202 protein-coding genes, 1 tRNA gene and 1 pseudogene (2 of these 204 only partly in view) are annotated in these 230686 nt (G+C 47.5%); 103 read left to right on the top strand and 101 right to left on the bottom strand.

Annotated features, from left to right (window positions below; all coding sequences use genetic code 11):
• The 3 genes from ACYVF1_RS27255 to ACYVF1_RS27265 all read left to right on the top strand — a co-directional run.
• Positions 1-368, top strand: the end of a protein-coding gene (locus tag ACYVF1_RS27255) for a T9SS type B sorting domain-containing protein (RefSeq protein ID WP_461084942.1). Its footprint begins 1498 nt before the window's first position; 368 of the gene's 1866 nt are visible here — the last part of the coding sequence; its start codon lies off the left edge, out of view; the stop codon is at positions 366-368.
• Between the two features lie 101 nt (positions 369-469).
• Entirely contained in the window at positions 470-1030 is a 561-nt protein-coding gene (pth, locus tag ACYVF1_RS27260) for an aminoacyl-tRNA hydrolase (protein ID WP_461084944.1), read from the top strand.
• 240 nt (positions 1031-1270) lie between these two features.
• Positions 1271-1711, top strand: a complete 441-nt coding sequence (locus tag ACYVF1_RS27265) for a hypothetical protein (RefSeq protein ID WP_461084946.1) — start codon at positions 1271-1273, stop codon at positions 1709-1711.
• 156 nt (positions 1712-1867) lie between these two features.
• Here the strand turns inward: ACYVF1_RS27265 and ACYVF1_RS27270 are convergent.
• From ACYVF1_RS27270 to ald, 5 genes and pseudogenes are all read right to left on the bottom strand, one after another.
• Positions 1868-3891, bottom strand: a pseudogene (locus tag ACYVF1_RS27270) (glycoside hydrolase family 3 protein).
• A gap of 207 nt (positions 3892-4098) precedes the next feature.
• Positions 4099-4668: a 50S ribosomal protein L25/general stress protein Ctc gene (locus ACYVF1_RS27275; protein ID WP_461084948.1), complete on the bottom strand. Its 570-nt coding sequence runs from the start codon at positions 4666-4668 to the stop codon at positions 4099-4101.
• 91 nt (positions 4669-4759) lie between these two features.
• Positions 4760-5701: a ribose-phosphate pyrophosphokinase gene (locus ACYVF1_RS27280; protein ID WP_461084950.1), complete on the bottom strand. Its 942-nt coding sequence runs from the start codon at positions 5699-5701 to the stop codon at positions 4760-4762.
• A gap of 71 nt (positions 5702-5772) precedes the next feature.
• Complete coding sequence (locus ACYVF1_RS27285) at positions 5773-6351, bottom strand: phosphatase PAP2 family protein (protein ID WP_461084952.1); 579 nt, start codon at positions 6349-6351, stop codon at positions 5773-5775.
• A 133-nt stretch (positions 6352-6484) separates the two neighbouring features.
• The gene (gene ald / locus ACYVF1_RS27290; RefSeq protein ID WP_461084954.1) at positions 6485-7618 is read right to left on the bottom strand and encodes an alanine dehydrogenase; all 1134 of its coding nucleotides are present in this window, start codon (positions 7616-7618) and stop codon (positions 6485-6487) included.
• A 175-nt stretch (positions 7619-7793) separates the two neighbouring features.
• Between ald and ACYVF1_RS27295 the strand changes: the two genes are divergently transcribed.
• The 6 genes from ACYVF1_RS27295 (at position 7794) to ACYVF1_RS27320 (ending at position 12620) form a co-directional block, all read left to right on the top strand.
• Positions 7794-8258, top strand: a complete 465-nt coding sequence (locus ACYVF1_RS27295; RefSeq protein ID WP_461084956.1) for an Lrp/AsnC family transcriptional regulator — start codon at positions 7794-7796, stop codon at positions 8256-8258.
• Positions 8259-8397: 139 nt separating this feature from the next.
• Positions 8398-8760: a hypothetical protein gene (locus tag ACYVF1_RS27300; RefSeq protein ID WP_461084958.1), complete on the top strand. Its 363-nt coding sequence runs from the start codon at positions 8398-8400 to the stop codon at positions 8758-8760.
• A gap of 201 nt (positions 8761-8961) precedes the next feature.
• Positions 8962-9684: a DsbA family oxidoreductase gene (locus tag ACYVF1_RS27305; RefSeq protein WP_461084960.1), complete on the top strand. Its 723-nt coding sequence runs from the start codon at positions 8962-8964 to the stop codon at positions 9682-9684.
• A 174-nt stretch (positions 9685-9858) separates the two neighbouring features.
• Positions 9859-10821 (top strand): Kelch repeat-containing protein, encoded by a 963-nt coding sequence (locus ACYVF1_RS27310; protein ID WP_461084962.1) that lies wholly within the window; start codon positions 9859-9861, stop codon positions 10819-10821.
• Positions 10822-10898: 77 nt separating this feature from the next.
• A complete protein-coding gene (gene deoC / locus ACYVF1_RS27315) occupies positions 10899-11666 on the top strand; it encodes a deoxyribose-phosphate aldolase (RefSeq protein WP_461084964.1) in 768 nt (255 codons plus the stop codon).
• A gap of 39 nt (positions 11667-11705) precedes the next feature.
• A complete protein-coding gene (locus tag ACYVF1_RS27320) occupies positions 11706-12620 on the top strand; it encodes a sugar phosphate isomerase/epimerase family protein (RefSeq protein WP_461084966.1) in 915 nt (304 codons plus the stop codon).
• A 218-nt stretch (positions 12621-12838) separates the two neighbouring features.
• Here the strand turns inward: ACYVF1_RS27320 and ACYVF1_RS27325 are convergent, their stop codons facing one another.
• Entirely contained in the window at positions 12839-13180 is a 342-nt protein-coding gene (locus ACYVF1_RS27325; RefSeq protein WP_461084968.1) for a hypothetical protein, read from the bottom strand.
• A 7-nt stretch (positions 13181-13187) separates the two neighbouring features.
• Positions 13188-14516, bottom strand: a complete 1329-nt coding sequence (locus ACYVF1_RS27330) for a hypothetical protein (RefSeq protein WP_461084970.1) — start codon at positions 14514-14516, stop codon at positions 13188-13190.
• Between the two features lie 175 nt (positions 14517-14691).
• Between ACYVF1_RS27330 and ACYVF1_RS27335 the strand changes: the two genes are divergently transcribed.
• From ACYVF1_RS27335 to ACYVF1_RS27345, 3 genes are all read left to right on the top strand, one after another.
• Complete coding sequence (locus ACYVF1_RS27335; protein WP_461084972.1) at positions 14692-17751, top strand: SusC/RagA family TonB-linked outer membrane protein; 3060 nt, start codon at positions 14692-14694, stop codon at positions 17749-17751.
• Between the two features lie 38 nt (positions 17752-17789).
• On the top strand, positions 17790-19469 hold the full coding sequence (locus tag ACYVF1_RS27340; protein WP_461084974.1) for a RagB/SusD family nutrient uptake outer membrane protein: 1680 nt from the start codon (positions 17790-17792) through the stop codon (positions 19467-19469).
• 97 nt (positions 19470-19566) lie between these two features.
• Positions 19567-22038, top strand: a complete 2472-nt coding sequence (locus ACYVF1_RS27345) for a hypothetical protein (RefSeq protein ID WP_461084976.1) — start codon at positions 19567-19569, stop codon at positions 22036-22038.
• Positions 22039-22134: 96 nt separating this feature from the next.
• Here the strand turns inward: ACYVF1_RS27345 and ACYVF1_RS27350 are convergent, their stop codons facing one another.
• Complete coding sequence (locus ACYVF1_RS27350) at positions 22135-22599, bottom strand: Lrp/AsnC family transcriptional regulator (RefSeq protein WP_461084978.1); 465 nt, start codon at positions 22597-22599, stop codon at positions 22135-22137.
• A gap of 211 nt (positions 22600-22810) precedes the next feature.
• Here ACYVF1_RS27350 and ACYVF1_RS27355 point away from each other — a divergent pair, with 211 nt between their 5' ends.
• Complete coding sequence (locus ACYVF1_RS27355; protein WP_461084980.1) at positions 22811-23773, top strand: NAD-dependent epimerase/dehydratase family protein; 963 nt, start codon at positions 22811-22813, stop codon at positions 23771-23773.
• 4 nt (positions 23774-23777) lie between these two features.
• Positions 23778-24986, top strand: coding sequence for a glycine C-acetyltransferase (gene kbl, locus ACYVF1_RS27360; RefSeq protein WP_461084982.1), 1209 nt, complete (start codon positions 23778-23780; stop codon positions 24984-24986).
• Positions 24987-25075: 89 nt separating this feature from the next.
• Here kbl and ACYVF1_RS27365 read toward each other — a convergent pair whose 3' ends face one another.
• A complete protein-coding gene (locus tag ACYVF1_RS27365; protein ID WP_461084984.1) occupies positions 25076-26095 on the bottom strand; it encodes a LacI family DNA-binding transcriptional regulator in 1020 nt (339 codons plus the stop codon).
• Positions 26096-26321: 226 nt separating this feature from the next.
• Here ACYVF1_RS27365 and ACYVF1_RS27370 point away from each other — a divergent pair, with 226 nt between their 5' ends.
• The 4 genes from ACYVF1_RS27370 to ACYVF1_RS27385 all read left to right on the top strand — a co-directional run bounded on the left by ACYVF1_RS27370 (position 26322) and on the right by ACYVF1_RS27385 (position 32211).
• Positions 26322-27710: a Gfo/Idh/MocA family protein gene (locus ACYVF1_RS27370; protein ID WP_461084986.1), complete on the top strand. Its 1389-nt coding sequence runs from the start codon at positions 26322-26324 to the stop codon at positions 27708-27710.
• Positions 27711-27847: 137 nt separating this feature from the next.
• A complete protein-coding gene (locus tag ACYVF1_RS27375; RefSeq protein ID WP_461084988.1) occupies positions 27848-29386 on the top strand; it encodes an arylsulfatase in 1539 nt (512 codons plus the stop codon).
• Between the two features lie 120 nt (positions 29387-29506).
• Complete coding sequence (locus tag ACYVF1_RS27380) at positions 29507-30634, top strand: GHMP family kinase ATP-binding protein (protein ID WP_461084990.1); 1128 nt, start codon at positions 29507-29509, stop codon at positions 30632-30634.
• Positions 30635-30702: 68 nt separating this feature from the next.
• Entirely contained in the window at positions 30703-32211 is a 1509-nt protein-coding gene (locus tag ACYVF1_RS27385) for a sulfatase family protein (RefSeq protein WP_461084992.1), read from the top strand.
• Positions 32212-32225: 14 nt separating this feature from the next.
• On the opposite strand, the gene ACYVF1_RS27390 is transcribed toward ACYVF1_RS27385, so the two are convergent.
• Both ACYVF1_RS27390 and ACYVF1_RS27395 read right to left on the bottom strand, forming a co-directional pair.
• Complete coding sequence (locus ACYVF1_RS27390) at positions 32226-33098, bottom strand: N-acetylmuramoyl-L-alanine amidase-like domain-containing protein (RefSeq protein ID WP_461084994.1); 873 nt, start codon at positions 33096-33098, stop codon at positions 32226-32228.
• A gap of 134 nt (positions 33099-33232) precedes the next feature.
• A complete protein-coding gene (locus tag ACYVF1_RS27395; protein WP_461084996.1) occupies positions 33233-34948 on the bottom strand; it encodes an alpha-amylase family protein in 1716 nt (571 codons plus the stop codon).
• A gap of 214 nt (positions 34949-35162) precedes the next feature.
• On the opposite strand from ACYVF1_RS27395, the gene ACYVF1_RS27400 reads away from it, so the two are divergent.
• From ACYVF1_RS27400 to ACYVF1_RS27410, 3 genes are all read left to right on the top strand, one after another.
• On the top strand, positions 35163-37034 hold the full coding sequence (locus ACYVF1_RS27400) for a glycoside hydrolase family 13 protein (RefSeq protein WP_461084998.1): 1872 nt from the start codon (positions 35163-35165) through the stop codon (positions 37032-37034).
• A gap of 213 nt (positions 37035-37247) precedes the next feature.
• A complete protein-coding gene (locus ACYVF1_RS27405) occupies positions 37248-38588 on the top strand; it encodes a hypothetical protein (protein WP_461085000.1) in 1341 nt (446 codons plus the stop codon).
• Between the two features lie 140 nt (positions 38589-38728).
• Positions 38729-39136, top strand: a complete 408-nt coding sequence (locus tag ACYVF1_RS27410; protein WP_461085002.1) for a hypothetical protein — start codon at positions 38729-38731, stop codon at positions 39134-39136.
• Positions 39137-39230: 94 nt separating this feature from the next.
• On the opposite strand, the gene creD is transcribed toward ACYVF1_RS27410, so the two are convergent.
• A complete protein-coding gene (creD, locus tag ACYVF1_RS27415) occupies positions 39231-40595 on the bottom strand; it encodes a cell envelope integrity protein CreD (RefSeq protein ID WP_461085004.1) in 1365 nt (454 codons plus the stop codon).
• Positions 40596-40713: 118 nt separating this feature from the next.
• Between creD and ACYVF1_RS27420 the strand changes: the two genes are divergently transcribed.
• The 5 genes from ACYVF1_RS27420 to ACYVF1_RS27440 all read left to right on the top strand — a co-directional run bounded on the left by ACYVF1_RS27420 (position 40714) and on the right by ACYVF1_RS27440 (position 44493).
• A complete protein-coding gene (locus tag ACYVF1_RS27420; protein ID WP_461085006.1) occupies positions 40714-40860 on the top strand; it encodes a hypothetical protein in 147 nt (48 codons plus the stop codon).
• Between the two features lie 107 nt (positions 40861-40967).
• Positions 40968-41636, top strand: coding sequence for a beta-phosphoglucomutase (pgmB, locus tag ACYVF1_RS27425; RefSeq protein ID WP_461085008.1), 669 nt, complete (start codon positions 40968-40970; stop codon positions 41634-41636).
• Positions 41637-41679: 43 nt separating this feature from the next.
• A complete protein-coding gene (locus tag ACYVF1_RS27430; protein WP_461085010.1) occupies positions 41680-42156 on the top strand; it encodes a methyltransferase family protein in 477 nt (158 codons plus the stop codon).
• Positions 42157-42356: 200 nt separating this feature from the next.
• Positions 42357-42494, top strand: coding sequence for a hypothetical protein (locus tag ACYVF1_RS27435; protein ID WP_461085012.1), 138 nt, complete (start codon positions 42357-42359; stop codon positions 42492-42494).
• A gap of 229 nt (positions 42495-42723) precedes the next feature.
• Positions 42724-44493: an amidohydrolase family protein gene (locus ACYVF1_RS27440; protein ID WP_461085014.1), complete on the top strand. Its 1770-nt coding sequence runs from the start codon at positions 42724-42726 to the stop codon at positions 44491-44493.
• Between the two features lie 26 nt (positions 44494-44519).
• On the opposite strand, the gene ACYVF1_RS27445 is transcribed toward ACYVF1_RS27440, so the two are convergent.
• From ACYVF1_RS27445 to ACYVF1_RS27480, 8 genes are all read right to left on the bottom strand, one after another.
• Positions 44520-47072, bottom strand: a complete 2553-nt coding sequence (locus tag ACYVF1_RS27445) for a DUF5686 family protein (RefSeq protein ID WP_461085016.1) — start codon at positions 47070-47072, stop codon at positions 44520-44522.
• A gap of 488 nt (positions 47073-47560) precedes the next feature.
• Positions 47561-47848 carry a hypothetical protein gene (locus ACYVF1_RS27450; protein ID WP_461085018.1) on the bottom strand — a complete coding sequence of 96 codons (288 nt, stop codon included), beginning with the start codon at positions 47846-47848 and terminating at the stop codon, positions 47561-47563.
• 122 nt (positions 47849-47970) lie between these two features.
• Positions 47971-48438 (bottom strand): hypothetical protein, encoded by a 468-nt coding sequence (locus ACYVF1_RS27455; RefSeq protein ID WP_461085020.1) that lies wholly within the window; start codon positions 48436-48438, stop codon positions 47971-47973.
• A gap of 94 nt (positions 48439-48532) precedes the next feature.
• A complete protein-coding gene (locus ACYVF1_RS27460) occupies positions 48533-51412 on the bottom strand; it encodes a TonB-dependent receptor (protein ID WP_461085022.1) in 2880 nt (959 codons plus the stop codon).
• 343 nt (positions 51413-51755) lie between these two features.
• Positions 51756-52673 (bottom strand): RluA family pseudouridine synthase, encoded by a 918-nt coding sequence (locus ACYVF1_RS27465; protein ID WP_461085024.1) that lies wholly within the window; start codon positions 52671-52673, stop codon positions 51756-51758.
• Between the two features lie 101 nt (positions 52674-52774).
• Positions 52775-53551 (bottom strand): LytR/AlgR family response regulator transcription factor, encoded by a 777-nt coding sequence (locus ACYVF1_RS27470; RefSeq protein WP_461085026.1) that lies wholly within the window; start codon positions 53549-53551, stop codon positions 52775-52777.
• Between the two features lie 120 nt (positions 53552-53671).
• On the bottom strand, positions 53672-54844 hold the full coding sequence (locus ACYVF1_RS27475; protein WP_461085028.1) for a sensor histidine kinase: 1173 nt from the start codon (positions 54842-54844) through the stop codon (positions 53672-53674).
• Between the two features lie 85 nt (positions 54845-54929).
• Positions 54930-55268, bottom strand: coding sequence for a hypothetical protein (locus tag ACYVF1_RS27480; protein ID WP_461085030.1), 339 nt, complete (start codon positions 55266-55268; stop codon positions 54930-54932).
• Positions 55269-55509: 241 nt separating this feature from the next.
• Here ACYVF1_RS27480 and ACYVF1_RS27485 point away from each other — a divergent pair, with 241 nt between their 5' ends.
• Positions 55510-56346 (top strand): SdiA-regulated domain-containing protein, encoded by an 837-nt coding sequence (locus ACYVF1_RS27485; RefSeq protein ID WP_461085032.1) that lies wholly within the window; start codon positions 55510-55512, stop codon positions 56344-56346.
• A 17-nt stretch (positions 56347-56363) separates the two neighbouring features.
• Here the strand turns inward: ACYVF1_RS27485 and ACYVF1_RS27490 are convergent, their stop codons facing one another.
• Positions 56364-56912 (bottom strand): RNA polymerase sigma factor, encoded by a 549-nt coding sequence (locus ACYVF1_RS27490; RefSeq protein ID WP_461085034.1) that lies wholly within the window; start codon positions 56910-56912, stop codon positions 56364-56366.
• Positions 56913-57541: 629 nt separating this feature from the next.
• Here ACYVF1_RS27490 and ACYVF1_RS27495 point away from each other — a divergent pair.
• A complete protein-coding gene (locus ACYVF1_RS27495; protein ID WP_461085036.1) occupies positions 57542-60208 on the top strand; it encodes an MGH1-like glycoside hydrolase domain-containing protein in 2667 nt (888 codons plus the stop codon).
• A 38-nt stretch (positions 60209-60246) separates the two neighbouring features.
• On the opposite strand, the gene ACYVF1_RS27500 is transcribed toward ACYVF1_RS27495, so the two are convergent.
• Genes ACYVF1_RS27500 through ACYVF1_RS27510 form a run of 3 tightly spaced genes read right to left on the bottom strand, consistent with a single transcriptional unit; the run spans position 60247 to position 63460 of the window.
• Positions 60247-60783: an arsinothricin resistance N-acetyltransferase ArsN1 family B gene (locus tag ACYVF1_RS27500; protein ID WP_461085038.1), complete on the bottom strand. Its 537-nt coding sequence runs from the start codon at positions 60781-60783 to the stop codon at positions 60247-60249.
• A gap of 33 nt (positions 60784-60816) precedes the next feature.
• The gene (gene bla, locus ACYVF1_RS27505) at positions 60817-61557 is read right to left on the bottom strand and encodes a subclass B1 metallo-beta-lactamase (RefSeq protein WP_461085040.1); all 741 of its coding nucleotides are present in this window, start codon (positions 61555-61557) and stop codon (positions 60817-60819) included.
• Between the two features lie 16 nt (positions 61558-61573).
• Positions 61574-63460: a CocE/NonD family hydrolase gene (locus tag ACYVF1_RS27510; protein ID WP_461085041.1), complete on the bottom strand. Its 1887-nt coding sequence runs from the start codon at positions 63458-63460 to the stop codon at positions 61574-61576.
• A 141-nt stretch (positions 63461-63601) separates the two neighbouring features.
• Here ACYVF1_RS27510 and ACYVF1_RS27515 point away from each other — a divergent pair, with 141 nt between their 5' ends.
• The 3 genes from ACYVF1_RS27515 (at position 63602) to ACYVF1_RS27525 (ending at position 65111) form a co-directional block, all read left to right on the top strand.
• The gene (locus tag ACYVF1_RS27515; RefSeq protein ID WP_461085043.1) at positions 63602-64027 is read left to right on the top strand and encodes a response regulator transcription factor; all 426 of its coding nucleotides are present in this window, start codon (positions 63602-63604) and stop codon (positions 64025-64027) included.
• Positions 64028-64121: 94 nt separating this feature from the next.
• On the top strand, positions 64122-64655 hold the full coding sequence (locus tag ACYVF1_RS27520; RefSeq protein ID WP_461085045.1) for a DUF4199 domain-containing protein: 534 nt from the start codon (positions 64122-64124) through the stop codon (positions 64653-64655).
• 78 nt (positions 64656-64733) lie between these two features.
• Complete coding sequence (locus ACYVF1_RS27525; RefSeq protein WP_461085047.1) at positions 64734-65111, top strand: VOC family protein; 378 nt, start codon at positions 64734-64736, stop codon at positions 65109-65111.
• Between the two features lie 33 nt (positions 65112-65144).
• Here the strand turns inward: ACYVF1_RS27525 and ACYVF1_RS27530 are convergent, their stop codons facing one another.
• The 9 genes from ACYVF1_RS27530 to ACYVF1_RS27570 all read right to left on the bottom strand — a co-directional run bounded on the left by ACYVF1_RS27530 (position 65145) and on the right by ACYVF1_RS27570 (position 74173).
• Positions 65145-67064 carry a M14 family metallopeptidase gene (locus ACYVF1_RS27530; protein ID WP_461085049.1) on the bottom strand — a complete coding sequence of 640 codons (1920 nt, stop codon included), beginning with the start codon at positions 67062-67064 and terminating at the stop codon, positions 65145-65147.
• Positions 67065-67186: 122 nt separating this feature from the next.
• A complete protein-coding gene (locus ACYVF1_RS27535; RefSeq protein ID WP_461085051.1) occupies positions 67187-68842 on the bottom strand; it encodes a D-alanine--D-alanine ligase family protein in 1656 nt (551 codons plus the stop codon).
• Positions 68843-69115: 273 nt separating this feature from the next.
• A complete protein-coding gene (locus ACYVF1_RS27540; protein WP_461085053.1) occupies positions 69116-69382 on the bottom strand; it encodes a NifU family protein in 267 nt (88 codons plus the stop codon).
• 41 nt (positions 69383-69423) lie between these two features.
• Complete coding sequence (locus ACYVF1_RS27545; protein ID WP_461085055.1) at positions 69424-70527, bottom strand: Mrp/NBP35 family ATP-binding protein; 1104 nt, start codon at positions 70525-70527, stop codon at positions 69424-69426.
• Positions 70528-70596: 69 nt separating this feature from the next.
• A complete protein-coding gene (locus tag ACYVF1_RS27550) occupies positions 70597-71595 on the bottom strand; it encodes a GSCFA domain-containing protein (RefSeq protein ID WP_461085057.1) in 999 nt (332 codons plus the stop codon).
• Between the two features lie 298 nt (positions 71596-71893).
• Positions 71894-72337 carry a 50S ribosomal protein L9 gene (rplI, locus tag ACYVF1_RS27555; RefSeq protein ID WP_461085059.1) on the bottom strand — a complete coding sequence of 148 codons (444 nt, stop codon included), beginning with the start codon at positions 72335-72337 and terminating at the stop codon, positions 71894-71896.
• A 112-nt stretch (positions 72338-72449) separates the two neighbouring features.
• Positions 72450-72701 (bottom strand): 30S ribosomal protein S18, encoded by a 252-nt coding sequence (gene rpsR, locus ACYVF1_RS27560; RefSeq protein WP_190887150.1) that lies wholly within the window; start codon positions 72699-72701, stop codon positions 72450-72452.
• A gap of 15 nt (positions 72702-72716) precedes the next feature.
• Positions 72717-73079 (bottom strand): 30S ribosomal protein S6, encoded by a 363-nt coding sequence (gene rpsF, locus ACYVF1_RS27565; protein WP_461085061.1) that lies wholly within the window; start codon positions 73077-73079, stop codon positions 72717-72719.
• A 152-nt stretch (positions 73080-73231) separates the two neighbouring features.
• Complete coding sequence (locus tag ACYVF1_RS27570) at positions 73232-74173, bottom strand: hypothetical protein (protein ID WP_461085063.1); 942 nt, start codon at positions 74171-74173, stop codon at positions 73232-73234.
• A 186-nt stretch (positions 74174-74359) separates the two neighbouring features.
• On the opposite strand from ACYVF1_RS27570, the gene ACYVF1_RS27575 reads away from it, so the two are divergent.
• The 11 genes from ACYVF1_RS27575 (at position 74360) to ACYVF1_RS27625 (ending at position 86012) form a co-directional block, all read left to right on the top strand.
• Positions 74360-75016 (top strand): YggS family pyridoxal phosphate-dependent enzyme, encoded by a 657-nt coding sequence (locus ACYVF1_RS27575; RefSeq protein WP_461085423.1) that lies wholly within the window; start codon positions 74360-74362, stop codon positions 75014-75016.
• Positions 75017-75138: 122 nt separating this feature from the next.
• The gene (locus tag ACYVF1_RS27580; protein WP_461085065.1) at positions 75139-75516 is read left to right on the top strand and encodes a DUF423 domain-containing protein; all 378 of its coding nucleotides are present in this window, start codon (positions 75139-75141) and stop codon (positions 75514-75516) included.
• Between the two features lie 104 nt (positions 75517-75620).
• Positions 75621-77216 carry a peptide chain release factor 3 gene (locus tag ACYVF1_RS27585; RefSeq protein ID WP_461085067.1) on the top strand — a complete coding sequence of 532 codons (1596 nt, stop codon included), beginning with the start codon at positions 75621-75623 and terminating at the stop codon, positions 77214-77216.
• 96 nt (positions 77217-77312) lie between these two features.
• The gene (locus ACYVF1_RS27590; protein WP_461085069.1) at positions 77313-77720 is read left to right on the top strand and encodes a hypothetical protein; all 408 of its coding nucleotides are present in this window, start codon (positions 77313-77315) and stop codon (positions 77718-77720) included.
• A gap of 141 nt (positions 77721-77861) precedes the next feature.
• Positions 77862-78098, top strand: a complete 237-nt coding sequence (locus ACYVF1_RS27595) for a hypothetical protein (RefSeq protein ID WP_461085071.1) — start codon at positions 77862-77864, stop codon at positions 78096-78098.
• A gap of 145 nt (positions 78099-78243) precedes the next feature.
• Complete coding sequence (locus ACYVF1_RS27600; protein WP_461085073.1) at positions 78244-79101, top strand: ABC transporter ATP-binding protein; 858 nt, start codon at positions 78244-78246, stop codon at positions 79099-79101.
• Complete coding sequence (locus tag ACYVF1_RS27605; protein ID WP_461085075.1) at positions 79098-79931, top strand: hypothetical protein; 834 nt, start codon at positions 79098-79100, stop codon at positions 79929-79931. The genes ACYVF1_RS27600 and ACYVF1_RS27605 overlap by 4 nt, the downstream gene beginning before the upstream one ends.
• A gap of 2 nt (positions 79932-79933) precedes the next feature.
• Positions 79934-80305: a GntR family transcriptional regulator gene (locus ACYVF1_RS27610; protein WP_461085077.1), complete on the top strand. Its 372-nt coding sequence runs from the start codon at positions 79934-79936 to the stop codon at positions 80303-80305.
• Positions 80306-80323: 18 nt separating this feature from the next.
• Entirely contained in the window at positions 80324-81013 is a 690-nt protein-coding gene (locus ACYVF1_RS27615) for a hypothetical protein (protein ID WP_461085079.1), read from the top strand.
• 118 nt (positions 81014-81131) lie between these two features.
• Complete coding sequence (locus ACYVF1_RS27620; RefSeq protein WP_461085081.1) at positions 81132-82073, top strand: LysR substrate-binding domain-containing protein; 942 nt, start codon at positions 81132-81134, stop codon at positions 82071-82073.
• A gap of 252 nt (positions 82074-82325) precedes the next feature.
• On the top strand, positions 82326-86012 hold the full coding sequence (locus ACYVF1_RS27625; protein ID WP_461085083.1) for an Ig-like domain-containing protein: 3687 nt from the start codon (positions 82326-82328) through the stop codon (positions 86010-86012).
• 29 nt (positions 86013-86041) lie between these two features.
• Here ACYVF1_RS27625 and ACYVF1_RS27630 read toward each other — a convergent pair whose 3' ends face one another.
• Complete coding sequence (locus ACYVF1_RS27630; RefSeq protein WP_461085085.1) at positions 86042-87352, bottom strand: NAD(P)/FAD-dependent oxidoreductase; 1311 nt, start codon at positions 87350-87352, stop codon at positions 86042-86044.
• Positions 87353-87566: 214 nt separating this feature from the next.
• Here ACYVF1_RS27630 and ACYVF1_RS27635 point away from each other — a divergent pair, with 214 nt between their 5' ends.
• The 6 genes from ACYVF1_RS27635 to porG all read left to right on the top strand — a co-directional run bounded on the left by ACYVF1_RS27635 (position 87567) and on the right by porG (position 92641).
• Positions 87567-88214 carry an anthranilate synthase component II gene (locus ACYVF1_RS27635; protein ID WP_461085087.1) on the top strand — a complete coding sequence of 216 codons (648 nt, stop codon included), beginning with the start codon at positions 87567-87569 and terminating at the stop codon, positions 88212-88214.
• Complete coding sequence (locus tag ACYVF1_RS27640; RefSeq protein ID WP_461085089.1) at positions 88211-88999, top strand: alpha/beta fold hydrolase; 789 nt, start codon at positions 88211-88213, stop codon at positions 88997-88999. The genes ACYVF1_RS27635 and ACYVF1_RS27640 overlap by 4 nt, the downstream gene beginning before the upstream one ends.
• A gap of 169 nt (positions 89000-89168) precedes the next feature.
• Positions 89169-89837: a CBS domain-containing protein gene (locus tag ACYVF1_RS27645; RefSeq protein WP_461085091.1), complete on the top strand. Its 669-nt coding sequence runs from the start codon at positions 89169-89171 to the stop codon at positions 89835-89837.
• A gap of 78 nt (positions 89838-89915) precedes the next feature.
• A complete protein-coding gene (locus ACYVF1_RS27650; RefSeq protein WP_461085093.1) occupies positions 89916-90791 on the top strand; it encodes an NAD kinase in 876 nt (291 codons plus the stop codon).
• Positions 90792-90927: 136 nt separating this feature from the next.
• The gene (locus ACYVF1_RS27655) at positions 90928-91908 is read left to right on the top strand and encodes a DUF6089 family protein (RefSeq protein ID WP_461085095.1); all 981 of its coding nucleotides are present in this window, start codon (positions 90928-90930) and stop codon (positions 91906-91908) included.
• Positions 91909-91969: 61 nt separating this feature from the next.
• Positions 91970-92641: a type IX secretion system protein PorG gene (gene porG, locus ACYVF1_RS27660; RefSeq protein ID WP_461085097.1), complete on the top strand. Its 672-nt coding sequence runs from the start codon at positions 91970-91972 to the stop codon at positions 92639-92641.
• Between the two features lie 59 nt (positions 92642-92700).
• Here the strand turns inward: porG and ACYVF1_RS27665 are convergent, their stop codons facing one another.
• From ACYVF1_RS27665 to ACYVF1_RS27680, 4 genes are all read right to left on the bottom strand, one after another.
• On the bottom strand, positions 92701-95436 hold the full coding sequence (locus ACYVF1_RS27665; RefSeq protein ID WP_461085099.1) for a VWA domain-containing protein: 2736 nt from the start codon (positions 95434-95436) through the stop codon (positions 92701-92703).
• Positions 95437-95519: 83 nt separating this feature from the next.
• Positions 95520-96206 carry a hypothetical protein gene (locus ACYVF1_RS27670; protein WP_461085101.1) on the bottom strand — a complete coding sequence of 229 codons (687 nt, stop codon included), beginning with the start codon at positions 96204-96206 and terminating at the stop codon, positions 95520-95522.
• 57 nt (positions 96207-96263) lie between these two features.
• Positions 96264-96950, bottom strand: a complete 687-nt coding sequence (locus tag ACYVF1_RS27675; protein WP_461085103.1) for a hypothetical protein — start codon at positions 96948-96950, stop codon at positions 96264-96266.
• Positions 96951-96980: 30 nt separating this feature from the next.
• Positions 96981-97958 carry an ankyrin repeat domain-containing protein gene (locus tag ACYVF1_RS27680; protein WP_461085105.1) on the bottom strand — a complete coding sequence of 326 codons (978 nt, stop codon included), beginning with the start codon at positions 97956-97958 and terminating at the stop codon, positions 96981-96983.
• Positions 97959-98079: 121 nt separating this feature from the next.
• Here ACYVF1_RS27680 and ACYVF1_RS27685 point away from each other — a divergent pair, with 121 nt between their 5' ends.
• Together ACYVF1_RS27685 and ACYVF1_RS27690 are read left to right on the top strand one after the other, a co-directional pair.
• The gene (locus ACYVF1_RS27685) at positions 98080-98796 is read left to right on the top strand and encodes a membrane or secreted protein (RefSeq protein WP_461085107.1); all 717 of its coding nucleotides are present in this window, start codon (positions 98080-98082) and stop codon (positions 98794-98796) included.
• Between the two features lie 203 nt (positions 98797-98999).
• Positions 99000-101492 carry a S9 family peptidase gene (locus ACYVF1_RS27690; protein WP_461085109.1) on the top strand — a complete coding sequence of 831 codons (2493 nt, stop codon included), beginning with the start codon at positions 99000-99002 and terminating at the stop codon, positions 101490-101492.
• 74 nt (positions 101493-101566) lie between these two features.
• Here ACYVF1_RS27690 and ACYVF1_RS27695 read toward each other — a convergent pair whose 3' ends face one another.
• Together ACYVF1_RS27695 and ACYVF1_RS27700 are read right to left on the bottom strand one after the other, a co-directional pair.
• Entirely contained in the window at positions 101567-102307 is a 741-nt protein-coding gene (locus tag ACYVF1_RS27695; RefSeq protein WP_461085111.1) for a LytR/AlgR family response regulator transcription factor, read from the bottom strand.
• Positions 102304-103545: a histidine kinase gene (locus ACYVF1_RS27700; protein WP_461085113.1), complete on the bottom strand. Its 1242-nt coding sequence runs from the start codon at positions 103543-103545 to the stop codon at positions 102304-102306. Before ACYVF1_RS27700 ends, ACYVF1_RS27695 begins: the two co-directional genes overlap by 4 nt.
• Before the next feature lie 547 nt (positions 103546-104092).
• Here ACYVF1_RS27700 and ACYVF1_RS27705 point away from each other — a divergent pair.
• Positions 104093-107278 carry a ligand-binding sensor domain-containing protein gene (locus tag ACYVF1_RS27705; RefSeq protein WP_461085115.1) on the top strand — a complete coding sequence of 1062 codons (3186 nt, stop codon included), beginning with the start codon at positions 104093-104095 and terminating at the stop codon, positions 107276-107278.
• On the opposite strand, the gene ACYVF1_RS27710 is transcribed toward ACYVF1_RS27705, so the two are convergent.
• Positions 107275-108102 (bottom strand): alpha/beta hydrolase, encoded by an 828-nt coding sequence (locus ACYVF1_RS27710; protein ID WP_461085117.1) that lies wholly within the window; start codon positions 108100-108102, stop codon positions 107275-107277. The two genes, ACYVF1_RS27705 and ACYVF1_RS27710, sit on opposite strands and share 4 nt — an antisense overlap.
• A 55-nt stretch (positions 108103-108157) precedes the next feature.
• Positions 108158-108721: a Crp/Fnr family transcriptional regulator gene (locus ACYVF1_RS27715; RefSeq protein ID WP_461085119.1), complete on the bottom strand. Its 564-nt coding sequence runs from the start codon at positions 108719-108721 to the stop codon at positions 108158-108160.
• 283 nt (positions 108722-109004) lie between these two features.
• Between ACYVF1_RS27715 and ACYVF1_RS27720 the strand changes: the two genes are divergently transcribed.
• Together ACYVF1_RS27720 and ACYVF1_RS27725 are read left to right on the top strand one after the other, a co-directional pair.
• Positions 109005-111848: a PAS domain S-box protein gene (locus tag ACYVF1_RS27720; RefSeq protein WP_461085121.1), complete on the top strand. Its 2844-nt coding sequence runs from the start codon at positions 109005-109007 to the stop codon at positions 111846-111848.
• Between the two features lie 316 nt (positions 111849-112164).
• Positions 112165-113532, top strand: a complete 1368-nt coding sequence (locus tag ACYVF1_RS27725) for a WG repeat-containing protein (protein ID WP_461085123.1) — start codon at positions 112165-112167, stop codon at positions 113530-113532.
• Between the two features lie 85 nt (positions 113533-113617).
• Here the strand turns inward: ACYVF1_RS27725 and bshB1 are convergent, their stop codons facing one another.
• Positions 113618-114337, bottom strand: a complete 720-nt coding sequence (gene bshB1, locus ACYVF1_RS27730; RefSeq protein ID WP_461085125.1) for a bacillithiol biosynthesis deacetylase BshB1 — start codon at positions 114335-114337, stop codon at positions 113618-113620.
• Between the two features lie 185 nt (positions 114338-114522).
• On the opposite strand from bshB1, the gene ACYVF1_RS27735 reads away from it, so the two are divergent.
• The 4 genes from ACYVF1_RS27735 (at position 114523) to ACYVF1_RS27750 (ending at position 118030) form a co-directional block, all read left to right on the top strand.
• Positions 114523-115530 carry a nitrilase-related carbon-nitrogen hydrolase gene (locus ACYVF1_RS27735; RefSeq protein ID WP_461085127.1) on the top strand — a complete coding sequence of 336 codons (1008 nt, stop codon included), beginning with the start codon at positions 114523-114525 and terminating at the stop codon, positions 115528-115530.
• Between the two features lie 123 nt (positions 115531-115653).
• Positions 115654-116214 carry an L-threonylcarbamoyladenylate synthase gene (locus ACYVF1_RS27740; RefSeq protein WP_461085129.1) on the top strand — a complete coding sequence of 187 codons (561 nt, stop codon included), beginning with the start codon at positions 115654-115656 and terminating at the stop codon, positions 116212-116214.
• A 69-nt stretch (positions 116215-116283) separates the two neighbouring features.
• Complete coding sequence (locus ACYVF1_RS27745; protein WP_461085131.1) at positions 116284-117771, top strand: CCA tRNA nucleotidyltransferase; 1488 nt, start codon at positions 116284-116286, stop codon at positions 117769-117771.
• Positions 117772-117820: 49 nt separating this feature from the next.
• Positions 117821-118030, top strand: coding sequence for a hypothetical protein (locus ACYVF1_RS27750; protein WP_461085133.1), 210 nt, complete (start codon positions 117821-117823; stop codon positions 118028-118030).
• 81 nt (positions 118031-118111) lie between these two features.
• Here the strand turns inward: ACYVF1_RS27750 and ACYVF1_RS27755 are convergent, their stop codons facing one another.
• Entirely contained in the window at positions 118112-118903 is a 792-nt protein-coding gene (locus ACYVF1_RS27755) for a M23 family metallopeptidase (RefSeq protein WP_461085135.1), read from the bottom strand.
• A gap of 165 nt (positions 118904-119068) precedes the next feature.
• A complete protein-coding gene (locus ACYVF1_RS27760) occupies positions 119069-119968 on the bottom strand; it encodes a cupin-like domain-containing protein (RefSeq protein WP_461085137.1) in 900 nt (299 codons plus the stop codon).
• Positions 119969-120294: 326 nt separating this feature from the next.
• On the opposite strand from ACYVF1_RS27760, the gene ACYVF1_RS27765 reads away from it, so the two are divergent.
• From ACYVF1_RS27765 to ACYVF1_RS27775, 3 genes are all read left to right on the top strand, one after another.
• Positions 120295-120486 carry a cold-shock protein gene (locus tag ACYVF1_RS27765; protein ID WP_190888703.1) on the top strand — a complete coding sequence of 64 codons (192 nt, stop codon included), beginning with the start codon at positions 120295-120297 and terminating at the stop codon, positions 120484-120486.
• Between the two features lie 113 nt (positions 120487-120599).
• Entirely contained in the window at positions 120600-122741 is a 2142-nt protein-coding gene (locus ACYVF1_RS27770) for a Tex family protein (protein ID WP_461085139.1), read from the top strand.
• A 100-nt stretch (positions 122742-122841) separates the two neighbouring features.
• Positions 122842-123450 (top strand): C40 family peptidase, encoded by a 609-nt coding sequence (locus ACYVF1_RS27775; RefSeq protein ID WP_461085141.1) that lies wholly within the window; start codon positions 122842-122844, stop codon positions 123448-123450.
• A gap of 180 nt (positions 123451-123630) precedes the next feature.
• On the opposite strand, the gene ACYVF1_RS27780 is transcribed toward ACYVF1_RS27775, so the two are convergent.
• Positions 123631-123885 (bottom strand): GIY-YIG nuclease family protein, encoded by a 255-nt coding sequence (locus ACYVF1_RS27780; RefSeq protein ID WP_461085143.1) that lies wholly within the window; start codon positions 123883-123885, stop codon positions 123631-123633.
• 149 nt (positions 123886-124034) lie between these two features.
• Between ACYVF1_RS27780 and ACYVF1_RS27785 the strand changes: the two genes are divergently transcribed.
• A tRNA-Ala gene (locus ACYVF1_RS27785) sits at positions 124035-124108 on the top strand.
• A gap of 81 nt (positions 124109-124189) precedes the next feature.
• On the opposite strand, the gene ACYVF1_RS27790 is transcribed toward ACYVF1_RS27785, so the two are convergent.
• From ACYVF1_RS27790 to ACYVF1_RS27810, 5 genes are all read right to left on the bottom strand, one after another.
• On the bottom strand, positions 124190-126460 hold the full coding sequence (locus ACYVF1_RS27790; protein WP_461085145.1) for a TonB-dependent receptor: 2271 nt from the start codon (positions 126458-126460) through the stop codon (positions 124190-124192).
• Between the two features lie 112 nt (positions 126461-126572).
• On the bottom strand, positions 126573-127889 hold the full coding sequence (locus ACYVF1_RS27795; RefSeq protein WP_461085147.1) for a tetratricopeptide repeat protein: 1317 nt from the start codon (positions 127887-127889) through the stop codon (positions 126573-126575).
• Between the two features lie 112 nt (positions 127890-128001).
• Positions 128002-130272 (bottom strand): DUF4331 family protein, encoded by a 2271-nt coding sequence (locus ACYVF1_RS27800; protein WP_461085425.1) that lies wholly within the window; start codon positions 130270-130272, stop codon positions 128002-128004.
• A 49-nt stretch (positions 130273-130321) separates the two neighbouring features.
• Positions 130322-132076, bottom strand: coding sequence for a DUF4331 domain-containing protein (locus tag ACYVF1_RS27805; protein ID WP_461085149.1), 1755 nt, complete (start codon positions 132074-132076; stop codon positions 130322-130324).
• 494 nt (positions 132077-132570) lie between these two features.
• The gene (locus tag ACYVF1_RS27810; protein ID WP_461085151.1) at positions 132571-133068 is read right to left on the bottom strand and encodes a DUF3299 domain-containing protein; all 498 of its coding nucleotides are present in this window, start codon (positions 133066-133068) and stop codon (positions 132571-132573) included.
• A 92-nt stretch (positions 133069-133160) separates the two neighbouring features.
• Here ACYVF1_RS27810 and ACYVF1_RS27815 point away from each other — a divergent pair, with 92 nt between their 5' ends.
• The 5 genes from ACYVF1_RS27815 to ACYVF1_RS27835 all read left to right on the top strand — a co-directional run bounded on the left by ACYVF1_RS27815 (position 133161) and on the right by ACYVF1_RS27835 (position 137463).
• Positions 133161-134738: a sensor histidine kinase gene (locus ACYVF1_RS27815; RefSeq protein WP_461085153.1), complete on the top strand. Its 1578-nt coding sequence runs from the start codon at positions 133161-133163 to the stop codon at positions 134736-134738.
• Between the two features lie 4 nt (positions 134739-134742).
• Positions 134743-135399, top strand: coding sequence for a response regulator transcription factor (locus ACYVF1_RS27820; protein ID WP_461085427.1), 657 nt, complete (start codon positions 134743-134745; stop codon positions 135397-135399).
• Between the two features lie 146 nt (positions 135400-135545).
• Entirely contained in the window at positions 135546-136181 is a 636-nt protein-coding gene (locus tag ACYVF1_RS27825) for a peroxiredoxin (RefSeq protein WP_461085155.1), read from the top strand.
• A gap of 131 nt (positions 136182-136312) precedes the next feature.
• Positions 136313-136558 (top strand): hypothetical protein, encoded by a 246-nt coding sequence (locus ACYVF1_RS27830; RefSeq protein ID WP_461085157.1) that lies wholly within the window; start codon positions 136313-136315, stop codon positions 136556-136558.
• Positions 136559-136689: 131 nt separating this feature from the next.
• Complete coding sequence (locus ACYVF1_RS27835; RefSeq protein WP_461085159.1) at positions 136690-137463, top strand: glycoside hydrolase family 25 protein; 774 nt, start codon at positions 136690-136692, stop codon at positions 137461-137463.
• A gap of 8 nt (positions 137464-137471) precedes the next feature.
• Here the strand turns inward: ACYVF1_RS27835 and ACYVF1_RS27840 are convergent, their stop codons facing one another.
• From ACYVF1_RS27840 to ACYVF1_RS27850, 3 genes are all read right to left on the bottom strand, one after another.
• Positions 137472-138215 carry a shikimate dehydrogenase family protein gene (locus ACYVF1_RS27840; RefSeq protein WP_461085161.1) on the bottom strand — a complete coding sequence of 248 codons (744 nt, stop codon included), beginning with the start codon at positions 138213-138215 and terminating at the stop codon, positions 137472-137474.
• 19 nt (positions 138216-138234) lie between these two features.
• On the bottom strand, positions 138235-138873 hold the full coding sequence (locus ACYVF1_RS27845) for a DedA family protein (RefSeq protein WP_461085163.1): 639 nt from the start codon (positions 138871-138873) through the stop codon (positions 138235-138237).
• A 94-nt stretch (positions 138874-138967) separates the two neighbouring features.
• Complete coding sequence (locus tag ACYVF1_RS27850; protein WP_461085165.1) at positions 138968-139732, bottom strand: phosphosulfolactate synthase; 765 nt, start codon at positions 139730-139732, stop codon at positions 138968-138970.
• Between the two features lie 127 nt (positions 139733-139859).
• Between ACYVF1_RS27850 and ACYVF1_RS27855 the strand changes: the two genes are divergently transcribed.
• From ACYVF1_RS27855 to ACYVF1_RS27865, 3 genes are all read left to right on the top strand, one after another.
• Entirely contained in the window at positions 139860-140309 is a 450-nt protein-coding gene (locus ACYVF1_RS27855) for a PaaI family thioesterase (RefSeq protein WP_461085167.1), read from the top strand.
• Positions 140310-141041: 732 nt separating this feature from the next.
• Positions 141042-143042, top strand: a complete 2001-nt coding sequence (locus ACYVF1_RS27860) for a hypothetical protein (protein ID WP_461085429.1) — start codon at positions 141042-141044, stop codon at positions 143040-143042.
• A 366-nt stretch (positions 143043-143408) separates the two neighbouring features.
• Positions 143409-143957, top strand: coding sequence for an RNA polymerase sigma factor (locus ACYVF1_RS27865; RefSeq protein WP_461085169.1), 549 nt, complete (start codon positions 143409-143411; stop codon positions 143955-143957).
• Between the two features lie 71 nt (positions 143958-144028).
• Here the strand turns inward: ACYVF1_RS27865 and ACYVF1_RS27870 are convergent, their stop codons facing one another.
• The 3 genes from ACYVF1_RS27870 to ACYVF1_RS27880 all read right to left on the bottom strand — a co-directional run bounded on the left by ACYVF1_RS27870 (position 144029) and on the right by ACYVF1_RS27880 (position 146516).
• Positions 144029-144625, bottom strand: coding sequence for a bifunctional nuclease family protein (locus ACYVF1_RS27870; protein ID WP_461085171.1), 597 nt, complete (start codon positions 144623-144625; stop codon positions 144029-144031).
• 110 nt (positions 144626-144735) lie between these two features.
• Complete coding sequence (locus ACYVF1_RS27875; protein ID WP_461085173.1) at positions 144736-145698, bottom strand: electron transfer flavoprotein subunit alpha/FixB family protein; 963 nt, start codon at positions 145696-145698, stop codon at positions 144736-144738.
• Positions 145699-145778: 80 nt separating this feature from the next.
• Positions 145779-146516: an electron transfer flavoprotein subunit beta/FixA family protein gene (locus ACYVF1_RS27880; protein WP_461085175.1), complete on the bottom strand. Its 738-nt coding sequence runs from the start codon at positions 146514-146516 to the stop codon at positions 145779-145781.
• Between the two features lie 141 nt (positions 146517-146657).
• Between ACYVF1_RS27880 and ACYVF1_RS27885 the strand changes: the two genes are divergently transcribed.
• Positions 146658-146987 (top strand): tetratricopeptide repeat protein, encoded by a 330-nt coding sequence (locus ACYVF1_RS27885; RefSeq protein WP_461085177.1) that lies wholly within the window; start codon positions 146658-146660, stop codon positions 146985-146987.
• Positions 146988-147059: 72 nt separating this feature from the next.
• On the opposite strand, the gene ACYVF1_RS27890 is transcribed toward ACYVF1_RS27885, so the two are convergent.
• Positions 147060-147863 carry a hypothetical protein gene (locus ACYVF1_RS27890; RefSeq protein WP_461085179.1) on the bottom strand — a complete coding sequence of 268 codons (804 nt, stop codon included), beginning with the start codon at positions 147861-147863 and terminating at the stop codon, positions 147060-147062.
• 293 nt (positions 147864-148156) lie between these two features.
• Here ACYVF1_RS27890 and ACYVF1_RS27895 point away from each other — a divergent pair, with 293 nt between their 5' ends.
• From ACYVF1_RS27895 to ACYVF1_RS27910, 4 genes are all read left to right on the top strand, one after another.
• A complete protein-coding gene (locus tag ACYVF1_RS27895) occupies positions 148157-148972 on the top strand; it encodes a DUF6597 domain-containing transcriptional factor (protein ID WP_461085181.1) in 816 nt (271 codons plus the stop codon).
• Positions 148973-149007: 35 nt separating this feature from the next.
• Positions 149008-149823 (top strand): hypothetical protein, encoded by an 816-nt coding sequence (locus tag ACYVF1_RS27900; RefSeq protein WP_461085183.1) that lies wholly within the window; start codon positions 149008-149010, stop codon positions 149821-149823.
• Between the two features lie 149 nt (positions 149824-149972).
• Positions 149973-150605 (top strand): DinB family protein, encoded by a 633-nt coding sequence (locus tag ACYVF1_RS27905; RefSeq protein WP_461085185.1) that lies wholly within the window; start codon positions 149973-149975, stop codon positions 150603-150605.
• 35 nt (positions 150606-150640) lie between these two features.
• On the top strand, positions 150641-151084 hold the full coding sequence (locus tag ACYVF1_RS27910) for a nuclear transport factor 2 family protein (RefSeq protein WP_461085187.1): 444 nt from the start codon (positions 150641-150643) through the stop codon (positions 151082-151084).
• A 69-nt stretch (positions 151085-151153) separates the two neighbouring features.
• Here ACYVF1_RS27910 and ACYVF1_RS27915 read toward each other — a convergent pair whose 3' ends face one another.
• From ACYVF1_RS27915 to ACYVF1_RS27930, 4 genes are all read right to left on the bottom strand, one after another.
• Positions 151154-152353, bottom strand: a complete 1200-nt coding sequence (locus ACYVF1_RS27915; RefSeq protein WP_461085189.1) for an Nramp family divalent metal transporter — start codon at positions 152351-152353, stop codon at positions 151154-151156.
• 113 nt (positions 152354-152466) lie between these two features.
• Positions 152467-152940 carry a Dps family protein gene (locus ACYVF1_RS27920; protein WP_461085191.1) on the bottom strand — a complete coding sequence of 158 codons (474 nt, stop codon included), beginning with the start codon at positions 152938-152940 and terminating at the stop codon, positions 152467-152469.
• Between the two features lie 111 nt (positions 152941-153051).
• A complete protein-coding gene (locus ACYVF1_RS27925) occupies positions 153052-153987 on the bottom strand; it encodes a sugar phosphate isomerase/epimerase family protein (protein WP_461085193.1) in 936 nt (311 codons plus the stop codon).
• Between the two features lie 132 nt (positions 153988-154119).
• Entirely contained in the window at positions 154120-154851 is a 732-nt protein-coding gene (locus ACYVF1_RS27930; protein ID WP_461085195.1) for an endonuclease III domain-containing protein, read from the bottom strand.
• A gap of 289 nt (positions 154852-155140) precedes the next feature.
• On the opposite strand from ACYVF1_RS27930, the gene ACYVF1_RS27935 reads away from it, so the two are divergent.
• Together ACYVF1_RS27935 and ACYVF1_RS27940 are read left to right on the top strand one after the other, a co-directional pair.
• On the top strand, positions 155141-155593 hold the full coding sequence (locus tag ACYVF1_RS27935) for a (4Fe-4S)-binding protein (RefSeq protein WP_461085197.1): 453 nt from the start codon (positions 155141-155143) through the stop codon (positions 155591-155593).
• 10 nt (positions 155594-155603) lie between these two features.
• Positions 155604-156563, top strand: a complete 960-nt coding sequence (locus ACYVF1_RS27940; protein WP_461085199.1) for a hypothetical protein — start codon at positions 155604-155606, stop codon at positions 156561-156563.
• 98 nt (positions 156564-156661) lie between these two features.
• On the opposite strand, the gene ACYVF1_RS27945 is transcribed toward ACYVF1_RS27940, so the two are convergent.
• The 5 genes from ACYVF1_RS27945 to ACYVF1_RS27965 form a co-directional block, all read right to left on the bottom strand.
• Positions 156662-157165 carry a pyridoxamine 5'-phosphate oxidase family protein gene (locus ACYVF1_RS27945; protein WP_461085201.1) on the bottom strand — a complete coding sequence of 168 codons (504 nt, stop codon included), beginning with the start codon at positions 157163-157165 and terminating at the stop codon, positions 156662-156664.
• 88 nt (positions 157166-157253) lie between these two features.
• The gene (locus ACYVF1_RS27950; RefSeq protein ID WP_461085203.1) at positions 157254-157670 is read right to left on the bottom strand and encodes a four-helix bundle copper-binding protein; all 417 of its coding nucleotides are present in this window, start codon (positions 157668-157670) and stop codon (positions 157254-157256) included.
• Positions 157671-157704: 34 nt separating this feature from the next.
• Entirely contained in the window at positions 157705-157917 is a 213-nt protein-coding gene (locus ACYVF1_RS27955) for a DUF2188 domain-containing protein (protein WP_461085205.1), read from the bottom strand.
• 279 nt (positions 157918-158196) lie between these two features.
• Entirely contained in the window at positions 158197-159684 is a 1488-nt protein-coding gene (locus ACYVF1_RS27960) for a two-component system sensor histidine kinase NtrB (RefSeq protein WP_461085207.1), read from the bottom strand.
• A 66-nt stretch (positions 159685-159750) separates the two neighbouring features.
• Positions 159751-160170, bottom strand: coding sequence for a response regulator (locus tag ACYVF1_RS27965; protein WP_461085209.1), 420 nt, complete (start codon positions 160168-160170; stop codon positions 159751-159753).
• A 447-nt stretch (positions 160171-160617) separates the two neighbouring features.
• On the opposite strand from ACYVF1_RS27965, the gene ACYVF1_RS27970 reads away from it, so the two are divergent.
• Positions 160618-161256 carry a porin family protein gene (locus ACYVF1_RS27970; protein ID WP_461085211.1) on the top strand — a complete coding sequence of 213 codons (639 nt, stop codon included), beginning with the start codon at positions 160618-160620 and terminating at the stop codon, positions 161254-161256.
• 77 nt (positions 161257-161333) lie between these two features.
• Here the strand turns inward: ACYVF1_RS27970 and ACYVF1_RS27975 are convergent, their stop codons facing one another.
• Positions 161334-162803: a sigma-54-dependent transcriptional regulator gene (locus ACYVF1_RS27975; RefSeq protein WP_461085213.1), complete on the bottom strand. Its 1470-nt coding sequence runs from the start codon at positions 162801-162803 to the stop codon at positions 161334-161336.
• An 81-nt stretch (positions 162804-162884) separates the two neighbouring features.
• Complete coding sequence (locus ACYVF1_RS27980) at positions 162885-163268, bottom strand: response regulator transcription factor (protein WP_461085215.1); 384 nt, start codon at positions 163266-163268, stop codon at positions 162885-162887.
• 466 nt (positions 163269-163734) lie between these two features.
• Between ACYVF1_RS27980 and ACYVF1_RS27985 the strand changes: the two genes are divergently transcribed.
• The 3 genes from ACYVF1_RS27985 to ACYVF1_RS27995 all read left to right on the top strand — a co-directional run bounded on the left by ACYVF1_RS27985 (position 163735) and on the right by ACYVF1_RS27995 (position 164981).
• Entirely contained in the window at positions 163735-163902 is a 168-nt protein-coding gene (locus tag ACYVF1_RS27985) for a lmo0937 family membrane protein (RefSeq protein ID WP_461085217.1), read from the top strand.
• A 437-nt stretch (positions 163903-164339) separates the two neighbouring features.
• The gene (locus ACYVF1_RS27990; RefSeq protein ID WP_461085219.1) at positions 164340-164588 is read left to right on the top strand and encodes a YtxH domain-containing protein; all 249 of its coding nucleotides are present in this window, start codon (positions 164340-164342) and stop codon (positions 164586-164588) included.
• A gap of 30 nt (positions 164589-164618) precedes the next feature.
• Positions 164619-164981: a YtxH domain-containing protein gene (locus tag ACYVF1_RS27995; RefSeq protein WP_461085221.1), complete on the top strand. Its 363-nt coding sequence runs from the start codon at positions 164619-164621 to the stop codon at positions 164979-164981.
• A 172-nt stretch (positions 164982-165153) separates the two neighbouring features.
• Here ACYVF1_RS27995 and ACYVF1_RS28000 read toward each other — a convergent pair whose 3' ends face one another.
• From ACYVF1_RS28000 to ACYVF1_RS28010, 3 genes are all read right to left on the bottom strand, one after another.
• Positions 165154-165702 (bottom strand): DUF4833 domain-containing protein, encoded by a 549-nt coding sequence (locus tag ACYVF1_RS28000; protein ID WP_461085223.1) that lies wholly within the window; start codon positions 165700-165702, stop codon positions 165154-165156.
• 15 nt (positions 165703-165717) lie between these two features.
• Positions 165718-168303 carry a DUF5686 and carboxypeptidase-like regulatory domain-containing protein gene (locus tag ACYVF1_RS28005; RefSeq protein ID WP_461085224.1) on the bottom strand — a complete coding sequence of 862 codons (2586 nt, stop codon included), beginning with the start codon at positions 168301-168303 and terminating at the stop codon, positions 165718-165720.
• Between the two features lie 306 nt (positions 168304-168609).
• Positions 168610-171291, bottom strand: a complete 2682-nt coding sequence (locus ACYVF1_RS28010; RefSeq protein ID WP_461085226.1) for a sodium-translocating pyrophosphatase — start codon at positions 171289-171291, stop codon at positions 168610-168612.
• A 221-nt stretch (positions 171292-171512) separates the two neighbouring features.
• Here ACYVF1_RS28010 and ACYVF1_RS28015 point away from each other — a divergent pair, with 221 nt between their 5' ends.
• The 3 genes from ACYVF1_RS28015 (at position 171513) to ACYVF1_RS28025 (ending at position 175034) form a co-directional block, all read left to right on the top strand.
• Entirely contained in the window at positions 171513-171830 is a 318-nt protein-coding gene (locus ACYVF1_RS28015) for a hypothetical protein (RefSeq protein WP_461085228.1), read from the top strand.
• Positions 171831-171872: 42 nt separating this feature from the next.
• A complete protein-coding gene (locus ACYVF1_RS28020; RefSeq protein ID WP_461085230.1) occupies positions 171873-172397 on the top strand; it encodes a class I SAM-dependent methyltransferase in 525 nt (174 codons plus the stop codon).
• Between the two features lie 99 nt (positions 172398-172496).
• Positions 172497-175034: a PIG-L family deacetylase gene (locus ACYVF1_RS28025; protein WP_461085232.1), complete on the top strand. Its 2538-nt coding sequence runs from the start codon at positions 172497-172499 to the stop codon at positions 175032-175034.
• A gap of 20 nt (positions 175035-175054) precedes the next feature.
• Here the strand turns inward: ACYVF1_RS28025 and ACYVF1_RS28030 are convergent, their stop codons facing one another.
• The 3 genes from ACYVF1_RS28030 to nudK form a co-directional block, all read right to left on the bottom strand.
• Positions 175055-176905, bottom strand: a complete 1851-nt coding sequence (locus ACYVF1_RS28030; protein WP_461085234.1) for a patatin-like phospholipase family protein — start codon at positions 176903-176905, stop codon at positions 175055-175057.
• A 98-nt stretch (positions 176906-177003) separates the two neighbouring features.
• The gene (locus ACYVF1_RS28035) at positions 177004-177366 is read right to left on the bottom strand and encodes a DUF4406 domain-containing protein (RefSeq protein WP_461085236.1); all 363 of its coding nucleotides are present in this window, start codon (positions 177364-177366) and stop codon (positions 177004-177006) included.
• A 43-nt stretch (positions 177367-177409) separates the two neighbouring features.
• Positions 177410-178003: a GDP-mannose pyrophosphatase NudK gene (nudK, locus tag ACYVF1_RS28040; RefSeq protein WP_461085238.1), complete on the bottom strand. Its 594-nt coding sequence runs from the start codon at positions 178001-178003 to the stop codon at positions 177410-177412.
• A gap of 36 nt (positions 178004-178039) precedes the next feature.
• Here nudK and ACYVF1_RS28045 point away from each other — a divergent pair, with 36 nt between their 5' ends.
• The 3 genes from ACYVF1_RS28045 (at position 178040) to ACYVF1_RS28055 (ending at position 183761) form a co-directional block, all read left to right on the top strand.
• Positions 178040-178792 (top strand): DeoR/GlpR family DNA-binding transcription regulator, encoded by a 753-nt coding sequence (locus tag ACYVF1_RS28045; protein WP_461085240.1) that lies wholly within the window; start codon positions 178040-178042, stop codon positions 178790-178792.
• 120 nt (positions 178793-178912) lie between these two features.
• Positions 178913-182785, top strand: a complete 3873-nt coding sequence (locus tag ACYVF1_RS28050) for a hydantoinase B/oxoprolinase family protein (protein WP_461085242.1) — start codon at positions 178913-178915, stop codon at positions 182783-182785.
• A 25-nt stretch (positions 182786-182810) separates the two neighbouring features.
• Complete coding sequence (locus ACYVF1_RS28055; RefSeq protein WP_461085244.1) at positions 182811-183761, top strand: ADP-ribosylglycohydrolase family protein; 951 nt, start codon at positions 182811-182813, stop codon at positions 183759-183761.
• A 151-nt stretch (positions 183762-183912) separates the two neighbouring features.
• On the opposite strand, the gene ACYVF1_RS28060 is transcribed toward ACYVF1_RS28055, so the two are convergent.
• The 6 genes from ACYVF1_RS28060 to ACYVF1_RS28085 form a co-directional block, all read right to left on the bottom strand.
• Positions 183913-185055, bottom strand: coding sequence for a hypothetical protein (locus tag ACYVF1_RS28060; protein WP_461085246.1), 1143 nt, complete (start codon positions 185053-185055; stop codon positions 183913-183915).
• 3 nt (positions 185056-185058) lie between these two features.
• A complete protein-coding gene (locus ACYVF1_RS28065; protein ID WP_461085248.1) occupies positions 185059-186432 on the bottom strand; it encodes an FAD-dependent oxidoreductase in 1374 nt (457 codons plus the stop codon).
• Between the two features lie 15 nt (positions 186433-186447).
• Complete coding sequence (locus ACYVF1_RS28070) at positions 186448-187881, bottom strand: RagB/SusD family nutrient uptake outer membrane protein (RefSeq protein ID WP_461085250.1); 1434 nt, start codon at positions 187879-187881, stop codon at positions 186448-186450.
• Between the two features lie 71 nt (positions 187882-187952).
• The gene (locus ACYVF1_RS28075; protein WP_461085252.1) at positions 187953-191282 is read right to left on the bottom strand and encodes a TonB-dependent receptor; all 3330 of its coding nucleotides are present in this window, start codon (positions 191280-191282) and stop codon (positions 187953-187955) included.
• A gap of 132 nt (positions 191283-191414) precedes the next feature.
• Positions 191415-192539 (bottom strand): FecR family protein, encoded by a 1125-nt coding sequence (locus ACYVF1_RS28080; protein WP_461085254.1) that lies wholly within the window; start codon positions 192537-192539, stop codon positions 191415-191417.
• 72 nt (positions 192540-192611) lie between these two features.
• Positions 192612-193250 (bottom strand): RNA polymerase sigma factor, encoded by a 639-nt coding sequence (locus tag ACYVF1_RS28085; RefSeq protein ID WP_461085256.1) that lies wholly within the window; start codon positions 193248-193250, stop codon positions 192612-192614.
• A gap of 263 nt (positions 193251-193513) precedes the next feature.
• Here ACYVF1_RS28085 and glgP point away from each other — a divergent pair, with 263 nt between their 5' ends.
• Complete coding sequence (gene glgP / locus ACYVF1_RS28090) at positions 193514-195169, top strand: alpha-glucan family phosphorylase (RefSeq protein WP_461085258.1); 1656 nt, start codon at positions 193514-193516, stop codon at positions 195167-195169.
• A 55-nt stretch (positions 195170-195224) separates the two neighbouring features.
• Here the strand turns inward: glgP and pyrE are convergent, their stop codons facing one another.
• From pyrE to ACYVF1_RS28135, 9 genes are all read right to left on the bottom strand, one after another.
• On the bottom strand, positions 195225-195869 hold the full coding sequence (gene pyrE, locus ACYVF1_RS28095; protein ID WP_461085260.1) for an orotate phosphoribosyltransferase: 645 nt from the start codon (positions 195867-195869) through the stop codon (positions 195225-195227).
• Positions 195870-195913: 44 nt separating this feature from the next.
• The gene (locus tag ACYVF1_RS28100; RefSeq protein ID WP_461085262.1) at positions 195914-197062 is read right to left on the bottom strand and encodes an aldose epimerase family protein; all 1149 of its coding nucleotides are present in this window, start codon (positions 197060-197062) and stop codon (positions 195914-195916) included.
• Between the two features lie 13 nt (positions 197063-197075).
• Positions 197076-198356, bottom strand: a complete 1281-nt coding sequence (locus ACYVF1_RS28105) for a hemolysin family protein (RefSeq protein WP_461085264.1) — start codon at positions 198354-198356, stop codon at positions 197076-197078.
• Between the two features lie 109 nt (positions 198357-198465).
• Complete coding sequence (locus tag ACYVF1_RS28110) at positions 198466-198699, bottom strand: hypothetical protein (protein WP_461085266.1); 234 nt, start codon at positions 198697-198699, stop codon at positions 198466-198468.
• A gap of 75 nt (positions 198700-198774) precedes the next feature.
• Entirely contained in the window at positions 198775-201432 is a 2658-nt protein-coding gene (gene ccsA / locus ACYVF1_RS28115) for a cytochrome c biogenesis protein CcsA (RefSeq protein ID WP_461085268.1), read from the bottom strand.
• Positions 201433-201513: 81 nt separating this feature from the next.
• Positions 201514-201954 (bottom strand): cytochrome c maturation protein CcmE domain-containing protein, encoded by a 441-nt coding sequence (locus ACYVF1_RS28120; RefSeq protein ID WP_461085271.1) that lies wholly within the window; start codon positions 201952-201954, stop codon positions 201514-201516.
• 43 nt (positions 201955-201997) lie between these two features.
• Positions 201998-202252 carry a CcmD family protein gene (locus tag ACYVF1_RS28125; RefSeq protein WP_461085273.1) on the bottom strand — a complete coding sequence of 85 codons (255 nt, stop codon included), beginning with the start codon at positions 202250-202252 and terminating at the stop codon, positions 201998-202000.
• A gap of 67 nt (positions 202253-202319) precedes the next feature.
• A complete protein-coding gene (gene ccsA, locus ACYVF1_RS28130; protein ID WP_461085275.1) occupies positions 202320-202979 on the bottom strand; it encodes a cytochrome c biogenesis protein CcsA in 660 nt (219 codons plus the stop codon).
• Between the two features lie 72 nt (positions 202980-203051).
• Entirely contained in the window at positions 203052-203726 is a 675-nt protein-coding gene (locus ACYVF1_RS28135; RefSeq protein ID WP_461085277.1) for a heme exporter protein CcmB, read from the bottom strand.
• 65 nt (positions 203727-203791) lie between these two features.
• On the opposite strand from ACYVF1_RS28135, the gene ACYVF1_RS28140 reads away from it, so the two are divergent.
• From ACYVF1_RS28140 to feoB, 3 genes are all read left to right on the top strand, one after another.
• Complete coding sequence (locus ACYVF1_RS28140) at positions 203792-204556, top strand: sulfite exporter TauE/SafE family protein (RefSeq protein WP_461085279.1); 765 nt, start codon at positions 203792-203794, stop codon at positions 204554-204556.
• A gap of 435 nt (positions 204557-204991) precedes the next feature.
• Positions 204992-205222, top strand: coding sequence for a FeoA family protein (locus ACYVF1_RS28145; protein ID WP_461085281.1), 231 nt, complete (start codon positions 204992-204994; stop codon positions 205220-205222).
• A gap of 86 nt (positions 205223-205308) precedes the next feature.
• Positions 205309-207426, top strand: coding sequence for a ferrous iron transport protein B (gene feoB, locus ACYVF1_RS28150; protein WP_461085283.1), 2118 nt, complete (start codon positions 205309-205311; stop codon positions 207424-207426).
• Positions 207427-207519: 93 nt separating this feature from the next.
• Here feoB and ACYVF1_RS28155 read toward each other — a convergent pair whose 3' ends face one another.
• Complete coding sequence (locus tag ACYVF1_RS28155; protein WP_461085285.1) at positions 207520-207681, bottom strand: hypothetical protein; 162 nt, start codon at positions 207679-207681, stop codon at positions 207520-207522.
• A gap of 205 nt (positions 207682-207886) precedes the next feature.
• Complete coding sequence (locus tag ACYVF1_RS28160; protein ID WP_461085287.1) at positions 207887-209392, bottom strand: NAD(P)H-hydrate dehydratase; 1506 nt, start codon at positions 209390-209392, stop codon at positions 207887-207889.
• Between the two features lie 261 nt (positions 209393-209653).
• On the opposite strand from ACYVF1_RS28160, the gene ACYVF1_RS28165 reads away from it, so the two are divergent.
• The 5 genes from ACYVF1_RS28165 (at position 209654) to ACYVF1_RS28185 (ending at position 213136) form a co-directional block, all read left to right on the top strand.
• Positions 209654-209842, top strand: a complete 189-nt coding sequence (locus ACYVF1_RS28165; protein WP_461085290.1) for a hypothetical protein — start codon at positions 209654-209656, stop codon at positions 209840-209842.
• 5 nt (positions 209843-209847) lie between these two features.
• Entirely contained in the window at positions 209848-210672 is an 825-nt protein-coding gene (locus ACYVF1_RS28170; protein ID WP_461085292.1) for an SPFH domain-containing protein, read from the top strand.
• Positions 210673-210827: 155 nt separating this feature from the next.
• A complete protein-coding gene (rplS, locus tag ACYVF1_RS28175; protein ID WP_461085294.1) occupies positions 210828-211202 on the top strand; it encodes a 50S ribosomal protein L19 in 375 nt (124 codons plus the stop codon).
• 171 nt (positions 211203-211373) lie between these two features.
• A complete protein-coding gene (gene dapF / locus ACYVF1_RS28180; protein ID WP_461085431.1) occupies positions 211374-212147 on the top strand; it encodes a diaminopimelate epimerase in 774 nt (257 codons plus the stop codon).
• A gap of 59 nt (positions 212148-212206) precedes the next feature.
• Positions 212207-213136, top strand: coding sequence for a bestrophin family protein (locus ACYVF1_RS28185; RefSeq protein WP_461085296.1), 930 nt, complete (start codon positions 212207-212209; stop codon positions 213134-213136).
• A gap of 61 nt (positions 213137-213197) precedes the next feature.
• Here ACYVF1_RS28185 and ACYVF1_RS28190 read toward each other — a convergent pair whose 3' ends face one another.
• Both ACYVF1_RS28190 and ACYVF1_RS28195 read right to left on the bottom strand, forming a co-directional pair.
• Positions 213198-213503: a rhodanese-like domain-containing protein gene (locus tag ACYVF1_RS28190; protein WP_461085298.1), complete on the bottom strand. Its 306-nt coding sequence runs from the start codon at positions 213501-213503 to the stop codon at positions 213198-213200.
• Between the two features lie 44 nt (positions 213504-213547).
• Positions 213548-213913, bottom strand: a complete 366-nt coding sequence (locus ACYVF1_RS28195) for a hypothetical protein (RefSeq protein WP_461085300.1) — start codon at positions 213911-213913, stop codon at positions 213548-213550.
• Between the two features lie 231 nt (positions 213914-214144).
• Here ACYVF1_RS28195 and htpG point away from each other — a divergent pair, with 231 nt between their 5' ends.
• Positions 214145-215974 (top strand): molecular chaperone HtpG, encoded by a 1830-nt coding sequence (gene htpG, locus ACYVF1_RS28200; protein WP_461085302.1) that lies wholly within the window; start codon positions 214145-214147, stop codon positions 215972-215974.
• 61 nt (positions 215975-216035) lie between these two features.
• Here the strand turns inward: htpG and ACYVF1_RS28205 are convergent, their stop codons facing one another.
• The 4 genes from ACYVF1_RS28205 to ACYVF1_RS28220 all read right to left on the bottom strand — a co-directional run bounded on the left by ACYVF1_RS28205 (position 216036) and on the right by ACYVF1_RS28220 (position 220231).
• Positions 216036-216668 (bottom strand): DUF4126 domain-containing protein, encoded by a 633-nt coding sequence (locus ACYVF1_RS28205; protein ID WP_461085304.1) that lies wholly within the window; start codon positions 216666-216668, stop codon positions 216036-216038.
• Positions 216669-216677: 9 nt separating this feature from the next.
• Positions 216678-217538, bottom strand: coding sequence for a hypothetical protein (locus ACYVF1_RS28210; RefSeq protein ID WP_461085306.1), 861 nt, complete (start codon positions 217536-217538; stop codon positions 216678-216680).
• A gap of 43 nt (positions 217539-217581) precedes the next feature.
• Complete coding sequence (locus tag ACYVF1_RS28215; RefSeq protein ID WP_461085308.1) at positions 217582-218580, bottom strand: hypothetical protein; 999 nt, start codon at positions 218578-218580, stop codon at positions 217582-217584.
• Between the two features lie 157 nt (positions 218581-218737).
• On the bottom strand, positions 218738-220231 hold the full coding sequence (locus tag ACYVF1_RS28220) for an ATP-dependent DNA helicase (protein WP_461085310.1): 1494 nt from the start codon (positions 220229-220231) through the stop codon (positions 218738-218740).
• Positions 220232-220384: 153 nt separating this feature from the next.
• On the opposite strand from ACYVF1_RS28220, the gene ACYVF1_RS28225 reads away from it, so the two are divergent.
• The 4 genes from ACYVF1_RS28225 to coaD all read left to right on the top strand — a co-directional run bounded on the left by ACYVF1_RS28225 (position 220385) and on the right by coaD (position 223031).
• Positions 220385-220822, top strand: coding sequence for a CBS domain-containing protein (locus tag ACYVF1_RS28225; RefSeq protein ID WP_461085311.1), 438 nt, complete (start codon positions 220385-220387; stop codon positions 220820-220822).
• Between the two features lie 129 nt (positions 220823-220951).
• The gene (locus ACYVF1_RS28230; protein WP_461085433.1) at positions 220952-221488 is read left to right on the top strand and encodes an NUDIX domain-containing protein; all 537 of its coding nucleotides are present in this window, start codon (positions 220952-220954) and stop codon (positions 221486-221488) included.
• An 86-nt stretch (positions 221489-221574) separates the two neighbouring features.
• Positions 221575-222477 (top strand): DUF3822 family protein, encoded by a 903-nt coding sequence (locus ACYVF1_RS28235; protein ID WP_461085313.1) that lies wholly within the window; start codon positions 221575-221577, stop codon positions 222475-222477.
• An 83-nt stretch (positions 222478-222560) separates the two neighbouring features.
• A complete protein-coding gene (gene coaD / locus ACYVF1_RS28240) occupies positions 222561-223031 on the top strand; it encodes a pantetheine-phosphate adenylyltransferase (protein ID WP_461085315.1) in 471 nt (156 codons plus the stop codon).
• 47 nt (positions 223032-223078) lie between these two features.
• Here coaD and ACYVF1_RS28245 read toward each other — a convergent pair whose 3' ends face one another.
• Positions 223079-224914, bottom strand: a complete 1836-nt coding sequence (locus ACYVF1_RS28245; RefSeq protein WP_461085317.1) for a sugar-binding domain-containing protein — start codon at positions 224912-224914, stop codon at positions 223079-223081.
• Between the two features lie 283 nt (positions 224915-225197).
• On the bottom strand, positions 225198-225902 hold the full coding sequence (locus tag ACYVF1_RS28250) for an NUDIX hydrolase (RefSeq protein ID WP_461085319.1): 705 nt from the start codon (positions 225900-225902) through the stop codon (positions 225198-225200).
• 119 nt (positions 225903-226021) lie between these two features.
• Between ACYVF1_RS28250 and ACYVF1_RS28255 the strand changes: the two genes are divergently transcribed.
• Positions 226022-227311: a hemolysin family protein gene (locus ACYVF1_RS28255; protein ID WP_461085321.1), complete on the top strand. Its 1290-nt coding sequence runs from the start codon at positions 226022-226024 to the stop codon at positions 227309-227311.
• 112 nt (positions 227312-227423) lie between these two features.
• Positions 227424-227759 carry a hypothetical protein gene (locus ACYVF1_RS28260; protein WP_461085323.1) on the top strand — a complete coding sequence of 112 codons (336 nt, stop codon included), beginning with the start codon at positions 227424-227426 and terminating at the stop codon, positions 227757-227759.
• Between the two features lie 204 nt (positions 227760-227963).
• On the opposite strand, the gene ACYVF1_RS28265 is transcribed toward ACYVF1_RS28260, so the two are convergent.
• On the bottom strand, positions 227964-229724 hold the full coding sequence (locus ACYVF1_RS28265; RefSeq protein ID WP_461085325.1) for an ABC transporter ATP-binding protein: 1761 nt from the start codon (positions 229722-229724) through the stop codon (positions 227964-227966).
• Between the two features lie 135 nt (positions 229725-229859).
• Between ACYVF1_RS28265 and ACYVF1_RS28270 the strand changes: the two genes are divergently transcribed.
• Positions 229860-230686, top strand: the 5' portion of a protein-coding gene (locus tag ACYVF1_RS28270) for a DUF2264 domain-containing protein (RefSeq protein WP_461085327.1). The gene runs 412 nt beyond the window's last position; only the first 827 of its 1239 coding nucleotides appear in the window; it begins with the start codon at positions 229860-229862; the stop codon falls past the right edge of the window.

The following is a 230686-nucleotide window of genomic DNA, read 5'->3' on the forward strand; positions in this document are numbered from 1 at the left end:
ATACACTAACCATACGCGACCCGGACAAATGCGTGCTTACTCAAACCGTGATTATTCCGGTAGATTGCGCCAATTTGATTCATTTACCGACCGCCTTTTCGCCCAACGCCGATCAACAGAATGATGGACTTACGGTACGATTCGGTTTCCCGTCGCTGAACGTAGCGGCCTTTACAGTATATGACCGATGGGGGAGCATACTGTACAATCGGGCTAATTTTTCGCTCTCCAGTGGCGAATCGCTCTGGGACGGGCAGCTTAACGGCGAAGCCGCTCCTGAAGGTCTCTACGTTTACCGGATTGATTGCCGGTTTCCCGATGGTAGCCAGTCAACGTACCGGCAGGCTGTTACGTTGCTACGTAAGTAATAGTTGTAAAGTAGCAGGGCGCTGGAATTGTAAAGTTTGCTGGATGAGGAACCAACTTTACAACTCCATAACTTTACAACTCTATAACTCCGAACGTATTAATGAAATTTTTGATTGTCGGGCTGGGCAATATCGGCCCTGAATATGCATTAACCCGCCACAACGCTGGCTTTATGGTGCTGGATCGGCTGGCGGCTCAGCATGGATTTGATTTCTCGATGACCCGGCTGGCGTATACCGCGAAATGGCAATACAAGGGTAAGCAACTGTTTTTCGTAAAACCCACTACCTACATGAATCTGAGTGGTCGGGCGTTGCACTATTACCTGAAGCAGGAAAATATTCCTGTTGAAAATGTGCTAGTGGTGACGGACGATAAAGATTTGCCGTTTGGTAAACTTCGCTTAAAACCAAAAGGGTCACCGGGGGGGCATAACGGATTACGGAATATTGATGAGGTTTTGGGAACACAAGAATACGCCCGGTTGCGAGTCGGTATTGGGAGTAATTTCTCAAAAGGTCGGCAGGTTGATTTCGTGCTGGGACAGTTTCCAGAGGATGAGTTGATCCAATTGCCCGACTATTTGGATCGGGCAGGAAGCGCCGTGCTCACTTTTTGTACTTTGGGAATACAGGCGGCCATGAACAATTACAACCAATGATATAACTTTTTAAAGAACTTTTGAATTATTTTAAGCCATATTTTTTGTATACTAACAGGCATATGAGTAAAATAATATTTTGTTTTGCGTAGAAAGCTTTTGTTTTGAGCTGATTTTGAGCCTTAAAGCAGCACTATATTCGGAATAATATTCTGAAACGGAGGCTATAGACATTTTGCAGTTTATGAATTTCTATAGACATTTGTGCGTTCAATAATAAGAACAAAATAGAACAAAACAATGAAAACGCGTGTTATCTTTGCATCGTTGATACTCGGATTAGGATTGACGATTTCTCAGGCAGACGCGGCTACCACCACCAACACTGATGATAGCCCGGCAGCCAACAAGCCGGCAAGTGCCCTGCTTGTTAATGGTTCACAAAAGCAGTTGACTGCCTATGTTGAACAAAACATTGCCAAGTTTGCGCTCACTACCAACTGGCAAAACTTTATGAGCGTAGTCTCGTTGTATAACCAACATCCGGCTAGCCTGCTGAACTTCAGCGCTGCCGACCGGACCAAGTTCAACGAAGCTGTAACTCAGGTAACGAATAAACTGGCAAACCAGAAAGATGCTGCTGCCAGTCGCTGGATGAATCAGGTGAATCACACCGCCCGGATGATTAATTACATCTGGAATGTGGATAGTTCGATGAACGAAACGCTTGATATTCAGTAATTTAAAATAAATACCGTTTTACTCCGGTATTTGGAACAGAAACGAGTAAAAGTTAGTTTTTCATGTAGAAAAGGTTAAGGGTTTAGGAATAGTCAGTATAAGGTTCCCCGCATCGGGGAACCTTATCTTTTTTTAGGACAGATAGCTGTAGAGTTCTTACCGACCCGTAGTTTCAAAACGCAAACCGTGGTTGAAATTAAAAAGAGCGTATCCTTTCCCTTCCTGAAAACCTGGCACATCCGATTTATTGTCAACTACTGCCTGTTGAGAAACCGGAATGGTAAATGGTAACTTTCCCGTCGGATTATAAGCGCCACTTACTACGTCCAGCAAGGCTTCGGGAGTTGTTCCGAACGTAGCAAGCATTGTTTTGGCCGCAGCCTGATCCAGTTCATCCAAAACCCACGGATTTGAAAAATTGATTGCCAGAATAGTGGGTTTACTTTTGATTAATTCGTTGACGTGTACTACGTCAATTTTATTTTTAGACAGGTTCAGCTCAACAGGTTTTGCCGCCGATCCAAATAAACCGCCTGTACTGGGAATTAGCCATAGCAAAATAACATCCGCTTCCTCTTTGGTTGACACAAAATTAAACGGACCAGCCGATTGCGCCGGTTTGTGAAGCGTAATCGGACTAGCGCCCCGACCATTATCGTAATAGGTTTCAAAATATACTTTGGTTTTAGGACGTAGCGGAAGTTGTTTAGCTGCATTACGTAGAAGTACAATCGACTTTCGATGAGCTAAGTCCGCTTTCTGCTGAAACTGAGCATTTCCAACCAATTGTTGTGCCTTTTGAACATCTACATATGGATTTTCGAATAAACCTAAGGCAAATTTCTCTTCAATAGACGCTCTATTGACTCATTGATACGAGCTTCGTTTACCAACCCCTGTTTTACCGTTTCGAGCAAAATGGTAGGATCAGCGGTCCCGGAAAAAAGGTCTACTCCTGCCGATAGCGCTTTCTGGTAACGTTGGTGCAGCGTGAGGTTTTCAACGCCCCACGGCATCATTTCAATCGGCCCCGTATCGGAGTTAATGATGCCTTTGAAGCCAAGTTTTTTTCGTAGCAAATCCTGGATAATAGCTTTATTGTATGAAAAGCCGACTTCTTCAAACTCTTTTCCTTTCGGGCTGGAATAGTAAGGCATAATGGCAGACGTACCGGCTTCGATAGCAGCTTTGAACGGCTTCAAATGGTACTCAAACATTCCGCCAGGGTAATGAGCCCATTTACCCCAATCGAAATGAGAGTCCAGGCCGTTCTCCTGCGGTCCGCCACCCGGAAAATGCTTGGTGGTCATGGCTACCGACGTACCGCTCAACTGTTTACCCTGGAACCCCAGAATAATTTCACGTACCATGCTGGATGCTACGTCGGCATCTTCGCCAAATGTACCTTCAATACGTTGCCAGCGCGGTTCGGTTGCCAGGTCGGCCATGTACATATATGCCTTTCGCAGGCCTACTGCGTTCCACTCCTGACGGGCAATGTCGGCAAACTCATGTACGAGCTTATAGTCGCGCATGGCCGCCAGACCTAACTCGCCAGGCCATTTAGAAAAGGTTGTTGTGCCTACACTTAGCCCAACCGCAGCATCAAGAGTTACATGGTTTCGTGGGTTTGAGGCTACAATGGCTGGTATGCCCAGGCGCGATTTTTCGCAAAGTTCCTGAAGATTGTTAGCCCATTCGGCAATGACGCGTGCCGGTGGATTGGCCCGCAAAATGAAGTGACGTAAGTGATACTGATTTACGCCTTTTGTGGTGCCAGCCGCCGACATGATCGGAACCATGAGCGGTTTTCGGGTGAAAATATTGTTAGCCTGAACCAAGTCTTCTTCGTTAAATCCGCTCGTAATTTCGATTCTTGGCGCATTGGGCTGGAAGGCCTGGTCGCCCTCCATTCGGGTGGTGCTGATGAGCATGAATCCCACTTTTTCGTCAAGCGTCATTTGCGAAAGCAAATCCTGTACACGCGTCTCGGTGGGCAAACGCCAATCCTCGTAACGATCTAATTTGCCATTTTTGTTGAGATCTTTAAACGTTAATCCATTTTGGGTTAATGTTTTTACCGAGCGGACGCCCAAATCGGGCTGTTTCTGAGCCAGCGCTGAACTCGTTGCTACGATCCAACACAAGAAAAAAACATGTATTTTGATTGACACACGCATTGACGTATTCCGTTTTTTTAGGTAAGTACGATTTATCAGATCAGGTATATTGAGCCTAACGCTCTGGTCGATTTAGAAGAAAGTAACCTTCACGTTTATCATACTGGATAAAAAACCGTGTCCGCACGTAGCACCGGGCTAAGCCTAAAATAAAAAATCCGACCATCAACATGGTCGGATTTTTTACATCTATTAGTGTACTCAATATTACTTGGCCGAAACCTGACCACGTAGTGCCCGTGGAATTTCGATGCTGGCAACTGGGTTAGATGCCTGCTCCAGCATTTCGATGTTTTGAACCGGAATCTGACCAACCCGAACTGACTTGCCTAAGTCAAGGGATGATACGTCGACATCAATAAAGTCAGGAATATTGTCGATAGAACCTTTCACGCGCAATTTACGAACGCGCGTTACCAGTTTACCACCCTTTTGTACGCCCGGAGCCGAGCCTACCAGCCGAACCGGAACTGCTATTTTAACCTGCTTTTTGTCGTTAACCAACAGGAAATCGGCGTGGAGCAGCACGTCGCTAACTGGGTGAAACTGAGCTTCCTGAAGAATAGCCCGGTACTCAGCGCCTTCAATGTTCAAGGCTACTTCGTATATATTTGGCGAATAAATTAATTCGCGGAAAAGAATGGCAGGAGCATAGAAGTGAACTTGCTCATCACCACCATACAACACACACGGAACATTACCCTCGGCCCGAATCGCCTGTGATTCCGCGCGGCCGAGATTCGCTCTTTCATACCCTACAATCTCGATTTTTTTCATTTGTGTAAAAATTTAAACGTGAAAGAATGAATGAGCGAAGGAGTGATAAACGTAATAAAAACGCTATTTCACTCATTCACCTCTTCGCTCTTTAATTTCTTATAAACAATGAACTAATAGATTCATGATCGCGGATGCGGCCAATGGCTTTGGCAAATAATTCAGCCACAGACAACACCCTAATTTTACTGTTCGCTTGCCTCATCGGTAACGTATCGGCAACAACCAATTCTTCGAGTACCGAATTCGCAATGTTTTCGTGCGCTTTCCCCGACATGACCGGGTGCGTACACACGGCCCGTACCGATTGAGCGCCCTTTTCCAGGATAATCTGAGCCGCTTTGGCCATCGTGCCGCCGGTGTCAATTAAGTCATCAACCAGTACTACGTTGGCTCCTTCTACGTCGCCAATAACCTGCATCGACGCAATTTCGTTGGCCCGCTTCCGATGTTTGTCGCACAGAACGATGTCGGCGTTGAAATGCTTGGCAAACGTACGAGCGCGGTTAGCACCTCCCACGTCGGGCGAAGCAATCACCAGATTTTCCAGATTCAGGCTTTTAATGTAGGGCACAAATACCGACGTTCCTTCCAGATGGTCGACCGGGAAATCGAAAAAGCCCTGAATCTGACCAGCGTGTAAATCAATCGTCATGAGTCGATCGGCGCCCGATGCTTCAAGCATATTGGCGATCAGCTTGGCCGCAATTGATACCCTGGGTTTATCTTTCCGATCCTGACGAGCGTAGCCGAAATACGGAATCACCACTGTTACGTAGTGAGCCGAAGCACGCCGGGCCGCATCAACCATTAGCAGCAATTCCAGTAAATTATCGGCAGGCGGGGGCGTCGACTGAATCAGAAACACGTCACAGCCGCGTACCGATTCTTCAAAGCTAGGCGACATTTCGCCATCGCTGAAACGACGACAGGTATAACCGCCTAAGTCTTTGCCGTAATAGTGCGCAATTTTTTCGGCCAGATAAATGGACTGACTACCCGAAAAAATCTTAACCGGATTAAACGAAGCCATGAGGTGCCGGACAAATTTCCCGCAAAGGTACGGAAAAAATAGGCCAAACGCAGTAAGTGTTTCAAGTTTCTTTAGGCAACGTAGCGAGAAGCGCCCGAACGTTCGTTAAACCACCGGTAAATGGTAGTGCAAAGGAGTGCCGAAAGCACGCCGATGCCCGTACCCGCCAGTACGTCGAGCGGATAGTGGGCTGCTACGTAGATACGGCTGTAGGACACAATTGCTGCCCATAAAAAGACCAGCCGGAGCCAGGGATGATGTTTTCGAAACAAAAACCATAAACTAGCCGCCAAGGCAAACGTAGTGGCTGCGTGCGCTGATGCAAATCCATATTGTCCGCCACACTCGGCAACCGGGTGGATTAGTTTTTGCAGCGAAAATTCGTGGCAGGGGCGAAGCCGGTGAGTGAGGGGTTTCAGTATCGATGAACAAAGTTGATCGCCCAGGGCTACGGATGCGACGATGGTCAATAAAAAACCGATGGCCCGTTTGCGATACCGGAAAATGAGCCAGCCAACCAGCAGGACGTAGAACGGAATCCAACTGTTACGTTCCGTAACCCAGAGCATGATCGGATCGAGCCAGGGTGTGTAAAGGCCGTTGAGCCACAAAAATAGATTGGTATCGAGTTGATTAAGACTTTGAATCACGGTTTATACCTGAATACGTCGGAGCAAAGTTAAACTACCCAACAGCCCGGTGGTTTAAAATCATAGGTAAAGTCCATAAAAAAAGCCGCACTCTTTCAAGCGCGGCCCGTCTGTCGATGAATAAGTAATATTTTTATTCGGTTACTTCTTCCCGCGTAAGCACTTCACTTACATCAGTTAAGGGCAACCCGAAAGCGTCGGCAACTCCTTTGTAGACTACTTTTCCTTCCACTACGTTCAGGCCCAGTTTCAGGTCGACGTTGTCGCGGCAGGCCTGCTGCCAGCCTTTGTTGGCCAGCTGTAACGCGTACGGCAACGTAGCATTAGTCAGAGCCACCGTACTCGTGTAAGGCACAGCACCTGGCATATTCGCTACGCAGTAGTGCACTACGTCGTCGATGATATAAGTCGGATTTTCGTGGGTTGTCGGATGGCAGGTTTCAATGCAACCGCCCTGATCTACTGCTACGTCTACCAGCACCGTACCAGCCCGCATCATTTTCAGCATTTCACGCGTGATGAGGTGTGGCGCTTTGGTACCCGGAATCAGTACGGCCCCGATAATCAGGTCACAGACTTTAATCATCTCCCGAATGTTATATTCGTTCGACATCATCGTCTGCACGTTCGGTGGCATAATATCAGACAGGTATCGTAGCCGGGCGAGGCTCACGTCCATAATCGTTACGTGTGCGCCCAGGCCAGCTGCCATTTTCGCGGCTTGCGTACCCACAATTCCTCCGCCTAAAATCAGTACGTTGGCGGGTTTTACACCTGGCACACCCCCTAGCAGAATCCCCCGACCTTTCAGTGGTTTTTCGAGGTATTTAGCTCCTTCCTGAACCGCCATCCGGCCTGCTACTTCCGACATCGGAACCAGCAGCGGTAAACTGCGGTCAGGACGTTCAACGGTTTCATAGGCCAGGCAAACAGCACCTTTCTCCACCATGGCGTGTGTCAGTTCTTCCGACGACGCAAAGTGGAAATAGGTAAACAGCAATTGGTTTTCTTTAATCAGATCATATTCAGGAGTGATTGGCTCCTTGACCTTCATAATCATCTCGGCAATGCCATATACCTCCTCGATGGTAGGCAGCATAACCGCACCGGCATTGATGTATTCCTCATCTTCAAAGCCACTACCTTCGCCAGCATTCACCTGCACGTATACCGTGTGGCCATGCTTACGAAGTTCCGTAACACCAGCGGGTGTCAGGGCAACGCGGTTTTCATTGTTTTTAATCTCTTTGGGAACACCAATAACCATATCCTATAGATGCGTTGGATGATTACGCCATCAATACTACAAAGCTATGGGTAAGGAAATTGTTTTCTAACAGACTCTCTTTTTTTAGGAAATTTGGATAAAATTGGCCTATTTGAACGGAAAATATCCTGTTTTGAATTCCTTTTGAAAACATAAGGCTGTAAAAAATTCTGTTATGGAATTTGTTGATAGTACCGACCGTAAAATTTTGAATGCACTCCAGGAGAATGCGCAACTGACCATTCACGAGATTGGCAAACAAATTAATTTATCGAAAACTCCCGTACACGAACGTATCAAACGGCTCGAACGCGAGGGCATAGTGGAGCGCTACGTTACTATTGTGAACCGAAAAAAGATTGGCCTTAAACTCATGGTTTACTGTCAGGTAACACTGGATCGGCAAACCCGTGATACGTTCACTACGTTCGATGAAGCGGTACGTTACCTGCCTGAAGTACTCGAATGCAATCGGGTGTCTGGTACGTTCGATTATCTGCTGAAAGTGGTCAGCCCCGACATGGAAACGTACAATCGGTTTTATCAGGATCAACTATCGGTGTTGCCCGGCGCTATGCACATCAATAGTTTCTTTGTGATGGCCGAAGTGAAAAATTCGACGGTAATTCCTGTGCTGTAAATCATAATATAGATATTATATAAAACGACTGGTTATACGGATTAGTGGTAGTCATTTAGCCCTTTATCCTCAAAATTCTTTTAAACAATTATCACTAAGTGAGGTTTTATGATATAAGTAAAATATAAAGCTCCATGTTATGAAAATTGCAGTAGAGAAAGGACAGGATAAAACGCTATTACCCGACGGGCCGCAACACGTAACAATTACGCACATCGACGAAGGAACAAGTGAGAATAAGGGTATTCCATTTTTCGCCGTTCGGTTTGAGAACGATGAGGGGTACATTTCCCAACGCTTTTATCAGTCTCAAGCCGGAATGTCGGCTATTGTCAACTTGTTCGAAATGGCCGATATTCCGGTAGCAGAAGGAAAGGATCTGGATACGAAACAACTCATCGGCAAAAACCTGATGATAAATGTGGGCGAACGATCTTATACTGACCCCGAAACGCATAACGAACGCACACTGAAGCAGGCACTAAATTTTTTGGTCAGCTAACATTTTAAGGCTCCGGCTGTCGGAATTGCGTCAGCAAATACAACCGACAGCCGGAGCCTGTCGGGGCCTTATGTGGCAAACGCTTCGGCAGGATTGGCCTTAAGCCACTTTGCCGAAGCGTTTTTGTTACTGTGCGTGCCACAATGAAAATGAATTTATCCTAATTGGTGTTCACAACATGAACTACGATTGGATAGTATTATGGAAGTCGAAATATGGAGTGACGTCATGTGCCCGTTTTGCTATATTGGGAAACGGAAATTTGAAGCTGGATTAGCGCAATTTGCACACAATGAGGACGTAACAGTCACCTGGAAAAGTTTTCAGCTGAATCCGGGTATGAAAACTGATCCAACGAGAAACGTCAATCAGTATCTGGCCGATATTAAAGGCTGGAGTCTGGAACAAGCCGAGCAAATGAATGACCGCGTAACCGATATGGCGCGCGAAGTGGGGCTCGATTACCATTTCGATCAGGCTATTGTGGCCAATTCATGGGATGCGCACCGGTTTATTCAACTGGCGAAAAAGCACGGTTTGGGCGATGCCGCCGAAGAACGTCTGTTTCGGGCCTATTTCACCGAAGGCAAAAACACCGCCGACCACGCTACGTTGGTTGAATTAGGGAGTGAGATTGGCCTTGCTACGTCGGAAATTGAAGCGATGCTGGTTTCGGACGATTATACGGACGCAGTACGTCATGATCTTTATGAAGCACAGCAACTTGGGGTTCGGGGCGTTCCGTTTTTTGTCATAAACCGGCGCTACGCCGTTTCGGGCGCTCAGGCTCCGGAAACGTTTCAGGGGGCTCTCGAAACAGCCTGGGCAGAGTGGGAGCAACAGAATCCACCCCTCGTTCAAAACGATACAGACGAAGGCGTTTGCACACCAGAAGAGGGGTGCGTAATACCTGATAAAAAGTAAAAGAATCCTATACCAAAAAGGGTCAGTCGATACGTTGGCTGGCCCTTTTTTGTTACGTTAATTTGCGATTCTAACCAGATGAGCGAGAAATGAATATGAAAATTGGCAAAGAAATAGAGTAATATCGCTGAAGATTCAGGTTTACAGTACGTTCAAATTCGGTCTTATACATCCATGAAATTCACTTCCTTTTTTTGTCTGAGTATCGCTGTTAGCCTGGGTGTACAGGCGCAAACCTGGCAGGCTGTTACGCCCCAAAATACCTGCTCAACACGTCACGAAAATGCTGCTACGTTGATAGGCGACAGTCTGTACGCTGTTGGCGGACGCGGTATGAAACCGCTGGAAGCCCTCAACCTGAAAACGCTTGTCTGGCAGGTTTTACCGACTCCGCCTGTCGAAATGAATCACTTTCAGGCAATAACCTACAATGGCGAGTTGTACGTAATGTGTGCATTTGAGGGAAAATATCCGCACGAAACGCCCATCCCGAATATTTACATCTATAATCCAAAGCAAGGTCAGTGGCGTAAGGGGCCAGAAATTCCAAAAGAGCGGCTCCGCGGGTCGGCAGGTGTCGTAGTATATAAGGATAAAATTTACGTGGCCTGCGGCATCACCGACGGACACTATGATGGACACGTAGCGTGGCTCGATGAATATGACCCAAAAACCAATACGTGGAAACGCCTGCCCGACGCCCCCCGCACCCGCGATCACATCACCGCAGCCATCGTTGACGATAAATTGTATCTGGCGGGTGGACGTAATTCGACGGCACGTATCAACAAAGTGCTGGAAACGACCATCGCCGAAGTTGACGTGTATGATTTTAAAACGGGCAAATGGACTACGTTACCCGCTACGTCCAACATTCCGACGCAACGAGCAGGGGCAACTGCCGTTACGCAGGGCGGAAAAGTATGGATTATTGGCGGAGAAACCGTTCAACTAAAAGCTCATAACGAAGCCGAAGCGCTCGACCCCAAAACCAACCGCTGGACGTCGGGACCGAGAATGCTGGAAGGCCGCCATGGTACGCAGGCGGTCGTCTACGACAATAAAATCTACATCGTAGCTGGTTCCGCTAACCACGGTGGAGGGCCTGAACTGAATACAGTTGAAGTGATGAAGTGACGTTGTAAGGTTATAAAATTGCAGAGTTGTTGGACTATCGAGCCTAACTTTACAACCCTAAAACGTTACAACTCCCTATGGCCGCTACGTTGATCCGCGAGATTGCCAAACTGATTGACCATGCCCTTTTGCATCCAACCCTAACTGACGCTGAATTGCGTGAAGGTTGCGAACTGGCGCTGAAATACGACGTAGCATCGGTTTGCATCAAACCATACGCGGTTCCAATGGCGACCGAATTGCTGGCGGGGTCGGACGTATTAGTAGGTACAGTAATTGGCTTTCCACATGGTAGTAACGCAACCGCTATCAAAGTGGCCGAAACGGTGCAGGCCTGCCAGGATGGAGCTGTTGAAATCGATATGGTTGTGAATATTGGTAAGGTTTTGGCTGAAGACTGGACGTTTGTGCGGGCTGAAATTCAGGCGGTTCATGACGCTTGTAGGCCGAATGGCGCCATCCTGAAAGTGATTTTCGAGAATGATTTTCTGCCCGACGATATCTACAAAATCAAGCTTTGTGAAATTTGCACCGAAGTGGGAGCGGAGTTTGTTAAAACCTCGACTGGGTTCGGATTTGTGAAAAATAGCGATGGTAAATACAGCTATGAGGGAGCTACCGAACACGATTTGCGGCTCATGCTCGATCACGTTGGTCCGGATGTGCGCGTGAAAGCGTCTGGTGGTGTTCGTACGCTCGATGAGTTGCAGAAAGTAAAAGCGATGGGCGTATTACGGGTAGGAACTTCCGCTACGAAAGCCATTATGGAAGAAGCGTATCGTCGATTTGGTGGTGTTGCTGCTGATACCCCTATTGAACCCATTTCCGAAACCAACGGATACTAGTTGTCAGTATATCTTTGCACTGTTGAACTCTCCTGAACTATGCTAAACCTTGGCTTTGTGTCGGCAATTCTGGCCGATTATGACTTGAATGGTGTTCTGACGTTTGCGTCGGAAAATAAATTCAAATGCGTTGAAATCATGTGCTGGCCTAATGGCAAAGCCGACGCTCGACGCTACGCTGGTGTTACGCACATCGACGTCGATAATCTTCCGATCGACCAGATTCATACCTTAACTCGCCTGCATCATGTCAGTATTTCGGGTTTAGGTTATTATCCCAATCCGCTCGATCCTAACCCTGAACAGGCGGAGTTTTACCGCGAACACATTAAGAAGGTAATTCGGGCGGCTGCCAAACTCGGTATTCCGGTCGTTAATACGTTCATTGGACGGAATCCTGCGTTAAATATCACTGATAATCTGAAGCTTTACGCCGAACACTGGCCAGCTATCGTGAAAGTTGCGGAAGAGTGTAACGTGAAAATCGGCATCGAAAACTGCCCAATGTGGTTCACCGACGATGAATGGCCGGGTGGTAAAAACCTGGCGACAACGCCTGCCATCTGGGATAAAATGTTCGAAATTATCCCGTCGCGCGCACTGGGTCTTAACTACGATCCCAGTCACCTGATCTGGCAAATGATGGATGAAATTCAGCCTATTTACCAGTACCGTGACCGACTGCATCATATTCATTTAAAGGACGTTAAGCTGTACCGCGAAAAGCTCAACCGCGTCGGTACTATGGCAAACCCGCTTGAGTATCACTCGCCCAAACTGCCCGGATTAGGCGACGTTCGCTGGCGTGATTTCTTCGCTGCCCTGACCGATGTTCGTTACCGTGGTCCCGTCTGCATCGAAGTAGAAGACAAAGCCTTCGAAGGAAGCCCAGAAGACGTTCAAACGGCTATTCTAACCGCCCGAAATTACCTGAGCCAATTCCTTGTGTTGTAAAGTTATAGGGTTGTAAGGTTGTAGAGTTGATTAGCTTTCGAACCCTGTAACCTTACAACTTTATAACCATGATATGAACGCGGATTCGGGTTTTTTCGGAACGTATCACGGCTGATTCGGGCTATGACGAACTACCCGGTTTTTGGATCGAGCCCATGCCTTTTGTGCCTCGTCAAAGCGAGCGGGTACGTATCGAAGACTTATGATTTCTACTCCGTTCAATCGACCCATACTTTGCCTTGTCCATACGTCCCCGACGAATTCCAATAGGAGCCGCCGTAGATGTACCAGTCTAGCTGTCCCAGATAAGTCACTACGTCCTCTGGACGAATTTTCAAGTCCTTGGGTTCTAGAACTCCTCTAAACCATTTTCCCGACCGTTCGAACGCTTCCGACTCGATTTGATACGTTATCCAGGCCGTGCCGCAATGCCGACAGATTTCTACTGCTACGTCGGCGAATCGTCCGTTGGTTTCGTCGACGCCTACGAACGTAGTGGTGTAATCGCTGTAGAGAATTGGCGGCTTGTGGCATTGACAGGATGATTCAGGTAGTGCCATACGGGTCTCAAAAATTTCCAGGAAACACTTCTTGCGTCTTCAAATCGCGTAGTGAAAACGAATCCACAGTTCCAATGCCCGCAAACTGAATCCGGACGCCGTAGACACGCCGTAACGATTTATTGTAGTTCGTTTCGTACACTTTCCGATTGTTGATAAAAATCCGGGCTTTTTTATTTGCCGCTTCCAGACGTAGCGTTCCGCCATCCCGTAAATCAGCTCCCAGGAAACTCAAATCATCGTGGCGTCCTCGCTTGGATACGTCGGAAGTTTGCAGATCGATCCAATGGACGCAGCCCGGTTTCATAACATCAAACATGTGCTGCGACGACTCACCCCAGACCGTAATACCTACCTGCGAGCAGCGAACCCCGGCGCGGTCAGGAGAGGTTTTGACATGAGTTATCAACTCGAAATTATCACCGTCGATACCTGTCGGCTGGCTGTTGATGAACTCCATGAAAAACGTCCGGTTGGTATCGACTCCAGCGTGAGCCGCTTCCTTCGCACTAACGCTACGTTGCTTATTGATAAACAGATTTTTAACCTCAATAGGATACACTCGACTCGTGTCATGCATCATGTTGGCGGTCACCGTCCAGCCTTTTGTCTGTAAATAAATGGTTGCTGTATCCATAAGCTTCCCGTTACGTTCCAGGACGGCGAAATAACGGCCGGGACGCTCGTAATAATGCGTATAGACACTATCTGCTACGTCTAACTTCCGACGCTTTCCGTCGCCAAAACGAACCCAGTACGTTGCTGATTCATCTGTAGCTGGTCGTCGCAATTCAAAAACTGCCGAATGAGGATTTTCACCTAATGGATTTCGGCAAATGAGTTGCGCCGATACGTCCGCTTCTCTTTGCTGCATGGTCAACACAATTCCCAGTATCGCGAGCAATATGACGGCAATCAAAACAGGCCCCAACCATTTTCGGCTCCGGGCAGGTGGGCTGGGAGAGATTGCCGGAAGTACCGGAACCGAAATTTCAACTGGAGTTTTGGGAATTCGCGCTACCGATTTTCCGGCTAATTCCTGCACCTGAACGTAATGATCCCATCCTGAATAGCCGACGTAGCTGGCCAGTGCATCGCGGGTCGCTTTCTGAGGGTAATAACGCGAGTCGGTCTTGATTTTGCCAAAAATACGCTTCAACGTATTGGGGCTAACCTGCACTTTGGTTGCTCGGAATAGGATATTACTCAGCCGGACGTAGTCGCTGTTGGTCCATTCAGCCCGATTGGGCTTACCATACGTCTCGCTGATTAACTGGCAACAGCGGTCGAGGTACTCGTAAAAGTCCGCTTTGCCTTGTCCATTCTCTGCAATCATTATGTTGTAAGTGTCTGTTCTTCAGCGTTTTTGCTTGTCCAAAATTTTGGCTAGACAAATGGTCAGGATTACCCGTCTCAACAGGGTATAATCCAATTTTAAATTTGTCATCTCCAAATTTTCAATAATCATACTTCCGTTAAGGGAGCCATAAAACACTAAATATCGATAAAATATGCGACACAAACTTGTACTAATCTGTGCGCTTTTCTGGGTCGGCCTGATCCCCCTGCTGGCGCAGACGCGACAGATTACGGGTAAAGTTACCGACGAGACGGCTAAAGAACTACCCGGCGTCAGCATTGTGGTGAAAGGTAGCCAGCGCGGTACGGTTACCGATGCTAACGGGCAGTATAAACTTAGTATCCCAGACCAAGGGCCGATTAACGTAACGTTTTCGTTCGTGGGTTATCAGAGCCAGGAGGTGAACGTAACGGATCAGGCAATTCTCAACGTGAGCCTGAAGCCCAACGATAATTCGCTGGACGAAGTCGTGGTGGTAGGCTATGGTTCGCAGAAGAAAAAAGACCTGACCGGAGCTATCTCTACCATTGGCTCTCAGGAGGTTGCTGGCCGCCAGACGATTCAGGTTTCCGAAGCCTTGCAGGGAAGTATAGCCGGGGTGTCGGTGACACGTAGCAGTGGCGCGCCGGGTTCGGGTTCCAGCATTCTGATTCGGGGAATTACGACCATCGGAACCAACAGCCCGCTGGTGATTGTGGATGGCGTACCTGTGAACAGTATTGACAACGTAAACCCGAACGACGTAGAGAATATCACGGTGTTGAAAGACGCATCATCGGCTGCTATCTACGGCTCAAGGGGCGCTGCGGGGGTTATCCTGGTAACCACAAAACGGGCGAAAAGCGGTCAGAGCAGTCTGGAATACAACTACGAATATGGGGTACAACGTCCTACCGCTCTGCCCAGCTATGTTGGTGTGCAGGATTACATGCGCTACTTCAACGAACAATCGACTAACGACGGCGCCAGTACCGGACCGTATGCACAGGCACTTATTACGTCGTACCTCGACAGCAACCGGGTCAGTCCCGACCGCTTTCCGAATACCGACTGGCAAAAATCAATCCTGACACGTAGCACAGCTCCTCGCATTCGGCACGATCTGGTGTTCACGATGGGAACGGGTAAAATCAAGACAAAAGCATCGCTGGGCTATTCCAAAGCGGGTGCTTTCTACGATAATCGCTCTTACGAACGTTACCTGTTTCGCGTCAACAACGATTTGCAGGTTAATGACAAGGTGAATGTTAACCTTGATGTTTTCTACAAACGTACCAACAACGATGGCAACGCGAATGAACTGCCCAACAATACGTTCAATCCCATCTACGAAGCGCGGGTGATGCCGCCGATTTACGACGATGTGTATTCGGATGGGCGGCTGGCGTTGGGTAAGGATGGGCGTAATCCGTTGGCGCAAATTCGGGATGGCGGCTTTACGCAAACGCGCTCCAATCAGATCGGCGGCCGGATGATGTTTACGTACAAACCCATTGTCGGACTGACACTTACGGCCCTGGTAGCCCCCATTTTCGACTTCGACAAGAATAAATATTTTAGTAAGCAGATTCGATACACCAACCCGAACGGTACGTTAAGTACGGTGGTCAATCAGGCGCGTACTACGTTGACGGAAGGGCGATCAGAAGGGCTAACCATGAACGGTCAATTGCTGGCCAATTACGCCAAAGAAATCAAGGGCGGGCATACGGTTGACGTACTGGTTGGTTTTGAAGAAAACTATCGTTCGCAGGAGTCGCTTTCGGCCTCTCGGGGTGGTTTTGCGCTAACTGGTTTCCCCTATCTGGATGCCGGTTCGACCGAATTACGGGACAATTCAGGGAACGCCAATGCGTCTGGTCTACACTCGTTCTTTGGTCGGTTGCAGTACAATTACAAAGACAAATATTTTCTTCAGGGTAATCTGCGTGCCGACCGTTCCTCACGCTTTGCGTCGCAGTATCGGCAGGCCGTATTTCCTTCAGTGTCGGTCGGCTGGACGTTATCGGAAGAAAGTTTCCTGAAGAATAACAACTGGCTTTCGTTCCTGAAAATCAGGGGTTCTTGGGGCGAAGCGGGTAACGAACGGTTGCTGGATCGGAATAACAATCCCGCCTACTATCCGTATCAGGCGACCGTCGATTTCTCGCAGGCGCTGTTTTACCAGAACGGCAGCGTAGTACCCCTGACCGGAGCTGGTCAGCAGGTGTACGCGGTGGAAAATATCTCGTGGGAAACGAGTCAGACAACGGACGTGGGACTGGATGCGGCTTTTCTGAACAATCGCCTGACGGTTGCCGCCGACTATTACCAGAAACAAACGCGCGATATCCTGTTGCCGCTCGATATTCCGCTTTACATCGGCTACGATAAACCCAACCAGAACGCGGGTGTCATGAACGTACGGGGCTGGGAGCTGGAGCTAGGCTGGCGCGACCGGATTGGCAAGCTGAACTATACGGTATCGGCCAACCTGTCGGATTCGCGGTCAACTGTCGGCAATTTGAAAGGGACTGAGTTTCTGGGGGATATGGTCACGCGAAACGGTAGTGAATACAACGAATGGTTTGGCTACCGATCAACGGGGCTTTTCCAGACGCAGGACGAACTTTCCGGCGCTCCGGTGCTGACCGCTTCGACTAAACCCGGCGATGTGCGCTACGTCGACACGAATAAAGATGGCAAGATTACGACCGACGATAAAGTCTTGCTCGGTGGTTCGCTGCCCCGCTACCTCTATGGCGGAAACATCCGGCTCGATTATCAGGGTTTCGATTTTTCGGTAGCATTTCAGGGTGTCGGAAAACGCCTGTCGCGGTTGCCGAGCGAAGTCAATCAGCCGTTTGCGGAAGCTTTTGGAAATATGCCTGCCGACATGGTTGGCAAGTTCTGGAGCTTGAATAACAACGCCGAACAAAACCGGCTTGCTACGTATCCGCGGCTCTCGCGCACGTCCAATGCGTCGAACTACGCACTATCGGACTTCTGGTTGTTTAATGGATCTTATTTCCGGACTAAAAACATTACGTTCGGCTATACGCTGAAGAACGATCTGATGAAACGGGCCGGTGTGCAAACGCTACGTTTCTACGTATCGGCCAACGATCTGTTTTCGGTGAGCAAATTCCCGAACTACCTTGATCCTGAGTCGGGTAACTATGCTTATCCGATTGTGACGACCCTGCTGGCCGGGGCTACCATAAAATTCTAATGAACCGCTACGTATCACTTACTGCGAACTTATCACTTATGAAAAAACTGGTTTATATACTGGCGGTGTCGATGGGGGTATCGGCCTGCCAATCTCTTGACCTGAACCCGCCTTCCGAAGCGTCGACCGGTACGTTCTATTCTAATCAGACGGAATTGGAACTGGCTGTAAATGACTTATATCGACTGGCTTTCTGGGGCAACGACAACGAATTATTCAGCGATAACGAATGGCACCGGGGGCAACTTACCAACGCTGTGATTGGCGGAACGATGAACGCCGACGATAGCAATGTGCAGACGTTCTGGCTCAATTCGTATAAAGCTATTGCCCGCGCGAATTCGTTTCTGGCGAACAAAGACAAGGCCGCTGCCAATACGTCCGCTAATGTTCTGCTACGTCTGGAGGCTGAAATGCGGCTGATTCGAGCGTATCAATATTCGCGATTAATTACTCATTTTGGCGACGTACCGTTTTTGACGGAACCGATTCTGCTGGAAGACTCGTATGGAATCGCTCGTACGAGCAAAGACCAGATTCTGGATTTCGTGTTCAAAGAGCTGGATTTTGCCGCCACGAATCTACCCGTATCGTATGCGGCCGCCGACGTAAAACGTTTGACAAAAGGCGCTGCATTAGCCATCAAAGCACGTACTGCCTTATACATGGGCAAGTGGTCCGTTGCCAAAGAGGCCGCCAACGCCATCATGCAGTTGGGAGCATCGGGCTATAGTCTGAACAGCAGCTTTGCGCCATTATTTCTGAAAGCAGGCGAAATTAGTCGCGAGCTGATAATCAGCATTCCCCGCGATGAAAAGCTACAGGTATTCGGTGCCGCGGCTTATGTTCAGGATAACATTACCCGAAATGCGGGCGGCTTTGGGGCACAATTGCCAACCCGCGATATTGTCGATGCGTTTGAGTGCATAGATGGCAAACCCATCGATGAATCGCCTTTGTATGACCCGAAAAATCCCTTCAAAAACCGAGATCCCCGGCTCACGGCTACGGTGGTGGAGTTCAACACCCAATGGCTTGGCTATAATTACACGCCCCATCCCGACTCGCTGACAATTTTCAGTTCGAAAGAAAACCGGCGTGTATCGAATAAAGACAGCCGTGCGGTGGCTGCGTTTGCCAGCTATACGGGATTTATCTGGAAAAAAGGCATAGACCAAACATGGGCGGACCGGTTAGTGGAGGATAACGACGCTATCATTATTCGATATGCAGAAATATTGTTGACCTACGCTGAAGCTAAAATTGAACTGGGTGAAATTGATGCCAGTGTCTTAAATGCTATTAATCAGGTTCGGGCGCGGGCTTATGGGGTGGCGGTTGGACAAACTACAGCGTATCCAGCCGTTACGTCGACCAATTTGACTGAGCTTCGTCTGATTATCCGGCGCGAACGGCGGGTTGAGTTTGTGCGGGAGGGACTACGGTACATGGATCTGATACGTTGGAAACTGGCCGAGAAAATTCTGGTGAAACCGGTAATTGGTTTACCAGACCCCGCTGCACAGAATCGGGCCAAATGGCCTTTCCCCGGCGTAACGCCCATTGACGACGATGGCATTGCAGATTATTCGGGTTTTGGTACTGACGTTAAAAGCCTGATTGATCGTAAATTCGATAAAAGTCGCCAGTATCTGTGGCCAATTCCCGCCGTCGAACGACGCGTCAATTCGAACATTACGCAAAACCCGGGCTACTAAAATATGTATGATGTATGGTGTATGATATATTGTTGAGAACTATATCATACACCATACATCATACCTACTACATCATACATACATTCCTGATTATCAAATGAAAAAATATATTCTCTCGGCCGCACTGCTTGGCTGGTTGCTGGGTTGTGTTCAGGCCCAATCGAAAAAGACGCCATCGTTTAGCGGTATTTACCCGCAGTTGGCCATGTATAATAACGAAGGCGAATGTGGCACGGGCGCGGTCGTTCCGTGGGCCGGCAAGCTTTGGGTTGTTACGTATGGCCCGCATTTGCCGTTTGGTTCATCGGATAAACTATACGAAATCTCGCCCGATTTAAAGCAGATTGTACGTAGCGAAAGCATCGGTGGAACGCCCGCCAACCGAATGATTCACTCCGAAAGTAATCAGCTGTTTATTGGCCCATACGCCATCTCGGCTGATGCGTCTGTCCGGACTATTCCGTATAAAATGATGCCGGGTCGACATACGGGAAACGCCCGCCACCTGACCGATCCCAAAGGGAAAATCTATTACGGTACGATGGAAGAAGGTTTTTACGAAGTCGACGTAAATAGTCTGACCCCGACGATGTTATACGAGGATGGAAATGTTCAGCATAAAAAAGAGGATGACGTATCGAACAATCACCAAAACTCATTACTACCCGGCGCACATGGCAAAGGCGTGTATTCGAGTCAGGGGGTGATGGTGTATTCGAACAATGGCGAACCGGGGCAAAAAGCGCTGGTACAGTTTGATATTGACGCTGGTTCGTTGTCGGAGTGGAATGGGAAAGACTGGAAAGTGGTACGTCGAAATCAGTTTGTGGAGGTGACTGGTCCCGGCGGTATTTACGGGAATAAAAACCCCGAAACTGACCCCATCTGGGCAACCGGCTGGGACCATAAATCGGTACTATTGGGCGTTCGCGACAAAGCAACCGGCTGGAAATTTTTCCGGCTTCCCAAAGCGAGTCATAGTTACGATGGCGCCCACGGATGGAATACCGAATGGCCAAGAATTCGGGACGTTGGTACTACGCAACAGCCTGATTATCTGATGACGATGCACGGCATGTTCTGGACGTTTCCCGGTACGTTCACGGCTTCCAATACGGCAGGGATTCGTCCCCGAACATCGTATCTAAAAGTGATCGGTGATTTCACACGCTGGAACAACCAACTTGTTTTTGGCTGCGACGATTCAGCGCAGAAGGAATTTCTAAACAAACGGAAAACAAAAGGCAACATTGAAGGGCCGGGTCAATCGAATTCTAATTTATGGTTCACACCCTTAAATACGCCTGATCAGCTGGGGCCAAATACGGCAGAAGGTGCCGTCTGGCTGAAAGAATCCGTGAAAGCAAACGAGCCATCGGAGCCCTTTCTATTTGCTGGCTGGACCAACAGGTCGGCATGGGTGCAGAACAATAGTAACAACGACGTAGCGGTTACGTTCGAAATTGACAAAACCGGCAAAGGCGACTGGACTGCATTACAGAAGACAACTATTGGCGCTAACAACTCGGCCTACGTAGCCTTTCCGTCCAATACTTCTGGCGAATGGATTCGCGTAAAATCGGACAAGGCGGCTAATTTATCTGCGCAGTTCACTTATTCGGCTAATGACACACGTAGCACGTCGACCAATTCTATATTTAGCGGCCTGAGTAACGTAGCATCGGCCAGCACAACGGGTGGACTAATGTATGGGCTTGGCAAAAATCGGCGGGCGCTGGCATTGGCTGCACAAACGTATCAGGGCGGAAAATCGACTGATGTCGGGTATTACGAATTGAGTGGCGATATGCAACTGATTCGCAAAGAAAGCCCGGAAGATCAGTCGTTTATCAAAAGCAAATTTGCCATTCCGCAAAACGTAGTAACGATTGATAAATCGAGCGTATTGATTGTCGATGACAAGGGGCGTCGCTGGCGATTGCCGTTAGGAAACAACTCATTTACAGACCTCACCAATCAGGCGGCACTACGTATCTGTCGGGAAGTGGCTACAGAACGGGATTTACTGAACTGTCACGGTACGTTCTATGAATTGCCCGCCGAAAACGCGGATGGTTACGCCAAAATCCGGCCGGTTGCGTCGCACAACCTACGTATCAATGACTACGCTTCGTATCGTGGCCTGCTGGTTATGACGGGTGTCGATCTGAGCGTAGCGGCTAAAAATGAGCACATTATCGTGTCGGACGATAAAAAAGCAGCCATCTGGGCCGGTGCCATTGATGACCTCTGGAAGCTCGGTAAACCAACAGGTCACGGTGGTCCGTGGAACGCTACGTCGGTAAATGCCAATGAAGCATCGGACCCGTATTTAATTGGTTTCTATGATCAGCGTAGCCTGAAACTCACGCACAAAGCCAACGCGCCCGTTACGTTCACCATCGAGGCCGATCCGGTTGGAACGGGCGTCTGGATGAGTTATAAAACGATTTCGGTTCCGGCTGGACAAGCGGTTGATTTTGTCTTCCCCAAAGATTTTCAGGCTCGGTGGGTTCGGTTTAAAACGGATAAAACCTGCGAAGCTACTACGTTGCTGGAGTATAAATAAGTTGTAGGGTTATAGGGTTATACGGTTGTAAAGTCGGCTGACGCTTTCATAGTGTTTAATTATTAGCCTATTTTACAACCGTATAACCCTATAACTCTACGGTATATGATACCCCAAATTATGCTTGATTTCCTTCAGCACGAACGTGCTGTTTAACACCCCAATGTTCTCAATCTGAGAGAGTTTGTTTTTCACGAAGTCATGGTATTCGGTCAGGCTTCCCACATGAATTTTGAGTAGAAAATCGACTTGGCCAGCCATGTGGTAGCATTCCTGTACTTCCTCCAGCTTCTGCACTTCCTGTTCAAAATTATTGATAAAGCCCTGGTCGTGATAGCGCATCGACACCTGACAGAACGTAGTGATAGGCTGCCCCAGCAACCCTTTGTCCAGAACAGCTACGTATTGTTTAATGAAACCCAGTCCTTCCAGCCGTTTAATACGTTCGTAAACAGGCGATAACGTTAGTCCGAGATGGGCGGCCAGTTCTTTTGTGGTCAGCTTTGCATCCTTCTGCAATAGCCTGAGAAGTTTCTTATCAATATCATCTAGCTGTTCCATGCCGAAAAATTTTCTATAAATAAATAAGGTAACAAACCTATGCAGTGATTTTCTTGGTAAATGTTAGAATAAGCAATAATATTTTCTAATTTTTTTGATTTTAATCCGTGAATTATCGGTAAATATAACTTTGTGCCGTAATAAGATTACACTTCATCAATAAAAATTGTTTAGCTTTTAATAACGTTTCCAAAGTTTCAATTCATTGGCTATGAAACGAGAAAGCATATTAGTTATCGGGGCAAACGGGCAGATTGGTACGGCACTGATTCCGCTGCTTCAAACCCAATTTGGCGAGAATCACGTCATTGCGGCCGACCTTCGCAAACCACAAACCGAGCAGGGAATTTTCGAACTGCTCGACGCTACCAAACCCGATGCCCTAACCGAGGTTGTACGTCGGTACCGTGTTACGCAGATTTACCATCTGGCGGCTGTGTTGTCAGCAAAGGGCGAAAGCGATCCGCTTTGGGCATGGAATCTGAATATGCAGACCGTGCTCAACGTACTGGAAGTTTCCCGGCTGAACAAGGTTAAAAAAGTCTTCATTCCGAGTTCGATTGCGGCTTTTGGTGAACATGCGCCTAAATACGACACCCCGCAAATGGCTTTTCTGGACCCGGCCACCGTTTATGGAATCAGCAAAGTAGCTACCGAAAACTGGTCGATGTATTACCACAAACGCTACGGCCTCGACGTTCGCTCGCTACGTTATCCGGGTGTGATCAGCTACCAGTCGATGCCCGGTGGCGGCACTACGGATTACGCTGTAGCTATTTTCCACGAAGCCGTTCAGGGCCACAATTTTGAGTGTTTTTTGTCGGAAGATACGTTGCTGCCCATGATCTACATGGACGATGCGTTACGTGCTACGTTGGAATTGATGGATGCGCCCGAAGCCAACATTTCGATACGTACCTCGTATAATCTGGCTGGTGTGAGTTTTACGCCTGCTCAGTTAACGGCTGAGATTCAGAAATTTTTCCCGGATTTCGTTACGTATTACAAACCCGATTTCCGTCAGGCCATTGCCGATTCGTGGCCCAAAACCATCGACGATTCGGTGGCCGAGCAGGACTGGGGCTGGAAACCCGCCTTCGATCTGCCCCGCATGACGGAGGAAATGATTACTCATCTGACACCGGTGTATCAGCCGCTTGTCGCAACACATTAATCTTATGTACGGAACGATCAAAGAACAACTTCAGCAGGAGCTGGACGGCATCAAAGAAGCCGGTCTGTATAAGTCCGAACGTATCATTGTATCGCCCCAATCGTCGGTAATTGCCATTCACGGCGGGCGTGAAGTTTTGAATTTTTGTGCCAACAATTACCTCGGTTTATCGTCGCATCCCGACGTGGTACAGGCTGCTCACGATACGTTGGATACGCACGGTTTTGGCATGTCGTCGGTGCGTTTCATCTGCGGTACGCAGGATATTCATAAAGAGCTGGAAAAGAGAACGGCTGAGTTCGTCGGCGCCGAAGATTGCATTCTCTACGCAGCTGCTTTCGATGCCAACGGCGGTGTTTTTGAACCGTTACTGGGAGAACAGGACGCCATTATTTCGGACGAACTAAACCACGCGTCGATCATCGACGGCATACGGTTGTGCAAAGCCAAACGATTCCGGTACAAGCACAACGACATGGCCGATCTGGAAGCGCAGTTAAAAGCTGCTTCGGGTTCGCGTCGTATTCTGGTGGTGACGGATGGTGTATTCTCGATGGACGGTACGATTGCCCAATTGGACAAAATATGTGATCTGGCCGATCAATACGGAGCCATGACGATGGTCGATGAATGCCACGCGAGCGGATTTATGGGCAAAACCGGTCGCGGTACACCCGAATTCCGGAACGTACTGGGACGTATCGACATCATCACCGGTACGTATGGTAAAGCACTTGGCGGTGCGTCGGGTGGTTTTACGGCGGCCCGTAAGGAAATTGTCGAATTGCTACGTCAGCGGTCGCGCCCGTATCTGTTTTCCAATACATTAGCCCCGACGATTGTGGGTGCATCGCTGAAAGTGCTCGACATGTTGCAAGGCTCGACCGCGCTACGTGATAAGTTGGAGTCGAATACGAAATACTTCCGCGAAGCCATGACTTCGGCCGGTTTCGACATTCTTCCCGGCGAACACCCGATTGTGCCCATCATGCTGTACGATGCTCCGCTGGCGCAGAAATTTGCCGCCCGATTGCTGGAAGAAGGCATTTACGTAATCGGTTTCTTCTACCCGGTTGTACCGAACGGCAAAGCCCGAATCCGGGTGCAGATTTCGGCAGGACATGAGCCTGAACATCTGGAAAAAGCCGTTGCTGCTTTCACGAAAGTAGGGCAGGAGCTAGGCGTGATTTCAGCGACTGAGTTGGTGAAATAGAATAGGCTCCGACTGCCTCTGGCTGTCGGAGTCGCGCTAGCGACTAATAGGGTAGCTACAACCCATCCGGCAATTCCGACAGCCAGAGGCTATCGGGGCCTATTCTCTTCCCGAATCACCAATTCCGGCTCCAGAACAATCTTTTGAAACTCGGCTCCGTTCAACGTACCATCGTTGATTTTCAGAAGAATCTCAGCCGCTGTGTAGCCAATTTTGTAAGGATGCTGCTCCACCGAAGCCAGTGGCGGATGTTCCAGGTACGTAGTGAGGGGCAGATTAGAAAAACTCACGAACGAAATATCCTGATTGATACGTTTCCCACGACTCCGGCACACCTGCATGGCATCGAGTGCTACGTAGTCGTTGAAGGCCAGAACGGCGTCTGGGTGAGCTGTTTCTAACAGTTGCGTCATTTTTTCGCTTATGTCGCCAGTGGTTAAATCGACGCGTTTGATGAGTGCGCTTTCTACGGGTAATTTCGCTTCGAGTAACGCCTTGATGTAGCCCCGATACCGTTCTTCACTGGCAACAAGGGGCTGCGGTCCATTCAGCAGAGCAATACGTTGACAACCCCGCTGGGCCAGCCATTTGGTTGCTTCGAACGCGCCTTTTTCCATGTTGCATTCGACCTGATGCGTATCGATTTTTGGGGGAATCCGATCCAGCAGCACCACCGGAATGCGCCGGTCGAGCAGTCGCTGGATATGACCGAACTGCTGCGATTCCTTCGCAACCGACAACAATACACCATCGACCTGATTGGACGCCAGCGTTTCCAGAATCTGCTTTTCGCGGTCGTATCGGTCGTGCGATTGATAGAGCGCAACCGTCGAGTGAGCGGCAAAAACCACTTCTTCGATGCCATTTACCACCTCGGAAAAGAAATTCTCCCGAATTTCGGGCAGCACAACAGCCACAATGCCAGTTCTGCCTTGCCGTAGATTTCGGGCCGTTATACTAGGAAAATATTGGAGCTGCTCGGCTAGCGCCCGTACCGCTGTTTTGGTCTGAGCGCTGATACGCGGGCTATCCTGTAAGGCCCGCGATACCGTCGATGGCGAGATACGTAATTGACGGGCAATTTCTTTAATCGTTACAGCTTCTTTCATCAACGGTCAGTTTGGCTAGCTCAAGCTGGCTTCACGCGGCTAAAATTGAAAATAAATGCCGCTTTAGACAAACGTTTGCACAGACTAAAACAAACGTTTGCATAGCCACAAAGAGAACTACAAGGCACCGAATACCCATTTGTCTATTGACGTAACGATAGAAAACGGCTAATTTACAATCACTTTTCACGGTGAGTACTACGTTCCCCGTAACCCTTAAGCGCTCTTGACCATGACAACTCGTCGATCATTTCTTCGGACAGCCGCTTTGAGCACTGCTGCCGCGCCATTTATTCCTACCTTATATAATACGACGCTGGCGGCTTCACATATAGCTCCGTTGGCTAAAGTGCGGTTGGGTTTTATCGGCGTTGGTCTGCGGGGACGTAGCCATGTGAGTCAGGCGCTCTACCGCGACGATGTTGAAATTACCGCGATCTGTGATATATCGGCCGATGCGATCGCCAAAACCAATGCCATGATCGAGAAAGCAGGTCGAAAAGCGCCGGTAGCCTATTCAAAAGGTGACGAAGCGTTTAAAGAAATGCTCAAACGCGACGACATCGACGGCGTGGTCATTGCTACGCCCTGGGAATGGCACGTACCAATGGCCGTGGCGACCATGAAATCAGGTAAATACGCGGGCGTCGAGGTTTCGGCAACCGTTACGTTGAAAGAATCCTGGGATCTGGTTGATACATTCGAAAAAACCGGTTCACACTGCATGATTCTGGAAAACGTTTGTTACCGACGCGATGTCATGGCGATTCTGAATATGGTACGTCAGGGCATGTTCGGCGAAATGACGTATGCCCATTGCGGTTACGAACACGATCTGCGAAACATCAAATTCAACGATGGAAAGGGCCACGGCGTAGGCGCCGAGTTTGGTAAAAACGCCTACTCAGAAGCAAGCTGGCGTACTCAACACTCCGTCGACCGCAACGGCGACCTGTATCCAACCCACGGACTCGGACCCGTGGCGCACTGGCTCAATATCAACCGAGGGAACCAGTTTGTCCGCCTGACGAGCATGGCAACCAAAAGCCGGGGGCTGCACAAGTACGTAGTGGATCATGGCGGAGCCAATCACCCCAATGCGAAAGTCAATTTCAAGCTGGGTGACGTAGTGACGACCATGGTGGAATGCGCGAACGGCGAAAATATCATGATTATCCACGATACGAATTCTCCCCGGCCGTACTCACTCGGTTTCCGGGCGCAGGGTACGCAGGGCATCTGGATGGACGATAACAAGTCGATTTATCTGGAAAACGCCAACGGTAAGCCCCTCAGTGCCAAGCCGCATACTTGGGAGCCTTTCGAAACATATCAGGAAAAATACGACCACCCACTCTGGAAACAGCACGCTCAAACGGCTCAGAATGCGGGTCACGGCGGCATCGATTTCTTCGTGCTACGTGGTTTTATCGAGGCTATCAAGGCGCAGGTTGCTCCCCCCATCGACGTATACGATGCAGCGGCCTGGAGTGCCATCAGCCCATTGTCGGAAGAAAGTATCGCCAAAGGCAGCAAACCCATTGACATTCCGGATTTCACGCGTGGTAAGTGGAAAACCAACAAACCCATTTTTGGGCTTAACGACATTTATTAGATATATACCGGCATCCTCCGGGGCTGGCTCCAGTTTTTAGTAAGTAAATAGGTTGGTTACGTGCATGACGCGGTCAAATCAATATGGCCGCGTCATCATTTTACTTTCGCAGGTAGTTTGCCTATCTAGTTAAACGTATGAAAAAGCTTCGATACCAGAAACCCTTTGTTTCTGTTCTAACCCTTGTTACTGTTCTGGCATCAGGCTGGCTATTTACAAACTACACACCCCATGCCGTAACGCCGAACGTGGCCCGACCGAACATCATCTACATCTATGCCGATGACATGGGCTACGCAGAATTGGGCTGTTACGGTCAACAAAAAATCAAAACGCCAAATCTGGACCAGATTGCCCGCGAAGGGATGCGCTTCACGCAGCATTATACCAGTATGCCCGTTTGTGCGCCCGCCCGATGCATGTTGATGACCGGTAAACACGGCGGCCATTCCTACATCCGGGGCAATTACGAAATGGGTGGCTTTCCCGACTCGCTCGAAGCAGGTCAGATGCCGCTGTATCCGGGCGCGTTTACAATTGGGAAAATGTTACAGCAATCGGGTTACAAAACGGCTTGTATCGGTAAGTGGGGGCTCGGTATGGCAAACACCACCGGTAACCCGAACGAACAGGGCTTCGATTACTTCTACGGCTATCTCGATCAGAAACAGGCTCATAACTACTACCCAACGCACCTCTGGGAAAATGGCAAATGGGACAAACTGAACAATCCGGTTATCAACGTCCATAAAAAATTAACGCCCGAAACCGCTACGCCCGAGGCATTTGCCTACTTCCGGGGTAAAGACTACGCTATTGACAAAATGGCGCAGAAAGCGCAGGCGTTTGTGAGAACAAATAAAAACCACCCTTTTTTTCTGTATCTGCCGTTTACCGTTCCCCACGTATCACTTCAGGCGCCCGAAGCCGCTGTAAACGAGTATATTGGTAAGTTCGAAGATAAACCCTATCTGGGCGAGAAGAGCTATGCCTCGACGCCGTATCCGCGTGCTACGTATGCGGCCATGATTACGTATATGGACAAGCAGATTGGTGGGCTGATGCAATTGCTGAAAGAACTGAAGCTCGATGACAATACCCTCGTGATGTTCTCGAGCGACAATGGCGCTACGTTCAACGGAGGTACAGAAGCGGCTTATTTTAATAGCGTCGGGAAATTGCGCGGTTTGAAAATGGATGTTTATGAAGGGGGTATCCGTGAACCGATGTTGGCCCGCTGGCCCGGAAAAATTAAAGCTGGTCAGGTGACAGATCACGTATCAGTTCAATACGATTTACTGGCCACGTTGGCTGATGTAGTTGGGTATAAGCAACCGTTTAAAACAGATGGCCTTTCCTTCTTGCCTACGCTACTTGGTCAACCATCGAAGCAGAAAAAGCATGATTTTATTTATTGGGAATACCCCGAAAAAGGCGGACAGCTTGCTATTCGAATGGGAAACTGGAAAGGAGTAAAAACCGACCTGCGCAAAAATCGGAAAAGCCCCTGGGAACTCTATGACCTAAGCCGGGATGAAAGCGAAACGACCAACGTAGCGGCCCAGCATCCTGATCTGATAAAGCAATTTGATACTGTTGTTCAGCGCGAGCATGTACCGGCTCACCTTAACGAATGGGAAATAATAAATCCCAAAGTAACGCCCGGCGGGATGTAATACTGACTATAGCCTGTCGGCAAAAATTGACCTGAAATAGATAATAGAATAACAACGTATCATCAGCTTTGACCTTTCAACGCCAAAGGAATGTGTTCGTGATACTTATTTTTGATCTTTATGCGCAATAGCCACGCTGTCACTGTCTCAACGCCCGGCCGTATTTGCCTGTTTGGCGAACACCTTGATTATCTGGGCTTGCCCGTCATCGCTGCGGCCATTTCCTGCCGTATTCAGATTACGGCTGAACGTATCGGCGGGCAGAACGTACACCTGAATTTACCGGATATTGGCACAACAGAACAATTCAGTCTGGCCCAGTTACCCCTGACGTATCAGCACGACCGCGACTATTTTCGAAGTGCCATCAACGTATTACATCGCACTGGTTTTCAGTTTAGTGCCGGTATCGAAGGTGAGGTACAGGGGCGAATCCCCATCAATGCCGGTACGTCCAGTTCGTCGGCACTGCTGATTAGCTGGTTGAATGTATTAACACAATTGTCGGATACACCGAAAGTTCTGGAACCCAAAGAATTAGCAGAACTGGCGTATATGGCTGAAGTATTGGAATTTGGTGAACCGGGAGGCATGATGGACCATTATTCGACGGCTGTCGGTGGCGTTATTTACCTGGAATCGCAACCCGCTATCCATCTGGAAACGTATCACCCAAAGCTCGGTACGTTTGTATTGGGTAATTCGCAGGAACCAAAAGATACCATTGGCATTCTGGGACGGGTGAAATTTGGTATGCTACGTATCGTCAGACAGTTAAAGGAATTAAATTCCGACTTTTCACTGCATTCAACCGACATTACAGCCGTCACGGAGTACAAAGACGTTTTGTCCAAAGATGACTATGTATTGCTGAAAGGAACACTGTCGAACCGGGACATCCTGCGGGAAGCGTTGACGCTCCTGCAAACCTCCGGCAGTACGTCGCTGGATGATAGTAAATTCGGCCGATTGCTGACGGAACACCAAGCTAATCTGCGGGAAGCTCAGCAGATTTCGACGCCCAAAATTAACCGAATGCTCGACGCTGCGTTAGCGGCCGGGGCTCTTGGTGGGAAAATAAATGGTTCGGGTGGGGGTGGATGCATGTTTGTATACGCGCCCAACAACGCCGAACAAGTGGCCGAAGCTATTGAACGCGAAGGTGGTCAGGCATACATTGTTTCGGTTGATGAAGGAACACATTCTCAACTAGTGTCAGTGCCAAGCCGCTATGGCGAACCGTTCTAGTCTGGCCCCTGAAAATTAATAGGCATTCTACTCGGATTTGGCTCCGGTCTGGCTCAAACATACCTGTTATGATAAATAAATTTCTGATTGTCAGTTTACTTCTGTTAAGTGGAATGGCTTCTGCGCAGTCTGCCAAACGTCCTAACGTAGTACTCATCTACGCAGACGATGTTGGCTATGGCGACCTAAGCTGCTACGGTGCCACAAAAGTCAAAACCCCCAATATCGATCGACTAGCCAGTCAGGGATTGCGGTTTAAAAACGCCTATGCCACCGCAGCTACCTGTACACCATCGCGGTATTCGCTCATGACGGGTGAATACGCCTGGCGCCAAAAAGGAACAGGTATAGCCCCCGGTAATGCATCCCTTATCATCAAACCCGGACGTAGTACGTTGCCCGGTGTATTCAAAGCGGCTGGATATCAGACTGGTGCAGTCGGCAAATGGCATTTGGGACTGGGTGGTCCGGAAGGACCTAATTGGAATGGTGACGTAAAACCCGGACCGTTGGAATTAGGATTTACCAATTCATTTATCATGGCCGCTACCGGCGACCGCGTTCCCTGTGTATACGTAGAGAATCACCGCGTTGTCAATCTCGACCCTAAAGACCCGATTCAGGTCGATTATAAACAAAAAATTGGCGACTGGCCAACGGGGAGCGAAAACCCGGAGAAGCTGAAAATGAAGCACTCGCACGGCCACGACATGACCATCGTGAATGGCGTTGGACGTATCGGCTGGATGACGGGTGGTAAAGCGGCACTTTGGAAAGATGAAGATATGGCTGATACGTTTACAAAGCAGGCCGTTACGTTTATCGAAAGGAATCAGAAGCAGCCGTTTTTTCTCTACTTCGCCACGCACGACGTCCACGTACCACGCGTACCACATCCTCGCTTTGTGGGTAAAAGTGGCCTGGGGGCTCGCGGAGATGCACTACTAGAATTCGACTGGGAAGTGGGTGAGGTACTGAAAACGCTTGACCGACTGGGATTAGCCAATAATACGATTGTCATGTTATCGAGCGATAATGGCCCGGTTGTTGACGATGGGTATCAGGATCAGGCCGTAGAAAAACTGAATGGTCATAAGCCTGCCGGTCCGTTACGGGGTGGAAAATATAGCGCGTTTGAAGCCGGAACGCGGGTTCCGTTGTTGGTACGTTGGCCAGGGCAGGTAAAAGTCGGTGTATCGGAAGCGCCCGTCAGTCAGGTGGATTTTCTGGCTGACTTTGCGGCTTTGCTGGGGCAATCCTTCAATCATACGGACTCACCCGATAGCGAAAACCAACTCAATGCTTTACTCGGTCGCGACCCGGCTGGCCGATCGGTGATTGTTGAGCATGCCGGTACGTTGTCGATTGTGCAGAAGAGTTGGAAGTACATTGAACCCAGTAATGCAGCGCCTTATTCCAAAAATACCGATACCGAACTCGGCAATAACCCCAAACCCCAGCTCTATAACCTGACCGATGACATTGGCGAGAAAAAGAATGTAGCCGACCAGCATCCCGACCGCGTTCAGCAATTGAAACAGGAATTGGATAAGATTCGGGGTAAAGAAGCGCAATAAGTAGTCTGGTCAGGCTACTTACCGAGGGTAACTGAAGCCGAAAGGGTTGTTTCTGAACGTAACCGGGCTACCCGAATACCTGACAATCGTTTGTGCCACAGTACGTAGTCGCTGATTGGGTAGGAGGTGAGCACCACTTCGCCCTGATCGGAGGAGGCATGAAGCAGATGAAAACGGCCATTTGGCTGCCGCACAGCCAGGCCAACGTGTTTCATGTCGAGACCGGGACGGGCGGCTGTCAGCATCACAATATCACCTTCGCGAAGCTGGCTCTCAGCCTGACGAACGTTTTTAGACGGAATAAAGGCAAACGCCTGCTGGCTCAGCGCGGCTTCGGCCATCGCCATCTGTTTGAAAATAGCGGGATCTTGCAGCGGTACGTATTTGTACGTTGCCGATGTCATATACGATATCGGTTTGGCAACAGAAAGACAGCCAGGCAGTTCGGCCGTTACGTCGGCCACCAATCCTTTACGTTCATTGTCGCGCAGCCAGTCCGAAAAATAGTGCAGTCGGCTGGCATAACCATTAATCTGGCCGTCGCGATAACGGAGTTTGGTCAGGTATTTCCGGAACGCTTGCTCCAGTTGCGCCTGATTCTGTTTGTCGGTTACGTCATGCCAGGCTAGTGTAAGGGCCAGAACGGTTTCGATGTACGTAGTGCAGTCAAAAGCTTGTACATTAATAATCAACTGTTCTGGATAGATACCATCGAGCGTGTGTGCTACGTAGGGAGAACCCATTAATTTTTTACCAAAACTAACGGCTGTTTCGGCTGGCGTTTTGCCGCCAATCAAAGTCAGCGATTGCAGCGGAGAAATGCTTCCCTGCGCCCATAAAATAGACGGTACCAACAGCAGAAAAAATGCTGTGTAAAGTTTTCGCATAGTTAGGTGGGTAAATGTTAAAGAGCGAAAGACTGAAAGAGCGAATGAGCGAAATACTATACAGCACAAAGCGTCCGGCAGGCACTTTCGCTCGTTCACTCATTCACACTTTCGCTCTTTAAAGATGCGCTAATCTACAATTTTATTTCCATCACCCATACACTACGTGGCTGGATCAGCAGTGGAACTCCCACACTACCAACGCTTTCCACAGTAGTATTCATTAAAAAAATATCGGTGAACTGATACGTTCGGCCAGAATCGAGTCGCATGGCATCGAACGCGCCCGCTGGAATACGTACCGTGGTTTCATACGTATTCTGATTCGAGAAGTTGCAGACAATGAGTAACTTCTGACGGTCGGTGAAGCGCAGATAACTAAATAGCTGATGGGCATCGTACCCGGCACTCTGACCATTATCGTTGGCGTACTGCAAATCATAAAAATAGCCGTTCTGAATCGCATCCGATCCGTTGACCAGATGATTCAGTTGCTGATAAAAAGCACGTAGCGCCCGTTGCTCGTCTGTCAGTTCGCCACCGTCGTAGCGGCCCGCGTTTATCCAGCCCTGCCACTCGGGTACTCCCCAATAATCGAAAATGGTTGTGCGGCCATCATCGCCACTAAATCCTTCGCTACCTTCTGCCCTAACCCCTATTTCCTGGCCGAAATATAGCAGCAGGGGCCCCGTATGCATGGTGGCGGTCAGGGTCATGCCTGGAATGGCTGCCCAGGGGTCATTGGCAAAAAATCGCGATGCAATTCGCTGTTCGTCGTGGTTTTCGAGGAAACGGAGCATGTGCTGGGAAAAATCGCCGGATTCCTGCTGCCATACCCGTGTGAGTTCATAACAGGAACCGTGGCCTTCCATTAAAGCACGAACGGCGTCATACAATCCAACTTTATCGTATAGATAATCGAAACCAGCTTCGAAAATAAACGAGCGATACAGGCTGGGTTCGTAAATCTCTGCAATGAAAAGCAGGTTGGGATATCGTTTTTTTATCTGGAGGATAGCCCAGTGCCAGAACGTTATCGGTACATAATGCGCCATGTCACAACGGAAGCCGTCGATACCTTTGGCTGACCAAAACAGCAGAATGTCAAGCATTTGATGCCACGTAGCCGGAATTGGGTCGAAGTGAGTGGTTCCATCGAAAATGTTAAGACCGTAATTAAGTTTTACGGTTTCGTACCAGTCGTTCTGGTCGGGTTTCGACGTAATGGAACCGCTGCCTGTCACCTTGGCCGGATACTCATGCAACGTACCGGATGCTACGTTCCCATCTGGCGGTATGAAAGTTTCGCCCGGTAGGTAGTAAAAATTGTTTTTCGCCGAAAAACCCACCAACGTATCATCCTGCTCACCTAAATCTACTACGTTGGCTGGCTTTACGTCGGAATGGTACTGGCGCGCTACGTGGTTGGGTATAAAATCAATGATGACCTTTAGCCCATGCGCGTGAGTGCGTTGCACAAGTGCCTCGAACTCAGCCATTCGGTTGGGTACATTAACCGCAAGATCGGGATCGACATCGTAGTAATCTTTCACCGCATAAGGTGAACCCGCACGACCTTTCACCACAGACGGATCGTCGGAACGAATGCCATATGCTGAATAATCCGTTTGCGTAGCATGTTCCAGGATGCCGGTAAACCAGACGTGCGTAGCCCCAAAATGCTGGATGCTCCGAAGGGCAGCATCGTTTATAGCATTGAACGTACCGACCCCGTTTTCATCGCGGGTTCCGTTCCAGTGATTCGTCGTACGTTGATTACCAAACAGACGGGTAAAAATCTGATAAATAACCAGTTTGTCGCTTACTGGATTAGTTGATGACGTATACATAATTAAAGAGCGAAAGGATGAAAGAGTGAAAGAGAGATAGCGAATTGCAGCGAATTTGCCGGTAGGCCATTCGCTCATTCACGCATTCATTCCGCATCGGCGGTCCGATTTCGCTCTTTAATTTTTCGACGCAAAACTATGGCCTTTTTCGACGAAAATATTGGGCTAATTTTACGTTCTTGTTGCATTATTTTATGATTGACCTATGATACGTATGAAACATTTTACCTGTACCTGTTTTTTAGTCTTTCTGTCGCTTCAACTGATACGTGCCCAACAGATTACCATACAGCGCGTTAACCCGACGAACTGGTGGGTTGGTATGAAAAATCCGAACGTACAATTGCTGGTTTACGGACCTAATGCGGGTACGTTGGCCTATGCACTCAACTATCCCGGGGTTAAACTGGTGAAAACGCACACCGTCGAGAATCCCAACTATGTCTTTCTGGATTTGACGATTGCGTCTACAGCCAAACCCGGTACGTTGAAAATCAGGGGCAAACGGGGTAGCCAGACGCTGACGCAGTCGTTTGAATTGAAAGCCCGTGACAAATCGCCGAAAGGCCAGGGCGTTACGTCAGCCGATTTTATCTATCTGGCCATGCCCGACCGCTTTGCTAACGGCGACGAAAGTAACGATAAATTTGCCGACATGGCCGATCCCAACGCCGACCGGTCGAATCCATTCTACCGACACGGGGGCGATCTGGCAGGGGCCTCTCAGCGACTCGATTACCTGAAAGACCTGGGCGTTACGGCTATCTGGTTTACGCCCGTTCTGGAAAATAATCAACCACTTACCAACGAGGGTGGGGCTATGCGTTCGGCGTACCACGGCTATGGTTTCACCGATCACTACAACGTTGACCGGCGCATGGGAGGGAACGACGCGTACAAGGCGTTCGTAAAAAAAGCGCACGGCATGGGCATGAAAGTGGTGCAGGATGCGGTCTATAATCACTGCGGTATCAATCACTGGTTCATCAAGGATATGCCCAGCAAAGACTGGCTGCACCAGTGGCCGACCTACACCAATACGTCGTACAAATACCAGCCCATCACCGACCCACACGGTGCTACGTTAGACCGGCGCGTAACGCTCGATGGCTGGTTCGTGCCCTTCCTGCCCGACCTGAATCAAAGCAATCCCTACGTAGCGAATTTCCTGATTCAGCACGCCATCTGGACGGTCGAAAATTTTGGCGTTGATGCCTGGCGCGTCGATACGTATATGTATAATGATCAGCCGTTTATGAACCGCTGCAATCAGGCGCTCATGGACGAATATCCGAAGATTCACATCTTTGGCGAGTCGTGGGTAAACAACGTAGTAGATCAGGCGTATTACACACGGAACAAGATTGATTTTCCATTTAAATCCAATCAGCCCGGCGGACTCGATTTTGTGCTTTATGCGTCGATGAACGATGCGCTGAAACAGAAATTCAGTTGGGATGATGGCGTCAATCGGTTTTATCAGGCACTGGCGCAGGATGCCGTTTATGCAGATCCCAACAAGCTCGTTACGTTCCTGGATAATCACGATACCGACCGCTATCTATCGGTGATTGGCGAGGATTTCGACAAGTATAAAATTGGCCTCACCTGGCTGCTGACCACACGCGGCATTCCGTCGATGTATTATGGGACGGAAATCCTGATGAAGAATTTCAAAGACCCATCAGATGCCGAAGTGCGTCGCGATTTTCCGGGAGGCTTTCCGGGCGACAAGGAAAATAAATTCGAAACGGCCGGACGTAACGACCGCGAAAACGAAGCATTTCAATACGTTCGGAAACTCGCTACGTATCGGCGCGATAATCCGGTGCTGCATTCCGGAAAGCTGATGCAATTTCTGCCGCAGGATGGTACGTATGTATATTTCCGTTACGACGCCAGCAAGACCATAATGGTGGCTACCAACACGAACGACAAAGAAATCTCGCTTGATACGTCCCGATTTGCCGAACGAATAAACGGCGTTACGTCGGCCCGCAACATAATGACCGATGCCATGATTACTGATTTTAAACTGTTGAAAATTCCTGCTAAAACGGCTCTGATACTCGAGTTGCAGAAATAATGACGAGAATACTAATGGGTTGTAGTATGTTGTAATCAAATATATTACAACCTATTAAAGTACATAGTTGAAATTTACTCTTGCTATAACCATAATATTATCACTATTTTTCGCCAAATGAAGAGCTGAAATTACCGTATATCATTATCTATGATAGTTTAATAAATCTATATTAGTAAAGTTGTATTTTAGTGACGGAGAAAATAAATACCGATGAGCGCTTTACATGGTTTACTTGATTTTCGTCAAATAGGCGTATTTAATTCCAGAGAGGTTGCAATTGGGATTTGCTGTTTAATATTTTTCTTTTACTGCCTTTCAATAGAATCTCTTCGATTATCAATCTTTAAACTCATAAAATTTGCTTTCGTTAAGCAACTCATAATTATATATATACTTGCCGCGTTATATTCTTTAATTCCAATTCTAATCTTTTATGTTCTAGGGTTCTGGGAAAACTCCTTAATAAAAGATGCTATATTTTGGTTTCTATTCTCGGCTTCAATAAACTTATACAATATCACACATAAGAATAAAGAGTATTTCAAAGAAGCATTTAAAGATAATATTAAATTTTCTGTAATAACTGATTTTATCACTAGCCAACGCACATTTAACATATTTATTGAATTATCTATCGTGGTTATGAGTGTTTTGCTAGGAGGATTAATAGCATCTTCCGAAAAAGATGAAAAGCATAAAGCCGCAAATCAGGTATTTAAGATATTAGCTTTTGTAATAGGAAGCGCTATGTTTCTAGCGTCTTTTTATTTCTTCGCTGAAAATTTAATAAAATTAATTACTCTAGATAAAATGGAGGAATTTTCATTACCTATAATACTTGGTATATGGTTCATTCCCTTTTTATATTTATTATATCACTATATAGTTTATGAATCTGCATTTTCTTCAATTGACTTTAATGTAACGAATGAAGACATCCGTAAGTTTGCTAAAAGTCAGACAGTACTTCATTTTAAGTTCAACACTGACTTGCTTAAGCGTTGGTACGATAGCATATCAGTTCATCCAATTAAAACAAAAGAGGATGTGTTGATATCCTTTTTAGATATAAAGAAATTAGAACTCATCGAGCGAAATCCTCCCCATGTTGATGTTTCAGAAGGTTGGTCACCATACAAATCAAAGGACTTTCTTACTGGAAATGGAATTGAGACAAACTACTACAAAAACTGTTATGATAATATATGGCAGGCAAGTTCTCCTTATATTCTGCTTAATAATGAAATTATAAATAACAATATTGCTTATTACGTGTCTGGAGATAATAAAGTAGCTAAGCAGCTAAAATTGGTTTTGAACGTCAACTCTCAAATTGAAGAAGATTCGGCAATATATAAATTCCATGAATGCGTTATTTCATTATATAAAGCAGCATTTAATAAGTCAATTCCGTTAGCCATAAGCCAAGCTGTAATTAATGGGCGAAATAAAAATTTGAGCATTTTAAAAAAGACCGTTTCTATATACAAGACAGAACACATTAATAAAATCGGAGGCTATACTTTAGTTTTTGTAATTAAGCAAGAATGAGTAGCCTGCTTGGTTAAAATTATCATGATCTGCCAAAACGGCGATGGTGCTGAAACTGCGGAAGTAATCTTGGTAGTTTAAACAAGTCTCTTCCAACGGTAAGGTGTTTTTCGGAATCTTCCGGTAAATCACCTTGCCTTATGAAAATCGCTACGTTCCTTTTCATACTATTGGCCCTAGCTGGATGCCACAAAGAGATCGTTTCACAGACCGACGACGGTACGTTGCCCGGTCAGTTTCGAGTGCAGATCGACCCGATACGTTGTGCCATGCCTACTACGCAACGATTAACGGTTCACGCTACAAGCGACGATACGTATCAACTTATTTACGACCGGTTTGGGGTGGGGGAATACACGTTAACGGATGTTAAAGCGACGAAACTGAGCCCGACCAGTTACAATTTATCCGTGAATGGTCAATCCATCGGTCAATATGGGCTGGAAGTAATACGTGACCTGAATGTTACAAAAACAAGCTGGGTCCTCGAAGTGCATCACGCCGTCGGTACATCTGAAGGGCTGGCGTTTATGGGGGTGAAGGAGTAGATTTAAAGAGCGAAAGGGTGAATGAGCGAAAGAGCGAAAAAGCCGGATGGTCTTTCGCTCTTTCGCTCATTCACCCTTTCGCTCTTTGATCCCCCTACGTCAGCGCTTCTTCCGAAGCGTAACCCCGATACCAGTTCACATGGCGGGTCAGGTACATAATGACGCCCAGAATGAGCAGTAAGCCGAAGCTACCGAGCAGTAACGAGTAATCTTCCAACTGAAGCAACGAGTAAAAGAACCCGTAGAGCAGGGCGAGAATCACACTGAATAAAACGGTCAGGCGGGTGTTTTGGAATACGTAGCGGACGTAGAACGTAATGAGCGCCAGAATAATAACGCTGCCGATCAGGTAGGCGCCATCGAATGAGACATGCTCCGAAATGGATAGCAGCAGCAGGTAAAACAGGCAAATTGCAAAGCCGACCAGCAGATACTGAATCGGGTGAATACGTCGACGGTCGAGGATTTCGACGAAGAAGAACGATACGAACGTAAGGATTACAAATAGAATCCCGTATTTGGCTGAACGCATCGTTTTCTGATATTCATCGACTGGCAAAAGTAGCTTCACGCCGAACATAGGCGCAGTTTCATTATCACGAACCAGGAAATTCCCGATGCCCTGCTGCGGATAATTTCGGTTGAATTGAAGCACTTTCCACGATGCCTGGAATCCCTGCGACGTAATGTTACGTTGGTCGGGTAGAAACGATCCCACAAAGCTGGGTGTGTTCCACGGTGAACGAAGAGTTACCCGCGTTTCTTTCCCAAACGGCAAAAAACTCAATTGTGTACTGCCATTCAGATTGACTACCGACTCAAAACGGTACGAATCGGTATCAAGTTTTATCGGGGCACTCACGCCCGATGGCAGAATATCTCCGCTCGGGATGCCCGGCTCGGCTTCCAGCGTCTGGTTGTTGACCTTAAACGTAATGGCATTTTTGATGCCTTTCATGTCTGTGACGCCCAGCGAAAGAAATGCCTTATCCCACTTCATAGCCGCGTCCGACAGACCCAGCGATGTAACGGACGGCTTTCGAAAGGTGCCTTTGATTGTGAGTTTGGTATTATAGAGCATCACCACGAAAATACCGCGATTACGTCGTTCGGGCGTTACGTTGCCATCGACCTGCAAATCGTCGGGCAGGAAATGTGCAAAGAGCGTTTCGGTTTGTACCTGTCCTTTATCGTCTTTCGTAACTACATCATAGGGAACCGATAAAACGGGGCCGCCAATTACCTGTTGACCACCCCATTTGGCACTTACCTCGGCGGTTGCTTCATCGCGTGTGGCTTCTCGCTCCTGAATCAGCATTTGCAGCATATTGGTAGGAATCAGCAGCACAAGTATTAGGACACCGATCACAGCTAGTTTTAGCATCGTAGACGTACGAATCCAGTTGTTAATACGGTCGATAATAGAAGCGGGATGGCCAGAAGTCGGCAAGTGTTCCATGATTGATTATTTATTTAAAAGTACTTTGTTTTGCAAAGTAAACCAAGCGAAACTGGATTTTGCAATTTTTGAGATAAATTATTTTCTTCAGTGATTTCTGGCCGTGTTTCAGCTTATTATGAGTCGTCCATCGGGACCGGTGGCTAGGCATAATCCTTCAGTCATTTATCTAATGGCGCAGAGCAATTTGCTGGCGACGATAATGCCGGATTTACCGGTCCGGGAAGTGGCTGACTTTCTGGGAAGTACGTTCTGGATGGTGTAGCTGCTGATCGTAGGTGTACTTTTTTTACGACGTAAAGGGATCGATAACGTACTGACGAGCGTTTAAAACAACCTAACTTTGCTTTTTATTCAACTTATTTAGTGCCGATGCGTTCCATCAAAGCTTTTCTGTTCGACCTCGACGGAGTGATTGTCGACACCGCTATTTACCATTATCAGGCCTGGAAACGACTGGCTAACGAGCTCGGTTTCGATATTTCCGAAGAGTTCAACGAACGGCTCAAGGGTGTCAGTCGTATCGAATCGCTGGACATTATTCTAGCTCATGGCGGACTGATTCTGTCCGACGAAAAAAAGGCGGAATTGGCTGCTCAGAAAAACGGCTGGTACTTAGAGCTGGTCAGCCGCATGACTTCCGACGATATTTTGCCCGGCGTAGCCAATTTTTTTTCGCAGGTACGTAAAGCCGGGTTGCAGACGGCACTCGGTTCGGTCAGTAAAAATGCTCCCTTGATTCTGGAACGTATTGGTATGACCGACGCTTTTGACGCGATTATCGACGGTAGCAAAATCAGCAGAGGCAAACCCGACCCGGAAGTATTTATCAAAGGAGCCGACGAGCTGGAGGTAAGTCATGACGAATGCGTGGTGTTCGAGGATGCAGTGGCGGGTGTAGAAGCCGGTAAACGCGCAGGCATGTTCGTGGTTGGGCTCGGCTCTCCCGACGTACTGACGAGGGCTGATTTGGTAGCGCCTTCACTCGAAAACCTGACTGTTGAGGACGTATTGAGCGCAACGTCGAAAGCAGAAGCGTAAGTTTTTGCTATTTTTATAGTCGACACAATCTAACTGTTCGCGTATGGATGAGCAGAGCTTGGATCGACTGCGTAGGGAACTGGTCGGTGATGAGAAACTGGTTCCCAGCGACTTCTGGGATCGCCTTCGCAGCGCCGGACCGTGGGCTGTCTATCTGGTTTCGTGCGCGTATCAGGAAACATTTCTTTACATCAGCCCTTCTTTTAAAGACGTAACAAGCTACGAACCAGCCCGGTTTCAGGCAGAAAGCCTGCCTTATCCCGTAATTACCAGTAAACCGGCGCGTTCGCTGCAAACCGGCGGTATTTATTCTCTAAGCCGAAATCCGATGTATCTAGGTTTATTGCTGCTGTACGCAGGACTTAGTCTGCTGATTGGCAACGTATGGACGATGCTTCTGTTGCCATTTTTGGTGTTGATTGTTACCCGGTACGTTATCAAGCGGGAAGAGCGGTACCTGGAACGAGCCTTTGGGCACGCGTATCAATCGTATAAAGAGAAAGTACGTCGCTGGCTGTGAATTTAATGGCTCTAAGTACCGAGTTGTAAAAAGCATTTGCTTACGTATTGTCCTTCATGGAAATAAGTAACTATCTATTTTTGGTTATAGAACCCTACTTTTTATAATTGTTAGGGTTATGGTTTCACGATAGATTGCAAGAAATCATTAACAATCTTACCGATCAAAAATAGCAGCATTCTGTTAAAAAACGGTAATCAATGACTCGTTCTCAACTCAATCCCATGCCCGTTTACTTCGATCGCTACATCAACCTGTGCGACGACGTAACGCTACCCGAGGCCGCCATTGGGTTTTGTACGCCTGGGCATCAGCGCTGGCACATGAACGTACTGTAGGAACGATATTAGCCGCTGCTGAAATGATTTAAATATTGGTCAGATTATCCGGAAAGCTGTGCTGACGATGGAAAACTGTTCATACGTATTCATTAAAAGATACGTATGAACAGAACGAATGTATCGACGAGTAGTAGCTACGTAATCGATAATCACAGACTTTGTTGTAGCTTTCAGGAGGACGCCGACGTGTGCAGACTTCAGCGGCTTCACTTCCTCAATAACTGCTATGGCAAAATTACTGCTTCTCCTGATTACACTACTGGGAACCACCGCCCTGGCCCAAATCAGCCAGAATACCGGATCGCAAGCACCACTTGATCAGCCTACACCTCCCGCCGGGCCCGTTTTGTTAACCAACGGTAACCTCGTAGATGTAGAAACCGGTAAGGTGCGCGAAGGAATGAGCCTCCTCATCGAAAACGGCCTCATTCGCAAAATTGGCAAGCGCATTACCCCGCCGACCGGTGCAACTGTGGTGGATGCTACGGGCAAATGGTTGATGCCTGGACTGATTGACAGCCATATACACCTGTTTCAGTCGGGCGGTTTGTATACGCGGCCCGATGGTATCAATCTGACGAAGTACCGGCCTTACGAAACGGAACGGCAGTGGTTGCGCGACAACATGGGCGATCTGCTACGTCGGTATCTGGCCTGCGGAATCACCACGGTCATCGACGTGGGCGGACCCCTCTATCAGTACGCTTTTCGTGATCGTTTCAACCAGCAAGTTACCAGTCCGCAGATTCTGCTGACGGGACCGCTCATTTCCACCTACCAACCCGAGGCTTTTAAAATTGAGGATACCCCCATTCTAAAAGCCAATACGCCCGAAGAAGCCCGCGAACAGGTGCGAAAGCAATTGCCCTATAAACCCGATTTTATCAAAATCTGGTACATCGTACGGGGTGTCGGTACGGGAGAAGAAACGCAGGCGATGGTGAAAGCGGCCATCGATGAAAGCCACAAAAATGGACTGAAAGTCGCCATCCATACGCAGGAACTGCTAGCGGCTAAATTAGGTGTGAAATTCGGAGCCGATTATCTGGTGCATAGTCCCGAAGATGGCCTGGTTGACGATGAACTGATCGCGCTAATGAAGCAGCGCAATGTCAGCTATAACCCGACTATGGTAGTTGTGGGCGGCATCAAAGGATTTTTTACCGACAGCCGTAAACTCAGTACGTACGAGTTTACTCGGGCCAATCCCTACGTATTAGGCAGCCTTTATGACATAAAGCACCTACCCGAGCTAGCGCTGAAAAAACGGATGGACGACTATCTAAATGGGCCAGCATTTGCAGCTCGGCAAGCGAGTCGGGATTCTATTGTACGGGCTAATTTGATTCGGGTTTGGAAGGCGGGTGTGAACGTAGTGACTGGTACTGATGCAGGCAATCCTGGTACGTTTCATGGCACCTCGTACATAGATGAGTTACGAGCCATGCAAAGCGCCGGCCTATCGAATGCTGATCTGCTGAAAGCGTCAACGATCAATGCCGCCCGGATTCTGGGTAAGGAGGGACAAATTGGCTCGCTGACTGAGGGTAAATGGGCGAACGTACTGGTGCTTTCCCAGAACCCACTAACCGATATTGCTACGTTGGCCCGTATTGAGACGGTCGTGAATCGGGGCTACGTCATGACTTCGGCGCAACTGCTGCCCGACAAACCCGAAGACCTGGCCCAGCGGCAACTGAACGCCTACAACGCCCGCGACCTGGAAGCGTTTCTGGAGCCTTATGCAGAAGATGTTGAAATTTATACCTTACCCAACAAATTAGAGAGTAAGGGTAAAGAAGCAATGCGGAAAAACTATGCCTTTTTAACCAAGACTCCTATGCTCCACTGCGAGTTGGTCAATCGTATGGTGGTGAACAACACTGTTATTGACCATGAACGCGTTACGTTCGCAGCTGATAAAGCGCCGGTGCAGGCAGTGGCTATTTATAAAATTGAAAACGGGAAAATTAAACAGGTGTATTTTACGAAGTGATCAGGAAGGCCCAACGCTACGTAGCGTCAGAACGACAACCAGCCTGATAGTTTGATCGCAAAAGGTGTAACCGGAATACCGGTACGTCCAACGTTATCGCGATACGTTACCCGGTGGATGGCATCGACACGTAGCACTTTGAAAATGTTGTTGATGCCGTAACCGAGTTCAATGTAGGGTGTGTGGTTGAGCGAACTGAAGCCTTCAATGGCTTCTCCCGACGTACCGGTTTTGGGAATCATAGCCAGATTACTGTTTGAAACGCTACCCATTAGCACTTTCGCCGTAACGAGTTCGCGCCATTTAAGACGACGTAGTAAAGGCAATCGATTGAATAACAATCCGTTGAAATTATGTTCGAGTTGGAGCGTTGCCCAGCGGTCGCAGATAAACTCGAAATAATTCATCAGGTTGTAAGCATTACCAACATAAAACGACGATTCGTTGCCCAGCGGCATATATAAGAGTGGGTAGGGAACGGTTGAGGGCATAATGCCCAAGCCAACGTTGTAATACGTCCGACCCAGCACGCCCATCCGAAACGAATGCCGAATGCCAAAATTTATTCGATGGTAGGCGAAATCACCGTCTAGCAGGTTTCGGAAACCAAGGGCATAACGTAGCGTGTAAATCGGTTTCCGAGTGGCACCGGTGCTAACCCGAACGTTTTCATTCTGAAGAATAACTTCGTCGGGAGCGTAGCGGGTTTCGGCAATAAACTCGGAAGTTTGATACGTACTGCGGATATTCTGGTCGCGGTCGTTGGGTTGCGGCTGGAAGGCAAACGCAAACAATGGCTCAAAACTTCGGTTCCGTAACGCAACCGTCTGCGTAAATCCACCTTTCATCTCGCGCCGGAAATAAACGAGGTTTTCTTCCTGAAAATAAGGTCGTCGGATGTTGCCGAAGCGGGAATAAGCGGCAAACAGCGAGTTGTTGCCGATGTTATCCGACGAAATGCCCACTCGTTCCAGATCATAACTGTGCCGAATGCCAACTACCGTCCAGGGCTTGCGACTAATGATATACTCGATATTTGCCGAATATTTTAGCTGCCTGTCGAGCGTACCGTAGGCAAGGTATCCGTTCAGTTGCCATTTGCGGCTGAAACCGGTGTTGGTGCGAAAACCAAGTCGGAATCGATAGCCTTCAATGTTATTTTTCGCGTACGAACTCAAAATCGGACCCAGCTCAATATTCGATTTGCCAAGCGGGATATAACCTAATACACCAAGCTTTATGATTTCACCTGCAACTCGCATCAGCGGTATGTTTCGCACGGAATCGACCACTTGGATAGCACGCAACTCGCTGGGATCTAGCGAACTAGGGCGGGCTCGCTGCCAGAAGGCAGCGTCGGACTCCTTAAAATCGTCGGCTAATTCGACGGATGGTGTATAGAAAGCAACCTCCTCTGGTTTATTTTCTACTACGTTGCTGGCAGCCGAAAAGAAACGTAGCAGCGCCCCCGGCGAATTAGGAACGGGCTGGTCGGTATCAATAGTAACCTGCGTGAGCGTAGGGAAGCGAATTCCAGAGGGCAGCGTCTCCCAACTTTGTTCAATATGCAGCTCTTCTACGAAGTTGATATTCGCGCGTTTGTCTACACGAACGTCGGTCTGGGCCAGCGCCATCTGCAACGTATCAATCCAGACAGTTCCGGTAAACGCCAGATCGCTGTTACGTTTGGGCGTGCATTCGATTTCGTAGCAAACAGCGTTGTTGAGCAAAACCGTGTCTTTAAGCCGAAACGTATAGACCGTTTCCCACTGACTGCCGACGGGAGAAGGAATATCCTTGCGAAGAATATAAAGCGAGTTACGGTAGAAATTGTACTGCTGAAACGACGCACCGGTAAACTGCGAAATCAATCCGCCATCGCTGACTCCCACGCCCGCCACACGCGACTTCTGGATTCGCTCCTTTACCAGTTCCGGGTTGATGCGGGCGTAAAACTGAGAGAAAGTTTCCGAAATAAACACTGGCACGGCGGGCTGGCCATTTTCATCGGTAATGGCGGGGAGTTTGCCCAGAAATCGGCCAACTAAACCCGGTCTTTTCTTATTCTTTCTGGTGAAACTGTTGATGTACCCCTCAATTTTATTGTAGCTATCGTACTGATATGCCGAGAGTTGGACCGGATTGAACTGGTCGCGCCGACGTAGCACCTCGCGCATAACCCGGTAAGCCGGATCGCCCCCTTTGGCATAGACTCTAACCTCCGCCAGTTTTGTAGCAGCAGCCGTTAGTCGGGCGTCAATTGTTTGTGAGGGCTGCTGCTGAATAGCATAAGACTCTGTACGGTAGCCCAAACTAAGTACCACCAGCGAATCTGCTAATTGGCTTAAACGTAATGAGTAACGTCCGTCAGCATCGGTCGTAGTGCCGGTTGTTTTACCTTTCAGAGCCACACTGGCAAACGGAATGCCCGCGCCTGTTGCGGCATCGGTAATGCGCCCGCTGATGGTATAGCTATTCTGCGCCCTGACTGGCAAATACCAGACAAGTAGTACCAGAGACAGCACAGTCAGTAGCGGTTGCTTCATTAAAATGGTGGCATCAGATTGTGTATAGTTCACAAACTGATGATTAGTCAATAGAGTTTACTAAGTAGTAAGAAACTGAGAAAAGTGCAGACTCTCAGTAGAAGATTACTAATACCGCCAGCGTAAAAGGTGAAAATTTGGCTTTATAGATAGTACGTCAATAAACGGATGTTCGTTGCAGTAGCTGTGCCACGGCAAAAAAGGTGTAGCGTTACGCCATTTTCGGAAGGATGATACCACTCGCCCTAATAGAGCGCTCCCAATGCTAGATCGGGAAGGAAATACGGCCATTGTTTAGGTACCTAAATCCATAACTTCCAGACGTACTGTGAAGAGCGTTTCATAAAAACTTTGCCTGATCGAAACTATGGGTGCGAATCTCAAACCATTATATCCAGCTAGTCATCAGTTTATCTACTATTGATTCGGTTCATTGTATAAAATAGTACTATGTAAAACAAACTATTGGCCGACAATAATTGAAGTATTTAATTGATTTTCACATTTTTTAATTCTTGATGCTACGTAGCGTGAATGAGTTCCGCCGTAATAATCGTGGGCTCAGGCCGAATAGGAATGCCTGTTTGCTGGCTTTTTGCCAAGAGCGTTTCGATTCGTGCTTCAATCTGCAAAAGCCTTAATTTTGTAACGCTCATACGAATCTTGGAGCTCTCGATCCTCTTTTTTGTTTCCTCAACCAACATTTCAACCTTAAACTTCTCGATAGACGCATCTCTGGCAAGGCATTTACTGTCAAGAACTCTACGTTTTATGTCTTCAACCATCTCTTTAAGAATGTCTCTTGCCATTTAGTTTGTTAATTGTCAATTCATTGATACGGTAAACTACTGAATTTCCTTGGGGAGTTATCAGTTCATTTCCTGATACCGGAATAACCCAATAGGTACTAGTTGCTGTGAAAAGATTTTGTTTAGAGAATAGAAACAAATTCTTTATCCACAGTGCCGGGTACGTAGACAGCAAGGGATTGAAGATATCCTATAATAGCGCCTGGATTATGCACTGGTATTTTCATGGTGGCATTATAATCGACAGGCTCCCACTCATGATTATATAATCGTCCATCAAAAAAAAGCTGGAAGTTACCCATACGCATTGATTCGCTATAACGATCTATAAATGCCTCCTCAAATTCGCCATGTATGGCTCCACAATGCATAAGCTCTTTATCGGTCAAGCTTTTTATCGCACGCAGATGAAGCCTGAAGTCAATAGCTTCACCGTCCTGCAAACTTTGCAATACGTGGGCCATTACTTGCATTTTACCAATAAATATCCATTCGTTGTTAACGACTTTTTTATAGGTACACGGCGCACCCCAGTAAGAAGCTATATCGCGAAGCTGTTTGGGCGTCAACATAAAAGTCGTCAGGTTCATGTGTGTAGCACGAATATAAAAAAATACCTCCCGCAATGCAGGAGGTATTTGGGCATCACCTTTTCCAATTAATAGGTTGTTATGTCAGATTCGATTACGGACGGCCACCTCCACGATTGCCACCACCTCCGCGATTTCCGCCACCACGGTTGCCACCACTTGGCGAAGATTGTTGTTGCTGACCACCGCCGTTGTCGCCACCGCCATTATCGTCATTACCTTTAACGTCGTCGTTATCAATCGATTTCCGTCTGCGCTGTGGAGCGTCGAAGCTCATTTTACCAAGTTTGTAATTGAACGTCAGCCGCACCCCAGCGTTGTAAAAACTATTTTGCGAATATTGGGTCAGGATCGGCGAGACCGACTCAGAACGCTGGATAAACGGATGGTTGAAGATGTTTTCGGCAGCAAGGCCTAAGCTAGCTTTCTTGTTGTTAAATTCTTTCCGAATTCCCAAGTTGTAGAAATACATCGCGCTCTGTTCACCCTGAAGCTGCACCTGCTTACCGCGGCCACCGCCAAATACCTGAATGCCCCAGCCATTACTCAGCGACAGGCTACTCATAAGCCGTCCGCCAATTACCCAGCCTGAATTAGAAGCCGAATAAACCGGATTAGCATTGTTGTTAGTCAGGCTAACGTGGTACAAATCGATGCCGCCACCCAGTTGAAGTTTAGAGAACAACGTACCGTTACCAAACAGGTTAACCCCGATTGCATCCTGATGGCCAACGTTCTGATAGCTGGTACGTATCACCTGCTGGAAAACCGGGTTGGTTGGATCACCGACAGATTGTGATGTTACATCGCGTACGGCCGTAATTTCATTGTTAGTACGTCGGGCGAAGAGCGAGCCATTCAGGTAGAGCCCTTTAATGTTCATGCTCGTGCTAAACTCTACGTTTTCCGTGATTTCGGGCGACAGGTACGGGTTACCAATCGTAATGTTTGTTGGGTTAGCGGAGTTGACGTTCGGATTCAGGAATTGAATACCCGGCCGTTGAATCCGGCGGTTATAGGCCAGCTTGATGATACGTCCACCTTTCAGGCTTTTCGAAATATTCACGCTGGGTACCAATACGCCGTAGTTCGGAATCGTCGAGGCTTGACCAGCTGACTCGTTGCTGAATTTGGCGTCGATGAAGGTATACTCGTAACGCGCCCCAGCTTTAATCGTGTATTTGCTTTTGGTCGTTACGCTATACGACAGATACGTACCGGCGATATTCTGGTCGTAAAACAACGTATTGGATGGGCGGCTGTTGTCGATTTGATAGGCTCCGTTATCGCCCGTCGAGAAAAAGTACTGATACTGGCTGTTTACCTGACGGAAAATACCCTTACCACCAAATTCGATTAACTGATTGGTTTTGATTGGCGTCTGGTAATCAATCTGAAGGGTCGATTCCTGATTATAGCTATCGTTATTGTTTTTCTGACGACCTGAAATGGTCTGAAAATCAGTGTTGCTCAGCAGATCGGCTACGAAGTCGTTGGTCCGATTGTTCCGGCTATACAGCGCCAGCACACTAAATTCCTGCTGCGGTTTGTACGTTCTGGTATAGCTCACGTTCGCATCGACCGTACCCGACAAATCGGTCGTTTTTACGTTCCGATCGTTGAGAATTGGGAAATAACTGTTGGGCGTAGTGGTCTGTGTGAGCAGGTTGAACTGGCTCTGAGTTCCGTTACGGGCACCGTAGCGAAGACTGGCCGTCAACGATGTATTTTTGTCGATGTCGTAATCCCAGCCCAACTGATAGTTACCAAACAGACGTTGGCTCAGCGTATTCGCCGTTTGAACTGTTCGCGTAATACCCGAATACGTATTGGTAGCCTGATCATAGCTGCGTGTGGTCTGGTCGTTCAGGAACGCGCCTTTCACGTTGTACTCAGCCCGGCCAAAACCGCCCAGCGAGAAACCCATTTTACCCGTGCGGTAATTACCGTTCAATCCCAGGTTAGCGCCCCGGTTACCGGCTCCGCCGTTGATATCCAGCGTAAGACCCTGTAACGTATTCTTTTTGGTAACGATGTTGATGATACCGGCAGAACCTTCAGCGTCGTATTTAGCCGATGGCGACGTAATCACTTCCACCGTCTTGATCATATCGGCCGGAATCTGCTTCAGGGCGTCGGCCACGCTGCTAGCTACAATGGTCGAGGGTTTGTTGTTGATCAGTACCCGGACGTTAGCACTACCACGTAGCGATACGTTCCCGTCGAGGTCAACGGAGAGCATCGGCACTTTCCGCATAATATCGGTAGCGTCGCCCCCTTTGGCGGTAATGTCTTTATCGGCGTTATAAACCAGCCGGTCAACTTTTTCTTCGATAACGGCCGCCTGACCTACTACGTTTACTTCGCTAAGTGTGCGTACATCTGGGGTTAGTTTAACGGTTCCTACGTTGATCGAGCTGCCTTTGTCGATAGTAATGACGGCGCTACGTTTGTCTTTGTAGCCGATAAATGAATATTGCAGACGATACCGACCCGGTGCCAGACGGCCTAGCGTAAAAGCCCCTTTGGCGTCGGCGGTGGTTCCGTCGATGGGTTTGTTGGTCGAAATGTTCAGCAGAGCGATCGTTGCAAATTCAACAGGCTTACTGGTCGACGAATCGGTAAGTACACCCGTAATTTTTGCGTTGCCACGAGCCAACGGTTCCGCTTCTGAGGGCTTAGCACCCGGCGATGGCTGAACATTGTCGGGGACAGCCGGAATAGGAGCTGGCGATTGGCCGCCCGGCATGGTAAAGTTATCTGGAGCGGTGGTAGCGGGCGTTTTACCAAACGGATCTGGCGGAACAGCTACCGGAGCCGTTTGTGTAGGTGTGTTGGTTGCAGGTGACGTAGTAGCCGGATTGCTCGGCGTGGCTGGTGTCGTTGCGGGCGTGCTGCCAGGAATGGCGGGCACCTGGGCAAACGAGACGGTAGTGCCAGCGAGGATACAAAAGGAAAGTAGCAGCGTCTTCATAACTTCAGGTTTGAGCCCCAAAGGTCCTACGGGAGCACTGAACCAGGAAATTAATCTGGTCGAATGCCGATTTTTGATTGCTGAATACGAAAAACAGGCAACGGAAATCAGTTTGGTCCGAATGGGTTAAAATAGGATTAATACAATTTTGCTTTAGTGTTGCACGAATAACCGTTATTCAAGACTAAAGTTTAGACAATAGGAAAGCTCAGTTAATGATAGCTTAAGTAGTCTGCATCAGGTTTTTTAGCGCATAGTTAAAGGCCGCATTTTAACGCATCCAAACCGGCGAAAAGGATACGTTAAAATGCGGCCTCTAACTGTATAACAAAAAAATACTAGTCTATGAATTAGCTTCTTTCAATACGCTTAGAAAGCCTTTCGGAATAGCTGCGTCGAACCGCATAGGTTCGCCTGTAATGGGGTGCTCAAAAGCCAGTACCTCGGCGTGTAAGCCAAGTCTACCGATCGGATCGGACGTAGCGCCGTACTTGGTGTCACCCGCAATCGGATGGCCAATATCCTGCATATGCACCCGAATCTGGTTCTTACGGCCAGTTTCCAGTTCCAGTTCCAGCAGGGCGTAGTGTCGATTGAATTTCACTACGTTGTAGTTAGTAATGGACAATTGCCCGAGTTCCGGGTTCTGACTCGAATACACAATCAGTGCTTTACTCTCGCGGAGGTAAGACGTAACGGTTCCTTGCCGTGGTTCGGGCACACCTTCGACCAGTGCTACGTAGGTACGTTGTTTAGTGGTCGCATTCCAGTTTTCCTGCATGATACGTTGCACTTTTTCACTACGTGCAAACATCATCACGCCCGAGGTTTCACGGTCGAGTCGGTGAATAATGAAAATTTTATTTTTCGGATTCTCCTTTTTAACGTAGTCGCTCAGAATGCTGTATGCTGTACGATCGCGCTCTTTATTGGTCGCCATCGAGAGCAAACCGGCCTGTTTGTTGATGACAATCAGATGTGCATCTTCATAAATAATTGTAAGTCCCCGGTATTGCGAGGTTTCGGGCGCCCGATTGGCCGCCACCGTAACGATCTGCCCCGGACGTAGCGGATGATTGAACTGCGTATAGACCTTCCCCTCAATCAGAATCTGTTTGTTACGTAGCAGCGACTTGATATTGTTTCGATTCTTATGCGGCAACTGAGCTAGTAAGAACGTCATCAGTTCGGCGGGTTCCGAAACAGTAAAGTTTACATCGGTACGTTCACCACGACGGCGGGGAGATTGAGGTTTTTCCATCTGGCAAAGGTACGAGTTTAAAGAGCGAAAGAGCGAAAGTGTGAACGAGTAAAAGAGCGACCGACAGTATTCACTCTTTTACGCGTTCACACTTTCGCTCTTTATTTTCCCAGCCACTCCTTAAACTCAGTCATGCGGTCGCCACTGACGAAAACTTCGTGACGGGATTTGGGTGCTAAATCGAGCTTCAGTTTACCCGCCGAGAATGTGTGAATGCTCTGAATAGCAGGTAGCGATACCAGAAACTGACGACTGATCCGAAAGAATTGCCGCGGGTTCAATAACTGGACAAGCTTATCCAGACTATAATCGACGGGGAGGTTCAGCCCATCTTTAGTGACCAGAAAAACCACTTTTTCTTCCAGAAAAAAATAGGCAATGTCGGAGGTCGGAATGCTACGTATTTTCGTTCCTACCGTAATCATAAACCGATCTTTATATTCGGTTTCTTTGGGCTTGCCAATCAGACTGAGCAACTTTTCGATGTCGGGCGTGGCGGGGTTATCCTGACCAAACTGTTTCTTGAGGGCTTTGAATTTTTCGATTGCGGCAACCAACTCATCGTAATTAATTGGTTTCAGCAAATAATCGATGCTGTTCACCTTAAACGCCTGAATCATGTACTCGTCGTAGGCGGTTGTAAAGACCACCGGCGTGGTCAGCTCTGTTTGCTCGAAAATGCGGAAGCCCAGGTCATCTTCGAGGTGGATATCCATAAACACCAGATCGACTGTCGGATGCGGATCCGTAAACCAACTGACCGCTTCAGAAACCGAAGGAATGCGCTCCAGTACGTCAATGGCAGGGTCGTATTTATGGAGTAATCCCTCTAATCGTTTCGCTGTCAGGTTCTCATCTTCAATAATTACTACGTTCATATTTTAAAGAGCGAAAGGGGGAAAGAGTAACTTGATGAGTGAAAGAGCGAATGAGTGAAAGAGCGAATGAGTCGGCTGCCGGATGGCTTTCGCTCTTTCACTCATTCGCTCTTTCACTCTTTAGATTATCTCTTTTACTTTTTCGCCATTTAGTAATGGAATTTTCACCACAAAATTTCCGTCGCTTTCGCCTATCCAAACCGGTTCACTGGTGAGTAGAGCGTAGCGGTTGATGATATTTTGCAACCCAACACCGGTCGACGATTCCGTCTGTGGACGCTGTTGCAGATTATTTTGAACAACCAGACAATTGCCATCTACCTGAATCGATACGTGCAACGGCTCTTTCGCCGACATGCGGTTGTGTTTCACCGCGTTTTCGACCAGCAACTGCAAGGTGAGTGGGGCGATGCTGTAGCGGTTCTGCGCGTCTTTCGGTACGTCGATGGCAACGTCGAATTTGTTTTCAAACCGAATATTTAACAGGAAGCGATACGCCTGAATAAATTCCAGCTCGGTTTTCAGCAGAACCCGTTCATTATCTTTCTGCTCCAGAATATAGCGATAAGCCCTCGACAACTGGTCGATAAATTTTTCGGATAAATCGGCATCCGCGTGCACCAGCGACGATAAAATACTTAGGCTGTTGAACAGAAAATGCGGATTGACCTGACTTTTTAAAGCCGCAAACTGAGCCTGTAGATTCTCTTTCTCCAGACGTTCGGCCCGTACCTGCACGTCTTCCAGCCGTCGATTGGCCCGTCGATTGGCCGCCAGGTAAAACGTCGATATCATGGCCATCACTGTTAAACCATTGTTCACCCGCCGACGCTGTTCACGTCCCCGTCGACGTTCTTCAGGGGAACGGGGTGGGCTTTGCGGACGGGGTGGACGTGGCTCCTGATACTGACTGAAGCCAAAACGCTGCTCCAGTACGTCGTCCAGACTGTGCCATAAAGACGAAAAACCAATGTTGAACGTAACAGCTAATGCGCTGGCTATCACCAATACCGCAATCTGGGCGGGAATTTTAAATTCGATAAAGAAGCCATCGCCAAAGCGCGTAACGTAGCGTTGCTGAAGCCATTCCGTTACGTTTAGCCAGAGGTATAAAAACAAAATACTGACGATGATTTCGAGAATCCAGAACGGAATGTTACGTACCATCAGCAACCAGGATATTGATGCGCCATTTACGTACATCCGTATGGGAAAGTAAATGACAAAAACGCTCAACGCGAGCTGCCATTTCTGATAGTTGGATAGCCGATATGTGAAAGTAGATTCGGTCATTATACAAAGCTATTCAGCGGAGCCGTCTGGCAAAAAAATAACCGGCGGAATGCCGGTTTTGGTCGGGCGAATGCCAGCTTCGGGTTTATGAGCGTACCTCAATTATTTTCTGAGCGGGCTTGTCGTCAATCACAAATTCTTTCACAACACTCTCTTTCCCGACCGATACGGTCACTTCATACGTACCATAGTCGAGCGCGGTCAGATCGAATAGTTGACGTAGTCCTTCCTGTAAATTGGCCTGTTCTGAATAGAGCACATGGCCGGTTGCATCGCGAAGTTGAACGGTAGCAATGGCCGGTTCACGACCTACGATGAGTTTCAGTTTTTGATCGGTTGTAATCGAAACGTTGGTTTCAGGAGTTTGTGCGAACGATGCGGTGCCAATGGTCAACCCCAGCATCAGAATGGCTAATTTTTTCATGATTGTATTTGTTTTCGTTTGACGATGGCAAAGTTGGCGTAGCCCGTTCGGTCTGAAAAATATGTTTAGCTGAATGCCGATTTTTGCGGGATGAGCTTGAGATTCAGGGTGATAAATGACGGGTTATGTCTGTGCAAAGCTCCAGCTTGGCCCGTGTAATAAACCTGCTACGTCAATCCTGGGCCAGCCGGAACTTGGCTCAGCCATAATCATCGTACCTTTACCCCAAACCGAACGTAGTATGAATCGCTTTGCCTGGACAGTATTTTTATTAGTAGCGAGCTGTGGCCCCTCCTCGAAAAAGACCGACAAGCCTGACGCTGAAATTATTGCGGCCCCGTTTAAACTGCCTTATCAACTCGATCGACCGGCAAAGAACTATGTGCTGCCTAATAAGCTGAAAGAAATATCGGGGCTGACGTTTTACAAAGGCAATAAACTACTCTGTGTACAGGACGAAGAAGCGGTTGTTTATGAATTTGATACGGGCACAGGCAAGGTGACGAATGAATTCGGTTTTGGCGGCTATGGCGACTTCGAAGGTATTGAATACGTGAACGGCGAAGTTTACGTGCTCGAAAGTAACGGCGACTTGTTCCGGTTTAAGCCCGATTCGAAGGAGATTGGACGTACTAAAACTGAATTGCCTAAGAAAACCGAAGTAGAAGGGCTCGGCTATGATCCTAAAACGAAGCGACTGCTGATCGCTGTAAAAAAGGGTGGTGGATCATCCAGCGATAAGGCCGTGTACTCATTCGACTTGCTGAATCGGGCGGTATTCAAGGATATGAGCCTGAATGATGAACAGCTGAAAGGGGCGGGAATTGATCCTAAAGATTACAAGCCGTCGGGTATTGCGGTTCATCCTATTACTGGCGACTGGTACGTATTAACTTCGGCGGGTAAACGATTGGTTATTACCAGTCGACGGGCGAAAATTATGTACTCCGCACCACTTGATGCCAAGTTATTTCGCCAGCCGGAAGGCATCTGTTTTGCGCCGAACGGCGATCTTTATATTGCCAGTGAAGGCGATGGCAAAAAGGGGTATATACTGAAGTTTGAATACAAAAAATGAGGCTGATTTTTTGTGCGTTACTCGTAGCGTCGGGCTTCATTCAACAATTCTTTCACTTTATCCCGGCTACGTTTCAGGCGCATCTTAACGGCGCTTTCTGATAAACTGAACTGCTGGCTGAGTTTCTGAATGGAGTAACCTTTCTCATATTTAAGCCGCATAAGCAACTCATCTTCAGTCGAAAGTTGACGCATAACTTTAGCGAGGAGTTTACTTTGTTCGCTAGCTGCTTCATTTTCGTCGGCTTCCGCGTCTGTATCAAACGAATCGGGGAGGGGTGAAGTGGGTAACCGTTTTTGAATCCGATTAATGTCCAGGCAATAGTTTTGTGTGATAGCGTAAAGCCAGGTTGAAGGTCGTGAACGGTTTTTGAACTGCTCCATATTCGCAAATGCCTTCAGAAAAATCTCCTGAGTACAGTCCTGGGCGGTAGCTGCGCTTTTGGTCATCGAAAGGCATTTTTGATAAACCTTTTTGACGTATTTATTATATAGCTCCTCAAAATTACTAGTGTCTGATTGGTGACTTGGGTGGAAATCGTGTCTTAAAAAAGTTGTATTTTTCATAACGTTCAGGTTAGTTTTTTCATAATAAATACAATTCTTTACTATCAATGTTTTTTATAGCTAAACCTTAGGTTAATCATTGTAGAATTTTGTATACAAAGATTTTTGTTAATGAAAATTTGAAATAGTTAATTTATATAATCCAAATTTGCTTCTTATGTATAAGAAAATGTAATTAAGACACTTATTACTATTTCTATTTTGCCGAACCATATAATTATGCTTTTCTATTTTGCAGAAGTGATATTTATTAGACGGTAATTAAAATTGTCTTAAATTAAGGTTGTGGCATATATTTTAGTAGAACGATCGCTGATAAATTATAAATGCCTGCCAGCAGCTTCCGAGTAAATGACCATTTTGGTAAATGACTTCTCCCAGTTTTTGCGTCGAAATACGTAGTGGGGGCCCCTTGTCTATTGCCAGAATGATAGTGTTCTGACTGTCAGATACGTAAAAAGAAGAGTTTGGTCCATTTTTTCGGGTAAATACTCGGCATGCATAACTATATTTGATGCCTGTTTACCCAAACAGATTTTTGCCGAAGACTCTTAACCAGTTTAATCAGCGTGTACGAATAAACGGCTTCGGGGAGTCTTAGGTAACCCTGCCGTACTTGATAGAATTTTATGCCAACTGCCGAACGCGAACGTATTTACGAACGAGCCGATAATAAAGGCTGGAAAAAATGGGGACCTTATTTAACCGAACGCGCCTGGGGCACTGTTCGCGAAGATTATAGCCCCTATGGCGATGCCTGGAACTTCGTATCGCATGATATGGCCCGTTCGCGCGCTTACCGATGGGGTGAAGAGGGTATTGGTGGTATTTCCGACAACAAAGGACATATCTGCTTCGCGCTGGCTTTCTGGAACCACAAAGATACTATCTTGAAAGAGCGCCTGTTTGGGCTGACCGGGCCGGAGGGCAATCATGGTGAGGATGTAAAGGAGCTGTATTATTATCTGGACAGTACGCCGACGCACTCCTATATGAAGATGCTCTACAAGTATCCACAGCAGGAGTTTCCGTATAACCGGCTCGTGATTGAATCGGCCCGTCGAAATAGGCAGGATCCTGAATTTGAACTGCTTGATACGGGTATTTTCGATAAAGACGAATACTTCGATATTTTTATTGAGTACGCCAAAGCCGATCAGAACGACTGGCTGGTTAAAGTTACGGCACACAATCGCTCCGGTAAAACGGCCCCGCTGACCTTGCTGCCCACCATCTGGTTTCGGAATACATGGGCGTGGGGTTACGAACAGTACAATACCCGGCCTATGCTGAACGGTATTGCCAACAATCAAATTGAGGTGAATCATAAGCAGTTGGGTAAGTATAAGCTTTACTGTGAAGAAGCCGATGCGCTGCTGTTCTGCGATAACGATACCAATACGGAACGACTCTACGGACGACCGAACGTATCGAAATACCCCAAAGATGGTATCAATAACTACGTAGTATCGGGTGGAAAGAAAAGCTACGTTAACCCCAATCAGATCGGGACCAAAGCGTCAGCGCAGTACGCCAGACAGGTTCCGGCGGGAGAGAGTGTGTCTATACGACTGAGATTCAGCGCTCAAACGAGCCTTCAACATCCTTTCGACGATTTCGACAGCATCTGGGATCAACGGGTAGAAGAGGCCGATGCTTTCTATGCAAACCTCCAGAAAAACGTAACCGACCCCGAACTGCTCGCTATTCAGCGGCAGGCGTATGCAGGTATGCTCTGGAGCAAGCAGTTTTACTATTACAACGTCAACGAATGGCTCAAAGGTGACCCTAAAATGCCGGTGCCGTTTCAGGGGCGGGTATATGCCCGCAACGAAACCTGGCGGCACATGTATACCGCCAACATCCTCTCCATGCCCGATAAATGGGAGTACCCGTGGTTTGCGGCCTGGGATCTGGCGTTCCACACCCTGACACTGGCCCGGCTCGACGCTCACTTTGCCAAGCGACAACTGGCGGTTATTCTGCGGGAGTATTACATGCACCCCAACGGTCAGATTCCGGCCTATGAATGGAATTTCAGCGATGTGAATCCACCCGTTCATGCCTGGGCAACGTGGCAGGTTTATGAAATCGACCGTGAGCAGAACGGAACGGGCGATGTAAATTTTCTGGAGCGTGTTTTCCATAAACTCCTGCTCAATTTTACCTGGTGGGTAAACCGCAAGGACGTAGCAGGTAATAACATTTTTGGGGGAGGCTTCCTTGGACTCGATAACATTGGGGTGTTTGATCGGAGTCAGCCGCTGCCGATGGGGGGACGTATCGAACAGGCCGACGGTACGGGCTGGATGGCCATGTACACGCTTAACATGCTACGTATCGCCTGTGAAATTTCACTGACGCGACCAACGTACCAGGACATGGCGAGCAAGTTTTTCGAGCACTTCCTGCACATCGCGTCGGCCATGAACAATCTGGGTCGGCAAAATATCAGCCTGTGGGACGAGATCGATCAGTTCTATTACGACGTACTGCACATGCCCGACCATAATGCCCGGTTGTTAAAAATCCGGTCGATGGTAGGCTTAATTCCGCTGTTTGCCGTCGAAATTCTGGACGAAGAACTACTCTCGAAACTTCCTGACTTCAAACGCCGGGTGGAATGGGTGCTCACCAACCGCCCTGATCTGGCGTCGCTGGTGTCGCGCTGGCACGAACCGGGCAAAGGCGAGACGCACCTGCTGAGTCTGCTACGTGGTCACCGGATGAAAATGATTCTGAAACGGATGTTCGACGAAACCGAATTCCTGTCAGATTATGGCATTCGGGCGCTTTCGAAATACCACGAAAAAACACCGTATCAATTCGAGTTAAATGGCGAAATGTTTCAGGTTCGCTACGTGGCTGCCGAATCGGAGATGAGTATGTTTGGCGGAAACTCCAACTGGCGAGGTCCGATCTGGTTTCCGGTAAACTTTCTGCTGATTGATTCCCTGTTGAAGTTTTACCGCTATTACGGCGATGATTTCGAAGTGGAATACCCGACAAATTCGGGCCATATTATGAGCGTAAAAGAAGCAACCGTGCTGGTGGCCGAACGGCTTATCAATATTTTCCGGCGCGATTCTTCCGGCCACATTGCCGCCTACGGCCCCTACGAAAAATTGCAGAATGATCCTCATTTCCAGGGTCTTTATCTGTATTTCGAATATTTCAATGGCGATAACGGAATGGGCTTGGGTACCAACCACCAAACTGGCTGGACGGGGTTGGTTGCCGATTTGATCGAATACTGGTATAAATACCAATCAGAACCTGTAAGTGTGGAGAAGTAATTTGTCTGGGCCAAGCCACAGCCTGGCCCAGACAAACGCTACGTCAGTTGCCCAATCGGAATCGGTGTGTCGGGTTGCGTCGAGAGCGGTTGTAAACGGAGCTGATACCAAGCTACGTCATGCCAATTGCCAAATTTATAGCCAATGTGTTTATAGATTCCCACCTGCTCAAAACCGAACGACTGGTGAAATGCTTCGCTTTTTGGGTTTGGTAACGTAATACCCGCATACACATTGTAATATCCCTGCCGACGTAACATGTCGAACAACGTAGTATAAAGCCGGCGGGCAATTCCCTGCCGATGGGCATCGGGATGTATATAAACCGACGTTTCAACTGACCATTGATATGCCGTTCGGTCGCGGTGTTTGGCAGCATAGGCGTATCCCACTACGTTTCCATCAACTTCGGCAATCAGATACGGCAACTGCTGTTGGATGGTACGTATCCGACTGGCAAATTCATGGACTTTCGGTACGTCGTATTCGAACGTAATACTTGTCTCCTGAATATAAGGCCCATAGATCGCCAGAATAGCGGGTGCGTCGTCAGGTGTAGCGAATCGAATGGTCATGGTACGTATTCGTTTAAGCTATCAGACGTAGCATCATTTTTTCGAAGCATTGTATTTTGTAACCAGTTGCAGCGTATGCTCCAATGCCTTGGCATCGCCCCAATCTTCATGGCCTGGTACTACCACGCGGGCACTGCCAAATTCTTTTATTACGTTGCGCATCGACTGCGGCCATACCGTTAGGTTGGCATCGGCCAGATTCCCCATGCCAAATACGGCTACACTTTTGACCAGACAGCCGCCATACAGTATGCGCTGATTCGGTAACCAAACGACAATATTGTCGTCGGTATGTCCCGCTCCCGGAAAGTAAGGGCGAATCGGTTGATTACCAATGGTAAACGTAGTATCGTTGGGCAGAATAGGTTCAGGTGACGGGTATCCTCGCTTCACTGCATTCTGGGCGGTCAACTTCGTACTAACAACCCGAACACCTGCTTTCTGAAGTGCCCGAATGCCACCAACGCGGTCGTCGTGGGCATGTGTTACGATGCACATGCGTACGGGCTGGTGCAGGCTATCGGCTACCCAACGTAATATCTGACGCGTATTGTCGGTGTTTGTATCGCTATCCCATCCTGAATCAACCAACACGACACCATTATTTGTCTTAATAATCAGTCCGTTAGAGGGGACAGCGGCATTATTATACATCCCATACGTAGTATGTACAAAAACCTGCTTATTAAGGGGCGTAACTTTCAGTTTCGGTACGGATTGTGCCTGACTATAACGTAGCAGAAACAGTGTAAGAATTGTGGCAAAAAGACGCATGAAGTGTAGTTTCTGATTATTTTGCTAAGACGCCGATTTGTAGAAAACTGGCTCCTTGTTTGCCATGGTATACCCGATGCGTAGCTTTTTGGTAATCAGTTTCTTTGGCGCTGAAAATCGGGACGAATTTTTGCGGATTGCGGTCGGCCCAGGGGAAACAAGAACTTTGTACCTGTACCATCAGGCGATGCCCTTTTTTGAACGTGTGTAATACGTCCTGCAATTCCACACCTACTTTGGTTGGCTGGTTGGGCGTAAAAGCTTCCGGTTTGCTGATGTTGTTGCGGTAACGCCCACGAATGATTTCACTACGTATCAACTGCTGGTAATTGCCATACACTACGTCCTTATGCTGCGGATTTTGGGGCGCATCGGGCGGATACACGTCAATTACTTTCACTACCCAATCGGCGTCGGTGCCGGTGGTCGATACAGTCAACTGAGCCAGAATAGGACCTGCCAGTGTCAAATCGTCGGTGAGTGGCTCCGTTTGAAAGGTCAGTACATCGGGGCGGGTCGAGGCAAAGCGCTGGTCCTCAACCATGTATTCGGCGGAAAAACCGTCGTTGATTTTGTTCGAAAAAGGCACTGGATGCGCCGGGTCAGATAAAAACTCAGTAAAAGCCGCGCCGGTTGTTGGCGATGCAAATGCCAGTTTGCCGTTTGCCCCTAAGTACAGTTGTTTGGTCTGCGTGCCTTTCGGCGGATACGTATCAAATGTCCGCCAGCGGTTCGTACCCGTTTCGAATAACGTAGCTTCGGGCAGGGCGAGTGGCGTGGTTTCGTTAAAAAGGTGATGTTTGAAGAATTTGGTCTCAATGTTTTCCTGATAATACGGCGATGTTGGTGATCCAAAATCCTGATCGGCAAGCGTTTGACCGGAAGGCCCTGCCCAGCCGCCATGTATCCAGGGACCAACGACAAACGTATTTTGAATACCCGGATTCTGTTTTTCGATGGCTTTGTACGTATTGAACGTACCGAACAGATCCTGCTCATCGTACCATCCGCCAACCACCATCACGGCATGTTTTATACCCTTAAGATGCGGCAAAATATTCCTTGCCTTCCAGTGCTCGTCGTAATCGGGATGCTCGAAATTCTCGTGATAATATTTGTTACGTCCCTTGAAAAACTGAGTTTCAGAGTTTGCCGTTGGCCCCATGTTCATGTAAAAATGATAACCATCGGGATCGTTCATTTCGAACAATAATGGCGGATTCTGCTTTGTAGGTTGCTTATGCTCCTGAAAATAAGGGTAAAAGCTGAAGTTGGCCGCAATCATAAACGCGCCATTATGAAACGCATCATCTCGCCAAAGATCGGCCATAGGCGCCTGTGGAGACGAAGCCTTTAAGGCTGGGTGCCCTGAAACGGAACCCGCCGACGTAAAGAAACCAGGATAGCTGATTCCCCATTGACCCACATTCCCGTTGTGATTGGCTACGTTTTTTAGCAGCCAATCGATCGTATCATACGTATCAGACGCTTCGTCTACGTCGGTTGGATTCTTCTTGATATCCTTATGGGGTGTCATTTCGATAAACGTTCCTTCCGACGCCCAGCGCCCACGAACATCCTGATACACAACAATGTAATTATCACGTAGCATAAACGGATTCGGTCCTACACGTCTGCGGAATTTATCCGTTCCGTAGGGCGCACAACTATAGGGCGTCCGCTGCATGATGATCGGATGCTTTACAGCCTGATCTTTCGGCGCGTAAATCTGCGTGAACAGCTTTTTGCCATCGCGCATTGGTACCATAAACTCCGTTTTCTGATAATTTTCGCGCACATAGGCCGAATCCTGTGCAGATGTGAACGGATATGGATTAGCAGGAGGAGTTGATTGTGCAACGGCCATTACTGGTCCGAGCAGAAAAATGAATAGTTTCTTCACGAGTTAACGTAGCGTCATTTACGGCACAAAATAGCGTTAAATTGCACTGAGAACGCGTTTATCTCAATCTATTTTGCAAATACTCGCTTTCGAACGATTCCGGCGTTACGTGCCGGAACGTAGCAGGAGGAAAAGGTACGTATGAAACGGACAATTCTTTTATACGGACTCTCGCTGGCAGCCTTAATTGTTTTGCTGAAAATGCTGGAGTTTCGGTTTATGGTGCATTCGCTGTCGCTGGAAATTTATCTGGGTACAATTGCCATTTTATTTACTGTCTTTGGGGTTTGGGCGGGTCTGAAACTCACCCGTCCGAAGACGATTCTTGTACCGCAGGCTACGTTCCAATTCGATGCCAAACGTCTGGATTCGCTGGGCATCAGCAAACGCGAATTTGAGGTGTTGGAACTGATGGCAAAAGGGCTGTCGAATCAGGAAATCGCCGATACGTTGTTTGTCTCGCTCAATACAATCAAAACGCACTCTTCCAATTTGTTCGTAAAGCTCGATTCCAAACGTCGTACACAAGCTATCCAGCGAGCCAAGGAAATCGGGCTGCTTCCCTAGTACATTTGGGTGATTGTACGGGTAAACCAGCTAAATCATACTTTCGGGTGATGCCGTTAAGCCGCTGTTTTTCGTGCTTTGACAAAAAAACATCATGAAAAAACTTGTCCTGATTTATGGCTTGATTGCCGGTACTATCGTAGGAAGCATGTTCGGCCTGACAATGCCGCTTTTGCGAAATGGTACCCTTACGAGCGACAATAGTATGTGGGTGGGTTACACCACCATGGTCATTGCTTTATCCCTGATTTTTTTCGGGATAAAATCGTACCGCGATAACCATCTTGGCGGGGCCATTACGTTCGGTTCGGCGTTTAAGGTTGGTATTTTTATTACGTTGATTGCGTCTGTGGTTTACTGCCTTTCCTGGGAAATCTGTTACAATACCGTCTTCCCTGATTTTATGGATTGGTATGCCCAACATGCGGAAGCGGACATGCGCAAAGATGGAACTGCGGAAAAGGAAATTGCCCGGTCGATGACTGAATTACGGAAAATGGCAGAGTCGTATAAAAATCCGTTGATTCGCTTTGCTTATACGTTTATGGAAATATTTCCGGTAGGGCTAATCATTACGTTGCTCAGTGCTACGTTGCTACGTCGAAAAGAATTTTTGCCGGTTGGGTAATGCGAAGTAAAGAAGATTAACGTAGTGATACTGAATGACTGATTTTGGGAATATTGTTGGATTGTTTACACTAGATTCATGAAAAAAGTAACCGGAATAGGCGGAATCTTCTTCAAATGCGAAGACCCAGAGAAAATAAAAGAATGGTATGCTCAACATCTGGGCCTGCCTGTGGAAACTTATGGGACTCAATTCAAATGGCGCGACGTAGATGATCCCAGCAAAGAAGGATCAACCGTTTGGGGCGCTTTCGATAAAAACACCAAATACTTTGAACCATCCCAAAAAGACTTCATGATCAATTATCGCGTCGAAAATCTTGAAGAATTGGTGGAACAGCTACGAAGCGAAGGGGTAACCATACTTGATGAAATAGCTGTTTATGACTACGGGAAGTTTATTCATATTCTTGACCCTGAAGGAAATAGCATTGAGCTTTGGGAAGATATTGGGTAGAGACAGGGCATGCCCTGTCTCTACATACACGACCTATTTTCCAATCGTGATTTCTTTTTCCAGATAACCGCCACGGGTTGATAGTAATTTGATCTTCGCTTTAACGGGGCCCGGCTGGTTCAGTTTGACTCGGAACGTAGCATCTTTCTTTTCGCCAATACCAGTATAGCCAGCGTAGATAGTTTTATCTGTAATCGTGGGCTGCATAATCACCACTTTAGCCTGGTCGAAGCCTTTCAGCAGGGCTTTGTCAATATCCAACGTAACGCGATCTTCCTGCACCATCTTGACTCGTTTCGCTTGCTCTAACGCTACCGGTAGCTTGCCCGAATTCTTCCACAAAACGCTGACTTCGAACTCGTTATTGGCCAATGGTCTTACTGTTACGTCGGTAAATTCTAGCTGAGGTAGCTCTTTTGCCATCGCCAGATTAAACCGCGATTGTTTCGAAATCCAGTTTTCCAGTTGCCAGGCCGGACCATTCTGCGCGAAAAACTTAGGATGAAAACCACCAATCTCGACGGCTCCAAGTTGTGGGTGCGTGAACTTTGTCCAGGGTTTAAAACCGCGTTTGCCGTTGGCTTCGTCATCCCACATTAGGCCGTCGTATTCGTCATAATCGCCGTCGCCGTCGTAATCTTTCATAGCTCCGCCGTTCCAGAGTTCGTCGCCGTACCAAACGGCACCGTACTGGAAATAACCAAAATCAGGCCCGTGCCCGAATAAGGGCGTCGGTTTGGTTGGGTCGCCAGTCACACGGTCGGTCTTGTTACGGGTGTTGTACGTCTCATACACGTCGCCTGCCCACGGATAGCCCGTAAATGACAACCCAAGGCTGTCCATGTGTTTGTAAATGGCTAAATCCGGTGGAAACATACTCTCAGCACTCGACGACGTAGAGGGCGGGCGCAGGTGCATCGGTACGCGCGTATCCATTGAATTCACAACCGAAATATTGGGATGGCCCATCAACCAAACGAACGTAGCGCGGGTTTCAGGCTCGCTAAGCGGGTAATCACTAGCTCCTCCTTGCGAGTAACCCCGGCCCGTAAAATCACCTCCCTGATCGGGACGCCAGTTTTCGGGATAATTCCGGTGGTTATCGAGGCCGCCGATGCCGTCTTCATTGTATTTGCCATCACCGTCATTATCAATGCCTTCCGTGTATACGATCCACTGACCTTGCCCTTCTTTGACCCGCTTCATCAGTCGACCCGATTTATCTTTTGGGTCTATTACGTAGTCGGCTTTTTCGAGTTCTTCTTTCGTAACGGCTTTCTTTCGAATCTGGTAAATAATACCATCTCCGTCGAGGTCATCTTCGGCATCTTCGTCCAGCAATCCATCCCGGTCGTCGTCGCGGGGACGCATCGAGCTTCTATTACGTTGGGCCGTATACAAATACATCGTTGCGCCATCGGGGTTGTTTTCGGGGCGTAGGTAGATGGATTTTGTATCCAATAGCTTCGTAATGGCTGGGTCTTTCCCATAATTATCGAGCAGGTGTTTAGCCAGCCACAAAACAGCTTCGCTGCTGGTTACTTCGCCACTGTGACGACCGCCTTCGAAATAAGCTGCGGGTTTGTCGGTGTGTTTGCCCGTTTTCTTGTTGGTCAATGTCATCTGCAAAATCGGCCGGCCTTCGTAGCTTTTGGCTACTTCGTACAGGTCGACTAGGTTCGGGTATTGCTCAGCCCATTTGCGGCACCAGCTGTGCATAACTTCGGGCGTGTGGTACACATCGAAGCTAAGCGTTGGTCCCGGCTCGTACTGCACGTCCTTGAACTTGTGTTTTTTGAAGTAACTGATGCCATGCCGATCGCCTTTTACGGTGTAAAACTTACGAGCGGTGTCCTGCTCCGGCCAGATCGATTCAGGGCCGTAATACGATTTTTGGGCGTAGAGTAAGGATGTACAGAAAAGACAGGTGAGTACCGTAAACAGCTGTTTCATGAAAATTGGTTTTAACGATGAAGGTTGTAGTTGACGTATTAAGGCGATAATATATAAGAAAAAAGACGCTTGGAGTTATCCAGGCGCCTTTTTCTTTGAATACGACAACTATGTATTTGGATTTACACGTAACGCTCGGTAATGTGAGCGGTACGTTCGGTTGTTTCAACCAGCAACGGGTGACGGGGCTGACTTAGGGCTGTTTCCAGTTCGTCAATTGTTTCTTTAAACAGCAGATTTACTGGAATCTCGTGCGATTCCTCTTTGTTTTTGATATACATCAACGACGGACGTACCGTTCCTGAAGCCGCCAGTTCGTTGTACTGCTGTTTGGCAGTCGCAAATTCTGCATCGCCCGGCCCAAATGAAACGACACGCTCGGGCAGCGGATTGGCTTTGCGATTGGCCAGCGCTACGTCCAGATTCGCCAGCAGCGTTTTGACATGATACGTATCTTTTCCGGTACGTATCCGTTCGCGTAAGGATTGGCGAATAAGATAGGTTAGGGAGCTGGAGAGATTTAGCCCGATCTCAGCCATTTGTTTGAAAATCAATGACGATGGCGACATGCCCGGAATCGTGTTGGGGTCATGAAGCAATACGTCGCCATTAGGCGTCAGAAAGCCGTCGATACGTGCATAAACGTTGATACCCAGTTGCGTAAACACGTTTTCAACAGCTAACTGAATTTTACGGTTGTTTTCCAGGCTGGTTCCAACTGGAATCCGTTTTTTAGTCGTGTTAAGCTTGTATTTCGATTCAAAATCGAAACTCGTTACGTTGTAAATTTCGGTTGGAGGTAGTGCGATAGCGACCTGGTCATCATCTTGAATAACGCCACACGAAAACTCCTGACCGCTAATAAACTCTTCAAATAATACCTCATCTTCGGCGTTCAGCGAACCAATCGTTATTGTCGGGTTGCCTGATTCCAGCATAGAATTCAGTCGTTGGACAAAATCTTTGGGATGTTTGATAATCTCGCCCGTTTGTTCGATCACGACGGGAAAACTGATGCCTGAGTCAAGACTAACCATTTTCTGGGCTAGCTCCTGCTTTTCATCGGCTGACAGCTCGGCCCACTCGCTTAATTTGCTCCACCCGTCAGGTTGAATACTGGTCGTAAAAAAACACTGTTCCACCGCCCGGCAGAACTGCGTTAGATCGGCCTCGCGAACAATCGCTACGCCAATGGAAGAACCCTGATGAGGAGCTTTCACAACGATCGGCAAGCCAAGATGCGCGATTAGTGATTCGAAAAACTGCGCTTTGTCCGATTTTTCGTATGCATCCCGGCTGATAGTCGCTGTTTTTTTCTGCTGGCCGTTTACCAAGGCAATCAGTTCATTTTGCAGAATTTTGTTGATCCCAATCGACGAGCCAACCAGACCAGGGCCGGTATAGGGCATTTTATACCATTCCAAGAGACCCTGAATAGCACCATCTTCGCAGTCTGGGCCGTGCATGGCCAGAAACGCCAGATCAAAGTAATTCTTGAAATGCTCCGGCCTGATTTCAGGAAGTAAATTTTCCAGCGTGTGGCTGTCCAGCGATTCATCGTAAACCGAGAAGCCAGAATCATCCTGCGGTAGTGCGTCGCGCAGGGTTGTGTTGTCTAGAAAATCCGAATCGACGAGCCGAAACCGCCCGCGTCCATCAACAAATATCAAGACAGGCTCAAACAAACCTTTGTCTAAATTGGCTAGCGCCGTGCGTCCACCCGCAAACGACACCTCGCGCTCACGGGCTGGGCCACCGAAAAAAATGCCTATTTTCACAGAACTGATGAATATTACTGTTTGCAAATAAACGAAAAAGCCGCTTGTTTCAGACAAGTGGCTCGTTCAATGATTTTTTAGTACGATTGCTTCAAGCTGTAAAGGAGAGCTACAACGTGCTGTTTTGAAACGATGGAAAATCATCTTCCATAATACCCAATTCCAGCTGGTCAAATAGAGACTGGATTGGCAAGCGTATTTCTTTAAAAGTGTACGTGCCTGCCATTACTTCAGCGCTTACTGTAATAACATCTGGTATTGTGGGGGCTTTATTTAATAAGCAGGTGTCAGGTTCACTGCTTCTACTTTCGTTACTTCGGGTACAGCCTTCAGGATAGCTTCTTCTAAGCCCCCTTTAAATGTCATCGCCGACATAGGACACGTACCGCAGGAGCCAACTAATTCAAGCCGAACGGTTTTATCGTCCGTCACTTCCAATATTTTCACATTACCCCCGTCGGCGGCCAGATAAGGACGCATCGAATCGAGAGCTTTTTCAATTCGCGTAATTAGTTGGTCGTTGTTAACTACCGTTTCCATTGAATGATTGATTTACGGTAAATTTATAATTTCTGTATTATTTATGCAACCTGAACCCGTGCTGTACGGTCCAGCGTTGCGTTACGTATAGCAACCTGCTGCGCCAACGCTTCAGCCGCCGACCGGAACGCTTCTGAGGCAACGGGCTCACCTACGCTGATGGCAGGCCGACCTTCATCCCCCGCTTCCCGAATGCCTTGTACCAACGGAATCTGACCTAGCAACGGTACGTCGAACTGGCTGGCTAACTGCTGCCCGCCCCCTTTTCCGAAAATATAATACTGATGGTCAGGCAATTCGGCAGGAGTGAAGAAAGACATGTTTTCGATCACTCCCAGAACCGGTACGTTAATTTGCGGCTGCCGGAACATAGCTAGCCCTTTAACAGCATCAGCCAGCGCCACTTTCTGCGGAGTAGTTACGATGATTGCACCCGTAACTGGCACTGTTTGCACAAGCGTCAGGTGAATATCGCCCGTACCCGGCGGCATGTCGATGAGCAGGTAATCCAGTTCTCCCCAGTCAGCGTCGGAAAAGAACTGCTGCAAAGCTCGACCCGCCATCGTACCGCGCCAGATAACCGCCTGATTTGGAGCAATTAATAAACCCATCGACAGCATTTTGACGCCAAACTGCTGAACAGGCTCCATTTTGGTTTGACCGTTCTCCTGAAAAATACGTGGCTGAATATTTTCGGCTCCAAACATCGTTGGCATCGAAGGGCCGTAAATATCTGCGTCGATGATTCCAACTTTTGCGCCGGACTTATGAAGCGCAATAGCCAGATTAGCCGTAACGGTTGATTTTCCAACGCCACCTTTTCCGGATGAAACAGCGATAATATTTTTTACACCCGGCAATGTAGGCGCGTTATTGCGAGTTGACGTAACGTCTGATGTCATATCGACGGTAACCTGAATATCAGCACCGATGTGTGTATGAATGGCATCTTCGCAACGCTTCCGAATCACTTCTTTCAGAGGGCAGGCAGGCGTGGTCAATACGACCGTAAATCGCACGGAACCAATACCAAGCGTTACGTCCTTGACCATGTTGAGTGATACGATGTCGCGCTTTAAGTCGGGCTCTTCAACAGTGCTGAGGGCTCGCAAAACGGCTTCCTGAGATAATCGGTAATCAGACATTGAATAGTGTATAATGAATATTGTATAATGAATAACGCAGCAAAATGAAGGACTAAACCCCAGAATTCATTATGCATTGTCCATTATACATTTTTCTAAACGCCCTTGCACCGTTGCCAGTTCCGCCGAAACATCGATTCGTTTTGAGAGCGCTTCTAACTGATTCAGCAATTTGGTCAGAAACTGCTGGTGAGCAGGGCTTGTATCGCCATAAAGTGGCCGGTGAGCCAGTGATTTACTGACTTGTTCCCACTCATCCGCGAATTGGCGAAGTTCGGTATCAAAAGCAGCCTCAGCAAACTTTCCGAAAATATAATCCTGTGCCTGCGCGTTCGGGTGAATCAGGTCGGCTTCGTAGAAACGATAATCACGCAGATCATCTATCATTAATTCATAAGCCGGGAAATACGCCACCCAGTTGTTCCAGACGGTCAATTCGTGCGCAATGACACGTAGCGTCGACTTGCTCACACTATTGAGCGGCAACGTATCGCGGGTGTGACGTACCGGACTAACGGTCAGCAGGACTTTTAAATGCGGATTGGCTTTACGTAGTGTTTTCAGTAGCCGATTCATATCATCCTGAAGGTGATCGATCTGACACAGGTATTTTTCAAAAAGCGATCCCGGCATTTTATGGCAGTTGGCTACTACTTTGCCCGTTTCGATGTGCCGGTAAACCACCGCTGAACCGAGTGTGAGCAGCAGAAAATCGGCCTTACGTATTGCTTCGGCTGTGTCGGCAAGACGGTTGGTAAGTATGCTACGTAATTCGTCACGGCTGTGGGCCCATAACGACGAATGAAAATCGTAATGAAACCAGATATCATTACGTTCAACGTAGTGGTCCTCTTCCGGCGTAACTCCCTGAAGCGCCATTGTCAGCAGTCTGGCAATGGACACCGGGTTGAAAATCGTGCCGAACGGATTGTTCAGTACGTTCAGTTTATGATCGGCGAGCCGGCGCCCCATTACGTCGGCAAAGCAGGAGCCAATGGTCACAATCCGGCTATTTAAGCCGATGCGGTAGGGCAGTGGTTCGGGCGAAAATTCGGTATGAAATAGCATACCTAATCAACAAAGAAACGGCTCATTAAGGTCCGTTTCTTGGAAAAATGTTGTCTATCTATAAGGCTGAAAATCAGCGCTTAAAGGTACAGTGTGATGCCGTGCTACGTGCAAATTGATCGATGGTAAAATTAGCTGGAAACTGATGCTCATTTGTTACAGCCAGCACAGTTTATTAACCCCTGTTGCCAATTATCTGCGGTAGTGCTTGAGCAACTAAATGCGCTTCTAACAACAAAAAACCGACTGGTTTCGCCTTGAGACGCACCAGTCGGTTTGAGGTCAATCAGATCGGAAATTATTCGGCCGAAACGACTTCGAATTTCACTTTGTGTTTTACATCCTTGTGTAAATCCAGTGCAGCTTCGTAGTTGCCCAGTACTTTTACGTCTTCAACGCTAATCTTCTTCCGGTCGACATCGAAACCTTTCTCACGAAGGGCTTCAGCCACCTGCGTATTCGTAACACGACCGAAGATTTTGCCGCTGTCACCAGCTTTTGCCGGGATAGTCAACGTGATGTCGCCAATTGCATCGGCTAACGCTTGAGCGTCGTTCTTCAATTTTTCGGCTTTGTGAGCCGCCTGACGAATGTTTTCGGCAACGATCTTCTTGTTTGATTCGGTTGCCATCATTGCATACCCCTGAGGAATCAGGTAGTTGCGACCGTAACCGGGCTTCACCGTAACGGTGTCGTTCTTATAGCCCAGGCCGGCAATATCGGTTTTTAAAATGATATCCATTTTTTGAAAAGTTGTAGGGTTGTAAGGTTGAAAAGTTGTAGAGTAAAGCATGCGTCAGCAAACGTTACAACCGCAACGGCGGCCCGGCCTACAACTATATAACTCTACAACGTTATTTCAGAGAATCGCCTACGTAAGGCAGAATGGCTAAATGACGAGCGCGTTTGACAGCCTGGGCCACTTTACGCTGGTTTTTCAGAGTCGTGCCTGTTAGCCGACGGGGTAGAATTTTACCCTGTTCGTTCAGCAATTTCAGCAGGAAGTTACCGTCTTTGTAGTCGATATATTTGATACCGGCTTTATTAAAGCGGTCGTATTTTTTGCGATTCTCGGTTTTCGAGACAGATTCGTTTTGTAAGCTCATGGTTAACAGGGTCTATCAGGCGTTTTCGGTTTGTTTTTTCTTACCTACTTGTCCATTCCGTTTCTTCTCATTGTACGCCAAAGCGTGCTTGTCGAGCGAAATGGTCAGGTGACGAATGATACGTTCATCGCGGAGATACTCAGTGTTGAGTTTGTCGATGATCGTACCGGGAGCCTTGAACTCGAAGAGTTGATAATAACCCGTGTTCTTGTGCTGGATCGGATAGGCTAGCTTGCGCAGGCCCATATTATCTTCATGAACAAGTTCGGCACCGTTGTCGGTGAGCACTTTCCGAAACTTGTCAACGGTGTCCTTCATCTGAGCATCAGATAAAACGGGAGTTAAAATGAACACCGTTTCGTAGTTATTCGAAACCATTATTATAGAATTGTTTGAAATGAGGGCGCAAAGGTAGTGAAAAACTTAGAAAGTTGTATAGTTGTAGTGTTATAAAGTTATAGGGTTGTAGAATTGGCTGACGCGGAAGTAACTCGAGCGTCAGCCAATTCTACAGCCCTATAACTTTATAACTACTTAACCGTAAATTCCCCTTCGCCGATGCGGAAGCCTTCGCAGTAGATTTCCACTACGTGCTTCCCTTCGTTGAAGCGCTGACCGCCCCGGCCAAAAATGAAGTCGACCTGCTGACGGCTATTGTCGAAGTTGAAACGCTGGGTAGCAGTATAGATCATGCCTTGACCTCCGTACGTAAATTCGCCCGATCCAGTTGCCATGTCGGCAATAACGGCACCATTGGGATCTAGAATTCGGAGGTACATTTGTTTTTCTTCCTGTTTAGCTAAACCGTTGGGAGCCAGCCGAACCGATATACGTAGTTTGTCGATACGTTTGGCTTTATACGTACCGCCATCTGTTTCTTTGCCACGTGCGTTGAGTGCGTTAACCACAATGTTTTCGGCACGTAGCGCGGCTGCGATTGTCACTTTTTCGGCTAATTCCTCATTTCTGGAAGCTACAGCTGCTACGGAATCACTAAGCGACTGTTTTTCTGCTTTTAAGCCCGAATTCTCTTGGGTCAGCGCTTCGTTCTGTGATGCCAGTACGCCGTTTTCTTCCTTCAGTCGGGCAATTTCCTGGTCTTTTTGTGCCAGCAAATTCTGGTAATTCCTGATTTTCTGATCGTATTTTTTGCTGTCGAATGTTGTTACGTTACGTAGCTCACGTTTATCCGTCTCTAATTGCGCCTTTACTTTCATGAGCGAATCGACACTGCCGCCCAATTTCTGAATCTCAGCGATTTTCGCATCCAACTGGGCCGAAATGGAATCCAGCTTTGTTTTCGCGACTAAAACTTCCTCCGTTTTCGCGGCAATGGTGGCATCTTTGCTTTTGTTGTCCTGTCGTTCCTGATAATAAAAATAAATCAATAACAGGTTCAGGGCCGCTAAAATCAGTAAAGCTGCCAGTAAATAGTTACGACTGTTATTGCTGGGTTGAGGTCTGGGTTCCATAGATTTTTCTATGCGTATGGCTTAGGTTAATGTTGTTACCAAAACCAAAGCTTTGAGTGAAATATTGTGTTCCTGAGGTTATTTAACGCAAATTCCGCTTAAAAACTGCGTGTTTTGGCGATGCGCTCACCCGTATCTTTGCGCAATAATAATACGCTATTGCGATAAAGCACTCCGTAGATGATTATGATTGCTGAGGCCATACACCAGATTGAGCACTCGCTGGAAGGGAAAGCGAAGTTGATTGCTGTAACCAAAACCAAGCCAGTCAACCTGATTCAGGAAGCTTACGACGCGGGTTGCCGCCGGTTTGGCGAGAACAAAGTGCAGGAAATGGTTGATAAACAACCGCAACTCCCCACCGACGTAGAATGGCATTTAATTGGTCATTTGCAAACGAACAAGGTAAAATACATCGCTCCGTTTGTGTCACTGATCCAATCGGTCGATAGCCTGAAACTGCTGCAGGAAATCAACAAACAGGCGGCACGTAACAACCGAGTCATTGACTGCCTGCTACAAATCTATATTGCCGACGAAGAAACGAAATTTGGCCTGTCAGTTGAAGAAGCCGATATCCTTCTCGATACGTTGCAAGAGAACCCGTTATCTAACATACGTATCGTTGGTTTAATGGGGCTAGCTACCAATACGTCGGATGAAGAACAGATACGTCGGGAGTTTCGCGCTCTAAAACAATTGTACGACAAACTGGCAACTCGTCAGCAGCCGAACGTAGCGTTTCAGGAATTGTCGATGGGTATGAGTGGTGATTATCCAATTGCGGTTGAAGAGGGGAGTACGATGATACGGGTTGGTAGTGCTATTTTTGGAAATCGATAAACACTTTCTGAACCGGGATTTTAACAAGATTATAAGGGTTAACAGGATATTGAAAGAGGTATATCCTGAAAATCATTTTAATCTTGTTAAAATCCTGGTTCAGACACTCCGGTTTAGAAAATATGAAATTCTTTATTCAATCAGGTGCCATATTAGGTTTGTTAGGCGTAGCACTTGGTGCTTTTGGGGCACACGCGCTACGTGCCATGCTCGATGCATCAGGTCGGGCCGCTACGTTCGAAACGGCCGTGAAGTATCAATTTTACCACGCCCTGGCTTTGGTATTAGTGGGCGTGCTTATGAATATGTTTGGCAGCAACCCCACTATTGTTAAACTGCTTGGCTGGGCAGGGTACTCGTTTTTAGGTGGTGTCCTCATCTTTTCGGGTTCGCTCTACATTCTTTGTTTCACGGGTGTTACGTGGTTGGGGGCTATTACACCTATCGGTGGATTGGCTATGATTGCCGGCTGGGCATTGCTGATGTGGGCGTTTTTGTGAAATGGCAAAGGGCATAGGCATAGCGTAAATTGTAACCCAACCCTCCACCCCATGCCCAAACCCCTCTGCTTTTTTACTATATTTGTATTCTGATTCTGAGAATAATGCAAACCAATATACAGGCTGAGACCGCCCGTCGGCGGACATTCGCCATCATTAGCCACCCGGATGCCGGGAAAACCACCCTCACCGAAAAACTGCTGCTTTTTGGCGGAGCCATTCAAACGGCTGGTGCGGTTAAATCCAACAAAATCAAGAAAACCGCTACGTCCGATTTCATGGAGATCGAGAAACAGCGCGGTATCTCTGTCGCTACGTCGGTAATGACGTTTGAGTACGACAATCTGAAAATCAATATCCTCGATACGCCCGGCCACAAAGATTTTGCGGAAGATACGTATCGGACGCTGACAGCCGTTGACAGTGTTATTCTGGTCATAGACTGTGTGAAAGGTGTTGAGGAACAGACCGAACGCCTGATGGAAGTTTGCCGGATGCGCGATACGCCGGTGATCATTTTTATCAATAAACTGGACCGCGAAGGACGTAATCCGTTCGATCTGCTCGACGAGCTGGAAGAGAAACTCAGTATCCGGGTTCGCCCGATGACCTGGCCCGTTAACATGGGTTCTGACTTTAAGGGCGTTTATAGCCTCATCGAGAAAAAGTTATATTTCTTTAAAGTCAATAAAACCAAAGTTGAAGACGACGTATTGCCCATTGAGTTGGAAGATTCGCTGCTTGACCAAAAAGTGGGTGAACGTGATGCTGCTCAGCTTCGGGAGGACGTAGAACTAATTGAAGGCGTTTATGATACGTTCGACAGACAGGCGTATCTGGATGGAAAACTAGCTCCTGTATTCTTCGGCTCGGCGGTGAATAATTTTGGCGTGAAAGAGTTGCTGGAAGGTTTCTGCGGTATTTCGCCAGAACCGATTGCCCGCCCGACCGATAAACGGGAAGTACTGCCTGAAGAGAAAAACTTCAGTGGATTCGTTTTTAAAATTCACGCAAACCTCGACCCACGCCACCGCGATCGTATTGCGTTTTTACGTATCTGTTCGGGCGTTTTTGAACGTAACAAGTTTTATCACCACACGCGCTTGGACAAGAATGTTCGCTTCGCCAGCCCATTCAGTTTCATGGCCGATAGCAAGAGCGTAGTCGAAGAAGGGTTCCCTGGCGACGTAGTGGGCCTTTACGATACGGGTACGTTCAAAATTGGTGATACGTTAACGGAAGGAGAAGATTTACAATTTCAGGGTATTCCTAGTTTTTCGCCGGAAATCTTCAAGGAGTTAATTAACCTTGATCCGATGAAATCCAAGCAATTAGATAAAGGTATTCAGCAGTTGACCGACGAAGGTGTAGCGCAGTTATTTACGCTGGAATTGGGTAACCGGAAGATCGTAGGAACCGTCGGCGAACTTCAATTCGAAGTAATTCAATACCGATTAGAAAATGAATACGGCGCAAAATGCCGTTGGGTACCGTTGAATTACACGAAAGCTTGCTGGATAACATCCGATAATCCGGCGAAACTGGCTGAGTTTATTCGGCTAAAAGGAAACCAGATTGGTTACGACAAAGATAGCCATCCCGTGTTTCTGGCTGAATCTGAATGGATGCTACGTATGAATCAGCAGAATAACCCCGATATTGAATTCCATCTTACGTCGGAGTTTAACGTAGCGATTTAGTAATTTAGAGCGGAGCCGGTAGCATAAATTAGAGCCTTTTGCCAAACTACTCAGGTTGGGGCGTGTTATACATGAAATCAATAACACTCAACAGCTATGAAATACGCAATTGGAATTTTCACAATGGTTCTGCTTATGGCAGGTTCGGCAATGGCTCAGCAACGTAGTACCAATCAGAAGGCTGGAAATACAGCCGCTTCAACAACAAAGGGTTCTGGAGTAGGACAGTCGCCGGAGCTGTATAATACGACAACTGGCGACGCAAGCTCAAACACGACGACCGGAACTCCTCAGAATTCGTTGCCACGTAACAGCAACAACCAAACTAACCCCACCGTTGGAACGGGTACTACGTTGGATCAGAACGCAGGAGCAGCCAGCAATGCGCCGAGTTCAGCCGTTAGCAGCGACCCAATACCCACGAAAACGGATAACACTAGCAGCGTAAAACAGGGTAGTACAGAAGTGAAAGCGAAAAAAGTAAAGCCGCCTAAAGAAAATTAACGTATTGGCAGTGTGCAGTTTATAAGACCCGCAGGCAACTGCGGGTTTTTTATTAACACAACTTTAATAACCGTATTACTCTATCGGGAGTTACTGTTATTACTTAGAGAGTTTTGAATTTATACTTAACGACAAGAAATCATGAAAAAGTTAATGATGGTTGCTGTAGCTGGTATGTTAATGTCGGGTGCTGCTTTTGCACAGGACGATATGAAAAAAGATGCCAAGATGGAGCACAAAAAAATGAAGCATGATGCCAAGGAAATGAAGAAAGAAGCCAAGAAAGAAGGTGACGACATGAAGGCAGATGCGGCCAAAGAGATGAAGAAGGATTCTAAAATGATGAAGAAAGAAGCTAAAAAAACTACGGATTCATAAGGTAGTCTATTGTTTTAGGAAGAAGCCTCTCTAACCAGGAGGCTTTTTTTATGCGCAAAAAAAATGTTAAAAACTTGACTTCAATATAAAAGATTACGTACTATTGCAGTGTACTATTTATCTAATACACTATAACGCGCTGCAAATGATTAATATACAAGATGTATTTTTTGGCTATCGGAAGAATAGACTTCTGTATGAGCATTTGAATCTGACTTTAAGACCAGGTTCTATTTATGGCCTGCTGGGTCCGAATGGAGCAGGCAAATCAACGCTGTTGCGACTGATGGCCGGATTGCTTTACCCTAAAAGCGGAGAAATTCGAGTAGGGGAATACAAGGCTGGCGATCGGAATCCGGCTTTTCTTGAGAATATTTTTCTCGTACCAGAAGAGTTTTACATGCCTTCGGTTCGTATCCGGCAGTTTGTGGATTCTAACGCACCATTTTACCCCCGATTCGATCAAGAGCAGATGCATGGCTACATCCGCGAATTTGGTCTGACAGACAATCAGAAAATCAACGAACTGTCGTATGGCCAGAAAAAGAAACTACTGATCGGCTTTGGTTTGGCGACAAACACGGCCGTACTACTGATGGATGAGCCGACGAATGGATTAGACATTCCTTCAAAAAGCCAGTTTCGGCGGTTGGTGGCTGGCGCAGTCGATGAACACCGAACGGTGGTTATTTCGACCCACCAGGCGCGCGATCTTGAAACGCTGATAGACCCAATCGTGATTCTGTCTAATCAAGGTATTGCGCTGAACGCCAGCGTTGAAGAAATCACGTCGCGGCTCTGGTTTGGGATGGTGCCTGAGCTCGATAAAAGTCGTCGGGTGCTTCATGCGGAGCGGGCTGTGGGTGGCTATGCGATTGTTGCCGAGAATCCGCTGGGCGAGTCAAGTCGACTCGATTTAGAGTGGCTCTTCAACGCCGTTCAGGCCGAGCCGCTACGTATCAAGGAATTATTTTCCACGATCTCAACTCCCATAAACGCATGAATCAGACATTCTCATTTACGCGCTTTATGCGCATACTACGTAAGTATTTCACCGACAATCGGGGCCAACTGCTTGCCAATCTGGCGTTGTTGCTGGGTGTTTTGGTAGCAGTCACCTTCTTTTTGTACCGCGCTTATCCGAGGGAGATTGATGATATGCGTTATAAAATCATGCTCGTTGTTGGCTGGGGAGCATGGTACATATTTATCATGCAACAGATAATTGTGTTGAATGATAAACAACGCGCCATTAATTACCTGATGCAGCCTGCTTCGGCACTGGAGAAAATAATGTTACTATGGCTCATTTCCGGCATTGGTTTTCTGATTGTTTTCTTTGGTACGTATACTCTGATTGATGCTATTGGAATCACTTTTGTGAACAATCGGGATTGGACACCCGAGCAACTCAATCAGATTCAACGTATTGGAGGAGTTCTTGCCATAAAGCCCTGGTATAAAAGTCATGCGCTGATTAATATCCCTATTTCGATATGGATATTTACTGCCATTTTTCATGCAGTATACATGATGCTTTCGTTTATACTGCGTCGGTATACAATTGCACTTGGAGTCGTTCTGACGCTGGCCATTGCCATTTTCGGTACACTATTGAACAGCTCGCTACTGGAGTTGTTGACTGGAAACTCGACCATCCGTACGGGTGCGCCGTTTTCAATGGTCATGTTAGAATCGCCTGATCAGACAAGCTGGCGCGTTATAGATCTACCGCAACCCATTGGCAATCAGATTCGCTATTCAGTGGCGGTGGTTGTAGCTCTACTTGCCTACATCACCGCTTATGTGGGGCTAAAAGAAAGGGAGGTGTAGCGATGGATTTTCGAGATAAACAAGCCATTTACCTGCAAATTGCTGAACATGTCAGTGAGCAGGTGTTGCTGGGGCGCTGGCCCGTAGGTGAGAAAATTTTGTCGGTACGTGAACTGGCGGCCGAACTAGAAGTGAACCCAAATACCGTAATGAGAACGTATGATTTCCTGAGTCAGAAAGGGGTCATTTCTAATAAACGTGGTATCGGTTACTTCCCAAACGACGATGCCGTCGACCGAATTCGGGCGTATCGGCGGGAGCAGTTTCTGGAAAACGATTTACCGATTTTCTTCAAAAACCTCTATTTGCTCGGCATCGAATTGCCAGAGATTGAATCGCGCTATGAGCAATTCGTAGCTGCCCATTATTCTTGACCTTTCTGATCAATCAATATGAAAACAAGTTCTATTTTACTGGCCATCATTGCGCTGGTAATGTTCACCGGTATGGTGGCAACAGACCTGTTACTCAAGCAGGAATATGAAAAAATTGACTGGCGAAATCCGTATCAGGCGTTTGTGCACCGGCCGTTACCAACTGCTAAAAACTGGGTAGTGGAAGGAACGCCGGGAAGTGAAATTATTGCGCTACGTAGCAAGGACAGCGCCGAAGCCCTGATTGATCCGGAACAGTTAAAATTTTACAAAACCCGTCAACAGGGCGATACGGTATTCGTTACGTTTAAGCCCGATATCGGTGGCTACGATGGCGAACCACGTGACGACGCCAACTATGAAAAACGTCATCACGTAGTGCTACGTATGCCTGACTTCGAATCACTACGTATCAACGATGGGCGTTTGACGTTGGCCGACGTAGGAACCGATACGTTATCCGTCGCGTTGGAGAACAGTCGTTTACGAACCCAAAAATTGACCATTTCCGGGGCATTTTCGCTGACGATGGGTCAGAATAGTTTTGCCGTGTTGGGCGCTTCAGACAAGTATAATCTGTTACGTACCTCTGTGCAGGACTCGAGCGGAGTATTGTTCAATGATACACAAGTAAATAAGTTTCTACTCGACGTATCACCTAAAGCAGAAGTGCAGGTTCGTGGCCAGATGTTGAAATGGTTGAAGTAAGTTTCTGTTGCAGGCCCCGACAGGCTCTGGCTGTCGGCTACGTAGCAACTACCCAATTAGCCGCTTTCGCGACTCCGACAGCTAGAGCCTGTCGGGGCCAATCAGTTCTATAAGTATAATGACGCTTACTCAACTTGAATATATTGTAGCTATCGATACGTATCGGCACTTTGCGACTGCCGCCGAAGCCTGCCACGTAACGCAGCCGACGCTTAGTATGCAGATTCAGAAGCTGGAGGATGAACTCGGCGTGCTCGTGTTCGACCGGTCGAAGCAACCCGTTGTGCCGACCGAAACGGGGCAGGCGATTCTGGCGCAGGCGCGCGACGTACTGCGGGCAGCCCGGCGAATTCCCGAAATTGTGAGCGAATCCAAGGAAGATTTCCGGGGTGATTTTCGCATTGGTATCATTCCGACGCTGGCGCCGTATTTACTACCCTATTTCATTGGTGAGTTTGTGGCGAAATATCCGGGGGTGAGCGTTCAGATTCAGGAAGTTGTTACTGAACAGATTATTGAACGCCTTCGAAACGGTTTGCTCGATGTGGGGCTTGTCGTGACGCCCCTTGCCGAAAACGGAATCACGGAAATTCCATTGTTTCGGGAGCCGTTTGTGGTCTATGCCGCCGAGGGGCATCCACTGCTTACCCAACCAGCAGTTTCACCTGCGAATCTGCCAACTGACGGGCTCTGGTTGCTCAGCGAAGGGCACTGTTTCCGGAATCAGGTAATGAATTTGTGTGGAGCTGATCGGCAGATGAACAATCCGATGGCGTTACGTTACGAAACTGGTTCGCTGGAAACACTCATAAAACTGATCGACAAGCAGGTGGGCTTTACGTTGCTGCCGTACCTGGCTACGATCGATATTGATGCCGCCCGTCGGTCGCGGCTACGTCCGTTTTCGGCACCTACACCGGTGCGCGAGGTCAGTCTGGTGATGCATCGCAGTTTTCTGAAACGTAAACTCATTCAAGCGTTTAAAACTGAAATTATAGCTCACCTGCCGGGCGATTTGATAGAAGCAGGAAGTAATGGGCAAATGGTGAATGTGCGGTGATGGCTGGTTTACTGGCAGTTACAACATTAGATGCGTATCATTCGCTTTTATCGCGAAAAAACATACACGCTTAAAATTGCTTATTCGTAGCAAATTGGTGAATTTCAGGCGCAAATAGACAGATTGAAGAATTTTGGCATTCAATTTGTAGAGTCAACTCCTAACCTATTTGCATAACACATGATTCATCGTTTACGGTGGCTGTTCTTATCGTATAAATTTCCTATACATAAGATGTGCACGGGCCTGATAATGACCTTGGCACTTCTGCTCGGAACACGGGCTATCGCCCAGACTAACACACTTGAAACCCAGCCCCTTCCCGTTACATCCGTATGTCCCGGCTCCACCATCGAAGTGACGGGTTTCCGAAACTACCCCAGCGCCGACATTCGCGTCGAACTATCCAACGGCGGTAGCTATTACGAAATTCCATCTGAACTGATTGACGGAAATAGGTTTGAAATTAAGTATCAGGTCACGATTCCTGGTAACACCCCGGCGGGAACCAATTACCGCATCCGGATGGTATCGAAAAATCCCGATTTGGCTGGTATACCCAGTTCGACGACATTAACGGTCAAGGCCGCGACAACAGCACCAACCACCGCATCTGCTACGTATTGCCAGGGAACAGCGGCCAGTGCTTTGTCGGCTACGGCCAGTACTGGTGGAATTCTTATCTGGTACGGGTCGGCTTCGGGAGGGAATAGTTTGCCGGGTGCTCCAACTCCTTCGACCGCTAGCCCCGGCGTGGCTACGTACTACGTGAGTCAGAGTATTAACGGTGCCTGCGAAAGTCCGCGTGCAACCGTCCAGGCAACGATACAACCTACGCCGTCGGCACCGAGTATTTCGCAGTCAACGTATTCAATCTGTCAGAACTCGCCCACTCAATCGCTGTCGGCTGTTGGTCAAAATCTGAAGTGGTACGAAACCCCTACGGGTGGAACGAGTGTCAGTGCCGTGACGCCTAGTTCATCGACGGTCGGTACAAAATCGTACTACGTTAGCCAGACGACGAACGGTTGCGAAAGTTCACGTACTACGTTGACGGTCAGTGTGCAGGAGGTGCCAGCCGCCCCTACCATCAGCCAGACAAGTTATACGGCCTGTCAGGGAGGATCGGCCATCATTAGCGCTACTGTGGTATCGGGTATATCAACTATCTGGACGAATTACGGCGACTCACCAGCCCCAACCAATACCAGTGTAAACAACAACGTAGCAACCGCAATCATACCCACTGATCAGGCCCGAACAATGACCTATTCGCTGGCTCAGACTAGTTCGAATGGATGTAAAGGTCCGTCAAGTGTTACGGTCAGCGTTACGGTAAAAGCTACGCCTAGTGCACCGTCGGTTCAGTCTGTCAGCGTTTGTCAGGGTGGAACCGCGCCAACGCTTCAGGCAAATGGGCAGGGGCTTCTCTGGTACACAAACAGTTCTGGTGGAACGGGCTCGTCTGTAACGCCGGTCGTCAGTACGTCGCAGGCAGGGCAATTTAATTATTACGTTACCCAGTCGCAAAATGGTTGCGAGAGCGTTCGGGCAGTTTTGCCAGTATTTGTCAACAGCATACCAGCTGCGCCCTCACTTACTTCCCCAATCATATCGGTTTGCCAATATACACCGGTTCAAACGTTGGCGGCAAACGGGCAAAATTTGAAGTGGTATGACGTAGCAACGGGAGGTAACGCACTGGCATCCACTCCCCAATCTGATCCTTCGACACCATCCTCCAAAATTTACTACGTTAGCCAGACCGTTGGCAGTTGCGAAGGGCCAAGAGCTAGTTTGACCGTTACGGTTCGACGAGCGCCCGATGCGCCTTCACCGGTTAAGAGTGATTATGAATTCTGCGAAGGTGAGTTGCAGCCGGTTATCAGTTTTGCGCTACCTGCCGCTACGGACTCAAAACGTTGGGTGATCTTCAAAACGTCTAGCAAAGAAACCTTTTTTGAGGCTACGACAACCAACACCACGTTGGTCGTCAACGTACCAAATCTATTTTCACCCGCTTCGGCTAGTGCTACGTCATCTGTTGAGTCATACGGTGCTTTTGTGATGGACATAACGGGCTGTGCCAGCACGACCAGTTCGCCTATCAACGTAAAAACAAAGGCGCGCCCATCTAGCCCGGCTACGTCAGAACTTTCGATCTGCCAGAATGCGCCGTCGCAATCGCTTGCTGCTACAGGACAAAATCTGCTTTGGTATACGACCGGATCAGGTGGCGTCGGTTCGTCGGTGGCGCCAACGGTCAATACGGGGCAAGCCGGACAAACAACGTACTACGTCAGCCAAACGCGGGATGGTTGCGAAGGGCCACGTAACGCGCTATCTGTCACCATAAAAGCGTTGCCAACGGCGCCCGGCGTAACACCGCGAACGATCTGCGCCATGAGTCCGTCGGAACAGGCAACAGCGTCTGGCGAAAATCTGACGTGGTATACTTCGGATGGGACGAAGCTTGGATCGGCTCCCACTATCAATACAGATCGGGGAACTTCTTATTCGTTACTTGTAACGCAAACGGTGAATGGTTGCGAAGGACCCAAAGCTAGTTTGCAGATCAACGTAATATCCACGCCTATCCCGGCAGTTGCTAAAGCCATTGTTGAACTCTGTCAGGGATCACCGCCACAGGCGCTTTCAGCGACGGGAACAAATTTGAAATGGACAGAGCCAAATGGTAACGTAACGAGCGTAACGCCGATGCCGTCCACAAATACGCCCACCGCCCGGCCCGATGGCGATGAGTATTCCGTTACGCAGACCGTTAACGGCTGCGAGAGTACCAAAGCGTCGATACGTGTGTTTGTGCAGGCCACGCCCAAGCTAACGCTGAGCCAGAGCACAACCACGAACATTGGATTGGACGTACCCCTAAAACTGATTTTTACGGGTGTCGGTCCCTATCAATATAAATTGTCGAATAACATCGCTGGAACGGCCACCAAGGATACAACAATATCGGTAGCTCCTGCACAAACTACTACGTATCAAGTACTTGAGATAACTAATAAATGTGGGGCCGGACCAACCGGAATTGCCACCGCTATTACCGTCACGGTACTTGTGCCCACCATCCGAACGCTGGCGCTGAATTCTACTACGTTGTGTGTGGGTACCCAATTGACCACCAATTTCCAGACGACCGGTACGTTTAACACGGGCAGCGTTTTTAAATTGCAGGTGGCGAAAGTTGAGACGGATACGACAAAAATGGTCTACCTTGATGTGCCTGTAAGTCAGACGGCGAATGGGCAGCTTAGTGGGCTTATTTCAAATACGTTGCCCGCCGGGAACTATGCCGTACGGGTTATTGCTACGAATCCTAAAATCCCGATTAATGGCAGTGCCAGCCCAACAACGCTAACGATACGTCCATTGGCAACCGCATCGCTTACGGGCAACCCAACCGTCTACGAAGGGCAGCCAGCACGGCTTACTGTTGTGCTGACGGGCGACGCACCGTGGAGTTTCTCATATCGGGACAGTACGTCGGCGGGGCTTGGTGGCACAATGACCATACAAACGAGTACCAATCCGCATTCGCTGGAAGTCAGACCGACGAGAACCAGTACGTATCTGCTTACTGGTGTGAGCAATGGATGTGGTACGGGGGCTGTTGTCAGTCGGGCAGCTATTGTTACTGTAACGCCATTGCTAGGTATTGAAGATCAATTGCTTGTCGACGCAGTTGATGTGTTTCCGATACCCACTTCGTCAATGATTACGGTACGTATCCGAGGTCTGACAATGGCACAGCCTGCTACCCTCGAATTGACTGACCTGAACGGACGTATCGTCCATCAGCAGGAAGCCCGACTGGAAAACACATCGATTTCCCTCGAATCGAAGCCAACCGGTACGTACCTGCTACGTATCCGCGTAGGCGACCGAACTGCCGCCAAACGGATTGTAAAACAGTAAAACGTAGCGCGGACGGCCGACCGTCCGCGCTACGTTTTATTACCAATTATCATCTCCGCTACTTCCCGTCCTGTTTTTAGTGCGCCGTTGAGCGATGGGTACGTCGTTTGGTCGCCACACTGATACAGATTTTCGGCTAATTTGAGCGGTTGACGTAGCGAATCCGTGCCGGCTTGTTCAGGAGCGTAGGCGGGTAATGCGTGCGGGATATGATACGTTCGTAGATATTGCCATGTTTGAACTTCGCTACCAAACCAATTCGAAAGTTCCTGCCGAATCTGGGCAGTGAGCGATTTCTCATCAACTCGTTCGAGTTGCTGCGTGCTAACCGAAATGAGCGATTTTTCGGCGGGGGCGTAGGTTGGTGCTATATCGCTGACAATGGCTACGTTATGCACCGACGAACTACGATGCGTATTGAGCATCAGTAGCCTCCGCTGTTTTGGATTCAGTATGAGTTGTGCGGCATCAGCCCCGAAATAGGTGCAGGTAGTATGATTAAATGCTTGTTCGGTCGGAGTAGGGCGGCCAGTTAAACGAGCGGCCTGCGCAGCATCAACGGCCAGTACAATAGTTCTCGCCGTAATGGTTTTGCCAGATTCTAGTTGAATCCTATTGCCGTCGATACGTTGAACAGGCGAGTTGAGCCAGATATGATTCGGGTTCAGTCGACTTGCCAGTTGTTCGGGAATGGCACCCATACCGCGCGCGGGTACGGCGGCATCACCTTCGAAGAACATGCGGAAACAAAACGAAAAGAAATTGCTGGACGTAGTAAGCGCATCTTCTAAAAATACGCCCCCGAAAAATGGCCGGAAAAACTGCTCAATGATGGAGTCAGAAAAGCCGAATTCATCCAGAAAATCTAACGTAGTGGCAGGAGTTTGCCTGAATAGTTCGTCTAAGGTTAAGCTTTGGGTTTGACGTAACAATTCAAGCAATAATACCTTGTCATTGAACGAACCTACTGGCGAACTGATCATTTTGAACACCGATGAAGGCTCTCGTGCCGGATTGAGAAACATTCGCCAATTTGCCTGATCGCCTGGCGGTTGGTGACGTATCAGTGCCCCCGACCGAAAGCACTTCAAATCCAAAGCCGAATATTTTAGGAGCCGTTGCGCTTCCGGGTAGGCTGTCAGCAGGATTTGAAAACCACGGTCGAGCTGATAGCCATCGACAACATCCGTGCGGACACGTCCACCGACAGCATCATCGGCTTCGAGCACGAGCGCGTCGATACCAGCTTGTTTCAGGTAAATTGCGCAGGCAAGGCCAGCCATACCAGCACCAATAATAACAACTGGTAAATCGGGCGACTCGGGTAAATCAGTAGGCATGGGAAAGAAAAGTTTGGTTGTTCTTCTGTGGGGAAGTTCAAATGTAATTCACCCGTCATAATTATTCGGTAGGCAGTAGTATTTTTTTTATATAGATTGGATATTTTAAAGCTTATCATTTGTTAAACTGTTGAAATACAGCCATTAACAATAATTTTTTATTGTTTTTCCGAGAAAGCATTAATTTTGTCGCACCAATTTGCGTTATAGCCACATGGACCTGCTGGTTATTGACAACTTCGATTCGTTTACATATATGCTGGTCGATTACCTGCAACAGGCGGGTGCTCGCTGCCACGTAGTACGTAACCATGTTTCGTTGGAAGAACTGGCTAAAAAATCGGTTGATGGGGTTGTGCTTTCGCCGGGTCCGGGTATCCCTCGGCGCGCTGGTCGGCTGATGGAAATTATTGCTTATTACCACCATCGTTTGCCCATGTTGGGTATCTGCCTGGGGCATCAGGCTATCGGCGAATTTTTCGGTGCCAGACTCGTTCGCGCCCGACAGCCCATGCATGGCAAACAATCGACAATTCATACGATGGCTGATGACGTATTATGGAAAGGAGTACCGGCTGAATTTGACGTAACACGCTATCATTCATTGGTTTTAACTGACCTTTCTGATACGTATCAGCCCAATACGGGTAGTCGAAAACCACTGGTTTGTACGGGGTTATCGAAAGATGGGGAGGTGATGGCGCTACGTCATCGTACATTGCCATTGTGGGGCATTCAATTTCATCCGGAAGCTCACCTGACGCAGTACGGATTGCAGCTAATTCAAAACTGGATTGACTTTATCAGGTTTAGTACACAGAAAAACGATTCGACTTCATCCTTAACCACGTCGTACATATGAACTATCAGATTCGCGAAGAAGCCGGTTTCCGCTACGTTGACGAAGGACAGGGCGACATACTGTTGTTGCTGCATGGTTTGTTTGGTGCCCTCAGCAACTGGGACGATGTGATTACTACGTTCTCGAAACGGTACCGGGTCGTTATTCCGATGATGCCCATTTATGAAATGCCGATACGTCAGGCCAGTCTGGAAGGATTGCTGGCGTTTATCGAAAAGTTTGTGGATCAGAAAGGACTGAACGAGATGACCTTGCTGGGCAATTCTTTGGGTGGGCATCTGGCCATTTTATACACGTTTAGCCACCCTGATCAGGTGCGAAGACTGGTGCTGACGGGTAGTTCGGGCCTGTTTGAAAACGGCATGGGCGGCTCCTTTCCAAAACGCGGAAGTTACGAATACGTGGCCGAGCGGGTAGCCTATACATTCTACGACCCAAAGGTAGCGTCGAAAGACCTGATTGATGAGGTATTTGAGATTACCAGCAGCATTCCAAAATGCATGAGCATTGTGGGTATCGCAAAGTCAGCACAACGGAACAACGTAGCGAAGGACCTATACAAGATTCAGGTGCCGACGTTGCTGGTCTGGGGGCTGAACGATACGATTACACCCGCCGAAGTAGCGCACGAGTTCAACCGGCTAATTGCTGATTCCGAACTGCATTTTATTGACAGATGCTGCCATGCCCCGATGATGGAATGCCCGAATCGATTTAATGAATTACTTGATAACTGGCTGGTACGTCATCCGATTTACGACGAGCAATTGTCGGTAACCAGCTAGAGTTTGTTTTGATAACTAAATTCGGAGAACCGTCCACTAAGTGGTCGCCGTTCACGAAATATGGAGTACAGTTAGATCATAACTGTTCCGGTTTTGAAACTATGCATTAATTTACGTAGTTTTCTGGCAAACAGGTTGCTGTTTATGCTACCACTACACTGTTAGAAATATGCTGGCTGCCGAATTAATAGACCCTATGATCCCCACGCTGAAGCCAACGGATTCCGTTGGACAGGCGTTGGAGTGGATGCAGGAACACCGCGTAGGGCAACTCGTTCTGACGGATTTGGGCGAGTATCGCGGAATACTGACCGAAGAGTTACTGATGGATGCCGTCGACGAAGAACGGGCTGTGAGTCAAATCATGCGTCTTTTCGAGCAGACTTACGTACAGGAAGATCAGCACTTGCTGGAAGTACTGGGGCTGGTAACGCAACATCAGATGGAAGTGGTGGCCGTCCTGAACGAAGAACGTCAGTACATTGGTACCATTTCGGTGAATGAACTTCTCAAACAATTTACGCAGGAACTGGGCGTACAGGAAGGGGGCGCCATTCTGATTTTAAGCATCAACGAACGAGATTACTCGATGACGGAGATCAGCCGTCTCGTTGAATCGAATAACGTCAAAATCATCAGCAGCTATTTTTCAAGCGCGGCTTATGGTATGCCCGATCGCTCGCGATTAACCATTAAACTCAACCGGCGCGACATCACCCCCGTAATTGCTACCCTCGAACGATTTGGTTATCAGATTGAAGCCGCCTTTGCCAATACGCCTATCGAGAGCATTGATCAGGACCGTCTCAACTCACTGCTACGTTATTTAAATACGTAAATTAGCAGAGGGCGTGGGGTAGAGGGTAATTACCTCTTTATCCTCTGCTCTTTGCCCTCTGCCCTTCGCCATTTTTTCATGAAAATCGCCATTCACGGGCGCAACTTTCCCGAATCGGCCCGGCCTTACATTCAATCCATGTTTGAAGAGCTGGCCCGTCGTCAAGCTGACATAGTTATTTCGAATGGATACCGCGAGTTTCTCGATACGGCGGGCGTTGCTCATTACAGTCAGGAAACTTATACCGTCGAGGAAGGCGTTACGGACGCCGACTTTATTTTCAGCCTGGGGGGCGATGGTACGTTGCTCGATGCTGTTACGCACGTAGGGGCCAGCCAGATTCCGATTGTTGGTATCAATATTGGGCGCCTGGGGTTTCTGGCAACGGTAGCGCCGGCATCGGTTCGGCTGATGATCGATTCGCTTTTCAATGAGCAATACACAATCGATGAGCGGACGCTGGTCAGCGTTCGCTCATCGCAGGATGTTTTTGGGAATTTGCCCTTCGGACTGAACGATTTTACCATTACCAAAACACAGACCTCATCGATGATTACGGTACATACGTATCTCGATGGGGAGTTCCTGAATTCGTACTGGGCCGACGGACTTATTATTTCAACACCATCTGGCTCCACGGGCTATTCACTCAGTTGCGGTGGACCTGTTCTGCTGCCGCATACCGATAGTTTCATCATCACGCCTATCAGCCCGCACAACCTGAATGTTCGCCCGATGCTGGTCATGGATAGTTGTCAGTTGGCTTTTGAGGTAGAAAGTCGTAGCGGCAATTTTTTGGCGGCTCTGGATTCTCGTTCGTTTACGGTCGATGTGTCGGTACGTATCAGTCTACAAAAAGAAACCTTCAAGGCACGTTTGCTCAAACTCAGCGATGATAGTTTCCTCAACACGCTACGTAGTAAACTGAACTGGGGCTTCGATATTCGGAATTAGAAGCAGTCCATTTTCTCGAAAAATCCCGTTTACGGCATAAATTTTGGTACCCTCTGCCAATAAAAGCATTCTCCCTACCGTTTCGGAAATGGCTGGACTGATGACCAGCCGCAGTTGATTCACCTAATTTATGAGTATGAATAAAAATAATTGGCTGATGGTAAGTGCAGCAGCAGCTTGCCTGCTGGTTGGCCAGGTTACGGAGGGTATTGCACAACGGCGGCCGAACCCGCATTTTGTGCCGTATTCATCAGTTTCGTTTGGAGGTGGCTCATCAACATACTTTGGCGACCTGGCAGGTTATCGCCAGCCGTTTAAATCGCTGTTTACGCTACCACGCTGGAATGTGGGTCTGGGATATACCCGACAATTTACGCCCCACTTTGCCGCTCGCGCCATGTTTACCTGGGCTCGTATCTCAGGGGATGATTATACGTATAGCAAGAATGATCCGACTAAGTACGCTATTCCCTACGCACGAAATCTTCATTTTCGGAACGATTTAAAAGAGTTTGCCCTAACGGGTATTTATAACTTCATTGCCGATGGTCGTACGCCTGAAAACCGGGCGAAAATTACGCCCTATATTTTTGGTGGCGTGGCGTTGTTAGCTCATAGTCCTGAAGCCCGGACACCTACAGAAACCAACGGTAATAATGGTGCCTACGATGCTCGTAAATGGGTGAAACTCCAACCTTTGCATACCGAAGGTCAGGGTCAGCCGGGTTATGAGAAACCGTATTCGCTGGTTACTGTGGCCATTCCGGTAGGTATCGGTGCACGGTACATGATTAATGAATTCTTTAACGTTGGCCTTGAAATTGGTTACCGATACACGTTTACAGATTACCTGGACGATGTAGGCGGAGATTATGCACAACCGGATGCGCTTCAGGGTTTATCGACGATAATGGCCGACCGACGATTTGAGCGGGATGCCGCCCGGGAAAATAAAGACCGTTATACCGTTGCACAGCAGCTTTTTCAGGCCGACTCATCGCCTTTCACTGCACCAACACGGGGTGAAAAAGGGATTCTTCCCGACGGTTATTTGCTGACACAATTGACGATTCAATACGTTATTCCGGGCAAAATCAAATGTCCACCCATTCGGTAGATAAGTGGTCGTTGATGGCTTATACTATCAACGAAAGACTTTCGACCATCGACTCCAGATAATGCATCGGTATCAGGTGAGTTTAGCCCGACTGATTGTAGTCGGGCTTTTTATCGGCTTCCAGGCGAAAGCCCAGCAGATTGAAATAGGGGCTGGTTTGGGTGGTATGCTTTACAAAGGCGACGTATCACCTGAATTGAATCCGCGTTTTATCACTCCGGCTGGTAATCTGTTCTTTCGGTACAATTTCAGCCGTTCGTTTTCGATGCGTGCGAGCGGAGCTATTGGCGCGTTCCGGGCCGAAGATAAGTACAGCAGCGATCCGCAGCAGCAGCTTCGTAATTATTCGTTTCGAACGAATATGAATGAAGTTACGGTCGATCTGGAATATAATTTCCTGAACTATAAACCGCTGCCCAAAGCTAAAAACTGGACGCCTTACGTTTTTGGGGGAATCGGTTTGTGTCAGTATAAAAATGCAGTGGCGAAAGTTGGAGGAATGCTCATATTTCCGCTGGGTATCGGCGTGAAATACGAAATTAAGCGGCCCTGGAGCGTTGGCCTGGAGTTTGGCACCCGATTCACCAGCAACGATTATCTGGATGGCCTCGGCGACCGCACATTTGGTAACGCCACGGCCAAAAACGCTACCGGAAACCCTGCTCTCCGCGACAGTTATACGTACACTGCCATTACGGTAAGCTATACGTTCTACAAGATTTTCTGCCCGTAAAAAAGTAGTAAACAATAAGTATGTAGCTAATTATCAGCGATACTTGTCTTTTATTACGCTTAATTTGCCCGTTTTGCCTGGGCTTCCAGGATAAGTTTGAGGTCGGCGTTTTCGGGCGTTACGTGCGTGTAAGTTCCTTTGCCAGACTGGGCCAGTTTTTTCAGTGTATTGCTCTTGATTTCATTCTTCCCGAACGTAAAAACAGTCATATAAACATCCTGACTGCTGTTTTCAGTCACCAGGTTAAACGTATCGTCGCTGATCGGGAATTCGCCGTCGGTGGCCAGGATGATTCGGTTATTTCCAGCCCGCATGTAGTTTTTATTTGCCACCTTATAGGCCAGCTTAATACCTTCGTTGCCATCTGTATCACCATCTGATTGCAGTTGGTCGATGACGCGGTTAATCTCGTCTGTATTACTCCCCGACGTTGGTTTTAGCACTACTTTTGCTTTTCCTGAATACACCACAATTGACAGTTGATCTTCAGGACGTAACAGACGTAGCAGCGATTTTACTGATTTCTTGAGCAAAGGCAGTTTTACCGGCGAATCCATCGACCCCGATACGTCGAGCAAAAGGATCATGTTATTGGCTGCAAATCCATTCAAAGAAGTCGGCACGGAAACCGGCCCCGACCGGTCGATGTACACCGTATCGACAGTTGGTTTGTTTATATAAACCGTATCATGCAAGACAACCGGCTTGCCGTTGGCAATGGTTGAAACCGGGCCATTGCCATTAATAGAGGCTTTGTCTGAAATTTTATTAGGCGGATTTTGACTTTCTATCGGCTTTGGATCGGGCTTCTTAACGTTCGCTAGCTCGGGCGCTATTGTGACTGCCTTCGACCGACGGAACGCAAAAATATTGGGTTCATTGATCGTTTTCAGCAGATTTACTTTAGCCAGATCCGCGAATTGGTTGTAATGATAAGCGAGTTCGTTGTTGAAGAAATAATAGGGTGATTCGTATGGACTTTCTTTCGAACGGGCTATTCGCGGTAGCATATCGCTCCATTTAAATGAACTTTCAGCGATGTCTTCGTAGGGTGTATACGGACATAAACCGTTGTTACGTCCCAATCGCTGCAACCCTTTCAGGTTTTTAAACTCGTTGACAATTAGGGTGCGGGCTTCCAGTTGGAGTGAGTCAATTTGTGGTAGTTGGCTGGATTCTTTTTTCAGATACGCCCTAACACCGAACAGAATTTCTTTATTCATGTCGACGGCATGTAGCAACGCATTTCCCGCTACGTTCCATGAGTCAGTTTTTTTCGCTATCGGGTAGCTTTCGAAAATACGCCGTACATCGTTGTAGAGATGCTCTTTTTTCTGATCGAACGTATCGAACAGATAAACGTAGCGGTCCATAATTTCATCGGCGCGCTGGAAGTTATCCTGTTCGTATTGTTTTTCGTTTGTGTAGCCGATCAGCTCGATGCTTAGCGCATCCATCTCTTTCAGCATTGCCAGTAATACGTCGGCCTGACTGCTTACAGAGGTCCGATACGTTGCTGGAATCTGGGTGTTACGTATCGTCAGCGTCTGGTGTTCAGAAATTGGCACTTTAAATTCTTCATGCGCATACGTCAACGGATTTCTGCGACCGCTACGTGTCCGATACGAATCGACAGAATACTGGTAGTTTCGCATTTCCAGTTGCATCGTATTCATCTGACGTAGCGATTCATTAATAAAGTCGACGTAGGCATTCAGCGTTTTGAACAAGTCCGCGCTGACGGGCGACGTAGCAGGTTTGGTGGAGAAAGCGATGCGGGGGACATCGCGGAAGGGCTGGGTGCGCTGGCGAGAAGAAGTTGCCGATTCTAATACGTCAACCGCAAAGACAGGCGAAAATTTCGGATAATCGAGTAACCGCCGGGCCGACGTACTGTATTTGACAAATTGCTGATACCAACTCAGCAAATCGTTGTTGTAGTAGTTAATGAATGATTTGTAGAACTCGTTATTGTGGCGGGCCGATTGCCGGGCGGCAAAATTATAATCGTCGACGGCCTGCTTTTTCAGGGATTGAATCGACTGTAAACCAGACCGAAACGAGCCAATCATATCCGAAGCCGGATAGTCAATATGTTTTTTGGCCTGCCCAAAATCGGCCAGCATTTTTTCGTCGGCCGCAATACTTTTCTGAATCAGTTCGACGGGCCAGGCTGGAGCTTTTGAGTCGTTGAAATAGCAACGTAACGTATCGAGTACAGCCAACTGACTCTCTAATACGTCGATCATCTCTTTTTCCGAGTACAGATAAGGGTCGTTAGCGCGATAAGGTTGATAGCGGTGGTAAACCCGCTGGATTTGTTTGTAGAACTCCGTTTTATCGCGGCTGAACTGGTCGACTTGCCCTTTCAGATCGACAATCAGTCCATTAGCTTTTTTAAAATTATCCTGTTTGTAATCTTTTAACCGATCATAGATTTCCAGTGATTTAACCGTCTGATCGATTTTGCTCAACAATTTCCAGAGCGCTTTAGCGCTGTCATCCAATCGTTTTTTTTCGGCTTCGGTCAAAGCCTGGCTGCCGAGCGCTTTTTTGTAGTAATACTCTTCCAGCGTACCGGAAGGCGACATTTGGGGCAAATTTCGGGAAGCACCAGCATGGTCAATTGTGGCATAATAAGCCTGCACCCGCCGAAATCGGCCATCAACTTCATCGACCGACTGGTTCAAAAAGGCAACGTAGTGATTGAGTGCCTGCTGGGGTGAATCGCCTAAAGATTGACCAGCTGCATGAAAAGCCGCGAAAATTAGAAACAGAAAGAGGAAGGTATGCATAATCGAAGTAATGAAAAAACAGGCTCATAATCAAGGTGTTGCCGAGGTGTTGTAGGATGTCTATCACCCCAGGGGTAAACATTCTATGGATCTTGCCCGTGTGGAATAAGACGGAATCGGTAGCGAATAGAAAGCCCCTCGGGTGTTTTTTCTTCTGGATTAGGCGTTGGGTTCATCCAGCCCGACCATTCCGTTGATTCGGTCGGGCGACGAGGTAAGTTCATCTGAAAATCGCCGTAAAGGCTATGAAGATAAACCCGTACTTTCCAATTTTTATTAGTATATAGATAGCCATACCAGGGGCGAATCACGTAATCACCGTCTTCGTGGATCTGCTCATCCCGATAGTAGGTAAGTGACGTACCTACGAACATAACTTCAACTGCTTTGTCGATTGGCTTACCGTTGAGCGCTGACTTCTTTACACGGACATCCACGTCCAGCACCGGCGTATACTCGTAATAATTGAGTACGTAGGGTTGTTTATAATCAAACATGAACCAAGTAACCGCCCAGCCAATAGTCATTATCACATCGAAGAGTTGAACGTAACGGCCATATCCCTTGCTGATCAGGTTACTAGCCAAAAAACCGACAGCTATAAAAGCAACAATTGCGCCCAACGTACCGAATAACAAGCCGCCATATCCATTGGCGATAGTCTGGTCGGAGTTGCCCCGGTTATTGCTCAGCAACGGCCAGCCGGCGATAAAAAAGCCGATTGGAGTCGCACATAAACTGGCAAACAATATTGTTAAGAAGCGTTCCATACGTTACACTCTTGTCTATACTTGATTATGTCTGACTATCAATGGTTTATACTTAGTTTATGGGTTCTGTCCATACGGAACAAGCCGAAACCGATAGCGAATCGAAAGGCCGGCTGGCGTTGCACATTCGGGGTGTGGACTGGGCAAAACCCAGTTCGACCACTCAGTTGTTTGAGGGGGACGCTTGGGGAAATTCATCTGAAAATAAGTTTCCTGTTGAGAGAGGTTAACCTGAATATCCCAAGCTCTAATCCGACGCAGATACGCATACCAGGGTAAAATCATAAATTCACCTTCCTGCCTGATGCGATCTAGTTGGTAGTACGTATAGCCCTCTTCTGCAAACCGAATTCTAGCTGCCTTGTCAATCGGTTTACCATTCAATAAGTCTTTTGAGGCACGTACCTCAATGTCCAGAATGGCGTTTTGAGCAGCGTAGTGCAATTCATAGGGTTGTTTATTATCATATATGAACCAAGCAACGCCCCAGCCAACAAGCATGATAAGGTCAGCAATTTGAATTGCTCGTAGATACCCTTTTCCTATCCATACATTCGCCAGGTAACTGATCACGATAAAACCAACAATCGCGGCTGCGGTGCCGAGAAGTAGACCAATATATCCGTTGGCGATGGTCTGATCGGAATTACCACGGTTATCGCTTAGAAATGGCCAGCCCGCTACGAAAAAGAAAAGCGGTGCCGTGCATAAACTAGCTACAAAAATTGTTACGTAGCGCTCCATAATTCTGTGAGTCAGCAGGTTGGCTTGTGGTTATAAGTATTTCTCAGCTAAAACCGTAAAGTCCGTCGGTGGTGTAGTTTGCTGAGTTTTATATGAATCGGCCCGGCTTTGCAGAAAGTCTTTAAAATCTTGACCTTGAGGGATTTTGTACGTGGGGTCGGCACCCTTAGCGAGCAATAACTGGCATACGTCCCAGGCTTGTTGATTGGCAGCCTCCAGCAAAATAGACCATTGGCTGGCCGGATTAATGGCGTTTGGATTGGCACCGTAACGTAGCAGTAAGCTCACGCGCTCCAGTTTTTCTTCGCTACTGGAATTGAGCATGCTAAATAGGAGAGGGGGTGTATCAGGAGAGTTCTGTACGTTCGGGTCGGCCCCATGTTTCAGAAACCATTCAGTGAGTTCAGGTTTAGCCCAATATAGCCGGAGGTGAGTGGCCTCACGTAACGTATCATCGGTTTTGAACGTAGCACCTTGGTTCACTAATATCCTCATCGTTTCGTACGCTTCAGGCGATGGATTTTCGGCTGCCTTCGTCGCGGCAATATCAAGCAACGTAGTATGGTCGGTGCCGCTTTCGTTAATTCCAGGCAAAGGAGCTGTTACTAATTTCTTAAGACTGATAGTATCTCCAGCCATAATAGCGGCTGCCGCTTGTTGATGGTCCGTATCCTGAAAAAAATACGTACCATTCGCTTTTGCCTCCTGCTCCTTTGCCAGCCCTTCCGCTTGACGACCTTCTTTGATACGTTCGAAAATCAGATTCGTACCCACCAGCAAAAGGGGAAGTCCACCGAGAACCGATACTGTGATGTGAGCAAAGCGTGATTCGCGTAGGTTTAAAAATACCAGAAATCCGACAAACAGCAGTAGTACGAAAACAAAGCCACTTAGCATACCCCGCCCAGCCGCGTCGTTGTTGGGGCTGTTGCTGCCTATAAACATATACAGCAACAGCAGGCTATAAAGGCCAATAAGTATCCAGTTCAGGGTAATCAGGGTTTTCATACGGTAAAATTGTTACGTCCTGATCCGGAAAGCTATTACCAATAAACCATAGGTAGATTTGATGAAATAATATGTAGGTTTATAGGTATAATTAGTAATATAGACTCAAACTAAACCTGTTATGAAACTAAGACAACAATGCCTGTGGGGGATGCTTATCCTCTTAACTACTCTCACCGCATTTCGCTCGCTGGAACCAACGAAATTCGACGGAGCCTGGCAATATAAAAACCCAGCCGGTGCTATTGTAATACTGACAATTGCAGATAATTACCTTGTTCAGACCACGTACGAATCAACCCGATACATAAGTACGCGCGGTGGTGTTTGCAAGATGGAGGGGAATGGATTGAGTTTAAACGTTGAGTTCGATACAGAAGACAGTACCCGCGTTGGCCGAACGGAAATGAATGACGCAGACCTATTAGGCACTAACTTAATCTTTCGTAAACCCGGTTCCATACTGACTTTCACAAAGATTATGGAAACACCTACGCCCCTGACAGGATTATGGCGGATTACGGGCCGGGCCGACGACAAGGGCCAAATAACGCCGATGCAGCGGGGAGCCCGCAAAACTCTTAAACTGTTGACTGGAAGCCGGTTTCAATGGATTGCTATTAATCCGGAGACAAAACAATTTTCGGGAACAGGGGGTGGTACGTATCAATTCAAAGACGGGAACTATACCGAAACCATTGAGTTCTTTTCCCGCGATAACAGCCGGGTTGGGAAATCGCTGACGTTTAAGGACGAAGTAAAAGGCGATGAATGGCACCATACCGGTCAGAGTTCGACGGGGGGCAAAGTGGATGAAATCTGGAGTCGGGAGAAATAAAATAATTATGGCTTTTGTCTTGCTGACGCAGGCAGCAAGACAAACCAATGCTTGGCATTGAGAATAGGCCAAATACTTAGTAATAAATAAAACATAGAATAATCAACTACAAATGTGCATTCATGCCTAATTTTGTTTGGAATTCTGGGTTATTGATGATTGACCCGTGATTACACCTCTATACAACCTAAAACTATTCTTTTATGGTTTCTAGCTTAACTTTAACTCGCCCCGGCCGATGGCTCTTATTGGCAGTAGGGCTTACCTGCTCATTGACCGGGTATGCTCAGGATGCCGTTACGTACCAAACACCGCCTAAAGCGCTGGCCGATCTGGTAACGGTGCCACTTACGCCCAACGTCAGTATGTCGGCAAAAGGCGACATGATGATTTTGCTGGAGCAAGCAGCTGTTCCAACCATCGACGAACTGTCGCAGCCTGAGCTCAAACTGGCGGGCCTTCGACTAAATCCGGCCAATACGGGGCCTAGCCGCGCCCGCTACGTTACTGGCCTCAAACTCCGCAAACTGACCGACAAAGACGAAAAGGCCATCACGGGTCTGCCCGCTTCGCCCCAGATTAGCTACGTTACCTGGTCGCCCGATGATTCAAAAATCGCGTTTGCCAATTCGACCAACAGCCGCATTGATCTCTACGTTATCGACGTAGCAACGGCGACTGCTCAGAAGATTGGAACAGCTGCCCTGAATGCTACGTTGGGTGTGCCGTATCGGTGGTTATCGGACAACAAAGGGCTGATTGTGAAAACCGTTCCGGCCGGCCGTGGTCCTGCGCCCGAAGTGAGCCGCGTACCTGTCGGACCAACTACGCAGGAAAATATTGGTGGCAAACGGGGGCAGGCGCCAACGTATCAGGATCTGCTCAAAAACCCGTCGGATGAAAAGCAGTTTGCGTATTACACAACTGCGCAGGTGGTTCGGATGGGGCTCGACGGAACGGCGACCAACATTGGTCAACCGGGTATTATCATGACGGCCGATCCGTCGCCCGATGGACAGTATGTAATGATTGAAACCGTTCATACGCCATTTTCGTATCTGGTGCCGGTAAACCGATTTCCCCAGAAAACAGACATTTATGCAACCAGCGGTACGTTGGTAAAAACGCTCGTTGATAGCCCATTACAGGAAAGTGTTGCGTATAGCCGCGACGGTGTTCCGACTGGCCCCCGCGATTATACCTGGCGGACAGACATACCAGCTTCGGTTTATTACACTGAGGCACAGGATAACGGTGACCCTAAAGTAAAAGCTGACATTCGGGATAAAGTGTACTTGATTGAGGCACCTTTCTCGGGGCAGCCTAAAGAAATTTACGCGTCGCAGTTCCGTTTCGCTGGCTTCGACTGGGGGAATGCATCTACAGCGCTGGTTTCGGAGCGTTGGTGGCAGAGTCGGAAAAGCATCACCAAAATTATTAACCCTGCTACGTGGCAATCGTCGGTGCTGTTCGATCGCTCCTACGAAGACCGGTACACTAACCCCGGTCAGCCCGATATGAAGCAGAACCAGTATGGCCGCGACGTATTGAACATACTTCCCAGCGGTGATATCCTGATGCTTAACGCCCAAGGTTCCTCGCCCGAAGGCGACCGTCCGTTTGTGAGTTTGCTGAACCTGAAAACGAAACAGACGAAAGAACTTTGGCGTTCGGCAGCTCCTTATTTCGAGCGGCCCGTTGCGGTGTTAGACGCAGTTAAACAGGTAATTCTGACCACTCGTGAATCGCCTGATGAAAACCCAAATTACTTCATCCGCAACCTGAAGGCGCGTATCGCACCGATCCAGGTAACCGCTTTTGCCCATCCGTATCCGCAACTGAAAGGTATTCAGAAGCAGCAGCTTCGCTATAAACGTAACGACGGCGTGGAACTGAGTGCTACGTTGTATCTGCCGGTTGGCTACAAGAAAGAACAGGGGCCACTGCCAACGTTCCTGTGGGCGTATCCGGCGGAGTTCAAGAGCAAAGATGCGGCTGGTCAGGTGTCGGGTTCGCCGTATCAGTTTAACCGGATCAGTTACTGGGGTGCGGCTGCTTTCGTGACGATGGGCTATGCCATTCTGGACAACGCCAGCATCCCCATCGTGGGCGAAGGCGACAAAGAACCAAACGATACGTACGTAGAACAACTGGTCGCCAGTGCGAAAGCCGCCATTGACGAAGGTGTTCGGCTGGGCGTTGTCGATTCAACGAAAGTAGGCGTTGGCGGACACTCGTATGGCGCTTTCATGACGGCTAACCTGCTCACGCACAGCCGGATGTTTAGGGCGGGGATTGCTCGAAGTGGCGCGTACAACCGGACGTTAACGCCTTTCGGTTTCCAGAATGAGCAACGTAGCTACTGGCAGGCGCCTGAGGTGTACAGCAAAATGTCGCCGTTTATGAACGCTGACAAAATGAAAACGCCGTTACTGCTCATCCACGGCGAGGCCGACAACAATACCGGTACGTTCCCGATTCAGTCGGAGCGGTATTACAATGCACTGAAAGGTTTCGGTGCCACAACCCGACTGGTATTTCTGCCCTACGAAAGCCATCATTACGATTCCAAAGAATCGCTGCTGCACATGCTGTGGGAGATGAACGGCTGGCTCGACAAGTATGTCAAAAACCCAACCGCAACTGCACAACCTAGCAAAGCCGGGAAAGTAGGTGGTGGGAAGTCTGAGAAATAATTGTTATTCGATACGTTCCAAAACGAAACATCCCGAGAGGTCAGACTTCTCGGGATGTTTCGTTTTGGAACGTATTAAATCTTCTCCAGCAAGCTCAAAAACTCCTGCTTCTTGTTACGCGAAACGGGCAGCGTTTTGTTGTTTGCCATAACGACTTCCCCGCCATCGCCCCGAATGTATCGCTGGACGTAGCGAAGATTGATGAGGTAGCTGTGGTGTACACGGCAGAAACCTTTGGTTTCCAGTACGTCCTCCACTTCTTTCAGCGTTTTGGAGATGAGCACAATCTGCCCGTTTTTCAGTGCAAACCGCGTGTAACCCCCATCCGACTCGCAATAATAAATCTCTTCGCTGTGAATGATTTGCAGCCCCTCCATCGTCGGCAGGGCAATCCGGTCACCGATACGTTGGTTTTGCAGATAGCCTAAAAACTGCTCAATATTGGTAGGCTCCTGGGTTGTCTGTTCCTGTTCAGCTTTGGCAACCGCCCGTACCAGTTCGTCTTTATCGACGGGTTTCAGAATATAATCCAGCGCGTTGTGCCGTATGGCTTTAATCGCGTATTCGTTGAAAGCGGTGGTGAAAATGACCCGAAAACCGGTATATCGGCAGGCTTCCAGCATTTCGAAACCACTCATGCCGGGCATTTCGATGTCCAAAAAAATCAGGTCAGGGTGCATCGATTCAATGGCTTTTAACCCTTCCGGCCCGTTGGCGCAGCCGGCCAGAATCTCTACGTTCGGGCAGTAACGTTTTAGCAGCAGCGTCAATACGTCGCGGCAGTGTTTTTCATCGTCGATTAATAAAGCGGTCATGGTTGTCGGAGTTTCATGGTGAATGTTACGTCGGTGCCGGCGGGTTGGCCTGAATCCGTCGTTAAATCGGTTATGGTAATGCTGGCGTCAGCATCATATATCTGGTTAACAAGTTGTAAACGTTCCTGCGTGAGGGTGTTGCCATACGATTTATGGGCAGTCAGTCCACTCACCTGGGTTTTGGCCGAGGCTGCCCGCCCGATGCCGTTGTCGCCGATGACAATGTACAGATGGTCATCCTGAACGTAGCAATCGACACGTAGCGTTGGTTTCACTACGTTCGGTTGGAGCAGGCCGTGCCGAATGGCATTTTCAATATACGGATAAGTGACCATGGGCGGAATTAATACTGTATCAATCAGCAGCGATTTGCCAATGGTAAACACAAACTCAAACTGGTGGTCGCAACGTAGCAGTTCCAGCTCTACGTAAAGCTGTAATGCTTTCAGTTCGTTATGCAGCGATACCCATTCCGTCGACGTATTGGCCATAATCTGGCGCATCAGCCGCGAAAATTTCGTCAGATACAAAGACGCCTGTTCCGACTCGTTTTCGAGCACAAACTTATTAATGGCATTCAGGCTGTTAAACACGAAATGCGGATTCATCTGTAGCCGAAGCGCCAGCAATTTTGTTTCGGCCATGCGTCGGTTGTTCTCCGACAATTGCTGCTGAACGCGCTGATACGCCAGTTCGGCTTCAACCCGCCCAATTTTCTGGGCGCAAAGGGCGGCAATTTTGGTCAGTAAAGTGAGGTGGTGTGGGCGAAAAAAGTTGCGTCTTGGATGTTCGGCATCGATTACACCCCAGACCTGGCCATTGAGCCAGATGGGTACGGTTATTTCAGAAGCCCGCACGGCATCGTCGGCAATGTAGCGTTTGTCGAGTGACGTATTACCGATACGTTCGGGTTGGCCAGTCAGGGCGACGCTCCCTACAATGCCCTGTCCCAGCGGAATTTCGATCGGACAGTGAATGATGCCCAGCGCGGGCCCTTTACGACCATGAGCTGCTAACTGTACAAGAGTATTACGATTTGTATCGAGCTGATAGATAACGCAATCCACAAAATTCAGACGGGCAATGCAGTTACGGGCTACGTCCCACAGTACGTCGGCAACGGTACTTTGCTCCAGTAATGACATTGCAAAGAAGTTGATGACCCGTTCTACCTCCAGCTCATCTTTCAGGGATTGCTGTATAGTGGGGTGCAATACGTTACGGTTAGCATTTCTCACAAGGATAGTTAATGTTAATGTAATGGATAAGCAAAAGAACAACTATTCTGTAAGGCTCGTTAGTGAAAACCAACAACTGGTGGATTTGACCGTATAACTGGTTCATTGGGTGAATAACTACCGGATTCAGGATGTAACGAGCCGTTAAATTGTCAGTTATTGGTTATTTTCTACCTATTGTTTGCTAAAAACCACTGACTGTCGGTTCGTAGTAAACCGTGCTACACGATTAGTCGATATTTGGCGCAAATGTGTTACGTATAACTACCTCTAACGTAATAGATTCTAAGTAGGTGAGTCGAAATAGTTTGGATTATTTACCGTCTCTTTTACCCGTAAATCCCCTGAAGGGGACTTTGTCTAACTATGAGCAAAGTCCCCTTCAGGGGATTTACGGGTAAAAGAGCTTTAATTTAATATATATGCACAGACCTTAGTACGATTTGATAACCGCTACGTCGTATTTGCTAACGTAAGAAATTTGGTACGAACGTAATGAATTTGATTTACTCCCTTGCTATCTTTCGGGTTAACACCTTCCTGCTCAATGGCGAAGCCATGTAATACGCAACAAAGCACAAGCAAGCCGGGCTCGGGTTTGTGGCTATGCTATTGCTTGTTGCTAAGTATAGGTTGGTTTTCGGTACGGGGGCAGGCGCCTGCAATAGCTTTTCAGCGGCTGACACTGATGCAGGGGCTGCCCGCCAATTTCACCATGGCTATTGCGCAGGACAAACCCGGTTTTATCTGGATTGCCAGCGTAAAAGGACTGACGCGATTCGATGGAATACGTTGCCAGAATTTCAGCCGTCAGGTGGGTGACCCGCGTTCTTTGTCGCATCGAATACTACGTACTGTTTTTGTCGCCCGTAATGGTACCATCTGGGTGGGCGCGCAGGAAGGATTAAATCGGTATGAACCCGCTACGCAATCGTTTCAGCGCTATGCCTTCACTGACCTGGGGCCGGGCTGCAATTTCATACGTAACATTACCGAAAATCACGATGGGCGTTTGTGGCTGGGCACCAAAGGGGGCCTTGTAAATTTCGATCCAGCTACGGGCAAAGTAACGCAACTAGCCCTTCCGGTGGGAACGGCTTCTGAAGTAGCTGTTAAATCCATTCGTCGAACCCTGATTGATGGACAGACTCTTTGGATTGGCACAGAAAGCGGTTTGTTTGCCTACGATATGGTTACCAAACAGATTCGTTCGTTTCGCCACGATCCGCAGGTGCCATCATCGCTGCCCGGCGATTATATAACGGCGTTAACTAAAGATAATCGTACCGGCGACATTCTGATTGGCACCCGCGATGGCCATCTGCTACGTATGCAGCCGAAAACCGGGCAGTATCAGCCTGTTTTGGGGCTTTCAACCGACCAGCCTGTTTCTGCCATTCTTTTAACACGTACCGGCGATTTGTGGGTGGGCGTTAACCGCGTGGGGCTCCATCGTTACGATGCAACTACCCAACGCTTTCTTCGCTACGTCAATAATCAAAATAATCCCCGCAGTCTGGTTTCAAACTCCATTACCGGGCTTTTCGAAGATAGGTCAGGGGTTGTCTGGGTGCTGAGTGATGATGCAGGCGTTTGCTGGTTCAATCCGACGATTAATAAACTGCATTCGCTGTATGACGAAATTGACTATCAACCCTCTAATACTCAGGGATTCGACGCATCTGGCTTATCGATCGATCCAATTGATAATTCGGTTTGGGTAGCCACGCGCGATGGCGCTCTGCATGTCAATCCGCAAACGAGGACGTATCGAATCTTCCATCATGATCAGAATAATCCTAATAGTCTAACCGATAATATGTCTTATTCGGTGCTGGCCGACCAGCCCCGGCGCATTTGGGTGGGCACCAACAACGGACTTAACTGGCTGGACCCGATTACAGGGAATGTGCAACGTATCACCAGCCTTTTACCGCCCGACGACTCCAGTACCATTCCGGTTGCTACGTCGTATAAGGGGGTTGCCGGAAACCAGGTATTTAACCTTGTAAAAGCACCTGATGGACGAATTTTTATTGGCACCAACGAGAAATTAACGGTTTTTGACCCGAAAACAGGTCGTTTTCTGCACCAGTTCAATGACACACGGATTGCGAAACTGCCCGGCAAAAATTACAACACGTTATACCTTGACCGGAACCAAAATTTATGGGTAGGAGGGTTGGGGCCGATCTATAAAATAAGCCCGGATTTACGTCTCCTGGCTCAATACGTTCATAGCGACGACCCACAGAGCCTGCCTGACGAAGGAGCAACAGGATTTGCCGAGGATCGTTTTGGGCGCATGTGGGTCAGTACCGACAACGGCCTGGCGTGTCTTAATCCAAAAACGGGTAAATTTCAGGTATTTACAACGCAGCATGGCTTACCTCATGACGACTTGTCGGCGGTAATTACCATAGGCGACACCCTGTGGATTAGTACGAGCCGGGGACTGGCCTACACCGACGTACGACGACCTAAGTTCACGGTTTTTAACGAAGCCAATGGTTCTTCTTCCTCCGAATTTGAATCGGGTTCCGTGGTTCGGGATGGTAATGGGCGGTTATATTTCGGCGCAATGAGGAGCCTCATTTATACGTATCCTAAGCGCATTCAGCAAAATCGGTACGTACCGCCGGTCTATCTGACCTCGTTGCGGGTGAACACGCTGGAGTTGTTGAGCCACCCATCAACCGATCCGCCAAAACTGGAATTACGCCATACACAGAACACCTTTACGTTCGAGATGGCCGCCCTGAGTTTCGACAATCCGAACGATAATCAATACGCCTATCGTTTGGAAAATTTCGATGCTGACTGGAAGCGGGATGGTAATCGACCATTTGCCAGCTATACCAACATTCCGCCCGGCGATTACGTATTACACGTCATAGCAGCCAACAACGATGGCCTCTGGAACCGGGTGGGCTACCGGCTTCCCATAACCATTCTGGCGCCGTTCTGGCAAACGTGGTGGTTTCGGATTTCGACTCTGACTTTGCTGCTGGGGTTGACCGGATTTTTTGCCCGTCGGCGGGTGCAGATACTGGCGAAGGAGGAGCGGGAAAAAAGCGAACTGCGCGAACGTATTGCGGCTTCGGAAATGAAGGCATTACGTTCGCAGATGAACCCGCATTTTCTCTATAATTCACTGAACGCCATTCGATTATTTATTCTGCAAAACGATGGCGACAATGCAGATAAGTATCTGGTGAAATTTGCGCGGCTGATGCGGCTTATCCTCGATAACTCGCGGATGGAGTGGGTTACGCTGGACAGTGAACTGGAACAGTTAAGCCTTTACATGGAACTGGAACAGCTCCGATTCGACGACCTGTTCGATTTTTCAATTAAAACCGATCCGGATCTTCTGATTGATAAAACGGCCATTCCGCCCATGATCATTCAGCCGTATATCGAAAATGCGATTCTGCACGGCATGGCTCACAAACAGACGAAAGGGTGCATCAAAATCTGTATTGTTCCCAAACCCACGCATCTAGAATGCATTATCGATGACGATGGTGTTGGGCGGGAACGGGCCCAGTCCTTTAAAAAACCCGGCACCAAACACAACAGCGTTGGTTTGCGCGTTACTGAAGACCGGCTTCAACTGATTGGGCAACGTAGTGGTCAGACTGCTGGGGTTCAGATTATTGACAAATACGACGATCAAAAACAGGCAACCGGTACGCGAGTCATAATTCAGATGCCCTTTTTGAGTTCTTAGCAACTACTTGTGGCCAATTGCTGAACTGAAATATTAAAATAATCGAGGATTTTCTTGATGTACTCGTCCTTGTGTTCGGATTTCATGATGGCTGCGTGTTTGGCATTGTCAATTACCCAAAGCTCAGTTTTTACCGGGCTATTTTCTTTAAATCGCCTGCCCATGTCAACCGGTGCCCAGTCGTCGGCTTTTGAATAAATAAGGAGCAACGATTTCAAGTGTTTCGCTTCTTTAATTCGGTCAATCATGCGTACCTTTTTCTGGTAAGCTGGCAGCAGAAAATTAAACAGACGTAGTGTTTTATAAGCCACTGGAAATTTTATCCAGAACTCTTCCAACGTAGTAGCTGCACTTTCAACAATAGCGAAGCTGTAGGTATGGGCAGGGTCTGCAAAAGCAATGGTTGCCATCTGCCCACCCAGCGAAATGCCATGATAACCGATTGGAATACTAGGTGTTAGCTCGGCTGCTTTGATACTCATGGCAACAATATCCTCATCGTACGAAAAATTACCGAATGTACTTTCCCCAAATCCGTTAATATCGAAAACTAACGTATTGAAGCCATTTTCGCGCAGAAGTTCTGTATAGCCGTTCTTGATAAAATAACCTTTGGCTTCTTTCCCCATCGGGTGCCCAAGTACAATTGTTCCTTTTTCCTGCGAAGTTTTTGATGTCGCAAATAGCCCGGTAAGGAGTCCGCCCGATTTACTTTTGACAGAAATTGGTTTCCAGTCTCGTTGTTGTTCGGGTGATAACGGACTGCGCCATTTAACCATGAAATTGCCGAAAAAAGGCTTTTTAAGAAGCTTGTAAATCATCATGGCTCAGTTTTTTCGTAAAGGTCCCCGAATTTTAAGACTTCAACGCTAACCTATGTTAGGAAATGCTTTTGCGAAGCCGACTCAGACTTTCCGGGTGGATACCCAGGTATTTGGCAATTTTATGAACCGGAACGAGATTGATTAACTGAGGTCTGGTCGATAAAAGATCATTGTAACGTTCCTGCGCTGATTTCGTCAGAAAGTCTTTTTCCCGGTTAGTATTGTTGACAAAAATGGACTCAGTTGCTAGGCGACCTAACTGATTGGCAACCAGCGACGTTTTGTAGGCATTCTGTAGTTCGTCATACGTTATTACGTCAACTTCGGAATCAATCAAAGCACTAACCTGCGTATCGGACGGTTGCTGCGTCAGAAATGACGTATATGAATTGAAAAAACTACCGGGTAGAAAAAAATCGACAATACGCTCCTCTACGTCTTTTTGCACGGTTATTTCAATCAAGCCACTGACCAGAAAATAAGCATTACGTTCAATCAGACCGTATGAAGAAATGATATCTCCTTTTTTAAACGTTTTTCGGTATACCTTAAAAGGAAGCTCCCGATTGTCTTTAAAATCTGTTTTTACGGTAGCATTTATATACTCGATAAGGGTCATCTTTTTAAAAGAAATGCGTGAATTATCCGGATTGTATACATCATTTTTAATAGCAAGAACAGATTTTTTACACATCTGAGCAAGAGGAGTATACGTTGGTATGAATACAGAAAGACGTATTGCTGCCCGATTGGAAATATATGTCCTTATAAGGCGGTAAAGTATATTTTCGCTAAGGAATCCAACCAAACAGTTTCCAGCGTAGGTAGTTCAGTACTGTGAAAAGTCTGCTTACTTTGAGAATTAGTGACGCATCAATTTGTATGAGTAATACCTATCCACTATGAATGGCGACCAAAAATCAGTAAATCTGGAAGAAGTAGCCGCCAATGAACGTTTGAAGTTTTGCCTTCAGGCTAGTGGGATAGGTATCTGGGATTTAAATCCAATTGATCAGCTTGTTTACTGGGACGAGCGTTGTCGGGAACTCTACGGGTTTGCTAAAGACGACGAAGTTTCGTACGACGAGGTGTTACGTTATATGCACCCCGACGACCGCCCACGGGTGCATGAGGCTGTGCAATGGGCACTTAACCCTGAATCAGGTGGCCAGTATGACTGCTGGTTTCGGACAATTGGCGTCAATGATGGTAAGGTGCGCTGGCTGCATTGTCTGGGTAAAGCGTTTTTCAATGAAGATAACATTGCTTATCGCTTTACTGGTACGGCCCAGCCTATAAATTTCGCTAATTGGCAATCAACAGAAAGCAGCCCGCAACGGTCGCTAATTGAAAGCGAAGAACGTTTTCGAACCATTGTTGAGAAGGCTCCAGTGGCGGTAGCGTTGTTTAGCGGTCCTGAATTTGTCGTCACGCTGGCCAATGACCGGGTGCTTGAATTCTGGGGCCGGAAGCGCGAGCAGGTCATGAACAAACCCCTGTTCGAGGCTCTTCCCGAAGCCAGGGGACAAGGCTATGAGGAGCTACTGATGAATGTTTACGTAACAGGTGAACGACTTGTGGCTAACGAACGATCGATCACGCTGGAACGTAATGGGCGGCTGGAAACGGCCTACATCGATTTTGTCTACGAACCCTATTATAGCACGGGCAACAGCATTATTGGTGTTACGGTGGTTTGCATCGAAATTACCGAGCAGGTAAAGCAGCGCCAGGCGATAGAGGCCAGCGAAGCCCGTTTCCGCAGCCTGATTCAGGAAGCTCCCGTTGCTACGTGTCTGTTTGTCGGGCGCGATTTAGTTGTTGAAGTAGCCAATGAAGTGATGATTGGCTACTGGGGCAAAGACTGGTCCGTAATTGGCAAACCGATAATCGAAGCGGTTCCCGAGCTGAAAGGACAACCTTTTCTGGATATTCTAGACCGGGTATATACAACAGGAGAAGCCTACACCGCCCAGCATATGCGGGCTGATTTAGAGGTCGATGGCGCGCTGAGAACGTTTTACTTCAACTTTACGTACAAACCGTTACGTAACTCGGCTGGCGAGGTTTATGCCATCATGGATATGGCTGTCGACGTAACGGAACAGGTGCTGGCCATACAAAAAGTAGAAGCGAGCGAAGCAAAATTGCGGTCTATTTTCTCAACGGCTCCGGCGGCAATGGGACTGTTTGTGGGGCGTGATTTGCTCATAGAGATGCCCAATCAGGCGTTTGTCGATATCGTTGGAAAAGGTCCCGATATTACGGGTAAACCCCTGCGCGACGTAATGCCTGAGCTTGAAAATCAGCCGTTTCTGCACATTCTGGATGATGTGTATACGTCGGGTAAAATGTTCCAGAGTTTTGGCTCCCAGGTCAACATCATGAAAGACGGTGTGATGACCCATAGCTTCTACAACATCACTTTTTCGCCGGTTTTGAATGAACTGGGGGAAGTGTATGCAATTCTTGATATTTCTATCGACGTAACGGATGCCGTGAAAGACCGGCAACGTGCCGAAGAGGCCGAACTGGCGTTACGTGGTGCTATTGAACTGGCCGAACTGGTTACCTGGAGTATACACATTCCCACGGGTCAATTAAGCTTTTCGGAGCGGTTTATGGATTGGCTGGGGCTCTCTGAACAATCGGCACCTGTTGAAGAAGCCTTTAGGGCAATGCCTGATGAATACCGGCAGTCGTCGGCCAACTTACTTGCTGCGGCTATCGAACCGGGTTCATCGGGTATATATGAAAACGAGCACCCCATTGTTAACCACAAAACGGGCCAGGTACGTATCATTCACGCGCAGGGGCAAGTATTTTATGATGACGCGGGTATGCCCGAATTTCTGAGCGGAACGGCGCAGGACGTTACTGAGCAACGGCGTGTACAGCAGGAACTTGAACTTCAGGTTCAACAACGCACTGAAGAGCTGGCCTCAACCAATGAAGAACTGGCAACCGCTAACGAAGAACTAGCCACCACAAACGATGAGCTGGCGCATTCAGTTCAGGATTTACAACGTTCCAATCAGAATCTGGAACAATTTGCGTATATCGCCAGCCATGATTTGCAGGAACCGCTACGTAAAATCCAGTCGTTTGGCGATATTCTGATAAATCAGTACGGCACCCAGATCGGCGAAGGAAGTCAGTACCTGGATCGAATGCAAAAAGCGGCTGGCCGAATGTCGACACTCATTCGCGATCTCCTTACGTTTTCGCGCATTTCGACCCGGCAGGATAGTACCCGACGCATATCGTTGAACGATGTCGTTAAATCGGTCCTTACTGATCTGGAACTTTCTATTCAGGAATCGGGCGTTACGTTACAAGTTGAGTCTTTACCCGACGTTTTGGGCGACCGCTCGCAGTTGGGCCAGCTTTTCCAGAATCTGCTGAGTAATGCGCTCAAATTCCGCCGGAACGATGTCAAGCCAACCATTGTGATACGTTCCCAGCAGGTGAAAATGGCCGATTTGCCGAATTCTGTCCGACCCGCCAGGCAGGTACCTATTTATAACCGTATCGACGTAGCAGATAATGGAATAGGCTTCGATGAGAAATACGTAGAGCGCATTTTTCAGGTTTTTCAACGGCTGCACAACCGGAGCGAATTTGCCGGTACAGGCATCGGTCTGGCCATATGCGATAAGGTTGTAGCCAATCACGGCGGGGCCATTACCGCTACCAGCAAACCCGGGCAGGGCGCTACATTTATCATGTATTTTCCGGCTATATAGAAGCTTGAGCCGAGCTAAAATCTGGCTCAGATACGTACCACGTACCAGCCCGATAACCCCGTTTATTTGACCAAACCAGCCTGTTATTAGTTTGGTCTGTTAACCCCTGATTGACCTTTCTACTTTTGTGACGTTCTCGAAATTTCCTTCCTGAAACCGTCATGAAATCAATGAATGCTGCCATAGGTGATACGTACCAGTTACTGCCCGACCAGGCATGGCCTAGGCTCATATGGCTTATGATTAGTTGGGCCATATGCCATTGGTCGCGGATAAACGCCTTCTTATACACCTGCAACTTTTAACCGGGGCATCCATGCAACTCAATCTTAAACCGTATTACGGGTTGGCGATTGGTACCGTGCTGGTGTTTATTCTGCTTGGCATTATCGGTAACGTATTGATTCCAAATGGCGTAGATAGTCCAGCCTGGCGAAAGACAGGGCCATACGTCGTTTTTGGTTTGTTTCTGCTTCTGGTAATGGCCCTGGTTCCGATCGTTCTACAGAATTATCTGGCCGCGCAACAAAAAATCGGAAATGGTAACCTGCCAATGGTGCAGTTCTTGGATCGCCAGAGTCGCCTGGTTGTGTTCGGGTTTTGGATCATACTAGGATTGGGCGTAGCAACAGCACTTCCATACATGATAAAAGACGGATTCTTTACCCCAGCCGAACCAGCCTTGGCTTCCGATGCAATGAGCGGCCTTCCCGACGAATTATATCCGGTACGTGTTGGCGAAAAATGGGGCTACATCAACAACAAAGCCCAGCTTGTTATCCGGCCTCAGTTCGACCGGGCCGATGATTTCAGCGAAGGTATGGCTGTGGTGACGATCGTAACTATCCATGGCGAAAGAACCGTCTGGAAAGAGGGCTATATTAACCAGTTGGGGAACGTAGTGATTCCCTGCCAATTCGATAAAGCACATCCGTTTTCGGAGAACATGGGACGTATCGAAGTCGATGGAAAAACAGGCTTTATTGACAGACTGGGTAGAATAGCAATAGCTCCCCATTTCGAAGAAGCCTCCGATTTTTCGGAGAGTCGGGCCGTTGCAAAAATGAACGGACGAAATGGATTTATTAATCCGTCTGGCGAGTGGGTCGTTGAACCCAAGTTTGAGCGGGCCTGCTGGGTATCCAGATTTTCTGAAGGATTAGCGGCCGTATACACAACCTTTAATAATGGGCCAGCGGGTTACGTCGACAAAACAGGCTCGTTCGCCTTCGATCCTACGTTTGAATACGTCGAATCGTTTTCGGAAGGACTGGCGCAGGTTCGGCCCAAAGGATCGTCGAAATATGGATACATAAACCGCAAAGGTGACTGGATAATTCCGGCTCAATACGAGCTGGGGATGCGTTTTTCGGAAGGCATAGCGGCAGTGAAACGTAGCGATGGAAAAGGCTGGCAATTAATCGACTCCTCCGGAAAAACGGTCAGTGGCGTTTTGCCGTACCTGTTTGTCGGCATGTTTAAAGATGGATTGGCGGGCGTTGAGAGTAAAGACCATCGCTGGGGGTTCATCGATAAAACCGGGCGCGAAGTAGTTCCGACGGAGTACGCTACCGTTACGTTATTTCACAATGGCCTGGCTCGTATGGAGAAAGGGCGGATGATGGGTGAATTAAAGATGGTATACCTGAACCGGGAAGGCAAAATAGTCTGGCAGGGGGAGTAGATGAGTTATAGAGTTGTAGGGTTACCGAGTTGTAAAGTTGACTGATGTGCTATGAACTTTACAACTCGGTAACCCTACAACTTTTTTACCGCAACGCAAACAAATCGTTCACGCCCAGCATCCGTTTGGTAATGAATCCTTCGCCGAATTCAGCGCCGATCATGTGGCCGTGTTCACGGGTGCGTGACTCCAGAAATTTCATAAACGGTTCCCCCGAAATATAACTTTGCGGTTCATTGCTGTCGGGGTTAAAAAACTGACTTTTATACGCTTTAATGGCATCCAGCTTCTGATCCCAGTAAGGTGTTACGTCGACCACGAAATCGGGTTTTAGTGACCGATCTTGGATAAAATGGTAGATGAAAAGAGGGCGATGCCCTTCCTGGGGCTGCCCGTCTTTATCGACTGTTTTGATTTGCCGAAGACCTGCGTAAAAGCAGGCCTGCACCACCAGTTCAGCCGCTCGGCCGTGATCGGGGTGGCGGTCGTCAACAGTGTTCGTCAGAATAATTTGGGGGCGATAATGCCGGATAATCGGGATGAGCGCCATCTGATGTTCTTCATCGTTACGGAAAAAGCCATCCCGGAACCCCATATTTTCGCGGGCCGACAATTGCATGATTCGGGCTCCTTCAGCGGCTTCCTGCGCCCGAATCTCAGGCGTACCGCGCGTGCCCAATTCACCACGGGTGAGGTCGACGCCCGCTACGGTTTTCCCCTGTGCTATGAGCGACAGAATAGTGCCGGCACAGGTCATTTCAATATCATCGGGGTGGGCGGCAATGGCCAGTACATCAACATGCATAGATGTGTAGTTACCAGAAAACAAATGCCTTGCTGGCAGGCAGTTAGTGAGAATGGTTTACTAATTGATAGCTTAACCGTTCTTGTCTATCGATTTGTTTCAACTTCTTCGAAAAAAGGGCCGGTTGCTATTTTTTGCGGCAAACCTATTATTTTGGCAACCCCAATCCTGACTCTACCTAACCTATGTCGTATAAGGCGCTTGCTCTTCAACTAACCTGTCAGACCGTTCATGCCTGCCGTACCCGTGAAGAGTCGGAAACGCAGATGCTCCAGACCATCGAACGTATTGAAGGGCAAATTGCAGCTTCCATTGGCTACTTGGGCCGCGAAACATTACTGATTGTAACCCCCGAACACTTTCTGAGCGGCCCACCAGCCACCGAAACCATCGACCAGTGGCGCGAAAAAGCGGCTCTTGAAATCGACGGTCGAGTGTATGAAGCCATGAGCGCCATGGTGCAGCGTCAGCAAATTTATTTTTCGGGAAATGTATACGAACAGGATTCATTTTTTCCGGAACTCTATTTCCAGACTAGTTTCATCATGGGCCCCAACGGCGACGTATTGCTGCGTTACCGGCGGCTAAATGCCATGTACATGCCCACTCCCCACGATGTCTGGGAGTTATATCTGGATGCGTACGGGTACGATTCGCTGTTTCCGGTCACGAAAACCAACATCGGCAACCTAGCTTGCCTGGCATCGGAAGAGATTCTGTATCCAGAAGTGGCTCGCTGTCTCGCTATGCGCGGGGCTGAGGTCTTGATTCACTCCACTTCTGACATGAGTAGTCCGCTCATGACTCCTCAAAAGATAGCCAAGCAGGCGCGCGCCATCGAAAACATGGCCTACGTAGTGTCGGCAAATTCGGGGGGTGTATCGGGTGGAGTCGTACCAATGGGAACGACGGACGGAGGTTCTAAAATCATCGATCCGAAAGGTTTAGTGCTAGCCGAAGCGGGCTACGGAGAGAGCCTGGCAGCTAATGCTGATATTGATTTAGCCGCGTTACGGGAGTTTCGGCAACGGCCCGCCATCACCAACTTACTAGCCCGCCAGCGATTCGAGCTTTACGCCGAGAGTTACGCCAAACACAGCAGCTACCCCCCCGATACGTTGCTGGGGCAACCCGCCGAACGTCAGCATTTCGTGCGTACTCAACAGGAGGTAATCAAGCGATTATACAGCTAAGAAATTTTGTCAGGCTGAGCCGGGCAGCCGGTGCCAGATGTAGAAAGACAAAATTGTTCTTTAACGTACCATCTGCGAGTCGTTGGTCGTCTTTCATAAACTTACCGTATTTTTGCGGCTGGTATGACATCAACGATTCGGGACATCGCTTATCTAGTTCGGCAGGGAAAGATCATCGCCCTCGCCGACGAAACTGGCTGGTCACTTGCCGCCGACCCTCTTCACGACGTAGCAGTTGAGCAACTCCTGACGGCAACGTCGGCGATGCCTGCTAACCTGCGACCAACGGTTTTAATTCACAATACTGACCAATTGAGTTTATACGTAGCGAAAATTCCTGATGTAGCCTATGACCTGGTTGAGTTTGCCGAAAATCCGTTGACGGTGGTTTATGACCAGGGAAAGAACGTATCACTACGTGTATGGCAACCCGCCGAATCGCTACCAACAGAGCCAGTATCGGCGGGTGAATTGGCCGTTCGTCGGGCTTTAAATGCTGACATACAGCGCCTTATCGGTAGTTTTGGGCGTGGCTTACTCACCGTGCCGTTCGAATCGCTGACGCTACCTCCTGTCACTGAACCCCTTGTTGCTGAACGGTTTGGTACGTTGCCGGGAATGCCGAAACGTCCGCGCATCATGCGACTGAAGGTAAATGGAGAAATTAATTTTATAAGAAAATAAGTAGTCAGCCGTCAGGTGTTCGCAAAGTAGACTGACGATTCTTGACTAACGACTATCGACATCTTTTTCATGAATTTTAAGGATACCATCCAAACAAATCCAATTTTTGAAACGATTGCTCAGCAGGCCGATGCGCTCGGTTTGCCCGCTTTCGTGATCGGCGGATTTGTGCGCGATTTGGTGATGGGGCGGCCTTCGAAGGATATCGACGTAGTGTGCATTGGCAGCGGAATTCAATTGGCCGAAGCTGTCGGGAAAGCACTTGGTACCAACGTAGCGGTGTTCCCGAATTTTGGGACGGCCATGTTGCGGGCGATGCAGGGCGATCAGGAATGGGAAGTTGAATTTGTGGGTGCCCGCAAGGAGTCATACCGGGCTGATTCGCGGAAACCAATTGTGGAAGATGGTACGCTCGAAGACGATCAGAATCGCCGGGATTTCAGCATCAACGCCATGGGTATCAGCTTAAACCGCAATCTGAAGCAACGTAACGGCGAAGTCGCCACCGCTTTCGGCGATCTGCTCGACCCATTCGATGGCCTGAAAGACATCAGGCGAAAAATAATTCGCACGCCCCTAAACCCCGACGTTACGTTCTCCGACGACCCGCTACGTATGATGCGGGCCATTCGGTTTGCCTCACAACTCGGCTTCGACATCGACCCTGATACGTTCGACGCCATCATCCGCATGAACGAACGTATCACCATCGTTTCGCGCGAACGAGTGACGGACGAACTGAATAAAATAGTCCTATCGCCGACGCCTTCGTATGGTTTCAAACTTCTGTATCACGCGGGTTTGCTGGACCGTATTTTTCCGGAATTGATTGCTCTAAAAGGCGTCGAAACCATTGAAGGGAAGGGCCATAAGGATAATTTTTACCATACGCTGCAGGTACTCGACAACGTAGCGAATCGAACGCAGAAGGAGAAAACAGGATCTGAAGATGAACTCTGGCTACGTTGGGCGGCTCTGCTGCACGATATCGCCAAACCCGCTACAAAACGTTTCGACGCTAAAGTGGGCTGGACGTTTCACGGACACGAAGATTTGGGAGCTCGTTGGGTTCCAGGTATTTTCCGAACGATGAAACTGCCACTAAATGAGCACATGCGCTACGTTCAGAAACTGGTACGTCTGCACTTGCGGCCCATTGCCCTAACCAAAGAAGAAATAACCGACTCTGCGCTACGTCGTTTACTGGTTGATGCCGGAGATGATCTGGAAGGACTAATGGCGCTTTGTCGGGCTGATATTACGTCGAAAAATTACGAGAAGGTGCAAAAACATCTCCGTAATTTTGATAAGGTAGAGCGAAAACTCCACGATCTGGAAGAACGCGACAAGCTTCGTAATTTCCAGCCGGTTATCACGGGCGAACTCATCATGGAAACATTCGGGGTGCCGCCTTCCCGCGTGGTGGGTGACATCAAAACTATCTTGCGAGAGGCCATTCTGGACGGTGTAGTTGCCAATACGTTAGAGGCCGCTTATCCGCTGCTGCTTGAGGAAGGTCGTAAACGCGGGTTACAGGCAGGGATAAAAAATAAATAATTGTTACGCACTGACTTCCACCGCCTACCATTTCATTTTACATTGACTTATGGACAATAACAATACAAATTTCCGGCGTTTTTTTGGGGCTGCGCTTACTATTTTAGGCGTAGTTGTGGTTTTGTTTGCCTTGGTTGCTTTCCTGTCAGATGGAAAACCGGTGCTGGGCATGAGTGTCTCGAAGTTTGAGTCAGCAGCCCCGTTCATCGTCGGAATGATTTTTCTGGTTACCGGCGTCAATTTGGTCCGCGAATCGTAGAGATGCAGGAACTATAAAGTCTGTCATGCTGCCTTCGTGTGCATGACAAAGACGCTTTTAAACGATCTTCCCATTCTTCCTTTATTTGGCCAGTTTTGCCGTCAGCAACCAGGCATACGGGTTAATCGGTTGGGGGAGGCCGTCAGGCTGGATTTGTAAGTACATCAAATGCAGGTGTGTTGGCGACCGGGCTTTGTAAGCATTGAAGCCCGTTCGGCCCATTTCGGCCAGTTTTTGCCCCGCTTCTACCCATTGCCCCGGCCTCACATCGACCTGACTGTTGTGAGCGTAATAAAACAACCCGTGCATGATAGGATCATACACCCAAATCCAGTTGCCGCCCCGATATTCGGAGCCGGGTTTCCAGGCGGTTTCAATGGCCAGCACCAAACCACTACTCATAGCTAAAATATCAACGGGCTGACCGCTTCGGTCGTCAATATTATCCTGATTTCGGTCGCTGATGAAAATATCCTGGGCTGGATGGCTGCCTCTTACGTTATAATCAAATAAATCGAACCCTTTTCCCTTAAAACCTTCGCCATGCGTTCCGCCAATGGCGCTGCTAGTATACCCACGAATAGGGAAATTGAAATAAAGTCCTGACCGTTGTAGACTATCGCGCTGGAGCGAATCCTGCGGGTAACTTTCTTCACTCCGAAACCGATTCTGCAAGCTATGCATGATGTGGCTGAACTGTTTCCTGGCCGAATCGGGCGTAACAGTCTGCTCGCGGATCTGGGTGTATAAAGTCTGAAAATGCTGGCAATACGTGTACAGCGAAGGCTCATCGTTATTGCTGATGACAACCTGAGACGAAGCCGCATTCAGGCCGCCAATCAACAATGCCCCAACCATTCCAGCTATTCGCATGAACGAAGTTATGTCAATCTTCACTACTCGTTTTTTAGTAAGCCGCCAAAAATACGGAAAGTAGTGAAATCGACACTAAGTCGGGACGTAACAAGGTGGGAAACGAATCAGCCCATACCTGAGGCATGGGCTGATTCGGATACGTAGTAGTTAAGAAAGAAGCCGCTAGACGGCGGAGAATTTCTCCTGAATATTCATGACCTGGCCGACTAATTTATTGTAAATCAGTGCGGGGGTTGCCAACTTTGGATGACCAGGATGCAACCGGTTCCAGAGTTTGTAAATGTCGTCAGTGAAATCGCCCCAGTTTCCGGCGTTGAGTTGTATACGCCCGACCGAAATGCATGGTTCGTGAATTTGAGTTGTGTGCCACCAGCGCGTTGGAAACAGAATGGTTTCGCCTTGGTTGACTGTTACGCGCAAGGGTGTAGCTTTTCTGAACAGTGGAAATTTCTCATAATCAGGTTGAAATGCGTTCACCTGCGAAATTTTGTCGTTGTCTTCGCGCGGGTACATGTAAGAGGCCTGATCGGGCGGATAAAGGAAAAATTCCTTCGAGCCGTACAATTGCGTAATCTGCGTGTGCAGAAACAAAGCATCTACGTGCAGAAACGGGAAGAAGCCGCCATTGCCCCCGAAAAAAAGCTCATATACGGTTGTCGCATTGAGCATAAACTTGGGTAACAAGGGATGATTGACCCGGTCTGACTTTCCGTACAGGATTTCGGGCTGTATATCGCTCAGCAATTCGGGGACGTACTGCCGCATGTCGATGTTGAACGGGTAAGGGGCCGGTTTTTCAGGCGTCGACGCCAACATCAGATCAACGTACTCAGACAAGGTGTAGGTAGTGCCTTTGATCTCCTTGGAAATATGACCGTAGTTCTTTTTGAAAAACTCGGGTGTGAGTTTGCCCATCGCTTTCCAGTCGCGCGTAGCATCGGTCAACACCACCGGAATGGCTGGTTCAACGTATTCGGCGAGCAATTCCTTCCGGGAAATATTCGTGCGCTTATCTATTTGAGTGATTTGCTTTGCGTTGGCTACTCCCGTTGTCGCTACCATGTCCGTCAAGTCAATTATTTTATGGGCCCGATAAATGGATTACTGTTATAAGTAAATAAATATGAAAACTTATAAACTAGTAAGAAATGGTATGCTTCGTTGAAAAGCATACTGTCTGAAATTCAGACACAGTTTTCGAAGTTGGGTCACTTAACGAGAGCTAAAGAAATTGAGAAAGGAGGGTGTTCTATGAAAAATACAGTACTGTAATGTGTTTTGGTCAATTTTGTGTCAGAAAAAATGTTTGATTAAACTGTATAAATTCAGAAAATAGATTTGGAAATAAATTTTATTGTGTCGTTATTCGCCCAAATTTAAACCAAACAATGCAAACAGGAACTGTAAAATTCTTTAATGAAACCAAAGGGTTTGGATTCATTAAACCCGATGAAGGTGGCGAAGACATTTTTGTACACGCTACTGGTCTCATCGACCAAATCCGTGAAAACGACAAAGTTAAATTTGAAGTTGAACGCGGTAAGAAAGGCCTAAACGCCGTTAATGTCGAAATAGCTTAATTGTAAGATATACAGACGACCGTTGTAAAAACATGCCCCACGGCATGTTTTTTTTTGCCCTGTCGGTTTGTAGAGCCATTTTTGTGGCTTGTTTCATTCCCGTTTTTTAGTACATGTCCCAATCTATTGAACAACGTATTGCCGCAAGGTTAAGCCTGAACCCTAAGTCGGTGAGTGCCACTATTGACCTGCTCAACAGCGGAGCCACTGTGCCTTTTATTGCTCGTTACCGTAAAGAAGTCACGGCAGCATCCAATGGAAGTCCGCTCGATGAACTCCAGATCGGGCAGATTCGCGATACGTATCAAAAACTAATCGAACTGGATAAGCGCCGGGATGCAATTCTAAAATCCATTGACGAGCAGAAAAAATTAACGCCCGACCTGCGCCGGAAAATCGAAGCCGCCGATACGTTGACTGACTTAGAAGATTTATATCTGCCCTACCGTCAAAAACGTAAAACGCGCGCTACCATAGCTATTGAACGCGGACTGGAACCGCTCGCCAACGTAATACAATTGCAACGGGAAAGTAATCTGGAGCGCGTGGCTCAACGTTACCTGTCAGACGCCGTTCCCGACGTAGCAGATGCGTTGCAAGGCGCCCGCGACATTCTGGCCGAACGTATCAGTGAAGATGCAGACGCCCGCCAGCGGATGCGTAATCTGTTCGATCGGGAAGCCATTATTCGCTCTGTGGTTAAGAAAGGAAAAGAGACGGAGGGCGTGAAATTTTCCGATTATTTCGATTTTGCAGAACCACTACGTCGCGTGCCGTCGCACCGGTTACTGGCGCTACGTAGGGGAGAAGCTGAAGGATTCCTGTCAGTAAGTATCGGGCCCGACGAAGAGGCCGCGCTCGAACGTCTGGAACGCCAGTTTGTAGCCGACCGATCTGCATCAAGGGCTTGCCATGAACAAATGACGCTGGCAATTCGCGACGGCTACAAACGACTGCTTAAACCATCGATTGAAACCGAGTTTTCGAACAGTTCAAAAGATAAAGCCGACGCCGAAGCCATCCGGATTTTTGCGGATAATCTGCGGCAGCTATTGCTCAGCCCACCGCTTGGCCAACAGCGCGTATTGGCTATCGATCCCGGCTACCGAACGGGCTGCAAAACCGTTTGCCTGGATGCCCAGGGAAATTTATTGACGGATACAGTGCTCTACCTGAGTCATTCGGAGGCACAGCGGCAACAGGCGGTTCAGGTTGTACAAAAGTTAGTCGAAAAACACAAAATCGACGCTATTGCGATTGGAAATGGTACGGCGGGTCGCGAAACCGAAGAGTTTATTCAGCAACTGCAACTGAACAAGCCCGTTTTTATGGTCAGTGAACAGGGCGCTTCGGTGTATTCGGCGTCGGACGTAGCGCGCGAAGAATTCCCGAATCAGGACGTAACGGTACGTGGTGCGGTAAGCATTGGCCGTCGGCTCATGGACCCGCTGGCCGAATTAGTTAAAATCGACCCGAAATCCATTGGGGTAGGGCAGTACCAACACGATGTTAATCAGTCGGAGTTAAAGAATAGCCTTGATACGGTGGTCGAAAGCTGCGTGAATCAGGTGGGCGTATCGCTCAATACCGCAAGCCCGCATCTGCTACGTTACGTATCGGGACTTGGTCCCCAACTGGCCGGGAATATCGTTACGTATCGAGCCGAAAATGGCGCTTTTACGTCGCGGAATCAACTCAAAAAAGTGCCCCGGCTTGGGCCAAAGGTTTTTGAGCAATGTGCGGCTTTTCTACGTATCGACGAAGCTACCAATCCACTCGACAATAGTGCCGTTCACCCCGAACGCTACGCGCTGGTTGAAAAAATGGCGGCTGATCTGAAAAGTACGGTAACCGATCTGATACGTCGGCCTGAGTTGCGGGAGCAGATCAAGCCCGAACGCTACGTTAGTGATACGGTTGGTTTGCCAACGCTCAAGGATATCCTTGCCGAATTAGCCCGTCCCGGACGCGATCCACGAGAACAACTTTCAGTGTTTGAATACGATAGTCGCATTCGTACCGTTGATGATTTACACGAAGGCATGATTCTCCCCGGTGTGGTGACAAATATTACCGCGTTTGGCGCATTTGTCGACATCGGTGTGAAGCAGGACGGGCTGGTTCACGTATCGCAGATGGCGAATCGCTACGTATCAGACCCCAAAACTGTTGTCAGCGTGTACCAGAAAGTAAAAGTTAAGGTGATGGAAGTAGATAAAGCCCGCAAACGGATTGCATTATCTCTGAAAATTTAATAGGTTGCACCGTTCATGTAATGGTTTTAAAGCCGATTACAGCCCTTACTACGTGCTAGAATGGGGCAAATCGGTAGTTGTTCCCCTAACCCAAACGTGTATGCTTCAACGCTGGTCTCGGGAGGTTATTCGTCCCGTACTGCTGAGCGCCTGCCTGCTATCACTCATTACGTCCTGCGAGGTTCTACGTTCCAATGGCCCATCGGTTAGTCGTTCGTCATCACGACCCGTTGCCAGAACCGGCAAAACTCCGGCCCGGCCACCTGCTGTTCCTGCTAAACCGACCGGTAAAGTGGTCGACGGACGGACCTACGAAAACCGCTACGTTCCCGAAGTGGTGAAAATTGCCCGCACGTATACAGGTACGCCGTATCGGACCGGGGGCAACACGACTGACGGCATTGATTGCTCAGGACTGGTTTACGCCGTGTTTAATACCGTTGGACTGCGGATGCCTCGAGTTTCGTGGCAGCAGTCGGAGGTGGGGCGAGAAGTGGAGGTTAACGAAATTCTGCCCGGCGACCTCATCTTTTTCGTTCCCGACAAAGGCAAGGCTGGCTACGTATCGCACACGGGCATCGTGACGGAAGTAAATGGCGACCAGAATATTCGCTTCATTCACGCTTCATCATCAAGGGGTGTTCGGGAGGATAACCTGTATTCTGACTATTTTAAAGGGCGGTTTGTAAAAGCATTACGTCCGTTTTAAGTCGTTAGTCTATAGTCGTCAGTGAAGGCCCCGACAGGCTCTGGCTGTCAGAGTCGCGTCAGCGACTAACTCGGTAGCTACAGACCATCCGGTGATTCTGACAGCCAGAGCCTGTCAGGGCCTACAAAGCAAAAGCCACTCCCAGGAGTGGCTTTTGTTGTATTGGCTATATCAGATGACTCAGACCGTGGGCTGCGGAGTATTGATCAACTCTTCCCAAAAGTTGCGGTCTTTTTTCTTCAGTTTCATTTCCAGACTCAGGGCTTCGTTGCGCGTAGCAAACGCCTGCGTGAATTTGACTTCCCACGGTTTCCCGTCGGCGGTAGCTGGATTGGTTTTCGCGTTGTGTTGCCACAGCGTAATTTTCAAATCTTTCGTCTGACCAATGAAATACTGGTCAGTGGTTGGGCTATAGATGATATAAACGGTATGCATACGGGTACGGGACTGTTATCAAAACTACGTAATCGTAGGCAGAAAACAAACTTTAACTGAGTAAATGGAAAAGTATTCAGTTGATGAGAAAAAAATAAACGGCCGTTTGGGACAAGATGATTTTTTGCTCATCTTTGCACCCACAAAACGGGGGATTAGCTCAGTTGGCTAGAGCGCTACAATGGCATTGTAGAGGCCATCGGTTCGAATCCGATATTCTCCACTGGTTTAAATAATTCAAAACAAAAATGCCTATTACGAGATCGTAATAGGCATTTTTGTTTTATTATTCCAAGGTCAGATTCTACCAAAAGAACGTAACACTCAACCTTGCAAAAAACGGCGTGCCGGGTGTAAAATGGATTTCATCGACGGGGCCCGCTTCGCCTTTTAGCCGACTTTCGGTATCAAACTGGGTTTCTTTCCAGCGGGTGTTGAGTAGATTTTGTACGGATAAGCCAATGGCGTAGTGTGGTTTCGTGTAGTTCGCCTGGAGGTCGGTGACGAAATAGCCTTTGGCGACAATTGAATTATCTTCATTAGCGGGGCGGTTTGCCATGTACCGGTAACGTAGCGAACCACTCCAAGAGCCAGCGTTCTGAAGCGACACACCTCCCACCGACGTAAAGACTGGCGCTAATGGTAAATAATTCATTCCGGCTTCGGCATCGATGGAACGGGGTTTAGCTGTGTTGAAATCGAGGTCGGCGAAGAGCGTTTTGGTGAGTTGATAACGTACCAATACGTCGATTCCCTGACGACGCGAGCGCCCGCTAGGTTCTACTACGCCTTCGTCGCCAACGTAGACAAATTCCTGTTGCAGCCACAAATACCAGGCAGCCGCGTTGATCAGCAGTTTGGGGAAGGGTTTGAAAATGATTCCTAAATCAGACCCATAAGCCGCTGGCAGAATTTCGCGTCCGTTTTGAGCTGTTACTACCCGCGCATCATTGGAATGAAAACCTTTACCTGTATTCAAGTAGACTTGCAGATGAGGATTCGCGGTATAGTACAAATTTAATTTAGGCGATACAATGGTTTGACTCGAACGCTTGAGCGCAACAGGTATTGCTAACAAATCTTCGTATTGGCTGCGGAAATAATCAATACGTACTCCGGCGTTAAGCGTGAATCGACTAGAAAGCTGAATTAGCTCATCAGCGTAAAGAGCGGCATTGATTTCGTTGATGTTACCGTACTGAATCGGATTCAGGGTCTCGGCGCGGTTAATCGTGTGCGACAGTTCAGTATGTTTCGTTACGTCCTGTCGATACTGTGCGCCGAAAGTTGTTGTCCAGCTTGTTTTGCCGATGGTATTTTCGATGGAATAGCTACCGTTGTAGCCAAACAAATTCCGACTTTCTTTCTGGCGAATCTGGTCGCCATTGACCGTATCTTCCTTAAAAAAAGTAAAGTTTGAATACAGCTCGAAATTGTATTTGCTGTAGAAAAACTGGTTCTTGATAACGTTGTTCCGTGGTGTTACGGTCACCAACTGAACATTGGCATTCGTGCGGCTGGTTTCACCGCCTTCGGTAGGGTCAACCGAACCAAAGAAGCCGATTTGTCCCGAATCCACAAGCCGGTCGGGAATCTGACCCGAATGGTTCCATCTGCTCCAGAACGTAGTACCAGTCAGCGTCAGATTCGTATTGGGTGATACGTGGCCGTGATACTTACCCACTACGTTCACCCGCTTGAAATTCTGCGGGTTATCAAAATACGAATTTGTATACGAGTACTCCGACGCTACGTAGGCCGACTCGTTTTTGTCGCGTCCTTTCCTTCCCAGCAAATCGATACCAGCAACGGCACGATACGTATCAAATTGACCGACTTCCAATTTGGCGAACGAGTGATCGAGGGCGGTGCGTGTCCGGAAATCAACCCAGCCGGCCGTAGTTAGGTTTCCTTTGTCTGTACGGTAGGGCCCTTTTTTAAAATCGACACCTTCCACGAGTTCGGGAATTACAAAGTGCAGATCGGCGTAACCTTGTCCGTGGGCATGCGAAACCATATTGACTGGCATTCCATCGACACTCAGACGAATATCGGTACCATGGTCGAGGTCAAAGCCACGCAGGAAAATTTGTTCGGCTTTCCCCCCGCCCGCGTGTTGTCCGATAAACAAACCCGGCACCATCCGAAGAATTTCCTGCGAATTGGTAATCGGACGTAGCTTAATATCGAGTCTACTGATCAATTGCTGGTCGTGCGCCCGTTGCGACGATATAACTACCTCACGCAACTCAACCGAAGCGGCTACCAAGCTGATGTTCAACGTAGTAGTCTGATCGTCAAGCACTGTTACGTCGTTAACCTGTGTTTGAAAACCCACATGCGATAGCTCAAGCTTGTAAGGAGCCGCCACCAGATTCTGAAATCTATACTGACCTAACTCATTCGTTACAGTCGCTTTTCCTAACCCAGTAAGCTGAACCGTAACCCCCTGTAACGGCAGTTTTGTCGATTGGTCATAGACTGTACCCGACAGATTTCCCAAATGCGCAAAAGCTGGTAGGCTCGTGAGTAGCAACACAATGACACGTAAACTCAATCGCCAGAAAGATTTCACAAAAAAAGGAAGGTAACAAAAACGGAACATGATAACGGATCGACAAAATTAATGAGCAAAAAACAACCAGACCAACATAAAAATGATGGTAAAACCCACTAAAATGTGGTGCTTAAAGCATGAATTTTGGATTAGTTTTCCGGGCAGCTGCCATCAATTTGTTGCTCTGCTGCTGATTTCCTAAAGCCAGCTCAATGGCTCCCGCCTGCCGCAATAATTCAGGATCTTTGCTACCGGTACGTAGCGCTACCTGCATGTATTCGCCCGCCTTTTTGTAGTCTTGCTTGTTGTAATAAACCCAGGCCAGCGCGTGGTTAACGTCGATGTTTTTAGGGCGTTTTTGTAACTCTTTCTGACCATAAAAAGCAGCAGAATCTAACTGACCTGATTTGGTATATAATTTACAGAGTTCCAGATCAACCGCATGTCCAGAGCGCGCATCTTCATCGAGCATTTTGGCTACGTCGGCGTATTTCTTTTGCGCTTTTTCCTTGTTTCCCTGCAACGCATAGATTTCGGCCATTTCTTCATGAAACGAAAATTCGGGCATCACGGCAACGGCTTTATCTAGGGTTGCCAACGCCTTATCATACTCTTTACGAGCTTTATATACGCGAGCCTGTCCACCCATTGCAAAAGCATAGCTTGGCCGCAATTTGAGAATATCAATGTACTGTTGCTCGGCTTTATCGAGCTGGCCGGTTGTTTCGTATAAATGTCCGAGGATGTTTTTGGTCCAGCATTGCGGTTCAGAACCGGGAAGACCAGCCTGTACTGCCAACTGCATGGCCGAGATAGAGCCAGGATAGTTACCATAAATTTCGCGCAGATACGACGCCCGCGAATAGGCTTCCAGCGACGGTTTTAGTGCCTGCATCTTATCCGACATGGCCACGGCCTCTTCGTAATTGCCCAGCTCTACGTTCGCATCGACCAAAACGCCGTACACGTAAGCATTATTGGGGTTAATCTGCCGGGCTTTTTCGGCCAGTTCACGAGCTTCGGCAAACTGGTGCTGCGACATTTTAACCGATGCCTTAAACGTAGTGGCTTCGAAGTTTTTCGGATCCATAGCCAGCACGCCGTCCAGCATGGTCAGAATGGCCGGATAATAATAAGGGTGTTCACCGGTAATACGCGCTTCGGACAGGTAGATGACTACTAACTGCAACCGGGGCTTTACGTCATTGGGTTCTTTTTTGATTTTCTCTTTCAGTTCGGCCACTTTTTCTTTAGTACGTTGCCATTCACTGGCGCTGGCTAATTCTCCAGTACGTTCGAATAGGGAAGGTATTTCCAGATTTGGGCCGCTACTGGACGTTGTGTCTTTTTTGCTATTGTTGCAAGCCATCTGCGTGAACATCAGCGAGATCAATACAAGCAAACCTAACGTTTTGCCTAGTTTGGTGAAATTGTATAGGGAGTTCATAAAAGATGTGTTATTATGAGGGAATGGATAATGTAAAATGAACAATGCGTTTGGCGCTGATTATCAGGTTATTCATTATACATTTTACATTATCCATGTATTGAGGTTAAAATTAGCGTCGGATTACCTTAACAGACTGACGTTCAGTGCCTGTCACAGCTTGCAGGATGTAAATTCCTGTCTGGTCGCCGAGCGAAACGGTACGTAGTTCGGCGGGAGCCGCTTCGTTGATAATCTGCTGACTGATACGTTGTCCGTTGCTATTTGTCAACAGCAATTGCACCTGCTGGCCAGCCGCTCCGGTCACCTGTACTGTAACTTCATTGTTGGTAGTCGGATTGCCCAGGACACGTAGCGCCAACGGCTCTTTTGCTTCGGAAATACCCTGACGACCTCCCTGACCACAAGGCGTGCGGAAGTCATACATGAAGTTCACCAGCGACGACTGATCGCCAACGTAGCGCGCCCAAATCCAGAGGAAACGGCTACTTTTTACGTCACGTAGCAAGTCAGCTTCAATCTGTTGATTCACGTTGGTGCTCCATGTACCGTTTATCGTTCCTGCTGCCAGGTATTCAACCTGCCGATTTGGGTCGCCACCGACCCGACCAAAGGTGATTTTTCCCGTTGGACAATCAAAAGCGACTACCGTAGCGGCCAGTGGTTTTGCTACGTTGGCTTCCTGTGCTACGTAACCATTGCCGATAAATCCACGCCAGGGGTCCTGAACGAATGGGAAAGCCGCTTTCAACGTAGTGTCGTTTTTGGTAACGCCCGCGTTAAATGTCAGTACTTTCAACAGATTCGGCGTAACGGGGCTAGCTGTCGTGCCGGGGGTAAAATCGTCGTACCAAAGACCAACGGCGGCCAGTACTACACCACCTACAGCCTGTAACTCAATCGTCGTTACGTCATCTTCTAACCGACGACCATTCGGGAAACCATCCATATTCGGAATGAACTGGATGTTGGTATTCGCATAAGTTGGGTTCGTCAGACCAAGCACGGCTGCCTGCACCAGGCCTAACGAACTGAAATTGGGATCGTTACGTGGGGTAGCAGGTACAGCCATGTTCAGACGTAGCATGTCGCCCAGCGTCGGCAGGAAGTTGTGGATGAAGGGTTTACCAACTGCCAATGGGTTGCCATTCTTACCGGTTGCCAACTGATAAGGAGCCAGATTCGGTACGCCCGTGTAGAAAATCGGTAATAAATCCACAGCGCGCGGGCTGGTAGCGTTTGGCAGCAGAATACCTCCGAAGGCGTTTTCGGCCAGAGCAGTGCCATTCAGAGCCGCATTACCTTTAAGTCCAAACAGACCCGGCTTGCCATTACGGAAGTCAAACGACCCCAGCGACTTCGACTGGATACGTAGTGCTGATAATCCCGGAACGGCTCCGCCAAACTGCGAATCATCCATGTAGAGGGCCAGTTCGGGGTTAGAGAAATAGGAGGCAAATGCCAGATCGTTATTGTTGTATGGCGTTACCGCATTCCAACGATCTTTCATACCGATGGGAATAACGGCCTCGTTCGTTAGCGGCATACCCAGTCGTGATACCTGCACCCAGTTACCATCGAAACCTACGTCGCCATCACCGTACAGCGTCTGAATCATTTTCCGGCTCGATGAAGCCCACACGCCAATTACGTAATCGGGATCAAGGATGTTGGCCGCCTGAGCGACGGACTTCCCGGATTTTTGCAACGTAGCGACCGGCACTTCAATAGCAATGGTATGGCAGTTGTACCGGGCAACGGCATCGCGACCTTTTGGCCGGAAATTGCCTACGTCGAATATACCCCCTAAGTCTACAAAGAAGGGATCATCAACGGGGCCGCAGAAGACGCGCTCGCCTGTGGAGGCAGTAGTAATGGCTTTGGTTGCCAATGCGTTATAATTCGCTGCACCCAAACCAACCGTTTTGTCTTCGATGGAACGCGGGCCAATGTTGGCCGGTGGTACTACGCCGTTCGAAATGATGGTCGTGAAGGTACGTCCGCCGTCGATGCTACGTTCGCAGGTGTAGGTGGTTTTCTGATTCTGCTTGCCCAGGCGGATGTTGAAGAATGTAGTGGGGTCTTCGTTGACCGTCTTAAATGTAAAGCGATACGTAATATCATCGCCGGGAGTGGCCGCGTTATTTTTTACGTGGATTTCGTAACGGATATTTTCACCAAACGTATACCAGTTTGGTCCGCCAGAAGCATCTTCAAACGGGATGTAATTGGCAATCAGGACGATTTTTTCGGCATCGGTCGGGCTTTTAAACGCGTACACATCGGTATTGTCGGCCAGCGGGTCGGTCGAGATCAATGGTGCCTCGCGGTGCGAAGACGCTAAGGCTACCTGGCTGCAGGGTAAATACATAAGTACCACCATCAGCATTATATGAAGTATTTTTTTCATTGTCTTGTCAAAGAATGATGAGTTAATAGCGGGCCTTAAGTGTATAGTCGTAGCCTCTCCATGGCGTCTGAACGTAGGGGAACGAAGCTTTGAGCGTCGTATCATTTTTAGTTACGCCAGCGCTGAATCCAAGTACTTTAGCCAGATTTGGTGTGACCGGATTTCCTCCCGGTGTGAAATCATCATACCATAATCCAACAGCAGCAAGCACTACGCCACCAACAGCTTGCAGTTCAATAGTCGTTACGTCATCCTCCAACCGACGCCCATTTGGGAACCCGTCCATATTTGGAATGAACTGCATGTTGGCGTTGGTGTAGGTCGGATTGGTTAACCCTAGCACAGCGGCCCAGACCAGTCCCAACGAGGAGAAATTGGGATCGTTACGTGGGGTAGCGGGCACGGCCATGTTCAGACGTAGCATGTCGCCCAGAGTCGGCAGGAAGTTGTGGATGAAGGGTTTACCAACCGCTAGTGGGTTGCCATTCTTACCGGTTGCCAACTGATAAGGAGCCAAGTTAGGCACACCTGTGTAGAAAATGGGCAGCAAATCGACAGCGCGCGGGCTGGTAGCATCAGGAAGCAACAGGCCACCAAAGGCACTCTCTGCAAGCGCCGTTCCATTAAGTGCTGCGGCACCTTTCAGGCCAAAAAGACCCGGCTTGCCGTTACGGAAGTCGAACGAACCCAGCGATTTTGTCTGAATTCGCACACCTTTCAACGAAGGAACGGCCCCGCCAAATTGCGAATCATCCATGTACAGTGCTAACTCGGGATTGGTGAAGTATTTGGCAAATTGCAGATCGTTACCGTTGTAGGGAGTCAGCGCGTTCCAGCGGTCTTTCATGCCGATGGGAATAACGGCTTCATTAGTTAGGGGCATACCCAATCGTGATACCTGCACCCAACCCCCATCGTAACCTACGTCACCACCACCATATAACGTTTTGATTTTCTGCCGACTGGCCGATGCCCACACGCCGATCACAAAATCAGGGTCGAGAATATTGGCTGCCTGAGAAACCGATTTTCCATCTTTCTGCAACAGATTAACCGGAATCTTCAGTGCGATGCTGTGGACATTATACCGGGCGAGTCCGTCTTTAGGTGGATTAACCGTGTTGCCATCAGGACGGAAGTTGCCAGCATCAAACGCACCTGCTAAATCGACAAAGAACGGATCATCTGCAGGGCCGCAAAATACTTTTTCACCCGACGTAGTAGAGGCAATAGACTGCTGTAGTAAATCATTGTAGGACGTAGCGCCCAAACCAACCGTTTTATTTTCGATAGAGCGTGGTCCAATGTTGTAGGCGGGTACTACGCCATTGCTTACAATGGTCATGAACGGTCCGCCATTAACACTTTTCTCGCAGATATACGTCGTTTTTATATTCTGCTTGCCGAGTCGAATGTTGAAGAACGTAGTCGGATCTTCGTTGTTCCGGGTAAACGTAAACCGGTACGTAATGTCGTCGGTTTGGGTCGTCGCTTTGTTCTTTACGTGAATTTCGTAGCGAATACGTTCCCCAAAACTGTAGTAATTCGGCCCACCTTCCGGCGATTGAAAGGGAATGTAGTTCGCAATGATGGTAATAGTATTCGGGTCGTCGGGGCTTTTGAACGCATAAACGTCAGTGTTGTCAGCCAGCGGATCGCTCGAAATCAGCGGGGCCTCACGGTGGCTGGAGGCATAACTACCAACAGCCAGCAGCAGGAGGGCATAGCTTAGAATCGGAGTCCTAAACCGCCCAAAAAGCAAGAAAAATCTGCTCATAGATTTTAGAGAATTAAACGTGAAATGGTAAAAATGAAGTAATCGGGTATTATTGTTGATTAGGTATAATTACCTAATAGGCATGAAGATAGCGTACACCCTTTTTGAAGGAATATTGAATCTTACTCGGCAAGGAACCCGGGATAAAACCTAACTATGGAGCTGAGAACAATTGCTACATAGTATAACCTCGACTTTTACAGTTATCAGATAACTAGCTGAATGATAGTTAGGGAAGAGGTTACTGTTCACTGAAAGTGACGTTTTCTCAGAGAGATGTCGGAAGAAATACGTAAGGAAGTATGGTTGTCTTCATATACTAGGCAGGGTTTTTGTTATTGGTAGAATTGACTGTATATACCCCTATTCTTTATAATTAGATTTACTTAGGTTCTGATTTATTAAAAAAATAAATTGGTTGTAAACTAAAAGTGCTCTCAGACAACCTGAGAGCACTTTGTTCTTGTATTGAAAGGAAAGAAATTATATCAATATTACTGAGCAACCATCTCAGCGTCAGCCAGAATATAGTTCAGTTCGTAAATATTATCGGCGTTCAGTTTTAAGGTACCATGGAACGTACGGCGTTCATCGGTTTTAAACTTCTTGTCAGACTTCTTAAATTTTAACGACACAACCGATTCAGGACCAGCTCCACCGCAGAAAAAACAGGCACTGTAAGGGAAGGCTGACAATACATATATATTCGACTCAAGATCCACGGGTAATACGTAGCCAGTCAGCTCTACCGTTTTCCCGTTCAGTTTTTGAATACTCGGTCCAAACGTCGGATACAGCATATAGACTGATTCTTCTGCATACCATTTTTTCTTGAAGGTAACATCACGTAGCGTTTCCCAGGATAGCTTCACCGGCTCAGCAGCTGAAACGGACGTGGTTGGCTTTACGGGCGGAACAGATGGAACTAACGGACGAAACGCAGTTGTGGCAATGAGCAGCACAAGCGAGAAAGCAATCAGTATACGATTCATGATGCTGGAAGACTTTGACGATAAGAAATAAAGGTAAAACTACAAAAAAGATTACTTTTACTAACTCATTTTGTTGCTCCGACCCGCGGCCTGTGTCAGACTTACATACCCATAACACAAATGATGGCTCGGTAATTCCCGTTCGGTTTACCAAGCTCTATATGACCCTGCTGGTTATTCTGGCTATTTTGCTGACAGTTGGGCAGGCACTCACGCAATGGCGAATTCGTGCTGTGCAGGATGAGTTGTGGGTTATACGATACACAGCCTTACAGCGGCATCAAAGCCAACAGATTGTAAAACAGGCACTTCAGGTTACCGACGCTAGCGAGCAGGCTAGTTTTGTCGATAACGTGGCAGAGCTTAAAGCTTTGTTTCCGGTTTTTGAACGCTATCACCTACAAAGTCGTGAAGGGCGGGTTTCCGCTTATAATGTACAAATTACAAACTCCGAGAAAGTACAGAAACTTTATCAGGATATTCGCCCACACTTTGAGGCATTTCGTCAAAGTGTCGACCGATTGGTACGTTTACGTAGCTTTGATGAAGTTCGTCAACCGGATGTTCAGGCCAGCCTTCGGTTGATGTTGGCCAACGAAAAGCCGTTTCTCGAAAAAATTGACGGAATTGTTCGGGAATACACCGGAGAAATGCGTGCAAAACTGACTCAGTTACAGAGTATTGCCTTGTACCTTTATCTGTTCACAGTTATCGTGTTGGTTGGCTTTGGTTGGTTGGTATTTCGACCGGCGGCTCAGAAACTCAAGCAAACTTTTGCTCAATTGGTAGAAGCAGAAAGTCAGACGGCATCGGCCAATAAAAAACTGGTGAGCGCCAACCGAACTCTTAAAGAAACACGACAAAAACTTTTTGAAGCTACCAAACAGCAGTACGAACAGCAGATCGATGAACAAAAGCTGCGTACATCGTACCTGATTGCCGGTCAGGAAGAAGAACGGAAACGCATGTCGCGGGAACTGCACGACGGGTTAGGGCAAATGCTTACGGCCATTAAACTTCAGTTGGAGGGACTTGAAGCCAGTATTGCCCGTACTACGGCTGCCGATGAGAATGGAGTGATACCGCACGCCAAAAATCTGAAAACGCTCAAGAGCCTGGTCACGCAGACCATTCAGGAAACACGTACCATTTCGAACAACCTGATGCCGACTGTATTAAGCGATTTCGGCATTGTACCGGCTATTAAAATGCTGGCTGAGCATGATCGTAGCGAACGTATCAGTGTTACGTTCGAGACGAATCTGACACCTGATATGCCACGCCTGGATAAAAACGTAGAGATTATGCTTTATCGAGTTGCGCAGGAAGCTGTCAGCAATGCGGTGAAGCACGCAAATCCATCGAATATCCAGATTGAACTTATGGAACGTGGCAAAACATTGCTATTATCGGTAAATGACGATGGACGTGGATTTCGAATCGCTCGGAACAAGCAGGGTAATGAGTTAATTAAATCACCCCTGGATTCAAGTAACGATAATGTGCCAACCGGCGAACTACGTCCGCCTTCGCAGGGTTTACATAATATACAGGAGCGCATAAAGCTGCTAAACGGTAAATTTAAAATTAATTCTACATTGGGAAAAGGTACCAAAATTCAGGTCGTTATCCCTTATCAAACGCATCTGCAACCTCATGACACCTATTAAATTAATGCTGGTGGACGACCACTCCATTGTTCGCGATGGCATTCGACTTTTGCTGGAACAAGCCGATGGGCTCGATATTGTGGATGAAGCGAATGATGGCGAAGAAGCATTAGATAAACTGAAGAATCATCAGCAAAAGGGCGATCAAATGCCCGATCTGATTCTGATGGATATTTCGCTGCCCGGTATGTCTGGTATTCAGACTACGCAGATTGTGAGCCGATTATACAAAAATGTACGGGTGTTGATGCTATCTATGCACAATAACGAAGACTACATTCTTCGGTCAGTAGAAGCGGGCGCATACGGTTATATTCTGAAAGATTCGTCGTCGGACGAAATGATTAAAGCCATCCGCACCATTGCTGCTGGCGAAAAATATTATAGCTCACCTGTTGCGTCAATTATTCTGAGTGGCTATATGCAGCAACTCAAAAAAGGCGACCGTCACGGCCGTAGTGAACGCCAGTCGAAATTATCGAATAAGGAAAAAGAAATTCTACAGTTCCTGGTGGATGGAATGAGCAGTCGGGAGATCGCTGAGAAACTGCAGCTTAGCGTCCGGACGGTCGATAATCACCGGGCTAATATGATGCGCCGGCTGCAGGTACGTAATGCCGCCGAACTGGTTCGTATGGCCGTTGAGGACAAACTTATCTGAGAGACCGTTACTACGTAAAATCAGAAAAATTGTGAACTCGGAAAGTGTTTTTTAAGTTTGGAAAACAAACCGGCTTTAGGCCGGTTTTCCATTTAAGGAATTCTATATTTACCAGATAGAGTTTATTAACTAAAACCACGTTCATTATGTCACTTCGATTAGGAGATATTGCGCCTGACTTTGAGGCCGATACAACTCAGGGACACATCCAATTTCACGAATGGCTTGGCGACTCGTGGGGTATGCTTTTCTCGCACCCTGCCGATTTTACGCCCGTTTGTACTACCGAACTGGGCAGAACGGCCTTGTTGAAAGATGAGTTTGCTAAACGTAATGTGAAGGTGATTGCCGTATCGGTCGATGATCTGGAGTCGCACAATCGCTGGACGCCCGATATCAAAGACGTAACGGGCACCGAAGTAAACTTCCCGCTCATTGCTGACCCCGATCGCAAAGTAGCTGAGCTCTATGACATGATTCACCCCAACGCCAGCGAAAAAGCAACGGTACGTTCGGTATTTGTGATAGGGCCCGACAAGAAAATAAAGTTGACGTTAACGTATCCGGCTTCAACGGGTCGTAATTTCAACGAGCTGCTACGTGTTATAGATTCGCTGCAACTGACGGCTAGTTATCAGGTAGCTACCCCCGCCGATTGGCAGGATGGCGAAGACGTTATTGTAACCCCTGCCGTTACCAACGATCAGCTTGAATCGAAGTATCCTAAAGGTGTTACGTTCGTAAAACCATATTTGCGTACGACGCCCCAGCCTAATAAATAAAAGGCCTGGCTGAATTAGTGAGGGTACGGGATGCATTACGTTAACGTAGTGCATCCCGTACCCTCACTGCTTAAAACCTTTTGATTTAACCAGTCGTTACCTGTTTCAGGAGAACTAAACAACTCAACATTATGGCAAAGAACAAGAATGATAATCCTGAACACAAAGAAGGACCAGTTGCAACAGCAATAGAAGAGCAAACTGCTAAACTGCCTTCCGATATATTTTTATGGGCTTCATTAGGCTCTATGGCTGTTTCGTTAGCCTTGCAGGCTACGGGCCACCGCAATCGAAGTTTATTTGTAGGGCAGTGGGCAGCTCCTTTTTTGTTACTTGGGCTTTATAATAAACTAGTTAAGCTGGAAGGACACGATTAACTTTATCAGATCATTATTTATTGGTAGCCCTCCAAATAGTATGGAGGGTTTTTTTATGATTAGTGGTATTGCCGTTACGTATTACGATTGGGTGTAATACGTTATTTTTGATCTGATAATTTTATTTCTGCATGAAATTCCGCGTTTTAGTCAAAATCATTCTCCGACGATATGGTTTATTGATAGCGGCAGTACTGCTTTTCCTTATCGGTTTTTGGGTTGTTCGGTCGCGTCGCCCCGACGAGCTGAACTGGCAATTCGTAGAGGCTTTTGGCATTCGGTTACCCATGCGCTACGTAATTCACGGTATCGACGTATCACGTCATAATGCCCGAATAGACTGGACGCGCGTCCGACAAATGGAGGCCGACGGAATTCGTCTTCAGTTTGTGTTTATCAAAGCCACCGAAGGTGCTACGTTGACCGACAAACAGTTTCGCAAAAACTGGAAAGAAGCCAAAAGAACACCGTTACGTTGTGGAGCTTATCATTTCTATCATCCTACCCGCGACCCACTAAAGCAGGCTCAGAATTTCATTCGGAACGTAACACTTAGCAAAGGAGATTTTGCTCCTGTGGTTGACTTTGAAGTAATTAATGGACAGACTGACGAAACCATTGTAAATGGTCTACGTCTCTGGCTCGAAACGGTAGAAGATCATTATCAGGCTCGCCCAATCATTTATACAAATGGGAGTCTTTATCGTCGCTACATTAAGGGAAACTTAGATGAGTACCCGCTCTGGATTGCTGATTATTCTACCAAACATCTAGGCAGCTACAACACCGACCAGCTTTATTTTTGGCAGCACAACCAGCGTGGCTGGGTACAGGGCATTCGCGGACAAGTTGATTTTAACGTATTCGTGATGGATGAAAAACGAATGCCGGAAATTTGTCTATAAGTGAAAATTTATGTTTGCCAGATTTCCCAGGCTTTTTCGGCCTGTAGCTCTAACATCCGAAGTCCGTTATAAACGGCGGCTCCTTGTGCCCGGCCAAGCTGCATAAATCTTGTTTCGGAAGGATTGTAAACGAGGTCGTATAGCAGATGCCGTTCGGAGAGTTTTTCGTACGGAAGGGCAGGGGCGTCGTCTATTTTTGGATACGTACCTATAGGCGACCCGTTAATAATTAATTGGTATGAATTCACTACGTCGGCCAACTCATCGTACGTGAATTGATTTGCCCTCTTTGTTCGGGATACAAACCGGTACGTAATACCTAAATCGGCAAGGGCCACCGTCACAGCCTTTGAGGCTCCTCCCGTACCAAGAACCAGTGCCTGCAAACCCGATAGGTGCCTTCCAAGCGAGTCCAGCCAATCGGTTAATGATTGCCGAAAGCCGTAATAGTCTGAATTGTAGCCAGTTTTAGAGCCGTCGGCTTCTAACTTTATGACGTTGACGGCTCCAATTTTTTCAGCAGATGCGTCCAACCGGTCCAGGTAAGGTACTACGTTTTGCTTATGCGGAATCGTTACGTTTAATCCTCGCAGATTAGGTAAGTCTAGCAAATCAGGAAGTGCGGCAATATCAGGTAGTTCGAATAAATCGTATCGACTATCGGAAATGCCTTCCCGAGTAAATTTCTCCGTAAAATATCGCTGCGAAAACGAATGGGTAAGCGGATAGCCAATTAGTCCGTAACGGTTCATGAGACAGAAAATCAAATGGTTAAGCCTTCTTTCGAAAGTAGCCAACGATAATCGGCACTACGGATAAACCAACGATACCAAAAACGACCAGTTCAAAATTCTTTTGAACAATAGGGAAGTTTCCAAAAAAATAGCCTAGCAGAGAAATGCTCACAACCCAGAGAACTGCTCCGATTACGCAGAACTTGATATACGTGCCATATGTCATACTTCCGGCGCCAGCTACAAAAGGAGCAATAGTACGTACAATTGGAATAAATCGAGCAATAATTACGGTTCTACCGCCATATTGTGCGTAAAATTTTTCGGTTTCAGCAATGTATTCTCGTTTAAAAAAGAGAATCCTTTCCCTCATTTTTATTCGGCTGCCCAAAAACTTTCCGACAAAGTAGTTGACATTGTCGCCAAGTAAAGCGGCTCCTATCAATAAAGGAATTATGACCCAAACACTCAGTTCATTCGTCGGACGTGCAGCAAGTGCCCCGGCAGCAAACAATAGCGAATCGCCGGGAAGTAATGGCATGACAATCAGCCCCGTTTCGGTGAAGACGATGAGAAAGAGAATAGCGTATAGCAACACACCGTAATCATTTGCCCACGCGTCGAGGTAGCGATCGAGGTGAAGCAGGAAATCAAGTAATGATTTGATAAGATCCATAAAAAGAATTCTGAACCTGGATTTTTACAGGAAAGAATAACAGGGTTTACTGCTCTGAGACAATCCTGTTATTCTTTCCTGTAAAAATCCAGGTTCAGATATTATTTAAGAAATGCAAAAATGTATCGCCCCGTAATCCTAAACGGATGGTTTCCAGTGGAATAACTTCGTGAGGAGCAATGTTGCCCAAATTAACGTTAGCACCAAGGAGTTTAACAAACCATACTTGCTGCTCTTTCTGTGGAGCTTCCCAGAGAATGCTTTCATTGGGAACCTGCGTCAGAATTTCTTCAACAAGCCCCTGCCGAACCTCACCACTGGACCGGAATAGACCGACTGTACCCCCTTCACGGGCTTCTCCGATCACTTTCCAGGCACCAGCTTCCAACTCGGCCTTCATTAACTGAATCCATTTATAAGGCGGAATAATTTTAGCTTCATCTTTCGAGCCCACTTCCGATAGAACAGTCACTTGGGTGGCTAATGTGCGAATGTATTCGCATTTCTCATCAGGAGCCATATCAATAGAGCCGTCCGATACTTCAGCATAATTCATTTCATACCGGTCGAGCAACTTACGATATTCGTCAAATTGCTTACGTACTACGAAGGCTTCGAATAACGTACCGCCGAAATAAACCGGAATACCTGCTTCACGGTAGATAGCTAATTTCTCTTTCAGATTTGGCGTAACAAACGATGTGGCCCATCCTAATTTGACGATGTCTGTATATTGGGAAGATGTAGATAAGAAATCTTCTACTTCGCGCAGGCTCAACCCTTTATCCATTACCATTGTCAGGCCGCTCTGGCGCGGCTTTGGGGTTCGGTCGGGTATCTGCGTAAGTGTATAATTCATAGGGAGCGAAAAAGTAGCGTACTAAAAATCGCCCAAAAGTAGTACAAGTCTTGAAAATCTCCCAAGAAAGTCCATAAATAATAGCAACTTGCGGGTCATTGGCTTAGTTTAATGCTATTTTGAGAATATGAATACATCCACAAATCCTCGTCTTGAATTCTTCCGCTCACGGATCGGGGAGAGTATGCACAATAGTATTTCGCCGTTTGGTCGCTGGCTTAATGGTACCATACGCGCGGTGGATTATGGGCGGATGGAGGTTGAGTTTATGGTCCGGGAGGAATTAACCAATCCAGCTAAAATTTTACACGGAGGGGCTTCTGCGGCAATTCTGGATGATTTGATAGGAACAATGGTCTTTTCGCTTGGCCGTCCATATGCATTCACATCGGTTAATTTAGTTGTGGATTTTTTACATGCTGCCTATATCGGAACTATAGTAACAGCAACAGCTGAATTGGTCCGAGAGGGTAAAAATATTATCCACTGTGAAGGACATATCGTTGCTGCTGATGGTAAAACTATTGCCAAATGTTCGACAAATCTTATCCAAACATCGACCAAATTGGATCTTTAATCCGCTTTGATTAGCATGTGGACGTTAACGGCCTGGCTAATGAGGGAAATGACGTATATGATTACGTTGTCAGAGATCCAAACCCTTATTGTAAAATGGTAAAAAAAGCAGAAGATTTGAGAAAATAGTATGAATGTTCCCATTAAATTTAGTCAAAAGACTAAAATATTTTTTTATCACTTGTTTATTATTATTATTGGCGATGAAAAAGAAAGCTGATTTTCATACTTAGAAGGGATTAAAATAAGTGTTTTAGACTAGAGCGTTTACAATGAAATAGCCTTATGAACTGGCAATGCTGAAAATGAAGCTGTTTCGAAACAGATATTGAAAAATTATTGATGAGATGAGTTGACTTTTGCAATTCAGTCTTAACATTGTAAAAAAATCAGGAAAGATGGGTGATTTAACGAATGCCCTATCCCTCTAGCCAGTTAGAATCTGGGTGTAGATTTAGGTTTATTCATTGTTCGCAGGTAACAGTTAAAAAAATTTTACTAGTAACCTGCAAACATTTATCGGGGAAGTTAGTCATATAGTAAATGAAGGATTAGGACACCTCATTTACACGACAGTACAGCCGATTATTGCGTGAAACTCTATCAAAATAGTGGAGTGACCGTTGCCTAAGTTTATAAGCTGGTACTTGGAAGAAAAGAAATTTAGTTAGAAACATTGCGTCAAATTAACTCAATAAATATGCGAACATTTATCCAACAACACCCCATGAGGATGCTGGCTGGACTCGTGTTGCTAAGTTTTGCAATACCTTCTGTAAGCCTTGCTCAACAGGCTGATACGGTCCGGGTTCAACCCGCTACGTCAACTACTACTACCAGCGGGATGTACGAGCGCGAAAACATCTATCGATTAGGCAAAGGTATTTATACCGATACGCTACGTCGAAGTGATTTCAAAGCCGTGGCAAGCGACGTAGCCGAACTTGATGATTGTGACACTACTTTCCAGACGTTTATTCTGGTACGTCGGTTATCGCCCTGGCGCATTGGGTTGTTTGCAGGTCCCAATTTTGCTTATTGCGGTACGTGGGAAAACACGTTTGGTCCAAACAAACGCGATAACACTCTTTACAACGGTGCTGGTTTTAACATAACCGGTAATGTTGATTATTTTCTGACGCCTGCTACCCGACGTCTGCGTTTTGCGGTTGGTGCAGCACTAGGCTACCAAAACTACATTACACGTAGTATTTACCGTGATTATCTGTACGGTCTAGCTTCAGCACGAGGCATCAGTCAAAACCAGGTAACAATTAACCAACGGGCTTCCGAAGATATGTTCCTGACGGTTGGTCCGGTGTTGACGTTTACGCTAGCCCGTAGCCGCCGAAACCCTGAGGCTACTACGTTCATTGAAGCATCGGCTCGTGGAGGCCTATTCCGTACGGAAGCGGCTACGATTGCTGCCTTTGTTCCCTCACAGGGTAATATTATTCCGAGCGGCCCGCTGGTTACGGGTGGGGCTTTGATTCGTACGGTAAACCCAAGCTCGAATCTTTATCACCTGGGTGCAATCGGTTCGTTAGGCGTATTTTTCCCTCTGAAAAATAACTGGAACATTGGTATTCAGGGACAAGGGTTTATCACCAAACTGAACTACCTGATTGTTAACGGTTTTGAAAACCCGTCAGTCATTTATGAATTCACACGGAAACATGGTGGTTTTAGTGCAGGTTTAGCCGTTCGCAAAGGATTCGTTCAAAAGAAACTTATCCCCAAAGCTCCAATCTCCTGCCCAACTTGCGAACAGATTCCCGAGTTGAACGTTCGCTTCAATGGTGCTTCGCTGAAAGGTGCATCGCTGGCCTTTGTGGATAGTACAAATGCACAACAGTCTGCCCCTGTTAACACAGCAGCTGCGGCTCCCGTCATTAGCTGGCGTAGTACAACTCCAAATCCGAGAAACGAAACCTTTACTGCCCGTCTATACTACCGTCCAGATTCTGTAGTAGCAGGTGCAACCGATCAGGTAATTGCACAGTTGGAAAACACAACCGATACTACGTTGACATTCCCAACAGCTTATTTCTCGAATGGTCAGCTTAACCCAGGTTTCTACTACGTAACGGTTCACAACAAGCAGACAGCTAAGTGCGGTACATGTATGAGTGAAGTGGTTACGACCAGTTTCTCCAGCATTCGCCCACGTCAAACTGTTGTTGCTGACTGCGAATACCGTCACAAACTCGAGCGCTTAGAAGTTTATTACCGTACGCCATACACCCGCGAAGTAGCTAATGTCTGCTACTGTAACGGTACTATTACGTCGGTAGGTGATACAGTAACTCGGCTACGTTATCGCGGTCTGAACCGCCTGCTGGCTAACGCTTCTGTAGAGTTCGATACAAATACGGTTATCCTGAACCTACGTGAACTACCAGGTGGACTTGCTCAACAGCTGCAGGCTGAGAAAACGAAGATTGAAAGTGGTAACGCTATTCGCTTCAAAGGCCGTCGGGTACGTCCGCAAGTACAATACTTCCGCGCTGTGTTCACGGTCACGAAACTGCCTTGCAACGGCCAGCCTGAGCAAACCGTGGGTAGCTTCAACACAACGATTAGCGATGATAGCTACTCAATCACTGACCTGAAGCCGCTAACGGATGAGCAAAAAGCTAAGTTACTAGCTCCTCCAGCACCTGCGAAGAAAAAAGCAACACGTCGTCGGGCTGGTAACAGCGGACGCCGGGATGCCATCTTCGGTGTGGAATAAATAGCTGATTGCTAAACAAAAAAGCCGCGAGCATTAATGCTCGCGGCTTTTTTGTTTCTATTTGAGGTGCTATTTGAAAAACAATTAAAACAGATATAGGAAGTTATCTTTGGCTTATAATTGTCGATGTGTGGACTTATTCTCAAAAGGTGGAAAAAATTATTAAAGTTTAATTACTTTTTGGTATCCCTTCCGTCTAACGAACATTAGTTAAGGCAGTCCCCCGATAAAAGAGGAGTACATAGGTCAGAATTGCTGAACTATGTTGCTACTTTTTTTACATGCCTCACGTGGTGGTCTGTATTATTCATTATTAAACTATAACTGTCTGGCATAGCCTTAAACTATGACCTGGGTTATTCTTTTATGAAAAATACATTCACTGATGAAGAGTTAGTTTACCAGTTTGTAGAAGATAAAGAGACCGCTAGTTTCAACGAGCTTTATCAACGTTATAACCATAAGGTTTATCAATCTTGCCTCCGATTTTTAGAAAATTCTGAAGAGGCCCACGACCAGGTGCAGGAAGTGTTCTGCAAAGTGTTCTCCCGCCTGCCTGCTTTTCGTTACCAGTCTAGCTTTTCGACTTGGTTATATACGATTACCCGTAATCACTGCTTTAATTTGCGTCAGCAACAAGCTAGAACAACGTATCGGCTAAGCGATTATGTTAGAGAGCCCTCTGCCGATGTACTGGATGATGAATCTATATCTCTTGATGAACGCTGGCAAGCTGCTGAACAAGTATTCAATCAGCTCTCTGCATATAATCGCCATTTGCTGCGGGAACGTTACGTTGTAGGAAGGGATATAGCCGATATGGCTAATGAAAACCAGGTTAGTATCAGCGCAATGAAAATGCGCCTGAAGCGCGTTCGTGACGTAGCACGAACCTTATATGCGCAGTGTCTCTAATAGCCTGATTTGTCTAAAAAAAGAGAGCTATCCGTTTAGATAGCTCTCTTAAATATTTAAGATTATGATGGCTAATTACGTTTACTCATCTCGTCACGGATTTTAGCCGCTCGCTCGTATTCCTCGTTGCCCAGCGCTTCTTCAAGCATTCGTTGCAATTCTTCTGAGGAAGCATTCTTAAGCTGCTCACTAAATGATCGAGCTGTCGGGCGATTTGATGAACGTACCAACTCTTCCTGTTCTTCTTCCTCATCATTGCCGTTAGCAGTAATACCAGCTTCCGATAATATAGATTCGTTCGTATAAATCGGTACGTCAAACCGGATTCCTATTGCAATGGCGTCAGAAGGTCGGGCGTCAATAACACTTTCGCGTACGCCATCGAAGCACACAATTTTTGCAAAGAAAATGCCTTCGCGCAAATCAGAAATCATTATTTCGCGCACTGTAAACTTAAAATGCTCGGCAAATTGCTTGAACAGATCATGCGTCATGGGCCTGTTCGGAACAATTTTTTCAATCTCAATCGCAATAGCCTGAGCTTCGAACATACCGATTATAATGGGTAACCGTCGGTTACCATATTCTTCACCTAAAACCAGCGCAAATGAACCGGATTGCGACTGGCTGGGAGAGAGGCCTAATATTTCCAGCTTAATTTTATCCACGGCGTAAATTTAGCAAATTTTAGTCGTCAGTCGTTAGCCAATTTGCTCAGGAAATGCTATATAATTAGCTATCATACCTGTTTGACGACTGCTACGTGGACGACTGACAATTACAATCCATTCACCGCTTTAGTCAGACGAGGTAGTACGTCAGACACATCACCAACGATACCATAATCAGCTGATTTGAAAAATGGCGCATCAGCGTCCTTGTTGATAACAACAATAACCTTTGATGAGTTTACGCCTGCCAGATGTTGAATAGCTCCCGAAATACCACAGGCAATGTATAAATTAGGACTAATTTTTAACCCTGTTTGCCCCACGTGTTCGGAGTGAGGACGCCAATCGAGGTCTGACACAGGCTTCGAGCAGGCCGTTGCTGCGTGGAGCGCTTTCGCTAAGTCCTCAACGATGCCCCAATTTTCAGGTCCTTTCAAACCGCGACCCGCTGATACTACCAAGTCGGCTTCGGGAAGCAGAATGTCACCCGACGATTTCTCTGTGCTTTTCACCGAAATGGCAAAATCTGCATCGTTCAGCGTCGGCGCAAAAGGCTCTACTGTAGCCGTTGTATCAATAGCCTCTGGAGTGATGGTGTTTTTCTTAATAGCCAGAATTTTAATATCGGCTTTCAATTCATTGTAGGCAAACGCTTTACCAGTGTAAATACTACTTTTAGCGCGAAAACCATTTGATAAATCAGGCAGCTCAATCACATTAGCGGCTAAGCCTGCCTTTAGCTTTCCAGCCAGCCGAGCGGTCATGGCATCGCCCAAAGAAGATTTGGCCAAGACAATAACTTTACTACTTTCCTGTTGAGCCGCAGCCGCCACTACGGTTGCATATACCATGCCATTAGGTTCGTTCAATTTAGCGTCGGCTGCGTGAAGCACTTTGGTAGCACCGAAATTTCCTGCAGAAACAAGTTCAGTACTTTCAGCCGAGCCAATGATAATAGCCGTGGCAGAAGTTCCCATCATTTGGGCTACTTTTGCACCGTAAAAAATGGCTTCCTGAGCAGATTTCTTAATCTTCCCTTCGTCTAATTCAGCAAATATGAGGACAGACATGAGTTTGAGGATTTTAATGTTTGATGGTTATAAAGTTGTAAACTGGGCTTAGGTGCCCACTAACTTACAAGCTTATAACTCTAAATCACTTTGGCTTCTGAGCGCAGCAGTTGGATAAGTTTCTCTGCTTCGTCGGCCGGAATCATTTTCACGGCTCCGCGAGGGGCGGGTAGTTCGTAGCTAGTAACAGTTGTGAGTTTATCGGTTCCTGTTGGCTCTACTACGTTCAAGGGCTTGGTACGGGCAGTCATGATGCCGCGCATGTTGGGGATTTTCCACTCGGCAATCGGTTCCTGACAACCCAGAACGAGCGGAAGTTTTGCTTCCAGACTTTCTTTTCCCCCTTCAATTTCGCGGGTGATTTTGGCTGTATCACCGTCAATATCAAGTAACATAACAGGTGAGATAGACGGCATACCAAGCATTTCACCTACAATTCCATGGACTTGGCCTCCATTGAAGTCGATGGATTCCCGGCCCATCAGAATCAGGTCATATTGATTTTGTTTGGCAATGGCTGCAATCTGTTCAGCAACAAAATAAGCATCCGTTGGCTCAGCGTTGACACGTATCGCATCGTCGGCACCGATGGCCAGACATTTACGTAACACTGGTTCCGAATCTGCTTCTCCTACGTTCAGTACAGTTACTGACGCGCCAGTTTTTTCTTTCAACTCCACAGCCCGCGCCAAGGCGTAGTCGTCGTATGGGCCAGTAATGAACGTAACACCTGCCTTATTTAACTTTGTATTATTATCGGTAAAGGCAATTTTGGTGGTCGTGTCGGGCACGCTCGTCACACACACTAAAATTTTCATACTTATTTGAGGTTTTGTGAGTGTTGGGTAATAGTCAGCCTGTGATTACGATAAATTATTGGCGGATGACTATTTTTCGGATCAAAAATACAAATCTATCGTGAAAAATAGTATGCTTGCATACTATTTTTATTGTGAATTATGAATACAGGAAGGATTGAGCAACTGATGCGCTACGTAGAAGAAGAACCCGGTGAGCCGTTCAATGTTTATGCTCTGGCAATGGAATTTATGAATGGGCGACCTGAGCAGGCGCTGGTTTATTTCGAAAAATTACTGACTGAACATCCTGATTATCTGCCAACGTATTACCACGCAGCTGCTCTATACGCCGATCTTGACGAACGTGATAAGGCAGCTGCGCTTTATGATAAAGGCATTGCGTTGGCGCAGGCACAAAACAATCTGAAAACGCTTCAGGAATTGAAACGAGCGCAGCAAGCCTTTGAAGATGAAGATGATGACTGGTAAGCTACTATTGCATAGCTTAGCATTAAATAACAATAATCGAGCAACTGCACTTGCTGTGTTTAGCGAGTGCTTCTACCATCTACGTCCTTTTTTCTGTGTCACAAAATCCTGCTTAAACAGCAGGGGAACAGAAGCTTGCTCGGGAATGGTGTACGTTACGCCCAGGTAACGCGCTTGCGGAGTTTTGGTCAGATACACAAACCCACGTACCGATTCACCAGGAGCCAACGTATTGGCCTTCAAAGCCAGCTCGCGCCATCGGTATTCTTCGTAGTCGTACCGTTGCATCCTGTCGGCAAAGGTATTGTGGTCGATAACCCGTTTGACGGCAATGCCCTGATAAGCGAAATCATGTCCGATACGTTTACCAACGTATTCGCTGTAAGACCGACTGTTAGACGATGAAGATACGTCGCTGGCGATGACAGCTACCAGCAAAAGCGTATTAAGAACCTTCGCTCGCTTCAGACGTTGTTGTTCCTGCTTGCGTTTCATTGGGATGCGACCGGCTTCGTAGGTTGGGTCGGCAGCTGAATGAGTTAACGAAAGCCCCGTATTACGTGGGTCCGTCAGTGTGTCCTGACTAGCACCGAGCGCTACGTACCGAAAATCAGCCGGATTGATCTCAATTGAATGGTCGGTCTGGTTTTTTACTTCAACGTCGAGCGTTACGTATTCCAGATCTTCCCGCTCAAAAGAAGCTACTACAGTCACGCCATTTTGCGTGGCTTTGGTCACCTGACGCCCATCAATAGTTGCTACATCGCCCGAAACGGGCTCGAGTTTATAGCTCGAAATCGTTGGCGCGCAACTCAGAAACGCACTACCCAGCAATAGCAGCACAAACAGTTGAATGAGTACGTAGCGATTTTTCATAGCCTGAACATAAGTATGTAAAGGTAATAAAGATGTGAATTATAGCATATTAACAACGAGTTAGATTTTCCTAAACGGTCAATTAACTATGTGAGGGTTCTAGCCAATTCCATTTTTATAGCCTATGCCTTCCTTAAACGAGAATGCTACGTTGTTGGACTTTATACCTTTCAGTAAGTCTACGCCACAAGCCTGAAAATAAGCTCCTTAAATAATTACCTTTAACTAAATTTATGGTAATCTCAGCCGTTTAATGCGGGGAATTAGTTGGTACACACCAAATCCGAAAGTCAATGATCTATCGTAAGTTCGATCCGTCAGCGCATCTAGCTCCGTATGTTGAGTGTTACTACGTCTGGGAAAATGCAGAACCATTGGCTAAACCGATGCTGATCGAATCACCACCCAGTGCCTTTGCGTCGATGGTGTTTAATTATGGCGATACCTATCGGGTAGCAAATGATAAACATCAGTCACTAGTTGCTCCGCCGACTTTTCTGACAGGACAGGCAACCCACCAGTATAAACTTGAACTGACCGGACGTATCGGTATGGTCGGTATTGTTTTCAAACCCGCCGGCATCGCGTCATTATTTGGTCTGCCTATGTACGAATTTTCCGACGAACGGGTGAATCTGTACGATTTGCTTGGGGCTCCGATTCGGCATTTATACGCCCAAATTCTCGAAGCTACCAATCCATTGGCCCGAGTGCGCTTGCTGGAACAGTTTCTGAATCGCCAACTGCTTAAAGTGGATAATCCATTCGACCGGATTGATTATACGGCGAATCTTATTGTTACGCAAAAAGGGCTCGTCAATGTAGGCGGGCTGATGGATGAACTCTACGTTTGCCGGCGGCAGTTTGAACGGCAGTTTCTGCAAAAAGTAGGCGTTAGTCCCAAATACTACGCTCGCGTTCGACGTATCGGTTATTTATGTGCCGAACTGGCCACTAAACGCTGGCAAGTAGCTGACTGGCAAGATCTGATTTTCCAATATGGATTTTACGACCAGTCGCATTTTATCCGTGACTTCACTCAGTTTACGGGCAAAAAGCCAACGCTTTACGTAAAAAATAACGTAGAGTTGTCAAAATTTCTTTCCTGATTTAGGCTGCGCTTCAGCATTAATTTGCTCACACTATGCGTTTTATATCCATTGCTACGTTGTTGGTTCTTGTCGGTCATCGGCTTGTGGCACAGACAATACAAGGTATGTGGACTGGCTCGTTGGTGTCGCCTGCAAATGCGTCGGCTAGTCTGCAAAGTATGGTGGTGCTACGTATCACAGGCCAGCAATTGAGTGGTGAACTACGCGTTCAGGTGGCTGATAGACAGGATGTATACGTACTGAAAGGAACGACAAACGGCACACAAGGGCAGGGGACTGCTACGTATCCGACGGATGGTTCAGTTTTTCAGTTTGAGACTGCCCTGCAACAAAATCAGCTTCTTTTTGCCGTAGGCCAAAATGGAAGCGCCGTGTTGTCGGGTACACTGGTACGTAGCAACACTACGGCAGCAGCTAAGCCGAACGCTGCTACGTCGTCGGCCTCAGTTAGTAACGATGGCCTTTATCGTGACCCGAATTTGATTGGAGCCTGGCGTACTGAGAACAATTATGGCGGTGGCGTTACCGATGGCGGTTTCTACGGTAGTACGTCGTCGACGATGATTCTGCGGGCCGATGGTACGTTTGGTGATGGTGGTTCATCGGGGTATGCCAGCGGCTCGGGCGTGTCGGTGCAGTCGTCCGAGAAAAGTAATTCAGACCTTTATATGCAGTTGGCAGCCGCTGGAGCACGCTGGTTCACGAAAGGAAATCTGTTCTATGTTCGGCTGAAAGTGAACGGACAAATGCAGGACGTACCATCCTCAAAATACTACGTCGAAAACGGTAAGGTTCTCCTCACTGACTTGAAAACCGGTAAAAAAATGCTTTATGTTAAAGTGAATTAACGTAGCAAATTTCCCTAATGCTACGTTCCTTAAGCTTATATATCAAGAAATTATTCCGAATTCTGCTGGTCGTAAAATGTCGCATTTTTACAATTACAGGTCATGAGCGGCCAATAATTTTGCCATCGTATTCAAACCAAACAAATACGATGAACAAGCAAAAGAATTTCTTTTTACTCCTGATAATTGTTTTCTGTGCAATGAGTCAGGTTGCCCATTGCCAGAAACTCTGGACAGACGAAGACCGGAAATATACGGTTGACAATCTCAAACGTACCCGCGACGCGCTGATCCAGGAAACGGAAAATCTGACGGATGCTCAGTGGCATTTCCATGAATCGCCCGACCGATGGAGTATAGCCGAAGTAGTTGAACATCTGGCGCTTTGGGAAATAATCTGGGCGCGGGAAATCGGCATTGGAAGTCGGAACAAGCCCCAGCCTGAGTTGGCCAAAACTTCTAAGCCCGATAGTTATTATAATTCCTTTATTATGGAAGAGAAACCACATATTTCGCCTGATTTTTCCCGGCCAACTGGTTTCATTAAAGGAAAAGATAATCTGACTTTTTTTACACGTCAACGGAATCTGAACATATCATTTGCTGAAAAAACAGAAGCCGACATGCGTGCCTGTTTTGAACTGACTGCAACTGATTCGCCCCGAAATCTGCACCAGGTTTATATCTATCAATGGGGCCATGTTGATCGGCACCTGCGGCAGATTCGCAAAATTAAAGCACATGCTAACTACCCAGTTAATCCATTAAGTAAAGCGGAATAGGCCACATTTCTGCACAAAAAAGAACTTATAAACACATGGAAACTTTAAGCAAAACAGATTTAACCGAACAAACCCGTAAGGGCGCATGCCTGGCCTTTTTCTCGGCTTACCAGGATTTAGATACAGCGCGCATGATCCAGTTGGCAACGCCCGATGCAACAGTACATTTTCTGCCGATGGGCGATGGAGGCAAAGGCTCATTCTGGGAATTTGGTAAAGGAGTCTGGCAACTCATTATGGATTGTTTTCCCAATGTCGACAATACAGTTGACAGCCTGACTGCTGAAGGAGATACCGTAACGGCTCAGGTGGCCATTTTCGGTACGCAGGAACAGGATTTTATGGGAATTACCAGCAAAGGATTGACTTTCAATAGCGATCACGTATTTGTGTTCCAGTTTGACGAAAATGATCGTATCACCGATTTAACCATCAATTGGGATCACAATAACTTTTGCAAGCAGTTGGGAAGTAATTGATTAATAAGTAAGTCTAAAAAATGGGGCAGCTGATACGTATTGGCTGCCCCTATATTTTTTCGTAAAAATTTAGAGGCCAAAAGTCTTTTGTAACGCCAGCCAGACATTCCACAATCCCAATACAGCCGTTACCAGCACAACAGAACCCATTGCTACATTCTGCATGAACGAATTGCTGTAAGCCTTGCCCAATAAATCGCGGTTGTTAACCGCAGCAAACAGAAAAATCGTGACAAAAGGGAGCAGAATCCCATTAATCGCCTGAACAGCAACAATAACCGGAATTGCATTAACATTTAGTAAACCAAAGACTAGCCCGATTGTCATAACCACGAGCCATATGCCGCGATACGTAGCGCTATTAGGCTTAACGCCTAACAAACTTTGAGCGGTAATGGAGGCTGCCAGCGGTGCCGTCAGTGAAGAAGCAAAACCTGCCGCAAACAGGCCGAATGCAAACAACGAACCAGCCCAATTGCCGAGCCGGTCAGTGAGTACCTGCGCCATGTGGACGTAAGAGAAATCGTTGGGAATCAATAGCCCAGCTAGCAAAAGGACTACCGAAATAATTCCACCTAAGATAACCGCTACCCAAATCCCCAGCCGCATTTCGCTCAGTGACTGGCCAGGAACAATGCTGGAGCCGAAGAACAGATTATAAGGGACGATGGTAGTGCCTATTAGTCCGTTGACGAGCAGGAGCGACCCCGATGGTATATGGGGAACAACGAGCGCTTTGGCGAGATCTACGGTGGTAACGGGAGTGCCGAATGCTACGTAGACAAACGCGCCCCCCATTGCGAAAACAATCAGCCCGAGGAAGTTAGCCAGATTTTGTGTCGAACCGATCCAGAGCAAAACAATACAGACGATTCCGACAACAACCGTCAACGTAGGTACCGGCAAACCAGTGAGCAGCGCCAACCCCGAAACCGCTCCCAGAATATTACCCGCCTGATAGGCCGCACAGCCCAGAAAAATAGCTAAGAATAAAGCCCACGCAATCCAACGGCCGGTTGCCCCAGAATATGTATGTGTAATAACCTGACCCAGATCGCGGCCAGTTGCAATGGTGATACGTGCCGCTGCTTCCTGTAGCCAGACGGTGCCTAACGTAGCAAAGGTGAGCACCCAGAGGAGTTGAAGGCCATACGACGAACCCGCTATGGCGCAGGCCGTTACCGAACCGGGGCCAATAAAAGCCGCCGAGATAACCGACCAGAATAGAACACTACCAAGACCTGAGCGAAGAGAGAGGGATTTTGGCAACTTTTTTAAACGATAAGTGATGAACGATGAGAGATAAAAGAGATTAATTATAGTGAATTATTCTTTACACCGCTCCAGTGGCTCGGTCATCTCTCATCGTTCATCACCTATTCCTACGAAAGATATTTCCGCAGCATCCAGGCCATTGCCTCATGAGCTTCCATAAGCCCGGTCAGGAAATCGGCAGTACCGGCATCTTTTAGCTCTTCATCACACTTCTCGACATCTTCGCGAAGCTCACGAACAATCTGCTCATGGTCGTTCAGGAGGTTTTTGAACATTTCTGCGGTGTCTTTCGGTTTGCCCGCGTCTTCTTTCAGGCTTGTGTTATGAATGAACTCGGCCATTGTAGCCAGGGGCGTACCACCTAACTGACGAATACGTTCAGCTACTTCATCGATTTCAGCTTCAATCGCTTTGTACTGCTTTTCGAAAAATTTATGATACTCCATAAAGTTCGGACCCGCTACGTTCCAGTGGTACTTCCGGGTTTTGATATAGAGTACATGTAAATCTGAGAGAAAGTCGTTTAGCAGGATATTATCCTGTTTTAGAACATCACTTTCAAGACCAATGTGGGGTTGCATAATATAACGCGAGTTTTAGTTCTTGATAAGGCCCGCCTTACTGACGAGCTAACGAATCTTAAACTAACCTTAGCCCCATTTGTTCTCTTAATTCGATAATGTAGTTATAGTCTAAATTAGGCTAGCGAAAACCTCACGGGCATATGCCAGATTCTGCCGCTGCGCTTCCACAGGACCTGTGGTGTTGGGTGAGCCTTTTTCCAGACATTGTTCCAGCACTAGCAGGGGTTTTACATTCATTGCTTTCAAATCAGCAGCCAGTCGCCGATAGTCAATGTCGCCGTCGCCAAATGTTTCCTGCCAGATTTCGTTTTTAGATTGCCGGATGTGTATTTCCACAATACGTTTTCCATAAAGCTTTACTACGTCGAAAAGGGCTACCTGCGAATTGCCTGAACCCCGATATACCCAGTGCGCATCGAGGCAGAGTGCTACGTTCTGCGGATCGGAAGCGAGCAGCATGTGGTGAAATTCACGGGCGGCCTGCCGGTGTTCAGGGGCGTGGGTGTGATAGGCTAACGTAATGCCTCGTTTGCGTAACTCGGCACCAAGCCGGTCAAGATTTTTGGCTTGTTCTTTTAATTGCTCGTCCGTTTTATCGTCGTTACTACCCCACTTCAGCGGGCTTGGATTTGTGACAAAAATAGTGGTGTTGGTCGAACGGGCGGCTTCGGCGATGGCCAATACCGAGTCGATGGATTTCTGCGATTCATGGGCCTGGTGCAACGTTGTGTTTACGTAAACCGATGGCATCGTGAGATTATACTTTTTAAGCAAAGGGGCCAGCTTTTTGATTTCTTCGGGTGACGTAACGCTTGGTTCATAAGCCGTTACCTCCGACTTTGCTAATTCCGCCAAGGACGCATCCGGGTCTTTCATCCATTCTTTGTTCTGGCGATTATAAAAAGTAAGCCAAGTGTAGGAGTTGCAGGAAATTGGCCAGGATTTGGCGAATGAACGTGCCTCGCTGGTTGCGTTATCGGGCAAAAACGTAGTACCAGCAAGAGCCGTTAGTGAATGGAGAAACTGACGTCGGAACAAAGGCATAATCAGTATTTATCGGTTATGCCGTAAAAGTCGTGACTAACACGAAGCTACTTTTCGTAAAAGAATCTGGGAATGTAGTGCTACGTTCAGATGAATGACTTAAGGCTCACTGGCAACGTAGCATCAGGAAAATTATGAAACGGCTGGTTTTGACCTGCGGACGGGCGTACTGCTCAATTGGGCTGTTTTGCCAGATTGGTAGAAATCGCAGATATCTTGTAGCACGCAGGCTGAGCATTTAGGCTGATGCCAGAAACAGACGCGCTGACCGTGCCAATAAAAATGCTTGTGGAAATTGAATAAGACCAAAGCGTCCTCAGGCAGATGCGATAGCAATAGTGAGTGCGCTTTTTCGGCGCTCACTTTGGGGCCAATCAGGCCGATACGTTGCGTAACACGATGCACGTGCGTATCGACAGGCAGTACCGGTTTATAAAACTTAAAAAGAAGTAGGAGGGTAGCCGTTTTTAAGCCGATACCAGGGAGCGAGGTGAGCCACTTCATGGCTTCTTCAGTGGACAAATCACCCAGAAAATCAATATTTGCCTGACCCCGTTCATCAAAGAGACGTATTAGCAACTGTTGAATATAAGGTGCTTTTACCTCGGGATAATTGGCCGTTTGGATAGCGTCGATCAGGTCGGGGAGGGGGGCGTCACGGACTTGCTCCCAAGTTGGAAACCGCTCTCGCATTGTGCTGTAGGCAGTTACTTCATTGGCATGCGTAGTTCGGTGCGATAAAATTGTTCCTATTAATTCGTGCATCGGGTCGCTATAACCGTAAATCGCCTGAATGCCATAAGCTTCATTAAGACGCTCGTGCGCAACTAACGTTTTGGCGGTTAAACTGGACTGAGTTTGCATGGATCAACAGGCCGTTTTTCTACTGGTAAGTGCTGTCTTTTGAACCGATGCCTGACCAAAATGTTTACTGAAATCGCTATCAGGCCGGTATTTGTACGCCAAAACCGAACTTGTTAGCTATAGAAACAGTGTAAATGGAATCAGTTTGCACATACTTGATACGTTCCTGAACGCTGTTATGGAAATCACATTTGTTATGCTGGCGGTAGTTACTACGTAGCAAACTCTGATTATTTTTAATCTATTGCTTATTTATGCAACTTTAAGGATAATCTACTTACCAACTATTATGGCTGAAACAATGCAGGAGGCTGCCTCTGAAGGAATCACAAAAACGTATACAAACGGTGAAATAACGGTCGTCTGGAAACCAGCTGTTTGCATTCATTCCAAAATTTGCTGGACGCAATTGATTGAGGTTTTCAATCCCCGAAATCGTCCCTGGGTCAATATGGAAGGGGCAGATACACAACGTATTAGCGAACAGGTAGACCGATGCCCATCGAAAGCCCTGAGTTATTTTCGGAATGAAGAATCGGTAAAACCCGAAGATATTCAGGCTGAAAGCATAGTTGAACCGCTGCCAAATGGGCCACTGCTAGTTTATGGCAACCTCCGGGTGAAAGACGCGAGCGGTAAAGAAACGCAGAAAAATAAGGTGACTGCTTTTTGCCGGTGTGGGGCAAGTAGTAACAAGCCGTACTGCGACGGATCACATACGAAGATTGGATTTGTGGGATAAAGTTAAGGTTATGATTGGCAAGAAAGTAGCCGAACGTATTGGCCGGCCTGATCTAATTGACATTCTGGCAAATGAACTATCTGGATCTGAGCTGACCTCGTTGTTATTGGAAGTATTCAAACAAAAAGCAAGGCAACTCACGCCCGCCGATTTACTAAAAGCGTATCAGGCTAGTCGTTTTGTAAAACCTGCTGATATTAATCCATTAGAAATAAGACAATTAGAAGATCAGGCACTTGCTGTTTTTGACAAGTTTGGTTTTTCGCCGATTGAGTTATCGCCGGTAGCTTCGTTGGGCAGTTGCTCCGTAGTAGCGACTGCTGATCAGAACAAAATTCTTTCGGCTACCCGGCAAACAGAAGTTGTGGCTGATGCGACCAACGCGCTGGCGCTCCACATCGCCGATTTGAAACGTAGCACATACCAAAAAATGGGTGAACGGCTACGTTTCTCGGCCATTCACCGGCATCTTCGAACCCCAACGCTACCTGATATTCCAGGTTTTCGGTCTCATTTTAAGACTGCCTGCTTTGTTACATCCGGACGTGATTCTGGGAGTTATCAATTTGAGAAAGAGGCTTTAACGGAACAGATTTCGATGATGACGACCTTTTTCCGCGATATGCTTCAGATTGATACGTTACGTTTCCAATTATATCCGCGTCAGGGATATGCAGACTCGATTCGCTTTGTTACTACGTTAGGGAATTACCTGCGCGAACAACTAAGCAACGTAGCAATAGACGTTGTAACCGATGGCTTAAATGACAATAATTATTATAAAGGATTACAGTATAAAGTGAGCATCACACTTGATAATCAGATAATTGATATTGGTGATGGCGGTTTTGTGGATTGGACTCAGCAGTTTCTTCAAAATAAAAAAGAACGGCTTCTTACGGCTGGAATAGGCATTGAATTACTGTACCGTTTGTTACAACCTCTACGTTCTGAAAGCCGTTTAACGTAGTGTTTCGGAAATAGACTTTCGTTTAAACGCCGAAGAGCGTTACGTGTAACACCAAAAATTAGTGACAAACGTAACGCTCTTCTTTATTGAAATTTCTACTACATATGTACTTTCTGGTTCTCGCCCATGTCAGGTGGATTTCCGGTAACCAGTGCGGCTGCTTGCTGAAACAGACGTACCATCCGGCTATCGCTGGCACTCCAATATTCGGCCATGTCGATCTTTACCTTTAACAGGGTGAGATCGGGATCGTCTTTCCCTTTTGGAAACCAGACTTTTGCCTGCGGATTCCAGAGTTCATCGATTTTGGCTCGGTCATCGACTTCACTTGCCGTTCCTGATACCGATACGTAGTCAGAATCACTAACGGAAGCAAATCCGAGATTTACACGATGGTCATGGTTGTCGATCTGATCTACTTTGGGCGATGTCCGTTGAGTGAAAAACCAGATACTACCCTCATCGTCAATTTGTTGAACAGCCATCGGACGGCTTACCAGATTTTCTTCTGCGTCGATAGTAGTCATCATGGCGATACGAATGTCGTTGATCATATCGCGCACTTTTTCCAACTGCTGATTCGACTTTGTGTTTGTTTCCATAACGTTGGGTATAAATGCGATCAGTCGGTAATCAGCAGTCGTCAGCTTTAATCTGGCGCTTGTTGACTACCGACTGAGCGTATATAGATTAATTATAAAGCGTCTCCCGAAGATCGATTCCGTAAAATAGAGACGTTGACGTAACCGCTGGATTGCCAACTTCTGTTTTGCCCGGAGAAGCCATATTAATAAGGGAAACACAGTTACAGATAGTTTGCTGACAGATAGCGTAGATTTGCCGACAAAAATCGGTATTGAACTGTTGAACTTCGTGGGCTAATTTCTCGCATACTTCCAGGCAAGCTTTGGCTAGTAATGGCGTGTTTTCGGAGCCTCGAACGTAGAGAATGGATACCTGACGGCACATATCGGCACAATCGAGCGCCAAAAATATGCTACGGTACCATTTTTCAATTTCTTCAGAACGTGAACATTCAAGAGCAAACTCGTCGCATAGGGTAGTGCAACTTGTCAACGAATCGTAAATCGTTTTCTTCCAGATCATCGAATGGTAAGATTTAAGGCTTGTAAACTACCTATTATGCAAACTGACGGGCTCCCATTGTCCATTGAGTTTGGTCAACGCGTTCGCAGCGTGCCAAACGTCGGGCTTCCTCAATGCTAAGCGCAATAAGCTGCTGCTTATCGAGTTCACCCTGAGCTAGTAACTGGTTAGCAATCTCAATCGCTTTTAACCGAGTAGTTGGACTCAAAGAACGCATAGAAGCCGGGAAATGAGTTGCAGTCCACATAGTATTAGGTAGTTATATGTATTTCTAATAGCTTTTATTGTGCCACTTCTTTTTTACAAATTCCTATGATCCTATACTGAAAGATAAACCGTTGATTATGAATTTTTTGTAAATCAAATGTTGTAACTAAAATAGCACACTGCCAATCTGTTTCCAATGTGGTTGTGTGGAATCTATTTACGCATGTGTGTATATTTTTACCCACTCTATTTCACAAAAAATCCCGGCTTTTTTATATGCCAGGATCTAGTTGAAAATTTCCAGAAATAGTGGGTTCTGTTAATCGTCCATTCGCTTCGGAAAATAAAGCCGAAATGTAGTACCCTGGCCGACTTGGCTTTCTACCTCAATAGACCCTTTATGGCTATTTATGATGTTTTGCGTGGCCGTTAATCCTAGGCCCATACCCCCAGATTTACCTGTGAAAAATGGGTCAAAAAGTCGTTGTCGGTCTGCCTCACTAATTCCACCTCCATTATCGCTAATCTCAACACAAACTCGATTGTCTTCCGTGCAGTAGGTTCGTACTGAAACGATACCTTTGCCTTCAGCCATTGCTTCTACCGCATTCACCAGAATATTCAGGATGGCAGTTTTCACCTGATCGCGGTCGAGCAACGCATTACAATCGTCTGTCGAGTAGTGCACATCGATTCGCATCCGCTTCAGCTTAATCCGGTCGCTAATAAGCTGTAACGTTTCTTTGACAATCTGATTGAAATCCTGCTTTTTCCGATCCAGTTCGCGGGGTTTAGACGAATTGAGCATCTCGGTAATCAGTTGACCAATACGATCTACGTTACGTCCGAGGATTTCGGTAAACATGCTGACATACTCGCTGTCGGTATCTAACTCATCTTTGAGCTGTTCAAGTGCCAGGCTCAGGTTCGTCAGCGGATTACGTACTTCGTGGGCAATACTTCGGGCAATTTTTCCCGTCATGCTCAGCTTTTCAGCCATAATTAGTTCCTGCTGAGCCCGTTTCTGGTCGGTAATATCCCGCACAATGCCTTGATACCACTCAGGCTGACCAACTAAATCTTCGACAGCCCACACCGAAATCAGGCAAATACGTTTACGACCATTTCGGTGAATCAATATGGTTTCAAAATCTTTAATCTGACCGTGTTCGCGTACTTTAAAACGTAATTTGCGCAGATGATTCAGGTCGGCAAATAAGCGGGCGGGATTTAGGTTTCGTAATTCTTCCCTTGTATAACCGAGAAGTTGTTCAACAGACGAGTTCGCATCTTGAAATTGTAGATTCTCGCTGGCCACAAAAATGGCGTCGATGGAGCGCTCGAATAAGGAACGGTATTTATTCTCTTTCTGCGCCACCTCAGCTAGCACGCCTGCCTGACGTAATGCGTAACGAATGCTACGTCCCAACAGCTGAGCGTCGATACGTCCTTTTACCAGATAATCGGCAGCCCCTAATTCAAGTGCCGACTGATCAACGGTGAGATCGTCCTGGCCTGTGAGTAGAATCATTGGAGCCCGGCATCCTAGTCGAAAAGCTTCCTGAATCAGCTCAATACCAGTATACTGTCCTAATCGATAATCGACTAGATAGACGTCGTACTGGTTGTTGTTAATAGCTTCGAGAGCCTGTTCGTAGCTGTCTACCCAGTCTAACTTGATGGAAGCATTTTCTTTGGCAGAAACCAGAGTTTTTGTCAGCAGATAATCATCTTCGTCGTCTTCGATAAGCAGAACCCGAATGAGATTTCTTTCAGTAATGTCGAGTGTTTCAGGTAGGGAAATCATAAATCAAAAAATAATCAGTGCTCACAAACTATCAAATGTACGGTGGAGCATCATTTAGGCCGGATGTTACGGCAGCTTTACGGTATCCAGCCAATATGTTTTTAAGGCGACAACCATTTCAACCAATCGATTAAAATTGAACGGCTTTGTTACAAACGAGTTCACGCCAAGATGATACGTTTTCAACACATCTTCATCAGCAGACGAGGTCGTCATCACCACAACGGGTAATCGGCGCAATTCCGTGTCATCTTTGATTTCTTTCAGGGCTTGAAAGCCATTCTTACGAGGCATATTCAGGTCGAGAACCAGCAAATTGGGCCACGGTGAAGTTTCTTCCGTATAACGACCTGTATGCCTGAGATATTCCATTAATTCTTCACCGTCTTCAACAAACTGAATATTGTGGGTATAACCGCTCTGCCGAAGTGCCCGTTCCATAAATAAACGGTCGTCGGAGTCGTCATCAGCAATAAGGATGGTCATTAATATAGAGCTACGGTGCATCAGGTCGGTAATAGAAAAGTTACGGCTACCGAATAAAAACTAATTTCTTACACTTTGGTGCGTATGACGGCGTGTTATTAAACGGACTCGTTTTTCAAATTTACTCAAAAACATTTATTTATCGGTCTATTCTTAGTAAGTGTAGAAGGATTGTTAATCAATTTGATACGTATCAGATCTTTCATTCCCCAACTGCGATTCCGATTATTGGCACAATAAACCGAAACTGGTTGTCAGTCTCTACAAAATGGGGAATATCTTTCACGGCTCATGCGCTGAACTGCTGACAGCAGAAGTGAGCAAAATGCGTAATATACAATGATATACCTTCAATTGGAGCTGCTTTCGACGGTTTGGCACGGTTTTGCCCAATTCGCTACGTAAGGCAATATACGTTTTATATGCCATTCATTCTTATTAATCATTATGAAAAAGTCAATTAACACCTTACTTGTGGCGGCCGCATTCGTAGTCGGCGCTCTCACCTTGAACACGTCTACTGCCAATGCACAGGCGCGGGTTGGTTTGAAGGGTGGTTTAAATGCCAGTTCACTATTTTATGATGGTCAGGGATCTACCAACAGAACTGAACGTATCGGTTTTCATGCTGGAGTGTTTGCTCAGGCGCCCATTGGCGAGTTTTTTGCCATTCAACCGGAGTTACTCTATATGACCAAGGGGGCTTCTGCTACGTACAATGTTCTCGGTTTTAACGGAAAAAATACGTTCAAACTCAACTACGCAGAATTACCCGTATTGGCTACGTTTAAGCTAGGACCAACCATCGAGTTGCAGGCTGGCCCGTATGCGGCTTATCTGCTTAATTCAAACATCAACACAAATGGCGATTTTGGTTCAGGCTCCAATGCTATTAACCGTGAGAGTTTTAATACGTTTGATTATGGCTTAGCCGGTGGTATTAACTTTTATATTGGAAAAGGTTTTATAGGAGCCCGCTATGAACAGGGATTGCAGAATATTGCAAACAGCACTGCCGCTAAAGCAGTACTTGGTAATGCCAAAAATGGCGTAGGTCTCCTTTCTGTAGGATTTAGCTTGAACTAAAAAAAAGGAGTGAGCGAAAGTGTAGACTTGGTAACTATTATCCAATCACACTTTCGCTCACTCCTTTTTTTTATTAATTATAAATGGATATCGTAGGCTTTTAGCTTATTATAAAGCGTTTTGCGGTCGATGTTAAGCACTTCGGCCGCTTTTGTTTTATTATAGCCAGTCTTTTCAAGGACTTTTAGAATAGCGACACGTTCCGCGTTTTCCGAAACCGATTTCAGATTAGCCGCTGACTGACTGATAACAGGCACACCTGGACGAGCCGGGTCGTAATGAACCTGAACATTTGGTGCTAACGTATCTTCGTTTGGAAAATACTGAGGAGAAATAATTTCATGAGGCAGTACGTCGGCTTCAATATATTCTCCCTGCGACAGCAGTACGGATCGCTTCACTACGTTCTGAAGCTCGCGCAGATTGCCGTGCCAATAGTATTCCTTTAATTTTTCTTTAGCTTCGTCTTCGAAACCCAGAATATCTTTGTCCAGTTGCCGATTTGCCAATTCGAGGAAATGATCCGCAAAAATCATTATATCGGCTTTACGTTCGCGGAGGGGCGATAAGTGCAGTTCAAATTCGGCAATACGGTGGTAGATGTCCTCCCGGAATTTTCCTTGCCGAACAGCTTCCCGTAAATCCTCATTTGTGGCCACAATGATACGTACATCAACGGGGATGTCCTGATTACTACCCAGTCGCCGTATCTTACGTTCCTGAAGCACACGTAGTAGCTTTATCTGATTGTCATACGAGAGATTTCCAATTTCGTCGAGAAAGATGGTGCCTCCGTTGGCATATTCAAAACTACCGGCTTTGTCTGACATGGCTCCTGTAAAAGAGCCTTTTACGTGTCCAAAGAGTTCACTTCCTGCTAGTTCTTTGCTTAGTGCGCCACAATCAATTGCTACAAAAGGCTTTTCGGCTCGTTTGCTTTTTAGATGAATGGCATTGGCTACAAACTCTTTACCCGTACCTGTTTCGCCAGTAATGATTACCGACATATCGGTAGGGGCAATCAGATCCACGTGTTTCTGAAGTTGCTCAGCCACCCGACTTTTCCCATAAATAAAACGCTTTCCGTCGGGGGCAAGTACCTGTTTACTAGCCGGTGTTTTTGGCGTGCTTGCCTTACTTGGCGAATCAGTTGGTACAGATGCTTTTGAAGCATTAAGCGACTGCAGCCGCCGTTCAAGAGCACCTTTTATGGTAAATAGGATTTCGTCGGGATAGAGGGGCTTCGTTACGTAGTCGTAGGCACCATGCTTTACGGTTTGCACCGCCACCCGGACGTCGGAGTAGCCCGTAATGATAATGACAGCCGTGGTCGGATTCATAACTTTTATCCGACGTAGCATTTCAAGACCGTCAATATCCGGGAGTTTAAAATCGCAGATAACTAACTCATAAGACTCTTTACGTAGCAGAACAAGCGCATCTTCACCACGCTGTACTGACGCCGTTTTATATCCCTGCTTTGTCAGAAAACGCTCTAACAGCAGGCATATATCGTTATTATCGTCAACAATAAGAATTTTTTCCATGAAGTAGTTTGCTCAGACAAACTATGCTCAGCAGTAATATAACGAAAAGCAGAGCTAAAATAGCTGTATAAACAAAGTTACTCAAACCTCAACGGTTTGCAAAGCCATTTCAACGGAACGCCGGGTAAAGGGCTTTCCAATAAAATAGTCGGCTCCCTGCTCAGTCGCCCGCCGACGTTCGGTTTGCCCATCAAAGGCACTGATCATAACAACCTTAGCAACCTTCTGCTCTTCCCGGATCGATGGAAGCAGGTCAAAACCCAGCCCATCCGGCAGATTTAGATCTAGAAAAATAGCGTCAAACTGCTGTGAGTGTAAACACTGCCTACCTTCTTCGATAAAATGGGCGCACGTTGGCTGATATCCCAGCCGACGCAATAAACCTGACAACAATAAACAAATATCTGCCTCATCATCGATAATTAATACACGTTTCGATGCTGCCGTATTTGTTGTAATCGCCATTGGCCTATACTGTTGTCTTGTGCTAGCCCCAATCATTGTTCTAAACACGATAATTACATTTTCATAACTTACTTAGCTATCTCATATAAAATATGATGCCGAAATCGCTGTCTTGATACGTATAATGTATTGAGAACCGAGAAAAACCAATGAATTAACCGTTTATATTTAAAAAATTGGCTCTGAATTTCATTGTTTCAACAGAATTATGGCTTCTAAACGTCTCTAAATTGAGCCATTTTTCTACAATCATTCTACATGTGTGGAAATTTATCTACAATTCCCACACTGTATAGAAAAGGCATATTGTACTTCTAAAAACGGCTTTATTTGTATTTAAAGCTCATTTACAAGTGAATAAGGCTGAGTTTCCAGAATCTGTTTGCTTTTTTTTGAAATTGGCACAAATTTTTCTCCTATTCCGGTAATTGCGAGATGTTTAATTCTGATTTACTCACGATATAAAATGGGCAACCTTCTTTACACAATCGCCGTAGTGCTGATTATTATTTGGCTGCTTGGCTTCCTAGGAGTTCTAGGTTCCGGGATCGGTGGGAGTGGTTTGATTCACATCTTACTAGTGATTGCCGTGATTGCCATACTCCTTCGCCTAATTCAAGGGCGTGGAGTTTAGTGTGAAGTATGATATGTCGGCCTAATACAGGCCTTGGCGATAAAAAATTAGACAGTTTATTACTGCAACGTTATTTTAGGTTAAGTACAAGTTACGGTGGGTACGGAATCCCTGCGCCAGATTGAGCGCGGGGATTTTTATTTGTGTGTAATTTTAACTGATCGACGTACTTGGCCTGTTTCGGATTTAAAGCTGGTTATGCATGTTTTGCAACAGGTTATAGTCAAACCAATACATAGCGAATAAAGTAGAATCGGGTAAAACGTGGACGCCCTTGTAGAAAAAAGTCCTCAACACGTGCTGAATCAAATACGTAACATACCAGTGGTAAAGTATTTATTAACAGTGACTTATGTTTTATTTTCGATAGTGGTATAAAATTTTCTATAAGGTTGCTAATATTGAATCGTTAAAGTCATTTACTAACTAGACAGACCATGAGATCATTACCAGGAGTTTTAGTCGGCTTGGCAGTAGGTGCTGTAATTGGTGTTTTACTCGCCCCTGAAAGTGGCAAAAAAACTCGGAAACGCATCACGTCAGAAACAGACTCATTTTTTAAAGATCTTCAGGATCAATTACAAACTGGCTTAGACAGTATCAAACAACAGTATAATGATTACGTTGATTCGGCCTCTGAAAAAGCACAGGAGGTTGTAAGTCAGGCAAAACGTAAGGTAAAATAATAATCACCAATCACTCAAAACTATAAAATTATGAGAAGTACACGCGATTTTTTAACAGGTATCCTCACGGGGGTCGTCATTGGAATTCTGACTGCTCCACGTAGTGGCAAAGAAACCCGCGAAAAATTATCTGAAGAAGCCAACAAACGTTCTGGCGATTTGAAAGATCAGTGGGAAAAGGGCGTAGCTCAGGTGAAAGACGGATTTGAGCAGGCTAAATCGCAGGTTAATCAGTATGCCGACAAAGCCAAAGAACAATATGGTCAATATAAAGATCAGGCTCAATCAGCTTTTGAAAAGGGCAAAGATCAATACAATGATAAAGTTGATGAGGTAGCTCAAAACGCAAAGTCTGGCGTTGATGATGCTAAATCTGCAGCTAAAGTGAACTAATTGAGTACTAGATACTCATCCCTTATTTACTCAACGTCTATGAAAATTGAAATCCCCACCGGATACGTCCGATGGGGATTATTTTTTCTAATAAAAGTCTAACAATTAAATATTAACACTGGAGAATAAATGGCTAGTTAGCAGTACGTTACTGAAAACATTGCTCGGGCAATTATTGATTTTCAGGAATGATACGTTCATATACGGGCTGGTTGGTTTTTAGAGACGTACCAAACATGTCTACATACGTAACATGCGGAATAAAATGGGGTTTTGGATCAACGTGAACAAAAACTTTCTGTAAACAGGCCCGCTGCCCGTTGATCAGCAGAGTAGCTACTGGCTTTCCCTGATGATACATGATCTGAAGTGGCCGCTCTTTAAAGGCGTGTAAGTGAATATCATACGTATCAGAAGAGGACGTTGGTTTATGTGTATATCCATAAGCTAATTTCCACTGAATAGCCGACAAAGACTCACGCTGACCTTTCTCGGCGTAACGTATCCAGTAAACATCCATAGGCTTAATAGGATCTAATTTATGGTTAGCCGTTAGTCGGGCTTCATATATCACCGTGTTGGCATCTTTGCTACGTTGCAAATAAAATAATTGATTCGGTGATGAGTCGGGTACGGGCATCAACTCCCTTAGCGCCTGAGATGGTAGAAAGCTTCCGAATAGTAATCCAGCCAATAATCCGACTATACGTATCAGTTTCATAGCATTTAGCCTATTTTACAAACTAACCTGAAGCGATAGCTTTACGGCAAACGGTGTTACGTTAGGATTTTGCCGATATGTTAATCGATGGATTGCTTCGATACGTAACGCTTTAAATACGTTATCAAACCCGTAACCTACTTCAGCATAAGGTACTTGTCCCAATGAATGAATGGGCAAAACACCTCGATTCTCACCTTCATTTGTAGTAATCAGTGCACGATTACTGTTACTAAGCTGCCCCCAGAGCACCTTGCCTGTTACAAACGACCGCCAACCCAGCCGCCGGATTAAGGGTAAACGGTTTGTAATCAGCCCTTCAAACTTGTGTTCGACCGCCAGCGAAACGTAGCGATCACTAACAAATTCGGCATAGTTCATCAGGTTGAACGCGTTGCGGTTATAAAAAGGCGTCTGGTTGCCTAAATGGGCCTCTAACAGCGGGTAGGGGAGTGTAGAAGGGGTATATCCGGCACGCACGGTGTACTGTGTACGTCCAGCTATTCCCCAGCGAAGGGCGTGGTCTAATTGAATCTGCCATTTATGATACGTACCGGTCTGTTTCCCAGCTTTTCCCAGCGTATAACGTAACGTAATAATGGGTGCCGATTCCGTCGGGCGACGTCGAATCCTGCGGCTAGTGACACGTCGGGCAGGTAGCCGACCCGGAGCGTATCGAGTTTCCAGATACAGTTCGTTAGTCTGAATATTGAGGCTATTCAAGGCAGGATGATAGGGTTCATCAACCTGATTTGGGAAGCTGGAGGTTACTGAACGCATGGTACGTAGTCGTAAACCCACCGTCTGCGTGAAATCTGTTCCAAAATCACGCTGGGCAGTCAGCGAAGTTTCGCGCTGATAGTACGCCTGACGGTACTTACCAAATCGGCTGGTGATTCGAAAAAACGAGTTATCAATTAAATCTTCCTGCCGCAAACCTAGTTGTTCTAATTCGTAGTTGTGTCGCAGGGTTAACAGTGTCATTGGGCGACGGTTCGGTATGAAATTGACTTCCCAGCCTGTTTTCCAAATTTTATCCCGCGTTCCATACGCGCTATAAGCCGATAGCTGCCAGGTCCGGCTAAACATATTGTTCGTCTGTATACCTAAACGTAGCCGATTACCTTCAACCGAATTTCGCGCCCAGAGTGAATATAGTGAACCGATCTCAACACCACGCAGGAGCGGCAGATTACCGCCATTGAGCAAAAACTGCCCAACCTTAGTATACGTCTTCACAATAGAAAGATTCCGGACGGTATCCAGCAGCGCGCGAGTGTGCTCAAACTGTTTCGACAAGTCAGATTGCTCCCGCTGGGCAGGCCAATAGTCAGCCGGCGATTGTGCACGATCTTCAGCCAGTTCTACTTCGGTGACGAAGAAATCAAGGTCTTTAGGCTGATTAATTAGTGGTTGACGAACTGTAGTCAAAAAATCGACGGTAGCGCCAAATGTATGACTAACCAACTCACCAACCTGGGCCGTCACGTGTGTAGACTCTGGTAACCAAGCATTTTCGGTGTCAGAAGCTAATTCGTATGTCTGTTCGATATCGACCTGGTTAATGAAATTTATATTGGCCGCCCTGCCCACCTGGGCATCAATCCGAACCAGCGCATAGCTTAACGTATCAATCCACATTTTCCCCCGGAATACCAGATCACGTTCGTTTTTGGGGTCAAAATCTACAACGTAGCAACTATGCTGACCAACCTGCGCAGTGTCGGCCAGAAAATACGTATAGGCCGAACGACCACCGTCGGCCAGTGGAGAAATAAATTCTTTACTAAATAAGCCAACCTGATTTTTATAAAAATTGAGTGTATTAAAGCCTGCCCCAGTAAACTGCGCTACGTAGCTATCGTCGGTAATACCAACGCTATTAATATTCGTCTTCAGAATTTTCTCTTTGGTGCGTTGCGGATGCTGACGGGCGTACAGCCGTGAGATGGTTTCAGACAGAAAAACGGGTAGCTCATCCGTCTTTTTACCACCCTGTTTCTTTTCCAGTGCTTCCAGAACGGCACGTATCGGCTTGCGCTGACGGAAACGCTCGTCGAGTTGGTTGATACTAATTCCAAGCTGGCTGTAAGCTTCGTATTCATACCCACGTAATTGGCTGAAATCGTTTTGTTTACGGTGTTCGTGAACGGCTCGCAGGATGCGGAAAGCCGGATTCTCGCCCGCACGTACTACCACTTCGGTCAACGTAGCAGCAGCTAACTCCATCACTACGTTGAGTCTGGACGTAGTAACGGCTGCTTTTGTAAGTTGGTAACCAAGTGCTGAAATCACCAACGTATCAACAGGTTGACGTAGCTGGAGCTGAAAATTTCCATCGGCATCAGCCTGCGTACCAACGGTTTTGCCTTTCACACCAACTGAAGCAAACGGAATGCCCTGACCAGTGTTTTTGTCGGTAACCTTTCCTGAAATCGTTCCAGGGCTTACTGCTGACTGACCACGTACAACTAATTGACTTGAGATCAGCAGAATAAATAACAGTAAACGAAATTGAAATGGTACGTTGGCAAATCTGCCAAGCAGCAGCAAAAACCGGCGTAGTAACGTAGTGGATGGAAGTAAATTTGTCGTGTTCATGTTGTTTACTGTTCGCATCGTACGACAATGACCATCCAGAATTGATTATCCCCTATTCAGAAATACGTTTTCTGTCGTACAATTCATGTTGTGAAGTCAGGAGCTTGCCTTGACATGACAAATCTCTGCCCACAAGTCACGTATTAAAAGCAGTCGACCGCTGAAGTAGCAGTATCTCATTACCAATAGTGTGAATTGCTGATTGAATTGTAAGATTGAATCCTGGCCGGGCAATACGTTATAAACAGCAAGAGGCCAGTTCAAACGAACTGGCCTCTTGCTGTGAAATTTAAAATGCTACGTGTTTTACTTCTTCGTAACGCGGATCGAAATCCGGCGGTTCTGCTGGCGACCTTCTTCCGTATCGTTCGAAGCAACGGGGTGTTCCTGGCCGTAACCTTCTGCTTCCAGCCGGTCTTTATCGATACCCATTTTTTCCAGTTCAGCACGTACCGAATTGGCGCGGTCCTGCGACAGTTTGAGGTTGCTGGCGGCCTTGCCAGTGTTATCCGTATAGCCGCCCAATTTTACGTTCACGCTGGGATAGGCTTTCAGAACTTCGGCAATATTCTTCAACTGTTCCTGCGATTGTGGCTCCAGTACCGCGCTACCCGTCTGAAACAGAAGCCGGTCGAAATCGAACCAGGTATCTTTATCAACGGGCTTGTCACCTTTGATGAAGGTGAGCAGTTTATTCTCGATACCAAACTCAGGAATGTTCAATTCAACACCGCTCGTTAGTTTCTGAATGCTGAATTTGCCCAGTTCTGCGTTTGGCGTACTTACTTTATCGTTATCAGCTGCGGTCGATTCTTCGAGAGGAACTTCTGTTCCGGCAGCTTCTTTACCTTCCAGATTGTAACCCGGCGTTTCAGACGATTGCACGGCGATGTAAGGCGCAATTACCAGCGACACAATCGACATCAGCTTAATCAGGATGTTCATCGATGGGCCCGACGTGTCTTTGAATGGGTCACCAACCGTATCGCCGGTTACCGATGCTTTGTGCGGCTCCGACTTTTTGTAATACGTCTGTCCATTAATATCAACGCCTTTTTCGAACGATTTTTTAGCGTTGTCCCAGGCCCCACCGGCGTTGTTCTGGAAAATACCCATCAAAACGCCCGAAACCGTTACACCGGCCAGCAAACCGCCCAGTACTTCGGGGCCGAAAATGAAACCAACGATAACCGGTACGCTCAGGGCTATTGCACCTGGCAGTACCATCTCGCGAATAGATGCCTGGGTTGAAATCGCCACGCATTTTTCGTATTGGGGTTTGCCGGTTCCTTCTAAAATACCCGGAATTTCGCGGAACTGACGACGTACTTCTTCTACCATTTTCATAGCTGCACGTCCTACAGCCGCAATCGCCAGCGACGAGAAAATGAAGGGAATCATGGCGCCCACGAACAAACCAGCCAGTACGTCGGCTTTGTAAATATCGATGGATGAAATGCCCGAAATTCCGACAAAGGCAGCAAATAAAGCCAGTGCAGTCAGAGCGGCCGACGCAATGGCGAAACCTTTACCCGTAGCAGCAGTCGTGTTACCAACCGCATCAAGAATGTCAGTACGTCCCCGAACTTCTTCGGGCAGGTAACTCATTTCGGCAATACCACCCGCGTTATCGGCAATAGGACCAAAAGCGTCGATGGCCAACTGCATAGCCGTAGTCGCCATCATACCAGCCGCTGAAATAGCTACACCATACAGACCAGCAAAATGATACGACGTATAAATACCAGCCGCCAGAACCAGAATTGGCAACACCGTCGATTCCATACCTACCGACAGACCACCAATGATGTTGGTAGCAGCACCCGTTGCCGACTGCCGAATGATAGACATTACCGGACGACGGCCCATGGCGGTGTAATATTCCGTAATCGTAGACATCAACGCGCCAACAATCAGACCCGTCAGAATGGCGTAGAAAACATCCATCCGGTTGAATTCAACACCCCGAATTTCCATCGTCGTATCGGGCAGGACCGCGCCAACCAGAAAATAAGAAGCAATAACCGTCAGGATAATCGAACCCCAGTTCCCCATGTTGAGGGCACCTTGTACATTGCCGTTATCGTCTTTAACACGTACCAGATAGCAAGCTAAAATCGAGAAAATCAGCCCCATTCCAGCAATCAGAATAGGCAGAACAATCGGAGCGTGACCTGTGATATTAGCCGCTTCAGGAATGCGAATTTCACGTCCCAGCACCATTGTTGCCAGAATCGTTGCTACGTATGAACCGAACAAGTCAGCGCCCATACCGGCTACGTCACCCACGTTATCACCTACGTTATCGGCAATGGTAGCGGGGTTACGCGGGTCATCTTCCGGAATACCGGCTTCTACTTTACCAACCAGGTCAGCGCCTACGTCGGCAGCTTTGGTGTATATACCACCACCCACACGCGCAAACAAAGCAATCGACTCGGCGCCGAGCGAGAAACCCGCCAGTACTTCAAGTGCTTTTTCCATCGGCAGACCGTTCATGTCGCCGGTTGTACTGACATACGTATTATACAGAATGATGAACAATACGCTGAGCCCCAGAACGGCCAGACCTGCTACGCCGATACCCATAACCGAACCCCCGGTGAACGATACGTCCAGCGCGCGAGTCAGACTCGTGCGGGCTGCATGCGCGGTTCGTACGTTCGCTTGCGTGGCGACTTTCATACCGATATAGCCTGCCAGTGCCGACGTAAAAGCGCCGAAAGCAAAGGCAATACCAATGACCCAGGAAGAGTTTTCGACCTGCGCTCCGGCAAAGGCCAGCAAGGCGGCTACGATTATACCAAAGACGATAAGAACACGCCATTCCGCTTTGAGGAAGGCAATAGCCCCATCGGCTATATATCCTGATATTTCCTGCATTCGGGCGTCGCCGGCTTCCTGCCGCGATACCCAAACGAATTTGGCGAACATAACCGCCAGACCCACCAGACCCAAAAAGGGGACGATGTAAAGACTATTATTCATCGACTTCGTATAGGTTTGAAAAAAGTAAATTGCCCGCAAAGATAGCCTTTGCCAAGTATAAGCCAACGGACTCAACCCTGTCTGTTGACTTTTTTTGAGGATAAGTACGTTTTTTTTAGGAGTCTAAGCCCAAAATGACACGGCTATACGGCTAATTTGGCTTAAGGGCAACTTTTTCGTAGACTTATCGAGATAATCCTCCTTCCAAACGCTTCCCGTCAATGACATTCGCCCTTAAAATTTTAAACACGGCGCTAATCCTTTTCGCCCTGTATATGGGGCTTAAACAAGGCTGGGCCATGTTGAGTGGAAAACCCGAAATAACGGCGATGTTCAGCAAATGGGCCATCGGCAAAACCGGCCTCCTGATCGTAGGCTTCATTACCATGCTGGGCGCCGTGCTGGTGCTGTTTCCGCAAACGTTTATATGGGCTAATTTCATTACGGCAACCGGAATGCTACTCATAATTGCCTTCCATCTTCGGGATCGCGCTATGAAAGGTATACGGATTGATTTGCCTTTTTCCTGCTTTCATTAGTTATTATCTATCTCCAACATCCGCTTGTGCGAAAGTAAAATCATGCAGCTACAAGAAGCCATTACATTAATCCAGCATGAGGCAATAACAACCGATAAACCTGCTACGTGGGCCGATTTGGGCTGCGGAACCGGACTCTTTTCGCAAGCGCTTGCAACCCTGCTTCCATCGGCAAGCCACATTTTTGCGCTGGATACTGATCCGAAAGCACTACGTAGCATTTCTGATTATAGTGGAGTTTTTATTGAGCCGATTTGTGAAAATTTCGTTACGAACGAATGGCCATTCGCTACGTTAAATGGTCTGCTAATGGCCAATTCGCTTCACTACGTTGTTGACAAACCGAGTTTTCTCCGGAAAGCAGGCCAGCATTTGAGCGAAAATGGTTGTTTTTTGCTGGTCGAATATGACATGGATACACCCAATCCGTGGGTACCTTATCCACTGAGCTACGCATCGCTAACAAAATTGTTCGAAGAAGCGGGTTATTCGACTATCGAGAAGATTCACCAGATGCCATCTCGCTTTGGGCGAGCGAATCTGTATGGCGCCTATATCAGCCGCTGACGTAGCACTACGTAATCAAATTCGGGCCAGTTTAAGTGAAACTGAACTCTGTTCTTCTATAAATTGTAAATTTGTCAGTACACCTAATATACGTAGCCTGTGTCGCTTCCTAAATTTACCGCTGTTCTCTTTCTTAGCTTTCTTTTCGCGTTCAAATCATTCGCTCAGGTGCCGTATGGACCAATTAAACCCACTCCTCCGGGCGAAATTCTGTCAAATATTAAAAAGCTCAACGTACTAGGATCTGTTTTGTACATAGCGGCTCATCCGGACGACGAAAATACGCTCATGCTGGCTTACCTGGCTAAAGAACGACTCGTCCGAACGGGTTATCTGGCGCTGACGCGGGGTGACGGAGGACAAAATCTTATCGGAGCCGAGCAGGGAGAAAACATTGGTGTCATTCGGACGCAGGAGTTGCTGGCCGCTCGACGTGTCGACGGTCCCGACCAGTTTTTCAGCCGGGCTTATGATTTTGGTTTCTCGAAGTCAACGGATGAAGCGGTACGTACCTGGGGACAGGAAAAAGTGTTGGCGGACGTAGTGTGGGCCATCCGAAAATACCAACCCGACGTAATTATCACCCGCTTTCCGCCCGACGCCCGCGCCGGTCACGGACACCACAGCGCATCGGGTTATCTGGCCGAGGAAGCGTTCAAAATTGCCAACGACCCTAAAGCATTTCCTGAGCAACTCGCCTTCGTAAAGCCGTGGCAACCCCGACGCATTCTCTGGAACGTATTTATTCCGGGAGCTTTTTTAAGCAACAAAAAACCCGATGAAGCAGGTAATTTAATTAGTGTCGAAACGGGGCTATACAATCCATTATTAGGCAAATCATATGGAGAAATTGCCGCTGAAAGCCGGAGCCAGCACAAAAGCCAGGGGTTTGGCGTAGCGGCCAACCGGGGAGCTCGTGTGGATTATCTGCTGCTGAAAGGTGGCGAACCTGCTGAAAAAGACCTACTTGATGGTGTTGATACCAGCTGGAAACGGGTCAAAAATAGCGAAACCGTTCAGACGCAGGTGAGTCAGCTTATTGCTACGTTCCGGCCCGATCAGCCAGCCGCTTCGGTACCGGCGTTAGTGCAATTATATGGGGCAATTAGTAGGCTCGATACGTCCAACCTCTACGTAAAAGCAAAACGTCAGGAGGTTCAAACACTCATCCAGCAATGCCTTGGGCTCTATTTCGAAAGCAACCCGACCAGTTATGCAGCCACCCCCGGCGAAACCATCCGCCTGACCAGTAACGTAGTAACTCGAACCGACGTACCCATTCGGCTGGTTGGTGTCCGCTACGTTGCCAATGATTCTCCGGCGCTTAAAGACACAACCCTCAATCTGCCATTGAAGCCAAATGACGTAGTACTGTTGCCGACTAGTTTGACGATTCCCAAAATGGCGAAAATTTCACAACCTTATTGGCTCGAAAAACCAATCGATAAGGGATTGTTTCAGGTTGATAAACAGCAACTAATTGGTTTGCCCGAAAATCCACCGGCGGTAACGGCGAACTATACGTTTGAGCTGGAAGGCCAACGCTTTACGTTCAGTCGGCCCGTCGTTTACAAGATGACCGATCCGGTCGATGGAGAAATTTATCGCCCGTTTATTATTCAGCCTGCGGTTACGGCCAACCTGACTGATCGTGTTTATGCCTTTGCTGATAACTCGCCAAAAACTGCTGATATCGTGCTGAAAGCAGGCCGGGCTAATGTAGCTGGGACACTAAAAATCGACGTACCGGCTGGCTGGCGCATTGAACCCGCTTCGCAGGCTTTTTCGCTAACAAACAAAGGGGACGAGCAACGGCTTTCATTTACAATAAAGCCTGAAGGACAGGCACAATCGGGTTCGCTACGTGCCTCAATGACTACGGCTGATGGTAGTACGTTCACAACGGGCCTGCGACTGATTGCCTATCCGCACATCCCGACGCAAACGTTATTTCCGCCTGCCGAAGCGAAGTTGGTAAAGCTGGACATTAAAGTAACGGCCAAAAATGTAGGTTATATCGCTGGTGCAGGTGACGAAATTCCAGCCGCTCTTCAGCAGATGGGTTGCCGTGTTACGTTGCTCGGACCGGCCGAACTGAGTGGTAATCTGTCGGCTTACGATGCCATCGTGACGGGTGTTCGCGCCTATAATACCAATGAATATTTAGCCCTATACCAGCCAAAACTGATGGATTACGTCAAAAACGGCGGTACGTTGGTGGTGCAGTACGTAACGCCAGGTAGTGGAGGTTTTATTCAGAACGGCCTGAAAGTAAATCAGATAGGCCCATACTCATTTACAGTCGGGCGTGACCGCGTCACGGAAGAGGATGCTAAGGTAACGATGTTGAATCCACAGCACCGACTCATGACGTATCCTAACAAAATCAGTGACGCCGATTTTTCGGGATGGATTCAAGAGCGTGGTCTTTATTTCGCTCAGGATTGGGACAAACAATATACACCCCTCTTCTCAATGCACGACCAGAACGAAGCCGATAAGGAAGGCAGTCTGATTTATGCACCTTACGGCAAAGGTCACTACGTATTTACGGGACTTGTCTTTTTCCGCGAATTACCCGCCGGTGTACCAGGGGCGTATCGCCTGTTCGCCAACCTGATTTCGGTAGGGAAATAACCTGTTCATACCGAAGGGCTTTATCTGTTGTTCTGATTGTATTGGTTATAAAGCCAGAATGGATCGTTCTGAAACCGATTCCAATCAGCCAGTAAATGTGTTCGTAGATCGTCAACAGCCTGCTTCACGTCATCAGATAATCGGTCGTAGGCTTTTGTTTCTTTCTGGAGTCGGCAAATGTATTGCATGAGGTTATAACACGTAGTAAACTGACCAGTCGCTGTTACGTCACCCAGACGCTCGCGGTGTGCCTCATCGAACCAAAGAGTTGTGTCCATTAGCCGGGCTCTCTCGGCTACATCCGATAGTTTAGTTGAGGGGGTAAGTTCTTTGCACCATTGGGCTTTGTCGGGTTTATCACTTTTGCGATTTTTTTCTTTGGGAATCGACTTGTTTTCGGTGCTGAGATCGTAAATAAAATTAGAGGCCAGCCGAAACTGCCAGACAGGATCTTCGTATAAGCGATTATAGTCGGCCCGGCGGATGCGTTTAAGAAACAGATCACTCGCCAAAATCACGATGGATCCGAGCCGGTCGGTAAGCATTCCGATCAGGGTTCCTAACGGCAGATTCGTAAAAAAAGTCGATACTGGCCATATAGTATCGTCGGATAGTATTGACACTTTTTTGACAATTGTCTTCCGTAGTTGATCTAGCCACTCCTTAGATTTTCTCGCCACTTTATTTACGTAGAAACCGAGCAAACTGGCGGCAAGCGTAGGCAATACAAACAAGGCTCCCGTAATTCTCATCCAGTCCTTGGGAGCAAAAATTAGTGTAGACAGGCTCACAGCGAACAACAGCAAACCGAGAATGCCAGCGTAAATACCCCAGGACAATTTATTCTGAACTGAACGCCAATAGTCGGCAAGTGATTTTGCCTGCCAGTCTGAGCCTTCAGTTGTCAGCTGTCTAGGCACAAAAGGAGAAATATATTTATTAGATACATCCGTAATAATGGCCAGATTGAATCCGGCGTCCAGCCGTTTACTACGTCGTCGGTCGGCTTCAACCATACTGGCTATGGCCTGATTATCAACAATACCGCCGTCCATCAACCCAAATATCTGCTGTTCCTCTGGTAGCCGATCCGGAAACTCGATGGCCGTCCGTAACTCCTGTCGGGTGAGAGTATCGTGGGAGAAATCGTCTGGAAAGCGCATCGGTTCAAAGCCCGCCGGAAAGCATGAAGAAGCGGCAATAATATCGCCAATTTTTACTTTTTTGGCTGTGTCAAGGCCTTCTGGCTTGAATTTAAGAAACTTATTACCAATGGTATTAGGGGTACCCGATTGCTGGGTTTGAAACCGGAACCACAGGCCCCGGTAAAACTCAGTAGTATTAAAACACATTTCCCGGATCGGAATGGCCGGATCTTCTCCGTAAATATCACCCAGTGTCATTCCCTCCAGCTTCTGGTCGTACACCCGGGCAAAGGCATTGATTAGGTTTCGGCGCTTGCCTCCTGCCGGCCATTTCGTATCATCGGCCAGAAGCGTCGCTACGTCCTTCAGCGTTTCCGTCCCATTCAGGAAATTGTGGATCGTTTTAAAGTATTCACTAAATGACTGACCTTTCAGCAACGACCGTCGGTAGAAAGCCGATGCCAGTGAGCCGCCCGATGCGCTGGCTATGTACGTAACCTGTTTTAACAACGGTTCACCCTGAAAACGAACGTGTTGTAAATATGATAACGTACCAAGCAGAAAGGACGCGGCACGAAATCCACCGCCCGAGGCAGCTATGGCAATGTTGGTAAATGGTTGTTTCGGAAATTGTCTTTGAATAGACGGTTTAGGTGGCAGCTGAATAAAATTATCATTACTGGAATCAGCTGAGGCCTCTGAACGAAGGTCGGTTGGCGGTATCATCGGGTTTGGGGTATGCACGAAAACTACCCGCTTCTGTTTAGTTCTCAAAAATAGATTTCTCCATTTGAGTAAACGGTATACGTACAGGTCTCGATCAGTTACAGATTTACGTCTGTTGGTAACTCCTCCATCGACCAGTACGTTTGTTTCCCTTTCTGATGGGCCAGTTTCATCATTTCATCAGCCCCTGCGGATGGCCCGCCGACACGTAGCACTCCATCGCAATGGTCGATGAGACGTACCGCGACGGGGTGAAAGATTTCGTTGAAAACAGCGTCTCCGAGTTGAGTGGAACCGGCTGCATGAATCAATGGCAACGCAAGCCATTCTCCACAGACGGGTGTATGGCCCAACCGATAAACGGCCAGCGCGGCTTCTTCCATACGGTGCATGTTTTGAGCGATCAGCTTTTTGTCGTCATTGGTGCCGGAACGATACGGGCCAGCGATCAGGATCAGCATAGTAGCGCCTTTTTGTGATGACTAGGTGAATTAAGCCCGAGCGTCAGGCCAGCTGCTGCAACCGCAGATATTGCAACAACATGATAGTTTTACCATCCTGAATTTCACCAGATTTGATCATTCCCATCGCTTCAGTAACGGGTAGTTCGAGGATTTCTATCTCTTCTTCTTCGATGCCGCCACCCGCGTTACGTTCGGTGTCACTACTATATTCGGCGATGTAGAAAAACAACTTTTCAGTTACAGAACCAGGACTCATGTAGGCTTCCATTACCTTCTGCACCGACTCAATTCGGAAACCCGTTTCTTCTTCCATTTCGCGCCGGATAGCGTCGTCAGGATGTTCGTCGTCGAGCAAACCGGCACAGGCTTCTATAAGCAGGCCGGTCTCATTTCCATTTACAAACGTTGGCAGACGGAACTGGCGGGTCAGAATAACCGTATTTGCTTGTGGATTATGCAGCAGAATGGTAGCGCCATTTCCGCGATCATAAGCCTCACGCTGCTGTGTTGTCCATTTTCCGTTGTTTCCCAGATAGTTAAATGTGTACCGTTTCAGAACGTACCAGTTGTCTGACAATAGTTTTTCTTCCGTAATACGGACCCTTTCTTCAGTAATTTGTTCAATATTGTTCATTTTTGTTTATTTTTGAACAAAACAAATCAATGTGTCATGAATTTCCAACAACGGAAGCGAATTATTGTGCAAACGGTCGAAGAGTTGGGCAGTGTTGAGGTACCCGAACTGGCCACCCTGCTTAAAACTTCCGAGATGACAATACGTCGCGATCTGGTGCAATTGGCGGCATCTGGTCTTCTTTACCGGACAAGGGGAGGAGCCATGAAAGTAAGTCTTGCTACCGTTCAGCATCGTTTTGCGAATAAAACAGCCGTAAATTCCGAACGAAAGGATTATATCTGCCAGTTGGCTGCTCGGGAGATTGAGGAAGGTGACATTATTTTTATGGACTGTGGAAGCACCGTTTTTCGATTATGTCAGTTCATCCGAAACAAACGTATTACCGTCATCACCAATTCATTACCAGTTGTTTATGAACTCATGCAATCGGAAGTATCTATTAATTTGATTGGGGGAGAAATCGACAAAGAACGGCAGGCCGTTCATGGATTTATGGCTGAAGAGCACATGACGCGTTACCGGGCGACACGCGCTTTCATCGGGGTTGATGGCATTTCACTCCAGCAAGGTTTGAGTGGAAATAGTGAGAAAGAAGCCAGCACTGCCATCAACATGGCCCGACAAAGCGATAAGGTTTATCTGCTGTGCGATTCCTCGAAACTGGAAACCAATAAATACTTTCATTTTGCACCCTTGAGCCTGTTTAATGTATTGATAACGGATGGTGAAGCGAAGCCGGAACTTGTAGCCGTTTACCGTCAGGCGGGTATTGATTTACGTAATTAATCAGTTGTCAATGGCGTTGCAAAAGGCTCGTTTAACTATTTAAACGGACTGCTTTTGTAGTTTTACGTTGCTGAACCCGCCCCGCGCAGTTGCGGAACGTAATGATTCAGTCGGAACGTAATGCATCAAATCTGGATTGATACCGGCGGTACTTTTACTGATGGACTTGCCCTCTCCCCGCAAGGCGAGCTACATCGCGCTAAAGTGCTAAGCAGTAGTAAATTGCGTGGCCAGTTTATAAATGGGAAATTCGTAGCGCCCTGGCTGACTGCTCCCATTTTCAATGGCTATCAGGTACGTATCATCGAAACGGAAAGTCTTTTCCAGATAGAATCGCTGCAAACAAACGGGACGCTCGTACTACGTAGCGATTCTGGCCTGGTTGAAGATTGGGCTACATCCGATGCTAGCTATACGCTGGAACTGTTCACGGGTGAAGAAGCTCCTGTTTTAGCTGCCCGGTTACTGACTCAAACCCTATTAAACCAGCCATTTCCACCGCTCGAAATGCGGCTTGGTACTACAAAGGGGACAAATGCCCTGTTAGAGCGGAAGGGCGGGAACGTAGCATTACTGGTTACGAAAGGCTTCAAGGATTTGCTGATTATCGGTACGCAACAACGTCCGCACCTGTTTCAGTTGGCCATTCCGCCCGCCGACCTGCTGTACAACTCGGTACTGGAAGTTGACGAACGAATGACAGCACAAGGGCAACCGCTGGTCAATTTATCGGAACAGACGATTGCTCACCTTATTACGCAGCTTCAAAAAAGCAAACCCGACGCCGTTGCCGTATCGCTGCTTAATGCCTATCGAAATCCGGTTCATGAACAACAAATCCGACAGGCCCTGGACAAAGCCGGTTTTCCCTACGTAACGATTTCAACCGACGTATCGACCACACCCCAATACGTAGCGCGCACGCAGACAACCGTTGTCGATGCGTATCTAACGCCGGTCATGCGTGCTTATCTTGACAACGTACAGCAGCAGCTGGGAATGGGCGCATCGGTACGTATCATGACCAGTTCGGGCGGCTTGGTACGTGCCGATTTATTTCAACCCAAAGATAGTCTGCTGAGCGGACCGGCGGGGGGCGTTATTGGTGCAGCTGTGGTTGCCGATAGTAGTCTGTTGTCGAAAACGTTAACGCTCGACATGGGGGGCACCAGTACCGACGTAGCACGAATCCACGGCAGTCCAGACTACCGATTCACGACGAAAATCGGGCCGTTCGAACTGCAACTCCCATCGCTGGATATAGAAACGGTAGCGGCTGGCGGTGGTTCCATTTGCTGGTTCGAAGAACACGGTACTACGTCGGGCCAGCTTCGTGTGGGGCCGCAAAGTGCTGGTGCTACTCCGGGGCCCGCCTGCTACGGCGCCAGTAGAGCCGGTCAGCCCTTGCTGCTTACCATAACGGATGTCAATCTGCTATTGGGTAAACTCCATCCGCAACAGTTTGGGATTCCGGTATTTCCTGAAAAAGCGCAGGAGGCTCTGGATCGAGTGATTCAGCAGATTACTGCCAGAACTGGTCACGTACCCACTGTCATGGACGTACTACGTGGTTTCGAACGTATCGCCAACGAAACCATGGCAGGTGCCATCCGGAAAATCTCGGTTGCGCGCGGCTTCGATCCTCAGGAGTATAGCCTGCTGGTTTTCGGTGGAGCAGGCGGTCTGCACGGTTGCGCGATTGCCCGGCTACTCGATATACAGAGTCTGGTACTTCCCTTCGACGGTGGTTTATTGAGTGCTTACGGCATCGGGCAGGCTCAGATTGAACGCATGACATCGCGTACAGTTTTAAAACCACTCTCGGACGTGGCTTCTGATCTGCTCGAATGGGTGAATGAACTCACCAGCGAAGCCGTACAGACGTTACGTCAGGATGTTGGAGAGAACGTGTCCGTCACGCAAAAATCAGCAACGGTTTTTCTCCGGCTGACAGGTCAGGAGGCAACCGTAGACGTGCCGTACAGCCATCAATTAGAAACTCATTTTCAGGAGCGTTATCAGCATCTCTACGGCCATTTTCCAGCCAATCGCCCTATCGAAGTAGAAAGCATTCGGGTGCTTGTCAGTACGGTTGGGGAGACCTCGCCGATCAACGAACCGCCGGTCAGTCACCGTCATGCTGTGCCTACGTTCCGGGCCGATGCCACCCCCGCTTTCGACTGGACACAGTTGCAGGAAGGTGATACGTTCCGTGGTCCTGCATTGCTGCTCAATACTACGTCCTCAGCCTTCATCGAACCCGGCTGGCGGCTGGTTGTTCAGGCCGACAGAACCGCCCTTGTCGATTTCATTGCCGATATCGACGTAGCGACGGACCTGCCAGGTGACACGAATGCTGATACGCTGGGTGGGACCGAAAAAGGTGACGCCATCGTTCAGTTGGAGTTGTTTACGCAGCGTTTTCGGGCCATTGCCGAAGAGATGGGCGCGCAATTACAACGTACTGCGTTCTCGGTAAACGTAAAGGAACGGCTCGATTTTTCGTGCGCTCTGCTCGATGCCAATGCGGAACTGGTTGCCAACGCGCCCCACATTCCAGTTCATTTGGGTAGCCTGGGCGTTTGTGCGCGGCTGGTACTGGAAAAACTGCCACTTGGTCCGGGAGATGTAATCATCACGAATCACCCCAAATATGGCGGTTCGCACCTACCCGACGTAACGTTGCTCAGCGGTGTTTTTGCTGACGAACCGGATAACGATTCTCCGGCTTTGATTGGGTACGTTATCAACCGGGCGCATCACGCCGAAATAGGTGGAAAAGTGCCTGGTTCAATGCCCCCCGATGCTGTTTCGCTGATTGAGGAAGGTGTCGTACTGGAGCCTATGTACGTCGTGAAAAAAGGGAAGTTTCTATGGGAAGAAGGCACTTCGGGACAACGTAGCACTGCTTCTTATTTCGTAGACGGCACTTACCCAACCCGTGCTCTGACCGAAAATCGGGCCGATATTGAAGCGGCTTTGGCGTCACTGCGTGCGGGGGAATCGGCTCTACAGGAGTTAGTTCGGCAACATGGCTTAGCGACGGTACATCATTACATGGCGGAATTGAAGCAGTCGGCCACCAACGCCATCGGGGCAGTACTTGAGCCACTCAATGGGCAATCTTTTCGGGCCAGCGAAGCCCTCGACGATGGGCACGTTATTCAGGTTGCAATTGCTGTCAATGACGGTCGGCTCAAGTTTGATTTTACTGGCACTTCAGAGGTTCATCCGAACAATCTGAACGCTAATATCTCGATTCTGTACAGCGCCATTTTATACGTATTACGGCTCTGGTGCGATAAAGATATTCCGCTCAATGAGGGCTTAATGGCTCCCGTCGAGCTGGTTTTACCTGATTCCTCATTTTTGAATCCCATCTTTCCGGATGATTCGTCGGCCTGCCCGGCGGTAGTGGGCGGTAATACTGAGGTCAGTCAACGATTGGTCGATACGTTGTTGAAAGCATTTGGATTGGCAGCCTGTAGTCAGGGCACGATGAACAATTTTCTGTTCGGGAAATCGGCCGATCCCAATAATCCCACGTCTTCCGGTAGCTTCGGCTATTACGAAACCATTGGTGGCGGTACTGGGGCAACCGACGGTGCCGATGGCCGGTCGGCGGTACACCAGCACATGACCAATACCAAACTGACTGACCCGGAAGAATTTGAACGGCGCTATCCGGTTCGGCTGCACCAGTTTGCTATACGCGCAGGTTCGGGTGGAGCGGGAAAGTGGCGTGGGGGCGCCGGCATCCTGCGTGAGATTGAATTTCTCGAACCCGTTCAGGCTACATTATTAAGTCAGCACCGCATCGTGCCGCCCTACGGTTTACAGGGCGGCAAACCTGGCGAAACCGGTCGTCAGGCGCTTATTCACGTCGACGGACGTAGTGAAACGTTACCGGGCATTTTCACAAGACTCATGCAAACCGGCGAACGTATCCGTATCGAAACGCCCGGTGGCGGTGGTTTTGGCAGTTTATCCTAAGTTTTTTGCATAAAATTCTTAATCCATGTTTGACCAAATAAAAGGCGCCTTCCTCGGTGCAGCCATCGGCGACGCTCTAGGCGTACCAGTTGAATTTTCGTCACGAGCTTTATTAACTCGTAATCCTGTTCAGGAAATGACAGGCTACGGTGTCTGGAATCAACCACCCGGCACATTTTCAGATGACAGTTCAATGTTGTTTTGCACGGCAGAAAGCCTATGTAATGGATTCAATATCAGTGATATCGCTAATCAATTTATAAAGTGGTATCAACAGGGTTACTGGGGAGCGCACAATGAAGTGTTTGATATTGGCGGAGCTACAAGATCCGCTCTTATAAAATTGATGAACGGCACAAGCCCTGAATTGTCTGGCGGAATGACAGAACACGACAATGGCAATGGCTCGTTAATGCGCATTTTACCTTTGGTATTCTTTCTGGCCGATGAACCTTCCATAGATCGGCGATTTAGCGTTATAAAGCTGGTATCTGGTATAACTCATTACCATTTTCGGTCGGTTATAGCCTGTTTTATTTATACTGAGTTTGGCAGAGAGTTACTACGTAGTGCAGATAAAGATATTGCTTATACTAAAATGCAGGAGTCAGTGAATCGGTACAGTTCCGAACAATCCTTTTCAACGGATGAAATGCAATTTTTTGCCCGTATCCTCACGCAAAATATAGCTCAATTTGAAGAGCAAGATATTCAAAGTTCTGGCTACGTACTTGATGCACTGGAAAGTAGTTTATGGTGCTTTTTAACTACGGATTCTTACCGTGAAGCTGTATTGAAAGCCGTTAATCTAGGAGGAGATACTGATACAACTGCCTGTGTAACTGGTGGATTAGCAGGCCTCTTCTACGGACCTGAAGCTCTTCCCGATAATTGGGTTGCGAGATTGGTTCGTCAGAAAGATATTACTGAATTAGCTGAACGCTTTGCAAATACCCTCAACAGCCATTCCATTTGAGACCCAGTAGTCCGTTCAGAATCATTCATCAGTAGTTGAAGAACACGTCCAGGATTTATTGGTGCAACTCTGGCAAAAATGAGAATTGCTCGATGTTTACCAGGCTGACTATCTATAAAAATCAAGAGCCGATAAAGTAGGTGCTCATTGTCTATCTAGTTCGTTCATAATCAGCTATTTTTTCTGCTATTGCGGCATCGGTACGTGGGAGCTTCTTCAGATACGCATAGGCTTTTTGGGCAATGAATGCATTCTGATTTTTGAGGAGTTCAGCAATCAGCAGGCTGGTTTCAGTATCTTCCACGTGATGGTGGCGAAATACGTCCAGAATGGTGGTTACTAATTCTCCATTCAGCGATTGTAAACGCTGAGCCAAACCTTTTTTTACTTCTGAATTTAGTACTGATACGTCTCGGTACTTACTGATTATCAATTTATTGATTGCATAGTTCGTAGTTGCTAGTTTAGTCATTAACAACACCTGCCACAGGTCGGATTGAGCATCGGGGTTTAGTGCTTTAATTGTCCGTTCGGCCAGGTTATAGCTATCGTTATTGATGAACGTAAACAGCTTATCCCGCAGCGTCGGTGTTAGGGGCAAACCTTTACTATGGTTTAGCGCCCAGATTTTATCCGGTCCATCCGAGCTTTCCAGAATAGCCAGCAGTAATTCAGGTGATAATGACTTCTGGGTCAACTGAGCCACTTCCGCCTGCGTTGGGCCATAAACTACGTGCCACATTGTATAGGTTGTATAGGCGGCACCTTCCACTACGTAATCCAATACGTTTTTGGCCGTAGCCGATGACACTCCGTCGACTTCATCGGCCACGGCAGCCGGCTTCACCGACGGCGCAATTTCGGTATACGCTAACGTAGCCAACGGAGAAAAAGGGTCAGCCAGGATGTCGCTCATTCGTGCATACTCGGCCTTTTTGAACGGCTTGTGTTTGGATTTGCTCAAAAACTCGCCTTTGTCTAACAGAAATCCCAAATACCGGCCCGTCGGATTCCAATAAAGCGTCACTTTCAGCAATCGACACTTATTATCAAAACAAACACTGGTTTTGATTTTACGGTAATACGTAACCGGGAGGCCCTCTTTCGAGCGCATCTGAAACAAGGTATCGTTCACAATAGAATCCTCAGCAGCCACTACGTAAGCCAACGTAGTATCGGCCTTCAACGAAAGGGTTGGCGCACGGAAATAACGTATCTGCCCGATCCCATCATAGACCAACAGGCATAACGTAACAAATAGCCAGAAACCATACCCTAACATGTCGACTCTCATGCCCTATCCTTTTGCGCCACTTCCCGGAACGATGGCGCCGTGTTGTTCCAAAAGTTTCCGGAGGTCGCTCATCGATACGTCGAGCGGAGTTTTGTTCTGCATAGTAGCCAGCACGGCAGCTGCACCAGCCGCCTGACCCATACCCATACACGATGCCTGCACACGTAAGGCCGAATTGGCCAGCCGATCACTGCTGACACTACGTCCCGCCACAATAAAATTCCGACTGTTTTTCGGGATGAGCGCCCGCAGTGGAACGGTCGCCACGACGCCTTCTTTCAAATGGTCGGGAACGACGCCGTTTTCGTCGTGCACATCAATCGGATAGTACGAATAAGAAACTGAATCATCGAACAGCTTACCCGTTACGTAGTCGGCGTGGGTAATTTTATAATGACCGTCGATGCGATACGTTTCCCGAACCGCCGTTTCGTTCTGTACGTCAATAATCTTGGTTTTTTCGCAGCCGGGCAGTGTTCGCAGGAAACGTAGCGTTTTGAGCAAAGCCGCTCGCCCCTTGATGTTCGCGGCTGTGTGCGTTTCCGACGTAGTGGAATCGGCTCCCAGTACGTGCGATATATTGTCGCCTTTGGATCGCAACAGGCCGACGATGTTGTTCCGGAAATCGGGTTTTTCCAGTTCGCCTTTTTGAATGGCTTCCTGGTAGCGGGCCTGAATCCCTTTCAGATCCAGTGAATTGAAATCATACCCACCAATCTGGAACATCAGCGAGCCGGGCTGCGTAGTCGATTCACGTAGCACATCGAAGCCCGCCATCGACGTAACGAAAGCATTTCCCGTGCAGTCGATAAGTTGATTACAGGAAATTTCGGTCATCACGCCCTTGCCAACTGTTTCCACCAGCCAGCCGTTAGCCTGGGGTTTCACCTGCATAGGTGTCTCGTAAAAACGAAGCTGTACGCCAGCTTCAACGCATTTTTCTTCGAGCAGCATGGCGTAGAGTTGGCCGTTTAGCCGAACCTGATGGCGTGGATGATGTTTACCGTGTGGAATTGAAAAATCGGGCAACGTATCGTCGTTCAGGACCACGGCTTCCTGCACCATCTCCCAGCCGATTCCGCTAATAACCTGCTTGCCCCACGCAAAAAAGATACCCGGATAGGCGACGCCACCAGTCGTGGTCGTTCCGCCAAGCTGACTTCCGTTTTCCACCAAAATAATGCTCCGACCCGCTCGTCCCGCCTGAATGGCTGCCACTACGCCTGCCGTTCCTCCGCCAATGACCAGAATATCTGTCTTCAGCGTTTTTTTTACCAGTTTATACGGTTCTTTCAGCACCTCGCCCGATGCCAGTTTTGGGGTGGCCGATCCCAGCGAAAGTGCGCCCAATGTGGCAATTACTGATCTTCGTTTCATAATTTTTGCTTGAGTTTAATACCCTGGATTCTGATCTTTTGCCGGATCAATCGCCAGATTATAGTTCAGTTCAGATACCGGAATGGGCCAGAGCAAATGCTTATCCTGAACCGCTTTGCCCTTGGACGCCTGAATTATCGTTTTAGCCAAACCGGTACGTTTCAACTCCAGCCAGCGTTTGCCACCGTATTGAAACTCATAGGCTTTTTCCATTAACACCGCGTTCACGAACGTAGTGGCGGTGTAATCAGCTAGTTTAAAATCGATGGTTGAAGCGGTGTTTACTGCTTTGCCATAAGCCCGACGATGCACTTGATTCAGCGCTTCTACGGCTTCGGTGGTTGGCGCGTTAGCAACTCGGGCAGCGGCTTCGGCGTAGATGAGCAATACGTCGGAGAAGCCGTAAACCGGGTCATCGTTGCCAGCGCCGTTCTGACCCACAGCAAGTTGGTCAATGAATTTTGAACTAACGAGGGTAGTTGTACCTAAGCCAAAATTCACTACGTCCCACAACCCTTTCCGAAGATCAGCATTATCCCAGGCTTTGTAGAATGCACTGTTTGCATCGCCATAAACCGCGTAAGCGCCCCCGAAATTGAACAGTTTGGTATTGGGATGATTAGTAATCCAGAGCATATAATTACCCTGATTGACCTGTCGGGCGTATTTGAGGTAGAAAATTTCCTCGGTGGTCGATACCAGTTCAGGCCCCCAAACTTTGGTTTGAAAATCGGCTTTTGTAGTCACCGGCACCAGCGAGAATTTCTTGGAATTAATGACTTCCAGCGCTTTGTCGCGGGCTTCGGTGTATTTTCCTAGTTGCAGATACACGTCAGAAAGCATGGTTTTAGCCGCCCATTTGGTCGGTCGGCCCGCTACCACCGGATTGTCGGGCAGGTTCGCTTCTGCTTCGGTTAAATCGGCCAGAATCAGGGCATAGACCTCATCGGCGGTGCTACGTTTCAGATTAATTTCGGTCATATTGGCTTCGGTACGTAGCGGTACGCCTGCCCAGTTACGTACCAACTGAAAATAATTGAACGCCCGCAGAAACTTGGCTTCCGCTACGTACTTTTTTACATCGGTCTGACTAATGGATTTACCATTCGGCGCATTTTTAATGACCAGATTGGCGTTCCGAATGCTCAGATAAAACGTGTTCCACAAGCCCGATACGCGTGTAATGTTAGCGGCATCAAATCCCTGAAAATCAGATAAGGGTGCCCAGCTTCCACGACCATACGCATAATCGGTCTGGCTTTCGAGTGTCGCTTCGTACACACTCATGTTATTGTTACGTAACGGGCTTGTAATCAGGTTGGCAGCTGCTTCAACTTCAGCGGCCGTGTTATAAAACGATTCAACAACCAGCGCTTTGGGCTGTTCGATCAGCTCACTTTCACAGGCTGTGAGGCAGAATATGGGGAGGAGAAATAAGAGTTTTTTCATGTATTTCAAAGAGTGAAAGAATGTCAGATACGGCCATTTGCTACGTTTCGGAAGCCCGATTTCGCTCTTTATTAAAACCCTGCCCGCAAACCAAACGTGATCGATTTGGCAACGGGGTAGCTGTAAAAATCGATGCCTTGCGTTGTTGCCGAAGCGCCACCACTCGAGTTAACTTCAGGGTCCCACCACGAGTATTTTGTAAACGTTAACAGGTTCTGGCCACTCGCGTACAGTTGCACATTTTTTACCCAGTTTACGCCCCATTTCTGTAGGGGGAAATTATACGCCAGTTGGATGTTTTTCAGACGGACGTAGGAGCCATCTTCAACGAAACGGTTCGATAACTTGGCGTTTACGCTGTTACTGATAATGGGATATTTCGCGTTGGGATTGGATGCTGACCAGTGATTCAGGAATACTTCGCGAGGCATGTTCAAACCAAAACCGTAGTCGATGGTGCTGCCCATCGCACTGGCGTTAAACAAATCGTTGCCCTGAACCCCTTGCCAGAACATGGTCAGTTCCAGATTTTTATACGACATCGTGGAATTGATGCCAAAAATGTATTTCGGGTTTGGGTTTCCGATGTAAGTCTTGTCTTTTGTCGAAATCGTCTTGTCGCCGTCGATGTCTTTGTATTTGATTTTTCCTTTATCGTCATAGCCATCCTCTACGTATCCCCAGAATTGACCAATGGGACGACCTTCGCGCAGAATACTCGATACGTCGTTAATGACCACCACACCGATAGTACCACCCAGTACGTCCTGACCACCGTAAAGTTTTACGACTTTGTTGCGGTTGAACGATACGTTCGCGTTAACATCCCACCTGAACGCACCCGTCAGTACCCGGCTGTCAATGCCCAGTTCAAGGCCTGTATTCTGAACTTCGCCCACGTTTTGAATGGTGGTGTTGTAGCCAAGCGACGCCGGCAGGGCTACGGTTGTGAGCAAATCGCGGGTATTTTTTACGTAGTAATCGGCGGTCAGGATAATCCGGTTCTGAAAAATGCCAAAATCAACACCTACATCCTTTTGTTCAGTCGTTTCCCATTTCAGGTTACCGGGCAGGGTTGTGCCGGGGCCGTACGTATTGTAAAGGGCATCACCCAACACGGTTTTCCCCGAGCTCAACTGACTCAACGTAGCGTAAGCATCAATAGCCTGACTACCCGTAAGCCCCCAGCTTGCCCGTACTTTCAGGTCAGAGATGAAGGTGTTACTCTTCATAAAATCCTCGCTGGAAACGCGCCACGCCAGAGCCGCCGACGGAAAATACCCCCATTTCCCGCCTTCGCTGTATTTTGACGACCCATCCCGACGAATGCTAGCGGTAGCCAAATATTTGCCATCGTAGGAATAATTGATACGTCCCAGATACGACAATAATACCGATTTGGTATAGTCGGAGGATGGAATTCCGGGTGTTGAAGCAGAGCCTAAGTCATTGGTTCCGGGCGTGTCGCTCAGAAAACCTACGCCAGTGCCGCCTAACGATGTTTTCAGGAAGTTCTGATACGTAAAGCCCGCCACCGCCGAGATGCTGTGCTTTTGCCGAAACGTTTTGTTGTAGCTAATGGTATTTTCACTCAACAAGCTGGTAAACTGGCTGGTACTGACCGACGCCGAGCCTGTTGAGTTTACAAAATTGAGTGTTCGGTAGCTATCGGTTCGGTCGTCACGGTTTTCAATACCACCCGCTATTTTGATGGTGATGGATTCTATGGGCTTAAAAATCAGGGCAGTATTGAGCAGTGCTACGTTGGCTTTCGTGTTGTTACTCAGCTCATTGATATAATTGAGTGGGTTAATCAGGTCGGTGGCTACGAAGGGGTAAGCAATGGCCAGTGTCCGGTACGTACCATCGTCGTTATACGGGGTCAGTGTGGGAGGTGCGGCAATACCCCCGGCAATCATCGAGTTTCCCCGGCTGCCGCCACTGTTGGTCTTTTGGCCCGTTTCCAGCCGCGACAACGTACCAGCGAAGCTGACACTGAACTTGTTACTGATCGTATGGTTGATGTTGGCACGTAGCGAATACCGATTGTAGTTGCTTCCCTTGATGATACCTTCCTGATTGAACGTACTGCCCGAAAGCGAAAACTGCGTTTTATCGTTTCCCCCACTAATGTTCAGCGAAGCCGTTTTAATGGGCGCTTTCTGAAAAATAAGATCCTGCCAGTCGAACCCTTGCCCAAATGCGTCAATTTGTGCCTGCGTAAAGTAAGGAGTCAGTTTGTCGTTAACGGCCTGTTCGTTGTATAACTGCGCATATTCTTTGGCATTCATCAAATCCAGCTTTTTGCGCAGACTTTGGGTGCTGTAACTGGTTTCAATATCGACTCGCGTTTGGCCCGATTTTCCCCGTTTTGTGGTAATCAGTACCACACCATTGGCACCGCGCGAGCCATAAATAGCCGTCGCCGACGCATCTTTCAGGATCTCGATACTTTCGATATCCGCATTGTTGAGTTGGGTAGGATTAGCGCCACTAATTGGAAATCCATCTACTACGTACAGCGGCTCGTTACTGCCCTGAAGCGAGTTGGTCCCGCGAATCCTGACGCTGACGCCCCCACCCGGAGCACCCGTGTTTTGCAGCACCTGCACCCCAGCCGCGCGCCCCTGTAACGCCTGCAATACGTTCGAAGCCGGGTAAGCGTTTAGTTCTTTGGCTTTAACCTGCGACAAGGAACCGGTTAAATCACTTTTTTTTACGGTACCATAGCCAACCACAACCACTTCAGAAAGTGATTTGTCGTCTGGTGTCATCTGAAGATCGATAGTCGTGCGATTGCCGACAGCTATTTCCTGGTTCTGGTAACCGACAAAGGAAAAAACCAACGTAGTGGCCGATCCGTCGGGAATAGTCAACCGGTATTTCCCGTCTGCATCGGTTGTGGTTCCGCGTGTGGTGTTTTTGACAACCACACTTACTCCCGGAAGTCCGTCACCTGTTTCACTTTTGACGGTTCCCGAAAGTGACCGATCAGCCGGCTGCGCTGGAGCAGTAGATTGGATGGGCTGTAAGTCGCCAACCCCAACCGGACCCGGAACAATGGCAATCTGGCTCCCGGTAACGGTATAGCGAAGCTGTAAAGGTCTCAGTAAACGATCCAGTATGTTGGCCAGTTTTTCGTCTGTGGCTGCCAGCGATACTTTCTGATCGATCTGCACAACCTGCCGACTGTAGACGAATTTAACGTGTGCGGTTTTTTCCAGCGCCAGTAATGCCTGACGGACCGTATTGTTTTCAAGCCGCACGCTTATTCGCTGTTCGAGAAGTTCCTGGGCATTAGCCGCTAGCACTCCGTTAGCCAGCATAATCGTGAGCAACAATTGGAGGAGCGAAATTCGCATAAGAACCCGAATCGTTTCGTGGTTTGTAAACTTGTACATATCTTGGGGGTAGGTCTAGTTATTCCGGGCAAAGGAGTAGCTTCACCAGTTGGCGCTGGCCCGAAATTGCCGCCAGACTGGTCCGATTTCGCCCGTTATGTTCGTAGCATAGCGGGCTTTTTTATACAAGCGTTATGAACAGCCCTTACTCGTAATAATGATCCGTGTATCGACCACTTCGTACGTAGCACCAATCGATGCGCAGAGCAATTGAAGCTGATCGTATAGCGACACACCCGCCAGCGATGCCGTCAATGTGCAATGTCGAAGCGCCGACGTATCATAAATAATTTCTACGCCATAGGCTTTTTTCAACCGCTCGAATACGTTCACAACCGGGGTATCGTCAAAATTGAAGGTTTCTGAGGTTTCCGATACGTTGGGTAAAATTGCTGGTTTGGCCACCAGTTCTTTCTGGTAACTGTTCTGACTCGAATTGTAAGTTACCTGCTGATTGGCCGTCAGGACCACGCCCGGCACATGATTACTGGAAGATGTTCGCGTAGCCAGCCAGTCTTTTTGCCCCATAACCGACACCTTCCCCGATATAACCGACACTTTCATCTGGCTTTCGCCCGGACGTGCCTGCACACGAAACTGCGTACCCAGCACGCGCGTCACCAACGTACCACTGTAAACCAGAAACGGACGTTTGCCTTCGTGAACGACCGAAAATAGAGCGTCGCCTTTCAGGTTTACTTCCCGTTTATCAGCCCCGAACGAACGCGGGTATGACGCCTGACTGTTTGCCATAAGCGTCATCTGACTGCCATCGGGTAGGGCGATACGTACCGGCTGTGACGTACCGTTTACCTGATTGACCCAGTCGCTACGTAGCGATTTGACTTCATTCGGAAATTCACTGCCTGTGGCTACAATCGCGGAAGGTGTATCTCGTTTTTGAACAACCCACCAGAATCCGCCCAGCACAATCAGTACCAAAGCCGCAGTCGCTAAACTGTATCTTTGCCACGAATTTCTAAGCACTACCCAACGAGGTTGGCTTTGTACATGTCGAGTCAGTTTCACTATTTGTTCCACTTCCAAACGTTCCTGATCGGCGGAAAGATTGTGCGGCCTATTTTTCAGCGCTTCGGCCATGTCCTTGGCTAGCAACAACGTAGCGCGTCGGGCTGGGTTTTGCTGCTGCCAATTTTCCCAAAACCGCCGGGCTTCGGGCTGGTCGTGTTTTATCCACGCCAGAAACCAGTCATCGGTTAGAAAATCTTCGACAGTATAGTGTTGATACGTTTTCATAGCGTGTATGAGCAATATCGGTTCGGTCGTTAATAGGAACGTAGCAGACAGTTGATACTCAGTACATCGTGATTATTTAGGAAACGAGTGAGCCATCAACCAGCTTCCGAACAATGATAGTAGTGATGGCCAGCTTTCCCGCAAACGACTTAATCCCCGGTGCAGCAAATTGGCAACCGACTGTTTGTTGACAGCCAGCACGTCGGCTATTTCGTCGTTCGAGAGTTCCGCGTAAAATTTCAGGTGAATGGCTTCTCGCTGACGATCAGATAATTGATTTAATAAATTGTTCAGTTTTGTGGTCTGATATTCAGATAGTTCAGTGCGTATTAGCGCCTGTTCAGCCGTAATTTCTTCCGAGCTGACGTCATCAAACGGAATGTTTTCTTCGCTAACTATTGACGTGCTACGTAACACTTCGCGGTGAATTTTTCGACGTAGCGATTTATAGAGATAAGGCCGGATGTAAGCGGTCTGGACAATCTTATGTCGGTACGTCCACAAGTCCAGAAACAAATCTTGAAGACAATCTTTGAGCAAGTCAGAATCGCGGGTGAAGCGCCCGCCATAAAAATGCAGTTCCCGGTAAAAATGCTGAACCAGTGTCTGAAAAGCCTCCTGCTGTCCTTCCCTGAATTGCTGCCAGAGTAACGTTTCATCTGTTTTCTCCCACCTACGTTCGGCTTGATGCTCCGTGTTAGATTTTAGCATAATCTATTTACTACCAGGCATTCAACGATTATTTTACTACGTTTCAGATACGGCGTGCACTGGTTAATAGGGGAGATAATTCAAATAATACTCAGTATTATGCAAATTTTTTTCAGGAAAGTTTTGGGTGTAATGTCGGTTTACATTTTCTCGCAATTCCCCAAGCTCTTCTTAATCAATGCGTGATTTATAAGCGTTTTTGTATTTTATTGCAAAAAACCAGGATATATCGTTACGTCCTGATTGATCTAAATGAAACGTTTATGATTTCGCAACTCCCTTCGCAGTTTCCAGTTCCGTATACTATCAATGATCACTTTAAGAAATCTGTCGCCTATTTCTCCATGGAAATAGCTGTCGATCAGGCTCTAAAAACTTACTCAGGTGGTCTGGGGTTTCTGGCCGGGTCGCATATGAGAAGCGCCTACGAACTCAACCAGAATCTCATCGGTATCAGTATGTTGTGGAAATACGGCTATTACGACCAGGTGCGTAAAACCGACAACTCGATGGATGTGCAGTTTCGCGAAAAAATCTACTCGTTTTTGCAGGATACCGGCATTGAGTTTACGGTTGATGTCTATCAAACGCCCGTTCGGGTGAGGGCTTATTACCTGGAACCTACCACGTTTCAGACAGTTCCGCTTTTCTTCCTGACGACCGACGTTGATGGAAACGATAGTAACACGCGCGCCATTTCGTATCGGCTGTATGACAATGATGTACGCATGAAAATTGCGCAATGTATGATACTGGGCATCGGCGGGGCCAAACTGATCGATGCGTTGGGGGCGTCTCCCGATGTCTATCACCTTAATGAAGCACACGCTTTATCGGCCGCTTTTTATTTATACCAGAAAGTGGGAACGATCAATAAAGTGAAACAGCGGCTGGTTTTCACGACCCATACGCCTGAGGAAGCCGGGAATGAAAAGCACGATATTAATCTGCTATACGAAATGGGTTTCTTTGGGGGAGTGTCGCTCGATAAAGTTCGGGAGCTAACCGGTACACAAGACAATGTATTTAACCATTCGCTGGTGGCCTTGCGTTTGAGCCGGAATGCAAATGGCGTATCGAAACTGCACGGCGAAGTAGCCCGGCAAATGTGGGGACGATTCGATGGGATTTGCCCAATCACTCACATAACAAATGCTCAAAATCAACGCTACTGGACTGATGGCGAGATGGAAGCGGCTCGGGTAGCCGAAAATACGGAAGCCATTGCTGCCCGAAAAATCGAGCTCAAAAAGCCGCTGTTTCGTTTAGTAGCCGATCAGGTTGGTAAACTATTCAATCCCAACGTATTAACCCTGGTATGGGCCCGCCGATTTGCTACTTACAAACGTCCCGATCTTCTTTCACAGGATATTGAACGTTTTAGCCAATTGCTTAGGCGAACCGATTTTCCGGTGCAGATTATCTGGGCGGGCAAACCGTATCCGCTGGATTATGGCTCGATGAACATATTCAATCAATTGTATTACCTGAGCCATCTTTATCCTAATATGGCGGTATTGACGGGCTACGAACTGGGCTTGTCAAAACTATTGAAAGACGGTGCCGACGGCTGGCTCAACACGCCAATTGTGAACCGAGAAGCGTCAGGAACCAGTGGTATGACAGCTGCCATGAACGGAGCAGTGAACATCTCAACCAACGATGGCTGGGTACGCGAATTTTCCCGACCCGGCGAAAATAGTTTCCTGGTCCCTACCGCCGACCCGCTCCTCCCTGACCACGCTCGTGATGAGCATGATCGCGATGGCCTTTTCAACTTGTTAGAAAACGAAATTCTGCCGATGTATTACAACCGTCCTGTCGACTGGCAGGCGCTGGTGCTACGTAGCATGAACGACGTGAACAGTTATTTTGGCGCTAACCGGATGGCTGCGGAGTACTACGAAAAGATGTATTAAAATACGTAGCGCGACCTACTGGCCGCGCTACGTAACTACTCAGGCATTTATTGGTCTATCGCCCCCATTCGGCGGGATTCTGCCGCCAGGTGGCCAGCGATTCCATAGCGTCTGCCGAAATATAGTCGAGGGCCTGTGCTTCTTTCAGTAACGTGTCATAGTCGCTCAGGCACACTAAAGGCACACTTTTAGTATCAAAATTCTGGGCGGCCAGCGGAAAACCATAGGTGAAAATTGCCGCCATACCTAATACGTCGGCGCCATTCGCCCGCAATACGTCGACTACTTTCAACGAACTACCGCCCGTCGAAATCAAATCTTCAATCACAACGATACGATGCTGCACGCCAGGTTCCAGATACCCTTCAATTTGCTTGCCCATTCCGTGCGCTTTTGGCTCAGGCCGAACGTAGCAATAGGGAAGCCCCAACGTATCGGCCACTAGGGCACCCTGCGGAATGCCCGCCGTAGCCACACCTGCAATTACCTGAACATCAGGAAAATGTTGTCGGATGGCATCCGCCAGCGCATTCTTTATGAAACTACGTACTTCGGGATATGCTAACGTAACGCGGTTGTCGCAGTAAATGGGCGATTTCCAGCCCGAACTCCAGGTAAAAGGCTCGTTAGGGCGCAATCGAACAGCCTTCACATCAAGCAGGTAACGCGCTACCGTTTGTTGAACAGTCAAAGAATCCACAGAGAATTAGAGAAAGTAAGTCGGCAAAAATACACAGACTTGTCCTACTTCACCGAAAATTTATAAACGGTCGCGCTTTTAAATGTTTCGCCCGGACGTAGCGTCGTGGTTGGGAAATCGGGTTTGTTGGGCGAATCGGGGAAGTGCTGCGTTTCGAGGCAAACGGCAAACCGCTTGGTGTAGGCAATGCCATCAGTACCGATGAACTTACCATTTAAGTTGTTCGCCGTATAAACCTGAACGGCAGGCTCAGTAGTCAATACGTCCATCTGCCGTCCGCTGGTTGGGTCGTAAACCGTAGCACCCAGTTTCAGTTTGTTCGATTTATCGGTAAATACCCAGCAGTGGTCATAACCTTTGCCGTACTTAATCTGCGTATCGGTCGTGTCGTTGATACGTTCGCCAATGACCATCGGTTTTCTAAAATCGAACGGAGTACCCGCTACCGATTTTAATTCTCCCGTTGGAATTTGCTGACTATCAGTTGCCAGAACTTTATCCGCGTTAATCGTTAATACCTCATTGAGAATATCCGTTTTACGGCCGTTCAGGTTGAAATAGGCGTGATTCGTCGGATTAAACACGGTGGGTTTATCAGTTGTGGCTTTGTAGTCGATACGTAGTGCGTTGTCTTTCTGGAGAGTATACGTTACTTCCACCGAGAGGTTGCCGGGATAGCCTTCTTCGCCATCTTTGGACAGATACGTAAGCACAACCGCTGGTTCGTTGCCATCTACCGGAGTAGCGTTCCAGAGTTGTTTGTCGAAACCTTTCGGTCCGCCATGGATGTGGTTACCATTATTGTTAGGGGCCAGCGTATACTCTTTACCGTCGAGCGTAAATCTCGCTTTACCGATCCGGTTTCCATATCGCCCAATGATGGGTCCAAGACTCGGTGTTCCTTTTATATAATCATCGAAAGTTGCCGCGCCGAGTACTACGTCCTGCAGTTTTCCTGACTTATCAGGAGTCATGATCGAAACAATATAGCCTCCATAATTGGTAATTTTCACTACCATTCCAGCCGCGTTCTGAAGCGTAAACAGTTTAACCTCGCGTCCGTCGGGGAACGTACCAAAACGGGTTGTTTCAATACCTGGCTTCGATTCAGGTGCGTTAGATGATGTAGCTGACGTAACGGTTAGATGGCTCATACACAGGATTCCTGATAAAAGTAGTACGCAGATTTTCATAGAAAAGGAGGATTTATTCGCGGCCCAGATGAACTTTTACCGTATCGATTCGGGTGCCGTCCATCGACATGATTGTAAACGTAAAAGGGGATAGTTCAATTACTTCTCCAACCTGAGGAACATCTTCATGTATGTTCAGAATCAACCCGCCCAACGTATCGTAACTGCCTTCAGGAATCGACCAGCCGTAGGTTTCGTTCAGTTCGTCAATTTCATGACGGGCGCTCAGAAGCCAGGTACGATCGTCGAGTTGTTGCTCAACCCAATCTTCGTTGGTATCGTATTCATCCTGGATTTCGCCGAAAATCTGTTCAACCATATCTTCAACCGTAGCAATACCCGCCGTTCCACCAAACTCATCGACCACCAGCGCCATGCTCTTGCGTTCCGAAAGGAAACGTAGCAGCAAATACTGGGCGGGCATGGTTTCAGGAACAGTTATCAACGGCGTAATGATTTCCTCAATAGTCGCTGGTTTTTTAAACATAGCCAACGCATGGCAGTATCCAATCACGTCGTCGATAGTGTCGCGGTAAACCACGATTTTCGAGTGCCCGCTATCCTGAAAAACCTGTTGAAGTTCGTCAATTGTATCATCAACGGCCACTGCATTGATGTTGGTACGGGTCACCATACAATCGCGCACGCGTACATCCCGGAACTCGATCGCATTGTTGAAAATCTGCGTATCAACATCTACATCTTTCTCTATATCAGCTTTTTGATTCAGTTGCTGGAGATATTGATTCAAGTCAGTAAGCCCAAAAACCGGGCGTATTTCCGGGTTTTTCTTCCCCATTACGTAGCGGATGAAAAACCGGGACGTCCCAACAAGCACGCGTACTACCGGAGCAATAGTTTTATAAATTACCCAGATGGGCACGGCCAGCATCTCCAGAAAGCGGTCGGGATGAATTAGGGCCAGGCTTTTAGGTAAATAGTCGGCGAGGGGTAGGAAAATCAGGGTTAAAATCAGTGTTTCGAGGGCGACCAGCGTAAAGACCGACGTACCCCAGGATTCGGGCAAAATGTCCATTAACAACGGATTCAACGCCACTACGCCCAGCACCGTATAAATAACCAGAAACAGCGTATTGCCCGTCAACGTAGTGCCGATAAATAGAATGGGATTTTTGAGAAAGCCCGAAACCAGTTTCTCGCCAAGTGGCCCCTGTTTGCTGTGTAATTCGAAATACAGCCGATTGACCGACACGTATGCCATCTCCACCGCCGAAAAAAAACCGGCCAGCACCAGGGCGAGTAAGGCTCCAAATAAAAGGGCGATAGGTTCCATAGTTTGAGTGATGAGTGGTAAGCGGTGAGCGATGAGTTTGCTGACGTACTCAGCCAAGACTGGCGTCAGCAAACTCATCGCTCACCGCTTATCACTCATCACTTTTCATTCATTTCTTTTTCTTCTTTCTGTCCTCCACCATCTGTTTGATAGTGGGGGAAACGGCTTTTTCCCGGTCAAGCCGCCGATTTTTGAAATATTGGAAGGCTAGCAGAAAGCCAAGGCATAGCATGAGTAACCAATAACTTTCGGCAAAGCTTGTCCGCTGATACTCAGCAATCCAGAGTATCATAAAACCGGCCGCTGCCGACAGCATCAGTATTTCAGAAAGTTTTAGTTTCATACGGATTAGTCATCAGTCGATGGTATCCAGAATTGTCCTGAAGTACTATCGACTAATGATTGACGACATTGACGCTTACCGGCTTAACCTGAATTCCCGGTAGCGCCGGACGGTTGCCAGCCCGAAACCCAGCACAACAATCAATGTACCGATCCAGAGGACATTGATGAGCGGTTTTTCAAACGCTTTCATCACAATGTAGTCGCGCTGGGTACGATTGACGGCAAAGGTAAATTTGCCCGTCTGTGGGTTTATTTCGTTCAACTGAATACGTACACCCAGTTCGTCGCTAGTTTCGGCGGGATGGGCCACCATCCGATTTTTGATGATAAATGCCGGATTCAGGATGTGTTCTCCGTTTTTGTCAAGTACGCGAACGCGCGCCCGTACAGCTGCGTCGTTTGGGCCAATGTCAACGCCTTCCACATCGTTGGCCCGTACTACGTCGTCCAGAATTGCTACGTAGTCATTCAGGAAAAAGGTGTCTTTGACTGCTACTGAGTACGTTTCGGTTTTCTCCCACTGTTCCTCGGCCATTGGGTCGGGAGCGGTTGCTACGTACGTGTAGATGTCGCGCTGGAGGGAGCGAGTAATGTCAGGTGAAAGCACTACGCCCATCCGCTCGTTAACCTGAAGTCGTGGATACAGCGTGAAGATTTTGCCACTTGGTTCGCGGTATTCAACACCGTAGTGAACGTTTTCTGGGTAGAGGGCTAACGTATCACCTTTTTTGTGATAAAGCTTACCATCTTTTTCGATATCACGATTAGCAATTCCGTGGAAATCACCTTCGATAACGGATACGTCGTTACGGGGTACGTAGCCCGGTACGTCGCGAACTTCAACATACTGACCGCGATACGTTAGCTGGTATTTATCCATCTTCTCGGGCTGATTAAGCCAGAGCAACACGTTCTCTTTATTCTCTTTGTTGTCGTTCTTGGTGAAATCGTCGGTTTTTGAAATCATCAGGCCGCTGTTATTCAGTGAGATAACTCGCGAATAACCTGCTGAATACAAAATTCCGATGAGCATCAGCGCCATACCGATGTGCGCAATAGCACCACCTGTCATTCGGTAGTTTCCCCGAATGATACCCAGCAGAATCGTGCCGTTGGTCATCAGCGCAAACACCGAGGCAACCAGCAGAACCATGTACGTTGGGTTTTTCAGCGACCCGAACGCAATAATACCGGCACTAACGAGCAGGGTGAGAATGCCAGGCGTAATGAGGGCGTCCCACTTTTTATTCTCGATTTTCCGCCACCACATAAACTGACCGATTCCCGTCAGAAAGGCAATTGCCACAAAGAACCATGTCTGGAATTTGCCGTAGTGCGCCATCTGGTCGGTAGGAAGTGCTACGTTTGAAACTTTACCAAATAGCTCCACAATCTTGTTATACACCGGAATCGACGTAGTGGCAATCACCTGAAAAGCAGATAGGCACAAAATAGTTGCCCCGATAAATAACCAGAATTCTTTGGTATAAACCGATGCTTCTTTCTCATCGCTTGGAATGAGTTTCCATTTGTTAGCGGCCAGAATCACCGCCAGGACAACGAAAACCAGCAGGTAAATTAACAACTGGCCGGACAGTCCTAAATCCGTAAATGAGTGAACCGATGCGTTTCCTAGAATGCCGCTACGGGTCAGGAACGTAGCGTAAAGAATGAGCAGGAACGTAGCAATGGTAAGAATTATAGCGCTCTTCAAGCCTGTAGAACTACGTTTGGCAATCAGCATAGTATGAAGCGCTCCCACCATAACCAGCCACGGTACGTACACCGCATTTTCGACCGGATCCCAGTTCCAGTAGCCGCCAAAATTGAGCGTTTCGTAGGCCCAGTAGCCGCCCATCATGATACCAACGCCCAGAATAAGCGCGCCAAACAGCGTCCACGGAAGAGCAGGGCGAATCCACTCGATGGGTTGATTGCGCCAGAGACCGGCAACACAGAAAGCAAAAGGAACTAAAGTCAGGGCAAAACCAAGGAAGAGAGTCGGTGGGTGAATTACCATCCAGTAATTCTGAAGAAGTGGATTCAGTCCATTACCGTCTTTGGGGATAAAATTAGGGTCCGATGCAAAAATGGGCGTATCGGGCATGGCCTCACGTAACAAGAGGAAAGGCGACGAGCCAATTTTGAACGTATCACCGAAAACGACGCCCAGAATCATCGACGCCAGAAATGCCTGCACCAACGCGAATATGGTCATCATCGGAGCTTCCCATCGGCTGCCGCTGGTACGTATCAGAATGACGCCTAATATCGCATTCCAGAAAAGCCAAAGCAGGAATGACCCTTCCTGACTTTCCCAGAAACAGGCAATCATATACTTTATCGGCAACGCCCGCGACGAGTGGCTCCAGGCGTAGTGATATTCGAAATAATGATTGAAAATGATATAAAACAGGGAGGTCGATACACCTATGATCGCTACTGTATGCAGGTAGAACGACCATCGTGCCAGTAAACGCCAGTCGTCACGGGCGGGCGGCTCTGTAGCAGTCGGCGGGCTTTTACGTTTGGCAATTTTCCCCCGGAAGCTGGCCTGTTGAGCCGATTCTTCACCGGCATAAGCGAGTTCGGGTTCACGAACCGGCTCGGACTGAGCGGCTGTTCGCTTACCCAAGGCCGATAAAAAATAACCCAGCGTTGCGACTAAAGCAGTCACAAACGACAGGATAACGAAAAAGTGACCGATTTGACCGACTGTTGTGTGTATCATTGACTAAAGAGTGAATGAGCGAAAGAGTGAAAAATGCCCAAAGAGTTTGTCCGCTCTTTCGCTCATTCACTCTTTCGCTTTTTATAGCTTCGCTGTTTTGGCCTCGTGTTCAGTGGTTTCGAGCTTGCCGTCCTGATATTTTGAGGGGCACTTCAGTAGAATTTTGTTGCACTGAAAATGGTCACCCTGCATCTTACCGATGATAACAACCTGTTCTGACCGCTCAAAATCCTGCGGCTTAGGGCTGTTATAAACGACCTTCTGCATCCGATTATCGGTATCGACCAGCGAAAACTCAAAGTGGTTTGGGTCGATGCCGGGGTTATAAAACATATCGACAATTTGACCCTGGTCATTTTTTTTGAGCTTACCCACTACGTGAATCTGGTTATCGTCACCATCTTTTGCCATTTGCTCGGCTTTGGTGAACGTAGTGTACACACTGGCGTCGCCGGCGGTGCTCGCGATAATCCCAATCGCGATGGCAATGACGATGATCCCGATAATGTGAGAAATTTTCATAGTAGTAATTGGCTATTAGCCAGCAAGAAACGGTTTGTTGGTACTATCGACTATTGACTAACGACTTGTCTTTCACTTCTTTTTCCATCTTTCCAATACGTTGGTCGAGACGGACCAAATAGAAAATGATGCCCGCAAATACAGCCGCGACGACCGCCACCACCACCCATATTTTACCGTCGGCCCGGAGTCTGTCGGCCATTTCAACCCCATCAGAAACAGGTTGCTGGGCCAGTACATGTTGACTTAGCAGAAGGAGGGAGGCTAGTGGAGCTTTGGCCAAAAAAGAGAGTCGCATTTGAATACGAAAGTGTTAAAAAGATAACGAAAAAAAAGATTGAATCATTCCGGGGCTTGGCATGAGTTTAGTCATCTAAAGCTGCTTTCACCCGGCCCAGTCGCACGCGCAATTCAGTAATCCAGATACCCAACAGCGTAAAGCCAATTATTGCCGGATAGAAGACCATACGCATGGCATTATCCATATCGTACTTGCCGAATGCCGGATTTCCGCCATTGCCCGGATGCAGTGAATCTGTTAACCGGGGCAGCACGAAAATGAGCGGCACAAATACGGCAAAAGCGAAAATGTTATAAATCGCCGAAATTCGAGCGCGCCGTTGCTCATCATCGAATGAGCCACGTAGTATTAGATAGGCCATGTACATAAGCATACCGACCGCTACGCTATTGAGTTTAGGGTCGTTAGGCCAGGGTTCTCCCCACGTGAAATTGGCCCATAAAGAGCCCGTTGCGCAACCCAGCAGGCCGTACAGAATAGCTGTATTCGTAAACTCAACAGCCACTAAATCGTCGTCGGGCCGCCCGCTACGTAGGTAACGAACCGAGTAAACGGCTGCCGTGAGCAGTAAAGTTATCATGGCAAACCAGAGGGGTACGTGGAAATATACGTTCCGAATACTCTCGTTCAAAATCGGCTGACGAGGTACCGTACCCAGTAAGCCTTTTAATACTACGTAGCTCAGAATCAATACGGCGAGAGCTTTCCACCAGTTTTTTTTCATACGTAACGCGGGCAGGAACCCGCAAGTTTTTAATTCACTACATTGTCGCAGGCTTCTGCCCACGCTACGTTATCAACTTCTCCATAAAAAAGGAAACAGCAGCCATGACACGGTTATCACAATGGCGTCGATGGCGAGTACGGTTCCCATTTCGTTCCAGCTACTGCTACGTTCCAGTCCGTCGAGGGCATTTTTTGAGATTTTCAACAGCATCAGCAGCAGAGGCAGAATCGCTGGGAAACTCAAAATCGCCATCAGTGTAGCGGGATTTTCGGCTTTACTCGCAATGCCTGAAACGAGTGTGAGCGAGGCCGCAAAACCAATCGCACCCAATACGAGTGTCAATATATATAGTGGTACGTCCTGCACCGGATTGCCGAGCACAAAGGCATACACACTGAATCCTAAAAGCGCCAGAACCAGCATTAATACCGTGTTATACAGGATTTTCGACAGAATAATTAGCTGCGGACTAATCAAAGTGTAATAGTACAACTGACGGCTGGCGCGCTCCTGTACAAAGCTTTTAGCGATGGCATTGATGGCCGTGAAGAGTTGGATAATCCAGAATAATGTGTTCCAGACGATGGGCGATAACTGACCGCGACGGGTGTTGAAACTCAAATAGCAAACGAACACAGCTCCGGCGATGTACAGCAGCATTCCGTTGAGGGCGTAGCGTTGCCGCCATTCCAGCAGAAATTCCTTCCGCATCAACGCGCTCATCTGCCGTACCGAATCTGCCATCTTTGTTGGTTTACTGCTACAAATTTACGTCATGGGGCCGAAAGTTTACGCTACTTTTGTCGACTATGTATGATAGTGCGGTTTTATCACTTTGTGGTTTTTCGTTTCTGGCCGGATTTATTGATGCCATTATTGGCGGAGGTGGATTGATTCAGACACCCGCAATTCTCTTCACGTTTCCCCAATATCCAGTTCCGACGTTAATAGGTACGACCAAAATTCCTTCACTATCAGGCAGTTTAATGGGCGCATTTCAGTACAGTCGACGTGTCGCCGTACGCGGGCGATTTATTGGGCCAATGATGGCGATTGCCTTTGGTGCCTCGTGGTTGGGCGCATTCACGCTCACGAAAGTGCCAAATAGCTTCATGAAACCGCTTGCATTGGTGATTTTGCTGGCGGTGTTTATGTATACAATCACTAAAAAAGACTTTGGTCAAGCCCCACAACGGATTGTTTCGGAGCGCCAGCAACGGGTGCGGATGTGGAGTATGGGCGCGATAATTGGTTTTTACGATGGATTTTTCGGACCGGGAACTGGTAGCTTTTTAGTGTTAGGATTTATCGCGTTAATCGGTTTTGATTTTCTAAAAGCCAGCGCTCACGCCAAACTGGTGAATGCCTCAACTAACCTGGCCTGTACATTTTTTTTCGCTGGCAAAGGCTTGATTCTCTACACAGTTGCGTTCCCAATGGCTGTAGCCAATCTGTCTGGCGCGTTTCTGGGTGCTCGACTTGCCATCCTGAAAGGCAATCAATTTATTAAAGTATTTTTCTTGCTAATTATTGCCGCGACCATTGTGCGATTTGCGTGGGATTTGTTAGGCTAAACCCCTTCCCACCCAAAACTCTTACCGGGAGAGTATTCAGGATAGATTACAAAACGTCTCTTATTCCACCACTTGCGTTTTCTAGTAGAAATGGCTCTTTGATAATAATCAGCACCTGACGAGTTGTAAAACGAAAGGCAGCGAAGCGGAGGTAGGTAGAGTAGATTGCATGATTCGTTAATTGTTGAGACATTACAATGTCTCTGGTTATTAGCTGGCGGACCATCCAGAAAGACCTATAATTTGGCGTTATTTAATACGTTATTCGTCGGAATTTGACTTAGAAATACGGCGGCTGGTAATCAATCGAAGGCATCTCAGAAAGGATTTGTTGGCAACCCGTTTGCATACCAGAACTTTATGCCGTAATCTTGCATTACTTAAAATGAATCTAAATAAGATTGACGCTGTAAGCGTTTTAGTGCCTTCAAATCGATGAATAAACGTAGTGTTGCCGACCTTAGGGCGGGTGAACGAGCCACAATCCAGTCATTTACTGATGAAATGATGTCGCTCAAATTGCTCGAAATGGGTTGTTTGCCTGGTGCTCAAGTGTATATGACGGCAAAGGCTCCGTTAGGCGACCCCCTTTGTCTGAACGTAGCAGGTTATGTGCTGGCCATGCGTAAAGCCGAGGCTGCCACTATTTTAATTGATAATGACTAATCATAATGATTAGTAGGGTGATAAATGGATTCATTCATACTACGTCATTCATTTTTCATTATGCATGAACCATCATTCATTAAATTTTGAAATCGTCTCCTGTTATAGGTCTTGTTGGTAACCCGAATGCGGGAAAGTCGTCGTTGTTTAATCAACTGACCGGATTGCGTCAGAAAACGGGGAATTTTCCGGGCGTTACGGTCGATAAAAAGTCGGGTCCCTGGCCCATCGATGAGCATACGTTCGCTACGGTTGTTGACTTTCCTGGGATTTATTCAATTTACCCAAAATCGCTGGATGAGCAGATCGTTACCGATGTTCTGGCGAACCCCAATCACCCCGATTATCCCGACGTAACGATAGTCGTTGTCGATGCGTCGAACCTGCACCGAAATCTGCTGCTATTTACGCAGGTCACCGACTTGGGCATACCTGTGGTGCTGGCGCTGAATATGCTCGACGTAGCTAAAGGCGAAGGAAAGGAGGTTAACGCGGTACGCCTGGCAATGAGGTTGCAAGTGCCCGTAGTACGTATCAACGCACGAACGGGCGAAGGGCTCGACCAACTTAAAAAGGCCGTTGTGGGGCAGCTTCAGAAACCTAGTCTGGCTGAACAACTCTTCTTCGATCCCGAACGGGCTGCCAACGGCGTTATTGCCGACACAAAAACCCAATACCAGCTTGACAATAATTACCTGGCGTTGCAATACGTGGTTCAGCACGATGGTTTTTCGTTTTTAAACACGCAGCAGCGAGTTGGTCTGGATGCCATTATTGACAAACACGGATTCAATGAAGCCAAATTTCTGGCGTCCGAAACCATTGATCGGTACCGACATATCGGGCCCATCGTTGACGACGTAGTAACCGACCGTCGACCCACTACTCAACGTACCTGGACGCAAAAACTCGACCGGATTCTGCTGCATCCAATTTGGGGATACGCCATTTTCTTTCTTATCCTGTTATTGATTTTCCAAACCATTTTTGCCTGGGCGCAGCCTTTTATGGACGGAATCGATGCGGGTGTGGCGTGGCTGAACGGTCAACTGAAAGGCAGCTTACCCGATGGTCCGCTTTCTAACTTACTAACTGATGGTATTCTTGCCGGTGTTGGAGGAATCCTGGTATTCATTCCGCAGATTGCTTTCCTGTTTCTTCTGGTGGCGTTGCTCGAAGAATCAGGCTATATGTCGCGGGTCATGGTCATTATGGACCGAGTCATGCGCCCGTTTGGATTAAATGGACGTAGTGTTGTACCCTTAATTTCAGGCGTGGCCTGTGCCGTACCGGCCATCATGGCCACACGTAGCATCGGCACCCGGCGTGACCGTCTCATTACGATTCTGGTAACTCCGCTGATGAGTTGCTCTGCCCGACTGCCCATTTACACGATCCTGATTGCTTTAGTTGTGCCGAGTCAGCGGGTATGGGGTATATTTAACGTACAGGGGCTGGCACTTATGGCGCTCTACCTGCTGGGTCTAATTAGTGCCTTATTGGCTGCTTTCGTGCTAAAACTCGTACTGAAAACGAAGGAACGTAGCTATTTCATAATGGAGCTTCCGACGTTCAAATTGCCCCGCTGGAACCACGTAGCCTTGACGGTTTGGGAAAGCGTTCGGGCGTTTGTTTGGGAAGCCGGCCGGGTTATTCTGGCGATTTCGATTGTGTTGTGGGTGTTGGCCAGCTACGGTCCCGGCGATGACATGGACCAGGCTGAAGCGCGTGTCCGGCAGCAAAATCCATCCATGAAATCGGATGAACTAGAAAACCGCATCGCTTCCGAACGACTTGAAGAATCGTATGCGGGCACATTTGGCCACTTCATCGAACCCGTTATCCGCCCTCTCGGCTATGACTGGAAAATAGGGATTGCTTTGTTGAGTTCGTTTGCCGCCCGCGAAGTGTTTGTCGGCACGATGTCAACAATCTACAGCATTGGCAGCAGTGATGATGAAACTGGCGTTACAATTCGTGAACGTCTCCGTCAGGAACGTAATCCGGAAACGGGAGGACCTATGTACACCCCTGCATTAGCATGGTCGCTACTGGTTTTCTACGTATTTGCCATGATGTGTATGAGTACGCTGGCGGCTACGCAACGCGAAACAAAAAGTTGGAAATGGCCTGCCGTACAGCTAGTTTACATGATGGCACTGGCCTACGTATCGGCTTTTGCAACGTATCAATTCCTAAAGTAAGAACCAGGGTTTTCTCAGGATTAAAAGAATTTTGTTTTCTGCTTTACCAGCAACTAGTCCTGTAAATCCTTTTGATCCTGAGAAAATCCCGTCTCAGAACAATAACCCCTTCGAAAGCAAAGGGTAAATGTGATACACAATGTAGGCCAGTAGGGCTACCGTCAAACTACCCAGTGCGGTAGTAATATCGAAGGCGGGGCGGGCTTTACGAATGGGGCGATCAAATTGCCAGCCACGTTGTACAGTGTGTTTCATGAAGTTCATTAGAAAGTTTACGGGTACAAATTTGGACACTTATCTTCTGCCGTAACAGCGCGAAATTCCGTTTTTATATACGTAATACTACCTGATTCGCTGTCAGAAAGTAACCGGTAGCACCAGAAAAGAAAGGATAACGTAAACAAAGACTTGATTTAGCAAGCAACAGACCAGTGTTTACGCTGGTCGCCTGCCCCAGGATCTACTCCCAACGCAACGCGTCGATTACGTCAGAGGCTACCATACCAATGGCTCCCCGTTGTTCGGCAGCTTTATCGCCGGCCAAACCATGAGCAAAAACACCAAGAACGGCGGCTTCGACAGGGTCGTATCCCTGCGCTAGTAGCGCTGTCAGGATGCCAGTCAGTACGTCGCCCGTGCCGCCTGTGCTTAGGCCAGGATTGCCCGTTGAGTTGAAATGGACGTCGCCGTCTGGGGTGGCAATGGCCGAATAAGCTCCTTTGAGTACAACAATAACTCTGTGTTTTTGGGCAAATTCACGCAGTAAGTCCAGTTTATCATAATCATCAGACCATTTCCGCGTCAGGCGTTCAAACTCTTTTGGGTGGGGTGTCAGAATACTGCTGGCGGGTAGCTTGGCTAATAACGACTTATTCTCAGCCAGCAAATTGAGCGCATCAGCATCAGCAACAATTGGCTTTTTTACGCCCGAAAGTAATTCTTTTAGCATCGACAGCGTTTCAGCCGTCTTACCAATACCTGGCCCAACGCCAACAGCCGCAAATTCGGCAGGAGACACGTTATTGCCGCTATGCCGAATGCCTGTCAGTTTATCTTCGTCAATGTCGGGCTGACACATGGCTTCCGGAACGGAAGTCTGAATAACTTCGTAGCCGCAACGTGGTACCTGAACTGTAAGCAGCCCAACGCCCGACCGCAGGCAAGCTCGCGAGGCCAGTACAGCCGCGCCAATTTTCCCGAAACTGCCTGCCAGCAGAAGCGCATGACCAAACGAACCTTTGTTTGAAAAACGGTCGCGTTTACGTAGTAGCAGCCGGGCTTCATTAGGCCGCGTGTAATAATAAGGTGTTCGAGCCTGATCAATAAAGCGCTTCGACAACGTAATATCGACAATCGACCATTCGCCAACGTAGCGACCATTCTGTGGCAGCAAAAAAGCCAGTTTGGGCAACTGGAACGTAACGGTATAGTCGGGTTCGATGATAACGTCGTCAGGATTATTGGGCTGATCGACCTGTAAACCGCTCGCAATATCGACCGAAACCACCGTAGCGGGTGCCCGGTTAATCGTCTCAATTACATTCTTAACGATACCATCGACCGGACGCGACAGTCCTGAACCCAGAATGGCGTCGATAATTACTTCTGTATGTCGTAGTGCTGGAATATCCTGGGCGAACTCAATGTATTTCACATTCTCAGTCAACAACTTGAGCCGACGATGATTATGCATGAAATCATCGGACTCGCGCGGGGCGTAGCGCACTACGTAGACTTCGACCGAATAGGAACGTTCGAGCAGCAAACGGGCAATCGCCAGTCCATCGCCCCCATTGTTCCCTAACCCACAGAAGATTTTTGTCGGCTTTGTGGAAGGAAACTGATCGGCAAACCAGTCAACAAAAGCCAACGCTGCCCGCTCCATGAGATTAATAGGCGCGATGGGTTCGTTTTGAATGGTAGCTTTATCGAGTGCTCGAATCTGGTCGACGCTGAGTATTTTCATGGGTTTTATATTGGTGCCGCAACGTAATGCTGCAAAAGTATTTATTACGTACTGAAATAATATACTTCTGAAGGTTTGGTAGTAAACGTAATCATATTTGGATTGTTATCTTGTCCCAAATCAAGATTGATATCGAACGGCTGCTAGATCCAGTGAATCAGCCTTGTTTTCAACCGCTTGAAACGTCTGGCTGCCAATCAATAAGTAGTTTATAAACTTTGCCCAATAACCTGCTTCATTTGTCTATAAACTAAACCTTTCATGAACATCAAAACTGCATTCCTGATTTTGATCTGGGCTGTTTTTTTCGTGCTGGCTCTTGATTTTGGTTATGAACTTTTAAATCAGAAAGATACCCTGCAAAATATCGGTGGTTTTCTGGTGGTGGGTGCAGTACTGATTATTTCTCTTACAACTAGATGTTTCACCGTAAACCCGTTTAAACGATGAGTAAAATGAGAATTGTTATATGGTCCATTGCTGTGTTGCTGATTGGCTTGGTGTTGGTTAATTCCTGTACCACAGTCGATGCCTCGCACGAAGGTATCAAAGTAAGTAAAATTGGCTCCGACCGGGGCGTTTCCGACATTGAGAACGTAACGGGCTGGATTTTTTATAACCCACTTACGTCGTTTATCGAGCAGTATCCCACCTTTACTCAAACCAAAGATTTTGAGCCGTTTACGGTTAGTTCGAGAGGAGGAACCCTGTTTAAAATAGACCCTACGCTGAACTATCATCTGGTAAAAGGTCAGGGGGCCAATGTGTACCGAAAATACCGGAAGGAACTGCCTGATATTGAAGATAATATACTACGTACTATTGTCTACAACTCATACCGCGACGTAGCGAACTCCTTCACGCCCGACTCGCTGGTGAACAACCGGGCCGGTTTTGAAGAATTGGTGGAAGCAAAACTGCGTAAAGCCCTTGGCGATGATGGTTTTGCGTTTGAAAACATTACGTCGAATCTGACGCCACCCGAATCGTTACAAGCCATGATTGATGCCAAAAATACGGCCGTGCAAAATGCTTTGCGTTTAAACAACCAAGTGGCCGCTGAAAAAGCTGCGGCCGAAATCGCCATTACGAAAGCTACGGGTATTGCCCGCGCGAAAATTATTGAGGCCGAAGCGGAAGCTCGTGCCAACGAGCTGAAACAGAAAACGCTAACACCCATGCTGATTCAGCAGCAATGGATTGCCAAATGGAACGGACAACTACCGACGACACAACTGGGAGGGGCTAGTTCGATGATGGTACAACTGCCCGTAAAATGATACGTTCCAATAAAAGTGAATGACTAACGTAGTGATAGAGCTGTCAGCTTTAAACAAAACCAGCTGAGATTGTGGGATTTCGTTTGTTACTACAATGAAAAACACTATCTTTGCGGCTCATTTCGAAAATACTTACTGGCGATTTATATACGGTCATGAGCGAGTTAATTAAATTAGTGGAGGCAGACAACGCGCAACGTCGCACCGAATTGCCCTCATTCCGGGCAGGCGATACGTTGAACGTACACGTTAAAATCCGCGAAGGAAATAAAGAGCGTATTCAGGTGTTCACGGGTACGGTAATTCAACGTCGGAACCCAAGCAGCGGTGGCGAAACCTTTACAGTACGTAAAGTATCGAACGGCGTAGGTGTAGAACGGATTTTCCCAGTTCTGTCGCCCAACATCGACAAAATTGAAGTGGTACGTATGGGTAAAGTACGTCGTGCCCGTCTGTACTTCCTGCGTGGCCGTCAAGGTAAGGCTGCACGTCTGAAAGAGCGCAAGCCAAAAGCAGCGGTAGCAGCTTAATAGCCTCTTCCAAAAAATCAAAAGCTACCTTAACGGGTGGCTTTTTTTATGCTTTTTAAAGTTATAGAGTCATATAGTTATAAGGTTATAAAGTTGCTGACGCCTTCACTCCCTTACAACTTTCAAACTCTGCAACCTTACAACTTTAAAACTTTACAACTACCCATGACCATCAACTTCGTTAAATACCAGGGTACCGGCAATGATTTTGTCTTGATTGATGACCGCGCGGAAACGTTCCCGGCTTCTGATCAGGCATTAGTCGAGAAGCTATGTCATCGTCGGTTTGGGATTGGTGCCGATGGGTTGATTCTGCTACGTAACCATCCCGAATATGATTTCCGAATGATTTATTTCAATGCCGACGGTGCCGAAGGTAGCATGTGCGGTAATGGTGGTCGGTGTATTGTTCGATTTGCCCACGACTTGGGCATTTTTCAGGAAGAAACGCGCTTTCTGGCGGTTGATGGCGAACACACGGCTCGCGTACAGGGAGAGGATATCTTCTTGAAAATGACCGACGTAACAAGCGTCGATGAACGTAGCGGTCTGACGTTTCTGAATACAGGTTCGCCACACGTAGTACAGTTTGTCGATGATCTGGAATCCTACGACGTAGTGGGTGAAGGACGTAGCATTCGATACAGTGCTACGTTCCAACCGGGGGGGACAAATGTTAATTTTTCGCAGGCGCTTGGTAATAACACGGTGTTTGTGCGGACCTATGAGCGTGGCGTCGAAGATGAAACCTATTCCTGCGGCACGGGCGTAACGGCCGTGGCGCTTGTTGCTCATCAGCAACTGTCTCTTGAGAGTCCAGTGCAGATTCGGACTATTGGCGGCAACCTGCGTATAGCCTTCAACGTAACTGGTCAGAATCAGTTTGACGATATTCACCTGATTGGCCCAGCCCAACGTGTTTTTGCGGGGACAATAACCGTTTAGTACAATACGTAGTTACCTATCCAGCAACTTGATTGCTAATCACTACGTAATACCAAACAATGATTCTCTACAAGAATAAAGGCATTCTTCCTTCCATTTGGCATTTCCACACAGGACCCACGGCAAAAGGGCTATTACGTCGACTGGTTGTTGTGGCCATCTACGTAACGGTCGTTACCGTAGCCGAAATGCATTACACCGACCTTATTTTAAAAGATACTCCAAGTTCATTTCTTGGAGCAATGGGTATCTTATTGAGCCTTCTGCTGATTTTCCGGACAAATACAGCCTATGACCGTTTTTACGAAGGGCGGCAGGCGTGGGGCGTATTGGTGAATAACTGCCGGAATCTGGCTATTTTTTTTAATTCAGTTTTGCCCCAGGGCGATCAGGATAGCCGCGCGTTTTTTGCCAAGTCGATTGCCAATTTCCCATTTGCACTCAAAAATCACCTGCGTGGTATAAGCGATATGCGAGAGTTGGACATGGTTGAGGAAGGCGAGCGTCGTGATTTGAGCAACTTCGATCATAAACCGGCGGGCGTATCAAATCAGCTTTGGGTGAAAACGGAGAGTTTATATCGTAAGGGAATTATATCTGAATCACAGCATATTAACCTGAACCAGTACTTAACCAGCCTGATGGACGTATGCGGTATTTGCGAACGTATTAAAAGTACGCCAATCCCGTTCTCGTACATGCTTTTCATCAAGCTGTTCATCATGCTCTATGTAGCCTTGTTGCCGTTTACGATCGTCACGGCATTTGGCTATTTGACCATTCCGGCAGTATTGCTGACTTCTTACGTATTGGTTGGGTTAGAAATGATTGGCGAAGAAATCGAAGAACCTTTCGGACTGGAACGTAATAATCTGCCACTGAATCAATTAAGCCAGTTAATTCGGGTCAACGTACACGATATTCTACAGATTTATTTGCCTCCCGTCGAGAAGCAGGCCGCCAAACCGGGCTTTACCATCGTGACGTAAGTAGCAATGTATGATATATAAAGTATGATGTATTGCTTAGAACTACATTATACTTTATATATCATACATCTTCAATGATGCCTCCATGTAAATGATAAATGGTTTTCTCCCGAAGCTCAGGTTGCCGTAATAAATCTTTGGCGGCAACCTTGCTACGTACTCCGTTCGTACAAATCATCAGTAATGTATCGTAGGGGAGGAGTTCAGCTTTTCGGGCGCGGATGTCGGGTAGTGGAATATTTAAACCACCAATATTAAATTCTTCAAATTCCCACTCGTCCCGCACATCAATGACAGCCGTGTTGGGTTTTAAACGTAGCGTTTCGAGTTCTGGGAGGGAAATATCCGTGTAAGTTGGCGAAGTCATACGCGAACGTAACAACCAAATTTTCGTGTGTGTTCAGCAGACGATCAACGCGCTTTGATTTCCAGAATCTCAATTTCACCTACTATAGGTTTATACCCCCAGCCACAAAGCAACTCTACCTGTTTGCCTGTTTCGATAAACCGAACTACTACGTTGCGTTCAAAACTGTTTGCTTTTGGTGGAATAGTTGCCAGTGCTTTGCGGTAGATAGCCAACGTAGCAGCGGTAGGTTTATAGGGAGTACTATTACCAGTTGAGTCAGTCTTTTCCAGGCGAACGTGATCTTCGCAACCGTCAGCAATGACAGAACTGTCTGATATATAAGCAGCTTCAGTACGTACTCGATTGTCTATTTCGTTGCGCTGGCAACTTAGCAGAATAACTAACAGACAAAGAATAGTGGTTTTCATAGCTTATTGTATTTTATGCATGAATACTACGTTTAGGGCTCATTGTCAATAGTTGCTGAAGGCCTATGCTTCAGCCAGCCATTAACTTAGTTTTATCCAGATCTAAAAACAGTATAAAAGGTTGTAACAATACCAGAAAATGAAAACTGTCAATCTGTCAGCCAGGAACGTACTGGAACAAGATTTGAAGGGCGCCGTTTAGGTAATCAAGTAGCCATCTAACAGTAAACTATGGAAACCCTACAAAACGAAAAAGGACAGATTTCGATCCACACAGAGAACATCTTCCCGATCATTAAAAAATTCTTGTATTCCGATCACGAGATTTTTCTGCGCGAATTAGTCTCCAACGCCGTCGATGCTACGCAGAAATTGCGCCAGCTTTCGTCATTTGGCGAATTTGGCGGTGAACTGGGTGATCTGAAAGTTACCGTTTCGCTCGACGAAGAAGCCAAAACAATTACCGTCAGTGATAACGGTATCGGCATGAACGCCGACGAAATAAAAAAATACATCAACCAGATTGCCTTCTCCGGTGCGTCTGATTTTCTAGAAAAATACAAAGACAAAACCGATGACAAAGGCCAGATTATCGGTCATTTTGGCCTGGGCTTCTATTCGGCGTTCATGGTGGCGTCGACGGTTGAAATTGTCTCGAAATCGTATCGTGATGGGGCTGAGGCCGTTCGCTGGACATGTGATGGTTCGACCGAATTCGAAATTTCGCCTGCCGAACGGAGCGAACGTGGCACCGATATTATTCTGCACATCGCACCCGATTCAGAAGAGTTTTTAAATAAAGGCCGTTTGCAAGGTATTCTTGACAAATACGCCCGATTCCTGCCGATAGCCGTTGAATTTGATGGAAAGACGGTAAATAATACGTCGCCAATTTGGACGAAAGCGCCGTCAGAACTGACCGACGAAGATTATAAGAATTTCTACCGTGAGCTGTATCCAATGAGTGAAGAGCCGCTCTTCTGGATTCATCTGAATGTCGATTATCCGTTCAATCTGACCGGTATTCTGTATTTTCCACGAATCAAAAACGAACTGCGTTTTCAGCGCGAGAAAATCCAGCTTTATAGCCGTCAGGTATTCATTACCGATGAGGTGAAGGACGTAGTGCCCGACTTCCTGATGATGCTGCACGGCGTAATCGACTCGCCGGATATACCGCTGAACGTATCACGGAGCTTCCTTCAGGCCGACTCTAACGTAAAGAAAATCAATGGGTATATCACTCGGAAAGTAGCTGATAAACTCAACGAACTGTTCAACGCCGACCGCAAAGCGTTCGAAGAGAAATTCGACGATATCGGACTGTTTATTAAATACGGTATTCTGAGTGATGATAAATTCTGGGAGAAAGCCAAGAATTTCGTACTGCTGAAAAATACCGAAGGCGAATTTGCTACGTTGGACGAGTATCGCGAGAAAATACAGGCTAACCAGACCGACAAAAACGAGATGGTTGTAATGCTCTACACTACCGACCGTAAGCAGCAGGATGCCTACATTGAATCGGCTCGTCGGCGCGGTTACGACGTATTGCAGATGGACAACGTCATCGATGCACACTTCATTAACGCGCTTGAGCAGAAACTGGAGAAAGTCCATTTCGTGCGCGTCGATGCTGATACGTTAGATAAACTCATCGACAAAGGACTGAGTAATGAGAGCGTACTGTCGGAAGATGATCAGAAAAAACTGAAGGAAGTTTTCGATCAGGTACTGGATAATAAAATGCTGAACGTCAGTGTTGAAGCCATGCCTACCGATGAGCTTCCGGTGACGATTACGATGCCGGAGTTTATGCGTCGGATGAAAGATATGTCGGCTTTATCGGGTGAGAGCTCGTTTTATGGCAACTTCCCGGTTAGCTATAACGTAGCGGTAAATGCCAACCACCCGCTGACCGCCAAAATTTTGGAAGAAACGGATACCGACGTACAGAAATCGCTGGTGAAACAGGTTTATGACCTGGCGCTTTTGTCGCAAAATATGTTGACTGGTGCTGATCTGACTGCCTTCGTTCGCCGGACGGTTGCTAAGTTGTAATCGATAAATTGAAGTATAAAAAGAGCGCTGGATCAGGTGTTTACCTGATCCAGCGCTCTTTTTAGTGCCGACCGTTGTTGCTACGTGGTATCTGCGAAATGGAGCCGCCCGCTTGTTTGGATGGCTTCGAAAACCATATTTTCCGCTTGGCAATTAATCGGCTCAGGACGAAAAATAATACTACGAAAATGAGTACAATGGCAATTAGGGGTAGAAAAATCGTGAAGAGCGATAGCCCTACTGATGCTACGTTCTCGCCCGTAGCGATCACTGGATTGGCCGTTCCGCCCGTCGTAGCCGTCGAACCTAAACGTAGCAGACTGGTTCCTGCCTGAATAATTCCCGCCGAACTTCCTCCCAGCATCAGGCCAAGCCCCCAACGTAGTACGTCGTCATCAATATGCAGAAACGACGTGCTGAGTAACGTACCGGCAATGATGGAGGCCGGTGTTGCTATTGCATCGAGTAGATTGTCGAGCCAGGGAATGTAATACGCACCCAGCTCGAATATAGTTGCGACGGAAAGGCCCAGTAAAACGGGCCAGCCGTTAATCCATTCATAACCCGATACGGTGCCAATTATGCCTAGTTTAGTGGCAATACTGGCAATCAATAAGGGCACAAATACCCGAAAACCACAGCAGGCCGCCAATCCGACGCCGATACAGGCACTCACAAACCATTCGATTGTCATAGCACTATGTTATTCGTTTTTAGGGCCTCTGGTTATTTCAACTGCTTCGGTTGATAATTGGGCTTTGGGCCACTGATGGTATAAATCTGATGTAGTATACAATGATTTATATGCCTGCTCTGGATTGACAAATGCCCGAATCTGCCATTTAACGCCAGCTTCTCCCGGATTGGTGCTGCCAACGTAAAGTACACATTTCCAGGTTCCGTTGCTTTCAACTCTAACGGGTGCCTGAATGAAATATTTATTCCAGCCTCCATCTGGATCGTAGCTTCTGTTCCAACTAATTGGGTGGATAACGACCCAAACTGAATCGGCGTTTGATACGTTGCCTTCGATAGCTACTATACGAGGTACAGTTTCTCCATGAATCGGTTTATGGATGAGCAAGTTACTCGGCGATGATGGATAGAATAAGTACCTGACTAATCCATAAACAACAAACCCTGCCAAAAGGATAAGACTGCCTATGAATAACCAACGATTTTTAGTTGTAGCGGGGCTTTCGTTCTGAGTTTCAGGCTGGTCTATATAAACCTGAGTTAAAGTCGATTTTCCTTCAGCGTAGGAGCGACAGGTATTTAGAATTTTCTTGCCTGGCAGATAATTGTCATCTGTGAAGAGGAGCGCCAGGGTATTTGTACTTGGAATATGTAGGTTGTTATTGAACCGATCTATTCCCCTATGTACGTAAAATTCCTCGTCGAAGGACTGCCGAAGCGGTTCATAATTGCCCCGGTTTGTATTGTACTCGATGGGTGGAAACCGGTCGCTATTGCTTTTGTGATACGTATTATATTTAGTTTTGATTCCCTCACGCAAGCTTCGTACTTCATCTATAGTTATGAGGCTGTCTTTGTTTTCCATCATAGTGTGAATAAGCGTAAAAATAACAGTTGGCTAAATCGATTTGTTATTTTCGAATGACTTCCACTATTGCCGAGCGAAGTTCTGCTTCTGGCCAAGAATGATAAATCTGTCCGCTTTTTAACTCATCAACAGGGTTAACGAAAGCTCGTATTTGATACGTCAGTCCGGCATGGTCGCTACCCTCAGCACCTGCATAAATCACACCTATCCAGGTTCCATCATGCTGAACCTTAATTTGGGGCTGTATCCAGTAATCTTTTCCTTTTTCGTAGCGAACAGCAAGCCACACCGTCTCCGCATTCGATACAGAACCTTTGACAACCAGTTCCACAGGAACGGTGCTTTTAGTAAGTGGCTGAGTGATAACCAAATTGCTGGGGGCCGACGTAGCAAATTGCCTACCGATGTAGAAAAGAAAAACCAGACCTATCAAAAGCGCAATTCCAATGGCCAGCCGTCTGAGTGAAATTGATATTGCTTTTTCTCCTACTAGCTTCGTGACATCATCGGGTTTACGGGTTACTTCATTGAACTCTCTGCGGGCAGCATACAGTTTACAGGTTTCAAGTAACTTCTTGCTGGGAACATAATCGTCCTCAGTGAAAAGGAGCGCCAGGGTATTCGTACTTGGGATGTGAATCGCATGCGAAGATGGATCCAAGCCAAGTGATTTAAAGAGTTCTTCCTCAAAAGAATCCCGAAGTGGTTTGTAGTTTGCTCGACTGGTATTGTACTCAAATTCGGGAAATCGGTCCCGGTCTATTTGCTGATAGAGCTTGTATTTACGCTTTATCCCTTCACGTAAGGTTTGCATCTCGATTTCAGTAATGGATTTACTTACTTTTTCCATGCCAATAAAAAGCGGAATTTGAACGAAATTGAACCGAAAGAAAAACGAAACAGAACGGAAAGATAAACGAAAAACGGTAACGCGTCTAGTTTCTCGAAAAATATCATATTTGTCGTAACCAGACTTTCTATTCACATCTGTTCGTGATTGAATCTGTCTCGCAGAAAGATATTGTTCTGCTTCTATCCACACCGTTTTTGTACAAAGCGTTTCGACCTGAAGTACTTGCTAGCTACTTTTCAATGAGTTAAGCTACAGAAAATCAAAAAGACGGCCCGAAATTATGCTGAGAAAGATTTTGAAAATCTCAGCATAATTTCGGGCCGTCTTTGCGCTTCTTCTAACTAGATTATTGAAAAAACTGCGAATTAAAATTCATCAGAAAGGCTTCGTCGGTAGCGCGGGTCAGGGCTGTGTATAACCACCGCACAAATTCATCATTTACCTGCCCATCGGGTAAAAAGCCTTGATCCACAAATACGGCGCTCCACTGACCACCCTGCGCTTTATGACACGTAAGTGCGTAAGCAAACTTCACTTGGAGGGCGTTCAAGTAAGGGTCACGTCGGATGGCTTCAGTACGTTCTTTCTTACTCTTAATGTAAAAATAATCTTTCATTACGCTCTCATACAGTGCTTTATACTGCTCAGAGTTAAGCGATGGATTGGGCGAATATAATGTATCGAGTATGATTTTTGCTTCGAAATCGGGCTGATCTTCATAATCAACCAGGCGCAACGTAACGGTAGCGAACCGAAAACCGTGCATTTCTTCCTTGTTACGTATTTTCTGAACTTCCACAAATTCACCATTCGCCAGAAAACCCGCTGCCGAATCTTCGTCGAGAATAGTGTAGTTGTTTCGGGCAATCATCAGCATATCGCCCGCGTCGAGCTCCTCTTCGCATTGGTCAATCATCCGCCGAACAAACTGGTTGTATTGAACCGCTGTTTTGTTAGAACGGCAGATAATGGCTGTATTTTCCCGACCGTATTTATCGTAGGCGTAGCGGATGCCATCTTCCAACTTGGTCAGCGGCATTTTATAAATGTCGTTGAATGAGCGGACGTTGAGCCGGATATCGGGAATATCGCTGGGCTCAGGCGTGTATTTATCGGTCAATAGAGCGTCAAAACCAACTGATCTGGGGGTGGGCGCCATATCCGAATCCAGCAGCATGCGCAGGTTAGTTGCGTTATAAAGAATGCCCGATTCTTCATCTTGCCGCATCACTTCGGTCAACTCCTGTTCATATACCTTCATGCCGAAAGAGCTGGCCAGAAAGCCCCGGTCCAGCGCCGGGCTTAGCTCACGTCCTACTGGTGGCAACTGAGCCGTATCGCCTACCAGCATCAGTTTGTTACCCGGATTTTCAAAGACAAAATCGATCAAATCGGTCAGAAGTCCTTTGCCGCCAAAATCGGCTTCGTCCGAAATCATCGAGGCTTCGTCGACAATGAACAGGGTATTTTCATGATAATTTTTCTGGCGTTGAAAAGCCAGTACGCCCGAACCCGGGTCGGCTACCTGACGGTAAATTTTTCGGTGGATCGTTTGGGCTGGTTTTTTTGCGTAGCTGTTCATCACTTTCGCAGCCCGGCCAGTGGGGGCCAGGAGCACAGATTTGAAGCCAAAACGCGGAAGTATTTTAATCAACGTACCAACCAGAGTAGTTTTACCCGTACCAGCGTAACCACGTAGCAAAAAGCAATCGCGGTAGTGCTCGATTTCTTCGGGAGTGATGAACGCACCTATTTGTTCGAAGAACTGCTCCTGACCTGGAGTGGGCTTAAATGGGAATCGTTTGGCCATCAAATGAGCGGCCGTCTGCGTTTCATTCATATGCTTAAAGATACGAAAAAACGAGCAGAGGGCAAAGAGCGCAGGTCAGTGGATAAGAGCAGAAAATAAACTTTTTTTACCCCACGTCCTGCGCCCTTTGCCCCAAACAGCTTTTTCATTATATTCACCCTCCACTTAAATCCTTCGACCCTTATGAACATTCGTCAGATTCTCCTCAGCAAAAAGATTAATGCCCTCTATTCGGTTTCGTCGGACCAGACTGTATTGGAGGCCCTCCGGGTTATGGCCGACAAGAACATCGGCGCTGTACTGGTTGTTGACAAAGGCGTGCTGACCGGTATCTTTTCTGAGCGCGATTACGCCCGTAAAATTGTTCTGAAAGACCGGCATTCCGATGATACCCGTATTGCCGACGTAATGACAGCCAATGTTATTACCATCGCTCCCGAACAGAGTCTGGAGGAATGTATGCACATCATGTCCGATAAGCACATTCGGCACCTGCCTGTAATGGATAGTGGCGAGTTGTTGGGAATTATTTCCATTAACGACGTAGTATCGGCTATCATCCGCGATCAGAAAACCCGGATCGACTCTTTGGAGAGCTATATTTCGGGAAGCCCCTATTGATTCGCATGCGTATGGCACGCATCTTGATAGGCATACAGCATAATTGTCTACCTTTACGTCCCAAAAAAGGTTAAAAAAATTGTGACGAAAGTATTGGATTCTGTCGACGCGGACGCATCCGACGTAGTGATGCCTAGTGCGGATTTGTCCGGCGTGGACACACCCCGCAAGGCCAGCCCACGTCGGGAAGTGCAAAAACTATATGGTAACCGCCTGCGATTGCGGGTGTGTGGATTACATCGGGAAGGTGACCGGCTGCTGATGGTACGTCATCGGGGCATTGGTCCAACCGATACGTTCTGGTGTCCGCCTGGAGGAGGGGCTCAGTTCAATGAAAAAGCGCCCGATGCGTTGATTCGTGAATTTGCCGAAGAAACCGGTTTGCAGGTCGAAATTGGCGATATGTTATTTGTGAACGAATTCATGCAGTCGCCCCTTCATGCGATTGAATTGTTTTTTACAGTTAACGTAACAGGAGGCACGCTCCATCAGGGAATTGACCCAGAAATGGCGCTGGACGATCAGATTATTGAAGACGTTCGGCTGATGAGTTTTGAGGAAATAAAGAGTTATCCGCCAGAAGAAGTGCATGCGTTGTTTCGCTATTGCCACTCGCTCGACGATGTGTTTCGCCTGAGAGGATACCTGCGGGATTTTAATGAATAATGAGTAAAGAAGAGCGTAAAATGATTGCCTCATTTACCCTCGTTCAACATTCATTATAAATTATACATTATTAATTTGTAATTGTTGTGCAAACTGCTGTGACGCTCGCGCCAAATGTGATTATATCGTCTGATTCGTTCGACCCACGACGGACAGATTCTTCTGTATTATGTTTAGAAGTCGGTCGTGACCGGTTTCGAATGATGGTGCAGAACAAGCGGGGGCAAGGTTTATATCTGGAAGACTATACGTTTCCTACATTACTGATCGACCGTCCGCTCACTGGTATTTTGCCCGATATATTTCACGAACACCACGTACTATCGGCGGGCCCGTGGCAGGAAATTTGCATCGGCGTGAATTCGCCTTCGTTTACGCTGGTTCCTTCTGCGCTGTATCGAAAAGAATATTCGAGCAGTTATCTGGCTCTAATGCGGGGAGGAGCCTTGCCGCCCCATGAATTTGCGCAGGCTTATTTGCATAAAGGCGAGGGATTTTTTTCCATATTTAATATGGAGCATCCGCTGGCGAATTATTTTTCGGAAATGTACCCGCTCCAGCCGATAACCTTTGTGCATCAGACCAGTGCGCTCATCCAGGCTACCGCCGATCTGAATCGATACGCCCTTACACCCGATAATGTTTATTTATACTTTGAGGATGAGTTTGTAACGATTATCGTTCGGCGCAATAACGTAATAAATTATTGCAACCGCTTTGGGTATAAAAATTCTCAGGATCTGGTCTATTATATTCTTTACGTATTTAACGAAATCGGCCTCCCCGCCGATGCTGTTCACGTAGTGCTTTACGGCGAGATTACCCCCTTTGCCGAAGCCTATGCCGAATTGAGTCAATTTCTGCCGCATCTGACTTTTGGGCAAACTCCTCCGGGTTTGTCCCTAACGTCAGAGTTCAGCGACTTACCCAGCCACCGTTATTTAAGCCTGTATGGGCTTGGATTAATGGGGGAAAGATCGAAGGAATAAAAGAGCGGATAAGCGAATCTGCCGGTTGGAATTCACTCATTCGCTCTTTTATTCTTTCGCTCATTTATTATATCTCTTCACCCATGAAACGTATTGCCCTGTTTCCCGGCTCGTTTGATCCTTTCACGAAAGGACACGAAGATATTGTTCTACGTGGCTTACGTGTATTCGACGAGATTGTGATTGGCATCGGACGTAACGCTAACAAAGCCCGGTACTTCCCCCTTGATCAGATGATTCGGTTGATTGAAGGCGCATTTAGGGACTATCCGGCAGTACGTGTGATAAGTTACGACGGACTGACGGCACACGTAGCGCGGGATGTAGGCGCCAAATTTTTGCTACGTGGTTTGCGAAACACTACTGATTTTGAGTATGAAAACGGTATATCGCAGGTAAACCGGTACATCTACGAAGATGTTGAAACCGTGTTCCTCATTACGTCCCCTCATCTGGCTCCTATCAGCTCAAGCATCATTCGCGATCTTCACCGGTATGGTCAGCAGATCGACGAATTTTTGCCTTACCAAATCGAGGAGAGCATTAACCAATAAAGTTGATGGTTAACTTGATACTGGAAAAATGTTTGGGGAAACCGTAATCATAATAGCTTGTTACCCTGGGAATTAAGCAGGCCGTCGGGTACCGTCAGTTCACCTGTTTGCGGATCAATCAGTCCATTACGTTCGTCCTCGATGTTGGTAGCCTGAGTATAAACATCTCCGGCAATGGCAGACTGGCGCAGTTCATGCTTAAAGAGTCGGATACGTTCGGCTCTGTCTTCAGATTCGGCGGGGCCGCCATAGTTTGCAAAACCAAATCCGCCCCATTCACTAACCACTAAAGGCACCTGACGTCGGTAAAAAAAAGGATCGCCCACCACGAGCGGAAACGCTGCTACGTTATCGAGCTCGCCCTTGTCCAATTGACTGATGAGTTCGCGCCACCTGTTCAGGTCGGGCGTATAAAGATGGGCTGTCAGCAGATCCGATTTTAGTCGTCCTTCAAAAGAAATATGTCGCCATCCATCATTATCGACAACCAGATACTGCGGGTAGGCGATCTGCATGTAATGGTACATATCGATGATGTACTGCCGGGTTTCGGGATTGGTCGCGATGTCTTGTGCGCCCCAGTCTTCATTGTAAAGACTCCAGATTACGACGGATGGATGCGTACTGACCATCGCCAGCATACGTAGCAGTTCTGCTTTATGATTTTGACGACTTTGCGCCGTTGAGCTATGCGGGCTAGGTACTTCAACCCAGAGCAGAAGACCTAGCTTATCGGCCAGATTATAAATCCGGGGATCAACGCCGGTAATGTGGACACGTACCAGATTACAGCCCAGCTTTTTCATGGCCTGCATGTGGCGCTGCATTTCTTCATACGTAGCACGACCCGGCTGATACAAAATTCCGTCGAGGTAAATAGGCTCGTTATTGAGGTAGATATAGCGACCGCGTGCCTCAATTTTTCGCAGACCAAACCGGGTTTCAATCTGGGCTACATAGCCTTGTGAATCAATGAGCTGCGCAACGAGTTTGTATCGCACGGGCGAATCTGGCGACCACAACTGGGCATTGTCCATGTTCAGCACTACGCGTTGCTGTTTTTGGCCAGACTCCAGACGTAACGGATAATCGGAAGTGGCAATAGGCTCATCGCCATGCACTTCAAAAGCCTGAAGACGTAGCGTATAGTCGCCGGGGTCGTGAATACGGGTCATTACGCTAAACCGGACCAACTGGTCTTCGACTACACTCACAACGCCCACTCTCGACCGAAGCCGGTTCCGCTCCACCGTTTCGAGCCAGACGCTACGTACGGCACCGGTATAGGTCTGATACCAGATTCCCCCTCGTTTGTAAACATGAGACTCCTGTTTCCCCCTTGTGATTTCGGCATCCATTGTATTGGCAATCCGAACAGTCAGGCGGTTTTGGGGCCGTAAATAAGCTTCGGGCAGTTCGTACGAAAAAGAAGTGTATTCCCCCAAATGAATATCTTCATCTTCAATCGTACGGAGCAAATGCCCGTTTAGCCAAACACGGGTTTCGTATCCACAGGCGCCAAACGTGAGCTGTATTAACGAGCGAAAAGAAGATTCACTACGGTCGGGAAGCATAAACTCCCGTTCATACCAGGCGATCACGCGATCCTGCCAACCCAATGGTGAGGTCTGTTTACTAGCCTGCGCCATATGAGCTTCGATGGAACCAGGCCAATGCGCCGTACTTTCATAGACATGGCTTACGTACCAATGTTCGGATATTCCCTTGTCGTCCGGGTCCAGCATAAATTGCCATTCACCGTCAAGTAACAGATACGTATTTGGTCGAAGTACGGCCCGGGGAAGTTCATTTACTGGCTCGGCTGCCATCATGCGCTCGGGACGGCTGGCCGAAAAGCTGGTATTAATGCGCTTAGTTTCCATTCAACTAGGCAGAATAAGTACGTTTGTAGTTGTTCTGTGGGAATTTGTATTGCTAGTCTTCTGCCAACCACAATAGTACGAATCGTTGCATCAGCGCTACGTTGGCAATACAACTTAACTACTTTTACATAGGAAAGGATAACCAGAATGGCCGAAAAATGAGGGTATGGCCCACATTGTTTCGCAAGTAACTACGAAAACCTAAAACCTGATGATTTCTGAACTCAGCGCGACCACCGGGCTTAATCGGTGAACTTTCCCAAAAAACGATCTGAAGTTCCCCCTACCACTTATCGACCAATTTATTGACAGAATCAATAACGTAGCGGATGGAGCTGAAAGAATTGGTGAGCGCCTGTTTCGCTTCCCGCTGATCGAGCCAGGCCAGTTCCTCAATGTCCTCATCGGTTTGGGGGGCCATTCGGCTTTCGTCCAGCAACGTCATCTTATACCATTTGGTACGTTTAAGAATGCGGTTGCCGTTTTGTGTATAAGTGTGCCAGGTTGTGCAGATGCGGTCGCCGATGGCCGCCCGAACGCCGGTCTCTTCTTCGACTTCGCGGGCCGCTCCCCGTTTCGACGACTCGCCATCGTCCAGTTTGCCTTTGGGCAGATCCCAGACGCCCCGACGGAAGATCAGAAGCATTTTTTTGCCTTTGAAAACAACCCCGCCGGCTGCTTTAATGACCTTAAAGGGCTTTTTTATCGCATCTTCACAAGCCTCCTTGTCCAGACAACCCAGCGTGATCGACAGGAGGTTATTCGCATTGGCCTTCTGAAACAGCGAAAGTAGTTTTGCGACCGTTGCAGGAGTTGTATTCAAGACCAGCAGATGGCCCTGGAGGGCATCTTCACGCAGCGTTTCCAGGCGAGCATCTACGATATGGTCATAGTCCGAAAGGGTTGGATAGTCTGTTGAGGTTGTAAGTTGAGTAGCCGCTTTTGGGCCGACAAGCCTGATTGGACGGTCGTTAATAAAAACAATCATTGGCAAAATGCGTGATTAAGCGTGTAAATGTAATAAAACCAGCGGTCTGTCGAGCAGGTTAATCTGTTGGAAACAATTTCAGTTTCTATATTTTTGCATCAGTCCAATCATATTCCTTTGTGGAACTTCTCATAATTCTCTTGCTGACGATTCTGAACGGCGTATTTTCCATGTCCGAAATCGCGCTAGTGTCATCCCGTAAGTCCAAGCTGGAGACAGCCGCCAAAAACGGTGACCGTCGGGCGCAGGTAGCCCTTGATCTGTCCAATTCACCCAACCGATTTCTGTCGACCGTACAGATCGGTATTACGTTGATTGGCATTTTGCTTGGTATTTTTTCGGGCGATAAACTGACCGACGACGTACAGGCGTTTGTGGGACGTATTGAAATTTTACTGCCCTATGCACATTCCATTGCGGTGGTGCTGGTGCTCTTACTGCTCACTTATTTGTCGCTCGTATTGGGCGAGCTGGTGCCGAAACGTATTGGCCTCTCCAATCCGGAGGGCATAGCCAAGACGATGGCGGCTCCCATGATTCTGTTGTCAAAGCTTACCTCGCCTTTTATTGCCTTACTTACATTGTCGAGCGATTTGCTGCTGAAAATTCTCAATATAAAACCCAATGAAAGTGCCGTAACCGAAGAAGAAATCAAAAGTCTGATTCAGGAAGGTACGTCAGGCGGGGCCATTGAAGAAATTGAGCAGGAGATTGTGCAGAACGTATTTCAGCTTGGCGACCGTAAAGTGACGTCGCTCATGACGAATCGTCAGGAGATCGTTTATCTTGATCTGGAAGACGAACCCGCCGAAAACAAGGCAAAAATTCTCGACTACAAACACTCCGTTTATCCACTTTGTAATGGGGGAGTGGATGAGGTAGTGGGTCTGATTTACTCCAAAGATTTTCTGGGAAAAAACCTGGATGAGGAACTCCTGCGCCTGAACGACATTAAACGCGATGCCTTGTTTGTTCCCGAAAATAACCGGGCCTACCAGGTGCTGGAACGGTTTCGCGAACGGAGACAGTACGTTGGAGTTATTGTTGATGAATACGGAGGAGTGTTAGGAGTTATCACGCTCAACGACATTCTGGACGTACTGGTTGGCGATATTAATGATGATGTAGATTCCGATTACGAAATCCGCGAACGCGAAGACGGCAGCTTCCTGATCGATGCTCAATTGCCTTTTGAGGATTTTCTCTCTCATTTCTCCATCACCATCAATGCCCAAACTCGCCGTGAACTGACGGGTTTTGATACGTTGGGTGGCTTTGCGCTTCACATTCTAAAAGATATTCCGAAAGCGGGCGAAACGTTTGTCTGGCATAAATACCAGTTCGAAATTATGGACATGGACAAAAGCCGGATCGATAAAATGCTGGTAAAAAAACTCGACGAAGAGTAAGCAATCGAAATTTGTCCAGTGTTTTGCCGGAAGACTTAGAGGGCATGTATGGAATCTTTGAACAGCACGCCCAATCCATAAGTTATAGATGAGAATCCAGCTCATCACAACCATGCGATACTACATGCCTGATTCCAGCGAAACGACGGGTACTAATTCGAGCCAGGTACCGACTGGTATGGAAAACGATCCGAATGCCGATGAAGAAGTGATTAATCAGCAAAACGGCGAACAGTATCCGAAACCAGCCGATCATGCGGATGCTTTGGCCCAGCCTGATGTAGAACAACTGCCGTCTGATAAACTAGCCGATTCCATTGCCTATGCGCTTGATGGCAGCACACCGGGCCTGACTAACGATAAGCCAAACGTATCGGGCCACAAAGTCATTACGGAGGGGACCACTGGCGCGGGACCTGAAGATGAAGAAGAAAATCTGCGCTCCTGAACGTAGCACGCCTGACTGCCAGACTTGTCTACAGCGTAGCAAAATCTTCTCCTTCGTTCCGCAAAAATGCGTAGTTACCTGATATTTCGATAAAATTTAATTAGCCCTAATCTGGTCTGCTCAACGGCAGGCCGAATTAGGGCTAATTGATTTATCTACCTTAAAACGAGTGGGACTTTTTGCGTGCAGAAAATCAGAAGTGGATTAAGCCATTTCCTTATACTGCATGCGGTACAAATTGGCATAAGAGCCCTCATGCTGAAGCAGTTCTTCGTGCGTGCCCTGCTCAACGATACGTCCTTTGTCGACCACAATAATATTGTTTGCCTTCTGGATAGTGCTGAGCCGGTGGGCAATTACGATGGCGGTACGTCCCTTCATCAATTTACTGATAGCATTCTGAATCATCTCTTCCGTTTCGGTATCAACAGACGACGTAGCTTCGTCCAGCACGATGATTTTGGGGTCCTGCACCATTGCCCGTACAAATGAAATCAGCTGCCGTTGCCCTACCGAAAGCGTTGAACCGCGTTCCATTACGTTGTACTGGTAACCACCCGGCAATCGCTCGATAAATTCGTGAACGCCCACCAGTTTGGCAGCTTCCACAATTTTTTCGTGACTGATGCTTTTATCGCCCAGCGTAATATTGTTTTCGATGGTATCCGAAAACAGGAAAACATCCTGCAACACCACGCCAATATTCCGTCGTAAATGGCCGAGTTCGTAGTTGTGTACATCTACGCCATCGACCATGATTTCACCTTTATTGATATCGTAAAATCGGCTTAATAGATTGATTATAGAAGATTTACCCGCACCCGTAGCACCCACGAAAGCCACTGTTTCGCCCGGTTTCACCCGGAACGAAATGTCACGTAGCACCCAATTCTCATCGTTGTAGGCAAACCAAACGTCATTAAATGCTACTTCGCCACGTAGCGTTGCAGGTGCATGCGTACCGTTGTTCATCGTAAACTCGTCACTATCCAGCAGTTTCAGAATGCGATCGGTGCTGACAATACCCATCTGCAACGTATTAAAACGGTCGGCCAGCATCCGGATGGGGCGAAAAAACAGGTTGATGAAAATAACGAAGGCTGTAACTGTTCCGAACGTAACGTCGGAATGGATGATCTGCGTAGCGCCGTACCAGACGACCAGCCCAACGGCGACCGCCGAAATAATATCGGCAACAGGGTAATAGATGGAGTAATAAAGAATCGAGCGAATGTTAGCCGCCCGGTGTTCATTGTTGATCACCCGAAATTTTTCGGCTTCAATTTTCTCACTCCCGAAGATTTGGACAATGTTCATACCCGTAATATGTTCCTGCACAAACGAGTTCAGGTTGGCGACGGCAGTACGTACTTCGTTGAACGATTTCTTGATTTTTTCCTTGAAAACATACGTACTGAACAGCATCAACGGGATGGTAGACAGGCTGATAGCCGCCAGGCGCCAGTCGGTGTAGAACATTACGCCAATGATGAGGATCAATTGCAGAATATCGCCGGCAATAGCGGCCATTCCTTCGCTAAAAACGTCGGCTAGCGTTTCAACGTCTGATATAGAACGGGTTACTAATCGGCCAATGGGTGTGTTGTCGAAAAATTTTAAACGTAGATTCAGTATTTTCCGGTAGAGCTGCGTTCGTATGTCGCGAATAACGTACTGGCCAAGCCAGCCCGACAAATACGTATTAAAGAACTGAACAACAGCCTGTACAACCAGCACGCCAATCATAACCACCAGCATTGTGGTCAGTTTCTGATAGTCGCCAACAGCAATGACATTGTCAATTGTATAGCGGATCAGAAGTGGAGTTAGAGGGGCTAAGCAGGCCGCCAGCAGAATGATGGCGATCAGCAAAAAAAATCGGGTTTGGTACGGCTTAACAAACGCATATAGCCGACGTAGGATTACCCAGTCGAAAATACGACCGCTTTTCTGTTCTTCGTTCACGGGAAAAATGCAATGGCGAGTTTGATACGTAACAGCGTTTTTAGAATGAACGTTTCCGGTTTAGCGATTGCGCGTAAAAACAGTAAAAACGTTGTCGGACGTTACTTTTAACCCTAATTTTCGATCAACACATTCATGAATCGACGAACGTTTACCCGCTTGGCTGCTACGTTGCCCGTGGGCTTCTCAACCCACGAATTTACCCAACCATCTATTAGTTTGCCCGCTGCCAGCGACGACCGGACGTATTGGCTCCAGCTGATTCAGAAGATTGCCAATCCTGTTTTAAGTGCGTTGGCAAAGAACCAGTTGAAAGCCACTATGCCGATCGAATCGGCGCCGGGGCAGCAGGCTAGTCGTGTGGTTGTATCGCATCTGGAAGCGTTGGGCCGAACGTTGGCTGGCATCGCGCCCTGGCTCGAATTGGGTGGCGATGAATCGGTGGAAGGTCGGCTACGTAAACATTATCTGGATCTGTCACGGAAAGCGATTGCTAATGGCGTAAATCCGCAATCGCCCGATTATCTGAATTTTACGAAAGGCGGGCAGCCTTTGGTCGATGCGGCTTTTCTGGCGCACGGTCTGCTACGTTCGCCAAAACTCTGGAATGCCTTGGATACGACTGAGCAAGCCAACGTAGTGAAAGCGTTACAGGCGAGCCGAGTCATTAAACCGGGTTATAATAACTGGCTGCTATTCAGCGCGATGGTCGAAGCCGCTCTTTTGAAATACACTGGTTCGGGTGATGAACTTCGTATGGATTACGCCATTCGTCAGCATCAGGCGTGGTATAAAGGCGATGGTGCTTACGGCGATGGTCCTGATTTTCACTGGGATTATTACAACAGCTACGTTATTCAGCCCATGTTACTGGACGTAGTGAAAACGCTGGTTGATGCTGGAAAAGGTGATAAAAACCTGTTTGATACGTTGTTGACTCGTGCACAACGTTACGCCATGAT

This window comes from Spirosoma flavus, assembly GCF_054778555.1.

Bases quoted from the DNA above. Each gene is read 5' to 3' on its own strand.
- ACYVF1_RS27910 (WP_461085187.1), top strand. From the start codon at position 150,641: ATGGAAACTTTAAGCAAAACAGATTTAACCGAACAAACCCGTAAGGGC.
- ACYVF1_RS27305 (WP_461084960.1), top strand. From the start codon at position 8,962: ATGGAAGTCGAAATATGGAGTGACGTCATGTGCCCGTTTTGCTATATT.
- ACYVF1_RS27690 (WP_461085109.1), top strand. From the start codon at position 99,000: ATGGTTTCTAGCTTAACTTTAACTCGCCCCGGCCGATGGCTCTTATTG.
- nudK (WP_461085238.1), bottom strand. From the start codon at position 178,003: ATGAACAATATTGAACAAATTACTGAAGAAAGGGTCCGTATTACGGAA.
- ACYVF1_RS28005 (WP_461085224.1), bottom strand. From the start codon at position 168,303: ATGAACACGACAAATTTACTTCCATCCACTACGTTACTACGCCGGTTT.
- ACYVF1_RS27440 (WP_461085014.1), top strand. From the start codon at position 42,724: ATGGCAAAATTACTGCTTCTCCTGATTACACTACTGGGAACCACCGCC.
- ACYVF1_RS28030 (WP_461085234.1), bottom strand. From the start codon at position 176,905: ATGATACCGCCAACCGACCTTCGTTCAGAGGCCTCAGCTGATTCCAGT.
- ACYVF1_RS28195 (WP_461085300.1), bottom strand. From the start codon at position 213,913: ATGAAAACCACTATTCTTTGTCTGTTAGTTATTCTGCTAAGTTGCCAG.
- ACYVF1_RS27760 (WP_461085137.1), bottom strand. From the start codon at position 119,968: ATGGTAGCGACAACGGGAGTAGCCAACGCAAAGCAAATCACTCAAATA.
- ACYVF1_RS27350 (WP_461084978.1), bottom strand. From the start codon at position 22,599: ATGGAACAGCTAGATGATATTGATAAGAAACTTCTCAGGCTATTGCAG.
- ACYVF1_RS27945 (WP_461085201.1), bottom strand. From the start codon at position 157,165: ATGGAAACAAACACAAAGTCGAATCAGCAGTTGGAAAAAGTGCGCGAT.
- ACYVF1_RS27525 (WP_461085047.1), top strand. From the start codon at position 64,734: ATGAAAAAAGTAACCGGAATAGGCGGAATCTTCTTCAAATGCGAAGAC.
- ACYVF1_RS27435 (WP_461085012.1), top strand. From the start codon at position 42,357: ATGACTCGTTCTCAACTCAATCCCATGCCCGTTTACTTCGATCGCTAC.
- ACYVF1_RS27795 (WP_461085147.1), bottom strand. From the start codon at position 127,889: ATGAACTCCCTATACAATTTCACCAAACTAGGCAAAACGTTAGGTTTG.
- ACYVF1_RS27635 (WP_461085087.1), top strand. From the start codon at position 87,567: ATGGACCTGCTGGTTATTGACAACTTCGATTCGTTTACATATATGCTG.
- ACYVF1_RS27780 (WP_461085143.1), bottom strand. From the start codon at position 123,885: ATGCATACCGTTTATATCATCTATAGCCCAACCACTGACCAGTATTTC.
- ACYVF1_RS28185 (WP_461085296.1), top strand. From the start codon at position 212,207: ATGATTCTCTACAAGAATAAAGGCATTCTTCCTTCCATTTGGCATTTC.
- ACYVF1_RS28065 (WP_461085248.1), bottom strand. From the start codon at position 186,432: ATGAAACGAAGATCAGTAATTGCCACATTGGGCGCACTTTCGCTGGGA.
- ACYVF1_RS28120 (WP_461085271.1), bottom strand. From the start codon at position 201,954: ATGAAAATTTCTCACATTATCGGGATCATCGTCATTGCCATCGCGATT.
- ACYVF1_RS28000 (WP_461085223.1), bottom strand. From the start codon at position 165,702: ATGAAACTGATACGTATAGTCGGATTATTGGCTGGATTACTATTCGGA.
- ACYVF1_RS28045 (WP_461085240.1), top strand. From the start codon at position 178,040: ATGAATTTCCAACAACGGAAGCGAATTATTGTGCAAACGGTCGAAGAG.
- ACYVF1_RS27300 (WP_461084958.1), top strand. From the start codon at position 8,398: ATGAAAATTGCAGTAGAGAAAGGACAGGATAAAACGCTATTACCCGAC.
- ACYVF1_RS27900 (WP_461085183.1), top strand. From the start codon at position 149,008: ATGCGTTTTATATCCATTGCTACGTTGTTGGTTCTTGTCGGTCATCGG.
- ACYVF1_RS27675 (WP_461085103.1), bottom strand. From the start codon at position 96,950: ATGGAGCGCTACGTAACAATTTTTGTAGCTAGTTTATGCACGGCACCG.
- ACYVF1_RS27265 (WP_461084946.1), top strand. From the start codon at position 1,271: ATGAAAACGCGTGTTATCTTTGCATCGTTGATACTCGGATTAGGATTG.
- ACYVF1_RS27325 (WP_461084968.1), bottom strand. From the start codon at position 13,180: ATGGCACTACCTGAATCATCCTGTCAATGCCACAAGCCGCCAATTCTC.
- ACYVF1_RS28145 (WP_461085281.1), top strand. From the start codon at position 204,992: ATGAATAAACGTAGTGTTGCCGACCTTAGGGCGGGTGAACGAGCCACA.
- ACYVF1_RS27710 (WP_461085117.1), bottom strand. From the start codon at position 108,102: ATGATGATTTACAAGCTTCTTAAAAAGCCTTTTTTCGGCAATTTCATG.
- ACYVF1_RS27630 (WP_461085085.1), bottom strand. From the start codon at position 87,352: ATGCCTACTGATTTACCCGAGTCGCCCGATTTACCAGTTGTTATTATT.
- ACYVF1_RS28075 (WP_461085252.1), bottom strand. From the start codon at position 191,282: ATGTACAAGTTTACAAACCACGAAACGATTCGGGTTCTTATGCGAATT.
- ACYVF1_RS28250 (WP_461085319.1), bottom strand. From the start codon at position 225,902: ATGATTGTTTTTATTAACGACCGTCCAATCAGGCTTGTCGGCCCAAAA.
- ACYVF1_RS27430 (WP_461085010.1), top strand. From the start codon at position 41,680: ATGGATGAGCAGAGCTTGGATCGACTGCGTAGGGAACTGGTCGGTGAT.
- ACYVF1_RS28170 (WP_461085292.1), top strand. From the start codon at position 209,848: ATGAGAATTGTTATATGGTCCATTGCTGTGTTGCTGATTGGCTTGGTG.
- ACYVF1_RS28100 (WP_461085262.1), bottom strand. From the start codon at position 197,062: ATGAAAATCTGCGTACTACTTTTATCAGGAATCCTGTGTATGAGCCAT.
- ACYVF1_RS27825 (WP_461085155.1), top strand. From the start codon at position 135,546: ATGTCACTTCGATTAGGAGATATTGCGCCTGACTTTGAGGCCGATACA.
- ACYVF1_RS27955 (WP_461085205.1), bottom strand. From the start codon at position 157,917: ATGTGGACTGCAACTCATTTCCCGGCTTCTATGCGTTCTTTGAGTCCA.
- ACYVF1_RS28260 (WP_461085323.1), top strand. From the start codon at position 227,424: ATGCGATACTACATGCCTGATTCCAGCGAAACGACGGGTACTAATTCG.
- ACYVF1_RS28010 (WP_461085226.1), bottom strand. From the start codon at position 171,291: ATGAATAATAGTCTTTACATCGTCCCCTTTTTGGGTCTGGTGGGTCTG.
- ACYVF1_RS27320 (WP_461084966.1), top strand. From the start codon at position 11,706: ATGCTAAACCTTGGCTTTGTGTCGGCAATTCTGGCCGATTATGACTTG.
- ACYVF1_RS28245 (WP_461085317.1), bottom strand. From the start codon at position 224,914: ATGGAAACTAAGCGCATTAATACCAGCTTTTCGGCCAGCCGTCCCGAG.
- ACYVF1_RS27380 (WP_461084990.1), top strand. From the start codon at position 29,507: ATGCGCAATAGCCACGCTGTCACTGTCTCAACGCCCGGCCGTATTTGC.
- ACYVF1_RS27940 (WP_461085199.1), top strand. From the start codon at position 155,604: ATGATTGGCAAGAAAGTAGCCGAACGTATTGGCCGGCCTGATCTAATT.
- ACYVF1_RS27580 (WP_461085065.1), top strand. From the start codon at position 75,139: ATGAAATTCTTTATTCAATCAGGTGCCATATTAGGTTTGTTAGGCGTA.
- ACYVF1_RS28085 (WP_461085256.1), bottom strand. From the start codon at position 193,250: ATGCTAAAATCTAACACGGAGCATCAAGCCGAACGTAGGTGGGAGAAA.
- ACYVF1_RS27670 (WP_461085101.1), bottom strand. From the start codon at position 96,206: ATGGAACGCTTCTTAACAATATTGTTTGCCAGTTTATGTGCGACTCCA.
- ACYVF1_RS27375 (WP_461084988.1), top strand. From the start codon at position 27,848: ATGAAAAAGCTTCGATACCAGAAACCCTTTGTTTCTGTTCTAACCCTT.
- ald (WP_461084954.1), bottom strand. From the start codon at position 7,618: ATGGTTATTGGTGTTCCCAAAGAGATTAAAAACAATGAAAACCGCGTT.
- ACYVF1_RS27615 (WP_461085079.1), top strand. From the start codon at position 80,324: ATGAAAACAAGTTCTATTTTACTGGCCATCATTGCGCTGGTAATGTTC.
- ACYVF1_RS28190 (WP_461085298.1), bottom strand. From the start codon at position 213,503: ATGACTTCGCCAACTTACACGGATATTTCCCTCCCAGAACTCGAAACG.
- ACYVF1_RS27975 (WP_461085213.1), bottom strand. From the start codon at position 162,803: ATGGAAAAAATTCTTATTGTTGACGATAATAACGATATATGCCTGCTG.
- ACYVF1_RS27970 (WP_461085211.1), top strand. From the start codon at position 160,618: ATGAAAAAGTCAATTAACACCTTACTTGTGGCGGCCGCATTCGTAGTC.
- bshB1 (WP_461085125.1), bottom strand. From the start codon at position 114,337: ATGCATGTTGATGTACTGGCCATTGCCGCCCACCCCGATGATATTGAA.
- ACYVF1_RS27875 (WP_461085173.1), bottom strand. From the start codon at position 145,698: ATGTCTGTCCTCATATTTGCTGAATTAGACGAAGGGAAGATTAAGAAA.
- ACYVF1_RS27770 (WP_461085139.1), top strand. From the start codon at position 120,600: ATGTCCCAATCTATTGAACAACGTATTGCCGCAAGGTTAAGCCTGAAC.
- ACYVF1_RS27405 (WP_461085000.1), top strand. From the start codon at position 37,248: ATGAGCGCTTTACATGGTTTACTTGATTTTCGTCAAATAGGCGTATTT.
- ACYVF1_RS28105 (WP_461085264.1), bottom strand. From the start codon at position 198,356: ATGGAACCTATCGCCCTTTTATTTGGAGCCTTACTCGCCCTGGTGCTG.
- rpsR (WP_190887150.1), bottom strand. From the start codon at position 72,701: ATGAGCTTACAAAACGAATCTGTCTCGAAAACCGAGAATCGCAAAAAA.
- rpsF (WP_461085061.1), bottom strand. From the start codon at position 73,079: ATGGTTTCGAATAACTACGAAACGGTGTTCATTTTAACTCCCGTTTTA.
- ACYVF1_RS27410 (WP_461085002.1), top strand. From the start codon at position 38,729: ATGAAAATCGCTACGTTCCTTTTCATACTATTGGCCCTAGCTGGATGC.
- ACYVF1_RS28135 (WP_461085277.1), bottom strand. From the start codon at position 203,726: ATGGCAGATTCGGTACGGCAGATGAGCGCGTTGATGCGGAAGGAATTT.
- ACYVF1_RS27855 (WP_461085167.1), top strand. From the start codon at position 139,860: ATGAATACATCCACAAATCCTCGTCTTGAATTCTTCCGCTCACGGATC.
- ACYVF1_RS27985 (WP_461085217.1), top strand. From the start codon at position 163,735: ATGGGCAACCTTCTTTACACAATCGCCGTAGTGCTGATTATTATTTGG.
- ACYVF1_RS27765 (WP_190888703.1), top strand. From the start codon at position 120,295: ATGCAAACAGGAACTGTAAAATTCTTTAATGAAACCAAAGGGTTTGGA.
- ACYVF1_RS27805 (WP_461085149.1), bottom strand. From the start codon at position 132,076: ATGAGCAGATTTTTCTTGCTTTTTGGGCGGTTTAGGACTCCGATTCTA.
- ACYVF1_RS28055 (WP_461085244.1), top strand. From the start codon at position 182,811: ATGTTTGACCAAATAAAAGGCGCCTTCCTCGGTGCAGCCATCGGCGAC.
- ACYVF1_RS27750 (WP_461085133.1), top strand. From the start codon at position 117,821: ATGGACAATAACAATACAAATTTCCGGCGTTTTTTTGGGGCTGCGCTT.
- ACYVF1_RS27995 (WP_461085221.1), top strand. From the start codon at position 164,619: ATGAGAAGTACACGCGATTTTTTAACAGGTATCCTCACGGGGGTCGTC.
- ACYVF1_RS27840 (WP_461085161.1), bottom strand. From the start codon at position 138,215: ATGAACCGTTACGGACTAATTGGCTATCCGCTTACCCATTCGTTTTCG.
- ACYVF1_RS28020 (WP_461085230.1), top strand. From the start codon at position 171,873: ATGCAGCTACAAGAAGCCATTACATTAATCCAGCATGAGGCAATAACA.
- ACYVF1_RS27725 (WP_461085123.1), top strand. From the start codon at position 112,165: ATGCAACTCAATCTTAAACCGTATTACGGGTTGGCGATTGGTACCGTG.
- ACYVF1_RS27495 (WP_461085036.1), top strand. From the start codon at position 57,542: ATGCCAACTGCCGAACGCGAACGTATTTACGAACGAGCCGATAATAAA.
- ACYVF1_RS27605 (WP_461085075.1), top strand. From the start codon at position 79,098: ATGAATCAGACATTCTCATTTACGCGCTTTATGCGCATACTACGTAAG.
- ACYVF1_RS27585 (WP_461085067.1), top strand. From the start codon at position 75,621: ATGCAAACCAATATACAGGCTGAGACCGCCCGTCGGCGGACATTCGCC.
- ACYVF1_RS27515 (WP_461085043.1), top strand. From the start codon at position 63,602: ATGAAACGGACAATTCTTTTATACGGACTCTCGCTGGCAGCCTTAATT.
- ACYVF1_RS28140 (WP_461085279.1), top strand. From the start codon at position 203,792: ATGTATGATAGTGCGGTTTTATCACTTTGTGGTTTTTCGTTTCTGGCC.
- ACYVF1_RS28015 (WP_461085228.1), top strand. From the start codon at position 171,513: ATGACATTCGCCCTTAAAATTTTAAACACGGCGCTAATCCTTTTCGCC.
- ACYVF1_RS27800 (WP_461085425.1), bottom strand. From the start codon at position 130,272: ATGGTGGTACTTATGTATTTACCCTGCAGCCAGGTAGCCTTAGCGTCT.
- ACYVF1_RS28155 (WP_461085285.1), bottom strand. From the start codon at position 207,681: ATGAAACACACTGTACAACGTGGCTGGCAATTTGATCGCCCCATTCGT.
- ACYVF1_RS28210 (WP_461085306.1), bottom strand. From the start codon at position 217,538: ATGATGGAAAACAAAGACAGCCTCATAACTATAGATGAAGTACGAAGC.
- ACYVF1_RS27845 (WP_461085163.1), bottom strand. From the start codon at position 138,873: ATGGATCTTATCAAATCATTACTTGATTTCCTGCTTCACCTCGATCGC.
- ACYVF1_RS27830 (WP_461085157.1), top strand. From the start codon at position 136,313: ATGGCAAAGAACAAGAATGATAATCCTGAACACAAAGAAGGACCAGTT.
- ACYVF1_RS27965 (WP_461085209.1), bottom strand. From the start codon at position 160,170: ATGACCATCCTTATTGCTGATGACGACTCCGACGACCGTTTATTTATG.
- ACYVF1_RS28165 (WP_461085290.1), top strand. From the start codon at position 209,654: ATGAACATCAAAACTGCATTCCTGATTTTGATCTGGGCTGTTTTTTTC.
- glgP (WP_461085258.1), top strand. From the start codon at position 193,514: ATGATTTCGCAACTCCCTTCGCAGTTTCCAGTTCCGTATACTATCAAT.
- ACYVF1_RS27470 (WP_461085026.1), bottom strand. From the start codon at position 53,551: ATGAACGTAGTAATTATTGAAGATGAGAACCTGACAGCGAAACGATTA.
- ACYVF1_RS27685 (WP_461085107.1), top strand. From the start codon at position 98,080: ATGAAACTAAGACAACAATGCCTGTGGGGGATGCTTATCCTCTTAACT.
- ACYVF1_RS27980 (WP_461085215.1), bottom strand. From the start codon at position 163,268: ATGGCGATTACAACAAATACGGCAGCATCGAAACGTGTATTAATTATC.
- ACYVF1_RS27340 (WP_461084974.1), top strand. From the start codon at position 17,790: ATGAAAAAACTGGTTTATATACTGGCGGTGTCGATGGGGGTATCGGCC.
- ACYVF1_RS27865 (WP_461085169.1), top strand. From the start codon at position 143,409: ATGAAAAATACATTCACTGATGAAGAGTTAGTTTACCAGTTTGTAGAA.
- ACYVF1_RS27485 (WP_461085032.1), top strand. From the start codon at position 55,510: ATGAATCGCTTTGCCTGGACAGTATTTTTATTAGTAGCGAGCTGTGGC.
- ACYVF1_RS28070 (WP_461085250.1), bottom strand. From the start codon at position 187,881: ATGAAAAAACTCTTATTTCTCCTCCCCATATTCTGCCTCACAGCCTGT.
- kbl (WP_461084982.1), top strand. From the start codon at position 23,778: ATGTACGGAACGATCAAAGAACAACTTCAGCAGGAGCTGGACGGCATC.
- pgmB (WP_461085008.1), top strand. From the start codon at position 40,968: ATGCGTTCCATCAAAGCTTTTCTGTTCGACCTCGACGGAGTGATTGTC.
- ACYVF1_RS27885 (WP_461085177.1), top strand. From the start codon at position 146,658: ATGAATACAGGAAGGATTGAGCAACTGATGCGCTACGTAGAAGAAGAA.
- ACYVF1_RS27600 (WP_461085073.1), top strand. From the start codon at position 78,244: ATGATTAATATACAAGATGTATTTTTTGGCTATCGGAAGAATAGACTT.
- ACYVF1_RS27740 (WP_461085129.1), top strand. From the start codon at position 115,654: ATGACATCAACGATTCGGGACATCGCTTATCTAGTTCGGCAGGGAAAG.
- ACYVF1_RS27390 (WP_461084994.1), bottom strand. From the start codon at position 33,098: ATGCGAAAACTTTACACAGCATTTTTTCTGCTGTTGGTACCGTCTATT.
- ACYVF1_RS27645 (WP_461085091.1), top strand. From the start codon at position 89,169: ATGCTGGCTGCCGAATTAATAGACCCTATGATCCCCACGCTGAAGCCA.
- ACYVF1_RS28125 (WP_461085273.1), bottom strand. From the start codon at position 202,252: ATGCGACTCTCTTTTTTGGCCAAAGCTCCACTAGCCTCCCTCCTTCTG.
- ACYVF1_RS27570 (WP_461085063.1), bottom strand. From the start codon at position 74,173: ATGGAACCCAGACCTCAACCCAGCAATAACAGTCGTAACTATTTACTG.
- ACYVF1_RS27820 (WP_461085427.1), top strand. From the start codon at position 134,743: ATGCTGGTGGACGACCACTCCATTGTTCGCGATGGCATTCGACTTTTG.
- ACYVF1_RS28080 (WP_461085254.1), bottom strand. From the start codon at position 192,539: ATGAAAACGTATCAACACTATACTGTCGAAGATTTTCTAACCGATGAC.
- ACYVF1_RS27665 (WP_461085099.1), bottom strand. From the start codon at position 95,436: ATGCATACCTTCCTCTTTCTGTTTCTAATTTTCGCGGCTTTTCATGCA.
- ACYVF1_RS27680 (WP_461085105.1), bottom strand. From the start codon at position 97,958: ATGAAAACCCTGATTACCCTGAACTGGATACTTATTGGCCTTTATAGC.
- ACYVF1_RS27745 (WP_461085131.1), top strand. From the start codon at position 116,284: ATGAATTTTAAGGATACCATCCAAACAAATCCAATTTTTGAAACGATT.
- ACYVF1_RS27490 (WP_461085034.1), bottom strand. From the start codon at position 56,912: ATGAAAAATACAACTTTTTTAAGACACGATTTCCACCCAAGTCACCAA.
- rplS (WP_461085294.1), top strand. From the start codon at position 210,828: ATGAGCGAGTTAATTAAATTAGTGGAGGCAGACAACGCGCAACGTCGC.
- ACYVF1_RS27550 (WP_461085057.1), bottom strand. From the start codon at position 71,595: ATGCTATTTCATACCGAATTTTCGCCCGAACCACTGCCCTACCGCATC.
- ccsA (WP_461085268.1), bottom strand. From the start codon at position 201,432: ATGATACACACAACAGTCGGTCAAATCGGTCACTTTTTCGTTATCCTG.
- ACYVF1_RS27905 (WP_461085185.1), top strand. From the start codon at position 149,973: ATGAACAAGCAAAAGAATTTCTTTTTACTCCTGATAATTGTTTTCTGT.
- ACYVF1_RS27895 (WP_461085181.1), top strand. From the start codon at position 148,157: ATGATCTATCGTAAGTTCGATCCGTCAGCGCATCTAGCTCCGTATGTT.
- ACYVF1_RS27575 (WP_461085423.1), top strand. From the start codon at position 74,360: ATGATTGCTGAGGCCATACACCAGATTGAGCACTCGCTGGAAGGGAAA.
- ACYVF1_RS27835 (WP_461085159.1), top strand. From the start codon at position 136,690: ATGAAATTCCGCGTTTTAGTCAAAATCATTCTCCGACGATATGGTTTA.
- pth (WP_461084944.1), top strand. From the start codon at position 470: ATGAAATTTTTGATTGTCGGGCTGGGCAATATCGGCCCTGAATATGCA.
- ACYVF1_RS27935 (WP_461085197.1), top strand. From the start codon at position 155,141: ATGGCTGAAACAATGCAGGAGGCTGCCTCTGAAGGAATCACAAAAACG.
- ACYVF1_RS27310 (WP_461084962.1), top strand. From the start codon at position 9,859: ATGAAATTCACTTCCTTTTTTTGTCTGAGTATCGCTGTTAGCCTGGGT.
- porG (WP_461085097.1), top strand. From the start codon at position 91,970: ATGCATCGGTATCAGGTGAGTTTAGCCCGACTGATTGTAGTCGGGCTT.
- ACYVF1_RS28110 (WP_461085266.1), bottom strand. From the start codon at position 198,699: ATGAAACTAAAACTTTCTGAAATACTGATGCTGTCGGCAGCGGCCGGT.
- ACYVF1_RS27695 (WP_461085111.1), bottom strand. From the start codon at position 102,307: ATGACCGCTTTATTAATCGACGATGAAAAACACTGCCGCGACGTATTG.
- ACYVF1_RS27480 (WP_461085030.1), bottom strand. From the start codon at position 55,268: ATGAAAAAATTAGCCATTCTGATGCTGGGGTTGACCATTGGCACCGCA.
- ACYVF1_RS27275 (WP_461084948.1), bottom strand. From the start codon at position 4,668: ATGAAAAAAATCGAGATTGTAGGGTATGAAAGAGCGAATCTCGGCCGC.
- ACYVF1_RS27775 (WP_461085141.1), top strand. From the start codon at position 122,842: ATGCTTCAACGCTGGTCTCGGGAGGTTATTCGTCCCGTACTGCTGAGC.
- ACYVF1_RS27715 (WP_461085119.1), bottom strand. From the start codon at position 108,721: ATGACCCTTATCGAGTATATAAATGCTACCGTAAAAACAGATTTTAAA.
- ccsA (WP_461085275.1), bottom strand. From the start codon at position 202,979: ATGAAAAAAAACTGGTGGAAAGCTCTCGCCGTATTGATTCTGAGCTAC.
- ACYVF1_RS27850 (WP_461085165.1), bottom strand. From the start codon at position 139,732: ATGAATTATACACTTACGCAGATACCCGACCGAACCCCAAAGCCGCGC.
- ACYVF1_RS27335 (WP_461084972.1), top strand. From the start codon at position 14,692: ATGCGACACAAACTTGTACTAATCTGTGCGCTTTTCTGGGTCGGCCTG.
- ACYVF1_RS27930 (WP_461085195.1), bottom strand. From the start codon at position 154,851: ATGCAAACTCAGTCCAGTTTAACCGCCAAAACGTTAGTTGCGCACGAG.
- ACYVF1_RS27990 (WP_461085219.1), top strand. From the start codon at position 164,340: ATGAGATCATTACCAGGAGTTTTAGTCGGCTTGGCAGTAGGTGCTGTA.
- ACYVF1_RS28060 (WP_461085246.1), bottom strand. From the start codon at position 185,055: ATGAGAGTCGACATGTTAGGGTATGGTTTCTGGCTATTTGTTACGTTA.
- ACYVF1_RS27500 (WP_461085038.1), bottom strand. From the start codon at position 60,783: ATGACCATTCGATTCGCTACACCTGACGACGCACCCGCTATTCTGGCG.
- bla (WP_461085040.1), bottom strand. From the start codon at position 61,557: ATGCGTCTTTTTGCCACAATTCTTACACTGTTTCTGCTACGTTATAGT.
- ACYVF1_RS28050 (WP_461085242.1), top strand. From the start codon at position 178,913: ATGCATCAAATCTGGATTGATACCGGCGGTACTTTTACTGATGGACTT.
- deoC (WP_461084964.1), top strand. From the start codon at position 10,899: ATGGCCGCTACGTTGATCCGCGAGATTGCCAAACTGATTGACCATGCC.
- rplI (WP_461085059.1), bottom strand. From the start codon at position 72,337: ATGGATATCATTTTAAAAACCGATATTGCCGGCCTGGGCTATAAGAAC.
- ACYVF1_RS27720 (WP_461085121.1), top strand. From the start codon at position 109,005: ATGAATGGCGACCAAAAATCAGTAAATCTGGAAGAAGTAGCCGCCAAT.
- ACYVF1_RS27755 (WP_461085135.1), bottom strand. From the start codon at position 118,903: ATGCGAATAGCTGGAATGGTTGGGGCATTGTTGATTGGCGGCCTGAAT.
- ACYVF1_RS27545 (WP_461085055.1), bottom strand. From the start codon at position 70,527: ATGTCTGATTACCGATTATCTCAGGAAGCCGTTTTGCGAGCCCTCAGC.
- ACYVF1_RS27530 (WP_461085049.1), bottom strand. From the start codon at position 67,064: ATGAAACAGCTGTTTACGGTACTCACCTGTCTTTTCTGTACATCCTTA.
- ACYVF1_RS27810 (WP_461085151.1), bottom strand. From the start codon at position 133,068: ATGAATCGTATACTGATTGCTTTCTCGCTTGTGCTGCTCATTGCCACA.
- ACYVF1_RS27595 (WP_461085071.1), top strand. From the start codon at position 77,862: ATGAAAAAGTTAATGATGGTTGCTGTAGCTGGTATGTTAATGTCGGGT.
- ACYVF1_RS27385 (WP_461084992.1), top strand. From the start codon at position 30,703: ATGATAAATAAATTTCTGATTGTCAGTTTACTTCTGTTAAGTGGAATG.
- ACYVF1_RS27950 (WP_461085203.1), bottom strand. From the start codon at position 157,670: ATGATCTGGAAGAAAACGATTTACGATTCGTTGACAAGTTGCACTACC.
- ACYVF1_RS27590 (WP_461085069.1), top strand. From the start codon at position 77,313: ATGAAATACGCAATTGGAATTTTCACAATGGTTCTGCTTATGGCAGGT.
- ACYVF1_RS27330 (WP_461084970.1), bottom strand. From the start codon at position 14,516: ATGATTGCAGAGAATGGACAAGGCAAAGCGGACTTTTACGAGTACCTC.
- ACYVF1_RS27345 (WP_461084976.1), top strand. From the start codon at position 19,567: ATGAAAAAATATATTCTCTCGGCCGCACTGCTTGGCTGGTTGCTGGGT.
- ACYVF1_RS27860 (WP_461085429.1), top strand. From the start codon at position 141,042: ATGCTGGCTGGACTCGTGTTGCTAAGTTTTGCAATACCTTCTGTAAGC.
- ACYVF1_RS27465 (WP_461085024.1), bottom strand. From the start codon at position 52,673: ATGGAAAAACCTCAATCTCCCCGCCGTCGTGGTGAACGTACCGATGTA.
- ACYVF1_RS28160 (WP_461085287.1), bottom strand. From the start codon at position 209,392: ATGAAAATACTCAGCGTCGACCAGATTCGAGCACTCGATAAAGCTACC.
- ACYVF1_RS27365 (WP_461084984.1), bottom strand. From the start codon at position 26,095: ATGAAAGAAGCTGTAACGATTAAAGAAATTGCCCGTCAATTACGTATC.
- ACYVF1_RS27420 (WP_461085006.1), top strand. From the start codon at position 40,714: ATGAGTCGTCCATCGGGACCGGTGGCTAGGCATAATCCTTCAGTCATT.
- ACYVF1_RS27400 (WP_461084998.1), top strand. From the start codon at position 35,163: ATGAAACATTTTACCTGTACCTGTTTTTTAGTCTTTCTGTCGCTTCAA.
- ACYVF1_RS27735 (WP_461085127.1), top strand. From the start codon at position 114,523: ATGTCGTATAAGGCGCTTGCTCTTCAACTAACCTGTCAGACCGTTCAT.
- coaD (WP_461085315.1), top strand. From the start codon at position 222,561: ATGAAACGTATTGCCCTGTTTCCCGGCTCGTTTGATCCTTTCACGAAA.
- ACYVF1_RS27620 (WP_461085081.1), top strand. From the start codon at position 81,132: ATGACGCTTACTCAACTTGAATATATTGTAGCTATCGATACGTATCGG.
- ACYVF1_RS27655 (WP_461085095.1), top strand. From the start codon at position 90,928: ATGAATAAAAATAATTGGCTGATGGTAAGTGCAGCAGCAGCTTGCCTG.
- ACYVF1_RS27295 (WP_461084956.1), top strand. From the start codon at position 7,794: ATGGAATTTGTTGATAGTACCGACCGTAAAATTTTGAATGCACTCCAG.
- ACYVF1_RS27460 (WP_461085022.1), bottom strand. From the start codon at position 51,412: ATGAAGACGCTGCTACTTTCCTTTTGTATCCTCGCTGGCACTACCGTC.
- ACYVF1_RS27540 (WP_461085053.1), bottom strand. From the start codon at position 69,382: ATGGAAACGGTAGTTAACAACGACCAACTAATTACGCGAATTGAAAAA.
- ACYVF1_RS27925 (WP_461085193.1), bottom strand. From the start codon at position 153,987: ATGCCTTTGTTCCGACGTCAGTTTCTCCATTCACTAACGGCTCTTGCT.
- ACYVF1_RS27455 (WP_461085020.1), bottom strand. From the start codon at position 48,438: ATGAACCTGACGACTTTTATGTTGACGCCCAAACAGCTTCGCGATATA.
- ACYVF1_RS27355 (WP_461084980.1), top strand. From the start codon at position 22,811: ATGAAACGAGAAAGCATATTAGTTATCGGGGCAAACGGGCAGATTGGT.
- ACYVF1_RS27610 (WP_461085077.1), top strand. From the start codon at position 79,934: ATGGATTTTCGAGATAAACAAGCCATTTACCTGCAAATTGCTGAACAT.
- ACYVF1_RS27450 (WP_461085018.1), bottom strand. From the start codon at position 47,848: ATGGCAAGAGACATTCTTAAAGAGATGGTTGAAGACATAAAACGTAGA.
- ACYVF1_RS27705 (WP_461085115.1), top strand. From the start codon at position 104,093: ATGGCGAAGCCATGTAATACGCAACAAAGCACAAGCAAGCCGGGCTCG.
- ACYVF1_RS27280 (WP_461084950.1), bottom strand. From the start codon at position 5,701: ATGGCTTCGTTTAATCCGGTTAAGATTTTTTCGGGTAGTCAGTCCATT.
- creD (WP_461085004.1), bottom strand. From the start codon at position 40,595: ATGGAACACTTGCCGACTTCTGGCCATCCCGCTTCTATTATCGACCGT.
- ACYVF1_RS27625 (WP_461085083.1), top strand. From the start codon at position 82,326: ATGACCTTGGCACTTCTGCTCGGAACACGGGCTATCGCCCAGACTAAC.
- ACYVF1_RS27960 (WP_461085207.1), bottom strand. From the start codon at position 159,684: ATGATTTCCCTACCTGAAACACTCGACATTACTGAAAGAAATCTCATT.
- ACYVF1_RS27880 (WP_461085175.1), bottom strand. From the start codon at position 146,516: ATGAAAATTTTAGTGTGTGTGACGAGCGTGCCCGACACGACCACCAAA.
- ACYVF1_RS27920 (WP_461085191.1), bottom strand. From the start codon at position 152,940: ATGCAACCCCACATTGGTCTTGAAAGTGATGTTCTAAAACAGGATAAT.
- ACYVF1_RS28220 (WP_461085310.1), bottom strand. From the start codon at position 220,231: ATGAATGAAACGCAGACGGCCGCTCATTTGATGGCCAAACGATTCCCA.
- ACYVF1_RS28205 (WP_461085304.1), bottom strand. From the start codon at position 216,668: ATGACAATCGAATGGTTTGTGAGTGCCTGTATCGGCGTCGGATTGGCG.
- ACYVF1_RS27520 (WP_461085045.1), top strand. From the start codon at position 64,122: ATGAAAAAACTTGTCCTGATTTATGGCTTGATTGCCGGTACTATCGTA.
- ACYVF1_RS27640 (WP_461085089.1), top strand. From the start codon at position 88,211: ATGAACTATCAGATTCGCGAAGAAGCCGGTTTCCGCTACGTTGACGAA.
- ACYVF1_RS28225 (WP_461085311.1), top strand. From the start codon at position 220,385: ATGAACATTCGTCAGATTCTCCTCAGCAAAAAGATTAATGCCCTCTAT.
- ACYVF1_RS27475 (WP_461085028.1), bottom strand. From the start codon at position 54,844: ATGACCGAATCTACTTTCACATATCGGCTATCCAACTATCAGAAATGG.
- htpG (WP_461085302.1), top strand. From the start codon at position 214,145: ATGGAAACCCTACAAAACGAAAAAGGACAGATTTCGATCCACACAGAG.
- ACYVF1_RS27890 (WP_461085179.1), bottom strand. From the start codon at position 147,863: ATGAAAAATCGCTACGTACTCATTCAACTGTTTGTGCTGCTATTGCTG.
- ACYVF1_RS27650 (WP_461085093.1), top strand. From the start codon at position 89,916: ATGAAAATCGCCATTCACGGGCGCAACTTTCCCGAATCGGCCCGGCCT.
- ACYVF1_RS28035 (WP_461085236.1), bottom strand. From the start codon at position 177,366: ATGCTGATCCTGATCGCTGGCCCGTATCGTTCCGGCACCAATGACGAC.
- ACYVF1_RS27395 (WP_461084996.1), bottom strand. From the start codon at position 34,948: ATGTATACGTCATCAACTAATCCAGTAAGCGACAAACTGGTTATTTAT.
- ACYVF1_RS28230 (WP_461085433.1), top strand. From the start codon at position 220,952: ATGCCTAGTGCGGATTTGTCCGGCGTGGACACACCCCGCAAGGCCAGC.